This window comes from Enterococcus mundtii, assembly GCF_013394305.1.
GTDB classification, from domain to species: Bacteria; Bacillota; Bacilli; order Lactobacillales; family Enterococcaceae; genus Enterococcus_B; species Enterococcus_B pernyi.
Map to the genome: position 1 here is coordinate 1 of NZ_AP019810.1, position 230686 is coordinate 230686.

General features: G+C 38.3%; 218 protein-coding genes, 5 pseudogenes, 1 riboswitch and 1 other annotated feature (1 of these 225 cut by a window edge). Of the genes and pseudogenes, 42 read left to right on the top strand and 181 right to left on the bottom strand.

The window, feature by feature from the left end; translation table 11 throughout:
• Window positions 1–529 precede the first annotated feature (529 nt).
• Entirely contained in the window at window positions 530–703 is a 174-nt protein-coding gene (locus tag HZ311_RS00005) for a hypothetical protein (RefSeq protein WP_010735481.1), read from the top strand.
• Between the two features lie 75 nt (window positions 704–778).
• Here the strand turns inward: HZ311_RS00005 and HZ311_RS00010 are convergent, their stop codons facing one another.
• The 12 genes from HZ311_RS00010 to HZ311_RS00065 all read right to left on the bottom strand — a co-directional run bounded on the left by HZ311_RS00010 (window position 779) and on the right by HZ311_RS00065 (window position 12437).
• Entirely contained in the window at window positions 779–1018 is a 240-nt protein-coding gene (locus tag HZ311_RS00010) for a hypothetical protein (protein WP_023519653.1), read from the bottom strand.
• 115 nt (window positions 1019–1133) lie between these two features.
• Window positions 1134–2078 (bottom strand): L-lactate dehydrogenase, encoded by a 945-nt coding sequence (locus HZ311_RS00015; protein WP_034688252.1) that lies wholly within the window; start codon window positions 2076–2078, stop codon window positions 1134–1136.
• A gap of 114 nt (window positions 2079–2192) precedes the next feature.
• The gene (locus HZ311_RS00020) at window positions 2193–2717 is read right to left on the bottom strand and encodes a hypothetical protein (RefSeq protein WP_137072439.1); all 525 of its coding nucleotides are present in this window, start codon (window positions 2715–2717) and stop codon (window positions 2193–2195) included.
• The gene (locus HZ311_RS00025) at window positions 2714–3058 is read right to left on the bottom strand and encodes a hypothetical protein (protein ID WP_023519656.1); all 345 of its coding nucleotides are present in this window, start codon (window positions 3056–3058) and stop codon (window positions 2714–2716) included. Before HZ311_RS00025 ends, HZ311_RS00020 begins: the two co-directional genes overlap by 4 nt.
• 35 nt (window positions 3059–3093) lie before the next feature.
• Window positions 3094–3285 carry a hypothetical protein gene (locus HZ311_RS00030; RefSeq protein WP_019724541.1) on the bottom strand — a complete coding sequence of 64 codons (192 nt, stop codon included), beginning with the start codon at window positions 3283–3285 and terminating at the stop codon, window positions 3094–3096.
• 162 nt (window positions 3286–3447) lie between these two features.
• Window positions 3448–3741 (bottom strand): hypothetical protein, encoded by a 294-nt coding sequence (locus tag HZ311_RS00035; RefSeq protein WP_023519658.1) that lies wholly within the window; start codon window positions 3739–3741, stop codon window positions 3448–3450.
• Between the two features lie 83 nt (window positions 3742–3824).
• The gene (locus tag HZ311_RS00040) at window positions 3825–5873 is read right to left on the bottom strand and encodes a beta-galactosidase (RefSeq protein ID WP_178946382.1); all 2049 of its coding nucleotides are present in this window, start codon (window positions 5871–5873) and stop codon (window positions 3825–3827) included.
• Window positions 5870–8116: an alpha-galactosidase gene (locus tag HZ311_RS00045; RefSeq protein ID WP_178946383.1), complete on the bottom strand. Its 2247-nt coding sequence runs from the start codon at window positions 8114–8116 to the stop codon at window positions 5870–5872. Before HZ311_RS00045 ends, HZ311_RS00040 begins: the two co-directional genes overlap by 4 nt.
• A 92-nt stretch (window positions 8117–8208) precedes the next feature.
• Window positions 8209–8646 carry a DUF3284 domain-containing protein gene (locus HZ311_RS00050; RefSeq protein ID WP_010735471.1) on the bottom strand — a complete coding sequence of 146 codons (438 nt, stop codon included), beginning with the start codon at window positions 8644–8646 and terminating at the stop codon, window positions 8209–8211.
• 12 nt (window positions 8647–8658) lie between these two features.
• Entirely contained in the window at window positions 8659–9993 is a 1335-nt protein-coding gene (locus tag HZ311_RS00055; RefSeq protein ID WP_010735470.1) for a PTS sugar transporter subunit IIC, read from the bottom strand.
• Between the two features lie 147 nt (window positions 9994–10140).
• Window positions 10141–11184: a LacI family DNA-binding transcriptional regulator gene (locus tag HZ311_RS00060; protein WP_023519663.1), complete on the bottom strand. Its 1044-nt coding sequence runs from the start codon at window positions 11182–11184 to the stop codon at window positions 10141–10143.
• A 215-nt stretch (window positions 11185–11399) separates the two neighbouring features.
• Entirely contained in the window at window positions 11400–12437 is a 1038-nt protein-coding gene (locus tag HZ311_RS00065; RefSeq protein ID WP_178946384.1) for a Gfo/Idh/MocA family oxidoreductase, read from the bottom strand.
• 212 nt (window positions 12438–12649) lie between these two features.
• Between HZ311_RS00065 and HZ311_RS00070 the strand changes: the two genes are divergently transcribed.
• Window positions 12650–13522: a MurR/RpiR family transcriptional regulator gene (locus tag HZ311_RS00070; RefSeq protein WP_010735467.1), complete on the top strand. Its 873-nt coding sequence runs from the start codon at window positions 12650–12652 to the stop codon at window positions 13520–13522.
• Between the two features lie 97 nt (window positions 13523–13619).
• Here the strand turns inward: HZ311_RS00070 and HZ311_RS00075 are convergent, their stop codons facing one another.
• The 7 genes from HZ311_RS00075 to HZ311_RS00105 all read right to left on the bottom strand — a co-directional run bounded on the left by HZ311_RS00075 (window position 13620) and on the right by HZ311_RS00105 (window position 20379).
• A complete protein-coding gene (locus tag HZ311_RS00075) occupies window positions 13620–14198 on the bottom strand; it encodes a histidine phosphatase family protein (protein ID WP_178946385.1) in 579 nt (192 codons plus the stop codon).
• A gap of 259 nt (window positions 14199–14457) precedes the next feature.
• Window positions 14458–15069: a TetR family transcriptional regulator gene (locus HZ311_RS00080; RefSeq protein WP_010735465.1), complete on the bottom strand. Its 612-nt coding sequence runs from the start codon at window positions 15067–15069 to the stop codon at window positions 14458–14460.
• Window positions 15070–15087: 18 nt separating this feature from the next.
• Complete coding sequence (locus HZ311_RS00085) at window positions 15088–15768, bottom strand: ABC transporter ATP-binding protein (RefSeq protein WP_023519665.1); 681 nt, start codon at window positions 15766–15768, stop codon at window positions 15088–15090.
• A gap of 7 nt (window positions 15769–15775) precedes the next feature.
• Complete coding sequence (locus tag HZ311_RS00090) at window positions 15776–16849, bottom strand: ABC transporter permease (RefSeq protein ID WP_010735463.1); 1074 nt, start codon at window positions 16847–16849, stop codon at window positions 15776–15778.
• A gap of 282 nt (window positions 16850–17131) precedes the next feature.
• Window positions 17132–18976: a carbohydrate-binding domain-containing protein gene (locus tag HZ311_RS00095; protein WP_023519666.1), complete on the bottom strand. Its 1845-nt coding sequence runs from the start codon at window positions 18974–18976 to the stop codon at window positions 17132–17134.
• Window positions 18977–18989: 13 nt separating this feature from the next.
• Entirely contained in the window at window positions 18990–19664 is a 675-nt protein-coding gene (locus tag HZ311_RS00100; RefSeq protein WP_023519667.1) for a DUF4956 domain-containing protein, read from the bottom strand.
• Window positions 19654–20379 carry a polyphosphate polymerase domain-containing protein gene (locus tag HZ311_RS00105; RefSeq protein ID WP_023519668.1) on the bottom strand — a complete coding sequence of 242 codons (726 nt, stop codon included), beginning with the start codon at window positions 20377–20379 and terminating at the stop codon, window positions 19654–19656. The genes HZ311_RS00100 and HZ311_RS00105 overlap by 11 nt, the downstream gene beginning before the upstream one ends.
• A gap of 141 nt (window positions 20380–20520) precedes the next feature.
• Between HZ311_RS00105 and HZ311_RS00110 the strand changes: the two genes are divergently transcribed.
• From HZ311_RS00110 to HZ311_RS00140, 7 genes are all read left to right on the top strand, one after another.
• Window positions 20521–21195 (top strand): response regulator transcription factor, encoded by a 675-nt coding sequence (locus HZ311_RS00110; protein ID WP_010735458.1) that lies wholly within the window; start codon window positions 20521–20523, stop codon window positions 21193–21195.
• A 4-nt stretch (window positions 21196–21199) separates the two neighbouring features.
• Entirely contained in the window at window positions 21200–22510 is a 1311-nt protein-coding gene (locus HZ311_RS00115) for a sensor histidine kinase (protein WP_023519669.1), read from the top strand.
• Between the two features lie 247 nt (window positions 22511–22757).
• A complete protein-coding gene (locus tag HZ311_RS00120; protein ID WP_023519670.1) occupies window positions 22758–23756 on the top strand; it encodes a tyrosine-type recombinase/integrase in 999 nt (332 codons plus the stop codon).
• A 620-nt stretch (window positions 23757–24376) separates the two neighbouring features.
• The gene (locus tag HZ311_RS00125) at window positions 24377–25906 is read left to right on the top strand and encodes an AMP-binding protein (protein ID WP_137072451.1); all 1530 of its coding nucleotides are present in this window, start codon (window positions 24377–24379) and stop codon (window positions 25904–25906) included.
• A 175-nt stretch (window positions 25907–26081) separates the two neighbouring features.
• A complete protein-coding gene (locus HZ311_RS00130; RefSeq protein WP_023519672.1) occupies window positions 26082–26888 on the top strand; it encodes a bifunctional hydroxymethylpyrimidine kinase/phosphomethylpyrimidine kinase in 807 nt (268 codons plus the stop codon).
• Complete coding sequence (locus HZ311_RS00135; RefSeq protein ID WP_010735452.1) at window positions 26878–27375, top strand: ECF transporter S component; 498 nt, start codon at window positions 26878–26880, stop codon at window positions 27373–27375. Before HZ311_RS00130 ends, HZ311_RS00135 begins: the two co-directional genes overlap by 11 nt.
• A gap of 16 nt (window positions 27376–27391) precedes the next feature.
• Window positions 27392–27940: a TIGR01440 family protein gene (locus tag HZ311_RS00140; RefSeq protein WP_023519673.1), complete on the top strand. Its 549-nt coding sequence runs from the start codon at window positions 27392–27394 to the stop codon at window positions 27938–27940.
• A 64-nt stretch (window positions 27941–28004) separates the two neighbouring features.
• Here HZ311_RS00140 and HZ311_RS00145 read toward each other — a convergent pair whose 3' ends face one another.
• The 12 genes from HZ311_RS00145 to HZ311_RS00200 form a co-directional block, all read right to left on the bottom strand.
• Window positions 28005–29645, bottom strand: coding sequence for a glycoside hydrolase family 13 protein (locus tag HZ311_RS00145; RefSeq protein WP_010735450.1), 1641 nt, complete (start codon window positions 29643–29645; stop codon window positions 28005–28007).
• Window positions 29646–29821: 176 nt separating this feature from the next.
• Entirely contained in the window at window positions 29822–32059 is a 2238-nt protein-coding gene (locus HZ311_RS00150; RefSeq protein ID WP_137072455.1) for an AAA family ATPase, read from the bottom strand.
• A gap of 22 nt (window positions 32060–32081) precedes the next feature.
• Window positions 32082–32561 carry a DUF6530 family protein gene (locus HZ311_RS00155; protein WP_010735448.1) on the bottom strand — a complete coding sequence of 160 codons (480 nt, stop codon included), beginning with the start codon at window positions 32559–32561 and terminating at the stop codon, window positions 32082–32084.
• A gap of 155 nt (window positions 32562–32716) precedes the next feature.
• Window positions 32717–33565, bottom strand: a complete 849-nt coding sequence (locus tag HZ311_RS00160) for a DegV family protein (protein WP_010735447.1) — start codon at window positions 33563–33565, stop codon at window positions 32717–32719.
• Window positions 33566–33828: 263 nt separating this feature from the next.
• Window positions 33829–35421 (bottom strand): polysaccharide biosynthesis protein, encoded by a 1593-nt coding sequence (locus tag HZ311_RS00165; protein ID WP_010735446.1) that lies wholly within the window; start codon window positions 35419–35421, stop codon window positions 33829–33831.
• A 128-nt stretch (window positions 35422–35549) separates the two neighbouring features.
• Window positions 35550–35867: an AzlD domain-containing protein gene (locus HZ311_RS00170; RefSeq protein ID WP_010735445.1), complete on the bottom strand. Its 318-nt coding sequence runs from the start codon at window positions 35865–35867 to the stop codon at window positions 35550–35552.
• The gene (locus HZ311_RS00175) at window positions 35860–36639 is read right to left on the bottom strand and encodes an AzlC family ABC transporter permease (RefSeq protein ID WP_010735444.1); all 780 of its coding nucleotides are present in this window, start codon (window positions 36637–36639) and stop codon (window positions 35860–35862) included. The genes HZ311_RS00170 and HZ311_RS00175 overlap by 8 nt, the downstream gene beginning before the upstream one ends.
• Window positions 36640–36905: 266 nt before the next feature.
• The gene (locus tag HZ311_RS00180) at window positions 36906–37880 is read right to left on the bottom strand and encodes a cation diffusion facilitator family transporter (RefSeq protein ID WP_023519677.1); all 975 of its coding nucleotides are present in this window, start codon (window positions 37878–37880) and stop codon (window positions 36906–36908) included.
• 30 nt (window positions 37881–37910) lie between these two features.
• Window positions 37911–38303 (bottom strand): DUF4430 domain-containing protein, encoded by a 393-nt coding sequence (locus HZ311_RS00185; RefSeq protein WP_178946386.1) that lies wholly within the window; start codon window positions 38301–38303, stop codon window positions 37911–37913.
• 116 nt (window positions 38304–38419) lie between these two features.
• Window positions 38420–39496, bottom strand: coding sequence for a hypothetical protein (locus HZ311_RS00190; RefSeq protein WP_137072457.1), 1077 nt, complete (start codon window positions 39494–39496; stop codon window positions 38420–38422).
• Window positions 39496–40374, bottom strand: a complete 879-nt coding sequence (locus tag HZ311_RS00195; RefSeq protein ID WP_023519680.1) for a hypothetical protein — start codon at window positions 40372–40374, stop codon at window positions 39496–39498. The genes HZ311_RS00190 and HZ311_RS00195 overlap by 1 nt, the downstream gene beginning before the upstream one ends.
• A 191-nt stretch (window positions 40375–40565) precedes the next feature.
• On the bottom strand, window positions 40566–40757 hold the full coding sequence (locus tag HZ311_RS00200; protein ID WP_010735437.1) for a hypothetical protein: 192 nt from the start codon (window positions 40755–40757) through the stop codon (window positions 40566–40568).
• Between the two features lie 159 nt (window positions 40758–40916).
• On the opposite strand from HZ311_RS00200, the gene HZ311_RS00205 reads away from it, so the two are divergent.
• From HZ311_RS00205 to HZ311_RS00215, 3 genes and pseudogenes are all read left to right on the top strand, one after another.
• The gene (locus HZ311_RS00205; RefSeq protein ID WP_010735436.1) at window positions 40917–42419 is read left to right on the top strand and encodes a DUF1846 domain-containing protein; all 1503 of its coding nucleotides are present in this window, start codon (window positions 40917–40919) and stop codon (window positions 42417–42419) included.
• A 418-nt stretch (window positions 42420–42837) separates the two neighbouring features.
• The gene (locus tag HZ311_RS00210) at window positions 42838–44019 is read left to right on the top strand and encodes a NupC/NupG family nucleoside CNT transporter (RefSeq protein WP_023519682.1); all 1182 of its coding nucleotides are present in this window, start codon (window positions 42838–42840) and stop codon (window positions 44017–44019) included.
• Between the two features lie 169 nt (window positions 44020–44188).
• A pseudogene (locus tag HZ311_RS00215) lies at window positions 44189–44748 on the top strand (guanylate kinase).
• Between the two features lie 30 nt (window positions 44749–44778).
• Here HZ311_RS00215 and HZ311_RS00220 read toward each other — a convergent pair.
• From HZ311_RS00220 to HZ311_RS00340, 25 genes are all read right to left on the bottom strand, one after another.
• Window positions 44779–45285, bottom strand: a complete 507-nt coding sequence (locus HZ311_RS00220; protein ID WP_010735433.1) for a GNAT family N-acetyltransferase — start codon at window positions 45283–45285, stop codon at window positions 44779–44781.
• Window positions 45286–45298: 13 nt separating this feature from the next.
• Window positions 45299–46261 (bottom strand): sce7725 family protein, encoded by a 963-nt coding sequence (locus HZ311_RS00225; RefSeq protein ID WP_137072460.1) that lies wholly within the window; start codon window positions 46259–46261, stop codon window positions 45299–45301.
• A 7-nt stretch (window positions 46262–46268) separates the two neighbouring features.
• Window positions 46269–46958, bottom strand: a complete 690-nt coding sequence (locus tag HZ311_RS00230) for a hypothetical protein (protein WP_023519685.1) — start codon at window positions 46956–46958, stop codon at window positions 46269–46271.
• A gap of 265 nt (window positions 46959–47223) precedes the next feature.
• The gene (locus tag HZ311_RS00235; protein WP_023519686.1) at window positions 47224–48681 is read right to left on the bottom strand and encodes an amidase; all 1458 of its coding nucleotides are present in this window, start codon (window positions 48679–48681) and stop codon (window positions 47224–47226) included.
• 146 nt (window positions 48682–48827) lie between these two features.
• Complete coding sequence (locus HZ311_RS00240) at window positions 48828–49769, bottom strand: dihydroorotate oxidase (protein ID WP_023519687.1); 942 nt, start codon at window positions 49767–49769, stop codon at window positions 48828–48830.
• 83 nt (window positions 49770–49852) lie between these two features.
• Window positions 49853–50494: a PepSY domain-containing protein gene (locus HZ311_RS00245; RefSeq protein WP_023519688.1), complete on the bottom strand. Its 642-nt coding sequence runs from the start codon at window positions 50492–50494 to the stop codon at window positions 49853–49855.
• 180 nt (window positions 50495–50674) lie between these two features.
• Window positions 50675–51841 carry an SAM-dependent methyltransferase gene (locus HZ311_RS00250; protein ID WP_023519689.1) on the bottom strand — a complete coding sequence of 389 codons (1167 nt, stop codon included), beginning with the start codon at window positions 51839–51841 and terminating at the stop codon, window positions 50675–50677.
• 177 nt (window positions 51842–52018) lie between these two features.
• On the bottom strand, window positions 52019–52840 hold the full coding sequence (locus tag HZ311_RS00255; RefSeq protein WP_023519690.1) for an integral membrane protein: 822 nt from the start codon (window positions 52838–52840) through the stop codon (window positions 52019–52021).
• Between the two features lie 12 nt (window positions 52841–52852).
• Window positions 52853–53704 (bottom strand): sugar ABC transporter permease, encoded by an 852-nt coding sequence (locus HZ311_RS00260; RefSeq protein WP_010735425.1) that lies wholly within the window; start codon window positions 53702–53704, stop codon window positions 52853–52855.
• A gap of 2 nt (window positions 53705–53706) precedes the next feature.
• Window positions 53707–55005: a carbohydrate ABC transporter permease gene (locus tag HZ311_RS00265; protein WP_010735424.1), complete on the bottom strand. Its 1299-nt coding sequence runs from the start codon at window positions 55003–55005 to the stop codon at window positions 53707–53709.
• 144 nt (window positions 55006–55149) lie between these two features.
• On the bottom strand, window positions 55150–56409 hold the full coding sequence (locus HZ311_RS00270; protein ID WP_023519691.1) for an extracellular solute-binding protein: 1260 nt from the start codon (window positions 56407–56409) through the stop codon (window positions 55150–55152).
• A gap of 98 nt (window positions 56410–56507) precedes the next feature.
• Window positions 56508–58274, bottom strand: coding sequence for a glycoside hydrolase family 13 protein (locus tag HZ311_RS00275; RefSeq protein ID WP_023519692.1), 1767 nt, complete (start codon window positions 58272–58274; stop codon window positions 56508–56510).
• Between the two features lie 159 nt (window positions 58275–58433).
• Window positions 58434–59546, bottom strand: coding sequence for an o-succinylbenzoate synthase (gene menC, locus HZ311_RS00280; RefSeq protein WP_041684420.1), 1113 nt, complete (start codon window positions 59544–59546; stop codon window positions 58434–58436).
• Complete coding sequence (menH, locus tag HZ311_RS00285) at window positions 59537–60373, bottom strand: 2-succinyl-6-hydroxy-2,4-cyclohexadiene-1-carboxylate synthase (RefSeq protein WP_023519694.1); 837 nt, start codon at window positions 60371–60373, stop codon at window positions 59537–59539. The genes menC and menH overlap by 10 nt, the downstream gene beginning before the upstream one ends.
• Complete coding sequence (gene menD / locus HZ311_RS00290) at window positions 60373–62082, bottom strand: 2-succinyl-5-enolpyruvyl-6-hydroxy-3-cyclohexene-1-carboxylic-acid synthase (protein ID WP_023519695.1); 1710 nt, start codon at window positions 62080–62082, stop codon at window positions 60373–60375. Before menD ends, menH begins: the two co-directional genes overlap by 1 nt.
• On the bottom strand, window positions 62079–63437 hold the full coding sequence (locus HZ311_RS00295) for an isochorismate synthase (protein WP_232092498.1): 1359 nt from the start codon (window positions 63435–63437) through the stop codon (window positions 62079–62081). The genes menD and HZ311_RS00295 overlap by 4 nt, the downstream gene beginning before the upstream one ends.
• Window positions 63418–64902, bottom strand: a complete 1485-nt coding sequence (menE, locus tag HZ311_RS00300) for an o-succinylbenzoate--CoA ligase (protein WP_023519697.1) — start codon at window positions 64900–64902, stop codon at window positions 63418–63420. Before menE ends, HZ311_RS00295 begins: the two co-directional genes overlap by 20 nt.
• Window positions 64877–65692: a 1,4-dihydroxy-2-naphthoyl-CoA synthase gene (gene menB, locus HZ311_RS00305; RefSeq protein WP_010735416.1), complete on the bottom strand. Its 816-nt coding sequence runs from the start codon at window positions 65690–65692 to the stop codon at window positions 64877–64879. The genes menE and menB overlap by 26 nt, the downstream gene beginning before the upstream one ends.
• 439 nt (window positions 65693–66131) lie before the next feature.
• Window positions 66132–66419, bottom strand: a complete 288-nt coding sequence (locus tag HZ311_RS00310; protein WP_023519698.1) for a transposase — start codon at window positions 66417–66419, stop codon at window positions 66132–66134.
• 280 nt (window positions 66420–66699) lie between these two features.
• Window positions 66700–67701 (bottom strand): N-acetylmuramoyl-L-alanine amidase, encoded by a 1002-nt coding sequence (locus tag HZ311_RS00315; protein ID WP_010735415.1) that lies wholly within the window; start codon window positions 67699–67701, stop codon window positions 66700–66702.
• A gap of 122 nt (window positions 67702–67823) precedes the next feature.
• Window positions 67824–68723, bottom strand: coding sequence for a peptidoglycan recognition protein family protein (locus HZ311_RS00320; protein ID WP_232092499.1), 900 nt, complete (start codon window positions 68721–68723; stop codon window positions 67824–67826).
• A gap of 30 nt (window positions 68724–68753) precedes the next feature.
• A complete protein-coding gene (locus HZ311_RS00325) occupies window positions 68754–69026 on the bottom strand; it encodes a holin (protein ID WP_010735413.1) in 273 nt (90 codons plus the stop codon).
• A 1-nt stretch (window position 69027) separates the two neighbouring features.
• Window positions 69028–69261 carry a hypothetical protein gene (locus tag HZ311_RS00330; protein WP_178946387.1) on the bottom strand — a complete coding sequence of 78 codons (234 nt, stop codon included), beginning with the start codon at window positions 69259–69261 and terminating at the stop codon, window positions 69028–69030.
• 287 nt (window positions 69262–69548) lie between these two features.
• Window positions 69549–69962: an ArpU family phage packaging/lysis transcriptional regulator gene (locus HZ311_RS00335; protein WP_023519701.1), complete on the bottom strand. Its 414-nt coding sequence runs from the start codon at window positions 69960–69962 to the stop codon at window positions 69549–69551.
• Window positions 69963–70603: 641 nt separating this feature from the next.
• On the bottom strand, window positions 70604–70864 hold the full coding sequence (locus HZ311_RS00340; protein ID WP_066025029.1) for a helix-turn-helix domain-containing protein: 261 nt from the start codon (window positions 70862–70864) through the stop codon (window positions 70604–70606).
• Window positions 70865–70999: 135 nt separating this feature from the next.
• Here HZ311_RS00340 and HZ311_RS00345 point away from each other — a divergent pair, with 135 nt between their 5' ends.
• The 7 genes from HZ311_RS00345 (at window position 71000) to bsh (ending at window position 75545) form a co-directional block, all read left to right on the top strand.
• On the top strand, window positions 71000–71446 hold the full coding sequence (locus HZ311_RS00345; RefSeq protein WP_023519703.1) for a helix-turn-helix domain-containing protein: 447 nt from the start codon (window positions 71000–71002) through the stop codon (window positions 71444–71446).
• Between the two features lie 97 nt (window positions 71447–71543).
• Entirely contained in the window at window positions 71544–71735 is a 192-nt protein-coding gene (locus HZ311_RS00350) for a hypothetical protein (RefSeq protein WP_023519704.1), read from the top strand.
• A 203-nt stretch (window positions 71736–71938) separates the two neighbouring features.
• On the top strand, window positions 71939–72298 hold the full coding sequence (locus HZ311_RS00355; protein ID WP_010735408.1) for a PaaI family thioesterase: 360 nt from the start codon (window positions 71939–71941) through the stop codon (window positions 72296–72298).
• A gap of 237 nt (window positions 72299–72535) precedes the next feature.
• Window positions 72536–73384 (top strand): YitT family protein, encoded by an 849-nt coding sequence (locus HZ311_RS00360; protein WP_023519705.1) that lies wholly within the window; start codon window positions 72536–72538, stop codon window positions 73382–73384.
• Window positions 73385–73547: 163 nt separating this feature from the next.
• Window positions 73548–73958, top strand: coding sequence for an organic hydroperoxide resistance protein (locus HZ311_RS00365; RefSeq protein ID WP_010735406.1), 411 nt, complete (start codon window positions 73548–73550; stop codon window positions 73956–73958).
• Window positions 73959–74013: 55 nt separating this feature from the next.
• Window positions 74014–74454, top strand: coding sequence for a MarR family winged helix-turn-helix transcriptional regulator (locus HZ311_RS00370; protein ID WP_178946388.1), 441 nt, complete (start codon window positions 74014–74016; stop codon window positions 74452–74454).
• A 116-nt stretch (window positions 74455–74570) separates the two neighbouring features.
• Window positions 74571–75545, top strand: a complete 975-nt coding sequence (gene bsh, locus HZ311_RS00375) for a choloylglycine hydrolase (RefSeq protein WP_023519707.1) — start codon at window positions 74571–74573, stop codon at window positions 75543–75545.
• A 71-nt stretch (window positions 75546–75616) separates the two neighbouring features.
• On the opposite strand, the gene HZ311_RS00380 is transcribed toward bsh, so the two are convergent.
• Window positions 75617–77017: an LPXTG cell wall anchor domain-containing protein gene (locus tag HZ311_RS00380; RefSeq protein ID WP_178946389.1), complete on the bottom strand. Its 1401-nt coding sequence runs from the start codon at window positions 77015–77017 to the stop codon at window positions 75617–75619.
• 128 nt (window positions 77018–77145) lie between these two features.
• Here HZ311_RS00380 and HZ311_RS00385 point away from each other — a divergent pair, with 128 nt between their 5' ends.
• The 4 genes from HZ311_RS00385 (at window position 77146) to HZ311_RS00400 (ending at window position 81093) form a co-directional block, all read left to right on the top strand.
• Window positions 77146–78678, top strand: coding sequence for a helix-turn-helix domain-containing protein (locus HZ311_RS00385; RefSeq protein WP_023519709.1), 1533 nt, complete (start codon window positions 77146–77148; stop codon window positions 78676–78678).
• A gap of 141 nt (window positions 78679–78819) precedes the next feature.
• Window positions 78820–79170 (top strand): DUF2200 domain-containing protein, encoded by a 351-nt coding sequence (locus HZ311_RS00390; RefSeq protein WP_010735401.1) that lies wholly within the window; start codon window positions 78820–78822, stop codon window positions 79168–79170.
• Window positions 79171–79239: 69 nt separating this feature from the next.
• On the top strand, window positions 79240–79767 hold the full coding sequence (locus tag HZ311_RS00395) for a DUF308 domain-containing protein (RefSeq protein WP_023519710.1): 528 nt from the start codon (window positions 79240–79242) through the stop codon (window positions 79765–79767).
• Window positions 79768–79941: 174 nt separating this feature from the next.
• Window positions 79942–81093 (top strand): cation:proton antiporter, encoded by a 1152-nt coding sequence (locus tag HZ311_RS00400; protein ID WP_010735399.1) that lies wholly within the window; start codon window positions 79942–79944, stop codon window positions 81091–81093.
• Window positions 81094–81161: 68 nt separating this feature from the next.
• On the opposite strand, the gene HZ311_RS15695 is transcribed toward HZ311_RS00400, so the two are convergent.
• The 5 genes and pseudogenes from HZ311_RS15695 to HZ311_RS00425 all read right to left on the bottom strand — a co-directional run bounded on the left by HZ311_RS15695 (window position 81162) and on the right by HZ311_RS00425 (window position 87384).
• Window positions 81162–81320: a hypothetical protein gene (locus tag HZ311_RS15695; RefSeq protein ID WP_023519711.1), complete on the bottom strand. Its 159-nt coding sequence runs from the start codon at window positions 81318–81320 to the stop codon at window positions 81162–81164.
• A 228-nt stretch (window positions 81321–81548) separates the two neighbouring features.
• Window positions 81549–83582 carry a penicillin-binding protein PBP4(5) gene (gene pbp4, locus HZ311_RS00410; protein ID WP_023519712.1) on the bottom strand — a complete coding sequence of 678 codons (2034 nt, stop codon included), beginning with the start codon at window positions 83580–83582 and terminating at the stop codon, window positions 81549–81551.
• A 175-nt stretch (window positions 83583–83757) separates the two neighbouring features.
• Entirely contained in the window at window positions 83758–84639 is an 882-nt protein-coding gene (locus tag HZ311_RS00415) for an LCP family protein (protein ID WP_137072472.1), read from the bottom strand.
• Between the two features lie 319 nt (window positions 84640–84958).
• Window positions 84959–85125: riboswitch (M-box (ykoK) riboswitch) on the bottom strand.
• A 163-nt stretch (window positions 85126–85288) separates the two neighbouring features.
• Entirely contained in the window at window positions 85289–85903 is a 615-nt protein-coding gene (locus HZ311_RS00420) for a flavin reductase family protein (RefSeq protein ID WP_010735396.1), read from the bottom strand.
• A gap of 149 nt (window positions 85904–86052) precedes the next feature.
• Window positions 86053–87384, bottom strand: a pseudogene (locus HZ311_RS00425) (lytic polysaccharide monooxygenase).
• Window positions 87385–87834: 450 nt separating this feature from the next.
• Between HZ311_RS00425 and HZ311_RS00430 the strand changes: the two are divergent.
• Entirely contained in the window at window positions 87835–88602 is a 768-nt protein-coding gene (locus HZ311_RS00430) for an ankyrin repeat domain-containing protein (RefSeq protein WP_023519716.1), read from the top strand.
• A 74-nt stretch (window positions 88603–88676) separates the two neighbouring features.
• Here HZ311_RS00430 and HZ311_RS00435 read toward each other — a convergent pair whose 3' ends face one another.
• The 6 genes from HZ311_RS00435 to HZ311_RS00460 are packed head-to-tail and all read right to left on the bottom strand — an operon-like array spanning window position 88677 to window position 95590.
• Complete coding sequence (locus tag HZ311_RS00435) at window positions 88677–90230, bottom strand: bifunctional metallophosphatase/5'-nucleotidase (protein ID WP_023519717.1); 1554 nt, start codon at window positions 90228–90230, stop codon at window positions 88677–88679.
• 22 nt (window positions 90231–90252) lie between these two features.
• Window positions 90253–91536 (bottom strand): extracellular solute-binding protein, encoded by a 1284-nt coding sequence (locus HZ311_RS00440; protein WP_023519718.1) that lies wholly within the window; start codon window positions 91534–91536, stop codon window positions 90253–90255.
• A gap of 17 nt (window positions 91537–91553) precedes the next feature.
• Window positions 91554–92834, bottom strand: a complete 1281-nt coding sequence (locus tag HZ311_RS00445; protein ID WP_178946390.1) for an MBL fold metallo-hydrolase — start codon at window positions 92832–92834, stop codon at window positions 91554–91556.
• Window positions 92818–93636: a carbohydrate ABC transporter permease gene (locus HZ311_RS00450; RefSeq protein WP_010735390.1), complete on the bottom strand. Its 819-nt coding sequence runs from the start codon at window positions 93634–93636 to the stop codon at window positions 92818–92820. Before HZ311_RS00450 ends, HZ311_RS00445 begins: the two co-directional genes overlap by 17 nt.
• Window positions 93633–94520, bottom strand: coding sequence for a carbohydrate ABC transporter permease (locus HZ311_RS00455; protein ID WP_041684204.1), 888 nt, complete (start codon window positions 94518–94520; stop codon window positions 93633–93635). Before HZ311_RS00455 ends, HZ311_RS00450 begins: the two co-directional genes overlap by 4 nt.
• Complete coding sequence (locus tag HZ311_RS00460; RefSeq protein ID WP_178946391.1) at window positions 94520–95590, bottom strand: ABC transporter ATP-binding protein; 1071 nt, start codon at window positions 95588–95590, stop codon at window positions 94520–94522. Before HZ311_RS00460 ends, HZ311_RS00455 begins: the two co-directional genes overlap by 1 nt.
• A gap of 611 nt (window positions 95591–96201) precedes the next feature.
• Here HZ311_RS00460 and HZ311_RS00465 point away from each other — a divergent pair.
• Window positions 96202–97497, top strand: coding sequence for an ISL3-like element ISEfa11 family transposase (locus HZ311_RS00465; protein WP_010734358.1), 1296 nt, complete (start codon window positions 96202–96204; stop codon window positions 97495–97497).
• A 168-nt stretch (window positions 97498–97665) separates the two neighbouring features.
• On the opposite strand, the gene HZ311_RS00470 is transcribed toward HZ311_RS00465, so the two are convergent.
• From HZ311_RS00470 to HZ311_RS00505, 8 genes are all read right to left on the bottom strand, one after another.
• Window positions 97666–97908, bottom strand: coding sequence for a GlsB/YeaQ/YmgE family stress response membrane protein (locus HZ311_RS00470; RefSeq protein WP_010735387.1), 243 nt, complete (start codon window positions 97906–97908; stop codon window positions 97666–97668).
• Window positions 97909–97942: 34 nt separating this feature from the next.
• Window positions 97943–98497, bottom strand: a complete 555-nt coding sequence (locus HZ311_RS00475) for an Asp23/Gls24 family envelope stress response protein (RefSeq protein WP_019724584.1) — start codon at window positions 98495–98497, stop codon at window positions 97943–97945.
• 12 nt (window positions 98498–98509) lie between these two features.
• Window positions 98510–98698, bottom strand: a complete 189-nt coding sequence (locus tag HZ311_RS00480) for a DUF2273 domain-containing protein (RefSeq protein ID WP_010735385.1) — start codon at window positions 98696–98698, stop codon at window positions 98510–98512.
• 12 nt (window positions 98699–98710) lie between these two features.
• A complete protein-coding gene (amaP, locus tag HZ311_RS00485; protein WP_023519722.1) occupies window positions 98711–99277 on the bottom strand; it encodes an alkaline shock response membrane anchor protein AmaP in 567 nt (188 codons plus the stop codon).
• 694 nt (window positions 99278–99971) lie between these two features.
• A complete protein-coding gene (locus HZ311_RS00490; RefSeq protein ID WP_023519723.1) occupies window positions 99972–100136 on the bottom strand; it encodes a cyclic lactone autoinducer peptide in 165 nt (54 codons plus the stop codon).
• A 2-nt stretch (window positions 100137–100138) separates the two neighbouring features.
• Window positions 100139–100705: an accessory gene regulator B family protein gene (locus tag HZ311_RS00495; RefSeq protein ID WP_137072478.1), complete on the bottom strand. Its 567-nt coding sequence runs from the start codon at window positions 100703–100705 to the stop codon at window positions 100139–100141.
• Window positions 100706–100807: 102 nt separating this feature from the next.
• Complete coding sequence (locus tag HZ311_RS00500; RefSeq protein WP_023519725.1) at window positions 100808–101560, bottom strand: LytR/AlgR family response regulator transcription factor; 753 nt, start codon at window positions 101558–101560, stop codon at window positions 100808–100810.
• Window positions 101561–101562: 2 nt separating this feature from the next.
• Window positions 101563–102846, bottom strand: a complete 1284-nt coding sequence (locus tag HZ311_RS00505) for a GHKL domain-containing protein (RefSeq protein WP_023519726.1) — start codon at window positions 102844–102846, stop codon at window positions 101563–101565.
• A gap of 586 nt (window positions 102847–103432) precedes the next feature.
• On the opposite strand from HZ311_RS00505, the gene HZ311_RS00510 reads away from it, so the two are divergent.
• Both HZ311_RS00510 and HZ311_RS00515 read left to right on the top strand, forming a co-directional pair.
• Window positions 103433–103906, top strand: coding sequence for a DUF2975 domain-containing protein (locus HZ311_RS00510; protein ID WP_010735377.1), 474 nt, complete (start codon window positions 103433–103435; stop codon window positions 103904–103906).
• 8 nt (window positions 103907–103914) lie between these two features.
• Window positions 103915–104130 (top strand): helix-turn-helix domain-containing protein, encoded by a 216-nt coding sequence (locus tag HZ311_RS00515; protein ID WP_010735376.1) that lies wholly within the window; start codon window positions 103915–103917, stop codon window positions 104128–104130.
• 73 nt (window positions 104131–104203) lie between these two features.
• Here HZ311_RS00515 and HZ311_RS00520 read toward each other — a convergent pair whose 3' ends face one another.
• The 14 genes from HZ311_RS00520 to HZ311_RS00585 all read right to left on the bottom strand — a co-directional run bounded on the left by HZ311_RS00520 (window position 104204) and on the right by HZ311_RS00585 (window position 113881).
• Window positions 104204–105640: a helix-turn-helix domain-containing protein gene (locus HZ311_RS00520; protein ID WP_153829808.1), complete on the bottom strand. Its 1437-nt coding sequence runs from the start codon at window positions 105638–105640 to the stop codon at window positions 104204–104206.
• 152 nt (window positions 105641–105792) lie between these two features.
• Entirely contained in the window at window positions 105793–106173 is a 381-nt protein-coding gene (locus HZ311_RS00525) for an LPXTG cell wall anchor domain-containing protein (RefSeq protein WP_137072480.1), read from the bottom strand.
• A gap of 198 nt (window positions 106174–106371) precedes the next feature.
• Window positions 106372–106788: a hypothetical protein gene (locus tag HZ311_RS00530; protein WP_023519730.1), complete on the bottom strand. Its 417-nt coding sequence runs from the start codon at window positions 106786–106788 to the stop codon at window positions 106372–106374.
• Window positions 106754–107230 (bottom strand): hypothetical protein, encoded by a 477-nt coding sequence (locus HZ311_RS00535; RefSeq protein WP_178946392.1) that lies wholly within the window; start codon window positions 107228–107230, stop codon window positions 106754–106756. Before HZ311_RS00535 ends, HZ311_RS00530 begins: the two co-directional genes overlap by 35 nt.
• Complete coding sequence (locus HZ311_RS00540; RefSeq protein WP_023519732.1) at window positions 107227–107424, bottom strand: hypothetical protein; 198 nt, start codon at window positions 107422–107424, stop codon at window positions 107227–107229. Before HZ311_RS00540 ends, HZ311_RS00535 begins: the two co-directional genes overlap by 4 nt.
• A gap of 476 nt (window positions 107425–107900) precedes the next feature.
• Window positions 107901–108143, bottom strand: a complete 243-nt coding sequence (locus tag HZ311_RS00545; RefSeq protein ID WP_010735371.1) for a GlsB/YeaQ/YmgE family stress response membrane protein — start codon at window positions 108141–108143, stop codon at window positions 107901–107903.
• Between the two features lie 87 nt (window positions 108144–108230).
• Complete coding sequence (locus HZ311_RS00550; protein ID WP_023519733.1) at window positions 108231–109001, bottom strand: Asp23/Gls24 family envelope stress response protein; 771 nt, start codon at window positions 108999–109001, stop codon at window positions 108231–108233.
• An 11-nt stretch (window positions 109002–109012) separates the two neighbouring features.
• Entirely contained in the window at window positions 109013–109201 is a 189-nt protein-coding gene (locus HZ311_RS00555; RefSeq protein ID WP_010735369.1) for a DUF2273 domain-containing protein, read from the bottom strand.
• A gap of 12 nt (window positions 109202–109213) precedes the next feature.
• Entirely contained in the window at window positions 109214–109777 is a 564-nt protein-coding gene (amaP, locus tag HZ311_RS00560; RefSeq protein WP_178946393.1) for an alkaline shock response membrane anchor protein AmaP, read from the bottom strand.
• A gap of 30 nt (window positions 109778–109807) precedes the next feature.
• Window positions 109808–110701, bottom strand: coding sequence for an SDR family oxidoreductase (locus HZ311_RS00565; protein ID WP_023519734.1), 894 nt, complete (start codon window positions 110699–110701; stop codon window positions 109808–109810).
• 64 nt (window positions 110702–110765) lie between these two features.
• Window positions 110766–111707 carry a magnesium transporter CorA family protein gene (locus tag HZ311_RS00570; RefSeq protein ID WP_023519735.1) on the bottom strand — a complete coding sequence of 314 codons (942 nt, stop codon included), beginning with the start codon at window positions 111705–111707 and terminating at the stop codon, window positions 110766–110768.
• Between the two features lie 26 nt (window positions 111708–111733).
• Window positions 111734–112084 carry an iron-sulfur cluster biosynthesis family protein gene (locus HZ311_RS00575; RefSeq protein ID WP_023519736.1) on the bottom strand — a complete coding sequence of 117 codons (351 nt, stop codon included), beginning with the start codon at window positions 112082–112084 and terminating at the stop codon, window positions 111734–111736.
• A 44-nt stretch (window positions 112085–112128) separates the two neighbouring features.
• On the bottom strand, window positions 112129–113031 hold the full coding sequence (locus HZ311_RS00580; protein WP_023519737.1) for a glycosyltransferase family 8 protein: 903 nt from the start codon (window positions 113029–113031) through the stop codon (window positions 112129–112131).
• Entirely contained in the window at window positions 113024–113881 is an 858-nt protein-coding gene (locus HZ311_RS00585) for a glycosyltransferase family 8 protein (protein WP_178946394.1), read from the bottom strand. The genes HZ311_RS00580 and HZ311_RS00585 overlap by 8 nt, the downstream gene beginning before the upstream one ends.
• A gap of 325 nt (window positions 113882–114206) precedes the next feature.
• Between HZ311_RS00585 and HZ311_RS00590 the strand changes: the two genes are divergently transcribed.
• The 4 genes from HZ311_RS00590 (at window position 114207) to HZ311_RS00605 (ending at window position 116695) form a co-directional block, all read left to right on the top strand.
• Window positions 114207–115019, top strand: coding sequence for a Cof-type HAD-IIB family hydrolase (locus HZ311_RS00590; RefSeq protein WP_023519738.1), 813 nt, complete (start codon window positions 114207–114209; stop codon window positions 115017–115019).
• 13 nt (window positions 115020–115032) lie between these two features.
• A complete protein-coding gene (locus HZ311_RS00595; protein WP_023519739.1) occupies window positions 115033–115524 on the top strand; it encodes a cysteine hydrolase family protein in 492 nt (163 codons plus the stop codon).
• A gap of 536 nt (window positions 115525–116060) precedes the next feature.
• The gene (locus HZ311_RS00600) at window positions 116061–116294 is read left to right on the top strand and encodes a helix-turn-helix domain-containing protein (protein ID WP_010735359.1); all 234 of its coding nucleotides are present in this window, start codon (window positions 116061–116063) and stop codon (window positions 116292–116294) included.
• A 38-nt stretch (window positions 116295–116332) separates the two neighbouring features.
• Window positions 116333–116695 carry a TIGR02328 family protein gene (locus tag HZ311_RS00605; RefSeq protein WP_023519740.1) on the top strand — a complete coding sequence of 121 codons (363 nt, stop codon included), beginning with the start codon at window positions 116333–116335 and terminating at the stop codon, window positions 116693–116695.
• A 123-nt stretch (window positions 116696–116818) separates the two neighbouring features.
• Here the strand turns inward: HZ311_RS00605 and HZ311_RS00610 are convergent, their stop codons facing one another.
• Both HZ311_RS00610 and HZ311_RS00615 read right to left on the bottom strand, forming a co-directional pair.
• On the bottom strand, window positions 116819–117019 hold the full coding sequence (locus HZ311_RS00610) for a cold-shock protein (RefSeq protein ID WP_010735357.1): 201 nt from the start codon (window positions 117017–117019) through the stop codon (window positions 116819–116821).
• A gap of 184 nt (window positions 117020–117203) precedes the next feature.
• Window positions 117204–117680, bottom strand: a complete 477-nt coding sequence (locus tag HZ311_RS00615) for a flavodoxin family protein (RefSeq protein ID WP_023519741.1) — start codon at window positions 117678–117680, stop codon at window positions 117204–117206.
• Between the two features lie 419 nt (window positions 117681–118099).
• Between HZ311_RS00615 and HZ311_RS00620 the strand changes: the two genes are divergently transcribed.
• Both HZ311_RS00620 and HZ311_RS00625 read left to right on the top strand, forming a co-directional pair.
• Window positions 118100–118852, top strand: a complete 753-nt coding sequence (locus tag HZ311_RS00620; RefSeq protein WP_137072486.1) for a hypothetical protein — start codon at window positions 118100–118102, stop codon at window positions 118850–118852.
• A gap of 271 nt (window positions 118853–119123) precedes the next feature.
• Window positions 119124–119273 carry a hypothetical protein gene (locus HZ311_RS00625; RefSeq protein ID WP_010735353.1) on the top strand — a complete coding sequence of 50 codons (150 nt, stop codon included), beginning with the start codon at window positions 119124–119126 and terminating at the stop codon, window positions 119271–119273.
• A 749-nt stretch (window positions 119274–120022) separates the two neighbouring features.
• On the opposite strand, the gene HZ311_RS00630 is transcribed toward HZ311_RS00625, so the two are convergent.
• From HZ311_RS00630 to lepA, 11 genes are all read right to left on the bottom strand, one after another.
• Window positions 120023–122866: an endo-beta-N-acetylglucosaminidase gene (locus HZ311_RS00630; protein WP_023519743.1), complete on the bottom strand. Its 2844-nt coding sequence runs from the start codon at window positions 122864–122866 to the stop codon at window positions 120023–120025.
• A gap of 303 nt (window positions 122867–123169) precedes the next feature.
• Entirely contained in the window at window positions 123170–123976 is an 807-nt protein-coding gene (locus HZ311_RS00635) for a MerR family transcriptional regulator (protein ID WP_023519744.1), read from the bottom strand.
• A 352-nt stretch (window positions 123977–124328) separates the two neighbouring features.
• Window positions 124329–124736 carry a NusG domain II-containing protein gene (locus HZ311_RS00640; protein ID WP_178946395.1) on the bottom strand — a complete coding sequence of 136 codons (408 nt, stop codon included), beginning with the start codon at window positions 124734–124736 and terminating at the stop codon, window positions 124329–124331.
• A 36-nt stretch (window positions 124737–124772) separates the two neighbouring features.
• Window positions 124773–125150 carry a hypothetical protein gene (locus tag HZ311_RS00645; protein WP_023519746.1) on the bottom strand — a complete coding sequence of 126 codons (378 nt, stop codon included), beginning with the start codon at window positions 125148–125150 and terminating at the stop codon, window positions 124773–124775.
• A gap of 30 nt (window positions 125151–125180) precedes the next feature.
• Window positions 125181–125348, bottom strand: a complete 168-nt coding sequence (gene rpmF / locus HZ311_RS00650) for a 50S ribosomal protein L32 (RefSeq protein ID WP_010735347.1) — start codon at window positions 125346–125348, stop codon at window positions 125181–125183.
• Between the two features lie 17 nt (window positions 125349–125365).
• Window positions 125366–125635 carry a 30S ribosomal protein S14 gene (rpsN, locus tag HZ311_RS00655; RefSeq protein WP_010735346.1) on the bottom strand — a complete coding sequence of 90 codons (270 nt, stop codon included), beginning with the start codon at window positions 125633–125635 and terminating at the stop codon, window positions 125366–125368.
• A gap of 429 nt (window positions 125636–126064) precedes the next feature.
• Window positions 126065–126247 (bottom strand): hypothetical protein, encoded by a 183-nt coding sequence (locus HZ311_RS15700; RefSeq protein ID WP_023519747.1) that lies wholly within the window; start codon window positions 126245–126247, stop codon window positions 126065–126067.
• Between the two features lie 242 nt (window positions 126248–126489).
• Window positions 126490–127869 (bottom strand): C39 family peptidase, encoded by a 1380-nt coding sequence (locus HZ311_RS00665; protein ID WP_178946396.1) that lies wholly within the window; start codon window positions 127867–127869, stop codon window positions 126490–126492.
• A gap of 225 nt (window positions 127870–128094) precedes the next feature.
• On the bottom strand, window positions 128095–128802 hold the full coding sequence (locus HZ311_RS00670; protein WP_023519749.1) for an ABC transporter ATP-binding protein: 708 nt from the start codon (window positions 128800–128802) through the stop codon (window positions 128095–128097).
• A gap of 193 nt (window positions 128803–128995) precedes the next feature.
• Window positions 128996–130372 carry an ABC transporter permease family protein gene (locus HZ311_RS00675; RefSeq protein ID WP_023519750.1) on the bottom strand — a complete coding sequence of 459 codons (1377 nt, stop codon included), beginning with the start codon at window positions 130370–130372 and terminating at the stop codon, window positions 128996–128998.
• Between the two features lie 386 nt (window positions 130373–130758).
• On the bottom strand, window positions 130759–132594 hold the full coding sequence (gene lepA, locus HZ311_RS00680; RefSeq protein WP_010735341.1) for a translation elongation factor 4: 1836 nt from the start codon (window positions 132592–132594) through the stop codon (window positions 130759–130761).
• A 148-nt stretch (window positions 132595–132742) separates the two neighbouring features.
• Here lepA and HZ311_RS00685 point away from each other — a divergent pair, with 148 nt between their 5' ends.
• The 3 genes from HZ311_RS00685 to HZ311_RS00695 are packed head-to-tail and all read left to right on the top strand — an operon-like array spanning window position 132743 to window position 135136.
• A complete protein-coding gene (locus HZ311_RS00685; protein WP_023519751.1) occupies window positions 132743–133960 on the top strand; it encodes a GNAT family N-acetyltransferase in 1218 nt (405 codons plus the stop codon).
• A gap of 20 nt (window positions 133961–133980) precedes the next feature.
• Window positions 133981–134475 carry a nucleoside 2-deoxyribosyltransferase gene (locus tag HZ311_RS00690; protein ID WP_010735339.1) on the top strand — a complete coding sequence of 165 codons (495 nt, stop codon included), beginning with the start codon at window positions 133981–133983 and terminating at the stop codon, window positions 134473–134475.
• On the top strand, window positions 134468–135136 hold the full coding sequence (locus HZ311_RS00695) for a hypothetical protein (protein WP_019723399.1): 669 nt from the start codon (window positions 134468–134470) through the stop codon (window positions 135134–135136). Before HZ311_RS00690 ends, HZ311_RS00695 begins: the two co-directional genes overlap by 8 nt.
• A gap of 82 nt (window positions 135137–135218) precedes the next feature.
• Here HZ311_RS00695 and HZ311_RS00700 read toward each other — a convergent pair whose 3' ends face one another.
• The 58 genes and pseudogenes from HZ311_RS00700 to HZ311_RS00985 form a co-directional block, all read right to left on the bottom strand.
• Window positions 135219–136073, bottom strand: coding sequence for a GRP family sugar transporter (locus HZ311_RS00700; protein ID WP_023519752.1), 855 nt, complete (start codon window positions 136071–136073; stop codon window positions 135219–135221).
• 125 nt (window positions 136074–136198) lie between these two features.
• A complete protein-coding gene (locus HZ311_RS00705) occupies window positions 136199–138781 on the bottom strand; it encodes a glycoside hydrolase family 38 N-terminal domain-containing protein (RefSeq protein ID WP_023519753.1) in 2583 nt (860 codons plus the stop codon).
• A gap of 2 nt (window positions 138782–138783) precedes the next feature.
• Entirely contained in the window at window positions 138784–139893 is a 1110-nt protein-coding gene (locus tag HZ311_RS00710) for a PTS fructose transporter subunit IIC (protein WP_023519754.1), read from the bottom strand.
• Window positions 139894–139920: 27 nt separating this feature from the next.
• Window positions 139921–140235 (bottom strand): PTS fructose transporter subunit IIB, encoded by a 315-nt coding sequence (locus HZ311_RS00715; protein WP_010735334.1) that lies wholly within the window; start codon window positions 140233–140235, stop codon window positions 139921–139923.
• Between the two features lie 23 nt (window positions 140236–140258).
• Window positions 140259–140708: a PTS sugar transporter subunit IIA gene (locus tag HZ311_RS00720; protein ID WP_023519755.1), complete on the bottom strand. Its 450-nt coding sequence runs from the start codon at window positions 140706–140708 to the stop codon at window positions 140259–140261.
• A gap of 1 nt (window position 140709) precedes the next feature.
• On the bottom strand, window positions 140710–142617 hold the full coding sequence (locus tag HZ311_RS00725) for a BglG family transcription antiterminator (RefSeq protein ID WP_041684207.1): 1908 nt from the start codon (window positions 142615–142617) through the stop codon (window positions 140710–140712).
• 279 nt (window positions 142618–142896) lie between these two features.
• Complete coding sequence (gene clpB, locus HZ311_RS00730) at window positions 142897–145509, bottom strand: ATP-dependent chaperone ClpB (protein WP_023519757.1); 2613 nt, start codon at window positions 145507–145509, stop codon at window positions 142897–142899.
• Between the two features lie 377 nt (window positions 145510–145886).
• Window positions 145887–146382, bottom strand: a pseudogene (locus HZ311_RS00735) (GrdB-related putative oxidoreductase).
• A gap of 17 nt (window positions 146383–146399) precedes the next feature.
• Window positions 146400–147752 carry a PTS cellobiose transporter subunit IIC gene (gene celB / locus HZ311_RS00740; RefSeq protein ID WP_010735329.1) on the bottom strand — a complete coding sequence of 451 codons (1353 nt, stop codon included), beginning with the start codon at window positions 147750–147752 and terminating at the stop codon, window positions 146400–146402.
• A 76-nt stretch (window positions 147753–147828) separates the two neighbouring features.
• Entirely contained in the window at window positions 147829–148164 is a 336-nt protein-coding gene (locus tag HZ311_RS00745) for a PTS sugar transporter subunit IIB (protein ID WP_010735328.1), read from the bottom strand.
• Window positions 148165–148211: 47 nt separating this feature from the next.
• Window positions 148212–149159, bottom strand: a complete 948-nt coding sequence (locus tag HZ311_RS00750) for a N(4)-(beta-N-acetylglucosaminyl)-L-asparaginase (protein ID WP_023519760.1) — start codon at window positions 149157–149159, stop codon at window positions 148212–148214.
• 168 nt (window positions 149160–149327) lie between these two features.
• Window positions 149328–150629, bottom strand: coding sequence for a Sapep family Mn(2+)-dependent dipeptidase (locus HZ311_RS00755; RefSeq protein ID WP_023519761.1), 1302 nt, complete (start codon window positions 150627–150629; stop codon window positions 149328–149330).
• A gap of 10 nt (window positions 150630–150639) precedes the next feature.
• Window positions 150640–151368, bottom strand: coding sequence for a GntR family transcriptional regulator, LSA1692 subfamily (locus HZ311_RS00760; RefSeq protein WP_010735324.1), 729 nt, complete (start codon window positions 151366–151368; stop codon window positions 150640–150642).
• A 445-nt stretch (window positions 151369–151813) separates the two neighbouring features.
• A complete protein-coding gene (locus HZ311_RS00765; protein ID WP_010735322.1) occupies window positions 151814–152866 on the bottom strand; it encodes a lysylphosphatidylglycerol synthase transmembrane domain-containing protein in 1053 nt (350 codons plus the stop codon).
• 10 nt (window positions 152867–152876) lie between these two features.
• A complete protein-coding gene (locus HZ311_RS00770; protein WP_010735321.1) occupies window positions 152877–153149 on the bottom strand; it encodes a DUF1294 domain-containing protein in 273 nt (90 codons plus the stop codon).
• 13 nt (window positions 153150–153162) lie between these two features.
• Window positions 153163–154065 carry a diacylglycerol/lipid kinase family protein gene (locus tag HZ311_RS00775; protein ID WP_023519762.1) on the bottom strand — a complete coding sequence of 301 codons (903 nt, stop codon included), beginning with the start codon at window positions 154063–154065 and terminating at the stop codon, window positions 153163–153165.
• 200 nt (window positions 154066–154265) lie between these two features.
• Window positions 154266–155498: a peptidase T gene (gene pepT, locus HZ311_RS00780; protein WP_023519763.1), complete on the bottom strand. Its 1233-nt coding sequence runs from the start codon at window positions 155496–155498 to the stop codon at window positions 154266–154268.
• Window positions 155499–155513: 15 nt separating this feature from the next.
• The gene (locus tag HZ311_RS00785) at window positions 155514–156638 is read right to left on the bottom strand and encodes a Nif3-like dinuclear metal center hexameric protein (protein ID WP_023519764.1); all 1125 of its coding nucleotides are present in this window, start codon (window positions 156636–156638) and stop codon (window positions 155514–155516) included.
• A gap of 1 nt (window position 156639) precedes the next feature.
• On the bottom strand, window positions 156640–157332 hold the full coding sequence (locus tag HZ311_RS00790) for a tRNA (adenine(22)-N(1))-methyltransferase (RefSeq protein ID WP_137072496.1): 693 nt from the start codon (window positions 157330–157332) through the stop codon (window positions 156640–156642).
• 222 nt (window positions 157333–157554) lie between these two features.
• Window positions 157555–157986 carry a lipoprotein gene (locus HZ311_RS00795; RefSeq protein WP_010735316.1) on the bottom strand — a complete coding sequence of 144 codons (432 nt, stop codon included), beginning with the start codon at window positions 157984–157986 and terminating at the stop codon, window positions 157555–157557.
• 183 nt (window positions 157987–158169) lie between these two features.
• Complete coding sequence (gene dnaI / locus HZ311_RS00800) at window positions 158170–159096, bottom strand: primosomal protein DnaI (protein ID WP_062805163.1); 927 nt, start codon at window positions 159094–159096, stop codon at window positions 158170–158172.
• Window positions 159096–160478 carry a replication initiation and membrane attachment family protein gene (locus HZ311_RS00805; RefSeq protein WP_023519767.1) on the bottom strand — a complete coding sequence of 461 codons (1383 nt, stop codon included), beginning with the start codon at window positions 160476–160478 and terminating at the stop codon, window positions 159096–159098. The genes dnaI and HZ311_RS00805 overlap by 1 nt, the downstream gene beginning before the upstream one ends.
• A gap of 22 nt (window positions 160479–160500) precedes the next feature.
• Window positions 160501–160986, bottom strand: a complete 486-nt coding sequence (gene nrdR / locus HZ311_RS00810; protein ID WP_010735313.1) for a transcriptional regulator NrdR — start codon at window positions 160984–160986, stop codon at window positions 160501–160503.
• Between the two features lie 459 nt (window positions 160987–161445).
• Window positions 161446–161778 carry a CsbD family protein gene (locus HZ311_RS00815; RefSeq protein WP_178946397.1) on the bottom strand — a complete coding sequence of 111 codons (333 nt, stop codon included), beginning with the start codon at window positions 161776–161778 and terminating at the stop codon, window positions 161446–161448.
• Between the two features lie 57 nt (window positions 161779–161835).
• Window positions 161836–162456 (bottom strand): dephospho-CoA kinase, encoded by a 621-nt coding sequence (gene coaE / locus HZ311_RS00820; protein WP_178946802.1) that lies wholly within the window; start codon window positions 162454–162456, stop codon window positions 161836–161838.
• A complete protein-coding gene (gene mutM, locus HZ311_RS00825) occupies window positions 162429–163265 on the bottom strand; it encodes a DNA-formamidopyrimidine glycosylase (RefSeq protein WP_010735310.1) in 837 nt (278 codons plus the stop codon). Before mutM ends, coaE begins: the two co-directional genes overlap by 28 nt.
• Window positions 163266–163666: 401 nt before the next feature.
• A complete protein-coding gene (gene polA / locus HZ311_RS00830; protein WP_010735309.1) occupies window positions 163667–166312 on the bottom strand; it encodes a DNA polymerase I in 2646 nt (881 codons plus the stop codon).
• 300 nt (window positions 166313–166612) lie between these two features.
• Window positions 166613–167293 carry a Bax inhibitor-1/YccA family protein gene (locus HZ311_RS00835; protein WP_019722650.1) on the bottom strand — a complete coding sequence of 227 codons (681 nt, stop codon included), beginning with the start codon at window positions 167291–167293 and terminating at the stop codon, window positions 166613–166615.
• Window position 167294: 1 nt separating this feature from the next.
• On the bottom strand, window positions 167295–167768 hold the full coding sequence (locus tag HZ311_RS00840) for a MaoC/PaaZ C-terminal domain-containing protein (RefSeq protein ID WP_010735307.1): 474 nt from the start codon (window positions 167766–167768) through the stop codon (window positions 167295–167297).
• A gap of 338 nt (window positions 167769–168106) precedes the next feature.
• A complete protein-coding gene (gene murC, locus HZ311_RS00845) occupies window positions 168107–169441 on the bottom strand; it encodes a UDP-N-acetylmuramate--L-alanine ligase (RefSeq protein ID WP_010735306.1) in 1335 nt (444 codons plus the stop codon).
• Between the two features lie 137 nt (window positions 169442–169578).
• Entirely contained in the window at window positions 169579–170337 is a 759-nt protein-coding gene (locus HZ311_RS00850; protein WP_023519770.1) for a YdcF family protein, read from the bottom strand.
• Between the two features lie 21 nt (window positions 170338–170358).
• The gene (locus tag HZ311_RS00855; protein WP_023519771.1) at window positions 170359–170826 is read right to left on the bottom strand and encodes a SprT family protein; all 468 of its coding nucleotides are present in this window, start codon (window positions 170824–170826) and stop codon (window positions 170359–170361) included.
• Window positions 170823–173003, bottom strand: coding sequence for a Tex family protein (locus HZ311_RS00860; protein WP_023519772.1), 2181 nt, complete (start codon window positions 173001–173003; stop codon window positions 170823–170825). Before HZ311_RS00860 ends, HZ311_RS00855 begins: the two co-directional genes overlap by 4 nt.
• 299 nt (window positions 173004–173302) lie before the next feature.
• A complete protein-coding gene (locus tag HZ311_RS00865) occupies window positions 173303–174040 on the bottom strand; it encodes a metallophosphoesterase (RefSeq protein WP_023519773.1) in 738 nt (245 codons plus the stop codon).
• A 191-nt stretch (window positions 174041–174231) separates the two neighbouring features.
• Window positions 174232–175170: an oxygen-dependent tRNA uridine(34) hydroxylase TrhO gene (gene trhO, locus HZ311_RS00870; RefSeq protein WP_023519774.1), complete on the bottom strand. Its 939-nt coding sequence runs from the start codon at window positions 175168–175170 to the stop codon at window positions 174232–174234.
• Window positions 175171–175364: 194 nt separating this feature from the next.
• Entirely contained in the window at window positions 175365–175736 is a 372-nt protein-coding gene (locus HZ311_RS00875) for a VOC family protein (protein WP_010735300.1), read from the bottom strand.
• Window positions 175737–176175: 439 nt separating this feature from the next.
• Window positions 176176–176562, bottom strand: a complete 387-nt coding sequence (locus tag HZ311_RS00880; protein ID WP_010735299.1) for a hypothetical protein — start codon at window positions 176560–176562, stop codon at window positions 176176–176178.
• A gap of 382 nt (window positions 176563–176944) precedes the next feature.
• Window positions 176945–177454 carry a hypothetical protein gene (locus HZ311_RS00885; RefSeq protein WP_137072500.1) on the bottom strand — a complete coding sequence of 170 codons (510 nt, stop codon included), beginning with the start codon at window positions 177452–177454 and terminating at the stop codon, window positions 176945–176947.
• Between the two features lie 210 nt (window positions 177455–177664).
• The gene (locus tag HZ311_RS00890; protein WP_065095969.1) at window positions 177665–177994 is read right to left on the bottom strand and encodes a hypothetical protein; all 330 of its coding nucleotides are present in this window, start codon (window positions 177992–177994) and stop codon (window positions 177665–177667) included.
• A 92-nt stretch (window positions 177995–178086) separates the two neighbouring features.
• Window positions 178087–178473, bottom strand: a complete 387-nt coding sequence (locus HZ311_RS00895; RefSeq protein WP_023519778.1) for a hypothetical protein — start codon at window positions 178471–178473, stop codon at window positions 178087–178089.
• A gap of 14 nt (window positions 178474–178487) precedes the next feature.
• On the bottom strand, window positions 178488–178625 hold the full coding sequence (locus HZ311_RS16010) for a polymorphic toxin type 30 domain-containing protein (protein ID WP_137073083.1): 138 nt from the start codon (window positions 178623–178625) through the stop codon (window positions 178488–178490).
• On the bottom strand, window positions 178625–179095 hold the full coding sequence (locus tag HZ311_RS00905) for an SMI1/KNR4 family protein (protein ID WP_023519779.1): 471 nt from the start codon (window positions 179093–179095) through the stop codon (window positions 178625–178627). The genes HZ311_RS16010 and HZ311_RS00905 overlap by 1 nt, the downstream gene beginning before the upstream one ends.
• 13 nt (window positions 179096–179108) lie before the next feature.
• The gene (locus HZ311_RS00910; protein WP_178946398.1) at window positions 179109–180599 is read right to left on the bottom strand and encodes an HNH/ENDO VII family nuclease; all 1491 of its coding nucleotides are present in this window, start codon (window positions 180597–180599) and stop codon (window positions 179109–179111) included.
• Window positions 180596–180943 (bottom strand): DUF3958 family protein, encoded by a 348-nt coding sequence (locus HZ311_RS00915; RefSeq protein ID WP_178946399.1) that lies wholly within the window; start codon window positions 180941–180943, stop codon window positions 180596–180598. Before HZ311_RS00915 ends, HZ311_RS00910 begins: the two co-directional genes overlap by 4 nt.
• On the bottom strand, window positions 180943–181224 hold the full coding sequence (locus HZ311_RS00920) for a TIGR04197 family type VII secretion effector (protein ID WP_023519882.1): 282 nt from the start codon (window positions 181222–181224) through the stop codon (window positions 180943–180945). Before HZ311_RS00920 ends, HZ311_RS00915 begins: the two co-directional genes overlap by 1 nt.
• A 216-nt stretch (window positions 181225–181440) precedes the next feature.
• Window positions 181441–182832, bottom strand: a complete 1392-nt coding sequence (locus HZ311_RS00925; protein WP_019724480.1) for an L-cystine transporter — start codon at window positions 182830–182832, stop codon at window positions 181441–181443.
• 208 nt (window positions 182833–183040) lie between these two features.
• Window positions 183041–183445, bottom strand: coding sequence for a DUF1149 family protein (locus HZ311_RS00930; protein ID WP_019724590.1), 405 nt, complete (start codon window positions 183443–183445; stop codon window positions 183041–183043).
• A gap of 52 nt (window positions 183446–183497) precedes the next feature.
• Window positions 183498–184118: an HAD-IA family hydrolase gene (locus HZ311_RS00935; RefSeq protein WP_175401363.1), complete on the bottom strand. Its 621-nt coding sequence runs from the start codon at window positions 184116–184118 to the stop codon at window positions 183498–183500.
• 54 nt (window positions 184119–184172) lie between these two features.
• Window positions 184173–184595 carry a hypothetical protein gene (locus HZ311_RS00940; RefSeq protein ID WP_224434815.1) on the bottom strand — a complete coding sequence of 141 codons (423 nt, stop codon included), beginning with the start codon at window positions 184593–184595 and terminating at the stop codon, window positions 184173–184175.
• 66 nt (window positions 184596–184661) lie between these two features.
• Window positions 184662–185333 carry an LCP family protein gene (locus HZ311_RS00945; protein WP_010735291.1) on the bottom strand — a complete coding sequence of 224 codons (672 nt, stop codon included), beginning with the start codon at window positions 185331–185333 and terminating at the stop codon, window positions 184662–184664.
• A 211-nt stretch (window positions 185334–185544) separates the two neighbouring features.
• Window positions 185545–185832 carry a hypothetical protein gene (locus HZ311_RS00950; RefSeq protein WP_010735290.1) on the bottom strand — a complete coding sequence of 96 codons (288 nt, stop codon included), beginning with the start codon at window positions 185830–185832 and terminating at the stop codon, window positions 185545–185547.
• 10 nt (window positions 185833–185842) lie between these two features.
• Window positions 185843–186007 carry a hypothetical protein gene (locus HZ311_RS00955; RefSeq protein ID WP_010735289.1) on the bottom strand — a complete coding sequence of 55 codons (165 nt, stop codon included), beginning with the start codon at window positions 186005–186007 and terminating at the stop codon, window positions 185843–185845.
• Between the two features lie 1045 nt (window positions 186008–187052).
• The gene (locus HZ311_RS00960) at window positions 187053–187427 is read right to left on the bottom strand and encodes a P-II family nitrogen regulator (RefSeq protein WP_010735288.1); all 375 of its coding nucleotides are present in this window, start codon (window positions 187425–187427) and stop codon (window positions 187053–187055) included.
• Window positions 187424–188197, bottom strand: coding sequence for a DUF1538 domain-containing protein (locus tag HZ311_RS00965; RefSeq protein WP_010735287.1), 774 nt, complete (start codon window positions 188195–188197; stop codon window positions 187424–187426). Before HZ311_RS00965 ends, HZ311_RS00960 begins: the two co-directional genes overlap by 4 nt.
• Window positions 188194–188877: a DUF1538 domain-containing protein gene (locus HZ311_RS00970; protein ID WP_010735286.1), complete on the bottom strand. Its 684-nt coding sequence runs from the start codon at window positions 188875–188877 to the stop codon at window positions 188194–188196. Before HZ311_RS00970 ends, HZ311_RS00965 begins: the two co-directional genes overlap by 4 nt.
• Before the next feature lie 354 nt (window positions 188878–189231).
• A pseudogene (locus tag HZ311_RS00975) lies at window positions 189232–190038 on the bottom strand (carbohydrate ABC transporter permease); the annotation flags it as partial.
• A 68-nt stretch (window positions 190039–190106) separates the two neighbouring features.
• Window positions 190107–190976 (bottom strand): carbohydrate ABC transporter permease, encoded by an 870-nt coding sequence (locus tag HZ311_RS00980; protein ID WP_178946400.1) that lies wholly within the window; start codon window positions 190974–190976, stop codon window positions 190107–190109.
• A gap of 355 nt (window positions 190977–191331) precedes the next feature.
• Window positions 191332–192621 carry an ABC transporter substrate-binding protein gene (locus HZ311_RS00985; protein ID WP_010735283.1) on the bottom strand — a complete coding sequence of 430 codons (1290 nt, stop codon included), beginning with the start codon at window positions 192619–192621 and terminating at the stop codon, window positions 191332–191334.
• A gap of 225 nt (window positions 192622–192846) precedes the next feature.
• Between HZ311_RS00985 and HZ311_RS00990 the strand changes: the two genes are divergently transcribed.
• Both HZ311_RS00990 and HZ311_RS00995 read left to right on the top strand, forming a co-directional pair.
• Window positions 192847–194346, top strand: a complete 1500-nt coding sequence (locus HZ311_RS00990; RefSeq protein ID WP_169058828.1) for a response regulator transcription factor — start codon at window positions 192847–192849, stop codon at window positions 194344–194346.
• A complete protein-coding gene (locus HZ311_RS00995; protein ID WP_023519785.1) occupies window positions 194343–196070 on the top strand; it encodes a cache domain-containing sensor histidine kinase in 1728 nt (575 codons plus the stop codon). The genes HZ311_RS00990 and HZ311_RS00995 overlap by 4 nt, the downstream gene beginning before the upstream one ends.
• A 145-nt stretch (window positions 196071–196215) precedes the next feature.
• On the opposite strand, the gene HZ311_RS01000 is transcribed toward HZ311_RS00995, so the two are convergent.
• The 3 genes from HZ311_RS01000 to HZ311_RS01010 are packed head-to-tail and all read right to left on the bottom strand — an operon-like array spanning window position 196216 to window position 201245.
• Window positions 196216–197169 (bottom strand): beta-galactosidase small subunit, encoded by a 954-nt coding sequence (locus tag HZ311_RS01000; protein ID WP_010735280.1) that lies wholly within the window; start codon window positions 197167–197169, stop codon window positions 196216–196218.
• Window positions 197150–199027 (bottom strand): glycoside hydrolase family 2, encoded by a 1878-nt coding sequence (locus tag HZ311_RS01005; RefSeq protein ID WP_023519786.1) that lies wholly within the window; start codon window positions 199025–199027, stop codon window positions 197150–197152. Before HZ311_RS01005 ends, HZ311_RS01000 begins: the two co-directional genes overlap by 20 nt.
• Window positions 199011–201245, bottom strand: coding sequence for an alpha-galactosidase (locus HZ311_RS01010; RefSeq protein WP_137072504.1), 2235 nt, complete (start codon window positions 201243–201245; stop codon window positions 199011–199013). Before HZ311_RS01010 ends, HZ311_RS01005 begins: the two co-directional genes overlap by 17 nt.
• Before the next feature lie 113 nt (window positions 201246–201358).
• On the opposite strand from HZ311_RS01010, the gene HZ311_RS01015 reads away from it, so the two are divergent.
• Entirely contained in the window at window positions 201359–202387 is a 1029-nt protein-coding gene (locus tag HZ311_RS01015; RefSeq protein WP_023519788.1) for a LacI family DNA-binding transcriptional regulator, read from the top strand.
• Window positions 202388–202812: 425 nt separating this feature from the next.
• Here the strand turns inward: HZ311_RS01015 and HZ311_RS01020 are convergent, their stop codons facing one another.
• Window positions 202813–203943, bottom strand: coding sequence for a 5-methyltetrahydropteroyltriglutamate--homocysteine S-methyltransferase (locus tag HZ311_RS01020; RefSeq protein ID WP_010735276.1), 1131 nt, complete (start codon window positions 203941–203943; stop codon window positions 202813–202815).
• Window positions 203944–204026: 83 nt separating this feature from the next.
• Window positions 204027–204258: a binding site (T-box leader), on the bottom strand.
• A gap of 45 nt (window positions 204259–204303) precedes the next feature.
• The gene (locus tag HZ311_RS01025) at window positions 204304–205068 is read right to left on the bottom strand and encodes a MerR family transcriptional regulator (protein WP_178946401.1); all 765 of its coding nucleotides are present in this window, start codon (window positions 205066–205068) and stop codon (window positions 204304–204306) included.
• Between the two features lie 97 nt (window positions 205069–205165).
• Between HZ311_RS01025 and HZ311_RS01030 the strand changes: the two genes are divergently transcribed.
• Window positions 205166–206914, top strand: coding sequence for an ABC transporter ATP-binding protein (locus HZ311_RS01030; RefSeq protein WP_178946402.1), 1749 nt, complete (start codon window positions 205166–205168; stop codon window positions 206912–206914).
• Entirely contained in the window at window positions 206901–208688 is a 1788-nt protein-coding gene (locus tag HZ311_RS01035; protein ID WP_010735273.1) for an ABC transporter ATP-binding protein, read from the top strand. The genes HZ311_RS01030 and HZ311_RS01035 overlap by 14 nt, the downstream gene beginning before the upstream one ends.
• A 65-nt stretch (window positions 208689–208753) precedes the next feature.
• Here HZ311_RS01035 and HZ311_RS01040 read toward each other — a convergent pair whose 3' ends face one another.
• Window positions 208754–211768 (bottom strand): bacterial Ig-like domain-containing protein, encoded by a 3015-nt coding sequence (locus HZ311_RS01040; protein WP_178946403.1) that lies wholly within the window; start codon window positions 211766–211768, stop codon window positions 208754–208756.
• Window positions 211769–211958: 190 nt separating this feature from the next.
• Between HZ311_RS01040 and HZ311_RS01045 the strand changes: the two genes are divergently transcribed.
• Window positions 211959–213446, top strand: a complete 1488-nt coding sequence (locus tag HZ311_RS01045) for a helix-turn-helix domain-containing protein (protein ID WP_178946404.1) — start codon at window positions 211959–211961, stop codon at window positions 213444–213446.
• Window positions 213447–213746: 300 nt separating this feature from the next.
• Here the strand turns inward: HZ311_RS01045 and HZ311_RS01050 are convergent, their stop codons facing one another.
• The 14 genes and pseudogenes from HZ311_RS01050 to HZ311_RS01105 form a co-directional block, all read right to left on the bottom strand.
• Window positions 213747–214253, bottom strand: a complete 507-nt coding sequence (locus HZ311_RS01050; RefSeq protein WP_051377618.1) for a DUF3114 domain-containing protein — start codon at window positions 214251–214253, stop codon at window positions 213747–213749.
• A gap of 253 nt (window positions 214254–214506) precedes the next feature.
• Window positions 214507–214635, bottom strand: coding sequence for a hypothetical protein (locus HZ311_RS15885; RefSeq protein ID WP_010735268.1), 129 nt, complete (start codon window positions 214633–214635; stop codon window positions 214507–214509).
• A gap of 383 nt (window positions 214636–215018) precedes the next feature.
• A complete protein-coding gene (locus HZ311_RS15890; RefSeq protein ID WP_269147263.1) occupies window positions 215019–215144 on the bottom strand; it encodes a hypothetical protein in 126 nt (41 codons plus the stop codon).
• A 627-nt stretch (window positions 215145–215771) separates the two neighbouring features.
• A pseudogene (locus HZ311_RS01055) lies at window positions 215772–216269 on the bottom strand (GNAT family N-acetyltransferase); the annotation flags it as partial.
• A 343-nt stretch (window positions 216270–216612) separates the two neighbouring features.
• Window positions 216613–217977, bottom strand: a complete 1365-nt coding sequence (rlmD, locus tag HZ311_RS01060) for a 23S rRNA (uracil(1939)-C(5))-methyltransferase RlmD (RefSeq protein WP_178946406.1) — start codon at window positions 217975–217977, stop codon at window positions 216613–216615.
• A gap of 163 nt (window positions 217978–218140) precedes the next feature.
• On the bottom strand, window positions 218141–219187 hold the full coding sequence (locus HZ311_RS01065; protein WP_023519798.1) for a diacylglycerol kinase: 1047 nt from the start codon (window positions 219185–219187) through the stop codon (window positions 218141–218143).
• 9 nt (window positions 219188–219196) lie between these two features.
• Window positions 219197–220627 (bottom strand): Asp-tRNA(Asn)/Glu-tRNA(Gln) amidotransferase subunit GatB, encoded by a 1431-nt coding sequence (gatB, locus tag HZ311_RS01070; RefSeq protein WP_010735264.1) that lies wholly within the window; start codon window positions 220625–220627, stop codon window positions 219197–219199.
• A complete protein-coding gene (gene gatA, locus HZ311_RS01075; protein ID WP_010735263.1) occupies window positions 220624–222096 on the bottom strand; it encodes an Asp-tRNA(Asn)/Glu-tRNA(Gln) amidotransferase subunit GatA in 1473 nt (490 codons plus the stop codon). Before gatA ends, gatB begins: the two co-directional genes overlap by 4 nt.
• On the bottom strand, window positions 222096–222401 hold the full coding sequence (gene gatC / locus HZ311_RS01080; protein WP_010735262.1) for an Asp-tRNA(Asn)/Glu-tRNA(Gln) amidotransferase subunit GatC: 306 nt from the start codon (window positions 222399–222401) through the stop codon (window positions 222096–222098). Before gatC ends, gatA begins: the two co-directional genes overlap by 1 nt.
• A 93-nt stretch (window positions 222402–222494) precedes the next feature.
• On the bottom strand, window positions 222495–224537 hold the full coding sequence (ligA, locus tag HZ311_RS01085) for an NAD-dependent DNA ligase LigA (protein WP_137072512.1): 2043 nt from the start codon (window positions 224535–224537) through the stop codon (window positions 222495–222497).
• 20 nt (window positions 224538–224557) lie between these two features.
• A complete protein-coding gene (pcrA, locus tag HZ311_RS01090) occupies window positions 224558–226801 on the bottom strand; it encodes a DNA helicase PcrA (RefSeq protein ID WP_010735260.1) in 2244 nt (747 codons plus the stop codon).
• Window positions 226802–227400: 599 nt separating this feature from the next.
• The gene (locus HZ311_RS01095) at window positions 227401–229332 is read right to left on the bottom strand and encodes a PTS fructose transporter subunit IIABC (RefSeq protein WP_010735259.1); all 1932 of its coding nucleotides are present in this window, start codon (window positions 229330–229332) and stop codon (window positions 227401–227403) included.
• Between the two features lie 18 nt (window positions 229333–229350).
• Complete coding sequence (gene pfkB, locus HZ311_RS01100) at window positions 229351–230265, bottom strand: 1-phosphofructokinase (protein WP_010735258.1); 915 nt, start codon at window positions 230263–230265, stop codon at window positions 229351–229353.
• Window positions 230262–230686: the 3' portion of a DeoR/GlpR family DNA-binding transcription regulator gene (locus tag HZ311_RS01105; protein WP_178946407.1), read on the bottom strand. The gene runs 328 nt beyond the window's last position; the window shows 425 of its 753 coding nt (coding positions 329–753); the start codon falls outside the window, past its right edge; the stop codon is at window positions 230262–230264. Before HZ311_RS01105 ends, pfkB begins: the two co-directional genes overlap by 4 nt.

Consider the following 230686-nt stretch of genomic DNA (forward strand, 5'->3'; position numbering starts at 1 on the left):
AATCATTTTTTATTTATTCTAGTTTACATAATATATATTATACAAAGTAGATTCAAATGAAGTATAAACCATTATCAATCTGAATTAATCCGAATTTTACCACAAAACCGATTTTTGGCCCTTCTGCAAAATTTTAAAATTATTTTGCACTTGATTTGTTTATTTTCTATTACTTACCAACCATCTGTTTACAGAAAACTTAGATTTTAAATCTATATTCCTACAATCTACAAAATATCAGATTGACATTCTTGCATCAGATTTCAGTTGGTCTCAAGAATTTTTTATGACTTCGTCAATTTATGTATTTATCATCAACTAATCTATATCAGCCATTTTAATAATATGTTTTGCTAATTTCATATGTTTATTCATGAATCGTATCTTAACGATCTTTTTCTATTATCATTACTTTAAATAACTTAGCTATTTAAGTTCCTTATTTTCCTCGAAAATCACTTTTTTGGTTCTCTTAGGCCAAGTTTAATGTGATATGTTATCTATAGAATAATCACTGTGGTGATAAAAAATGAAAATTGTCAAACTGGAGAAAGAAAAAATCAAACAGTACATATTAAATGAAGCCAATGAACAAGATATGATTGAAATGATCGAGCTGATGCGTGCAAAGAAAGCGATTTTAGACTTAGAAAAAATCGCAATGGAGAAGAAGAAAATCGTTGATAAATTCAACAAATTGTAAGAGTCTAAGCCCTATAGCCTCTTTTTTCTCTATCTACGAATGCCCTCTTCTCCGTTCAAATGTTCTTATAATTCACTAAAAACGGATCACAGAAATATGATAAAAAATAATCCCAATAAATACTCCAAATAGAATATGTAAAACAACAGCCAAAACTAACGGAACAACCTTGGCTCCTTTTTTATCCCAGCTGTACTTTGCTTTCTTATTCTTCCATAGTAAAGAGATAAGTAATAAACTGAGAATCACGATCCATAATAGAAACGCAATACCAACTAAAGGCATTATTTTTTCATTAATAATAGCTATACCCATAAATACTCCTTTCTTTTCTATATACTCTTCTATCATCAAAAAAAACGGGAATAATCGGAAATAATTTTTTTGCTATTCCGATTGTTCCCGTTTTTTGTTCATTTCATTGCTGATGTTAGCGTACAGTATCAAGTACGGCTTTTAATTCACTGACTGATTGATGGAACATTGCTTTTTCTTGAGGTGTGATCGATAGATCAATGATTTCTCTTACCCCATTTTCATCAACGATCGATGGCACACCAGTAAAGATATCTTCTTCACCATACTCGCCATTTAAGTAAGCTGAAACTGGTAGTACAGCTTGTTCATTATTTAGGATGGCTTTGACGATTCGAGTCGTACTCATACCAATACCGTAATAAGTTGCTTTTTTACGGTCAATGATTTCATAAGCTGCATTTTTTACTTTGTCAGCAAGTACGGTTAAATCATTTTCTTCTAAACGATGATCTTTCTCAACATATTCCATGATTGGTTTACCACCGACTGTAGTATGTGACCAAGCAGCTACTTCTGAATCCCCATGCTCACCTAAGATATAACCGTGTACGCTACGTGGATCAACTGCAAGTTTCAAAGCAATTTCTTTTCTGAATCGAGTTGTATCTAAAGTTGTTCCAGTTCCTACCACTCTTGAAGCTGGTAAACCAGATTCTTGCCATGTTAAGTAAGTTAAAATATCGACTGGGTTTGAAGCAACAACGAAGATACCATCAAATCCTGAAGCCATTACTTCTTTAACGATTTGACGAGTGATTGTTGCATTTGTTTTCACTAGATCTAAGCGAGTTTGACCAGGTTTTTGGTTCACGCCAGCAGTTAAGATCACTAAATTTGCATCTTGACATTCTTCATACGTGCCAGACCATACGGAAACGTTCTTTTCGCCCCATGCCATTCCATCTAGTAAGTCTAAAGCTTCTCCTTCTGCTTTTTCTTGGTTGACATCGATTAAGACAAGTTCATTGGCAACACCTTGATTGATCATCGCATAAGCAATACTTGTACCGACAAATCCTGTACCTACGATTACAACTTTACGACTTGTTTTTTTCATGTCTAACACACCTTTCATCCGTTCTTTGTTATTTTCATGAAAATTATAAATCGATTACCATCATTTTTCAATAATATAGAAATTATATATACTATAATTTTTTTTTATAGAAAGTCAATAACGTTTATAGTCAGATTGTGTTCTTCTCACTCTTGGTATTTCTTTACGAGAAGTGGGCAATTCTTTAGTTGAAGGATCATTTGCTTTTGCTAAAGCAGTCATTTGCGGTGAAAGGTTTTTAACTTTAGATCGTAAAGACATAAGTTCAGGTTTTGTTGGTTGATAAGTTTGATGTTCATCAGGTAAAGAATTGGTACTGGATTGTCGTGAAATATAACTAAAATTAGGATCTTCTTCCAAACGAGTAGGAGAAATTTTTAGTTGTAAATCTTCGACATAAATTCTTGAAGAAGGTTTTTTATAGAGTGGATCACCAAGTTTAGGGAGCAAGTTTTTTCTTCTTTCGCTGCGCTTGAGCTTCTTAGCTAACCGCTCCATTTCATTTTCACCAGTAGATTTAGGATAGTTTGCAGCATGATAAGTCGAATAGATGGCTTCGTTGATTCGTTGGAATAACATTTCCCGATATGTATTTGTATTGAATAATCGATGAAACTGATACAGTATAAAGTTCCTCAATCTTTTTGCTCCTCATTCTGGTTCCATGGCTCAAAGACATCACTTTGTCTACTTGCTCGGGCCTTTTCTTTTTCTATATTGCTTTTAACTCTTTCTTCTTGGACTTTATATGAAGCCGCAACTTCTTTTTTAAAATGCCTGCGATCTTTACGAGTCACTCTTTTTATATATTTGAATATTTGCCAAATAATTACGACAAGTAAGTAAACCGTAAAAAAGCCAGAAAAACCAAACTGAATAATAAACGCCATAACAAAAGCAGCAAGCTTACCTGCTTGTCTAGATGGTGAAAAATTTTCCTGCTGTTGCGCAATAAATGTTGAAACCCAGAACATGCCCATTTTCTTTTTCCCCCTACTCCTCTTTGTTCCAGTGATTACTTACTCTTTTTATACCGACTTTTGGCGAGTGCTTGTTTAGATGGTTTCTCCATTTTAGGTTGTGCAACCATTTTTACAGAAATAAAAACACACAAAACAATAACAAAACTTGTGATACCGATGATCATAGATGTGTTATTGATAAAATATTTTGTCAATAATTGAATGATGTCTGTTTGACCAACCACTATGTTTCACCTCCTTTAGACATACAATAAGCAATCATAGTTTATAATGAAAGGCTGGTCCGAAAAAAACTCTTTTTGACTTATTTTGAAAAAATAGAAAAGAACTTGCATCCGTAAGCCTTCAACATGGCTCATGTGGATACAAGTTCTTTTTTTGATTACTTATTCTTTGTGTTTCGTTTTAAAAGCGTCAAATTTTTCTTTCGCTTCTTCTACCACTTCTTCTAGTTCGTCCTTCAAATGATGTTTCTTTGCAGGATGCTCAGACTCTTCTTCCACAGCATTTGAACCAGACATCGCGACTTCTTTTTCTTCCCCGGAGTTGGTCCCAGCTAACGCCTCTTCTTTATTTGTTGTTTCACCTGAATTAGTTCCGGCTAATGCAACTTCATCATCTGTTTTAGGCGCCATTGACCCTCTTAAGCGTTTTTCTTTTTCTCCATCATAATTTGTCATGTTCTCGTCCTCCTTGTTGCTCTGTCTCTATCCTACAACAAGAATAAAATAACTGTCAAAACATAAAGGCGTATTCATTCGTATTAATTTTCTTTCCTTAGAATTTTCACTTCGTAAGGTGCAAACGTTAGTATACCAGTAAGCGTTTGATTTGTTTCGATAGCCAAGTGAGGATCAAGTAACTCAAGTTGTTGCATCTCATCAGAAAAGTTCATTAGAAAGTAATAACTCTGTGTCCCATCTGTTCGCGATTGAATCGATACTTTTGGATGTGATGCCTTAACGATTCCTTGTTGCAACGCTAATTTTTCGATGATCGGTTGGTAAAATACTTCTAAAAAAACGAGATTGGTACGAGCCGCTAAATAATAAGCAGTCCCCTTCCCTAAGCGATTTTCAACTAAAGCTGGCGTACCAGTATAAAAGTCCTTTTGGTAAGTAGCCCTCACCTTCCCTGTCGTTTCTTTGACGATACCACAGTAGTCTTTTGTTTGATACGTTTGTTCCTTGTAAAGGATTTGATTGTGTTCACCTGGATAAAGCGTATCAAGCTCTTTTGGCAAGACACCAAAAAGTGTTTGCAATACTTGTGACCATTCTCCAAGATGTAACCGATCGTGTTCATTGACCATTCCGGTAAAATAGCTACCAATCAACGTACCACCATTTTTGACATACTCTGAGAGTGCAACCATTGTTTCTTCCCGCATCAAATAGAGCATTGGTGCAACGACTAAAGCATAATTAGAGAAGTCTTGATTTGGCGTCAAAATATCAACAGCGATATCTCTTTCCCAAAAGAATCGGTAATGTTCTTGTAGTGTTTGGATATAACGACGAGTTGGACGACCAAAACCACCGCCTCTTTTTAATGCCCAATTGCTTTCCCAGTCAAATAAAATAGCGACTTTTGCCTCTGTTTGTGTACCTTTGATCGAAGACAAAGTGTCTAATCGTTTTCCGTAAGCCGCTACTTCTTGGAAGACTCGATTGTTTTCTGAATTGTCATGTTCGATCACCGCCCCGTGGAATTTTTCGGAATTTCCTAGTGATTGCCGCCATTGAAAATAGAGTGTGCTATCTGACCCATGTGCCAGTTGTTGCATCCCACTGAGCAGGTGCATCCCTGGCTTCTTCGCCTTGTTGAATGCGTGCCAATTCACGTAACTAGGCGTCGATTCCATCACGAGAAACGGTTGTTTCTTCAATGAACGATATTGATCGTGGACGTAAGCTGATTTCATGGCGGTCACATGTAAGGATTCGTACGGGTTATGCCAGTCGGGGTAGCTATCCCAACTGACGATATCTACAACTTCAGCAAATCGGGAATAATCAAGTCCTTCCAAGGGAATAAAGTCATGTTGATCATGGCCTTCTGCCATAAAATTAGTCGTTACTGGGATTGCTGGTGTGAGTTCTCTGATCGGTTCGATTTCATGAAAAAAGAAATCGATCGTCCGATCTGTCACAAATCGTTTCCAGTCTAAGTCCATGCCATGTACTTTATGTTCTCCAAGAGGCGAAGGTGGTACAACTTGTGACCAACTGGAATAATCATTACTCCAAAATGTCATCCACCAAGCGTCATTCACCGCTTCTAAGGTTTGATATTTCGCTTTGACCCACTCACGCCATTTGGCTGCACAAAGTGGACAGTAGCATTCTCCTGAGTATTCATTACTGATATGCCACAGCAATAATGCCGGATGGACACCATATCGTTCAGCTAAACGCCGATTGATTTGCTGGACTTTTTTTCGATAAATAGGGGATGTGTAGCAATGGTTATGGCGAAAGCCATGATGATGCTTTTGTCCTTTTGCATTCGTTCGATTCACCTCTGGATATTTTTCACTCAGCCATTGCGGTCGTCCGCCACTTGGTGTGGCCAAGATCACACGTCCTTGACGTTTGTGCATCTCTTCAAACACTTTATCCAACCAGTCAAAGTGATAAACCCCTTCTTCTGGTTCTAATGTACTCCATGAAAAGATCCCGACAGTTACGGTATTGACATGTGCTTTGTCCATCAACTCAAAATCTTTTTTCAAAACTTCAGGGTGATTCAACCATTGTTCCGGATTATAATCCCCACCATGGAGTAAACGTGTGTCATTATAAGTCTTCACTTCATTTCCCTCCTTTCTACCAAATGATAGACGAATGATTGACAGTCTCCTGCAAGTTGGTACGTCGTATGGTTGGCTCCATTGAACAAATGTGGTTTTTTCAGACCAACATTCATCAGGAAATGACCGCTAATCGTTTCTTTTTCATTGATTTGATAATAACTATCCTTATTCAGGCATTCTGGAAGTGGTAAATATGCCTGTGCAGCTGGATTTGCACGTCCTAATTTTTGATAAAAACCAATGATTGCTTCTGACCGATCGTGATTAAATACCCCCCAACAAATTTCATTATCATACGGATGATTTGGCAAGATCTGGAGAAATTCACCATGAGTCAGCAACTGACGATGGGCTTTGTAAAAAGTGATCCGGTCGCTGATCTGTTGTTTTTCTGCTTCTGTCAAAGTCAATAGGTCTAATTCATAGCCTAAAGGCCCAAACATGGCTACATCTTGGCGGAATGATAAAGAGGTCTCACGTAATACTTGATGATTCGGAGAAGCAGAGACGTGATTACTAAAGCTAGAAAGGGGGTATCCTGCCATTGTTCCGCTAAGAATACTTAAGCGTTCCAACCCATCACTGGTATCACTAGGCCAGATTTGCGGACTATAAAATAAGATACCTAAATCATATCTCCCTCCCCCGCCAGCACAACCTTCAATCAAAAGATCAGGATAGCTGGTCAATAATTTACCGTAAAGCGTGTAGACGCCTTGGACATAGCGATGGAAAAACTCCTGTTGATGCATCCCTTGTTTTTCTAAATAAGCGGAATAGGCTTCAGTAATATTGCGGTTCATATCCCATTTGATATAAGTTAAATTCGTTTCTTCGATGATATTTGCCATTTGCTCATAGATTCCTTCAACAACCGCCGGATTCGCAAAATCAAGCACATATTGTCCACGTCCCACCGAGATACGTGAATAGGGATGTTTCACCACCCAATCTGGATGTTTTTCCAATAACTGACTATCAGGAGAGATCATTTCAGGCTCGAACCACATGCCGAATTGAAGACCAATGTTTTTGAGCTTTGTTGCAAAGGAAGCCAAACCGTGTGGGAATTTTTGCTTATCAGGCGTCCAGTCACCTAATGAGGAACGATCATTGTTTCGTTTGCCGAACCAGCCATCATCTAAGACAAAACATTCCATCCCTAATTCTTTTCCAATGGTCGCAAGGGACAAGAGTTTTTCCTCAGTAAAATCGAAATACGTTGCTTCCCAGTTGTTGAAGACGATTGGCCGTGGCGTGTCTTGCCATTGACGATCAATCAGATAGTTTTCGATAAAATGTGTCAATTGTTTGGCAAGACCATTCATACCTGCAGCGCTATACATCAAGACTGCTTCGGGTGTCGTAAAGCTTTCCTTAGGCGCTAATGCCCAAGTAAATTGTGTCGGATGGATACCGATCATCACTCGCGTTTTATCCCATTCATCCACTTCTGCTTGAGCGAGAAAATTACCGGAATAAACGAGATTCATTCCATAGACCTCTCCTTGATCAAGCGTTGAATTTTGATGTTCTAGCCGGATAAAGGGATTATGCTGATGGCTACTTGCACCTTTTAGTGAGCCAATCGCTACGACTCCTTGTTCAAGCGGTCGTTTCTTTTCATGCCGTTCTTTTAACCAAGCACCTGAAAAATGAGTGAAATCATATGCTTTGGTAGAAAGATTCAAGACCCCTGAAAGCATGCGATGGATCTGTAACTCTGCCTCAGATTGATTGATCAGCGTCTGACTTTGTACAATGGCGGTGGAATCGTAAAATAATGTGTAATGAAGTATTAGTTCTAACTGACGTTCCTGATCCATTAATCGCAATGAGAGTGTTTCAGTTTCTTCCTCATTCCCATAGGTAGCGGGACAGTTTAAGGTTCTTTTCTTGCCTTTTTTAGTCGTGGCTTCGACAAAGCGGAAATCTGTGTAGTAAGGCGTTTTGTTGCTTGAAAGTTCGATCGCGCCTTCTTTGAAATCAGAAGAACCATACACAGGATATGCTTGTGGATGATCAGTCAACGTAAAGTTAGGGTCATCTTCAAAAAACTTGACTGTTCCAGCAGATTTATTTTGATCTGTGACCAAGTAGTCGATTTCTTCGACAGATAAGCCATGTAAAGGTTTCCCGTAATAAATCTGCTCGATCTGTCCATTTTGCATGACATGGAGAATAAAGCTAACTTGCGAATTATTCATGTGAAATATGCGGTTATTTAATTGTTCAATCATGGAAGGCAACACCTCTTAATTTTTAGTTAGTAAAACAGACAAGGAATGAAGAGAACGACGTTTTGTTCCTCCATTCCTTGTTTATGGAGAAATCAGAGCTTTTGTATCAAATAATTGACTCTTTTGGCTAACTGACGATTGTAAAAGAATTTATAAAATGGCAGGACAAAAAGCAAACTCAGCTGCGTTTTGGCATCAACCAGTTCATTTCTTTCAGAATAATACAATGTGAACTGCTGCTCATCATGACGTTTCAGTTGGTAGGTTTGAATGATTTTTCCACCGGAGTAATCAGTAGTCATTTCAAGTAGTTCATCTTTGACTAAACGTTGGATCGTTAGCGTACTTTCGACAGTCGCTTGCCCTAGTTTTGTTTGAAGCGCAGTCGTGACGGCTGCTCCTTCTGTCAGCTCGGTAATTGAAGAGTCCTTGCTGTGAAAATAGTTTAATTGTTCTTCAAGAAGTACTTGGTAAAAATGTGCGGGGTGTGTCGGTATTTTCTTTCGGTAGTTCAAGGTATCGATCCGCATACGAATCACTCCCTACTGTTCTTCTATGGTGATTTTTCCATCCATCAGTTGGTTTTCTTTTTCTTGTTTCACTTGTTGGCGTTCTTCCTTCAAATATTCACGGTCCATTGCAACTAAGAAAGGCACCCAGATCAGTGTCATCACAACTACTGTTACGATTTGTAAAAGTGCGCCGGTGATCGAACCAGTTCCTAACCACCCTGACAGTAAAATCGGCGTCGTCCAGACAACCGTTGCCCCGATTGGACGAGGAACGAAGCCGAAGTAAATCGCAAAGTATGAAATCGTGGTAGAAGCTAGTGGCGCTAGAATCCAAGGGATGAATGCTATAGGGTTCAGCACGACGGGCAGTCCAAAAGTCATTGGTTCTGATACATTAAAGATCGCTGGCGCCATGATCGTTTTCATCGTTTTCTTCATTCGGATGGAGCGAGCAATAAAGAACGCCATCGTGATCGAAATACCAAGTTGCATTCCTTGATTGACGAACACCCCCATAAAGGTCGTATTGATGATATGTGGCAACTGCTCAACGCCATTTTTATATGCTTCAAAGTTTTCGATGGCTAAAGCACCCATGATTGGATCAATCACTGCATTGATGACTAACGTGCCATGGATACCGAACCACCAGAAAAGTTGCGTAAAGAAAACAGCGATCAATACAGCTGGTAAAGTTCCGCCAAGTCCCATCAAAGGTTGTTGCAACATCTGATAAACGAAATCGACTGCATTTCCCCAGGTGGTAAAAGTAAATAGATAGCGGATGATGTTGAATAAAAACAAAGGAGCAGCTCCAGGGATGATGGCCACAAAAGATTCAGCAATCATCGGCGGTACAGATTCTGGCATTTTGATCGTAAACCCTGAGCGACTGATCCGGCTATAGATTTCTGTAGCGACGATTGCTGTCAAGATACCCACGAACATCCCTTCAGCGCCTAGCTTCGATAAAGGAATAAACGTACCCATGGTTTCATCGCTCCCAAACGGTAACAGCATGATGAAACAAGAAAGTGAAATGGCACCAGCAAAGATTTGTGGTTGTTTGTAGTGCCCAGCCAATTGATAACCAATCCCAAATACAATAAAAAGTGCAGAAATACTCATTGTCGCATTGCCAACAGGACCAAAGAACTCATTTAAAAAGGTATTGAATGCTTCTGGCAGAAAAGTAGCGAAGCCAAATGTTGTTGGCAAATTTTGGATAATGATCATGATGGAAGCAAACATTGTTGCGGGAAAAGCCATCATAAAACCATCTCGGAGACTGAGTAGATATTTATTATTTGCGATCAGCGTTGCAGCGGGCACCATTTTTTCAGCTAATTTATCGACAAATTTCATGTGGGATAACTCCTTTTATTTAATATGTGCAAACGTTTACTTGGTGAGTATAATTGTTTACTTAATGTTTACACAAGAGAGAACACAAAAAAAGTTCGAGAAAGAGAGATTCTCGAACTTTTTCAAGGGTTAAATGTGCAAAATGAGTTAATCTAAAAGCGGACTGTCCTGTCCGATGGAATCTCGTAAGACGAGTTCACTGTGACAGATCACACGAATCGGCATCGTTCGTTCTTTTAACATGCGTTCCTTCGCTAAGCGTACAGCTAAACGCCCCATTTCTTCCGGATTTGCCTTGATACTTGATAAGCTTGGTGTCATGAATTGAGCCATTTCGATATCATCAAAGCTCACGACAGCAATATCATCAGGGATTTTTTTATTTGCTTCACTGATTGCTTTATAGACACCTACTGCCATCGGATCACTGGCGACGATAACTGCTGTGGGCGGTGAGGATTGCGCCAATAACTCTTTGCCTAAACGAAGGCCATCTTCAGGTTTCCAGTTTCCTTGATAGGTGTTGGCATAATGTGGCAGGCCATTTAATTTCATCCATTTAAGGTAAGATTCCGCTCGGATCTCTTCTTTGTTTTTATGAACTTCACCGTTTTCAGCTACTTGACTGCTGTATCCACCGATAAATGCGATGTTTCGATGGCCTTTCTTATAGAGAACTTCTAATACTTCAACGGTTTTTTGTTGGAAGTCGGTTTGGATACAATCAAATTCCTCAGAGTTCGAGTAATTATCCACCAAGATCAAGTTGGGATTGATTGTAGCGATTTTTTTCGTTGCTTCAATCGTCATTTCACTGATCATGATCACTGCACCATATTTCGCTAACTCTTTCCATTCTTTATGGGCATCTCTCATATGGAAAGCACGGATCGTGCGAAAACGCCACTTTGCTGCTTCTTTTTCAATGCCACCACGGATTTTGCGAAAATAGGGATCATCTAATTCTGCTTCTTCTTGATGTCGAACGATCAAGGCAATCGTCATTTCATCTCCTAAACTTCGACTGCCGCGTTTATTTTTATCGACAGAATAATTTAATTGATTGGCAATTTCAATCACACGTATCCTCGTTTGTTCGTTGATGCTAAATGTGGGATCTTCATTCAGGATACGGGAAACACTCGCTGCTGAAACCCCAGCGATTTTTGCGATATCACGTATAGATGCCATTTACTCACCTCTTGTTTACTGTTTACTAAATAGTAACAGAAAATCAAACAAAAGGCGAATGAAAATTTAGCATTTGCTCTTTGAGAATTTGTTGTTGCATTGTGTGAATCAGTGGGCAGGATAAACGAAAAAACCGTAAATCATCCTTTGGATTTACGGCTCGATTCTTTCATTACTTGGAAAAAGAGTATCCCCTTTTGGATGTAACAATATCCTTAATTTTCAAATGCAGTTTTTGCTTCTTCAATCTGTTGGATACCTGTTTCTAATATTTTCATTTGTAATAACGTTTCTTCATCTTTTACGATTTTTTCTGCACCATTGATCAACGTTTCGTAGATTCCTTCGTACACTCGGCGATAATCTCCGACTTCAGAAACAACTTTCTCTTCATGATAAGTTCCTTCTTTATCAATATAGGTCAATACACCATAGTGTTCCGGTTGATCAATCCCGAAGTCCGCGTTTTCAGGCATATAGAACATTTTCAAGTGTTCTTCTTGTCGGTCTTTTGTTTGTTTGACAAACATCCCTTTTTTGCCATAGGCAACAAAACTAGGACGTTCTTTGATACGGAAATAACTTGATTTGATCGAAACTTTCATTCGACCGTAGTAAAAGTCTAAATCAAAGTAATCATTCATTCGGCCGGTTCCTAGTAATTGACGGACATCGTAACGGATATCATCTGGTTCACCAAAATAAGAAAGGACCTGATCCACTGTATGACAAGCATGGCCATATAAGTAGCTGTTGGCAACTGAAAATTCCTTTGTACCCTCTGGGATTTCTGGACGGAAGTAGTCATAGTGCATTTCCACTTCTAAAATATCACCAAGCTTTCCACTTTCGATCACTTTTTGGACAGTCAAAAAGTCCGAATCAAAGCGGCGATTTTGATAACATTGGATAAATAGTCCTTTTTCCGCTGCTAAATCGAATAATTCTTTTGCTTCTTTTGAAGTTTCTGCAAAAGGTTTTTCGACTAACACGTTCTTGCCATTTTCCAAAGCAAGTTTGGCGTATTCTGCATGAAATTGGCTTGGTGTCGTGATGACTATTAATTGGATTTCAGGATCATTCCACAGATCAGACAATTGATCGGTATATTCGATCTCATCAAAAGTTTCCCAAATTGGTGCTGATGGAGAGTAGATTTTTTTGACGTTGATTTTGTCTGGTAGCCTTCTTGAGAAGGGTAAATGATAGCGATTGGTACTTTTACCATTACCTAAATATGCGATTGTTAACATGTCGTTTCCTCCTACTTTCGAATGATTTCTTTTCTTGAGTATAGCGCACAATAGGTAAAAGAAAGCCGACTCTAGTTTTTTTGGTAGAAATGTTCAAAGAAATTGAAAGAATGTCGATATTTTTGAAAAAGATGTTCAATCTTAGACTACTGTAAAAAGAAGTGGTTATTTTTCTAGTTATTCAGTAAGATAGATTTGGAGGTGTGTGATGGATGCTTATCGAAGAAAAATTAACCCAACAAGAAACATTTACTACAAATGAAAAACGGATCGCCGATTATCTGCGGATGAATTTGGAAGCAGCAGTTTATATGACGATTGAAGAGCTGGCAAAGGAGACCTATACCTCCCATTCCGCCATTATCCGATTCTGTAAAAAAATCGGCTATAGCGGATTTAAAGAATTTCGCTTTGAATTAGGACGAGAAGTCCACCAACTGGTTGCTCAGTTCAATCAAGTCATCGATCCTAATTTTCCTTTTACCGTTGATGATGATGCGAAGATGATTGCCAAAAAAATGGCAGATCTATCCATTCAAGCTATCAAAAAAGCGCAATTTCAAATGGAAGATCAATCGTTAGAAACCATCGCGACTGTTTTAAACAAAGCAGAGCGCATTTTCTTATTTGCAAAAGGTGATTCGCAAACAACTGCTCGGAAATTCCAAAATAAATTAGTTAAACTAAATAAGTTCTTGATCTTAGCCGAAGAATATAGCGATTCGTCCTGGAATGCGGCTAATTTGACGGAAAATGACTGCGGGATTTTTATTAGCTATAGTGGACGCATCCATCATTACGAACGTATTCTTACCTATCTAGCACATATTGGCGCACCTAGTTTATTGATCACAGGAAATGAACAGTCTGAAATGGCAAAGAAAGCAGCCATGCGGTTGGTCGTGTCTCAAGAAGAGTATGATTTTGCGAAAGTTGCTACATTCTCTTCTCAAATTGCCTTCGACTATGTCTTGAATACCTTATACTCCTTGATGTATACGCAAAACTACCAAGAAAATTTATTGAATTTGAAAGAAAAACAAGAGTTGATCCAAAAAGGATTGTTAAAGGAATACAAGAAGTAAGCGTTGTAGTAACAAAATAATAGCCCAAAGACTGAATCCTTCGTTTCGTCTTTGGGCTATTAGTATGGGCGTATAAAACTTCATTCATCAAAAAAACTTAAAATTGATGATTGATCGCCTGGATGAATGAAAATTGACGATCGCTATACTCGAATTCTAAAATACAACAATTTGAAAATTTTATCTTGGCCACTTGCTTATAAGGCAACCATTTTTGAATGAATAAATACATGGCACCAACATGGCTAACTGCTAACACGCTTTGGTGCTCTTTTTCCATGATGTCGATCAAGGTCGTGTTCATTCTTTGTTGGAGTTCTTTTGCCGACTCACCGCCATAAGGAACAAATGAATCACCATAGGAAGTTTCGCCAACTGGTCGTTTAGGATTCAATGCTTCACTTTCTCCCTCAAATCGGCCAAAGTTCCATTCTTTTAACCCTTTACATCGCTGATATTCTTTTTCCCCGATAATGATTTCTAGCGTATCAGAAGCTCGTTCTTGTGTGGATGAATAATACGCATCAAAGGTGATTTGATTGGTTTCAAAATAGTCTCTTGCCACCTCTGCTTGTCTGATCCCAGCTTCTGTCAATGGAGAGTCACAAGCCCCTTGGATTTTCCCTAATTGATTGAACAAGGTTTGACCATGACGCATGAGATAAAGTTTTTTCATTTAAAGACCTCCTGTTGGTTTGTATATGTATCTTCATTATTTAGTATAGTCTCTGGAGTAAACTCCAAGTCAATAGAAAACCTATTTTTTTCGATGAGGTGGGGATAAAAGTTGTCTTGACTTGAGATGATCAATGCTCCAGATGTTTACCATCAAGCTTTAATCATGGTTATTCAGCTATTGTATAAAAAAGAAGCGCCTACTCCCAATTACAAAGAATGATGTGGAAGTAGATGCTTCTTTTTATTTATAGACTTGTCTAACTATTAGCCTTACTCTTTACCCCTATCTCTAGCCATTTGACTTTATAGCGGAAATCCTCTACTAGTTCTTCAGCTGTCCATTGGTTGATCATATAATCTGTCAAAGAATTCATGACAAGAGCCATCACGAAATATAAAAAGCTGATGGCTTCTTCTGTCGTAGCCATGACGATCTGGTTGATTTTTAACAAATCAAGCCATTGTTCAACCATCGATGTGTCACCTTGATCATTTGAACGCTTCGCTGAACCTAGATCGTTTGCACGTGTGAGTAATTTGATGGATCGCCAATAAGAACTATCTTTACTTAGCTGTCCACACCAGGCGAGATATTCTTCGATTCCTAAGAAAAAATGATCTCGATTTCGATTGATCGAAGCGATGATATCTCCATGGACTTGATTGGAATAGTTTCGGACAGTAAACGTATACGCATCTTCTAAATCCTGAAAATATTTGTAAAATGCACCACGAGACATCCCCATTGCTTCAACGATTTCTGAAACTTTGACTTGGCTGATGTGCTGATCATAAAATGTATCTAATAAAATCTCTAAGATCCATTGCTGTTTTTCTTTGGAAATATTGAAAAATGTTTCTTTTGGCATAAACACTCTCCTTACTGCTTAAGCTTTAGCTTGTTCTTTTAAATAGCCGTCTTCCATGCGATAGACACAGTCGCTCCACTGGATCATCCGAGAATCATGCGTGACCATGACGGTCGCTTTTTGCTTCTCATGGGCTTCCTTGACTAACAATTTGACAACTTCATAGGCATGATCCGTATCTAAGCTTGCTGTGGGTTCATCCGCTAAAATCAAGCTTGGGTCATTGAATAAAGCCCTTGCGATCGCTACTCGTTGTCTTTCTCCACCGGATAAATCTTTTGGATAACTGTCTTTTAACTCATAGATATCCAATGATTTCAGCAATTCGTCGATTCGCTCATCCCCTGCTTTTTTCTTAGCGACACGATCGACTAAGTAAAACTGTTCTTTGACTTTTAGGAAAGGGATCAAATTTGAACTTTGTAAAATGAAGCCAATTTCTTTAAAGCGTAAGTCTGCTCGTTTTTTTTCATTTAATTCAGAAAACGAATGACCGTTAATGTGAATTTCACCTGAAGTAGGTGTTTGAAGACCACCAGAGATGGTTAAAAATGTACTTTTCCCTGAACCAGAAGGGCCGATGATGCTGACAAATTCTCCTTGTTTCACTGAAAAATTGATTTCTTTTAGTGCAGTCACTTCTGTTCGGCCGTTGCCGAATTTTTTGACGATATTTTTCATTGTCAAGATTTCTTTCATTTTTCTATTACCCTCCTATCGCAATAACTGGATCAACTTTAGCGACTGTCCGAATGGAGAATAGCCCACCGATCATTGCTACGAGTATCAATATCCCACTATATAAAAGCCACTGAGGCCACATGATCGCGAAAGGCATGGCAGTCGGTAAGATCAAACTAGTCAAGAAAGCAAGCCCTACTGCGAATGCTACACCAACCACTCCTACGATGAATGCTTGTGCTAGTAAGGAACGGGCGATAAATGAATTTCTGATCCCTTGTGCTTTCATCACACCGAAAATCGCTGTTTTTTGTAAGGTGATCACATACATAAAGATGCCTACAACTGCTGCAACAACGACAAACAAGAAATAAATCATCGCATTCAATGTCATGTTTTGTGCAGAATAACCTGGGAGACTTTGAATAAAGTCGTCAATCGACAATTTTTGTAATGTTTTTGATGCCCCATCCGATTGGATAGTGGCAGCTTGTTTCGTGACAATGGCATTGATCGGCTTCTTCTCATCCGAAGCAAAAGGCTGATCGCCAAATTTCAACTGTGTCCATGTATCAAGGTCTGTATAAACGACCGGCCCCACCGTGTAATAAGTTTCAGGGAAGATCCCAACGATTGTTAGTTCTTCATCATAGCTACCGATTTTGATTTTTTTGCCAATCGAAAAACCTAGATCTGCCATATTTTTGGAAATAATGATTTCATTTTTTTGTTTGAACATCTCGCCTTCTAATAAATCAGGCAATAAGAACGCATCGCGTGTCGTCCCAAATACAGTGATATTTTCCTTTTCTTCTGCTTTGACTGCTCCGCTGAATAAGCCAATAGGCGCTTTGTCTTTTGCGTCTACTTGATCCAGATCTTCTCTCGTCAATTGAGAGGCAGCAAAGACTTTATTGGCATCTTCTGATAGCACGATTTCTTGTGCTTGCCAGTCAACAATTGCTTTTTTGAACTCTTCGGAGAGTCCACTTGCTAAACCAGTTAACATAAACACAACATAAGCGATCAAGAACATGATTCCAATAATCAGCCCATAGCGTAGTTTGGCATAGCGCATTTCTTTTATCGCTAAAAACATTTTTTTGATTCCTCCATTTCGATTTCTTCATGAGTGACAAAGTGTCACTGGATAAAAGTATAGCGCTTGTGCATCCAATAAGTCAATTGCTTCGTCTGATAAATTCGTTCATAATATTAGTATTTTTAAGAAAAAAACACACTAGATAGCCATATTCTATGTGACACAAGCGTTTGCAATCTGTTACGAAAGTAGTGATGAACAAAAAAATGATCCCAAAAATGGCGCTTGTTCGCACGCTATTCTTGGGATCACTATCCTTCGTTCTCTTCGGTGATGGAACTAAAAACCTCCTGGCCCCATTTGACCAAAGGAAACTTCTTCCCCAGATTGAGAAATCGTCATTGACGTATCTGCGAAGCTGAACGTGCCTAAATCTTCTGCATCACTGATTGATAGTTGTTCACTAAAGCCATTCGTAAGTTCAGCTTGAGTCGTGCCACCGGTAGCAATCGTATACGTTTCCCCAACTGCAAGCTGTGGTGACGAGACTACGATTGTTTGATAATTTTTAGCAGGTTGATACGCAATCACTGCTTCCCCTGCGGTTGTTTGCAAACTCATGAGTGTATCTGCTTGTTGAACAGTGTCATAGCTGATCGCTACTGTCGCTTGAGTAGAACTATCACTGACGGTTTGCGCCATCCCGCTTGAACCAGCAGCGACAAATGTCCCGCCTGTTAGAGTAAATGTCCCACCATAATCCAATGCACCATTACCACCATTTACGGGGCCGTCAATCAGCATCGTACCGCCAGACATCTCAATGTTCCCGTTGCTGTCTAAACCGTCGCCTTCTGAATCAACGTAGATTGTCCCACCATTGATCTTGACTTCTTTGCTCTCATCCGCCTCATCCGGTGGACCACCAAAGCTGTCAGCGCCAAACTGTCCAGTGGTCGTTTCTGTGTCACTGCCACCACCAGCATTGATCCCGTCATCACTAGCAGTAACATATATCTCTCCGTCATTGAAGGTGATGACTGCTGATTCAATTCCTTCATAGGATTGCTGGATGTCAATTGTGCCGCCATTGAAGGTCAATTCGTTGTCTGTATGAATCCCATCATCTCCAGAGCTTAATGTGAGTGTCCCGCCTGTTATTTCCGCACTGTTATTGGTATGGATACTGTCATCGGCGCTCTTGATGGTATAGTTTCCGCTACTGATCAACACATTATTCCCGGCTTTTAGGCCTTTGTAACTTTCATTTGTATCTAAGTTCGTGCTATCGGCTCCGTCGGCCGTCTGGATCGTGATTTCTGCTCCTTGGCTACGGATGGATGTTTCTGCTTGGATGCCGTCTCTTCCACTGTTTATATTGAAAGTCCCGCCGTCGATCGCAACAGCACCTTTTGTCTCGTCCTCTGTTCCATTTGCTTGGATGCCATCCCCTTCTTCGGTGGTGATCTGATAGCTTCCACCTTTGACCGATACCGCATCTTTTCCTTTCAATCCGTTATTTTTTACATTGATCTTATAGGTTCCAGAGATCAAGACTAAGTCATCTTTGCTACGAATCCCGTTACTATAATTGCCATCGACAGTCAATGTGCCAGTACCATTGATCGTCAAATCTTCTTTGCTGTACAATGTGGCATCTGGCTCAGTCTCATTTTCAGTAAGTGTATATGTCTTTCCATCAGCTAAGTGATTTTCAGTGTTGTCTGCTAAAGTCACTATCGCTTTTTCTGTTTGTTGGATATCAACAGCCGGTCCGTTAGAGTTGATGATCGTTACACCGTTGAAAATCAGGTGGACGTTTTCTTCTTTCGGCACGTTCACGATCAATGGCCTATTAGTCAATGTTCCGCTGAGAACATAAGTCCCTCCTTGCGTGATCGTTACTTGTTTATCAGAAACTTCGACACCTTCTCCTGTCACTTCTGTCTCCTCCCCTAATTGGATGTCGACAGCGGAACTTTCCTCATAGCTAGTTGTTAGATCTTCTGTCTCATAATTACCGAACGTCGTTTCTGATTCCGTAGATGTCGTATCTGTCGAGAGATCTGTCACTGTACTTGTATCTGTTTCCTCTGTGCTAGTTTTACCCGAAGAAGCTGAGTTTGCTGAGGAACAGGCTGTTAATAAGAGGCTGGTAGCGATTAATGAATAGAATTTTTTCATGCGAGTTTCTCCTTTATAATTCATCACGATTCGTGGCTACTTTACCGAGTACGACTGGTAAATTACCATTGCGAACACGTATTTGATCAATGATTTCTTTTTCCTGCTGTTGATTTTTCAAGAGAAGAATATAGCGTAACTCGTACAAGCTCCCCATTGTCGTTGTTCGCACAGAACTGAGATGATGCGTATACGTATACTTCTCAAAAATATCGGTAAACAGTTCAGGGTAGTCCAAATCTTCTGGAATCGTTACCTTCAATTCTCGCTCAGCTACATTATTCTGATTGCCAAAAGATGAAAGATAAAGCAGTAGTAAAAAGAGCGCGACGATAACTGAGAATATCACCACGTATGCAACGTAGCCCATCCCTGTAGCAATCCCGATGCCCATCGACCAAAAAATACTAGTGATTTCTCTTGAACCACCGGCAACCGAACGAAAGCGAATCAGACTGAAGGCACCGACGACCGCCAAGCCTGTTCCAAGATTGCCATTGACCAACATGATGACTGATTGAACCAGTATCGGCAAAACAGCGACGGTAACAACAAAACTTTTCGTATAGACGTTACGTTGCATATGGATAATTGCAACTAATAACCCTAAAACTAATGAAGTGGCGATACAAATCAATAATTCTTTAGGTTGAATGGTTGTCCCTGATTCGATTAAACTAGATAGCATGGTTCTTTCTCTCCTTTGTCTGAATGAATAAATGTCGCTGATACGTTTCTGCGTATTTTGAAAAGCTCCCTTTTCTTAGCTGATAATCGTTCAACAGCTCCACAAACCACAAGGGATACGCCCCTAGCGCTTTCACTTCCATCAGTATGCCAATCTCAGGAGCAACCAAAGTTTCTTTCCCTGTGATTGATAGATCCAAATTGGTACTGCGAAAACGGATGTTCTGATCAAACGTCACACGAAAATCTGGATCTGACGTGCCAAATAGTGAAATTCGTTCATAAATGATCATTGTTTTAGGCGACAAATCTGGATTTCTTTTGAACAACCAATTCACTTCCTGTGGGATTTGTTCGGCTTCATTCTTGAGAAAATATTTTTGATCAAGCCATTGCAGATACTCAGCATAAGTGAGTGGCATTCTTCTTTTATAGACAATTCCGTTGACCTTCTTTTTTATTTCTAGAAAGACCATTGATGTTTCCTGTGATATGCCATAGCTTCTTACTCTGAATTTTTCTTTGTATTTTGGTTTCGTCATAGAATTGGTAATGAAACGATCGTCTGGTGTATCAAAGTACAAGGATAAAATAGTATGCAGCCCATATTCGTCGATCTGCATCTGTTTTTTCAAGTCTTTTAAAAAAGAATGGAACTGTGCCGTTGGGATCAGATATTTTGTTTCTTTGCGTTGGAATACATTTTTTAATTTCATTTTTTTCCTCCTGTCGTATCAAGTGATGTCATCTATCATACAAAGGTTAGCTTAAACGGAACTTAATCCGAAATTTAAGTTTTGTTTATGCTAATCATGGTAAAATTAACTTATATGGTGAAAGCAATAGAGGTGGAATGTATGATTAAATTATTAGTGGTCGAAGATGATCACGTATTGTCGGATAATATCAAAGAGATCATTTCTGAAATCGGTGAAGTGACCCAAGTCTATGATGGCAGCGAAGGCTTATATGAATTGGAATCTGGTGTTTATGATCTAGCAGTTCTTGATTTGATGATCCCTGAAATGAATGGATATGAAGTATTAGCGCATCTTCGGAAAAAGAACATCTTGACGCCGGTACTGATCTTGACCGCAAAAGATGGTTTAGAAGACAAAATTGAAGGATTTGAACGTGGTGCGGATGACTATTTGACCAAACCATTTTATCGTGAAGAATTACTGATGCGGATCAAAGCATTATTGAAACGTTCACTCGGACTCTTCAGTGAACATACGTTGGAGTATCAAGGAATCATCTGTGATTTGCAACAAAATACCGTCGAATACAAGAAACAACTACTTCCGATTCAAGGAAAAGAATTTGAGTTGCTTGTTTATTTCTTGCAAAATAAAGGGATCATCTTGACGAAAGAGCAGATTTTCGACCGTATCTGGGGCTTTGATTCTGACACGACGATCACTGTCGTTGAAGTTTATATGAGCAATCTTAGAAAACATCTTCGAGAGACCGGCTTGGATAAAGAAATCAAAACGTTGCGTAATGTCGGCTACATCTTACAGGGAGAGTGAGGCGATGACAGACAGTATTTTCAATAAACAACGTACAAAACTTTTTGCAGCCAATGTGACCGCCTTTGCCTTGATTTTTCTTTTGCTTGGAGGAATCATTCTACATTTATTGAATCAGTCAGCCTATCGTGAGACCAACCTGATGTTGAAGAATGTCTCAATGAACTCGCGTATGGTGCAATTAGAAATCGAACGTTATCAACAGGGAAACCCTTTTTTCAACGCCCAGATCCCCCCACGTCAAACAGAGTCACTACCTGAAGGCGATCGTTTCAATACTCAAGTGATCTTGTGGTCTGCATCAGGTGAAGTCTTGAATAAAGAAACCATTGGTGGTCGTTTTAATCAAATCGAAGGGATCAAGCTGGATACGAGTCAGTTAGATACGATCCAAGACATTGAGCTTGCACAAGCTGACCAAGGAACGCCCCTTTATTTTCGATCGATTACTAAAAAAGCAACAAATCAAGGAGAAGTTGCCTACGTCCAAGTATTAGAAAATACCAATCAAATCAACTCTTCTCTGCGAACATTCCAAACGATTTTGATCCTTTGTATGATTTTCTTTTGGCTAGGTTCCATTGGCGTCAGCTATTATTTGTCTAAGCTCAACATGCGTCCGATCTTAGCATCATGGCGCCGACAAAGAGAATTTGTGGAAAATGCTTCCCATGAATTGCGAACACCTTTAACAATCATCCAAAACAGTTTGGAACACCTCTTTACTAAACCAAATCATACGATCATCGAAGAATCTGAAAGTATTGCGCAAGCATTGGCTGAAACAAGACGCCTGACTGGCTTGACCTCTGATTTATTGACCTTAGCACGAAGCGATTCGAGTCAAGATACGCTCGCAAAGCAAGAACTACAAACAAAAGGATTTATCGCTGAATTGATCAAACCCTTCCAAGAGATGGCAACGATTGATCAAAAAGAATTTATAGTCGATAACCAAGCAGACATGAGTGTTTTAGTTGATCCGAAAAAAATCCATCAAGTATTAGTCATTTTGCTAGATAACGCACTCAAGTACACGAGTGAACACGACAAGATCATTGTCACATCAGCTAGCACCAATAAAGACTGGGTGATCCATGTCAAAAATACAGGTTCTGCGATCAGTGATGAAGACAAAAACCGGATTTTTGATCGCTTTTACCGTGAAGACCAAGCTAGATCAAAGGAAACGGGTGGCTATGGACTTGGCTTAGCAATCGCAAAACAATTGATCGAGCAACACAAGGGACAATTGACTGTGTCAGATCACTTGCCTGTAGGTGTGGATTTCAAGATCCAGTTACCCATCAAATAATCATTTAGTGACACGCGAAAAGACACTTTGAACCATAGCTGATGCTACGTCAGAGTGTCTTTTTTATTGATTTAGTTTTTAGTATTCAGTGAATGATTGTAGTAAAATAAGACGAGGATCACAAGTAACAGTTGCCCTTCATCGCTCCCCTATCAGGCTAATACATTTTGGGAGGCAGAAGCAATCTTTCCAGAAATACACTAGTTCCTGTTCCCATGACTTTAGATACGAAATGGAGGTTTTTTGCATGGATGTCAAAACAAGAAAACAGATACAAGAAAAGTTGAAACAACGAATGCTCCAGTTACCACCGATCTTCAATGAATTTTTGCAGGCGAACTCAAAAAAATTATCATTAGCCAGTCGCTATGAATATGCAAAAGATTTCCATTTATTTACAGATTACTTACGAAAAACGCATAAACAAGAAATAAATGATCAGTTGATCATCCAATTGGAAAAACAAGTCTATCTTAATTTTTTAAGTGAAGTTTACCTTCACACGCGAGCTTTTCATACAGCTGCTGCACAAGAAACACAACAGCAATTCAAAAATGGTTACTACGGGATCTCTCGTAAGCAATATGCTTTGAATCATTTTCTACGCTTTTTGTATGAAAAAGGCCTTGTTGAAAAAGAGATTTCCTTATTAGGGGATAGTTTACCAGAAACTACCTCTGCCGCTCCCCGTTACATCGACGCTTCTTTATTAAGTAATTTTGACTCGCTTTTCGTTCCTGAAAAAGGTTTTAATTCTCCACGGGAAGCACTTTTTGAACAAAAAAATCGTGCAAGAAATCTGGCAATCGTGGCTGTTCTCCTCTATTGTGGCTTGAAAATCCATGAAGTCGTTGAATTAAAATGGAAAAATATAGATATGAAGAAACAGATTCTGGTTGTAGATCGGAAAGCGAATCGTTTGGAGCGAGTACCTATTCCAAATGAAGCCCTTCCGATACTTGCGAATTATGCCAACCAACATAAAAATGGTGCATCTGGAGAATCCTATGTTTTCCGCTCTTCACACGATGAACAAATCTCGCCTCGCACGATTCGCCAAATCCTTGATCGGATCACGGTGTACAAAAACGTTTCACCGGAATTGTGTCGGAAAACTTTCCGTTACTATACTGAATTATACTTAGGCGACAAAGATGCAGTGAATTATCTCTGTGGCAATCGCTATGTACGTCCACACTCATTTGAAGAAATTTACGAGAAAATGCGTGACTTCTCCTATCGTTGAATCGTTCAATGATCTATGAAATCATCGCATAGAAAGTTCGCTACATCGCTCTGTTTCTTCACTTTCTATGCGATCTATTTCTTGTTGAAGAATTTATTAACTGACAAGTATCCTCACTTAAAGTTTTTAAAAACGATCAAGTTGCTTTTGTCTTCTTTCTTGAAATAAGGTTATCGTAACTGTTCATTTTACATTGACTGATTCTTGCTTAGCATTTTGATCAGAATTTTTATTGCGCTTATTCTCAAATGTACCGACTGCTTTACGATGTTCTTCGATTTACATTTTTTCATTCCTTTTCAATACAGCTGATTAATTCAAATAGTATATCTATTATTTTCGTTTATCTTATTAAAAAAATAACTGATTATAAGTACATTTTTTTGAAAAAAACAAAAAAATGATTGATAAATCCTTTATAAAAAGCGAGTGGTCAAGCATTTTCTCAAAAAAACCTTACGTCACCTCATATGGATATTGTGCATTTTTCATCCAATCTGCCCTCTCAATCCAAAAGATAACTTTACATTTAGGTTTTTCTGTTATTTAGATTGTGGATATGCTATCATATTTTAAGACTTTGTACATTTATTAACAAATTTATTTATGGAGCGTGAAAGATGGAAACAATCGACTATACCCCACTTAATCTTTATACGAATTTTCAAGAAGCTGCTGAACGCACACCTGATGTCCCAATGATTTTTGATCAGATATTAGTGGCTTTTCCGGAGCTTGGTTTTAAAAGCACTTACAGCGAATGTCATGAATTAGTAGTAACACGTGCCTACCAACTGGCTAGTTTAGGTGTGACACTTGGTGACAAGATCATGATCTACAAAAGCTCTGCTTTTGATACCTACTTGATGGCCGTTGCTGCCTCTTATCTAGGTGCAATTCCTGTCATGCCTTCCTACCATTTACCAACAAGTACTTTAGAAGTATTTGTTGATCGTTTGGAAGATCCTTTTATCTTATTTGACGAATTTACAAGTGAACGCGTTGCAGGTATCACTAACGGCACGAAGAGCAAACAATTGGCTGTCGCTGATTTGCTCAAACAACCCGCAACTCCTGTGGCACAAAAGAAATTAGATAATGATGAAATCTCTTATATGACTCACACTTCAGGCACGACCGGCATTCCTAAATTGATTTGCCACTCTGCACATTCAATGGGCTGGCGGACAAAGTGGCAAAAAATGGTATTTACTAAGATCACCGAGAAGAAATTAGTCGCTTTTCATATTTCGCCGGTTCATTCACGATTCAACATCGGCATCTCTTCTCTTATGGCAATGGGCTTTCCGATGATGCCAATCGCAGATCCTCAAGGTGAACATGTGGTAAAACTGTTATTAGAGAATCCGCCAATTGCTTTAGAGACACATCCAAATAACTTTGTTCAGTGGAGTTTCACTGCTAGAGAGCATCCAGAAGCTTTTTCAGGTATTCGCTACTACCACTCTACATTTGATGCCATCAACAATCAGACAATGGAAGTATTCCTTCAAACGTCAGCAACAAAAGAAGCAATCTTTTTGCAAGTCTACGGACAAAGTGAATGTGGACCGATGATTTTGAAAGCTCATACTTTGGAGAGCTTAAAAACAAGTGACGCACGTGATATGGGTGTCGGGTTAGGTGACTTGACCAAAGCAAGGATCACTGATGAAGAAGGCAATGAACTACCGGCGAACACAGATGGTCACATCCACTTGTTATCAAAAGGCCGTGCATTGACTTATTATAAAGAAGATGCTCGATTTCAAGAAAATGTGTATGGTGTTTGGTGGGATAGCGGCGATTATGGTTGTATCGATGAAAATGGCCATCTACATCTGAAAGATCGTCAAGTTGACTTGATCGATACGATCAATAGTACATTAGCGATCGAAGATTATTTGTTGGATTCATTGGAATTTTTAGCTGAAGTCGTCATCGTTCGTGATAAAGATAATTCACCACAACCAATCATTGCTTTAGCGCCGAATCAAGAGATGGATTGGGATCGTTGGTGGAACCAAGTCCATGAATTGCCACGTTTGAACACACCGATCATTCGTGCTTACGAAGATATTCCAAGAACAGCAACCATGAAAGTCCAACGGTTACAAATTGAAAAGGAATTTAAAGAAGCAAATCAATAATTATCTCCTCCAATAGTCCAGACAAGTACTTTTCCTGTAGTTAGGAAAGTGCTTGTTTTTTTGTATATAGATTTCTTTTCTTTTTTTTATATAAAGTGGCTGACTTGATAATCTGCCAATTGGCTGTTTTTCTTTTTATTCGAACAAGGTATACTCTTTTTGTGGAGGGATAAAAGTGAAAAAAATAGTAACGATTGGAGGATCTGATCCGTTTGCTGGTGGCGGCATACAGTCCGATTTAAAGACATTTGAAAACCATCATATTTTTGGGATGAGTGCATTGACCTGTATCGGAATGCTTGACTCAGATGGTTCGTTTATATTAGAGACGATCCCGCCTGAATGGTTAGCCAAGCAGCTAGATTCGATTCGACGTATGACAGATTTAGATGGCATAAAAATTGGCTTATTACATTCATTGGAAGCCATTGACGTTGTGAAGGATTTCCTTACATATTTTGAGGATGTTCCCATTGTGATCGATCCTGTGTTTGCCTTTAAGGAAACAGCAAATACCTTGAATCAAGCTTATATGCAAAAAATGATACAGGAGTTATTTCCTTTTGCGGATGTATTGACCCCGAATTTGAAAGAAGCCTCCCTGCTTTATGGCCAACCCGTTCAAACTTTTCTCCAAATGACCGATTGTGCAAAATATATCCATTCACTAGGTGCTAGGAACGTAGTGATCAAAGGTGGTACTGGGATTATCGGTAACAAAGCATTGGATGTTTTATTCAACGGAAATGAAACAATCTCATTTAGACGGGAAAAGTTAGACGAACAGACTGTCAACGGTGCAGGATGTACATTTGCTTCCGCGATTGCCGCAAATCTGGTCTTAGATTATCCTTTGGCGGATGCTGTTGCCCGGAGTAAGGATTTTGTTTATGACTGTATCTTGAATGGTGTCATGATGAATGATCAAACAGGAAGTGTTTGGTCGAAAGGAAAAGGAGTGGAAATAACGAATGAATACTAAAAAAATTGCGATTTATGCCATGCTGACGGCTTTAACTGTGGGCGTTTCTTTGGTCATCTTGATTCCAATACCTGGAACCAACGGATTTGTCACCTTATGTGAAGTTGGCATTTATACGGCAGCTGCTCTGTTCGGGCCGATGGGTGGATTGATTGTTGGTGCAGGAAGTGGTTTGTTTATTGATTTATTATCCGGCTATCCCCAATGGGCGATTTTCTCTTTATTGATCCATGGCTTACAAGGACTGGTTGCTGGCTATTTTGCGGGTAAAGGTTCTGTGCGTTGGGGCTTTGGTTTATCACTTGGAACGATCATCATGGTTGCTGGCTACTTCTTTGCCAGTTGGTTGCTTTATGACTGGCCAGTCGGTGTCGCATCGCTACCAAGTAATTTAGTCCAAAACATTGTCGGTATCGTGGTGGCGATCCCACTTACAAAGGCATTGATGCGTTTACCTCTGCAACAATCAACGGTAAAAAATAAGTAAAAAGGATGAATTGAAAATGGAAGTATCAAAAGACAGTTTCAAACAGCAATTATCTGAAATGGTTTCGGACGTTCTCAATGAAGCCAATCTTAAAGCAGGCGATCTATTCATTGTAGGATGCAGTACCAGTGAAATTGTTGGTGGACATATTGGTAAAAACTCAAATGCAGAAATCGGACAATGGGTCATCGAAACATTGAAAGAACAATTAGACCCTCTGGACATTTCGTTAGCAGTCCAAGGCTGCGAACACCTTAATCGAGCATTAGTCGTCGAACGTCCAGTAGCGGAAAAGAAACAATTTGAGATCGTCTCTGTCATTCCGGCACTCCATGCAGGAGGTGCCTGCTCAGTTGCAGCATTTGAACAATTCAGCGATCCTGTCGAAGTGGAACATGTCGTTGCTCAAGCAGGAATCGACATCGGTGATACTGCGATCGGGATGCACATCAAACATGTTCAAGTGCCTGTACGTCCTCGTTCTAACACATTAGGTCATGCGCATGTCACTGCTTTACGGTCTCGCCCTAAATACATTGGCGGACCTCGCGCGCAATACGAATAAGAAAAAACTACGAACGAATAAGAGAATTGTTCCCTTTCTTACGTTCGTAGTTTTTTCATGTGAGCTAAATTTTTCGATAAAGGCGCGCTTCATAAGGAGCGAATGTACCACTTGATTGAAATTCTTGACCAGGTTGATTTTCCAATAATACTTCCCAATTTGTTTCGATTTCCGTTGGTAAGGTATAAGTCGCTGCTTCATCAGTCAAGTTGACGATGATCAGATAACGTTCTTCATCTAGGACTCGTTCGTATACAAAGAGCTGTTCATTTTCAGGAAGATATTCATTGAAACTACCATAAATCAACCCTTTGTTTTCTCGACGTAGGGTAATCATTTTTTTGTAAAAAGATAAAATCGATTCTGGGTCATTGGTTTGATCAGCGACGTTGATCATTTGATAATTCGGATTGACCAGTAACCAAGGGGCAACCTTAGAAAAACCAGCATACGAATGATCATCCCATTGCATCGGTGTACGACTATTATCTCTTGTGGTATTGGCTACGATATCCAATGCTTCTTCTTCAGAACGTCCTTCATCAAGCAATTGTTGATAGAGTCTTTTCGAATCCACTGCATCGATCTCATCAATAGAGGAAAATGGTAGATTCGTCATACCGATTTCTTGTCCTTGATAAATAAATGGCGTACCTTGTAAAAAGAAATACATCATGGCGATTGCTTTTGCAGAAACTTGCCAATACGCAGGAGACGTATCTCCAAAGACAGACACACATCTTGGCACGTCATGGTTTTCCATATAAAGAGCATTCCAACCTTTACCATCCAGTGCTCGTTGCCAAGCGCTCAATGATTGTTTCAAACTCAATACATCTAGATCACCGTCTTTTTCATGTTTCCAGATCGAAATATGGTCAAACTCAAAAATCATATCAAAATAGCCATTTTCGCCTACCCACTCAGGTCCTTCGTTTGCAGATACCCCACTTGCTTCTCCTACCGTCATAATATCGTATTCATCAAAGACATTTTTTAATTCTGTCAAATGATCTTCAATACCGGAGACATTTTGAAAAGGAGAAAATGGGTTCTCAGTTGCCTTGACAGAGTATTCATCTTTTTTTACATGAGAAATGGCATCTAAGCGGAAACCATCGATCCCTTTATCTAACCACCAGCGGATCATCGTGAAGAGTTCAGCTTTTAACTTGTCACTTTCCCAGTTCAAGTCAGGTTGTTCTTTTGCAAAAATGTGTAAGTAGTATTGACCAGTTTGTTCATCGTATTGCCAAGCTGAACCGCCAAAGATCGACTGCCATTCATTTGGGGCTTGATCAGGTGTGCCATCGACCCAAATGTAGTAATCACGGTAAGGGTTATCGACTGACTGGCGAGATTCAATAAACCATTCATGCTGATCAGAACTATGATTGATGACGAGATCCATGATGATCTTTATCCCCATCTGATGGGCTTCAGCTAATAAGGCATCAAACTCATCCATTGTACCAAACTTCTCAAGGATTGCTTGATAATCGCTGATATCATAGCCGTTATCGACAAATGGTGACTGATAAATAGGGTTGATCCAAATAAAGTCGATCCCTAACTCTTTCAAATAGCTAAGTTTTTCGCGAATGCCGTTGATATCACCGATACCGTCGTTGTCGCTATCTTTAAAGCTCGCTGGGTAGATTTGATACCCAACTGCTTCTTTCCACCACTTTTCTGACTGCTTCATGCTTATCCCCCTTTTTTCTTTATTATAGCTCAATTTCAAGCGGTTACATATTTGTTACCGTTAACTTTTTTCATGCTTACATCAGTTGGAGTAGTGCTTATCATAAATGAAAGAACTCAAAAAAGCGAACATCAAAGACCATGAGTGACGCATCATCTTTGATATTCGCTTAATATTTATAAATAACGAGAAATCAATTGGATCAATTGTTTAGGAAATGTCGATAAATCGGTAATATCGACGAAGCGACTTGCGCCATAGATTTCTTTGATTTCTTCCTTATCTTGTCCAATTGCCGCAGAAATAAAGACGATACCTTGGCGTTCATATTCGGTCAAGACTTCTTGGATATCTTTTTTTGCTTTAGCGCCTGTATAATCAGGTAACGCTTTTGGTTGGCCATCACTGATGTTGACGATCAGTTTGGTTGTCGCAGGTTGTTCTGTCAGCTTTCCAGCGATCAGACGCAACACTGCACCATCACGATTATTTTGTCTTGGCTTCATAGTCACTAATTTCTGTTCCAACCACTCAAATGAATCTGAAAATTCTTTGTACGAAAAGACAGATGTCTTTTCTCTTGTCGAAACATCTGCTGTATCCCCGTAGATCAATAAAGGAATACGTACTTTTTTAGCAAATGCGGAAATAGCAAATGCAGCTTTTTTTGCAGCTAACATGCGGTCTTCACGAACCATCGAACCAGATTCATCGATTCGTAAAGCCACTGCCAAAGAAGGTTGTTCGTGAGGGGGATTTTTTTTATCAAATTGCCGTAAATCACCATAAGCTACTCGACTAGCATTAAAACGTTGGCCTTCGTACTTTCCTTTTTGATAAGTTTCGCTTTGTTCATTTTCCAAAAGATCAAGGATTTGCCGACTCAATGAATCCACGATCGGATCGATTTCTTGTCGGATAGTCGCTACTTCAGGATTTATGACAGCAAACTTAGGGCGATGAACGATCATTCCTTCTTTTTCATGGATCGTACCTTTCATCAGCTGCCGCGCTTCTTTATTGAGTTCACGCTTGAGTTGCTTGTCTAAGGCTTCCATATCTGAAGCTGACATCTCTTGGGATTCATCATCTGCTTGGTTTTGTTGTTGACTTCGTCCTTCGACTTCCTGGCTCCGCTCTTCCGATAAAGGTAACGTGTCTATCGGGGTTTCTTCTTTCGCCGCTGCTTCCTTTGTCTGCTCTTCTGGTAACACTTCCTCTTTTTCTGAGGGTTGTTCAGCAAGGGATGTTGTTTCTTCTGCCAACTGATCGATTTGACGTTCTATCGCTTCTTCTGCACGAATTGTCCGTCCTTTGGTTCGTGGGGATTCGTCTGATAAGTCCCCCCATTTCTTTTGTCGAAGCAATTCTCTGAGTTCATCTAAAAGCCCACTATCAGTTAGTGCAGTCGTCAAAATGTGTAATTCATCTGGATCAGTCGTCAGTTTATATAAGACTTTAGGATAGAGCGATACGAAAATGTCTTGATTTTGTTTCATTGTATTGACCCAATAAAAATAAGAACGCATACCTGCCACACCTTTGATAGCATTTGCTTTGGCAGTTTCATCTAACAAACGGATCACTTCTGCCATTTTCAACAAAAGTGTCGGCTCTTTGACTTGTGTCTTGCTGATAGCGCGTTCCACCATGACTGAAAGCTCTGGCAGGTCCATTTTCTCAGCATGTTGCATACGATCTCGAAGCGATTCATTCAACGGTCGGTTTCCTTGGTAGTTGCGATTGGTTGTAATGATGATGATACAATCAGGGTGGCGTTTGATCACACCAGTAGGTAAGTTCAACAAACCGTTCGTTTCTAAGGCAGAGTTCAAGGCAACAAGAACCGAAGCATCACGTATCACCGTTGGTTCTTGGATTTCTAAAAGATAACCCTTTTCGATCGCACGAACGATTTCTGACGGATAGTATTTGTAGTGGATCGTACTTTCTTCGTTGTTTTCGATTCGTTGCACGAGATCGGCTAATTTCTGTTTGGCTGTTTGTTGATCGACGGAGTAATATTGTTCGATCAACGTCAATACCGCAGATAATGTATCCGTTTGATAAATAGCGGTCAATAACTCTTGATCCTCTTCTTGGTCTGAATCAATGACAGGTAGTAACGCACCAAAGACATCTGATTTATCCATATCAGCAAAGCATGTTACTTTCGTATAAGGTAACTGCAGATCACAGGATAATGCTTTGGCTAATTGCGTTTTCCCAGAACCTGCATCTCCTTCCAATAGCACATTGCTGATTTTCATTTCCGGATCTAGCCAGTTTGCTTTGATTTCAGTTGCAATACGCAGCTCTTCAGCACTTGTTTGATGACTTGTCGGTTTTTTCCAGATCATTTGTTTTTCGATCGGCGTAAACGTTCGTTGATCGGTGAGTGAAAAGTTTTCCATGATTAAACACTTCCTTATAACATTAATACCCTAGATCATCTAATAGACGTTTCAAGATACGAAAACGTTCACCAAGTAATTCGCCATCTTTTTGTAAAGCATCGTAGTATAACATGATATCTTCATCGATTTTAGGGTTTTTCGTGTCCACTTCCACCGTCATCCGGTTTCCTTGCAAACCGATGATATCAACGACAGGATTTTCAGGGTCGTAAAATTTTTCATGGCGGTAAGCATCTTGGAAGTATACACTTCCTTGCGCCACTAAGATCGCTAAGTCAAGGATACGAGTGATCGGTAATTCTTCCGATTGACGTGACCACTTTTCACCTGTATGACGCCACACTTTTCCTGAGATATCGACTTTGCCTCGATCATTCCACTGAGCTAATCCTAAAGACAGTCCTTTTGCATCTGTATGCAAGGCATTTCTGCCATCAACTTTATCATAATCTTCAACGACGATCACTGGTTTATGTTTCAAATTTGTTGGTATTTCCATCCTTCTCTACTCCTTTTTAGTAATTTAGTGATTTAGTAAATTACTAGATAATTAAAGATAGTATAAATTAATTAGGGTAGAAATGCAAAAAAACAGTCCAAGCAAGTCATTGCTCAAACTGTTTCTTTTCTTTGTGTTTTTGCTTTCTGCCCTATTTATTGTGCAGAGATCGCAATACCGATCGCTTTTTCACCCAAGTGACTACCGATCACTGGACCAAAATGGCCGATCTCGATTTCTGCTTGTGGGTATTGTTTTTGAAGTTTTGCTTTTTCTTCTTCGGCAACTTCTAAATTGTTTGCATGGATCACATATAATTTTACTGGTGGCTTAATTTCTTCATTTCGTTTGCCAATGATTTGCTCTGCACGGGCAAAAGCTTTTTTACTTGAACGGATCTTCTCGAATAAGATGATCTTACCTTCTGAAAAAGTAAGGATCGGTTTGATTTTCAATAGTCCCCCGATCAGCGCAGCCCCATTAGTCAAGCGACCTCCGCGGACTAAGTTGTTCAAGTCATCAACGATCAAATAGGCGTATGTATTGTCTCTAATTCGATCGATGTGAGCTAAAATGGCTTCAAGTGAATAACCTTTATCATTCAAGTCTAAAGCAGATTCGACCATATGCCCCATTGGCATACTGGTGATTTTCGAATCATAAGGAATAATCGTCATCTCTTTGACGTCGTCTTTCATCGCGAATAATGTATTGACGAATCCAGAAATCCCACTTGATAAGTGTATGCTTAAGATCGTATCATAGCCTTTGGTTTTCAGTTCTTCATATAGTGCCAAAACTTCACCTACAGCAGGTTGGGAAGTTGTTGGAAAATCTTTACTGTTTTTCAATAGTCCGTAATATTCGTCTGCTTCGATGTCAATGCCTTCGTTATAAATTTTTCCATCCAAGATCACAGGAATAGGAATCACATATAAATCAGGATGGTTTTTGATACGTGTTGGCAGGAAAGCTGTACTGTCAGTTACGATTGCTAATTTCATTTATTTAAGTTCCTCGTTTCAAAGAATTTTACCAGTCCTTAATACTATATCATAAGTAAGAAAAGATTTGAACCTTTGTCCAGATTATAGAAAAAGCAACCCATGTTTTTTATTAAAATCTAAGGTTTTTATCACTTTCATTATTTATTAGAATGAATAAAAGCCAGGACTAGAAAATTTTTCTCAAGTCCTGACTTATTATCCGAAATTAGCTTGCACTCTTAGTTAGCTATAGAACCACTGGTGCTTGCCAAAGCATCCCCTTATCGTCTGAAATTCTTGACCATCTGCATGGCGTTTCTACCAAACTGGGCAAAGGCAAACGTCAAGCCACCGACACCGCCAATCACCACACAATAAATGACTGCATGCGTTTTTGATGTCATGGATAGGGAAAGACTCAAAACGAAGAAAAGAATGCAGCACAGAAGCAACATGGCCATTGTCGAACGAAACGTCTTCAAGAAGAAATGACTGATCTTTGCGAATGGCGAGATGCGGTATTCTTTTGATAAATAAAGATATCCACGAACAAACACAAAAGCAAAAGCCACTGTATTAGATAAACTCATTCCGTATCCGCCAAATAAAGCTAACCCAATCGCTTGGAATACGACTTTTAAAATAATGGCTTCTGTTGTCAGTTTGATCGCAACCAAATGATGATTCAATGATTGGAGCATCGTCGATAAAATCGTAAACAACGAGAAGAACAAGGAGGCTAGAAGCGCCATTTGGAAGTACCCGACACTCTCTGGATCATAGCCAAAAAACAAGGTGTATAATGGTCCTGCTAATAAGGACATCCCTGCTAACGAAGGCAAAAGGATCAATAAAGCAATCGAGAAGCTGTCCCCGACTGTTTTTTCAATCTGTAGTCGGTCTTTTTTTCCTAATGTACTCAGGATCGGCAGACTACTGATTGCGACCGTTCCGACCATTGAAATCAAGATCAGTGTCAATTTGTTCGGATTGACTGATGCACGACTAAACAAAAATTCGAGTTGCTGGTCTGCAATTTCTGGTCTGAACAAATGTAAGAATGGTTTCATCGTCACCTGATCGATCATTTGTACAATCGTGATCACCGAACCAACATAGATGAACGGTAAGGTTTCTCGAATGATCGAAACAGACGCAGAACGATTGTCTTTTTGGAAATAGCGACTTGAGATCCAGAAATCTTTTAAACGGAAATAATCGTTTTGCCGTCCAATAACAAACATATGACCAATAGCTGCTAGTCCACCGAAGAAAGAAGCAACAGTACTGATCAATACCGCTTGCACAATCGTGCCATCTGTCAACACACGCAAATAATACGTACCAGCTAAGATCACGATTACACGGACTACCTGTTCAATGATCAAGGAAGTACCGTAAGGGCGAAGATGATTTTTCCCTTGGAAGTAACCTCGCATCGCACTTAATACTGGGATCGCTACTAAGGAAGGACAGAGACTACGAATCGCCAAAATACCGTTATCGACATTCGAGATCGGACTGATTTTTGCCAAAGCGGGAGCAAACAAATACATCAATAAGGCAGATATGATCCCGATAACGAACATGATATTGATCGTACTGCGAAAAATGACCCGACAAGCTTGTTCATCCCCTTTTTTCGTCGCCACCGCCACTTTTTTTGCTATCGCATTTGGAAACCCGACTGTACCTAACATCAGGAAAAGGCCATATGGTAAATAGCCCACATTATAAAGGGTAGTTGCTAACATGCCATCTTGATTGTTCCCCATCATACTTAACCAAGGAATCAAATAAACGACACCTAAAACTTTACAAAGTAGATTGGCAAAGGTAAGCCAAAATGTCCCTTGCATCAATTTCTTATTCATATGTCAACCTCATCTATCTCTATTAGAATAAACATCTTCCCTATTATAACAAAAAAAACTTGGAGGACAACTCGTTGAGGAAAACAAAAAAATAAGCTTCCCAATTTTTTGGAGAAGCTTAAGAAATTCTATAACATTGATAATAAAAACAAAGAAGCAAGTCCTGTAATGACAGACAAAGCCATTGAGCGGGTTTTATAAGCAACACCTGCGACAAATAGCATCGCAACGATTTTGATGTTCCACGCAATATCTAAATGTTCATGCGTGATAAAAACATCTTTGAAGGCCAACGCTGCAAACAAAGCAACTGGTACATATTTCATCCATTCGCTAAACCATTTAGGCACTTTTCGATGTGTAAAATAAAGCATAGGAAAAACTCGTGGAATGTAGGCAACGACAAATAAGCTGATCACCAATAACAACAAGTACCACTCAGTCATGATGTTGCACCTCCTGTTCTGGGAAATGGAACAATGGCTCATTCAAAGGTTGGGTCTCTTTGCTGGATTTCTTTTCTTTTTCCTTCTTGAAGGCTCTTTCTAATACAAAACCTGCTGAAGAAGCAATCAATGTTGCAACGATCAAACCGAAAGTGTTTTGGAAAAGTACCATGAATATGACACTGAGTATCCCAGAAAAGATCCCTGTGAAGATGAGTAAAGCATTTTTCATTTGCATGATGAACATAAAAATAAACATAGCAGTTAAGGCAAAATGCACCAAATCCGTATCCACTCGGATCACTGATCCAAAAATATTTCCGACCATGTTGCTAATCGCCCAAGCCCCCATTGAAAACCAATTGACATATAAAGCTTTTCGCTTGTCCCAAGTGGGATCAGTAGAATACTTCAAATAGTTGACGGCATAATTTTCGTCATTCAATGATTGAGAGAACACAGCTAAAAAGAATCGCTTTTCTTTCTTCATAAAGCCTGAAAGACTCGACCCTAGCAAAATATACCGTAGTTCTAAGAAAAAAACCATCAAAAGTGTAGTTGAAAATGGCGCTTGTGTGGCTAACATAGAGGCAACTAAGAATTGTGCGCCACCAGAAAATACTAAGATAGATAATAGACCAGCTAAGAGTGGATCAAAGCCAACTTGCTGCAGTAATACTCCGCAAGCTAACCCAACTGGGATATAACTAAGGCAAAGTGGCAACGAAGCATGTAGCGAATCCTGCCAAGGCGCCCGTTTCTGTTTATTCATTAACGATATCTCCTTCAATTTACAACAAATAAATAGCGGACTAATTGTAACATAAATAAATAAAAATGTAGCCGTTTTATCGTTAAACAACATGATATTTTTCTCATTTTCAAAGGAGAACGATTAAAAAAAATAAAAATCATCGAAAAAGATAAGATGAAATTCATTTTCCTCCTACCTTTCAGATGATTTTACACTATAAATAAACGAATTATTTTTTTGACATCAAACTTTTTTATAAGTAAAAAATAACACTAGTTTCTAAATTATTTCTCGACGTTCTCTATCATATTTTCTTGTGTTTTCTTTATTTGCGAATAATTTGGATCATATTTATCTGTTTCAATGTAAATATAGATTTTTTTATCCTTTAATTGTTCACGGATCGTCCGTTCAATATCATTGATGATCATGTGTACTTGATATTCTTTACTCTCAAATAGATCGATTTTTGCCGCAACTAAAATCTCTGTCGGACTTAAATGCACAGTTTTGATATCAATGACGCGATTCACTTCATTTCGCTCAAAAGCAAATTTGATCTTTTTCAAATCTGTTGTAGTCACGCTCTCGCCAATAATCAAACTATAAAATTCTTTTGCCAGAAAGATAGCAGCACCCATCAATAGAAAGCCGATCAATAGTCCACTGATGGCATCAAAAGCTGCAATCCCTGTCACCATAGTCAATCCGGTGCCGACTAAAGCAAGAACAAGACCAATTACAGCACAGAGATCTTCGGTGAAGATCACGAGGATCTCACTGTGGCGACTTTCGCGTAAAAAGCGCATGATTGAAAGGTTTTCAGTGTTCAATTCGCGGATTTCTTTCATCGCGATTCGTAATGAACTCCCTTCTACAGCTAGACCAAATAATAGAATCAGGATGACGATCCAAGGATTACCAACTTCGTGGGCGGGATGGGTAAGTTTTTCAAAAGCTTCCATCACACCTAGCGCGCCCCCACCAAAAAACAACATCATGGCAACAATCGTACTGAAAAAATACTTTGCTCGTCCTTCGCCAAATTGATGTAATTCGCTTTGACCACGATTCGCACGTTTGTCACCGACTAGTAGTAATACTTGATTGCTACAGTCAACGATACTATGGATACTTTCATTCAACATAGCGGCACTGCCACTGATGGCATAACCGACAAATTTACTAAACGCAACTAAGAGGTTGGCACCTAACGCTGCCAATACAGAAAACATTCCGCTCTTCTTCAAATTCTCCATTGCTTTTTCTTCCCTTCATTCTTAACAACATCAAAGAGTATCTAAATTAAAGATGACGGTTTGATTATTTTTTAATATAGTTTCTTTTGCGCCTACTTTTGTATTTTTACCATCCACACTGAACATCCAATATTTTTTCTCTTCGGTATTTTGGATCTGACCATTGATCGAGGTGATAAATCCTTTGTCTTCTTCCACACTAAAGTTTTGTTCCAACACGTCCAGTAAATTTTCTCCTGTATGGAACGTCACTTTTTTTACTAAGGTATCAACCCCATCTTCTTGCAAGGTGATAGTTGCTGTTTCATTCGTCACCATGGATGACGGTTTTGGGTCAGCTTTTTTTGTCTTTTGATTTGTACAACCGGTAAAGAAAAGCAACATCGAACAGACAATGAGTAAACTGGTTACTATCCTTTTCATTTTACTCCTCCTAAGTATAAAAAAAGCCAAGGAGAAACCCGATTCCTTGGCTCTTTTTTCATCGATCATCTGAATGGATCATTCTGAAGCATATAAGGCATGATTGCTCTTTTTCATCAATTTTTGCGGACCATCAAAGGTACTAAAAATTCATAATTGATAAAGAAATCGATCACTGAACGATGATAGTCACCAGAAGAAATCGCTAGATCTGTCTGTGTTGTGTCTTTAAGAGAAATTTGGAGCGACTGACCTTTATCCAGCAACACCTTATAAGTCGTGTCATCCAATTTTTCCATATCATACTGCGGATTTTTCATTGTGACAATAAAAATATCATCTAATACTTCTTGCGTAGCTGGAAACTTACTTGAAATATCTAATCTTAGTGGCTTCGTATTGTCCAACAAGGTTTGATCCACCGTAAAACCTAATTTACGTGCATAAGCAAATAATTGATTCAACTTGTGATTGAAAATCGTGATCTGACTAGCCGAAAACACGCGTTCAACAGACCAATGACGAATCAATGCTAACACTCGGTCATCATCGATCTCGATCGTCATTTGTTCTGGGGATACTCGCATCAAATTGATGGATTCTACTTGGTATCGTTGGTCGATCGTTGGTAACACAAAGGAGAACAACAATTCTTTTTGTGGGGTCAAACTATAATTGATTGAAAAATATCTTGTTTCCCATACATCATATGCTTGTTTGGATAACTCCAAGCCAATATCATTCAATGGTTTTAATATCTCGTAGGCAAAGTATTCGATCAAACTTGTCTTAGCAATGGCAGAAATCGGTGTATCTTCTAACACATAGCGATGATATGCGACCAATAACTCATTGAAATCCGCTTCGATCAAATATTTACGTAATCGTAAATCGGCCAACTCTTCTTCTGCGGCTGCAATCAAGTCAACGATGTCTTCGTGATCATTTTGTTTACCAGAAAGATATGCTTGGTTTTCATTGACCGCTTGCTCGATCGTTGAACGTTCATTATCTGTTTGATTCGTCGAGTTTGGGACGACTTTTTCTTTTTCGTGGATTTTGGCTTCTTCGCGAATTTCTTCTACTTCATTCGTCAACTCTTTGTCGATGCTGGATGCTTCTTCTACTGGGTCAGTCGTTTCATGATTTTCAGCTGTTACTTCTTGTAGGTCTAAATCTTCTTGTTTTGTCATCACTCGTCTCCTCCCTCTTCTACTATTTCAGGGTTTTCACTGCCAAGGTACGACATCAAGAAACGATGGATCGACTGTCTGAAACCTTCCATGTCACCAAAATATTTTTTTATTTGACGTTGTTCTTTTTCAACGATCGCAGCGCGTAGCTGGTCCGCTTTTTCTTCATGTAATAAGGTTTGCTTTTGTTTTTGGATTTTTTCTGGTTCTTCGATATAAGGCAACCAACCTAATTTTTCATTTTCAAGTGCTTGTTTCTTTTGTTCTAACGCTTGGATTTCTTCGTCTATTTTTTTACGATTCAAGAAACCTTTCGTATCATCTAAGTCAGTGATTTGCTGATTGATCTCTTTGATGGCCTCTTCTAAACGCTCGATCTCTGTTTTTGCAGTGATCACTTTTGCCTCTAACTCATTGATTTTTTTATCAAAATCATGGGTTTGTTGCGTCGCATAGTTCTCCCATTCTTCATCGATTTGCGGTAATACAAAGATTTCAGGTAAGCTGGCATCGATCCCAATCGTTGCTCGTTCATGAAAATAGGTGCCGATCTGGTAATAACTCATCGTCGGAGAGATGGTCTCTGTATGTTTCATAAAGGGAAATTCTTGCAAGAAACGGTCATGGATCTTCCGCATCAACAGCTGATCGATCTCATGATTTTCATTTGAGCTTTTTTTAAGCTCATCGTTCAAGCGTCCATTGTATAACTGATAGATTGCGGGAATATTCTCCTCGCGGACAGCTTGTTCAAAAGCTTGCAGATCTTCTAATAATTGTGAAAGATTCATACTTGCTTTTTCTTTGATATCGTAAAACGAAGATGCTTCCTCTTGTTCGTTTTCATCATAATGTTCGTTCGTCTGTGGGTCTATCATCTTACTGGCCTCCTCTTGCTTTTGAACGCATCAATTTTCCATCAATTATTCTATGTAATCCAATAGTATCATTTTCTAAGAAAAAAGTGTTACTAAGTATGCGCTGACTTAGAACAAAAATTACTTTTACTTGTATTAATTGAAAGTTAGAGAACATAAAAGAGCGGGTCAGCGATTCCCCGCTCTTAGCTTTATTTTTTGGGTAAATCTCTTGTTGTAAAATGGATGCGTTGGTTTTCATCTCGTGTAAGTAATGTTTCTTCATTTAAGTAAGAGAACTTTAATTCATTTAGTTCACTATCTTCTAGCATATGCTCATATCCTGTAAAAATTGAGCGTATATACTGTTTGTACGCGTTTTTCTTTTTTTGTCTTTTTTTCATAGGACACCTTCCTTATCAAACCTATCATACCAATGAATGCCTTCTGAGACAAGCATGTTTCTTTTGTTTTTTCTTTGAAATTTCTTTATATACTTAATTGATAGTTGACGAAACCTTCAAAAAATGAAAAAATGCGAGAGTAGCTAAGGAGGGAAACAAGTGAAAAAAATAGGTTTTGACTCAGAAAAGTATATCGAAGAGCAATCTGCGTATATCCTTGAACGCGTTCATCATTATGATAAGTTGTATCTGGAATTTGGTGGGAAATTAGTCGATGATAAGCATGCCAAACGTGTCTTACCAGGATTTGAAGAAGATGCTAAAATCAAATTATTGCAAAAGTTGCGTGACCAAGCGGAGATTTTGATTTGTGTGTATGCTGGTGACATCGAGCGGAATAAGATTCGTGGTGATTATGGGATCACATATGATATGGATATCTTGCGCTTGATCGATGAATTACGAGGATATGGATTATCGATCAATAGTGTAGTGATCACCCGGTATAACGGACAACCAGCAACTAAAGTATTTATCAATAAATTGGAGCGTCGGAATATCAAAGTCTATAAACACGCTGAAATCGAGGATTATCCGATCAATGTCGAAAAAATCGTTTCAGAGGATGGTTTCGGCAAGAACGAATACATCGAAACAACGAAACCAATCGTTGTCGTGACAGCTCCTGGTCCAGGTAGTGGGAAATTAGCTACCTGCTTGAACCAACTGTATCACGAGAGCCAAAAAGGCAATGCAGCAGGTTACTCTAAATTTGAGACTTTCCCTGTTTGGAATGTTCCATTGAAACATCCCTTGAACATTGCTTATGAAGCAGCAACAGTCGATTTGAAAGATGTCAATATGATCGATTCTTTTCATTTTGATGCCTATAATAAGGTGGCAGTCAACTACAATCGTGATGTAGAGACTTTCCCAGTCATTAAACGGATCATCGAAAAAATCACTGGTAAGGAATCGGTCTACCAGTCTCCTACTGATATGGGCGTCAACCGCGTAGGCTTCGGTATCACGGATGATGAAGTCGTACAGGAAGCCTCGAAACAAGAGATCATCAGACGCTATTTCCAAACGGCTTGTGACTTTAAAAAAGGTTTGACAGATGAAGATGCCGTCAATCGTATCAAATTGATCATGGAGGAAGTCGGTTTACGTCCAGAAGACCGTAAAGTCGTGACCCCTGCTCATGAGTATGCAAAAACTAGTCAAGCGGCAAGTACTGAACCGATGGCAGTGATCGCGATCGAACTTCCTGATCAAGTGATCCTTACAGGTCGGACAAGTCAATTAATGGATGCTTCGGCTGCTGTTGTCTTGAATGCGATCAAATATCTCGCCCATATCTCTGATGACATTCCGTTGTTATCGCCTCTTGTCTTGGAAACGATCCAAGGACTTAAAAGCAAGGCATTGCACTCTTCGATCGATACACTCAATCTCAATGAGGTGTTGATTGCTTTATCAATCAGTGCAGTGACTAATCCAATCGCACAAGTTGCTTATGAAAAATTAGCAGAACTTGAAGGTGCGCAAGCACATTCAACTGTGATGATCAATAAGAATGATGAACAAAACCTGAAACAATTAGGTATCGACATCACTAGTGCGCCTGTTTACCCTTCAGAAAACTTGTATTATCAATAAATAATTCTTCGATGATGGCTAAAATAGAAAAATAGAAGTTACCTCGATAAATAAGGTGGTATCCATGAAAATTGCTCAAATTTTTGTGGGTACCCTTTGTTTTTTGGAGAAGCAGCTTCTGTGTCAGACTTTCCTGTTTTAAAAATAAATAAAGTAAAGTTGTTGCTCGTCTAACAAGTCCTGATAATATTCATCTACCTTCATCTACCAAGTAATATACGTATATGCCACAACTGCTAGATAAATCAACAATTTAGGTTTCCCAAAGTGACTTCTATTCATTAAAAGACACCTATCTTTCCGTTCTCTTACATGTATACGCTTTAGTCTAAAAATCTCATGAAATTTCTCTCAAAAGATTCGTATTCTTTAAAAATAACATGTAGAATTAAACGGAATTTGGTAAGGAGTGATTTTTTTGAGTCAGTTTATTGGAATAATAGGTTTACTTTTGATTTTTGGGTTGGCGGTTTTGATCAGTAGCGATCGAAAAGCCATCAAACGCAAACCATTGATCATCATGCTCGTTTTGCAATTTGCGTTTGGGTTTGTTTTACTGCGTACGACTTTTGGTACAGCGGTTGTTGCGATGCTAGCCAAGCTATTTGATCACTTATTGGCATTTGCCGGTGAAGGTGTCAATTTCGTCTTTGGGGGTGTAGCAAACGTTGGAAGTGCCCCATTCTTCTTGAATGTGTTGATGCCAATCGTCTTTATTTCTGCAATTATTGGGATTTTGCGTTACATCAAGATTCTTCCTTTATTTATGAAAGCAGTCGGTTTAGGATTGAGTAAAATCAACGGAATGGGAAAATTAGAATCTTATAATGGTGTTGCTTCAGCGATTTTAGGTCAATCAGAAGTTTTTATCTCCATCAAAAAGGAACTGCCTTTCTTAACCGAAAAGCGTCTGTTCTCGATGAGTGTTTCCGCAATGTCCACGGTTTCGATGTCCATCGTTGGTTCCTATATGGCATTGATTGATTCAAAATACGTGATCACTGCTTTAGTTTTGAATCTTTTTGGTGGATATATTCTTGCCTCGATCGTCAATCCTTATGAGTTAGACGAAAAAGAAGATGAATTAGTGATTGAAGAAGACAAAGAACAAACATTTTTCCAAATGTTAGGCGAATATATTTTAGATGGTTTCCATGTCGCAATCACAGTGGCTGCAATGTTGATCGGTTTTGTTGCTTTGATTGCTATGATCAATGCCTTGTTCAGCGGGATTTTTGGGATTACATTCCAACAGATTTTAGGGTATATTTTTGCGCCATTTGCATTTATCAGTGGGATTCCTTGGAAAGAAGCGGTTGATGCCGGTAGTATCATGGCAACAAAACTTGTGACAAATGAGTTTGTAGCAATGACTGAATTATCGACTGGGACTTTTGAATTTACAGAACGTACCACCGCTATCTTATCAGTCTTCTTAGTATCATTTGCGAACTTCTCTTCAATTGGGATCATTTCAGGGGCAATGAAAGGGTTGAATGAAGAAAAAGGTAATCTTGTAGCAAAACATGGATTGAAAATTTTGTTCACCGCTTCATTAGTCAGCTTTTTAAGCGCAATTGTTACCGGAATACTGGTGTAAAGCTATCTTTTATCTAGCGTCTTAAGTATACTGAACTTGGCTGGTTTGAACAGATGACCTGTTTAAATTGGTTAGGTTTTTTTATTTTAAATGACAGATTTCCACTTTTCGGTATATATTAGTTATAAACATGTCTTTGATCATGTCACTATAGAAAGGAATATTACCTATGAATAAATGTTATGTATTTATTGGGCCTTCTGGTTCCGGAAAGACGACACTAGCTCATGCAATTTTTTCTTCACAACAAAAGATCATTACGTATACGACCCGCCCCCACGAAAAAATGAAAAAAATCACCTTGATTACCATTTTGTTTCTCAAGAGACCTTTGAAGAAATGATCGTCCATCAGGAATTTGCCGAATGGGATCGGTACGCCGATCACTATTATGGCTCAAGTAAACAAGAGATCTCAACGAAGCTTGCACAGGGTGACTGCTTCACGGTCCTTACAGCCCCAGGTTTTTGGCACTTGTATGAACAATTTGGTCGTTGTATCGTCCCTGTCTTCATCATAGTAGCAAAAGAAAAGTTGTATGAACGATTTGTACTTCGCGGAGACTCACCAGATAAAATCAGGCAACGGCTCGCTCTCTTTGAAAAAGATCAAAAAGAACTTGAAAAATTAACACTTATTCCTACCTTGATCTCATTTGAAAATAATCAGACGTTAGAAATCGAAACAGAAAATTTAAAGCAAGCCATCCATGCAGCGGATCATCGCTGAACAGTTGGCTTGCTTTTAGTTTTGAGCACTTCACAATAATTTTTGATAGGCTTTTCTTTCTCCGTGTGGGAATGGAAATTCAATCATGCCACAATAATGAAAACCTGCCGAGTATATCGTTTTTTCCATTGGGTGATTAGTGGGAAACGTATCGATCCGAACGTCCTTGATTCCTTGACATGTGGCAACGGTCAATAAATGATCTAATAATTGTTTTCCAAGTCTTTTCCCTCTTACGTTTTGATCAAGAGCAACTCGATGGATGGAAAGATACGGCTCTCTCCCCTCCCAATTTCCGGCAATTGCTGTATAGACCGGATCAATGCCTGCAACAAGCGCCGCAGTGCCAACGATGTCTTCTTCGTCAATCAAGACGAAGCTTTCCTGCCTTTCAATGTCTTCGATGAATCGTTCTTTTGATGGTTTTTGATCTCCTTGCCATTGAGGCAATCCTTGCTCAGCAAGGTATGCTGCAGCTTGATCAATGATTTGTAGCACTCTCGGCAAATCATCTAATGTAGTTTTTCTAAGGTACATATCTCTGCTCCTTTTATTGATCTGTGATCAATTTGTATAGCTTGTCTATTCTTGAACCACTGCGTAACCAGTCTGTCGGATGATCTAAGAGCTGACTAACTAATTCAAGATGATGTAACAATGTCCATTTCTTCAAAACTCCCAGACCAGGGAATTTTTGTTGGCGATACAAGCTGACAAGCTCAAGTAATCCTTCCGTGATATAAATTTGTTGATGGTTCCTCATCAACCAACCATACATTTTATTGGCTGCTTCCATAAATTTCAATGCTTGATCTTTTGCGGAATCATTGGTATCTGAAACGAAGTGTTTGATTCGCATATTCCCATAAGCATCGACGTATGTAATATGCAAGGCCAACGCTCGACTGGGAAATCCTTTATCGAAGTAACGACTGCCTTCGATCGTAAAATTGGAAAACCCATGATAGCCATCCATTTGAAAGAACAGATGATCATCGCTAAAAAAATCATCATTTTTTTCTGCATAATTTTCCACATGCCGTCTCGTTTGAAATTGATCACGGATAATGATTTTATTCTCAGGCAATTGCATGCGTAAGCGACTAGAATCAGGAATGAAAAATGTCGCATTAGTTTTGATCAAAGCTTGCCAAATCGCATTTTCTCTAGGTTGATGTTGTCCATCAAAAATAATGAATGGCGGGGGTGATTCAATCATTCTTTCATAATTGCTCGGCGTAATGATCTCTGCCTCTGCTAACGAGCTATCTTCACTGGTCACCCATGTGTGAATCGGTTGATCGAACAGTTTGAACTGACCCACTTGCGGATTCTTTATGATAATCAGCGGATGATTCTTTTTTTGAAACAACTCGACAACATTTTTTAGCGTCGCCGAATCACGTACTGGCTCGATGATTGGCTGAATCTTAGTGGATAAAAGTCCACGATTCAAACTTTCCTTTAATGCAAGTAGATCGAATTGTTTGCCACGTAAATAAGGATAATACATATATTATTCACTCCAATGGTTCAGTTGGCAGACGTCGAATATGACGTTGCTGGCGCAACCAGTCCTGTTCTTGTCGCAAGGCACGATTTTCTTCTTGCAGATCATGGATTGCTTGACTTTCAATTTCATCAATAAACCTTTCATAGTAGCGTTCTTTTGAGAAGGGATCTTGTGTTTCTGAGCGTTTTTTTAATTCTTTGTACAGCTGATCTGAAGGGAAATATTTTACTCCCCGTTCCATTTGTTTGGCCTTTCTGACTTCTCTAAACAATGAAGCCATAAAACGATTTGTCAATGCCTCTTCTGCTACACCTAACTCACGGCGCATTGCTTTTTTTGCAATAATAAAAGTTCCAGGAACAGTCATTTCCTCTTCTAGTGCATACGAACGATAGACTAATACACCAATCTCTGGTGGGATCTCACTTTTGACTTCTTCATATAAATTTTTTGGTAAAACAAAATAATTATAGTGACCGACAAAGGACAATTTAGCAGTTGAGCGAAAATCAGCTTTTGTGACTTTCAATTCATAACAGCGCCATTCTCTTGTTCCGTCAAATTTCATCAGACAACTTAAAGTATCCACGATTCCATGATCTTCAGGCATTGTTACTTCCTCGACCACGATCCCTCCCTGTTCGATACAATAATGATACAACGATGATTCCAGCTCGATCGTTAAAGGAGTTTTCATACACTTCACCTCCGAACATACTTTCGCTTTTCATTCTACCTGAAAAGCCAAGATAATCCAACAACCATTTTATTTTTTTGTATGCTACTTGTCTAACAATAAAAAAAGCAACATAGAAAAGACGAAAAATGCAGCTCAAACATCACATTTTTCGTCTTTTCAATTGCACTCGTTTTTTATTGATCGATCGACTTAACGGTAAATTCTTCTACCTGTTTGCTATTCCGTATTAAAAATCGCACGATTCATTTGTTCTGTTGATCTCTTACGCTTGCTCGATTCCTGGCGGAAGATAAAACAAACCATGTTTTTCAAATAATTCACCAATCTGAAAGAGTAAGTCTTCTCTTCCTCTGGCAGCCATAAACTGAATTCCTAGTGGCAATCCTTGTTCACTGACATGTGTAGGTAGACTTATTGCAGGTTGCCCAGTTAAGTTCGCTAGTTGTGTATAAGGAGTGATCGTCAAGCTCTCTTCAAACATCGCTGACACGACTGCCAACCCTTCATCTGCCGATAAATGAGAGACATCAGCCATCTGCTGACGGATCAAGTCACTTTGTAAGTCAGCTGTGATTTTAGGCGCAGTATCCGCAGTGGTTGGCGAAAGGAACAAATCAAAGGACTCAAATAAGCTTTCCATCGTGACAGCTGCATGATCCCATACGTGCAAGGAATGCACATAGTCTGCTGCTGTAAGTTTTTTACCGTATTGCCATAATGTCCATGAGATTGGTTCTAGCTCGTTGCTTTCTATCCTCCGCTGCAACCCATTTTCGATCGACTCGATCATTGCTGCCGTTTCAGCACCATTCATTTGATAATACGAGTTGATCAATGTACGTCCATCTAAAGGATAAGGAATCTCAACGGTTTCATGTCCTGATTGTTCTAGAAAATGCAGTGCTTTTTGAACAGCAATTTGAGCATCTACACTTACCTTCGACCCGATTGGTGAATCAACACAGACAGCGATTTTCAACCGTTCCTTCACTGGATGCTGTTGCCAAAAGGCTGGTGTCACTTGATAAGGTGCCCCACTATTGATTCCTTGTAATGCTTGGAACAACGCTTTTGTATCTCTCATGGAAATCGTTAGTCCGAAATCAATTGCCGCTCCTTGCCAGCCTCGCCAAGCATTTGGACCAACAGGCATTGTTCCTCTTGATGGCTTCAAACCGATCAAGCCAGAAAATGAGGCTGGAATACGGATCGAACCACCCCCGTCACTGGCACCTGCCATAGGAACGATCCCAGCCGCAACAGCCGCCGCAGCTCCGCCACTTGATCCTCCTGGAGAGTATGCCAAGTTCCATGGATTTCGTGCTGGGCCATATAATTGTGGATCGGTAATATTCTTAAAGCCAAACTCAGGTGCATTCGTTTGACCAAATGAAACTAGGCCAGCTTTTTCTACCGCCTGAACATAATTTGAATTTTTGGATGCTCGGTGTTCTTCGAAAATCCTTGAACCAGAAGTTGCCAACCAGCCTTTTTTTTCTTGTCCTAGCATTTTTAAAGGAAATGGTATTCCTGCTAGTAGCGAATCACTATCCAGTTGTGGTCGTTTTACATTTGATTGGAAATCAAGTGCTTCAAGTGTGACAAATGCGTTGATTTCTGGATTGAACTTTTCGATTTTCCGCTTTGTTTCTGTAAAAAGTTCTTCCAAGCTGAATTGCTTTGTTCTTAAACCATTCGCAAGATATGTTGCATCTTTCATGCTCTCCCTCCTCAGTTACGGTTATTTTCTCATATGACAGAAAAAGCAACAATGTTTACGCTTAGTCTCTTATTCTAAATAGAAAAACACTTGAAGCAACTGAATGCTTCAAGTGTTTTTCTCTAGTTATAAGAATGAAAGAGGTATTACGACATCGAGCGTAATTTCCCTCTAAATTCGTCGATTGAATGGTAGCCTTTTTCCGCCATGATCGTCTCTAATTCTTTACTGATACGATCAAAAATAGCTACTCCCTCTTTGTGAAGTTCCGTACCGATCTGTAACATGCTTGCGCCGCATAATAAATGTTCAAAAGCATCTTGTCCATTGCGGATACCGCCAGTACCGATGATTTTGATCTCTGGTTTCAAGCGGGTATAAAATGCCCGGACATTCGCTAACGCAGTAGGTTTGATATATTCGCCTCCAAGTCCACCAAAACCATCTTTTGGTTTGATGACGACTGTTTCACTCTCAGTATCGATATAAAGGCCATTTCCCACACTGTTGATCGAGTTCACATAGGCGATCGGGTACTGATTCAAGATTTCCGCCATTTGATCAAAGTGGGCGAAATCAAAATAAGGAGGAAGTTTGATTCCCAACGGTTTTGAGAACACTTGAAAGACTTCTTTCAATAAAACTGCTGTTGCCTCGAAATCGTAAGCTAGCTGCGGTTTTCCTGGAACATTTGGGCATGAAAGATTCAGCTCAGTGATCCCTTGGTAATCACTTTCTTCGATCAACTTCAACATTTCCAGATTTTCCTCTGCACTCATACCGGCAATCGAGAAAAACAATGGTTGTTCTTGTCCATGCTCTTTCTCGTAGGCCAATGCATAATCCAGATAATAGGAAAAACCTAAGTTTGGTAAGCCCATTGAATTGATACTCCCCAGTGGCACATCATAATAACGAGGTTCAGGGTTTCCTGCTCGCTCATTGATGGTACAGCTTTTTGTAATGAACGCCCCCGCATTCGAATGTGCAAGTTCATCTAATTCCGCTGTAGTCATGCAATGGACACCAGAAGCGTTCATCAAGGGATTTTCAAAAGAATGATTTAAGAAAGTAGTCGTTAAGCTCAAGTTATTCTCTCCTTTTAATAAAGCGTTTTTTCTAGTGTATCATTTAAGCGAACAAAATCAACAAAAATTTATCGAATGTTCGATCAATCATCGATTTCTGAAGACAATACTTCTCCTGTTTGACTATTGATTTTTACATTTGTTGTTTGGTTGCCATTTTTCACTTTGACATCCCAGTAAGTAGTTCCTAATTCTTTATCAAGGTCCCAATCTGTAGCAGTTCCAGCGCCAACTTTTTCAACCGCGATTTTCCCAGCTTCTTCGATTGAGATCAGATTGCTGACATCTAAGCCGTCTTCTGATTTTTTCTTGCCGTTTTGTTCGTCACGATCTAATTGCTCTGGATTCTCTGCCTCAAGTTTTTCGTCCATCGCATTGATTTTCACTGAATATTCGTTTTGATCATCGACACCTTCAATTTTGTAGAAGTAGCTTCCCCAATCACTATCGAGTTCTAAGCTAGTGATTGCTGCATCTGGGTATTTGTTTTGGAATAATTCAATCGCACGATCCGCAGAAACTTGAATATCAGGGTTTGCTGTTTGTGAAGAGGATGAATCAGTAGAACCAGCGGATGTGCTAGAGTCTTCTGACTTGTTCGTAGAGGTTACAGTTGTTTCTGACGACTGATTGGTCGTACTTGATGGGGTAGTTGTTTGGTTTGGCTGGCACCCCGCCAAAAGTAGTAAAGAAAATAAGCCTGTAAAAATAACTTTTGATTTCATAACAATTCTCCTTTTTATTAGGTATTTATTTTCAGTATAACGAAAAGAGTGAATACTGTCAGCCGATACCATGAAAAATCAGTCTATAGTCTGATTTTACAACTAAAAAAGAACCTGTTTTTACGTAAAAAAGTAAAAACAGGTTCTTTTCATTTAAATAAAAAAACAAAACTCAATAAATTATTTCCGATGCATTGGGATCGAATTGTTCCCTGGATGGACTAACAAGTACTGGATCACATCGATATTGCTCGATTCAAAAGATGCGGCACAGGCTTGTAAATAAAGATCCCACATACGATAGAACCGATCACCCATCTCCTGAGTCACCTGCTCTTGAACCGCATGGAAACGTTGCGTCCAATGTTGTAATGTCCATTGGTAATCACGACGTAAACTTTCTAAGTCGATCACTTGTAGATCGTTTTCCGTGATATCCTTAATCAGTTCCGTCACACCTGGTACATAACCGCCAGGGAAAATATATTTATTGATCCACGCATTCGTTGCACCACCTTGTTGTCGGCTGATTCCATGGATCAAAGCAGTTCCTTTAGGTTTCAACAAATCTTTGACTACTTTGAAATATTCAGGTAGATTTTCTGACCCTACGTGTTCGAACATCCCCACACTGGTGATATGATCGAAAGTCTCCTCTTTCAACTCACGGTAATCCATTAGAAACACACGACATTGGTCTTCTAGATGCTCTTCTTTGATTTTATTGGTGATGAAGTTGTATTGTTCTTCACTGAGAGTAATACCAGTCGCTTTGACATGATATTCTTTTGCAGCAGTAAATAGTAACGTTCCCCAGCCACAACCAATATCCAAGAGGGATTCCCCTTCTTTGATAAATAGCTTATCTAAAATATGATGGACTTTATTGATCTGTGCTTGCTCCAGACTATCTTCTGGAGTTTTGAAATAAGCACAAGAATACGTCAACGTTGAATCAAGCCATAAGCGATAAAAATCATTGCCTAAGTCATAATGAGCATGGATATCCGCTTTATTTTGTTGCTTTGTGTGTTTCTCTTTTTTTGGTAACCACTTCAGATAATCTTTGCTACGCAAGAAACTATCGGTATGACTATAAGCATCGTTGATCAATGATTGGATATTCCCTTCGATTTCAATGCGATGATCCATATAAGCTTCCCCTAAAGAAAGAGAAGCATTTTTCGTCAACTCTTTGATTGGGATCTCTTCATTGAGCGTGATTTTGATTTGTGGAGGGTTATCGGTATCCCCATACTGCTTCGTCGTTCCATCCCAATACGTGACTTCTACTGGAAGTGAAAAAGAGTGCGAAAATAGTTGATGATAAATTGTTTTTTCTAACATAATGATCCTCCTAAAACAAAAATTACACTATTACGTTATACCTATTTCGTCAAAGAATCAACAGATTACAGGCAATAAATAAAAGCTTTTTGAAAATTTCAGAAACACAAAAATAAAGAGTGTAAGGAGGAAGACATTTCTGCTTTCCCTCTTACATTCTTCATTTTTTTGATTCGATCAGACTTGGATCGCTTTTGAATCTTTGAAGCCAGTTTTAGCGAAAATCCATAGTAACAATAAAACGGCTATGGTCGACTGGATGCCCATCATCAAGACAAAATCAAAATGGATAAAACCGACAAAACCAGCAATTATCGAACTCACACCTAGAACATTCAACATCAAATTTGCGCTCTCTTTAAAGTTTTTTATAGAAGAGAATTTGCTTTTTCTTGTTAGCCATAAAAAGAAGGCAGCGCCGAACAAAATCAAGCCAGTCATGATAAACAATAAAATACCTAACGTCAAACTGTAAGATAAAATGATCATCGGTCGATTACTCGCATAAAATTCATTCTCTAAAAACTGTTCAAACTCTTTTGGACTTGTCATTCTCATAAAATCAAATGAGGAGGGATATGACATATTGTATTCTCGTTTTTGTCCATCCTCTTCTTGACGGATCGTCCAGCTGGTCTCTTCAAAATTGATTGCGGCTCCTCTTTCTGCCATTTCTTCTGGCGTCAGTGCTGTTCCGATGATGACATCGTTTGTTACACTAATGATCTCAGAGTCAGCTGTTAAGCGACCGTTCGTAAGTTGTAGTTCACGTAAGCGTGCCACCCCTTCCTGATCGATCAACGTATTCACCGATAAGAATTGTTCCATCGGGATCGCCGAGACTTGATTCGTATAAAATAAAGTAATCGGCATGACCATAAAAGAAATTAGAAACAGAAAGATCACGATAAATTTTGGCCAAGTGAGTTGTTTTCTACCTAAAAACAACTGTTTTGGACTTCTTAAGCTTGAAAAGTAATTGAGTGGGAATTTATCCATAGCAAACGACTCCTAACCTTTGGTCCCGCCTGATGTCAGTCCGGTCACAAAGTTTTTTTGTAAAAAGAAGAACAATAAACATATTGGTACAGCAATCAAGATTGCTCCCGCCGCAAACAGAGAAACGCGTTGGTTGGTTACATCAGAAATAAAGGTTTGTAATCCAACTGCGACTGTTTGATTTTCAGGCGTACGAAGTAGGAAACGTGCCAACATGAAGTCACCAAATGGTCCCATAAATGCCCAAAGCGCTTGGACTGCGATCATTGGTTTGACTAATGGCAAGACGATTTGCAAGAAAATCCTAAAGTGTCCTGCACCATCCAATTTAGCTGATTCATCTAAATCGATTGGGACTGTATCGAAGTATCCTTTCATCAGCCAAGTGTTCATTGGGATTCCCCCACCGATATAGATCATTGTCAGGAACCAATAACGATCCAATGCACCTAATAGAAAGGCCATCACATAAAAAGCGGTCAAAGCTGCCATCGTTGGTACCATCTGGATCACTAGAAAGAACATCAAACTTGATTTTCTTCCGATGAAACGATAACGACTATACGTATAACCAGCAAGTGTCACAACAGTTACTTGAATGACCATCGTTAAAACAGAAATGATCAACGTATTTTTATACCACGTGCCATACAAGGTTTCATTGAATAAGCGAGAAAAATTATTTAAGGTCCAATCACCGGAGAAATCCAAACTAAAAGCAGCAATATTGCCTGGTTTGAAAGCAGTACTAGCTGTGATCAATAACGGATAGATGATAATGATCGACAATAGGATCAAAAACACATAAGTGAAGAAATGCGAAAGTCTCCGTTGGAACTTAGCACTCGTACTAAATTTTTTCATGACTAGTCCTCCATTTTGAACGCATTAGTTTTCTTGAATACCAACAGAGAAACGGCAATGACGATCATCGAAATGATCAGCGTGATCGCAGAAGCCATCGAATACTGTGGCGAGGTCCCCGTGGTCAATTTATAGATCCACGAAATCAAGATATCCGTTGATCCTGCACCACCACCGACACTTCCCGGTCCCCCATTATTGAAGAGGTAGATCATGGAGAAGTTATTGAAGTTCCCTGTATACTGTGTGATAAACGTTGGTGCTGCTACAAGAAAGATTGCTGGCAACGTGATACTTGAGAAGCGCTGCCAAGCATTCGCACCGTCGATTTTTGCTGCTTCGTAAAGATCTTCAGAAATCGATTGTAATATCCCTGTGACCATCACATAGATGTAAGGAAAACCTAACCAGCCTTGTATCAAGATGATTGCGACTTTTGTCCAGTTCGGATCAGTTTTCCAAGGAACGGAGGCAATATCTACAAAGGGGATATTATTCAAGAATGGAATAACTTGCGTGTTGATCGCTCCCACACTATCGTTAAAGATGTTTGAAAAACTCATGATCGTGATAAATGCTGGGACTGCCCATGGTAAAAGGAAAATAATTCCAAAAACACGTTTGAATTTGATAAATTTCTGGTGCGCGATCACTGCTGTAAATACGCCTAACGTGATTTGTAAAGTAGTTGCACAAAGCGTCCAGATGACGGTCCAAGAGAACACGGCAACAAATGTATTTCGATAAGAACTTAAAAAGAAAATACTGAAGAAGTTTTCTGCTCCCACCCAGTCGATCAAACTTGCTGGTGGGATGTGTTGGAAATCATAGTTTGTAAATGCTGTAAATAATGTCACTAGAACCGGAAAGATGATCGTGAAAATCATCAATAGATACGCTGGAAGCGTCAAGAGATAAGGAAAGCCTTCATCACCCACATTATGTATGACTTCCTTCATTGTTCGATTGATCTTTTTCCCTTCTTTTCTCATGACTGCGACACGTTTTGCATCTACTAGATTGATGAAATAAAAAAATAAAAACAAGGCTGTCACAATCAATTGCAAAGTTCCTTGGATCAACATAAATAATGAGTGATCTTCCATTGGGACACTCCCTAAGGTAACTAAACCTATTAAGGATTGAAAACCACCTAAAACCATTTGGATGATAAATCCGATAAATAGTGCTAAAAATACGACCCCTTTAAATACTTGACCATTTGCAAATTGACCCAGTCCTGGAATGATCGAACGTAACATCGTGCCTTTGACATTGACCGCTGTATCTTCTTGTTGCATGGTGTTGTTCCCCCCTCTTGATACTAAAAACAGGTGCTGTATGTTGAAGCGCCTTTTCTATAAAATCATCTCACGTTCATCAAAGGTAAAACATGGAGCTGAGAAGCAATTTCCTTCACAGCTCCAACCTTTTTGATGATCTAATTAATATTTTTGCTCAATTGCTTCGCTGATCGTCTTCACCGCGTCGTCAGCCGATTCTTTTGGTGTTTTTCTGCCTGAACCAGCATCAAACATCAAGTTTTCTGCGCCTGTCCAAACTTCTGCCATCTCTGGAATATTTGGCATTGCTTGTGCTGTTTCATATTGTTCAATAACTGCAGTCGTCAATTCATCATTTGTGCCTTTTGCTGTTTCACGAGCCGCTTGATTGGCTGGTACTTCGTTGACCATTTCAAAGAATTTTTCTTGATTTTCTGTATTGGTTACATAATCTAACCATTTTTGAGCCACTTCTTTATTCTTAGAGTAGTTACTTACGACCCAACCTTTTCCTCCACCAAATGGTTGATAAGATTCACCATTATTCAATGTTGGGATTTTTGATACGCCATAATTGATGTTGTTTTCTTGATAAGTTTGTGCTTGCCATGGGCCATCGATAATCGCTGCTGCCTTGTTCGACATGAACTGTTGGTTGACAAAGTCGCCAGCACTCTTGATATCTTGCATTCCTTTAGGCCAAACATTTTGGAACCAATCTGTAGCATAAGTGATTCCTTCTACTGCTCCTGCATTGTTTAACCCAATTTCAGATGGGTCTGTTCCATCTTCACCAAATACATAGCCCCCGTAACCAGAAATCAAGCCATATGAATAATAAAAATCAGTCCATTTTGCTAAAAATCCTGTATTCGTTCCTTCTTCAGATTCAAAATTGAAACGTTCATCTTTTGCTAACGCTTCCAAATCTTTGAAAGTTGTCGGTGCAGTGTCAACTAGATCTTTGTTATAGTATAAAACTAGTGTCTCGATAACTGCCGGTGCCCCATAGATTTTATCCTCATACGTTACTTGAGCTTTATCCGTATCATTGTAATCTGCTTCGTTCCCCAATTTCACTTCTGCCAAATGCCCTTGTTGTCCTAATGCTCCGATCCGGTCATAAGCTGCCATCATGACATCTGGTGCTTTTCCTGCGGGACCGTCCAACGCAAGTGATTCCAATTGTTCGAACATGTCTTTTTCGACTAACTTGATTTTAACGTCATTGTCTTCTTCAAATTTTGTTTTGATCTCATTGACATAATCTTTGTAACCAGAATCGACAGAAATCGTTAATGTTTTTCCATCTTCTTCATTTGCTGCAGTTGATGAACCACCATTACCACAGGCAGCAAGTCCCCCGATAAACCCTAAAGATAATGCGCCTAACCCGAATTTTTTTAGCAACTGTTTACTCATTTTTTTTCCTCCGATTCTATTCTATTCCTCTTACAATTTGATTATATGTTTACAAAAGCTCGATTTGCAAACGCTTTCTCTATGTTACCGATAACAACTTAACAAAGGATCAAAAATCCATTCGTTTGGACTTCAGCTTTGCCGTCTTTTAAGATGTCACAATTTTGGCTGAACAAAACATCATTTTCTAAATCTACCAAATACGATTCTGTTCCTTGATTGAAATAAGCATGAATGGTTTGCTGATCGAGATGACGAGTCAAGTGAATTTGTTCGTTTTTGTCGTCGACCAATCGCCAAGTCAGATCCCCTTCAATCAACACTTGTTGCACTTGTTTACGCACACAGATCAATTCTTTGACGAACCCCTTCAATTCAAGATCTTGCTGGTCCTTTTCCCAGACCATACATTTTCGACAGTCAGGATCATCATGACCTGTCATGCCGATTTCTGTTCCGTAGTAGATACAAGGCGCCCCTTTTTGTAAGAACATGAAAGCTAACACTGATTTCATCAGTTCCTTGTCCTCTTTACACAAAGTCAAGATTCTGGCTGTATCATGAGAATCCAATAAATTGAATGTCCCTTCATTGACTTGATCACGATAAAGCATTTGCTGATGATTCATGCCACTGACCATTTGAGTGGGTGTGATTTTTTTATGGACGAAATAGTCTTTGATCGAATCCATAAAGGCGTAGTTCATCACCGCATGGAATTCATCGCCCTGTAACCAAGCTTGAGAAGAATGCCAGATTTCGCCTAAAATATAAATATCAGGTTTGATCGTAGTGACCGCTTCTCTGAATTTCTTCCAAAAATGATGATCCACTTCATTTGCTACATCTAACCGCCACCCATCGATATCAAATTCCTTGACCCAATACGTGGCAATATCTAATAAATAATCTTGTACTTCTTGATTTGCTGTATTGAGCTTAGGCATAAATGGCGTAAAAGCAAACGTATCATATGCCAGATTTTCGGCTGTTTCAGGAACATCTGTCATTTGATAGGCATCCACTGGAAATGAATGGATGTGGAACCAGTCTTTGTAGCGGGATTTCTCGCCATTTTCGATCACATCTTGCCATTGTGGTGCATGACTCCCCATATGATTGAACACGGCATCCAGCATGATTCGGATTCCTTTATCATGCGCTTTTGTGATTAACTCTTTCAATAACTCTTTATCACCAAATTGTGGATCGACCGCATAGTAATCGATCGTGTCATATTTGTGATTCGAGGTTGCTTCAAAAACAGGACAGAAATAAATCCCTGTGATCCCTAAATCAGCTAGGTAATCGAGATGATCGATCACCCCTTGAAGATCTCCGCCAAAGAAATCTTCTCGATCCGGGTCTTTACTTCCCCAAGACAACGTACCTTTAGGATCATTTGTTGGATCACCATTCGCAAAGCGTTCAGGAAATATTTGATACCAAATCGTTTGTTTTGCCCATTCAGGTACTTTGAAGCGATCGATTTGTTGAAAATATGGCATACGGAAATAATAGTTTGCATTCGCCAATGTTTCTTCTTGATAAGGGAATATTCCTTGGTCTCCGTAAAAACAATCCATCCCATCAATTCCCACGATGTGAAAACCGTATTGCAATCGTCTAGTATCACTCGTCAACTCGATTTCCCAGTAATCATGAAGAAGTGTACTTAATCCTTTTTTCATTGGTTGTTCTTTTAAATACCAATTTTCTGAGAAAATCGTATATGGATCTCCGCTGATCACAGAAACTTGTTTGACATCATCTTTACTTGTACGTAAGCGAATCCGCATCGTTGTATCACTGTATAAATAAGCAAATTCACTTTCAGGTCGATGATAAATTGCTGCAGTATTCATTTCAGTCCTCCCTTGTCTTTCAGTTAACAAAAACAACTATAAAAGATAACCAACTTAAAGACAACGCTTACATTGTTGTTATCGGTAACAAGATTTTTAGCAAAAAAAAAGATGAATGGCACACTGTTTACAAAACATGCGTGATTCATCTTCTTGACGCTATTTATTTACATAGGTTTTCTGATCATATGCATACTTTAACAACTGCTCTTCTTGCCATGTGACACCAATCCCTGATTGACCAGGAATCCTCAAATGTCCATTTGTGATTCGTGCTTTGGGTTCGACAATATCATCATAGAAATAGCGATCAAAAGCAGACAAGTCTCCTGGAAAAGTAAAGCAATCTTGACTTGCAAAATGCAGATTCATCGCTCGACCGACTCCGGATTCAAACATCCCACCTAACCAAACGAGCAAGTCATTTTCCTGACAAAAATCGACGATTCTTAAAGCCTCAGTGATTCCTCCGACTCTGGGAATCTTTAAATTGATTGCTCGACAACTTCCCAGTGCATGAGCTGTTTTTACGTCTTCCAGTGTTCGAATATTCTCATCAAGACAAACTGCTGTTTTGATTTCCTTTTGAAGTATGGCATGGTCAACATAGTCACGAGGGTGAAAAGGTTGTTCGATCATCGCAAGCTTCAAGGCATCCATTTTCTTGAATAACGGCAGATCGCTGATCGTATAAGCAGAATTCGCATCAGCCATCAATTGGATCTCTGGATATTGTTCACGCAACACTTGCAGTGGCACTAAGTCATTGCCAGGAGTGATTTTCAACTTGATTCGTTGGTATCCTTGATCAACATAAGTTTTTGCAGTCGCAAGTAAATCTATCGGGTTGTCATGGACACCAATACTGACACCTACGGGAATCGCTGATCGTTCGGCGGAAAACAACTTTTGTAATGGGCTCCCTATTCGACGAGCATAAAGATCCCAAACCGCTGTTTCGACCGCTGATTTTGCCATAAAATTCCCTTGCGTATATTTGAAAGCTGACCAAATTTCTTCTGGATGTGAGAAGTCAAGTTCGAATAAACAAGGAATCAGCTCTTTTTGTAATACCGATCGACTCATATCAATCGTTTCTTCGATGTAATCTGCACGTTCAAAAGCGACTAACTCGCCGATCCCCTGATTCCCTAACTCATCTTCCACGATCAACAAATCAAAAGCCTTTGTATCCAATCGACCATAACTCGTTCTGAAAGGTGTCACTAAGGGGAATCGCAAACAGTACTGTTGGATGTTGACTATTTTGATGGCGTCCACTCCCTTTCCATTTCACTGATCCAAGTAGTGACAGTTGTCTCAAATAGCCTAGGTTGCTCGATGTGACAACAGTGCCCGCATTCCGTAAGGATCTGGCAACGAAAAATCTCTTTAATGTTTGTTATTTGTTTACCGATCTTTTGGAACTTCTCATCCTTTTGACCAACAAGATACAATAGTGGGCATTCGATACTCGCTAAATCTGGCCAATAATTTTTTTGCGCGCCAGTTCCCATATAGTAAAGACTTAATGCTAAACCTAGCTTATTTTGAGCAAGGCGCTCGTTTCTTACTCTGCTTTTTTGTTCCAAGGATAACGCCTGTTGTGAAGCGAATAGTGGCAACTTCTCCCAATCATCAACAAAATCACTCAAAGGCTCTCTCAATAAACGTAAAGCAAGTTTTCGATCAGCTTTTTTACGATGGTTTCGTTGCTGTTCATCTGCAATTCCTGCAGTTCCACCTTCTAAAATGAGGCCTTTGATCCCTTGTGGCCGTTCGAGCGCCCAAGCAAGTGCTACTCGAGCCCCCATCGAGTAGCCTAATACATAAAAAGAAGGAATTTTTAATAATGAGACTAAACTCGCCAAATCAGCTACCAATGACGTAAGTTGGTAACGGTAAGGATGAAGGTAAACCGCTGTTTTTCCATGACCGATCAAATCAATGGCTAAGTAATTAAACTGAGGATTCTCAAACATAAACGTTTGTGTACTACCGGTAAAGCCATGCAAACAAATAACCGTTGGCTGTTTTGGATCAGTTTGGTGTAACCAACGGTAATGGTAAGCCACCCCACGTACAGTCTTAACTGGCATCAGTCTATTTCCTCCTGATAACGACGCTTCATCTGCTCCCATAATTGGACAGGTTCTTGTTGTTGCCCTCTGATTTCAATCATTGTCCAATCCCCTTGATTCCGGCTTTTTTCAATCGCTTGCTCAAACTCTTTACTTGAAGGTGGTTGTATATAATGACCATTATATAAATCTGCTACTTTCTCTAATTCTAAATCAAGTGGTGTACCAAACAATGGTTCAAAATCAGTCTCTGAAAGTTGATTTTGAGGAAGAAAAGAAAAAATTCCACCACCATTGTTGTTCAATACGACTAAAGTAACAGGTAAGTGATAACGTCGAATTAGCTCCAACGCGTTCATGTCATGAAACAGCGCAAGATCGCCGATCAAGACAAACATCCGCTTGTTCCTTACCAAAGCGATTCCTGCCGCTGTAGAAATCAACCCGTCGATCCCGTTGATCCCTCGATTCCCATAGATCGGAAATGACTCTGTAGTAGGCGAAGCAAAACGATCAACAAAGCGGATCGCGTTACTATTTGCCAAAAATAAAGCTTCCTCTGATTTTATCGCTTGCAATAACTGGCAACTAGCATTGCTTTCGCTCCATTCATCGATAGACAATTCTTTAGTGATAACTTCTCTCGCTTTTTGATAAGCTCTTTTCCATTGCACCAACCATTCGTCAGGGGGTGGCGTAGGTATTGCATCCAAAGTTTCCGATACTAGTTTACAGAAATCAAGTACACCGATTTGGATAAAACTTGTTCCTAAATGTAATGGATCACGCCATTCTTCCTCATCGATCAAGACATAGTCAGAAATAGTTTCGTGATGTTTTTTTAAATAAAGCATCACATTTTTAGCTACAGGAAGATTACCAAATTGCCAAATGACTTCAGGAGTTTCAGGAACCGGTCCAGAAAAAATCAAATCTGCGTGCGGAAGATAGACATCGCTCATTTGTTGACAAGCACCTAGATTTGCCAATGGATCGCCAATGATTGGCCATTGTAAAGCTGTTGCTAAAGTAAGTAACGCTTTTGCCTCATCAGGTGTCAATTCTTTACCGACGATCATCAACCCTTTTTTTGATAGCCAAGGAACAAGCTCCGGTACTTGCTTCGACACAATTTGAGTAACCAGTTTTTTTGGATGAAAAGATCCATCAAGAGAAAAAGTTAAATCAGGCAATAATGGCTCTCTAAAAGGCAAATTGATCTGAATAGGGCCAGCAGGCACGCGTGTTGCTTCATAGGCACCATTGGCACCATGCCAGTAGCTATACCGTATCATTTCCGAACTGGCTTCAGGAAGTGCTAATTCAATAAACTTTTTGATATGCGAACCAAATAACTTTTGTTGGTCCATCGTTTGTGACGAACCAACGCCACGTGCTTCTGGTGGACGATCTGCTGTTAGCAATAGTAAAGGAATGTTTGTTGCTTTTGCTTCACAAACCGCTGGAAAGAAGTTCGCTGCGGCAGTACCAGACGTACAAAGAACCCCGACTGGTTGTTTCAATGCTTTTGCCATACCTAATGCAAAGAATGCCGCCGATCGCTCATCAACATTGACTGTTGTATTGATCTCTGGGTCTCTATGAAGTAACAAGGCAAGTGGGGTCGATCGTGAACCAGGACTGATCACGACATTTTTAAGCCCGCCTTCTTTCATTCCTTTGATGAATGCCAATAAATAAGCGGTCATCTCTTGTTGTCTCGTCATCCTTTCACTCCTCTAAGCATTGGTTGGAATTTCAGCAATGTTTCTTGGCGTTCTGCCTCAGGATCAGAATCCGCAACAATGCCACAACCTGCATATAATATTCCTTCGGTTTCAGTCAAGATGCCTGAGCGAATGCCTACAGCAAACTCACCGACATCCTCGATCGGGTCCACCCACCCGATTGGTGCCCCGTATAACCCTCTACCGAAAGGTTCATGATCTTTGATCCATTGCAACGCTAATCTTTGAGGTTCACCACCTAAAGCCGGTGAAGGATGGATCAGTTCAACCGCATCGATCAATGAGACTCCCTGTTTACGTTCTCCAGAGAAAGTCATCGCTAAATGTTGAATATCACGGTTTTTCAATAACTGACGGGAAGAAACAGCGACATCCCCTGCGACAATATTTGCTAATTGATCCTCTAATCGTTGCGCAACAATTCCGTGTTCTTGTGTATTTTTAGAGTCTTTTAAAAGTTCTTTGCCGATTTCATCGTCTTCCTGCATAGTAGATCCTCTAGGTGCCGAACCTGCTATCCCAGCAGTCATAAAATGACTTTTCGTTCCTTGAATCAATCGTTCTGGAGTTGCACCAATGAAAGCAAGTTGATTCGATGCTAAAAGAAATAAATAAGTCTGTGGTTGTTGTTCAGCTAAACGATGAAGAATTTGAGTGATCGACTGGAAAGATCCGTGTATTGCCAATTGTCTTGCTAAGACGACCTTTTTAAGCGAAGTAGCTTTGTGTATGATTTCCTTGCGCGCATCATCTACATTGTGTAGAAAAGTTGGAACTGCCAGCTCTTCGGACGACACAAGAACATTTACTGATTGTTCTTGTTCTTTGCCTTCTAACAATTCACTCACAAGACTATCTAAATACGAAAAATCTTTTAAAAGACTCCTGGCTGTTGCAGCTTCTTTTCTGATTGTCAAAACAACTTGAGTCTTTGAACCTATTCGCTTGAAAAGAATACTTGGTAGAATGAAATAGCCAGATTCAACCTCACTCCAAATCTTTTCTTTTAAGTTGTTTGGATCAAAGGGAAAGCCTCCAAAAAGCAAAGGTCCCCCCTTCTGGCTTGATACGTTTAAAAAACTTTTAGAAAACTCAAGAGAAAATCCTTTGATAGCACTAGGCATATCATCCTGTTGTCCATCAAATAAATTTTCTCCTATTCCTAATAGCTCACAATCCTCATCAGGAGGACACCAATAAAAGCGATCTCCTTTAGATGGGACAAGAGGCAAGAGTTTTTTTACCGTTTGTTCACCAAGCTCGTAGCTATAAGTAAAATAAAGATGATTTTTTAAAAGCTGATCATCGATTGAGCTATCTAATTTGATATTCAATGTAATTCACTCTTTCTTCTGTCATTAAAAGACGTTTGATTGGTTTTCCAGTCGCCGTTTTAGGAATTTCCGAGACACAGTAGATTTTAGTTGGATGCTTGTAACGTGCTAATGGCGCTAGTAGATCAGTGATTTCTCTATCAGTAAGTGGTTCATCTAATCGCACATAAGCAACAGGTGTTTGCCCCCATGTTTTATCCCAAGCCCCTACGACAGCGACCTCCGCAATTTTATTGCAAGTTAAAAGTACTCGCTCGATTTCAACTGGGAAAATATTCTCTCCCCCCGAAATGATGCGTTCACTCATGCGACTGACAATATAAAGATAATCCTCTTCATCAAGGTACCCCCAATCGCCAGTGTGAAACCAACCATCCTCTGTCCAAGAATCCGGATTGACGCAATTCAAATAGTGGTCGATGATCGATGGTCCTTTGACTAAAATCTCTCCCATTTGATCTGACTTCTTATCTTTTTGAATACGGATCGATACCTCAGACAAAGCTTTACCAGAAGAACCGGTTTTTGCTTCGAATGACTCCGGAGAAAGGGCGACGATCTGTGAACAGGTTTCTGTCATGCCATAAGAAAGCATCACAGGCACCTGTTTTTCCATACATGCTTGCATGACTCGTCCTTCTCCCGGCCCTCCCCCTAATAATACTTTTTTGAATGAGGGAGCATAACCACTTTCTGGGATCAATGGTTCAAGGTCTTTCAACATTTTGCTGACCAAAGAAATATAGTTGCCACTTCCATTTGCTAAAAGTTGATGGACTTGTTGAGGAGAGAATCCCTGCAACAGAATCACTTGGATGCCTAAAGCAAGTGAGCGTAATAAAATAGACAAGCCACTAATGTGATAGAGTGGCACACAGCAGATCCAGCTATCTGAACGATCTACTTCTAAACTTAGCGCAGTCGCTTGGCTACTCGCATAGTGATTGGCAAATGTTTGCGGTACGCCTTTCGGTTTACCTGTCGTTCCAGACGTATACATGATTGACGCAATTGCCTTTTCTCCGTACCCTTCATCAAACCAATCCTTCGGCTGTAGGACGTGTAATTCCGAAGGATCGGGAAATGAAAACCAAGTGATGCGCTCGTTGACTGCTAATTTATTGGCAGAAATAAGAGTGGATGTCCCAGCATCTGCCATCTGTTCACTGATCTCATTCGTCGTCAAGCGTGTATTGACAAACTGGATTTCTTTTCCTAACTCCCATAATGCCAAGATCGATAAATAGGCATCTAAATCATTTTCACAATACAAGGCAACTCGTTCACTCGCTTTGGGTAATATTCGATGATAATACTCTGCAAAACTTTGAACGTGTGAAGTCAGCTCGCGAAAAGACAAATGATGATCGTTCCACTGACAGGCTGGTGCATCTGGATGAAGCATTGCTTGTTTTTGCAACCAGCTATTAGGTTGAGGTTTAAGGGAACTTAGGAAATTGGTCAAAATCAGGTTCTCTTTTTTCTTTAAATGCGTCGCGTCCTTCTTGTGCTTCATCCATGGTGTAATATAAAAGCGTCGCATCCCCTGCCAATTGTTGGATACCTGCTAAGCCATCTGTATCTGCGTTCATTGCCGCTTTGATCATTCGTAGAGCTAGTGGGCTTTTCTTCAACATCTCTTCTGCCCACTCGATCGTCACATCCTCTACTTGTTCGAGCGGTACGACCGTATTGATCCAATTCATTGCCAACGCTTCTTCAGCACTATACTGCTTCGTCATGAACCAAACTTCTTTCGCTTTTTTATGCCCTACGACACGAGCCAAGTAACCCGAACCATAGCCACCATCGAAGCTCCCAACGTTAGGCCCTGTTTGACCGAATTTCGCATTTTCGGCTGCGATTGTGATATCACACACAAGTTGTAAGACATTTCCACCACCGATCGACCAACCTTTTACCATCGCAATCACTGGCTTAGGAATGACTCGGATCAATCGTTGCAAATCTAGTACATTCAGACGCGGAATTTGGTCTTCACCAACATACCCACCATTTCCTCGAACTTTCTGATCGCCACCTGAACAAAATGCTTTGTCACCAGCCCCTGTCAAAATGATAACACCGATATCTTGACGATCACGACTGATTGTAAAAGCTTCGATCATCTCAAAGACTGTTTTTGGTGTAAAAGCATTATGGACCTCCGGACGATTGATTGTTATCTTAGCAATCTTCCCATATTGTTCAAATAAGATTTCGTCGTATTCCTTGATCGTTTTCCATTCTCTCATTTCTATCTCCTCCTAAAATTCATTAAATTTATTATACACAAGTTTTAAGCATTTAATGATAATTTCTTTATAAATTACTGTACAAAGAATATTGAATGAGTTAAGCGCAAGAAAAGCTTTATAATCTAACTTTCAAATAAATGATTTTAGATTTTTTCAGTGAATTTATTGTTTCTATTTTTCATTGTAATTGATTACTTCAAATATCTTCTCTTATTAGTCCCTGGCTATATTCATAATCTAGCATATACCTAATACGTAATTTTTTTGCTTTTACCATTCATACTCATAATAAACAATTGCTACGCAAGCAAATGAATGTTTTCAAAATCCTCTATTTCGTTTACTATTTTAGTCGCTATTTCCTAGATAGACATACTTTCACAGCAGTACAGCTCTTTTATATAAATAATGAAGAGGTTGATTCTGTTCTCACCGCTTATTCAGTTTCAGGTGGTATGAGAGGGCTAATATCTCTCTCCAAAAAGTTTAATAGACAATAGGCTAACCGGTTATTTTGACAGAATTTTTCTAATGGACGAGAGGAGACACCGGTTGCTTCAAAAATAATTTCAGGCGTTTCTGGCAGTACGGTGATTTCTTCAAGTAACTGGCGGAACTCTTCTTGATTATGACAGACTTTCCCTTCTGTTAGACATTGTTGATTATGGTAAAGTACTTTGTAACTTTTACCTTTAGATACGTCAAAAGCAAAAATAAAGGTCATGCGACTTCTCCTTTATTATTTGATTGAACATCTTTCACTCATTCATTCCGATTCGACTTTTCTTTACACGGACTCGAGGTCCATTAGAGTATGTTCGAGCTTCCCTTAACTCTCACTATACTTGAATAAGAGAAATAGTGGTTATCGATGTAGTTTCAAAGGCAAATCTTTCGAAAACAAGTAAAAAAACGAAAATTTATTTTCAAATTCTCGTTTTTTTACTTGTTTCTGTTAGTTTTCGGCTTTTCTCAAAACTGTGCGTAATTATTAATTATAGCAATTAGATTTCAATGCCAGTAACCCAGTATGAAGTAACGATTCCATTAGCAGTTGAACCAATAGCCAACCAAGTATAACCTTCACTAATTGACTGTCTTACAAAGGCATGGCCATTCTTTTGTACGAGTATTTTGTCATATTCGAACGTTTCCCCCAGATCCACGCGACGTAGTATTGGCAGACTAGTTGGATTGGTTACATTGTCACTTGAAGGTCCTCGTAAGTTGATCCCTCCTGAAATAGCGACAGTCACCTCGCCTTTTCTTTCAATCCATTCATTATCAGAAGATGCTTCTGCTACTAATGATCCTGAAACCCAGCCGTTACCATCCACTTCATACCAGTGTCTGATACCATTCACTAACTCCCCGTTGATCGTCACTCGTGCAGAATGGAAAACTTGACTTCTAGTTAATTGACGTAAGATTGCTGATCGTGTGTTTGGCTCTTGGCGTACATTTAAAACATCTGCTGCTACGACCATTTCTTTATTCCAATCATGCATGATATAGTCCGGTTCTGGAACGTTGCCATCCCCACCATTAAGGATATCTCTGACAGCATCCATATTTGTCCCTGGACAAATATTTGACGCATGTCCACTAAACTCATTATGACCTAAGACGTTTTCAACGGATAAACCAAATCGTTCCATTGCGGCTTTCGCACGCTGATTGAAAGCTTCTTCTTGAGCTTCCGTAAATGAACCATTTCCTACTAAACAGATATGATAGGTTGGTGTATTGTGCCCACCAACACCATTAGTTACATCTTCATCAAAGTAGCACCATTGTACAGTTCCGTCACGTAAGATAATCTCATGATAACCGCCAGTTCCCCAGCCTAGTTCTCCATTCCAATATTGTTGAAAGATAAAAACATCTCCTGTTTCAGTTGCTGAATGGTGACGTGCAATGTTTTTGACCACTGAAACGTCTCGTTTCGCATTAGTTGGTCCTAAAATCCGTGAATCTCCTCGTAAATCCTCAATTTTGATTGTCATAATAATCTTCCTTTCTCTGATTTTATTATTTTACAAAATCATTTTCTCATTAAATTTTGATATTTTATTTATTGTTGTATTGTTTTTGTTTGATTATAATATGAACAATGAAACAAACTTTATTATCGTTTAGGAATGGTCAAAGTATATTCTGGAAAAGAAACATCAACTGTTTGTCCACTGATCATATTTCCGTTTGGTTCATTCGTCCGTCTTAACATCGGAAATACTTTTTTTCCTGCATGTTTTTGAATGTCAAGTGTGCCGTCCAAACCAAACCGTAAACCAGTTGGTAAGTCGTAAGCAACATTCACATCGTCTCGTATAATGCCTGCTGACCGACAACGACCAATTTCTACAGAGGGATTATCGGCATCTATCCAAAAAACATAGCCTAGATCCAAAAAGGCTGCTCCATTTTGGGGTATTAACCATCCTGCTATCCGAAATATACCTAAAGATAGCTCATTAAATATTTCTAATTTTCCTCGATAGTTTCCGACTACCTTGGGTGGACTAGCTAAAATGATTTCATCATGTGTCAAGTCCTCAGCATCACCTAAGCGATCACGAATCATCCTCATGTTAATACCCGGACAGATAGTCGAAGAGTGTCCAATGAACTCATTGTGCCCCAAAACATCCTTCACTGATAGGTCAAAACGTTGCATCGCCGCTTTTGCTCGCGTGTCAAATGCTTTTTCCTGTTCTTTAGTGAACGAGCCATTTCCAACAAGACAAATATGGTAGGTTGGTATGTTATGTCCCCCCACACCATTTGTGATATCTTCATCAAAGTAACACCATTGTACCGTGCCATCTCTTAGGATAATCTCATGATAGCCACCAGTTCCCCACCCCAATGTGTTCTTCCAATAGTTTTGAAACGCCCATACATCTCCTGTGGTTGTTGCCGAATGATGACGCGCAATTTTAGTTATTTCTGATGCCTTTCTTTTGGCATTGGTCGGTCCTAAAATACGTCCATCTCCTCGTAGATCCTCCAGTCTTATCTTCCTCACCTCCTTTACTGGTAAAAGAAACTTGGACGATCAATTGCTTTTATTAGACTCCTGTAACTTCATTACATGATCTCCTAAATCAAATAATCCACCTGCGGCCAAACCAGCAATCGCTCCTGCCCATAAATAAAGAATGAGATCCTGTGGAACGAATGAGAAGGAATACAGCCCACTAAGCAAAATTCCAGTAACCACGTTGCTGATAGGCAAAAGTTTACTGCGTCCTATTTGTCCTTTCACCAGTTCTGTCACACCGACGACCAGTGGTGTGATAATACTTGAAATCGTTAAGATTTCGGTCAACCTACTTCACCTCCTTTCCAATTTGTTTGAAAATAGATTTGATTTGTTCTTCAATAATTGAGAGACGATTGCCATACTCGATTTGGCTTTTTTCTACTCGAATAATAGTATTCTCTAATTTCCCCAATGTATGATCGAGCTTTGTAAACATTGCATAGAATTTTGCTACGCCTACAATCAACGTTCCACCAAGTGTTATGACAGCCATCCATTCACCAATTGATACTTCCGTCATTCTCTACCTCCGTTATCTTTGACGTTTTTGTTTCTGTGAGAGTATTTGTATCTTTCATCATTTGATTCTTCTTTCGTTTCATATAGTGACTTAAGTTGATTGCTCTATTTTCTTTATTCCACTATATGTGCCATGTTCATCTTGAAAATGTAGATACACCTATCTATCACCTGTTATTACATAGAAAAACAAATACTTATTATTTTCTGCCATTTCCTAAGCTTACATTCATACTAGCATCAAAGAAGAGATGGGAACCGCCAATCATCTGCCAAAAAAACGCCAAATTATTTATACGCAATCAGTTTTCCAGTCTTATATGCTTCAGCGAATTCAATCAATGCTTCTGCTTTTTTTCTCTGAATCGTTCTTTCGGAATAACCGATTTCAAGACTAATCTTATAATTCGAAAAACTTTCAGGAACAAAATAAGAATAATAAAGGATCATTCGATTCGTTAGACTCAAAACCATCAAAGCATTTAAGATTGCATTCCTTTCTGCTTCAATCGCTATCATTTGCATAGATGCCCTTTCTGAAGATTGATCAGAAAGAGTTGCTTTTAAGCTATTGATTCTATGAGGAGATTGAATGTCGACTGTGACACGTCCTACCAGCCGATCAAGTTTACGAAAATTTTTTAAAACTTCTCTCACATTACATCTTGTTTGTTTCATATCTATTCTTTTGGGGTACATCACAAAAAATCACTCCTTTAAAAATTCATCTTTTAGATCTACTGATATAAAGTATTTGGCTTCTACTAGTCAAACCACAAACTAAATTGCACAGAGTTTTCATTTTATTTCTTTTCCAACTCATATATAAATAGACGTTTCGTAAGGTATGAAGTATTTTTTTGTCATACTATACTTAAACTAATGATTGTTCGAATTAGCCAATCATTAAATCTTCATAACCAATATCATTGGATACACAATACTTTTCTATTTCTTTTCGTGTCTATTTAGGATGATTGACCTGTTTGACCGGATTTTTGAGATTACGTAATCCAGACTCCATTTTTACTCCTCTTTTCCAACGTGGTTTTCCCTTCAATTACCTCATTACTGCTTCTATTCCTTCAGAATCTGGTTGGATAAACCGAAGATTTGTATGTCCGAGTTTTTTCTTTTTTTCTAGACCGACAGTTCAATGGCATTCTTACTCACTCCTTAATAAAAATTAAATGTGTCTGCTTATATTAGTACCTATTACAAGGACGCTAAAATGTTGAAAGACCATCGTTTGGTTTAAATGATTTTATTCGTCACATCAAATAATAGGTCATATGCTGTTCATCAATTTTAAGTGGTTATCTTGATGTTTATCACATGAATCACTAAAGATTATTTTGGTTTAATCCACGCGAAATATAACTTAAAGTTGATTTGTTACCGAAAAATATATAGTCATCGGAAATACCATAAATTTCCGAAAATTTCTTTGCTAAAGAAATCGGCACATCAGTGGCATCATCCTCGTACTCAGCAAGCTGTTCCTTAGTAAGATTTAGACCATAACTATTTTGCAGAATGTCAATTACTTCAGTCTGATTCAAATCTGAATTTACTCTTGCTGCTTTCAAAGATATTTGCAACATATAAAACACCTCCTATTTATATATTTTAATATAACTTAAAGTTATAGTAAATAATTTTATATAACTATGTATAACTTAATGTTGATTTAGACCAGTTTCTGGTATATTATTGGAGTAAGAACTCGGAGGATTATTATGGATAAAAATATTATTGGACAGAAGATTAGTGAACTAAGGCATAAACAACAAATGACGCAAGAAGAATTGGCAATAAAAGTCGGTGTTAGCAAGCAAACTATTTCTAATTGGGAAACTGGATTAAAAACACCTCGTATGGGTGCTATTCAAAAAATTGCTGAGTTATTTCATGTGACAAAAGGTTATATTATTGAAGGTGAGGAAGAAAATTCTCGTCGTCTACTCTCTATCTTTGAAAAACTTAATAGCGAAAGACAACAGTCAGTAATCTCTTTTGCAGGAAAAAAATTAGAAGAACAACAGTTAGAAACAAAGCTTGATAATGAAGAACTTCTCAAAGAAATTGATGAATTCGTAGAAGAATATGGATTCGAGGCCTTTGAAAATTTACATAAAGTAATTACCAGTAAAAGGCAAAAAGAACAAAATAAAAATATCAGCTAAATCCCTCTCCCCCTTTTTAAACGAACGGTTACAATTTTAGAATAATAATAATATAATTGTTATATAACCGTATATATAGGGGGTGTTTTTTTTCTGATTGCCTAAAAAAAATAAATTTTCAAAAGAAATAGTTGATTTTGAAAAAAGACTTCATCATAAAAAGGCAGGAGTAGAAAAAGAAAAAGCATTGGTTAAAGGGATAATTGGTGGCTATACGCCTAATGAAATAAAAGAAATCCGGAAATTAATGAAAAAACTAAAAAAAGCAGACCATTATTTGTTTTTATGAACTTTGGCATTTTTTCTGGTAAAAGATTTAGAACAAGTGTTTCATTCAAACTAAATGATTAAATTTTAACTGACAGTTCTTCCATTCATCAGTAAAAAATTTTTAATTGAATACCCTAATAGTTCGCAAACAGTGTTTTAATGATAAAAATAGAGTTTAATTATGACAGTAGCAATAAAGAATAAGAAATAAGGAGTAACAGGATGAATTTATTAGATCATCTAGGGATTGAAACGTGTATTGTTTCACCTAAAGAAGTCCAATTGACTTTAGCAATTGACGAAAAGCATCACCAACCTTATGGCTATTTGCATGGAGGAATCAATGCTGTATTGATCGAAACGGCTTGTAGCATTGGGGCTAACGAATATTTACAAGCCCCCCACTTTGCTGTAGGTATCGATCTGCAAGTCCAACATTTGAATAAAGCCTCTACAGGTAACTTGAGAGTGGTTGCACAACCTGAAAAAATCGGGAAAAATATTCATTTTTGGCAGGCAACGATTTATTTAGATAATGATTTAAAAATCGCTACAGGGCAATGCACCTTGATGGTCAATTAGCTTTTGTAAATAGTTTCTATAAATAACGAGTCAGCATAAATCAAAAAATACACGCTTTGTTCCATTTCATAATTGTTTTTATTGATTGGTGTCCAATATTTCGACCCATTTTAGCTTTGAACGATTCATTATAAATTTAGGTTTATCTAACTTTCTTTTTCAACTTTGTTAACTTTTATACAAAATTAATGTATAATGAGAATAGTTGGAAATAAATGTATAGTAGGAAGTGGATAAATGAAACACGGTAGAAATATAATTTGGACATACATTAAAATAGTATTTGCTTTAACTATTTTAGCTATCAGTATCAACATGTTTTTAGGTCCGCATCACATTGCAGCTGGTGGCGTAAGTGGACTTGGTATTTTACTTGAGTCAGCTTTAGGTTTGAACCGAGCAACAGTTATACTAGTTTTGAATATCATCATGTTGATTTTGGCCTTGATTTTTTTAGGCAAGAAACCTTTCTTTAAAGTATTATTTGGTAGTTTAGTCTTCCCAGCGATCATTGAGATCGTCCCAGAGTATATGATCACGCCTGATCGTCTCTTATCAGTCATTTTCGGTAGTGCGATCTTTGCTTTGGGTGTAGCTATCTTATACAAAAATAATTCATCTAGTGGCGGTACCACGATTCCTCCCCTTATCTTCAAAAAATACTTCAATTTAAGTACTTCCATTGGACTTTTGATGACCGATGCTGTCGTTGTTTCCTTAACCTTATTTGTTTTTGGATTTGATGAATTTCTCTATGCGATTCTGTCGATCGTAATTACATCCATCGTGATGAATTACATTGAAACAGGAACAAATCGTCAAAAATCGATCATGGTTCTAAGCGAGAATCATCTTTTAGAAATCCATACACGTTTAAGTCAGGAGATTGGACGTGGGTTCACGATCCTAGAAGCTAGAGGCGGTTATAGTAATCTATCAAAAGAAGTGTTGTTGATGGTTGTAACTGACCAAGAATTTTCTAAAGTCAAACCGATAATTGAAGAAATCGATCCGAATGCTTTTGTCATCGTCAATAGTGTAGCAGAAGTCATGGGTAGTGGATTTACGTACCATCCGATCGAATGATGTCACAATTAAAATGAACGGACCTATTCCTATAAAAAAGTCTACTCTTAGTTTTTATTCATAAACCAGGAGTAGACTTTTTTTCAAAGCAAGTTAGTTGCTCTACCTAATTAAATTGTGTACAATTTAATTGTATCAAATATAAAAAGAGGAGTGATTTTTAATGAAAAAAATGTATTCAACAAAAATGATCAATACTGGCGGACGTTCTGGGGAAGTACACAGTCCAGATCACTCATTCGAGCTTAACATTGCAGCTCCAGGTAAACGTGTAGAAGATGCAACAAATCCGGAACAATTGTTTGCCGCTGGCTTTAGTGCATGTTTCAATAGCGCATTAGACTTGATCAAAACACAAAAAAATATTGACGGTGCATCAACAATCAGCGCTCAAGTGTCTCTATATGCAGAAAGTGAAATGAGTTTTGTGTTAGGCGTTGAGATCGAAGGTTCAGTTGAAGGTTTATCAATCGAAGAAACACAAGAATTACTAGAAGCTGCACATAAAGTTTGTCCTTATTCAAAAGCAACAGCTGGCAATATCGAAGTTACTTTGACAGCCGTAGAGAACTAGATTTTTTTAGAAAAAACAAGTATGCTATAAAGTAGCACATTAGGAGGTGGTCTATTTGGAGGAGTTATTACTAAAAAATCAATTATGCTTTCCTTTATATGCCACCTCTAAAGAAATTACTCGTTACTATACGCCCTTGTTGAGGCCACTGGATCTTACTTATACGCAGTATCTTGTTTTACTTGTTTTATGGGAGAGAAAACAAATCACCATGAAGGAATTAGGAAAGATCTTGTGTTTGGATTCAGGAACTTTGACTCCTGTAATAAAGAAATTAACTAGTAAGCAGTATATCACTCGTAAAAGAGATGATTCAGATGAACGAGTATCTATCCTATCTCTAACTGAACAAGGACTTTTGTTGCAAGAACAAGCAAAAGACATTCCAAAAAAGATCCTTGATTTTTTACCTTTAGATGAAGAAGAATTATCTATGCTACTTTACTTGACTAAAAAAATGCTTAAAAATTTTAATAAAGAACAACACGCTCGGTAATCACATTACCGAGTTTTTTTCGCTTGATTGACCAGTTTATAAGAAAAGAGAATCATTTTATTAGTAATTTTTCCTTTATCCTCTTAATATAGAATTAAACAAAGGAGGTTATTATAATGTGTACATCTATTACTTACACAACAAACGATCATTATTTTGGACGGAATTTGGATTTAGAGATTTCTTATAATGAACAGGTGACGATCACTCCAAGAAATTTTCCTTTTGTTTATCGGAAAGCACCAAAACAAGAGTCTCACTATGCGATCATCGGTATGGCAGCAGTTGTAGATAACTACCCCCTCTATTATGATGCAACAAATGAAAAAGGTTTGAGTATGGCTGGTTTAAATTTCCCTGGAAATGCCCATTTTTTTGACGAAGATGCCGAAAAGACCAATATCACACCATTTGAATTTATTCCTTGGATATTGAGTCAATGTAAAAACGTGGAAGAAGCTCGTACGTTATTAGCGGATATCAATTTAGTCAACATCAATTTTAGTGAAGAACTACCGTTATCTCCTCTTCATTGGATATTAGCAGATCAAAAAACATCGATTGTTATTGAATCAGTTGCCGAAGGATTAAAAATTTATGATAATCCAATCGGTGTACTAACAAATAATCCAACCTTTGACTATCAATTATTTAATTTGAACAACTATCGGTCAGTCTCACCGACTACCCTTAAAAACCATTTCTCCGATGAACTTGATTTATCGGTCTATTCTCGCGGTATGGGCGGATTAGGTTTACCTGGAGATTTATCATCTGCTTCTCGTTTTGTCAAAGTTGCATTTACAAAATTAAATTCTGTCAAAGCAACGACTGAACAGGAAAGCGTTAGTCAATTCTTCCATATCCTAAAATCGGTCGAACAACAAAAAGGACTATGTGACGTTGGGAATGGTAAATTTGAGTATACGATCTATTCTTCTTGTTGCAATGTGGATAAAGGAATCTATTACTACACGACTTACACAAATAGCCAAATTAATGCAGTCGATATGACGAAAGAAGATTTAGATAGTACAGAATTACTTACCTATCCATTGATTGAAGAAGAACAAGTTCACTATGTTAACTGATTATTAATCATTTTCTACGCAAAAATGCCTTGAAACATTCCGTTTCAAGGCGTTTTTACCTATTACAATCATTAGTTGATTTTTCTAAAAGTAACCATACTCATTCCTGTGATCAGCAGACCAAACATCCATGTAAAGAAGCGATTGTGCTCTCCTGTTTTAGGTAATTGCTTCGTTGCTTCCTCTGTGGCTGTTGCAGAGTTCTTATCATTAGCTGCTTGATTTGAAGAGTGAACTATTTTTGTCATTGGCAGAATTTCTTTCGCAATTTCAGACGATTGTTTATTTACCAGTACATCTGTCGTATCAATATGTGGAATTGATTGTTTTCGAATTTGAGACAATGGTTTTACTTGCTCAGGTATTGTGATCGTTGGATTGCTGCCTTCAGGGTGGATTTGTGGTTTAATCACTTCTTCACCACCATGTCCACCATTTCCATTTTCCTCGTTATCCCCTTCATAGTTTCCATTGTTCCCCTCTGGTTTATCCGGTTTTGCATCTGGATTCTCATCTGGATTATCCGGTGTCTCGTCTGGATTTTCATCGGGATTATCCGGTGTCTCATCTGGGTTCTCGTCCGGATTATCTGGTGTCACATCAGGATTCTCATCTGGATTAACCGGTGTCTCGTCTGGATTTTCATCTGGATTATCCGGTGTCTCATCTGGGTTCTCGTCCGGATTATCCGGTGTCACATCGGGATTTTCATCCGGATTATCCGGTGTCTCGTCTGGATTTTCATCTGGATTATCTGGTGTCACATCGGGATTTTCATCCGGATTATCCGGTGTCTCATCTGGGTTCTCGTCCGGATTATCTGGTGTCACATCGGGATTTTCATCCGGATTATCTGGTGTCACATCGGGATTTTTATCCGGATTATCCGGTGTCTCGTCTGGATTTTCATCTGGATTATCCGGTTTAGGATTAGGATCTGGATTAGGATCTGGATTAGGATCTGGCTCAGTCAAGCCCCCTGTTCCTCCAGCTTTTTGTTCAACTGTTTGACGTTGACTATATTGTGTCAAATGATGACTGTCCTCAGGTTGACCATCTGCTACTTTTACGGTAAATAAAGCAGGTCTATTGATTGGTTGTGTCAGTGTAATATTAAACGTAAAAGTTGCTAGTTTGTTGTGGAATACAAGTGAAGCTGGATCGTGTTCGATCTTCAACGCTGGATCAACGTTTTCAAATTGGACAACAGACTGTAAAATCGGTTGAATATCCCCTGAATAAGTCACCAGTGCCTTCACCGTGATCGTCTCTCCTAGTTTAAGTCTCATAATACCAGAGTTTGCTGAAACATGTTCTTCTAAAAATTTGATTTGATTCACATTTGCCCAGACGGAATGAGAAGCTAGTTGAGCGACATCATTGCTAGGTTGTTCATCTGTCTGTGCAGCTTCGACTGGTACAGAAACACTACTCAGTAAAACTGAAGCAAAGAGAAGACTTAAATATTTCATGAGAATTCCTCCTATTTAATATCATTATCATGTTAAACATAAGATAATATAGATTGAGACGGAAGATTTACTGTTTTTTTGTTGAAAATAAAGAAATTTTCAGTAAAATTTCAACCGGAGGAATTTCAATGCAAACACAAGAAGCAATCAAAAAGTTTTTATTAAAGAAGAAAAATGTAACAAAGCTTGAGATTTTTCTTTTTTTAACAGAGCATCAGTTCTTTATCACCACGCACTATCTAGCCGACCATTTTAAGATGTCTGATTCAAATTTTCTTTTATATCTTCATGAAATCGAACAGGACTTCCATGCTTTGGGCATAAATAATCTGGAAGTAGTGAAAAACAAAAAGTTTGTCAAAATTTCTTTGAACGATGCTGACCTTGCGAAGTGTTATTACGAATTATTTGGTAAATATTGTTTTGAATCAACTAATTTTCAAATCATCGCTGCCTTACTTCGACAAAAAGTCAACTCAATGGTCACGATCAGCCAAATGACAAATTACAGCCCTTCATATCTCTATTCTAAAATGAAAGCAATCAACCAATTTTTAGCTCTATATGGAATCTCCTTCAAGTTTTCAAGTAAAGGAAAAAAAATAATCACTGGTAGTGAAATTCAAATCCAATATTGTTTTCTAGATGTTTATTGGACGATTTTTGCTAATACGTCCCTTCCCTATCACAAGGAAGAGCCAAAAAAAATCGATTACACTCTTCATGTCTTCTTCAAGAAAGAGTTATTGGATGAGATGAATGGTGGCGTCTTGGATAAGTTGTATCTTCTTTTAAAACTTTGCCAGGATAATTTTCCCATGACTTCTTTAGAAAATGTTCAAAAAGAATTAAGTCAGTTTAAGTATATTGATCTTCTAATTGAACCTGATGTGGATATTTTAAATCCTGATTTACCGATTTGTCGGGAACAACGAATCATACTCAATTTATTAGCACGCCTAACGATTTCTCAATTGGATAGTGAAGAACAAAGTTTGACGCACTATCAAAGACTGTTAGCGATCGATTTTCCTTATTTGATTTATTCCAAGAACTTAGTCGAAACATTCAGTCATCATTTCGCTTTAGAGCTACCTGAAAAACAAAAAAAGTTATATGCACTGTCCTTTACGATCAATAAACTTCACAATACCTTTTTGGATAGCGAACAGCCGAATACACCTTTACCAACTTTTTTGCTTTATAAGGATCAGAAAAACTATGAACACTTAAGAACCGTGGTCGCTGAATTTTATGAGAACTTCCGGCAAGAAAATTGGCATTACTTACCAGATTTTCTAGAAAAAGAAAATATTTCATGGGTAGTCGAAGAATTACTACATTTCTACGACCGATTCAAAAAGCAACCGCCGATCATTATCGGTGTGAATCACACGAAAGACTTTTATATCAGCAAAGATTTAATTGTTAAAATTGAACAAATCTTTTCAAAAGAAGCGATCGTCATCCAACGTTACTATATGGAGCGTTGCGATATCGTCATTAGTGATTGTCCACTAAACCAGCTACCCGAGCGTATCAAAAAGATTTATTTGTTAAACGGCATCGTTCGTCCAGATGATTGGAAAAAGATGATTGCTCAGTTAGCTACCTATATTTTTGAGATTAAACAAGAACGTGACTACGCTGATTTTGATTGATCATCACAGAAACAATTAGCTCAGTATCCTGTAGCGTTCTTACTATCTATTCCCCTGTTCACTGAACTTTCATGAGACTTGACACTATAGCTATTCTTTTCGAACAGTTCATTATATAATAATGGAAAAAGGAGCTTCTTTATGACTGAACATCGAATTTTTACTATGCCCTTTTCTTCTGTCTATCCTCTTTATCTAAAAAAAGCAGAACGAAAAAATCGTACAAAAGAGGAAGTTGACCAAATCGTTTATTGGTTGACCGGCTATAAACAAGCTGAATTAGAGGAACAGATCAAACTGGAAAAGGACTTCAAAACTTTCTTTGCTGAGGCACCGAGATTGAATCCTGACCGTAAATTGATCACTGGCGTCATTTGTGGTGTTAGAGTAGAAAATATTGAAGAGCCATTGATGCAAGAAATTCGTTATTTGGATAAGTTGATCGATGAGTTAGCTAAAGGAAAGAAAATAGAAAAAATTCTAAGAAAATAATGGAATCACTAGTTTTTAGTTGGTTTAAACAACAATAACCGTTAAAATAAAAAAAAGGAGGTTATAATAATGTATGAACTTATTCGAAGTAATTTTCAAAGATATGCTATTTTACGAGCAGCTATTTATATCATTGCTGGTATCGCCATAGTCATCAATCCAACTGCCGTATTTAATTTTGTCGGCTATCTTATCACTGCTTATTTTGTTTTATTAGGTCTGATCAATTTATTTGAAGCCTATAAAAACAAGCAAAAAACGGGTGCTTGGGGATTTGGACTTTTCAGCGCAATTGCTTTTCTGATTTTCGGACTGATCGTGTTCTTATTTGCATCAGCAATCGTTTCGATCTTACCAATTCTTTTAGGCTTGATGATTTTAGCAAATGGCGCATTTCAATTGTTCATCAGTTTGAATACGAAATCAAAAGGATGGTCATTATACAGCGTAATTTTACTGATTGGCGGATTGATTTTATTATTTAATCCATTCCAAAGCTTGATGGTACTTTTCCAAATCTTTGGTGGTATCTTGATCTTTATGGGGATTTCTGAAATCATCAACTACTTTAAAGTAAGAAATATGTATGTCAATTGATTAGTTATTTAAATTCGAGGTTGGGCTTAATGCCTAGCCTTTTTTGTCCTGCGGTTTCATATATCCATACAATGGACGATACTACATAAATAACGTTATTTATGTTATCCTGTTTAGTAGGTCATTTGACACGAATAAAATAAATTCTTTTTTGAGAAAGGAAGGATGAAAAGAATGGAATTTATAGGTATTCTCTGTTTGATCTTGTTAGCGACAACCATTGGCTCTCACCTTTCACGGAGGTTTGGTGTACCTGCGGTGATCGGTCAACTACTCGTTGGCGTCTTGCTTGGTGGTGCGGGTCTGGGATGGGTGCATCCAAATATTCTCGTCCACGATTTTTCAGAAATAGGTGTCATTTTATTGATGTTTTTAGCTGGACTGGAAAGCGATCTTTCTCTTTTGAAAAAATACTTTCGACCAGGAATGTTCGTTGCTTTATTAGGGATCATACTCCCCGTATTATTTGGTTGGTTGACGGGTGAAATTTTCCAAGTCACAAGGAATGAAGCTATCTTCTTTGGAATCATCCTCGCAGCAACTTCTGTTAGTATCTCTGTTGAGGTATTGAAAGAACTTCATGTAGTCAACACAAAAGAAGGTTCGACTATCTTAGGTGCTTCAGTAGTTGATGACATTCTTGTCGTGTTGGTGTTAAGTTTCAGCTTATCATTTTTGACAGGAGAATCTGGTAGCAGCCTCCCTTTACCGCTTCTTTTATTGGAGCAAGTGATCTACTTTATTTTTATATTTTTATTAGTCAAATGGATTGCCCCATTTTTGATGTCACTAGCTGGAAAAATCTATGCCAACTCTGCGATTATCATTGTTTCCTTGGTTTTATGTCTAGGTATGTCCTACATCGCTGATTTGATCGGACTAAGTTCAGTTATTGGTGCATTTTTTGCAGGAATCGCGGTGAGTCAAACATCGGTCAAAGAAGAAGTGTATCATAATGTCGAGGCATTAGGTTATGCCGTATTTATTCCAGTCTTTTTTGTCAGTGTTGGACTAGAAGTCGATTTCTCTAACTTTGGAGAACAATTGATTTTTATCTTGATCCTAACAACTGTTGCAGTCTTGACTAAACTTGGTGGTGGTTATCTAGGGGCGAAAGTAGCCGGTTTCTCAACGAATAGTGCCTTTATGGTAGGAGCTGGCATGATCTCACGTGGTGAAATGGCACTGATCATCTTGCAAATTGGACAACAAAGCCAATTGATTGAAGCAAAATATTATTCTCCACTTGTGATCGTAATCTTATTAAGTACTTTGATCTCTCCATTGATTCTTAAATACTTTACTAGAAAAGTGTATCATGGGTGATTCGTTCTCAGATAAATAGAGCCTTTCTACTAGATTTCTCGAATCTAATAGAAAGGCTCTATTTTTGATCAAATAATATGCTCTTTGCTATCGTTCCATAACTCTTCTGGCGAGTAATAATCATTTTCATTCAGAACAAGAGTGCCATCTGGTTGAATTTCAATGGTCGATCCTACCCAGGTTGTTTGTGAAGCCAATAAACTATTCTTTCTCTTGCCATTTTTCATCGAAAAAGCTTCTGCATGTTCTTTGGCTAAATGTGATTTTAAATATCTTGTTTCCCCATTATCAAATTAGATCTTCAACATGCTTGCTGCCATCTCCGCTTTTACTGCTCTTGGGACATCAGTCATCTTATCTCCTCCTCTTGTTATTTACACTCGTTTCTATAGACTAGTGGATCACTAGAAAAGGAAAATAGCCAATGGTTTTGTATCCGATTTCACACTCTATGTTTATTGGTAAGTTTGGTTCAAATACTGCAATAAAGCAGGCGCTCGATTAGTAGCAGAATCGCCTTCTTCTCTGTTTTCTAACATGCTGATCACCAAGTAGCCATTTGTTTCAGGATTGATCGCATAAAGGAAACTGTTTTCTTGTCCTTTTTCATCCTGCTTTTCTTTGATTTCAGCTGTGCCAGTTTTTGCTGCAAGCGGAATGCCAAGAGCAGCTAAAGAATGTGCAGTTCCGTTAGGATCTTGCACAACGTCGACTAAATCTGGCAAAATCGTTTGGACACTTGATTCACTGATCACATTTTTCTTATCTTTAGTTTCCTGATCCATAACTAATCGTGGATAAACTAAACTGCCATTATTTGCAAAAACACTATACATCGCAGCTTGTTGGATCGGATTGATCAATAATTGTCCTTGCCCATAGCCTGTATCTGCCAACAAAATCTCCGAATTGAATGAGTCTTCATTTGAGATCTGCGCAGGATTCATTTGGATCGGTAAATCAAGATCTTCACCAAAAATAAATTGATTCAGTCCTTTTCTAAAGGCTTCTTCCCCCATTTTCAATGTTTCTTGTGCCATATAGATATTATCAGAATAAACTAAAGCATTTTTCAAGTTGACTTGTGGTACATCACTGACACGTGTCACTTGGTAAGAACCCCAAGAGCTATCTTTTTGCCACTTCAATCCATTGATCGTTAAGACTTCATCTGGATTCAATGTTCCATTATCTAAGCCGATGGCTGCGGTGATCATTTTGAATGTTGAACCCGGCGCATAACCTGTCGCAAAACGACTGATAAATGGACGATTTGGGTCTTCTTCATATACTTTGTAATCATCTTGGGAAATACCGTTCGTCATTTTATTTGGGTCATAACTAGGTGAACTGACAAGGGCCAACAAATCTCCAGTTTTAGGGGCTGTCGCCACAGTAGAACCTGGTTTTCCATCTAAGCTATCGAATGCCGTTTTTTGCGCATTAGCATCGATCGTCAACTGGATATCCTGTCCATTTTTTACTTCATGTTGGAGTAAGACCGCTTTTTCATTTCCTTCTTCATCTGTGACACTTAATTTCCCGCCGTTCGTACCTCTTAATTCTTTGTCGTAAGCCATTTCTAAGCCTGAACGCCCGATTTTTCCTGTGCTACTCAACTCAGGATTTTTCTCAATGTCTTCTGCGGTGATATCTCCTACATAGCCAATCAATTGGGCAGCGGCTTCCCCTAGTGGATAATAACGACCGTCAACTTCTTGGATCGTTGCTCCATTGGGAAGTTCTGGTGTTTCCCCATCAATGATTTTTAAAGGAACAAAGTAATCCGGTTGGACCCAATCTTGAGAAATCGCTTGTTCTATACTGGCTTCCGTCAAATCGAATGCTTCAGCGATTGCTTTGATATTCGCTGATTTTTCCTCACCCTCACCTAATTTCGCAGGTACGACACCTAATTGTTTTAATTTCCCAGTTGTCGCTAACGGCTGTTTATTACGGTCCAAGATTTCGCCACGCGACGCTATATCTGTACTCAAGCTGACTTTATCTTGTCCTTCCATTTGCGGAAAAATCAAATTAGGTTGCCAATTGATTTTGGTTTGGTCTCCCTCTTTGGACAAGGTTCCTTCATATGCTAAGTCTTTCAATTCACCTAGCGTCGTATTCATTTTAGCTTTATACGTAAACTCATACGTATCATTCTCTTTTTTTGTCACGGATAAGTCTGAGAGTTTGATCCCTCTGATCTCTGCTGCACCGTAAATGTTTTGATATTTTTCCAAAATATCTTGTTCAGTAAGATCACTATCTTTCTCTACTTGAAGTGATTTTACCGCTTCTTCATAATTTTCCTGATTCAGGGAGTCAATAAATCCTTCAATCGTTTGTTCTCCAGCTTTTACTGCTTGTTGTTCCTGAACGTGTTGATAATAAAAGAAGCCACCACCAGCTGCTGCAAGCAAGACGACGATTCCCGCTCCGATATAGATGCCGGTCGATTTTTTCTTTTGTCTGCCACTCCTCTTCATGTTTTGAATACCTCTCTTTATTAAAAGTACGAATCAAAGATATTCTAACACATAGAAGAGGAAATAGAACAGCAGCCCAAATGATTCTTAACCAGTACTGTTCTTATGTTAACTTTTTTTTAATCAAAATAAACCAGTTCGTTTTAGGAACTGGTTTATCAATATGGTTATATGGTTATTTGTCCAAAAACTCGTGTATCGCTTGCTGATTTTTAGTCAAGCCGATTTCCAAGACACTACCAGCTGGTGTATTATCATTGAAGTCCCAACTTTTATCAACGGGCACGGACAATGTATCGATTTTCTTCTCGTCATCTAGGAAATCTAACCCACAATCTAACAGTACACTTTCCGGTAGATTGGTTTGGATACTACCTAAAAGTTTGCCGATCGCCTTGGGTAATTTGATGATCGATGTGACATCTTTCAATTGACTGGCTACCGCCTCAACGACTTGTTGTTGTCTACGGATCCGTCCAAAATCACCTTCTTCGTCTTCACGAAAACGAGCATATTGCAGCAAGGTATTTCCGTCCATTGTTTGCTTTCCTTTTTTGATAGCTACCCCATCTAAATCCAAATCTTTTTCTGCATCGATCGTGACGCCATCTGGAAACAATTCATCGATACAATCAATAAAATCTTGAAACGTAATACTTGCATAGTAAGGGGTCTCTAATTTGAAATTATCTTGTAAGGTTTGGTTTAATAAGTCGATACCTCCATATGAATAGGCGGCATTGATCTTATTCATTCCATAACCAGGAATAGAGACGTAAGAATCTCTCATGATAGAAATCAATTTGGCTTGTTTGGTCTTTTGATCATATTGGGCGACCATCAAAGAATCCGAACGACCATTTTCTTCTTTTGATCGTGCATCAGAACCAATCAATGCTACATTGATGATCGATGGGACATCTTGTGCATTGACTTTCTCAACTGTTGCAGATTGTTTCACTGAGGAGAACCCTTGGATAAATTCAAAAGAAAAAAAGCCAATGACCATTGCAAGTACTAACAAGATACTTAATATGATTTTCTGAAATGGTTTCATTCAGTTGCCTCTTCCTTTCAAACTCTTCTACTTGAAACGAGGACCTTTGTCTATTATGATGAATCAAGTAAAGAGTTTATTCTCTTACATGTCTTTGGGTCGATTGAGCTGCAACTCGTCGACCTTTTTTGTTTGTCTCTCTGTTTTATTTCGTTCGGTATTCTTTGGAGTGAGACGAATACCTTTATTGATAAAATCAAATAGCTTGTTCCAGCGCATCCCCTTTCTTGTCCAGACACAAGTTAGGCAAAGCGAGTAAAAAAGGAAAAGAAAGCATAAGAAAAGGTCAGAAACCTTTTCGAACAAGATTTCTGACCTAGCATCATCTCATCGTCCGAGTTTTAGCACTATACAACGTAAAGAACGTATTCTTAGCTATTGGAAAAAGCCTTAATCCGACAATTCCTGTTTGACCCATTGGCGTCTTTCGACGTTTCTGGGCAATAGCCTATGTTTGTATAGGAGCCTCACCTAACAAGGTTAGTACTTATTTGATTTTCACAAAATTTATCATATTCCTCTTCCCATTGATAATCAATAAAAAAAAGAATAAAATAACTAAATTAAACTTTATTTAATAAATGTAGAGCTAACGTTTGATTCTTAAATCATTTTTACACTAGAAAAAACTGCGTTATCAGCCGGATATTTATTCCGGACGTAACAAGCGAATGATCTCACCTAATTTACCGTAGTCGTTTCCTGCTAAGCGGCTGATTGGTTGTAACTGTTTCGGATCGATATAGCCTGTTTGTTCATCATAAACAGCTTCACTTATTTGATAAGTAGAAATTTGCAGTAAAAATAAATCAGCGGTTGTTTCTTGGCCTTTTTTGATCGGCACATGTTGGTATAGTGTCGTTTCAAAGGCAATACTTGCTTCATTGATTCTTGGGACGCTGATCGTATCGGATTCGGAAGTAGTGAAAGAGGTCAACGACAATTCACTTTCTTCGCTTGATAAGCTAGCAGCTGTCTGATTCGCATCTACAAGTATTCTTTCGTCAAGAACATGGATCACCGCTTCTTTTGTATCGATAAGATGCTTTGCTGTATCTTTCCACTCCCCATTTTTTCTTTGGATAGCTAAAGAAAGTATCGGCGGATTGGAACTGACGATATTGAAGTAACTAAATGGTGCTACATTGGTCACTCCTTTTGAAGACCTTGTCGCAACCACTGCCACTGGGCGAGGGATAACTGAGCCAATCAACAGTTTATAATTTTCTCTTTCTGTTAACTCTGAAGGTACTCGTTTGAACATTTGCTTTCCTACTTTCTGGTTGAATGATCATTCCTGATGATAGTCATGGTATCGGACAATCTCCTTCATTGTCAACTAAACGTTCTTATTGCAACCTTTATTCACAAAAAAACACCCAGCGCAGTTTCATGCGCTGAGTGTCAAATTGATTATTTCAATCGGAATAATGTTGGTGCTTGGTCAGGTGCCCAAGTAACATCACCAAAGTTGAAATGTGGAACAATAGTTATGTAGACTCTTCCATTGTGTCTTACTTCTTCATTCATAGAATAACGTTCTGGTGAAGCCATTGAACCTACTTTCCATTCACGGATTCCTTCGATTGTTTCATCTTGTTTCGTTGTCACTGATAAAGTGTTACTTGCATCTGAAACTTCGTCTGTTGTACTGATTGCACGTACCACGTATGAGTATGTTGTGCCAGAAGCCAAGTTTTCATCTGTGTAGCTAGTAGATGGCGTTGAAGCCACTAACTGACCATTGCGATAGATATCATATTGTTTGATACCTTGTGTATGGGTTGAAGCTCCCCACATCAATGACACGCTTGAAGTCGTTTCGCCCATTGAATGTAAGTTTTTAGGAGCAGTTGGTTTTTCTTCAGCAGTTGTCGCTCTAGTTGTCACTGAAATCGCTGTTTTGTCAGATGTCAATCCAGTTTGGCTAACTGCTTCGATCTCATAGTTGTATGTTGTTTCTTCATTTAGTCCTGCATCTTTAAATTCTGGATCATTTGTATTACCAACTAATTCACCGTCACGGTAAACGTTGTATGATACAGTATTGGCTTGGCCATTCCATGCTAATTCTACAGAAGAAGCAGTCACATTTGCAGCACGTACATTTTGTGGTGCTTGTGGTTTCACAGGAATAGCTGAATCACCTTTCACATCAACATCAATCACGTTGTAGAATGCATTAGCTGTATCCGCTACATCCCAAACAGCTAAAATCACATGGTAACCTAAACGATCACTTGGTACGTTGATTGCGTGTGATGTCGTTGTTGCTGGTGTGCCATTATGGTTGATCGTACCAATCAATTCAAAATCAGAACGTTCTAATTTATCGTTTGGATTCCAATCTGCTTTTGTCATGTAATAATGTCATTTTGTTGTTGCATGTCCAACAGTATAGCGCCATGTAAATAAGTTTGCTCCTTGATCGATCGATTGTTTTGTCCAAAGTGATGAAGTTTGTTGATCAAGATTGAAATCACCAAGTGAACCACCTGCTGATGCAATTTGTCCATCAACTGGTCCAGCTTGTGGGTATCCTTTTAAGGCTTCTAAAGATTGAGGTTCGTTGATAACCGCTCCATATTTTTGGAAAGCAACATTCCAGTTTGTGTCTCTGTCTAAATGTCCTTGGTACCCACGACTGATAGGAGACTGTACATATCCGTGTGCAGATGCTTCATTCCCACCAATTGCTAGACTTGCTCCAAATAAAATACTTGAGCATAAAATGGTTCCTAAAATTTATTTTTTCATGTTTCCCTCCGTAATTAACGATTAATATAGATAACTTCAACTTTTTTCAAAAATTTCATATTATGTATTTTTTTTGTTATCTTAAACTAAGAATAACAGACAAATATGTTTAAATCTAACCAGTTATTACCGCAAGCAAGGTAATAATAAATTACAAAAAAAATGTTGAATCACCGTACAAAACGTTCTTTAAACAAGATTTTATGGATGTATTTTAGTATTGGAATAATTGAAAAAAATATTGATCGTCTATATTCTTGATTTTTTATTATAAATCAGCAAATTTTTAACTATTAAAATTTCGTTATTTCTTATTTATGAAAAAAACTATAACTCTAACTATAATAACAACTAATCCCTTACTCTTTTGCTAGTGTAAGTTCATTCATTTGCGGTATCGATTGCTTCATCATATGATGATACAAAGGGGGAGTATTTATGAAAGCTTGGCTGATCGTGCCCTTTGCCGTTTTATTGTTTTCATTAACGGGTTGTGAAGAGCCACAGCAGATGACTGTTCCTGATCAAACGAAAAGCACTAGTTCTACTGTCGAACAAATAACCACTGAACAAACCGATCATTTAATCGAAGAAACGGAGGAATCGCTTGTGAGTTACCCATCTGGCAGTTTATTAGCCGCAGTCGAAGACAACGATCGAAAGAAAGTTGAGGATATTTTACAAACAGAGTATTCAATCGATGAACAAAATGACAAAGGCGAAACACCTTTACTAATTGCCACACATCATGATTTTGTCGAGATCGCCAAACTTCTGATCGATCATGGTGCGTCAATCGATATCCAAGATGCGATTCAAGACAGCCCTTACCTTTACGCTGGAGCACAAGGAAAAACAGAGATCCTATCTTATATGTTGGAACAGCGTGAACCAAATCAAGCAATCGTCAATCGTTTTGGCGGTAATGCCTTGATTCCAGCAGCTGAAAAGGGCCATTTAGACAATGTGAAACTCCTGTTAACCGACGCACGTGTGGGCATCGACCATCAAAATAATTATGGTTATACCGCGTTGATTGAAGCAGTTGCTTTACGTGATGGTTCTGAAATCTATCAACAAATCGTTCAAGAACTGTTGAATCATGGCGCAGACAAAACGTTACGTGACAATCAAGGGAAAACTGCGGAAGATTACGCAAGAGAACTGGGATATACTGAGCTATTGGCACAACTATCTCAATCATAATATAAATATAAACGCTGAAAAAACTCCCTCAAATGCGGTGTACACGCATTTGAGGGAGTTTTTTCATCCTATTTTTATTTGCCGATCACGTTGAAATTATGATTCACTTTTGCATCTATCACTTTTTTTCGTTTGAAATAGTCGGCAATCAATTCGGTCATATCGATTGGATATTCTTTTACGATCTTCTCCGCTGAAAACATCTTATAATTTCCACCACCAACTGCTCGATATTGATTGATCACCACTTCTAGTGGTTTATCTAAGGGAATCGGTTCCCCTTCTTTTTCAAAGCGCGTTACACGATGCCCGATGGGGTGATTTAAATCAATTGTGTAATTGATACCTTCATACATATCATAGTTATAATATTGAGGTTTGGGTTGGATATACTTCGGATCAAACGTAATTCCTTCATCGGTTGCCATTAAGTAACCAGCCGTTTGTTCGAGTGCTGCTTTCAGTTCTTGTCCCGTCACACGTACAACAGCCAGAGTATTCGGGTAAATATAATTCGTAAGAATATGACGCATACTGACAGATTGTGGCAAACCAGTCACTTCATTATTGAATAAGGCTGTTCCTGAAATCTCTGCTCCAGTCGCATCCATCTGTATTCGATTGATCAATTCAATATATGGATGCTCATTGACTCTAGCTGCCATTGGATCAATAATCCGTAGATCGCCCAGCACTTCTCCCACTGGTTGGTCTAGCCACACATCTAATGCTTTTGAGACTAGTCCAACTTGTTCAAGAACACTAGGATCTGGAGATGCCTCGTTCGTCGGATAAAGTTGACACGAGTGGTCTAAGACGATAAACTTATTATCTTGCTTTTTGACAGTTAGTTTGATTGCTCCTACAAAAGCCCCACGATATCCTGGTTGGATCACTGGTACACCATTGACGACTTCAGCAATTTCACGATGTTGATGCCCTGTGACTAACGCATCGATCCCAGGTACTTCTTGTAATAATTGACTTCCTTCGTTTTCACCAGTCATTGCTTCAGTCGGCTCGTTTGTTGTTAGATCTTTTTCAAAACCACCATGGTATCCAACGACGACTAAATCTGCTAACTCACGTAATAGTGGCACGTACTTTTTGGCCGTTTCCACAGCCGACACAAAGTGAAGATCCTTGATTGTTTCAGGATTTTCCCAGTTTGGGATATACTGGGTCACTAGTCCCAAGACCGCCACTTTGATCCCTTGTTTCTCAATGATCTGATACGGAGGTAAAACCGATTCCTGTTGATTCTTCCTTAACATATTGGCTACGACTATTGGGAAATCATAGGATTGGATTGCTTCATTCAAATAGTTCCAGCCATAATTAAATTCATGATTACCTAACACACCTACATCATAGTTCATGCCGTTTAGAAGCTTTGTTAACGTCGAGACAGAATACTCCGGTTGTTTTGCAACAAAATAACTAAGTGGCGAACCTTGGATAAAGTCACCGTTCTCAATCATGAATACCGGACCGCTTGCTGCTTGTCTTAATTCCTTCAGTTTTCCAGCTACCTTCGCCACACCAAATGGTTGTTCTAGGTCACTGGCATAATTCGTCGGCAGAACGTAGCCGTGCATGTCACTTGTTGCAAGGATCGTCACTTCCATTATTTCACCCTCTCAGTCGTTTTTATTGGTTCCAAGCATCTTCTAACTGCGGTACTGAATCTGTGATCAATTGATCTGTATCTTGATTTGTGTTAGCTAATATATTCTCCATGATCGTACGTATTTCGTTGAACGCATTGTCACTATTCTCCACGACTGGAATCGAGAACAATTCTTTCGTTGCCTCTTCTAACTGTCGTGGGACTTTTGTTTCCGATGAATTTTTGTAGTCATCACTTTCTAATACTGATTCGATCGTTGGCATATAGCCAGTCATGGTTGCCCAATACAATTGGTTTTCTGGCTCTGATAAGAATTTCATATATAAAAACGCTGCTGTCCGTTCTTCTGGTGTGGCACTACTGAACATGTAGAGATCCGTTCCTTGTTGTAAATTGATTTTTTCAGGGCGTGGAGCAACATCATACGTAAATACACCTTCCGTATCTTTCTTCACATATCCTTCCCCTGCAATCGATCCGATAAACATAGCTACTTTTTGATTGGCAAAAGGCCCTGATAAATAGTTGTCTGATCCCGCAATCCGGAAGTATCCATCTTTGACACCCTCCGCGTAATAGTTGATCAATTCTTTTGATTTGTCACTGGTCAAATCTAACTCTTTGTTAAATTCAACCCCTTTGTTTTCCATACCGATCGTATAATAGTTGTTCAAAGAATCAAAGCCGGCACCTACAACTTCGCCATCCGTTGCTTCATAAATCTTTTGGGATGCTTCTTTGAGTTCAGCGAATGTCGTTGGTACAGCGACATCATATTTTTCCAACATATCTTTGTTATAAAAGAGCATTTCAGTCGATTTATTAAAAGGAATACCGTACTGGACATCATTGATCTTGGCGCCATCCAGCAAAGAGGTACGAATCGCTTCTTGGTCTTGCCAACCAATCGTGTCATTATCGATCAATGGTTGGAGATCAACGAGCATCTCGTCTTGTGCAGCATCGTATAACCAACCAGGATAAGCTTGAGTAATGGTTGGTAGATCTCCTGGTGACGGAAGAGTGGAGTTGATCTTTGCTTGTAGATCAGAATATTGGGCTTGGTTTTGTAATTCGACTTTGATAGTTGGGTTTGCTTTAACAAAATCATCAGTCATCTTTTGTAACGCTGTTTCTTGCGCACCGTTCATTGCATGCCAAAAGGTGATCGTCGTGTCTTTTGTTAAATCAGTGACAATTTCTTCACTTGACGAAGATGCGTTCGAGCCAGTGTTCCCACAGGCGCCTAAAGTCATTACAGCTGCTGATGCTACCAAAAACTTACTAATAGTTGTCCATTTCATTTTTCATTTTCCTCCAATTATAGTTGAATGGTTTCGCCTCTTTGTACTAATACTCTGCTTCCATATGGATTATGCATACTCTCAGGTTTTAACGTATGGATTGGGACCAACATAGCTGGTTTTATCCGATCGATGATTTCTGCTAGATCCGCAGGTTTTGCATGACCTGATAATGATAACTGCTTAAACTCCACTTGTTGCTTTTCAAAAGATGCTCTAAAAATCGCGTACTGGGGATCAAACTCGCCTAATGGTTGGGCATCACTGTGTATATACAGACCTCCTTTTTGTAATGAGTCAACCTTACCAACAAATTGCCAAAAATAATCTGTCGAATCTGCTAATAAAGTATCGTAAGAATACTCAAGTTGTGGATCTAATGTATCGATCCGCTCTTTCTTCTCAGCGTAGTAATAAGGGACTTCTCGTTTTGCGACTTTTTGTAAGAGTAAAGCCATTTCTGCTTCCACAACTACTTGTCGTGGGGAGGCATCGATCAAAGCTTCCCAGCGTTTGATGTTCGCTGGATAAAAATTGAAGGTCAATTGACGATTCTCGTTTTCTTGGATCAACTTCACCAGTTGCTCCGTCAGTCCTCTTTCGCTATCTAGTGATGTCACATGTTTCTTTTCTTTCTCTGGGAAACTAATGCTCACTCCTTCCAGCATCAATACATCGACCTTCTGTGCCGCTTCACAAAACTCTTCTGTCAAATGTCGGTCAAATCCATGAAGACGAAGGTCACCTGAATAAGCAATCAAAGCAGTTGGTGTTTCGATAAGAAAGGCTGCTGCCCCATATGCATCATGATCCACAGGAAACAAACGTATCGTTATTTCGCCAATGTGAATATCTTGATCAGGCGCAATCGTTTTGATCATTCGTGTATTTCCTTCTATATAAGGGGAAGGCAACAAGAATGTCCCGTTACGATTTAAGCTTTCCAATAAATCTTTGGTCGGCTCTAATGTATATAAGGGGATTTTTGGATCAAGATAATTGATCATTTTTGTATGATCCAAGTGAACATGCGATAAAAATACTGCAGTATTTTTAAACTTAGTCTCTTGCTTTTGTGTGGTCAATCGAGGATCATAAATATCAATTGCTGGAATAAATCCTACATCTAGTAAAGTTGGTAGCTCTTCATTTGGTAAGTTGATCTCAGGATGATATTCTGTCCCAAAGTCAAAAAAGATTCTATCGTCCCCGTAAGCAATTTCAATGACTGTTCCACCGATCGTCATGAGCCCACTATGAAAGGTAATACTTGTTTTTTGATTAGCCTTTGATCCCATTTTTTGCCACTCCTCGGATGATTTCTTTTCTAAAAATAAAGTAAATAAGCACAATTGGTAATACCGTTAAGGTGGCTGCTGCTAATTGTAAGTGGACATCACTGCCACTTTCGCTCGTAAATGCAGATAAGCCATTGTTCAATAATCGAAACCTTTTGTCATTTGTGACCAATAACGGCCATAAAAAGGAGTTCCAACTCGAAATGAAAGTCAAAATTCCTACTGTGACCAGCGCTGGCTTAGACATAGGAACAAGGATCTTTTTTATATATTCCATATCAGATGCGCCATCGATCTTAGCTGCTTGATAAAAGGAACGTGAAATACTTTTCAAGTAATTAGTCAAATAATAAATATAAAAAATACTCGTCAAAAACGGTAAAATCAAGGCAGTATAAGAGTTCAACAAGCCTAAACGTGCGATTGTATTATAATTCGTAAATATGATCGACTCGTATGGAATCATCAACAGAGAAATCAATCCTACCATCACTACTTTCTTGTAGCGAAATTCCAAAGTTGCTAAAGCAAATGCTGCCAACAGTGAAGTGATAATGGTTGCCAATGTGGTTACTAACGATACAAATGACGTGTTGATGAAGTATTGAATAAATGGCGCTTTTTCAAATACCGCGAAATAATTCACCCATTGAAAGGAATCAGGTATAACAGTTGGTGGAATACTTGTCGCTTCCCGATACGTCATCAATCCACCGAGTATCATATAGATAAATGGAAAAACAGTAATGATTCCTAGGAGTGTCAAAAATAAGAGTGAGAGCAATGTAACGATTTTTTTCATCTTTGTCTCCCCACTTTCTTCAAAATCAACTGTTGGAAAAAAGTAATACTTAGAATAAGCAAGAATAAAACAAGTGTTGCTGCCATAGCTAGACCTGGTCTACCTGCAACGTGGAACTTATCATAAATGTAAAATACTGCGGTCATCGCACTTTTTGCAATTCCAGCTTGACCACCAAACAGTGCATAAACTTGCGTGTAGATTTTAAATGCGCCAATCAAATTGACTGTTAAGAGAAACGTCAATGTAGGAAGCAGTTGGGGCAAAGTGATTTGTAAAAAAATCTCCCATTCATTTGCGCCAAACATTTTCGCGATCTTGTAATGCTCTTTGTCAATGTTACGGAATCCGGCTAATAATATGATGATATTGAAAGCTAGACTTGTCCAAATACCAAAGAGGATCAAAGTCGGCATACTCATTGACACACTATCTAACCAATTCACGCGGGGAAGCCCAACAAACTCGAGTAAATAATTGATGAGTCCGTAAGATCCGTTGAAAAAATAGCGAAAAACAATACCGATCGCTATTGTACTCGTGACATAGGGCATAAAAAAAATCGCTTCAAAAAATGACTTATACTTTACTTTTTCAAAAATCACCCACGCAATTGCTAATGAAAGAATCAAAGCAATTGGTACGACGGTAAAACTGTAGAATGCAGTATTTTTCAATGCGCGAAAAAATACCGGATCACTAAACAACCGTTGATAATTCTCAACTCCTGCAAAGCGAGGATTGATCAATGTCCCTTTTTGAAAGCTCATAAAAAAAGCTCGAAAAAGCGGATAAATATTGAATACGAAAATTGCAAGTAATGCTGGAAGCAAAAAATACCAAGCCTTTAGCTGATTTTCAGAGTTATAATTCTTCTTTCCCATCAATAGATCCTCTCTCCATCAAGACTGAATAAGAACACTTTAGGATAAGCCAAATTAAACGTAACCTTAGTTCCTTCAGTAATCTCATTTTCCACTCGTACAATCGACTTTACTCGCTCTCCTGCAAGTTCAAAGTGTAAAATCCGTTCACGACCGATCAACTCAACACTTTGAATCTTCCCTTTCAAAGGTCCATTATCGCTTGGAAAGATATCTTCAGGACGCATGCCTAAGTAATATTTACCATTTGTGATTGATTTTTTGAAACGCTTTTCCATAAAATGAGTAAGTGGTAAATCAAATGACGCATGTTTGACCCGATCATCGATGACTTCAATCGGTAAAAAATTAATAATTGGATTACCAATGAATTTCGCCACGAATAAATTTTCTGGCTCTAAATAGAGATTTTGAGGGTCATCTTCTTGTTGTATCTTGCCATCTTCCAACAAGATGATTTTGTCACTGATCGATAGAGCTTCTTCTTGATCGTGGGTGACAAAAATCGTCGTGATCCCCACTTCTTTCACTAACCTGCGAATTTCTTCACGGATCTTCAAGCGTAGTCGAGCATCGAGATTACTTAAAGGTTCATCCAATAATAAGACTTCTGGTTCTGGTACTAAGGCTCTCGTGATGGCTACTCGTTGTTGTTGCCCACCAGATAAAGTCCCAGGTTTCTTGTTCTGCAACTCTTTGATATTGGTTAAATCCATATATTTTTCAGCAATCACTTTTGCTTCGCCTTTTTTCTTTTTATTATCCCCAACTAATAAAGGAAACATGATGTTTTCTAAGACAGTCATGTGTGGATACAACGCGTAATTTTGAAAAACAAAGCCAATATTACGATCTTTAGGTTCTGTTTTTATGACCGATTGCCCGTTAAAACGAATATCGCCATCTGTCGGTTGTAATAGTCCTGCGATGAGGTTCAACATCGTTGATTTACCACAGCCACTAGGGCCTAAAAGACAAACAAGTTCTCCTCTTTCAATCGCAAAATCTACTTGCTTCAATGCTTCAAAGCCATTATCAAAAGTTTTCTGTAATCCGATCACCTCAATCATAAGTGACCCTCCGCTCTTCCTTATATTTTTTATGACAGTTGTTTTCTTTCACATCTTCATCTTAACGTTCGAATATTTAGATTACATATATTATTTGTAAATATCTTGAAAATATTCTTAACTCCTAGTTTTTATGTTTGTTTTATTGTAAAAAATTGAAATCAACGTTATAAAATGATGCTTATAAAAACTCTTCATATAATATTTCAATAAAAGGATAACAAAGAAAAAATGCTTTATCTATAGCAATATTTAACGTCAATACGAGAAATAACAGTTATCTAGCAGTTAAACCTCGAAGATTGCTATGGAATAAGCATTTTGTTATTTTTTTAATATCAAAAAAATCGTAATTTACATATTATTTTTATGATAAATACGGAATTCAAGTGACTTAACCGATTGATAAAAGACAAACAACGAATATTCGAAAATATGTACAAACAAACAGACCACAAAGAGTTAGAATAAAAACGGCTCTATAATTTATGGGACTGATGAATCAGAATTGATTCTTCAGTCCCATTTTCATTTTAGGTATTAAAAAACATATCGTTCTCTAGTATGATTAAATCACCACAAAATAAACAACTGAGAGGACGATATGCTATATGAATGATTCTATCAAAAAAATGCTGAGAATAATAGAGAAAGATTTGATGATTACAGAGGTCTCTTACGAGACCCTTCAGAAGAAAAAGACGTTGGTCGTCGATGCTGTTCTCTCGCCTACTCCTCGTGCTTGTAGAAGTTGTGGTTCTACTGTGGTAGATGGAAACGGGAAAGCAATTATAGTGAAAAATGGAAAAAAAGAAACGATTGTCCGTTTTGAACAATACAATCATATGCCTTTGGTTATGCGCCTAAAAAAGCAGCGCTATACCTGTAAAAACTGCCGAACCCATTGGACTGCTCAAAGTTATTTTGTCCAATCCAGACATTCAATCGCAAATCATGTTAGATATAAAATTGCTTCTTTACTGACTGAAAAAGTATCTTTATCTTTTATTGCGAAAAGCTGTCAGGTATCTTTGACCACTGTTATTCGTACATTGAAAGAGTTTAAAAGCTATTTACCAAAGCAATCTAAGAAGATTCTCCCAAGAGTATTGATGGTTGATGAATTTCGTTCGCATGCTTCCATAGAAGATAAAATGAGCTTTATTTGCGCAGATGGCGAAACAGGAAAATTAATAGATGTTTTGCCTACGCGTAAATTACCTCGATTAACAAGCTATTTCTTAAAGTGTACCAATCCAGAAGAAGTAGAATTCTTGGTGACAGACATGAACGCCGCCTACTTCCAGCTCACCAAGCGTGTTCTGCCAAATGCGAAAATAGTGATTGATCGGTTTCATATTGTCAAACACATGAATCAAGCGTTCAATGAGTTGCGTATCCGTGAAATGAATGAACTTCGTAAAGCAGGACAGAAAAGCCAGGCAGAAAAACTGAAAAAGAACTGGCGCTTTTTGCTAAAAAATCGTGCAAACATCAACCATTATGAATACAAAACATGGAAAAGTTTCCGAGCACCAAAATACCCATTTCTTACTGAAGCAATGATGATTGATCGATTGCTTGAGTTTTCTACGCCCCTAAAGGAGGCGTATCCCTTTTTTCATGAATTAGTTGAAGCCTTTCGAGACAAAGACCCTGACTTATTTTTCTCCTTATTAGCAGAACTTCCCGAAACGTTGGATGACAGCTTTCGGGAAAAGCTTCAAAACCTTCTGACCTATGAAGAAGGCATCACCAACGCAATGATCTATCCTTATTCCAATGGAAAAATAGAAGCGAAGAATACCCACATAAAGACAATGAAACGAGTATCCTACGGATTTAAATCATTCGAGAACATGAGAATTAGAATCTTTTTGATCAATCAATTAATCAAAGTAAGATAACAAAAAATCTGAGCCAGAATGAGGTTCATTCTGACCCAGATTTGATTTTGCACAACTCATCAGTCCTTATTGACAAAGAGCCATAAAAACTACTCTTTGTGGTCTGTTAGAATGTTTAGTCGATCTCTTTCTTGATCAGATCATTACATCTGAGTAAGCGATCTTTGCTTAAAGCTTACGTGCAAAGAATGAAACGATCAATACTAAAATGATTGCTCCGATAAGTGATGGTACGATTGCCATTCCACCGATCACTGGACCCCAAGTACCTAAAAGTGCTTGACCAATAGCTGATCCAACTAAACCTGCGATCACATTCGCAATGATTCCCATTGAAGAACCTTTATTTGTGATTGCTCCTGCAATTGCTCCGATAATACCACCAACGATTAATGACCAAATAAATCCCATGATTATTTCCTCCTAAAATTCTATAAAATTAAGTTTATTGTACGCGTGGTTCATTGTTTTCTTTTACTTTTTGCGCACCTTTGCCAACAGCTGATTTTGCTTTGTCAGTTTGTTTTGAAGCAAATTGACCAGTTGATTTTGCTGCATCAGTTACTTTATCTTGTACTGTTTCTTGATCTTTTTCGTATTCTGCTTGTGTTTTGATGTCAACAACATTTACGTTAACTTCGATCACATCAAGATGAGTCATTTCATTTACTTCTGTGCTGATCAATTCTTTGATTTGATCGTAAATGTTTTCGATATCTTTTCCATATTCAACAACTACATCTAAATCAACAGCAACTTGTTTTTTACCAACTTCTGCGTTGATTCCAGCAGTCACGTTATCTGTATTGACTAATTTTTCAGCAATATTTGAGAAAAATCCGCCATCAAGAGTCAACAAACCGTCAACGTCTTTCAATGCGTAACCAATGATTTTTTGAATGACTTTGTCTTCATAAGTCAATTCACCTTTTGCTGCAGTATCAGCAACTGGATTTGTACCTGTAGTAGTGTTCACGTTTTTGAAATCTTTGTTTTCCATATTAAATTCCTCCTATGATTTGAAATATTCATCTAACAATTTGGTTTCTTTTAAATAAAAACCAATACCCACACCAATAGCGGTCATGATCAATATTAAAAGAGTTTTGAAAAATCCAACTGTTAACCATAAAACGGCTAATAGTAAGCCAAGACCCCCAAAGATAATAGGGAGCTTATATAGTGAAAAAAATTCTTTCATTTGTGTGCCCTCCTATTCTACTCGTGAGTGCTGGTTGTCTTCATGATCTTTTTCTTCTTGATAACTACTATAATTGACAGCTACTTTGATCTCTTGTTCTGAACCAAGGACATTGGCAACTTGATCTCTCACTTCTTGCATCAACATTTCTGTTTTGCCAATCAGAGAAGAAGTACGTTTTAGATCGCCTTTTACATGAATATTGATTTTCTGTTTTGTTGATCGTACTTTGACTTTTGGTGATTGGATGAACTCTTCTTCGTGTAGATACGAACGAGTCAGTCCTTCAATTGCTTTTTTATCCAACGTCAATTTTCCATCTTTGTGCTTTAATACGAATGTTCCTTTCGATTTTGGATAGAAAAGAACAAATAATAAGATGAGAACGACAACAATTGCAAAAACGACTGCAACCCAGAAAATAAATTGTTGCATATAATAATTTGTTATCGTAAAAAAGCGAAAACGTTCCAATTGTTCAGGTAAGATATATGGTGCATTAACTAGAGCGATGATCAAAAGTACTGAAAGTAAAATTATGCTTACAATTACACCGATGATCTTTACCCCCTTATTCATTTTCCACCTCCTAAGTATCTTATTTTTTATTTTTCAACACATGACCAACAAGTATATCGCTTGAGGAACCCATAGAAATACCTACCTAAAGTAAGCGCTACCAAAAAGTGCAGGCTCAAAATAACTTTGGTACTCCCTCCTGAATAGAAATCTTAAATAACAGTAACAATTATTATATAACTTCTATTGTTTCTTGCTGGCTATACTACAAGGATAGTATTCAAGATTAAAAATTGCAAAGATAATGCTCATTTATATTACAAAATAAAAAATAAAAATGACAAAATGCAGCAAGAAACGATCATTCCCCACTTTCAAACCAAATGTTTTAATGTTTTATTATAAAGGATGATACCCTTTTCAAAAACCATTAAAATATTTTATAATAAGTAAAAGAAAAATGTTAGAATAATAGTTATTCAATTTAGTAAAACTATTACTCTTAGAAAGAGGTGTCATATGCTAAAAAAATCCATATATGCATTTATAATAACGATTATTTACTTGATTGTTTCCAATGCTGGTAATCTATTTTTTGGGGTGTTTAAAGAATTTAGTTGGACCACTACTCTGTGGGAATCATTGTTTTTCTTTTTATTCGTTCTCTTACTACAAAATTATCGAAAGAAATGAATGGGTATGAATATCAAAAAAAAAAAGCGATTTAGATTTTTTCTAAATCGCTTTTTTATTTTTATTTATTCATTTCATTTTTTAATGCTTCAGGCATTTTGGGTTTGTAGATAACGAATGTGCAATCTGCACCGATCGTTCCCATTGCGTAAGTTGCGATAGCAATCGCCATTGTTGAGATAACCTGCATCATTTGTAATTTCTTTGTTTTTAGACTTGTTAACATATTTACTCTACCCCTTTATTTTTAATAAACATCAACAATATAGCAATTGCTAGACCTAACAAAAGATATGTACGAATACTGTCACTAGGTAAAAGCAAGCCGATCGTTGTGATGAACAAAATAATAAGAACCGCTTTTCTTAATCGGAAAGGTCCTTTTGCTTGATTGATCGTCCGCTCTTTTACGAATATTCCTAAACCCACAAATAGAATTCCGAGAACAAACACAGGACGAGTCGATTCAAAACCAAGCGAAGCGGTGATCCATGGCAAAACAACCAAGAAAAGCACACTAAGTATTGTACAAACTGCACTGTTACTTGCATGAAATCCTTTCGTGGTAAAACGAACTGAGATGAATACAAGGTGTGTGATGAATACTGCTCCCACAATATGTAAGAGAAACGCAATACCATACATCACGATCATCTTGAACAGATCAACAAATAGGATCGATAACCCATATTCCACCTTTGCTTGTTCAATCGGTGAAAGTCCTAATTGTGAAGCGAAATGTCCACTTATTTTCTTTGATAATTTTTCCTCTATTGAAATGTACTCTTCAGTCATCTTTCACGCTCCTTCGCAGTTTATTATACCTATTTTATAAATCTATGGATTATTTTATCAAAAGTGTTTCTTTTTTTGTCAAAAGTGCAAAAAACGATGCGTTTATGCTTTGGGCGAAAACTCATTTTCAAAACGAGTAGCTAATTTTTTTAAGTATCTGGTAGATACTAAACATTCTTCCCCGTTCGTCATAATCACTTTTCGCTCTTTTTTATTGATTTCTGCTATATTTGCCAAATTGACGACAAACGATTGGTGACAGCGACACAAAGAATCACTTAATTTTTCGATTTCTTTAATTCTCCCCGCATACTCAATCATGCGATTGTCCAAGTGTACGATCAATTTATGTGGTGTTGAACTTGAACTAAAAAAGAGAATTTCATCCACATATAATTTTACATCGACGGCACCGCTTTTTAACCAGATCTGTTCCCTGGTAGACAACGCAGTATTCATATAGCGTTCGATCGCAATATCAATACAACTGTTGATTTTTTGTTGCAATTGTTCTTCATTATCTTTGATTATATAATCCAACGCCTCTACCTTATAAAGAAAAGTAAGATAGACAAAATCGGTATAAGTCGTAACAAAAATGATTTTGGCTGTTGGATCATACTGTCGGATCTGCTTTCCTAGTTCCACACCATTGATATCTGAATTTAAATCGATATCTAAAAAATAGATACCCTCTGTTTTGTTAGTTGACACGTAGGATAAAATATCATACGGGTTATCTGCAGCTAGTTGGAACTCCACATCATAGTCCATCATCATCACGTAATTTTTAATAATATTGGTGATGCGGTTACGATGGATCTCTTCATCATCACAAATAAAAATTTTTAACATAGTTACCCCTCTACCTCACATATAGTTATGATTTGTATAAACTTTTCATCTTGGATCTTTGTATCTAAAAATACATTTGCATTCAACTGGACTAGCTCATCCAGATTTGTCAAACCTATCCCAGAATTACCGGGTTTTGTCGTAAAACTTGCTTTCTTTAAATCATGTAATTTAGGCAAATCATGTGGACAGTTATTGATCAACATAAATGTACAGTCTTTATGGTCTGCCACGATTGCTAGTTCAATTTCTGGATGTTCAATTTCTTCTGAGGCTTCAATTGCATTGTCCAAGATGATCCCCAGCATTCTTACGAGTACCATCGTAGACACTTCCACATGATTGACCACTTCAGGCACAGAAATGCTCACATGGATTCCTTTCTGGTGTGCCATATATAACTTACTCATGATCACACTTTTGATTTCTCGAATTTTTATATTTGAAATCGAAGACATCCTAAAAATTTCTTGGTCAAAAATCGATCCTGTCGCTTTGATACTATTTCTAAAATAATCCTTTAGACCTGTTAAATCTTCAGTTTCGATATACTCTTCCAATGAAATTAGAATATTTTTGTAATCGTGTTTAAATTTTAGAATCTCTAAATAATTTTTTTCAGCTTGTTCACTATATTCGATCAAGTAACTCATTTGACGTTTTTGCTCTCTATTTTCATATTCCGTTCTTTTTATGAAAATAAAAGAAAAACAAATGATCGCTGACAACAGCCCATACAATATCATGAATAGCTCATGTGCATCGATCAAATAAATTCGCAAATTTGGAAATCTTTCAATGACCACCAGACAAAAATAGACACAAATCGTCGCTGTTGCGATGATTCCGCTGATTTTCATCGTCAAGAGATCTTTGTAGCACTTTTCTAATAACCATGTTTTGAAAATATATGCAAAGAAGAAAAAAAGAAGGGTTCCTAGAATCACAGTTAATCTTATGTTTAGAACCAAATGAAGAATCGTATAACTAAAATTGATGATATAATCGGAAAAAATATATAAACAGAATGTGACAGAAGGGATAAATAGCGCAATATAAATATTTCTCCGGAAGTAATAGGTTACGGCACATAAACTAGCCCATAAAACTGCAGTTGCAAAAAAATTCATCAAAAAATAAAGTGCCATATAGCAAATGATTCCAATGATTGACAAAATGACGTAATACCGATTTTTTAAATGCGTTTCCAAATAGCTAGTCACCCAAAAGATGCAAGCCGTTTGAACGATGACAATCAACAAGCTTTCCAGCGTGTCTAAATTCACAAAATATCCCCCTAATTTAAGTAAGTCCTCACGTGCACAACAAACCAAAAACAACAAAGAATTGCTTCATTACCCATTTCTCTTAGACAAAGACTAATTTCTTCATTTTATGTACCTTTCGATAACAAAAACGTTTTAATCCTTTTCACCAAAAAAGATTGTAGCACATTTCACTAGTCTTTTGGATTACATGTTGATTAATAAACTGCGTAGAACTTTTCATTTTTTCGGTGCAGCCAAGGATTTTTTCTGGAAGTAATAGTCTATTTACATCAATTGTATGTTGTGCTATAATAAATATATTGCGAATCATATGTTATACGACATCTTAATTTGTTTTTATGAAATTTAATCCCACTGGCGTAACTAAAGGGTTACAAGGATGTATTAGTGGTTAGGGAATACATTGTTTAAATGAGAAAGAGTTAATATAGAGTAATCGCCTCTTTAGAGGTTTTAAGTAACACCAATGCTTCGTTAGATTGCCTTTTCTTCGGAAAAGGCAATCGTTCAACCATCTTTTTATCGAAAAACGATATATTATAGTTGAATATCAATATATACATTCTATTAGGAGGTTAAATAAATGAAAAATCATTCACGCTTTTTAAAAACAACGACTATCGGAATATGTGTTGTTTTCGGACTCTTTGGTCTGTTGTTGGGTACTCAGTTACTGACCAAAGAATCAAATGCCCCCTTAGATTGGCAAACCACCCTATTGAGTTTAGTCATTTTCACCACTCTACTATCAGGTATCATTATTGGCGGTATCATTTTTAAATTATTAACAATCATCTCTAAAGACCAAACATTTTCTGATCATTCACATCGTTTAGTTAGCTATATCCGAAAAGTAATGATTTTCTTATCACTCAGTACTTTTGGTATTTTACCAAAATTCTATCAAATGGCAGATGCGGATGACGCGCCTGGATTGATGCTATTAGGTTTTGCACTGGTTTTCTTACCTTTTGCGGGGTTAGTATTAATGAATGTCTTGATCAAAATATTGGAAGAAGCAATTCGTTTGAAGAAAAATGACGAATTGACCGTGTGAGGTGTGAGATGGCGATCATTGTTAATTTAGACGTAATGTTAGCAAAGCGGAAAATGTCAGTAACAGAACTAAGTGAAAAAGTGGGTATTACCATGGCTAATCTTTCAATTTTAAAAACTGGAAAAGCGAAAGCGATTCGCTTCACCACATTAGATAAAATCTGTGAAGTTTTGAATTGTCAGCCAGGAGACCTTCTTGTCTTTGAAAAAGATCAAGAAATCTAAATAGTTTTGGTGTTATAAAAATGCAAGCTCCATAATCTCAAGATTTGGAGGACTTGCATTTTTTTATTCGTAATCAAGCCAGTAATTCTTGATAAAAGTTGATCAGATTATGGATCTCTCTCGCTTTTGGAAAGACGGATATACCGAATATAGGGATATTATAGGTTTTATCAATCGTAATATTTGAAATAATACAATCAAAATTTTCATAATTGATTAAATCTTGGGACAAGGTTTGATTATTTCTAGCAACAAATTCAAAATGATTACCCAATTGTTGGTCTAATTCACTGAGTAAATAGGCGTCATATTTTAGTGTAGAGTTGGTGATGACTAACGCGCGAACTTGCTTATTATCTTCGAATTTTTTTATTAAATCTGGCCAATACAATAATATTTCTGTAAACATAGTTGTCGCAAATTCTTCGAAATCATTTAGTAGGATATGATGTGTATGTACATAATGTTTTAACTTATTCCATAATCGAAGCTGGATTTTATTCATTTCTGAGTGACTATTTTTAAAAAAAAGAGAATTTTTTTGATAACTTATAGAGAAAGGCACCGTGCTTTGTTGTAATAAAATAGTTACTTTACGAAAGATCTTTTTTTTATCTTCGCACACAATTCCATATTTTTCTTCCACTTCTTTGATAAAACTATCAATTGCAAATAGAATTGGATTTTTTTGATTCAAAGAACCTCTGTCGAATAATTGAAAAATAAATGCTTGATCGAATATAAAACTTGCCAAGTGTTCATTAATCAATTCGTTGCTCTTTGGTAGACGCAAACGTTTATTTGATAGTATTTCGTACTTGAATTTTTTTTGTTTTTTACTAACCGAAACTACCCCATTATCATTTTGTAGCAATAATATCCGAGCAGCAATCCAAAAATGAAATATTTTTTCTTCTTGCGGTTCCAAACTAATCAGTGCTTGTTGCAAGTTGTTTTCTTCAACAAAATCCTGCGCAAGTTGAGTCACCATCAACCGAAAGGATGCAGGAAATGCATCTTCAAAATAATGATATTTTTCCATTAAGAACTGAACGGTCATTTCAGTAATGACTTGATCGTTTCCAACAAGTTTGATCAGTGCTTGTACTTTCAGATCATAACTCTGTAACATTGGATTGATTTTATCGACGATTCGCCGCAAGGTACTTTCAGAAATAAATAAATAGTCTGCTAATTCAAGATAATTCTTGAATTTATGTAATAAAATAGCTTCCAAGTAGCGATATTCAATCGACTCTTGCTTGATCACTTGATAGATATAATCTTCCGTGACATGAGGTAGAATTGTTGCTTTCACTCCCTCTTCTCGAGTCATTTGGATTTTGATATCGTTGGCATAAGAATGAATATCAAGCAAGTCATTTCTTAACGTTTTGGCTGAACAACCAAGTAAATTTTCTAAGTCGTTAAAGCGATAGGTATCACCTTCAAATAAGTATTCCAGTAACTTCAATTGTCTTTTTAATTTTTTTGACAAAATCTTCAACATTTCTATTCACCTCACAAACAAATAAAAAACACTCAAATTTGGGTTTCCCTTCCTTTGAGTGTTTCCCATATTTAATTTTAGAGGTCTTTTTTCTTCTCTAAAAACTATTTTTTCTACTATGAATAAAAAAGTGGATAAAAAATGTCTTAATTTTATTTATCGGACTCTTTTTCCAACTTTTCAGTCGATCGTTTTTTCCAGAAGAAGATACCGCCAACCAAGGCAAGTAACATAGTTCCTATTACTGAAAGAAGTGTGTTTCGAGTGTCATTTGTTTGTGGTAAGTTGCCTGTTGCTTCAAGATCACTTCTGTCATCTTGTCCACTTTCTCCATTTTCACAGCTTTCACTTCCAGCACCCTCTTCGCTAGCACCTGGTTTATCTTCTGCACCTGGTTTATCTTCTGCACCTTGTTCGTCCACTGAGTATCTTCCTTGAACACTCGCAGGACTCAATTCTAACTGCAATCCTTCATCTGGAACAATCGTCACATCCATACTTTCTATTGCTTCTCTGCCATCTTGGATACGCACTCTCGCATGCCAAATGAATTGCCTAAATTAGTGGTACTGATAGTATTTATCCACGTAAGTTGATAACTGCCATCATCCGCGATCGTAAATAGCTCTTGCGACATAGGATTCGAATCATTTTGACGCATCGTAACTTGAGGATTGGTCGTGGAAATCAATGGTTTTATTTCGATTTCAATAGGAAGCGTGACAGCAGGTCTACGGTTTGATCACTAACTCTAATTTCAATGCTTTACTTACCTCTAATTGACTTGTATCAGATTGCGTTACCCATTCATACTCTACCGTTCCCCTCGTATTGTGGGCATCCACAAAATTTTCTGGATCAGGAATACCCTGTTGATGTTCCAGAATCAATGACTCAGATTTTGGAGTAAGGCGAATACTGCCAATGTCAGTTCCAGAGAAATCGACAATGAAACTAGTTGAGCTACTCTCCAATCTCCAACATCCATTATTTATTCCCTGGGAATGTCCCCAGTAAGAAAATGGGAATCTGCGGATTTCGAATTCTTCTTCTTGAGGTAGTGCTATTTTTAAACGGGTAAAGACCACATTCATTTCCCCTTCTGTTCGAGTATTATGTAAGGCGCTTAATGAAGGTGTGACTTGCATTGGCCAAGTTCCCACTCTTTGGATCAGAAATCACCGTATAAACTGCTCGTTGAGTATGATCATTTCGGCGCAAAGGGCTTAGATCTTCGACGATATATCGAATAAAATCATTATAACCAAAACCCGGTGTTCGGTAGTACATAGGTGTGACATTTCTTAAAATAACTTTATCACCTATGTTAAAATTATCTTGTGTTAGATCTAGGTTGCTTCTGATCCCAGCTCTTAAATGCCCCGTCAACATGTCCCCTAATTGCCTATCCCGTAGGTTACTTACATACGGAATCCATGAAGGTAAATCTTGTGCGTGGATGGGATTTAATAGTTGATCTAACGAATCACTCCGTTCTATTATCTCTTCTTTACTTAAATTCTTTAACTCCTCTTTGCTTAGTTCATTTATTTCCTTCGAGTCATTTAGCTCTTTCTCTGGTTGTTTCACTTTTTCATTTGTTTCTTTTTTAATTTTTCCACATTCTTTTTTTCCCTCTCATTAGTAGTCGTTCTTGCCTGTCTACTTTGAATCAGACCTAGTTCATGGAATGCGGTCACTGCTTGAACGACTATGTCATTGAGATTGCCTAAAGTCAAACCTAGGATCAAAGCACTGTTCAACAGTTTTCTTCTTGTTCTCAAATTATTTCCTCCCTTTATCAAACAATCAGAGAAAAACTTTTTTGTTTGGTTCATTCTCTGTCGATAGTCGTTTCTTTTTTTTAAAGGATGTTCGTAGTAATTCAAATGACTCTTTTATAAAAACGTTATGTATTTTGCGTTTCTTAATCGTCTTTTTACTATTCACTCCTTTTTCAAATCATTTAGAAAAGCATTGAAAAGCTTTACTTCTTCAATTTTATCGGTCATCATCGTCTTGCGTAACGTCATTTTTCCCTTTTGATTAGGAGTAATTGAAAGAAGATTTTTTGTGAGAAAATAATTTACTAATCATCTACTTGCAAAAACGCCGAAAGGACAACAAAAAAGAAGGATCTTCACTTCGTTGAACAAGTCAACTTGTAAAGATCCTTCAATCAAATTCAAGATAATTGAATGTTACCGATTATTTCAAAGTAAAAGAATTTTTGCATCCATTGCAAATTTCTTCTTTATTCTTATAATTTACGCGCAAAGAATGACACGATCAAAACTAAAATGATCGCACCAATCAATGAAGGCACGATTGCCATACCACCAATGACTGGTCCCCATGATCCTAATATTGCTTGTCCGATTGCTGAACCAACAAGTCCTGCAATGACGTTCGCAATGATACCCATTGAAGAACCCTTATTAGTGATTGCTCCTGCAATTGCTCCGATAACTCCACCTACGATTAATGACCAAATAAAACCCATCTGTATTTCCTCCTATAGTGTCTAGCCGATTTTTTCAATGCGACATCTCATTTATTTTAATTAAAAGTTTTGACTCACCAAGATATTTTATTGTACTCTTGGCTCGTTATTTTCTTTTACTTTTTCCGTTCCTTTGCTTGCTGCATGTTTTGCTTTGTCTGTTTGTTCTGACGCAAATTCTCCAGTTGCTTTTGCAGCATCCGTCACTTTATCTTGGACAGTGACTTGATCTTGTTCAAATTCTTCTTTTGATTTGATATCTGTTACATTGACATTCACTTCGATGACATCTAAGTGTGTCATATTCGCTACTTCTTCACTGATGATCTCTTTCATTTGTTTAAAGATATCTTCAATGTCTTTGCCGTATTCAACGACGATCGACATATCAACAGCAACTTGTTTCTTACCTACTTCTGTTTCGATCCCAGCTGTTTCATTGTCAGTATTGACTAATTTTCCAGCTACATTAGAGAAAAATCCTCCGTCTACTGTCAATAGTCCGTCGATACGTTCTAATGCGATCGCAATAATTTTTTGAATGACTTTGTCATCATAAGTTACTTCACCGTTCATCGATTCTTCACTGCCCTTCACTTCATTTGTCTGTTTGTTTGCCTCATGAGTTGGAGTATGCACACCAGGAGTTTTCGCTTCATGATGTGGATGATCGTGGTGTTCTTTTTGATCATGCGCTACTTTTTCTTCTACATGCGGCACCACTGGATCTGGATGTGCAGACACTGGCGCAGTTTTATTTTTTTCATCTTTGATCCCTTGTGCTTGATTCGGTGTTGTTGGATCTGGATGTGCTGATTTCGGTGTATTTCCGTTTTGATTTGAATGATTGTTTTCCATGGTAAAGCCTCCTAAGATTTAAAGTAATGTTCTAAAATTCCGGTTCTTTTTAAATACATGCCGATGGCTACACCAAGCGCAACCATAATCACGATCAGCAATGTTTTAAAAAATCCGACAGCTACTAGTAAAATAGCTAATATCAATCCAAGCGCGCCACAAATAATTGGGAGCTTGTATGTCGAAAAGATTTCGTTCATTTTCTCTCCCCCTTACTGTACTCGTGAGTGTTCGACTCTTTTTGATTGTGGTGAGTCAAAACCGGTATAATTGATCAGGACATTCACTGGTTCATCTGTACCGATGATTTGTTTTACATCACGCTCAATGTCTGACATCAGTGCTCCTGTTTTACCGATTAATGATGACGTACGTTTCAACTCGCCTTTTACTTTTACGTCAATTTTATTTTTTGTTGCTTTGATCGTTACTTTTGGGGAAGAAACAAACTCTTCTTTCGTCAATCGTGAACGAACCATTCCTTCGATTGCTTTTTTGTCTAATGTTAACTCGCCATCACCTTTTTTTAGTAAGAATGAACGGTAAGTTTTTGGGTAGAATAATAAGACTAGAATCAATATAAGTGTCAACACAGCAAAAGCTGCGGTTACCCAAAAGACATATTGTTGTACGTAAAAGTTAGTTAATGATAAAAAGCGAAATTCTTCTAACTTAAACGGCAATGGATAAACTGAGCTTAGCAACATTGCAAATATTAAAACAGACAGCAGAAGGATCAGTAAGATCGCTCCTATCGTTTTGGCTCCTTTGTTCATTGTCTCGCCCTCCTAGCTTCTTGTCACTGATTATAGATTAATGGCTTCTCCACCAGTGATACCGTAAATCTGTGCTGTGACATAGCTTGCTTTGTTGGATGCAAGAAAGACATAAACAGGCGCTAATTCAGCTGGTTGTCCTGCACGTTCCAACAATGCTTGTTGACCAAACTCAGGTAGATCTTCTTTGGGTTGACCTGCATCTAGTTGTAATGGTGTCCAAATTGGTCCTGGTGCTACGCCGTTGACACGAATTCCTTTTGGTGCTAATTGTTTTGCTAAACCAATGGTGAAGTTTGCAATCGAAGCTTTAGTCGCTGCATAATCTAACAAGTGTTCACTTGGATTGAATGCTTGGACTGAAGTCGTTGTAAGGATTGCTCCTCCTGCTGGAATATGTGGAATTGCTTCCTTCACAAGTGCAAACATTGCGATGATATTTACAGCAAAAGTATCTTTTACTTGTTCCAATGGGATTTCTGCAATTGAAGGGGACGAAATTTGTTGCGCCGCATTAAGAACAAGTGTGTCTAATCCACCAAAAGCATCCACTGTTTTTTGGATGATTTCTTTTGGTGCAGCTTCATCTCGCAAATCATAAGGTAATAGTAATGCTTTACGTCCAGCTTCTTCGATATAATGGGCCACTTGTTGCGCGTCTTCTTCTTCACCTGGGAAAAATTGAATGGCTACATCTGCACCTTCTCGTGCAAAGGCAATAGCCGCGGCACGTCCAATACCAGAGTCTGCACCTGTGATCAAGACACGGCGATTTGCTAATTGCTCTGTGCCTTTATAGCTTTCTTCTCCACAATCAGGTACAGGTTTCATATCCTTTTGCAAAGCCGGAGTTTCTTGATCCTGTTTTGGAAATTCTTCTGTGTGATATAGTTTTCTTGGGTCGATTAAATTTGGTTCTGTCATGTTGATCCTCCTAGTTTTTAGTCATAACTGACGTTATAAATTTGGGCGTTTAAGCCCATATTGGTTATTTCGTGTAATCTTTTCTAAATAAGTGATACCCTAAAGCAGCAGCAGCAACGATTGAGCCCCCTAATACTAAGAGGAAACCAGTTGCTGAATCTTCTCCTGGTAAACCGCCTGTGTTCATTCCCCAAATACCTGCGATCATCGCAGGCACAGAGATGATCAATGCGGTAGAATCCAGATATTTCATCAGATGATTCAAATTGTTGTCCATCATGCCATTGAACAGATCACCGATACTTTCTAACAGATCGCGATAAATCAAAATCATCTTCTCTGTTTGACGTTGTCTCAAACGAACGTCATAAAGCAACTGTTCATCATTGACACGTTCTTTGAATTCAGGAGTCTCCCAGAGGAGGTCCATTGTCTCTTTTTGATCCCGCAACGTATGATCGATATAAACAATATCTCTTTCTAAATCAGCCTGCTTATACAATTCTTCATTTTCTGTCGTTTTTCGTGCTTCTTGATCTAGCGAATCAATACGCGTTTTCATTTCACGAAGTTCTTTGACAAAATGGGTATAAATATCTAATGCCGCATAAACAATCACTTTTTCGAAAGAATCGATTTTATTACCATGATGTTCAATCAGCCGATCGATAAAATTGGTTTTTTCGTCTCGACAAGTAATCAATAAGTCATTTGATATGACGAAAGATAATGGTGTCAGACGACGTTCGATTTTTTCTTTTTCACTTGAAAGGTTGAGCAGTACTAAGGAAATCGGGTTGTTCAAACTTGTTCCTGATAGATGTTCTAAGCGGGAGACCTCTTCTGGATAAGTCATACCAACAAATATATCTTCAGGGAGTTGATAGGTTCGAGTTACCTGTTCGATTTCCTCAGTATCGCTCGTATCAATAACAAGCCAATTAAAATGTTCTTCATCTGCGGCTATTACTTTCTTGTTTTCATCAATCAAGTAATATTCCAGCATGGTGAATCGTCCTTTCTAGTGTACACTCAGCTAAAGAAACAATTAGTTAGTTTGATGTTATGATCTAGTACAGCAATCTCGTTTTCCAATGAGAAACTATTTAATACATGATCATAATCCATCGTCAAATGTTTGCCTAAATAGCATTGTTCACTTTGTGATGTATAGATTTCTAGCGAAGGATGATTGATTTTTGTGACGTATAGTCCAAACTCAGTAACAAAAGGGATAATTTGAAAAAAGCTACCTTTCGCACACGCTCCTTTGTCTCTAAGGAAAGGATCTTTACTATTGATCAATGCAAGCGCTAATTTTGATTGTTCGCCTGCTTTTTCCTTTAAGATGTCCATCGCATTTCTTGTCAGCGTAATTTCCATATCGATCATCTCCTCTATTAATAGTAAGTTTTTTCTATTATCGATCAATGACTCAATTCAGTATTTCGTTGAACACGAGCGTACAATGGATATTTAGGGAATGATTTAACACAACGAAAAGCGGTCATATTTGCATACTTTTCATAGTATTTTTTACTAGCACCTTTAAACTCTTCACTCCATGGTTTGATATGCCCAGAGTAATGGATGATATAAGGCTTACGACGTGCTTCTTCGTACTCTTCTTCTCCTTGAGCCGTTGGATGTTGTTTTGCTTTCGCCATGATGTAACCTTGTGCATTCCATTTTGGATGCAAAGCAATCCAACGATCGTGTAAGATAGCATTCAAAGCATCTTGGTCATGGAATCGAAGTTTTTCTGGGTTTTCTTCGATGAATTTTAGAACGTTTTTCGTGATGTTTTGTTCTAACCATTTTTCAACATTGATCAGCATCAAGCCGGAGTTAAAGTAACGCATTGAATCTGCTTCAATCTCCATTTTTTCAAGACGTTGGTGGAAACCAGCATCTTCAACTGCTGCCATCACTGCGCCATTAAACTCTAGATCCCATAGTTTACTGATATCATTCAACGCGATCATGTCACAGTCCATATAAAGGATACGTTCGACATTTTTCCCTCTAAATAACTCAGGGATCGCAATACGATAGTATGCTGTTTCAGGGATACGATCACTTGTCACTAAGTTTTTGAAGAATTTTTTGTTGATTTTCAAAAATTCAACATCTGTATTCATTCGTGAATTTTTCACTGAGTAACGTAAAAGATTTTTACTTTCTAATTCAATATCATCATCAATCACGTAGAAACGTACAAACACTTTCGGGTCACTATTTTCTAAAATCGACACAAACAGTGCTGCTAGATGAGGCACAAATTTTGTATTACAACTAGAGACAACTGCTACTTCTTTTCTTCTATTCATTTACCTCGCCTACTTTCATTAATACGCTATGCGCTAGATTTTTTAGATAGATTTGTGTATAAGGATGATCCTCTAATGTATTCCAAGGTTTATCATGCCCTGTGAAATGGACGATTGAAGGAGCTTCATTCCCGCTCTTATATAATTCTTCATATTTCTTATCTGGAGCTGGATGGCGTTCAAAAATCAATGAACATTGCATGTTCCATTTTGGATGAAGTTGTTCCCAATCTCCATATAAGACACCATTCAATGCGTCTTGGTCATGATAGATAATCTGTTCACCATTTTCTTTTAGGAATTGGATCGTTTTATCTGTAATGTCTTTTTCATTCCATTGATCAATATCGATCACCATGACACCTGAGTTAAAATAGTATTCTTCTGAATCGATCCCTAGGCGCTTCAACGCTTTTGTTTGTCCTGGATCAATTACTGCCCCAATTGTTTTACCGTTCAATGATTCGTCATATAATGCAACGATATCATCTAACACTAAAACGTCTGCATCTAGATACAACACTTTTTTATAATTGTATTTTGCTAAGGTCTTAGGTAGAGAAATTCTTAAATACGCCGTTGTTGTAATGTGGTCACTGACTAAGAAATCTTCATATACATCTTTCTCCACTGTCAAGAATTGGATGCTTGCATGTTCTGAGTGTTGTGCAACTGTCTGACGCAATCCTTCTTTACTATATTCTGATAGGCCATCATCAATCACATAAAAATATATATGTCTCATCTTATTCGCATTTTCCAGTGCCGTTGCAATCATTACGCTTAGATAAGGAGCATAATTTTCATCTGAAGCAGTCACAACCGGTACAGTCCCATACTTAATCTCCATCAAAATCACTCCTTTTTTTAATCTTTTTCTAACCTGTTCTACATCTACAATATGCCTACTTTTTCATGAAAGCAAAAGATATGCTTTGTTTTTTATGAATATTACCCAAAATTTGCCCTTTTTTATGAAAATGAAAACGAAAACATTAAGATTGTTATGCTTTTTTATACAGCGGTCTTAACCATTTTCTTACTAATATTCTTTTCTCCATTTATGAAAAATCTTTTTTGAAAAAGTTCAAAGAGTTAAAGCATTTTATTTTTATTTTAGAAGTTTCTCATTTAAGCTATTGGTGAAAGAAAAAAGACTAAGGGAGCGTAAAAAGATGAAATTAGCAGCTATTGATCTAGACGGGACCTTGCTTGATTCCCAAGGAGTTGTCCCACAAGAAAATATACGCGCATTAAAAGCTTTCTCCTCTAATGGAGGAATCGTAACGATTGCAACAGGAAGAAATAGTATTTCTGCCAAGGATGTCTTTGCACAATTAGGCGTCAGCGGCTATTTGATTTCTTCTAACGGTGCATTGATTTCCGAAATGAAAGATGGCAAGATCGATTATGTATTAAGACGCTCAAAAATCGAAGTACCTATACTTAAAAAGGCCTTTTATTTAGCAAAAGAAGCAAAAATATCGATCATCGCAAGTCGAGAAACACAAGATGATCAAATCACTTTTGATGAAACTGCTTTAGTAAAAGACGATCCTTATTATCAACACTTCAACTTGCAAAATCATTCCTTTGATGAGATCACAAAACAGTTGGACGATCCTTCCTTAAGCTATTTGAAATTAGCTCTGACGGATAAAAATGAGGAAAAACTACAAAAAATCCAAGCAGAGTTGAAGAAAGAAGGAATTGATTCTGTTTTTTCAGACCCACATTTCCTAGAAATCACTCCTAAAAATATTACAAAGGCCCACTCACTCTTATTTCTAACTGAGTACTTAGGGTTATCTTCAGAAGACGTCATGGCGTTTGGTGATCAAGAAAATGATTTGGCAATGCTTGAATTCAGCGGATTAAGCGTGGCTATGGGCAATGCGCAAGAACATGTGAAGGATTTAGCAGATGAGGTGACAGAAACCAATGATGAAGCCGGTGTCGCAAACTTTTTGAATGATCACTTTTTATAAGGAGAGATGATAGATGTTAGTTGTTATCGATATGCAAAATCATATTTTAGATCCAACTAGTGAATTTTATATCGAAGATGCTGAAGCATTAGTTGAGCGAGTAAACACACGTTTAAACCAAGCACGTGCAGCGAATGAATACGTACTATTCACTCGTGATATCCCTATTGATCGGAAAGATGAGGCAGAAAGTGAAGATCTTAAAATCATTCCCACGCTCTCTCCTCTACCAAATGAGCGGGAAATCAAAAAATACTACTTTACTCTGCCGCCAGAAACATTAACAGAGATCAAGCATTCCCTTTTTGAACGTAAAGAAGAACAAAAAACGATTGAAGTGGTTGGGATCGAAACTAATTTGTGTGTCTTATCCAACACAATCGCTTTACAAAGCGCCTTTCCAGAAGCTGACTTTATCATTGATTCGTCACTAGTCAGCAGCCGTGTTCACGAGCCACAAGCACTTAAACTTCTAAAAGACTTTAATGTCTATGTCAAAGATTAAATGGTCGAAACGAATCTAAAAACATAAAAAAAGGTGGAATGAAAGTTCCACCTTTTTTTATGTTTTTTTCAAATTATACGTCTACAGAAGAATCATGTTTTTTATCGAAATATTTGTTCAGAATCGCATAACATGCTATCTTTTATCTAGTGAATATAAATCTAGTATATTCTCAAATAGAATAACTCAAAATACAATTTATGCACGAATAAAATATAGCTATGGGAGTTTATTTATTATGCTGGAATTGAGCCGACTTGCTTTTATTTTTCCTGTTTTTATATTTGTACCGATTGTCTTTTCGTTTATCAAATGGACGAAAGAACGAAAAAAAATCGCTTTAAGTAGTTTGCCTGCGATCTATTTTATGTATAAAATATTAAACTATCAGTTTTTCGAACCCTTCCAGATCTTCACATTTAATTTAGTTGGGTTCATTTTCTCCATACTCTTTGTCATTGGGTATTTATTTTATCTAAACAGAAAAAATAAACGTTAACTCTCATAGATGATTATTTAGAGAAAGGTGAGGTAAAATGACGATTGAAGAAGCGATTTTACTGGATACACTGCATTGCCGTTTAAACTTCCTCAAAGATAAAAAGCATTTAACTACACCACAGGTTGCTGAAAAAGTGAACTTACCGATTGAGACATATAAAAACTATGAAGATGGAAAAAATATACCTAGTATCATCGAATTGATCTTTATCGCAGATTTTTACGACACGACCATCGATTATTTGATTGGTCGAACGGAAGCATCCTAAACACTTAATTCACTGTTTTAGAAAGAAGGAAATATTATATGCGCTTATGGCATCAAAGCCTCTTGCAATCACTTCCGCGCCAACAATTATTAGGACAACATCGCGAATGTTGTGCTCTGAGAGGCAATGGTTGGGGACGAAAACATGCGACTGTCGATTACGTTTTTACACATTCGCCTTACAAATTATTTCAGTATCATTTGTTAGTAATGGAAGAAATGAAGAAACAAAATTATAAACCTGGTGAGGAATGGTTTGATCCCTTGTATCGTGGAAAAATTTGTGAACCTTATTCTACCCTTTCCCCTATTGAATGGACCTCACCACTTTATCCAGAACATGATCAAATCTACTTAGCCGAATGTGTGGCAAACTTAGAACAGAAAGGGATCATCTTGTAAACAAGCAATAATACATTGCTCTATCAAACCTCTCGATTGCTGAATCGAGAGGCTTTTATTGAAATTAGACATAAAAAAAACTGCTCTTTCATAAGAAAGAGCAGTAAGATATCAATCGTTTGATTATGCTTTAACGATGTTGATTGCTTGAGGGCCACGTTGTCCATCTTCAACATCAAAAGTCACAGCTTGACCTTCGTCTAATGTTTTGAAACCGTCACCTTGGATAGCTGAAAAATGAGCGAATACGTCATTTCCATCTTCACCAGTGATAAATCCAAAACCTTTGTCTGCGTTAAACCATTTTACTGTACCGTTATTCATGTATATTTCCTCCTGATACGTATCAACGTACGTTTATAGTGCAATAAATATTTGATAGGCAAAAGGAGTCTTATAATGTTTAACTTATAGCTCAAATTACGTTTCAAAATAGATTACTTTTACACTATAGCATGCCCTTTTAGAAAACACAACTATAAACCCTCGGTACTTTCAATTTCTCTATTCATCTCATTTGTTTGATTTGTTCATTAGATGAAGCAATGTCTTTCTTCTGATAAATCATTCCTAACTTCTGCATCAAAAACCGGTCACTCACATTAGACAGCATTCGTCTAATTCCGCTGATAGCTTCCTCTGGCGCAGATCCTTGAACAAACCAGAAAACCGATTTTTGATACAAAGGAGCATCTGGTGTGTCTAACCCATACTCAAATAGATCCGTCCAGCGATCAATAAATGTTTTTAACAAACCGGTCACATCCCACCAGTAGATGGGCGTACCAATCACCAAGACGTCAGCTTGTTTGATTACTCCCATGACTTTGTCAAATTCATCCTTTTCGGTCATCTGTCCTAACTGATTGATCGAATAATCAACTAAATGCAGGACCGTATAGTCGATATCCTTTAAGATTTTTTCTCCCCATTTAACGGTCATCCCCTCTTTGTTCGGGCTTGCATTAATAAACAAAATGCGCATATTAACTCCTCCTCTACCCAGTTTTTCATCCTGACTCTCTTTTTCATGTAAACTCTTGGTTTATTTTTATATTCGAACGATTATGATATCAAAACGATACTTTTCTTCATCAAATATAACATTTTTTACATAAAAAAAACAAATATTAAAAAAATCATCATCCATTAAAACTCTCTGTTATTATGTTCATCTTAATGATAAAATAAAGTTTGTTTGTTATTATTTCTTTATATAATTATAACGTTGTGCTTTCTTCTACTACTTTTCTTTTTTGATTTATCTACACTCTCTAACTGGCTTTCGTCGGTTCGATTCCGACATAGAGAATACGGTCAATCACCGTAAATAAAACCAATCGCTTTTATTAGGGGGAGCTTTGCATGAAAGCGATCTATTTTTCGTAGAAACAGGAGGAAAAAATGAATTTATTGTTGTTATTGTTAGGATTAATCAGTTTGATGCTTGGTCTACATCTATTTAGTCGATCAAGTAAAAGAAATGGAAAAGCTTGGCAGCGCCATCTCATTTTATTTAGTGCTTTATTCGGTTTACTACTGGTCAGTAGCGCTTGCGGATCTGGTACCAATCAAGCGTCAAAAGCAGATACCGCTACTTCGGAAACAACTTCAACATCTAGTGAAGAAAAAGCCCAACGAGAAGCGGCGGAAAAGAAAGAATTAGAAGAGAAAAAGAAAGAAGAAAAATTAGCAGCTGAGAAAAAAGCACAAGAAGAACAAGCGAAACGTGAAGCAGATAAGAAAGCGCAAGAAGAACAAGCAAAACGTAAAGCAGATAAGAAAGCGCAAGAAGAACAAGCAAAACGTAAAGCAGATAAGAAAGCGCAAGAAGAACAAGCAAGACTTGAAGCGGAAAAGAAAGCTCAGGAAGAACAAGCTCGTCTCGAAGCAGAACAGGCAGCACAGGCAGCGGAACAAGCGCGTATCGCTGAAGAAGCTCGTGTAGCTGCTGAACAAGCAGAAGCCCAGCGCGTGGCACAAGAACAAGCAGCCGCAGCTCAAGCGCAACAGGCACAAGCAAATGAAGCACAAGTCTTAGTTACCAGAACTGGAGCAAAGTACCATACGCATAAGTGTGGTAACGGTGACTACTATCCTGCGACAATGAGTGAAGCATTGGCACGCGGATTGACCCCTTGCGAAAAATGTTACTAAAATAATTTATGCAGTATACGAAATGATCACTCTGATCTCGTATACTGCTTTTTTCTTATCAATTTCATAATCTAGTCTACATCTTCTTATCCCTCCTTTTCACTTATGTAATCCAATTTTTTTGTGTCAATGATCCACTTCAAATAATAATAATTATTATTTAATAAAAATACAGTTGATTCAATTCACCTATCTGTGCTATAATAGTTATGGAATTTCGTTATCAACGTATCGTTGCCTTTCAACAGAACAATAAGAAAGGAGAATGACTATGACATTCTATAACAAAGAATTACAATATCGTGTCACTCTTAATACCGATTTAAATCTTTTCGTCGTGTTCGACAAAGAAGATAGCAATCGTGTTGCGACTGGTGTAACGATCGAACAAGCAGTGCAAGAACTTAAAAAATCCGCATAGGAGTGAAAACCTCGAATGGACGATTGCAACTCTAGTTCACAATAAGACACCTACTTGAAAGGTCAAAGTAGGTGTCTTAAATTTTTATATGCGTGATGAAACTCCACTCTTATCTTACATATGACGATCGAATGATTCTAGCTTGTTCTTAGGAATATTCTCTTTTTCAATTATTTGATCCTATTTTTAGCAATTTGAATAAGTACCTGATTTGCACTAATCTTCAACTAATTCTTACAATCTTTTTTACTTTGTGCTAAAATTTCTTTTTCAAGATGAAAATATTTTTGTCTTTAGAAGCCGTTTACAAGGAGGTTTGGAAGTGAAATCAGCGATAGCTTATTCTTTATGTGATACAAGAAATTGACGCTTCGATGTTTTCAATATGCTATGGAAAAAAATCTAACCGTATGGATTTTACTATTATGTTTGATCATTGGACTAGCTTTATTACTTTTTAATGTGATTAGTTGGACAACATACTTTGTTGTAGTATTAATTATTGCTGGATTGACGTTCTTTGAAAAAAAGCGACGCTCAAACCTTAATAAGTAAAACTCTTTTGATTATATAAAGGCAACGAAATCTGCATTAGAAATGCATTGCTAAATAAGCGCCACTACTCGAAAATCATTTTCATGATTTCGAAAAGGGTGACGCTTATTTATAATGATGTGAATTTTAAACATTTCAATTATATTAAATGATAGAAGTGATGAGATGACAAATACACTTTTTATCCCACTAAGTTAGTGTAATAATTCTGGCAGTCCAAATACTTCAAATCCATAGATTCTTGCTGCAGTGTCTGATCCTTGTGTTGGTTTGTCAATACGTAATCGGACATATCGTGCAGATTGTACTGCAAAAGTCTCGCCGGAGCTACTCGCCGTATTATTGGTAGTTTTGGCAACTTCTTTATATATCGCTCCATCTTCACTTATTTCGATCGCATATGCTTTTGTATTCATGTCAGGACTTTCTCCACCTGCTTGCGCATGGTCTATGCGAACTTCACTAATGGTTTGAACATTCCCTAAATCAAGTGTCAATTCGTGTGGTGGCATACCCGTTGCACACCATTTAGTCGTCAAGTCGCCATCGATTGCAAAATGAGGGGCTTCCGCTTCGTTGGTATAAGAGGAAGCGGTCGCTTTCGCGTTTCGTGATAACAGCGGTAACTCCATTGGTACTTTATTAGAAATTGTAATCAAACCATTTTTTTCAGCAGGTGTCTCCCCTGCTTGATTGCTTGCCGTTAATTTGACTTTATAAACACCTTCTTTGTGGTAAGTGACAACTGGCGAATGTTCATGACTTGTCGTAATATCCCCACCTTCAAATTCCCAAGTAACCGTTTCAGTGTTTAAGGATGACGTGTTTGTAAAAGTAATCGCTGATCCTGGAGCAGCTAACGTTCTTGAAGCAGTAAAATCAGCTCTCGGCACTTTATTATCCGGCCAATCAAAAGAAACGGCCTCTGAAGGTTCACCTTGATTACCCAGCGCATCAACAGGCACGACAATCAATTTGGTTTGCGCGGTGTCTAAGGTTCGTTCAAGGGCATTGATATAATGATTCGTAGCTGGTGTTGCTCCTAAGAAAGATTTTGAGTTATCAGGATTCAACCGGTAGATCTCATAGTAGCATGCTTGACTCTCCGTCTCATCCCAAGCCAGTCGTATGCCAGCGTATCGCCCTTCCTCTTCATCAAATGCAACATCTTCAAGCCTCAGTCCCGAAACTTTTGTGGTTGGAAGTTCCTTTCCATCTGTCAGTGCTAATTGACCCAAGTGTAGCGCGTAATCGGACTGAGTCTCTGAAGAAGCAAGCTGATAAGAGAGTGTGTTGATTTTTTCTCCTGCCAACCGACTGACATCATAGCTGACAGTCGTCCAATCACGACCGATTGGCTCACTTGCCGAGATGATTTCTTTTCGTCCGTCAGCCATTTCTAAAACTAAGTCAAGTTGGCTCATGCTCGTTGCTTTTGCCGTTGTTGTGATAGAAGTTTTATCGGAAATGATTCCATCCATTCGATACAGTTTGATTGTGCTTGTTGCCTCGTTCACCATACTCCCTTTAAGAAGCAAAGAATTTCCGCCACGAAACGCCTCATCGTAATCCATCTCAACGGCTAATTGATTTTCTCCTTGATGATCAAAGATCCAACGATACGTTGGCATCACGTCTTGCATACTGCGATTATTCCACTCTAGATCAGATACTTTTTTTCCATTGATAAAGTATCCATACCCATTCCCCATACTAAAATTCGTCACAAAAGGCATGCTGGTAATAGCGCTCTGCTCTACTGCATACGTAGAGATCCCAGGCCATTCTTTTTCTACCGGTGCCTTCCCTTTCGTTGGATCACCTTGTTCATTTACCCAAAAACGCAATTCACGACGTTGAAAAACAGCAGGATCACTAGCTGATGTGTATGTCCAACTTGGCACATATAGACCTAACGAAGTATACGGAGTGCCCGTTTCATCTGTGAACAACCGCCAATTCACTGGTGTATCATAGCCATTTTGTTGGACATCAATGCCCGCATATAATTGATAAGGATCAATGCCTAATTCATTTGCTTTCTTTTTAGAAGCTTTCAATAGCTCTTGACTAGCTAAACGATCGGTGTTCCACCAGAAATTCAAAAACATGCTATCTGCTAAAGGATTCATCTCCGCATCGACTAAAAAAGCTTGGTTTTTATCCGTCAGTGCATTTTGCCAATCCATCTTCCCTTCCGAAGTCATTGAATCATACCACATGATTTCTAATGCTGCTTCTTTTTGCTTGAATTGTTTGATGAATTCTTGCATCAAATCCGCATGTTTTTTACTCAATCCTTCTGTCGTATTCGCCCCTTCTACCTTTTTATGATTGTTTGCATCGTCAAAACTTGTGACTAATGTGTCCGTTTCCTGATTGATGAACCAGCCATCAAACCCATATCGAGTAGCTACTTCGATCAATTGATCGACTAAAGGAAAAGTACCATCCTCATCTTTTTGCAAGAATGTATCCAACCATTCGATTTTACCGCCATGAGCAGACTGCGGAAAGAAAACTGTCCCTAATACTGGCACGCCATTTTTATGGGCTGCATCAATGACATCAGGACTTGGCGGTACAATGATCCCTTCACCAGACGAACCACCCCAATACACAAGTTGATCGATATATTGCCAATTGGAAAATACATTGGCATCAAAAGTATTGATACCTCTAGGCGCATTCCCACTTGTACTGCTATTCATGATCGACAAAGCGACAACTTTCATTTCTGGTGTCTGCGTGTCATTTGAAGTTGCCAGTGCGTTTTTATCGATCCGTTTTGCCAAAGGTACTTGGCTAACATTATAAGGTGCATCTGGATCTTTAGAAAATTCCCATTCTAGCAAGTCTTTAGGAAACCAGTAAGACGATTCTGGCTGATTATCCATTCCTCGTTGGTAAGTTGCTGCTTCTGTTTCTTTGTAATCAAACGTTTTAGTCTCTGCGTGATACGTTGTCCCACTACCAATTGCACTTGCTATTACTACTGCACAAAAGAGTCCGACCGCCATTTTTTTCTTATCCTTCATCTCCGCTCCTCCTAAATTTAATTGATTCACAAAAATGATAACGTTTTCTTTGTTTTAGGTATATGAACAAATCATAGAACTTTCACAACAAATTATAGGTAACATGAACAAAAAAACTGATTTTGATCGTCGATCGAAATCAGTTTTTGTATTGTTGATTCGCTATTATGCCCTTTTACGATAGATTTTATTTGAAACCCTCATGAAACCAATCAACTATAATAAAACTTGGATTGTCTGTCAGCATGATTAGTTACTTCAACATTTTGACTTTTCGTCGTTTGTTCAGTGATGACGGATTTTTCAATCATTCATTCCCTCGCTGAAAACTCGAATCTCATAAACGATTTCTTCTAATGTTCCAGTGGAAGCTTCTGCTTCGATCGCAAGAACAGTCGACTTTTTTTTAAATATTTCTGGAAACAACTCTGGAAGGCGCTCACCGTAACTTTTAGGACTAAATCGGCATGCGTATTCTCCACTAGGTAAAATCTTGATATTGTTACCGACATTTTTTGTAGGCTTGATTTCTATATACATATACTGGTGCACGTTTTTATCAATAAATTCATAGAGAATACCAAAATCATATAAAGGCTCATACCCTGCTTCCATCGATCGATCAAACAAATTGGCTGCTTCTGTATAAAGTGTCTTTTTGTTATCAGTCTGTTGATAAGGAAAAACATATAAGTACTTTTCTGACAATTGCCGAATATGTTGCTTTTTAGAATGTCGATATGTTTTTAACAAATTAATTTCTTCTTTTACCTCTTGCATTCCTTTTAAATTTTGTTGGAGCGAATCGATTTTTTGTTTCATTAATTCTTCGCTATATGATAAAAAAGATAGGTAATCGATGGAATTATTCGGATCACTGAAGCGATGTAATTCCTTTAAAGGCAACCCAATCTCTACACATGCTTGAATCAGCTCGACCGCACTCACTTGCGCTAAGGAATAATAGCGATAGCCAGAATCTGGATTGATGTATACCGGCAATAATACCCCGACTTGTTCACAATATCTTAACGATTTAATATTGACACCGGTTATTTTCGCCAATTCTCCGATACTCAACAATTCACTTCTTTTGTCCATTTCTCTCATTATAATTCTCCTACATGATAATAATCTTTAATATCAAGCGTTCAGATACTGATTATATCATAAACTATTTTTACATATTATATTTTATCGTTATTTTTTAATCTAAAACCATTCACATAGATTGCTTTATTTAATATTTTTCATCCATAAATTTTGATAAACAGCTATATTTATAACGTTTTAAATTCATCTTTATTTTAGTTATATATAAAAAACAAATGAACCATTAACACAATTTCAATGATTCATTAGATAAAGATATAATAATTCCGAATCTTCTCTATTTTTGAGACAACTAAAAAAACTACCACCATCAACTTTATCTAAGCTGATAGTAGCAGTTTTCTCTTACTTAATAGATATGATAATCCGACTGTCCTTCTTGTTCAATTGTAATGACTAGTCGATGCGGCAAACAGATACTTGTTTGTCCAGGTTCCGAGATCCAGTCAGTTCTGACAGCGATTTGATCGGGACTATTATCTTCTTTAACTCTGATCTTGCCTTCATGGATTTCGACAATATTGTATTGGGTATCAGATGGATAGTAAGTCACCATCTTGCTACTGATTTCATCTAAATCAAATCGTTCGACTTCTTTTCCGTCGATTTTGACTACTGCATACTTCACACTATTACCGATTTCTGCGTTATCAAATGACAAAGCAAAGACAATTGTCGGAACGAAAGAAGCAACTACCAGAATACTAATAATGATGATATCCCAAGGTTTTATACCTGATTTACGAAAGTTGTGCATATTGATTGTCCTTTTGGATTTTCTTATTCTATCCTTTTATCGATCTTCTAAATAGATGTTGATTTGTTGTTCGTCATCATAATCCAGTTGATCAGTTTCAAGCATTTCCATTAATTCTATTTTCAAGTCTACAGGAATCTCCCAGAAGCCGTCAATAGATTTGAACAAATCGGCGTCATACTTTTGAAAAATAGGATAAATGTCCAAAAATTCTTCAAAGGACAAGTTTTGTTTTTCGTAATAGTCTTTGACAAGGCCTTGCTCTAGCGCATGTTCTGTAGGAAGGCCAGTTTCTGTGATCAGTTTCTTATCGACCATCGCACGATAGAATTCCCCTTTATCTACAGGTTCTTTCACCGTTTCCGAATAATATTTGATTCCTTGTTCGACTAATGGCGGATAAATAATTTCCATTTCTTGAACCCCCTTGCAGCTTCCAATCGGTTATTCTGTCACTTTGCGTCCTTTATAGTAGCCTTTTAAAGAGACATGATGGCTTCGACGATAATCACCAGTCAACTCGTCAAAAGAAATCTCTGGTTTCGTCAAACTTTGGTGTGTTCGTCGCAAACGTTTTTTTGCTTTCGATGTTTTTCTTGCTGGTACTGCCATAACTTTTTCCTCCTATTTTACCAACTTGCTTTTTTAACTCCTGGGATCAATCCTTGATGTGCCAGTTCTCTAAAAGTGATTCGAGACATGCCAAATTTTCTCATGTAGCCTCGAGGACGTCCATCTGTTTGATCTCTAAGTTTTAAACGATTAGGATTGGACTCTTTGGGCAACTTAGCTAGTCCTTCATAATCATTTGCTGCTTTCAACTCTTGACGTTGTTCACTATATTTATTGATCAAAGCTACTTGCTTATTCATTTTTGCAATTTTTGATTTTTTTGCCACTAATAATCTGCTCCTTTATTTCACTTTATATTATCCAAATCGTAACTATTACGTTTTAGGTAGAACAACAATACCATGTATTTATTTGTTTGTCAAAAAAGTAACACTAATAAAAAATATGGCTGATCGACCTTGTACTGAGCGTGTGTTTTTGAGAACATTGAAAAAGCACCCATGATATGTATCACATCCATCACGGTGAGCTTTTTTTATTATTAACTACCTCAAATGTAATTAAACAATTCAGCCATTATATATTGATTTTTTGCAATGCTTTCGTAGGCACTTCGTTTTCTGATACTTCACTCCAGCGCTTTCCTTGTAAACCTTTTGCATCGATTTTACAAGTATCGACCTTACTTTAATTTGTGATCCGCTAATTTTATTTACTGTTTGTTGAGTGTCATCTTCATCGTATCCTTCAAACGTCTAGAGATAATCCTTCCCTTTTTTATCCCCACTACTTGTTTTGACATAGTATTCTTTCACTTCTTTATCAGATAAAAAATTATCCGTTAATGCTTGAAAGCCTTCTGTCTTTGATTCAATAAAAAATGCACCGATTCCTAAAATAAGCGCAATTACTAATAATCCTTTTACTAGTTTTCCCATTATCATTCCCACTTCCCTATTCTTTTTCACTTCCTGTCTAAATTATAAAATAAGGCAATGATCCGAAATCTATTCTTCCTATGTTTAACTTACATTAACGTAATAGAATTTGTTTCTAACCATTGATTTTGAACTAGATAGAATAATGCAATAAAAATAACCCATAAAATCCAAACTATTCTCGGATTTTACAGGTTATGGGAAAAGAATTACTGCAACCATTGTTTTTGTTAAGCTTTAGTCTATCTTACAACTACCGCATATTTACGTGCATTATAAATATTCTCAAATGTTGCCCGATTCATCCAATAAGAACCACTGATAGGATCAGATACATGGACTTGATTACTTCCTTTATTATATCCATCAAGAGTGACCGCATGATTATTATTCGCTGCGATACCAAAATTCCAATTTCCCCAACGGATTGGCTGAAAGTTGATCGTCACCCAAGCAACAACCGGATGGCCATTTTTGACTTCGTTTAACAACGTACTCATCGAGCTACCTGAAATATTTTGGACATTTCCGTACTTCTTGCCCCACGCCGTCAAAGGTGTAGGATAAATTGCAGAATAAGTCCATGAGTTTTCGACAAATGGGCTGCCGACAAAACCGCTGTTTGGATTACCATTCGGAGATTTAGGAATTGTATTCAAAAATTGAGTCAAACTCCAGTTGGTGATCTTTCCTTTATATTGAAGTGCCTGTAATAAAGAAGCCCCTTCACATCCACTTGGCGCACCCAACGCATATTGGTTGTAATTTTTCACACCCAATAGCTTATAGTCCTCTTGATTTTGTTGACCACTGCCAACTGCGTACCAACCAACACCTTCATAGACCCAGCCTTGTTTCGTGATTACTTTTTTCTCGTTTTCATCTAATGTGTAATGGTGCCAGTTGACTCGTTTATTATATAAACGACTGACAGGAATGGCATTCGCTCCTTTATAGGAATACCAACCGATTCCTTCATACTTCCAGCCTTGTTTCGTGATACTATCTCTTTCTTTTGCGTTCAACGTATAAAAATGTTCTCCATTGTAGCGATTGTACAAACGATAGACTGGATCACCACTTGTCGGTGCCTGCCAACCAACACCTTCGTAATTCCAACCAATCCTTCTTAAATGATCTCGTTCACCAGTATCTCTCGTGTAAAAATGCTCCCCACTATGTGGATTGAATAAACGATACATTGGAATCGTTTGCACAGCTGCTCGAAATAATCTTGGAGAACCTTCGATCAATTCCTCTTTTGGCGCTTGCGTGATATCAGCTTCGTTTTTACCAGCTTTTTCCGGCGCTTGCAAAACTACTTCTACTCCATCGACGATTGCAGTTTGTGGTTGCTCTGGTTGAGCTTCTTTTGCTTCACTCGCTTGTACTGGTGGTGTTTGTTGTGTCTCTTGCGCGGGTATCTCTGTTTCTTTCTCTTGACTGACTTCATTCGTTTCTGTACTTTTTATCTGTGGAGCTGCTGACGTTTGAGTCGATTCAGTCGAGGTTTCCATTGTAGACGAATCCTCTGCAAAAACTTGACTCACACCAAACGAACTCGCTAAAATCGCAAGTATCGTGAACCCACAAATCCCCTTAGAAATAAATCCCCTTTTCATCTTTTTCCTCCTCATAAATGAACAAAAAATAGCAATAGATTTTACATAAGATGTTTCCTAAAAATATTATAACGATAATAATATAAACTCTGATTAAATTATACATGAATCTATTTTTTTGTCCGAATGATTTGTTTAATCTATTTGAGAACCAAAGGAAGCATACGCTAATTTCATTTAGTAAAAGTAGATGGAGCTAAGGTAGAAATGAATGAATCGTATCATTTAGAATATGAGGGTTTCCAATGTTGGCGAACTTATATTATTATGAATGCGCCCATCCTTTATAACAATTGCTCTGGAAGATTGACTGGCAAGCTCTAGATCATGAGTCACCATAACGATTGTCTTTCCTTTGCTTACTAATTCTTTAAGTACTTCCATAATAAGGATACGTGAGTGAGTATCTAATGCGCTAGTAGGTTCATCTAAAAACAATATTTCTGGATCTGCTAATATTGTGCGCCCAATTGCAACTTTTTGTTGTTCACCACCCGAAAGAGCATCAATAGGCTGGTGTAAATCCGCTTTTAATTCCAATCGTTCTGCCAAAGTATCGACATTTCCCCTTTTTATTTTGTGCCCATTCAATGTTCCTGGGAGTACCATATTATCGTAGGCTGACAATGAAGGTATGAGTTGAAAATCTTGAAAAATAAAACCAATTTTTTTACGACGAAACTTTGCTAATTTCGCTGCACTCCATCCATATGGTGATTTACCATCAATTAACACCTCTCCTTTTGTAGGAGGTAATAAGCTAGAAATACAATGAAGCAACGTTGTTTTTCCTGAACCAGAAGGTCCTACGATCGATACAAACTCTTGTTGCTTTACTTCAAAAGAAATATCAGTCAGCACTTGTAAAAGATTTCCTTTCGCAAGCTGTATCTCTTTTTTTAATTCGTTTATTGAAATAACTATCTCTCTCATCGATATTAACCTCCATAAAATCATTCTAGTTTATAAATCAAACTCTCATACAAAACTGTAGGACGCAAACTACTCATTGATAGTATAAGGATCTCCCAATTCAGCAATTTCTTTCCTTCTTTCAATCTGAATTAATTACTTTCTTATGTTTGATTCAATTAAAACAATCTATTCTTTTAGTATATTAATAAATCTACTCGACATACTTTTTTAACGTATAGTGCTCAAACCAATAAATTGCAATAAAACATAAACCGAATATTAGAAAAGCGCCTAACGATAATAGGAGATTAACCGACCAATTTGCCTTAAAAATATTGCCACCACCCAGATAGGTCACTCTTAGCAGTGGAATCGCAAACAATATTGTTCCAATGAAGGTAATTATTATTGAAATGAATGAAACTGAACTGATTTCAATGATTCTCATTTTAAAAATCCAATCTGGTGTACATCCAGTATAAAAATAATTTTTAGGTTCAACTTTTGTTTTTATTCTAAAAAGGCAAATTGACACAATTACATTTGCTAAACTAATGAGTATTGGCGCCCCGAATACAAAAATAAGGTTGATGATCAAATCTGAGATATAAGAACTATCATTTGTTCCATCAATTAGTAGTTTAGTGTTGAGAAACAAAGCTATAAAATTCCCAACTAGCATAGTAATGATGCTGACTGGACGAATTAATTTTATTAATTCTTTTATATTGTATTGTATATTGTAAAGTGCAGTGCGGATCATCGGATTCTTTGTCATTTTTGGTACCCCAACAATTCTATGTACTATCCCTCGAAATATGGGACGAATCAAAAAATTCATAGTAATCAGTACAGACAACCACAGAAGAAGCAATAAATTCATCGAGTTACTCATACTTCGAGTATATTCTTTTATTAAAGTTGGATCAGGAACATTTTTTAAATATAAATATATTGTTGCCCCTACGCTCACTAGTGATGCAAGTATTCCCAAAAATTTGCCGCTATTCTTCATTTTAATAAACGCTCTGTTGGAAGAAAGGCTCCCCTTTCTTTTCTTATAATTTTTAAGACAATAACGCATACATGTATATAGAATAATTGCTAGTTGGATCAATATCACAACAAAAACAACATTCCATGAGAATTGAAGCGGGATATGTACAAGAGAAGCTTTAGCAGAACTCGAAGGTAAGGTGGTCAAAAAAAGCTGTGAAGCTTTTAAGGAAAAGCCGCTCCCAATAACAGCTCCAATCATACCAATTACTAACATTTGTCCAGTCATCACCAAACTGATTTGAGCAGGAGAAGCTCCTAAAAGAAGCAATATGTCATTTGTTCCATCAAAAAAGTCTATACACTGTTTCATTGCATTGATAGTCAATAAAAAAAACATTACTATCCCTATTACTATTGGTAACTGCATAAAAACACCATAATCAACTGAACTGTTAAGATCAGCCCTACTTAAAGCATTTAATATCACAAAAGCAGTGCTAAATATTAATCCAGAAACAATAAAAATAGGTAGGATGGATAGCCAAATTTTCCAATGCTGTAAAAATTGCTTTAAAATCAACTTAAACATTTATCTGTTGCCTCCTCATTTAACATATCTAAATTTAAGGTAGCATAAGAAAATTGTAGTAACAATTAGACTTTAGCCTTATTATGTATAAAAATTAAGTAATCAATCTAAAAAATACGCATCAAGAACCTACTATGTTTTAGCTATTCTAATAGAATGCTTGGATAGCTAACAATTATCTTAAGATATTAAAGCGAAACCCTTAAAGTGATAGAAGTCATTACCTTTTCAAATGAAGGATCTTGCTTCAACATGGAAAAACGTTGTTTTCCAGAAAAAAAGACAGAAAGAAATTCTCCACTTCTTTCTGTCATAATTATTCTAATATTCCTCTTAACCAACATCATTTGACAAAGAACTAAGTTTTTTTGCAATAGCCTATTAGGCTATTTCTTCGGTTCATCCTCGTCCATCTTCAGAACAGCCATGAAGGCTTCTTGAGGGACTTCGACGTTACCGATTTGTTTCATTCGTTTCTTACCTTCTTTTTGTTTTTCAAGAAGTTTACGTTTACGGGAAACGTCACCACCGTAACATTTGGCCAACACGTTTTTACGTAAGGCTTTGATGTCTGAACGGGCAACGATTTTTTGTCCGATCGCCGCTTGGATCGGTACCTCGAATTGTTGACGAGGGATCAGTTTTTTCAGTTTTTCAACGATGGCTTTTCCGCGTTCATAGGCAAAATCACGGTGAACGATGAAGCTTAATGCGTCGACTTTTTCAGCATTCAGCAAGATATCCATTTTCACTAGCTTGCTCTTTTGATAACCTGACATTTCGTAGTCAAGTGAAGCGTAGCCTTTCGTGCTTGATTTTAGTTTGTCAAAGAAATCAAAGACGATCTCTGACAAAGGCAAGTTATAAACGACATTGACACGATAATCATCTAAATAATCCATTGTAATAAAATCGCCACGTTTACGTTGCGAAAGTTCCATGACTGCACCAACGTACTCATTAGGTACCATGATCTGTGCTTTCACAAAAGGTTCTTCGACATCTTGGATCGTGACTGGTTCAGGAAAATCAGCAGGATTATCAACAACGACCATCGAACCGTCTGTTTTGTTGACATGATAGATTACAGAAGGCGCTGTCGTGATCAATTCAAGATTGAACTCACGCTCTAAACGCTCTTGGACGACATCCATGTGAAGTAATCCTAAGAAGCCACAACGGAAACCAAAGCCAAGTGCTTGTGATGTTTCTGGTTCAAACTGCAAAGCAGCATCATTCAGTTGAAGTTTTTCCAATGCTTCACGCAGATCATTATATCGTGATGTGTCGATCGGGTATAAACCACAATAGACCATTGGGTTCATTTTACGATAACCTGGTAATGCTTCTGTAGCTGGATTATCCGCAAGTGTCACTGTATCCCCAACACTTGTATCTTGAACTGTCTTGATGCTTGCGGTGATATAACCGACATCACCGACCATCAAAAAGTCACGAGCAATCGTTTTTGGTGAGAAAACGCCGACTTCGGTCACATCGAAGGTCTTGCCATTACTCATCAATTTGATTTTATCCCCTGCTTTGACAACACCATCGGTGATACGTACGTTTAAAATAACCCCGCGGTAACTGTCATAGATCGAATCAAAAATCAAGGCTTTCAAAGGAGCTTCTAGATCGCCTGAAGGTGCTGGGACATATTCCACTACTTGTTCCAGTATTTCTTCGATACCAATTCCAGACTTCGCACTTGCTAAGACCGCTTCACTGGCATCGATGCCGATCACTTCTTCGATTTCATTACGCACACGCTCTGGATCTGCGGCTGGTAAATCGATCTTATTGATGACTGGTAAAATCTCTAGGTCATTATCTAATGCCAAATAAACATTGGCTAATGTTTGTGCTTCAATCCCTTGAGCGGCATCCACGACTAAGACTGCGCCTTCACAGGCAGCTAAACTTCGAGATACTTCATAGGTAAAATCGACGTGCCCTGGGGTATCGATCAAATGGAAGATGTACGTCTCCCCGTTTTTAGCCGTATAGTTCAATTCTACGGCATTAAGTTTGATCGTGATCCCACGTTCACGTTCTAGATCCATGGAGTCTAATAACTGATCTTGCATTTCGCGAGACGTCACAGTGTTCGTCTTTTCCAAAATCCGATCGGCCAAAGTTGATTTCCCATGGTCGATATGAGCAATGATCGAAAAATTTCGAATTTGCTGTTGGCGTTGTTTCATTTTCTTTATATCCATAGCGTCTCCTCTTTTCATATAATCAGCACTTTTCATTATACCAACGAAAAGGAGGAATTTAAAGACTTTTTCCTTCTAAGGACTTTAGAAGTTTTTTTTTTAAACTTTTGTTATACTGTGAACAAGTAACTAAATTGGAGTTGAAAAAATGGACCAAACAGATTTTAGAGAAAATTTTGAGTTGAAGCCTGTCACGGAGGAACATGTTGACCAGTTCAATGAGTTACTTTCCTACGTTTTTCAAGTCACTGACTCTGATATTGAAGAAAGTGGATTTGAAAACAAACGGGAATTTGTACGTTCCAAGCGACCGATTCTAGAATTATCAAATGTATTCGGCTGGTTTCATAAAGAAAAATTGATTTCTCAAATCGCGATCTATCCTTGCGAGGTTAATATCCACGGTACACGGTACCAAATGGGCGGAGTGACTGGTGTTGGAACCTATCCTGAATATGCCAACCATGGATTGATGCAAGACTTGATCATCGTCGCATTAGACAACATGCGCAAAAACAAACAGTGGGTCTCTTATCTTTATCCTTACAATATCCCTTATTACAGGCGTAAAGGTTGGGAAATCATGTCAGATAAGTTATCCTTTAAAATACGTGATACGCAACTACCTAAACAAGTACCTGTTTCTGGTATCGTGGAACGACTGCCTGTCGATCACGAAGATGTTTTCCGTGTCTATCAACAGTTTGCGGGAAAGAATCATGGTGCGCTGTTTCGTAGTGCCTTTCACTGGGAAGAATATTGGCGTTTTGAAAATGAAGAAGAACGGACTGCGGCGATTTATTACAATAGTGACAATGAACCAACCGGAGTGCTTTTTTATTGGGTCGCCGAAGAAGTCTTCCATGTCAAAGAGATGTTTTATTTGAACCAAGAGGCGCGTAACGGATTGTGGAACTTCATCTCTGCACATTTTTCAATGGTTTACTGGGTACATGGCGATATCTACAAAAATGAACCCCTTGCTTTTTTATTAGAAGATAGTCAAATCAAAGAACAGATCGAACCTTACTTTATGGCAAGAATCGTTGACGTCAAAGAATTTATCCAGCGCTTCCCTTTTTCTGGTACAGCAGAAGACTTCCATTTCATCGTGGAAGATTCCGTGGCACCTTGGAATAATGGCGTATTTGGCTTGACGTGGCGAGATGGCCACTTGTCAATCGTTAATGAACCGATTGGTAAAATGGTTCGTTTAGATATCCAAACATTGACGTGTCTAATGATGAATTATCGTCGTGCTTCTTACCTTGCTCGAATCGAGCGCATAACCACAGATGAGGAGATGGTCAAGACATTAGAGCGAATCATCCCAAACATGGAAGCTTATTTTAGTGACTATTTCTAATACAAAGGATGTTGAAACGAATGAATATTTATTTTGCAGCACCACTTTTTGCAAAAGGAGATTTGCTTTATAACGAATCTCTTGTCAAAAAAATCAGAGAGATTTCTTCTGATTTGTCGATCTATCTACCACAAGAAAACGAAGCAATCAATGATAAGACTGCATATGCAGACAGCAAAATGATTGCCTTGGCTGATACAGAAAAAGTACTAGAAAGTGACTTGATGATCGCACTTTTAGACGGATTGACGATCGATGCCGGAGTTGCTTCTGAGATCGGTGTCGCCTATGCTAAAGGCATCCCGATCATTGGTTTATATACAGACAGCCGCCAACAAGGTGCGACTCATCCAAAAAAAGTCGCTGCCTTGCAACAGGCTGGTGAAAATCAGTTCCATTATTTAAATCTTTATACGGTCGGCTTGATCAAGTTGAACGGAACGATCGTGTCTTCTGAAGAAGCATTGTTCAAAGCATTGAAATCATATCTAGCTGGGGGAAAAATTAGTGAGTAAGACAGTAAAAAAAGTTCAGATTGCATTAACGATTTTCGGTCTATTTGTTGTTGGTTATAACATTTTCGAATTTGTAACAAACAAATATTCGACCACACAAGGAATCACCTTTATCGTCGAATCACTGGCAGGTATCCTATTGATTTATTTGCCACAGATCGTTCGCCGATTATTCAAGATCCATGTTCCTGATGCCATTGTTTTATTTTATTGGTTTTTCTTGTTCATTTCTGTCTTTTTAGGAACAGGTATGCACTTGATCAGTATTATTTCATTTTGGGATAAAATCTTACACGCCGTTAGCCCGATGGTTCTGACTGCCTTAGGTTACGGTTTGATCGGCTTCTTGCTGAAAGACGCACCAATCGAGAAAACAAGTCCTTGGCTATTTCTTTTATTTGGATTTGCTTTTGCTGGGTTATGCGGTGTTTTCTGGGAATTCTGGGAGTTTTTATGCGACCAATTCTTAGGAATGAACTTGCAACGGTTTGCTGCATCTGATGGTACACTCTTCGTCGGACGCGAAGCATTGATGGATACAATGGGAGATTTACTAACAAATACAGTCGGCGCCTTTATCATGGGTGTTTATGCGTGGGTCCAAGTGAAAAAAGACCCAGCACATTTTGAGAGTTACCGACTACAAAAATTAGATCACTGATCAATCGTAACAAGTATGATAGATAAATAAAAAAAATTGGCAAGGGATTTTGTTTGATCCTTTGTCATTTTTTTTCAATTCTTTATTTTAAAAGACTCATTCCAACCACACCCACTACATACACCAATGTACCCAAATAGATTGAGCGTTTTTCTAATGATGTCTTCTTCTCTCTCAAAATAATGATGCTTCCGTAAGTTGCGACAAGTAAACTCATTTGCGAAAAGGCATAAGTAATACCCACACCTAAAGACGCAGACACAGCAAATAACGTCGTGTTAGCGATCACCCAGGAACTACCAGTGAGGATATTTCGAGCGATAGCGTTGACTTTCAATTGTCTGATTTTCTTCATTGAGAGGATCATCCCTCCAACAAACATGCCGATGGATTGAGGTAGAAACACTTGCGGTCCATGAATATCAAAATAACTAGTGATCGTTACATATAGCATCAAAAACGCAGATGAAATGCACAAAAAGACAATCACTTGTTTCGCCACTGCGCTGTTTCCATTGCTTGTCTTAGTCACCAATAGCACACCGACTAAAATGACCGCCAACGCCACGATCGACATCATAGCGACAAAGAAACTCGTCCATTCCAATAAAAAAATTCCTGAAATAAGCGTGACAAAGGCTAATTGTGTCCCAACAGATATGGGCATCGCTTTTGACACTTCAGCCTTTTCTAATGCGCGGAACTGAAAATATTGCCCCACCGCCCAGAATACTCCGGACAAAAAACAAACAATGAATGAAACCGTTTGGTATGTTACTTGCTGAAACAAACTAAATATCAACCCAGATAATAAAGCAGCAATGGTGGTGCCAATCAATTGTTCTTCTGACTTGCCCCCCATGATCTTAGATAATATTGGCATCATGCCCCACCCTAATGCTGGGATCAAAGCTAAAAATAAAAGGTGTATCGCCATGATTTCTCCTCTTTCAATTTCACAACTAAACGGAGACACAAGTAGTCAACTTGCTGTTCCTAAAACCCGCTAAACGGTGTTCCAGAAGCAACTCCTTGAGAATCAACTTGTGCCTCAACGTTTTTTTATTTTGTTAATAAATAAGTGGCTAAGCCATAGCCGCTGATCGTTTTTGTCTCTGTCACTTCTTCTTCTAAGGCATTGATACGTGTGTATTTGAACCCTGCAAAAAGCTTCTCTGGCTCAAGGTAACGCTTTTCTGAAGTTCCATTAACTAATCGAATCACTACGCCTTCTGAATAATAAGCGTTATGGATCGCACTGACAGCCAATCCTTCTTCCAAATCTAACGAAATTTGCGTATACGTCGTTTCACTCAAAGAAAGTGGTTGGATTCTACTTTGGATCTTATTGTCGATTCGATAAACGAAATAATTCAAATCTTGCAATTGATACGAAATCGACGGTTGTTCTTTGTCTGATTTCCATGTCACTAATGTGTGTTCTGAAATATCAGTTGGCGCCATGCGCACTGAAAAGTCAAAATCGATCCGTTGATTTTCCATTTGAGCAAGCGGTGTCTCCATCATGATATGCCCTTTTTTCGTCGTATCTCCTGAAGCCCGCCCTGGACGATACAGCAAATCTGGTTTCCCTAACGAATCCGTCGTGGCTAATACCGTGACGTATAAGGAGTCATTGATATATTCGTATTCCTTACTTTGTTCGGTATAAAACACTAATGCCTCTTCAGAACTATACGCGATCACTTGTTTTTCAAAGGGCTCGATATTTACTGGCATCTCAGAGTATTTTTGTTCCCAATCGTTCATTGACTGGTTTGTTTTTTCTAAGTAACCAAATTGGATCGCAGAGACGACCTTTTCAATCGATTGATTCAACTTTGTTTTGATACGGACACGGTGATTTAATACAGAATTTCTAAAAGAAAGACAACCTTGGACCTCTCCCTGTTCCGTTAACTTCAATGTCAGCTGGTAAGCGAAGACTTTCGTTGTTTGACCGGCGATACGTTCTGCCAATGTATAAGGAAGCTCTAGTTTTCCTTCCAAGATCAAGGTTTCTTCGTTGCCTTTACATGAATCAAATGTCAAAGAGACTGGGTGATCATTAGGTATCGGCGAATAATCGTAAGTATCTCCGGCATTGCTATCATCCACGATTTTCAAGAAGTCTCTGATCGTTTGGTCACCATCTGAAAAGGCAAGTTGGCCCTCTTCAAAAGTCAAAGAATAGTTCCCTTTTGAGATCATCGTTCGTGGCGTCATATCAGGTAGATCAGCTGTAGTCTGTTCGACGAAATCGAAGACTTGATAACCTAGTCCATCAAAGGAACAATCAACTGCTACTTGTAAAATATAGTACCCTGGCTCTTCAATAAATCGATTGCCGGCAGGTGTTTCTTGCATGATATTTTGGCGGCTAGGCACATAATCCACCGAGATGACAGCAGAATCATGGCCCAATACTTCGATTTGATTGACTTTTGAGATAAGTTTTACCACTTTTTTTCCTTTGAAAGGTGTAACTGAAGTATTCAAAATCAAGAATTGTTGATCTGTCAGCTGTAGTCCTTCAGAAATTCTTTTCAATACCAAGTTTTCGATACTGTCACAGATTTCTGATACTTCTTTCAAACGATGGGCGATGTCTTGCGCAACACTATCTGACACACAGCCGGCTAAACTGTCATGTGCTTGGCACTCAAATAATTTTTTCCATGCCTTCATGACTAACCGATTGCTCAAAACGATGCCTAGCTCCTTGGCAATCACGACCATTGGTTCGATTTCAAGTGTCAGTTTATTCTCTAATCTGAAAATCTCACGTTTTAGATCCATGCGGACAGAACCAATCGTCTTATGCACACGGGCAAAAACAGGCGCGCGAAACTCTCCTTGATACTCTTCCAGATCCTTTTGACGGACCAAATCCATGAACGCTTGATACGTGCTTGTTTTATAGTTATATTTACCGATTTGATTGATTTTATCGATTTTCTCTTCTAAAGACGAGATGATCCCTAATTGATCGTTTCCTGTTGGAATCAAAATTTCTGTTTCATCTGCGTAGTTCTTGATAAAATCAATGCCTTTGTCTAATCGTCCTTCCACATAACTCTTCGTTGGCTCTAGTTGTTGTTGCGCACCATATCCTTGGGGAAAGTTCACTGCATACAATTCATTCTCCCCGCTTAAACTCTTCCATTTGAAATATGGCGATTGGACATGTTCGCCTAAGTCGATCCCACGCCAAAAAATGATATTGTCAAACCCAGCTTCGTTTAAAATCGTCGGCATTTGTGCGTTGAATCCAAATGTATCTGGAAGATAACCAATAGGTAGATACTCCCCATATTTTTTACTTTCAAAGACGCCCACCATTGCATTTCTTAAAATAGATTCCCCTGAGGCAAAAAACGCATCCGTTTGTGTGAACCAAGGGCCAATAAATAATTGACCCTTCGCAACTAATTCTTTGATCTCTGCTAATTTCTCTGGATATAGTTCCAAGTAATCATCGAGGATCGAAAGCTGTCCATCTAAAACAAAAGTAGCATTAGGTTGTCTTTTCAACTCTTCCAAAACATCTGTAAACAACTGATCACTTAAAACGATGCAATCCATTGAAGTAAAGTACCATTCTCTATCCCAATGTGTGTGATTTACAATGTGTATATTTGTCATAGTTACGCTTCCCATTGTTCTTCCCAAGCAGCTTCATCAAATTCTTCAACTGCTGATTCTACTTCTTGTCCAGCATCTTTTGAACGTAGCACGCTAGTTAGGATCGCGATAAACAACGCACCTGTAGCGATCGAAAGTACATAGATCGGCCATTTTTCTACGGTGAACCAGCCATAGAATCCTGAGATCGGTGCAGTGTTCACTGCCCCTAAACCAACTGCCAGCGCAGAACCTAAAGCAGAACCAATCATATTGATCGGGATAACTTTCAATGGATTTTCAACGGCAAACGGGATCGCTCCTTCAGAAATACCGACAAGCCCCATGATCACAGCTGATTTCCCAGCTTCTTTTAATTCATTGTTGTATTTATTTTTCGCAAAGATCGTGGCTAACCCTAATCCGATGGGTGGAATGATGATGGCCACTTGTGCCGCAGTATTTGGTGCATAAACATTACTAGTCAATAGTGCCATTGCTGTGGTCACAGCCGCTTTATTGACTGGTCCACCTAAGTCAAATCCAACCATTGCGCCAACGACCGCTGCCATAACGATGGCATTCCCACCACTTAAACCGTTCAACCATGATTCTAAACCAACGTTCAATGCTGCAAATGGCGTCCCAATCACATAATTGACTAATAGAACGGTGATCAATGTGCCTAATACTGGTACTAGAAATACTGGTACAACGGATGCCATTGATTTTGGCAATTTGATTTTGTTTTTGATCAACAAGCACGCATAACCAGCAATCAGACCAGAAACGATGGCGCCTAAAAAGCCTGCATTGATATCTTTCACTAGCATCCCACCAATTAAACCAGGAGCAATTCCTAATTTGTCTGAGATCGAATAGGCAATAAATGCGGAAATCACTGGGAACATCAAACCAAGGGCTGTGCCACCGAAGCCATCTAAACTATGCAATAAACGAATGATTGCATTACCACTCTCGCCATGAGAACCGTCCCAAATATCAACAATCCCGTAAAATGAACCACCCACACGAGAAATGGCCATGATGACCGCTCCAGCGATTACCAAAGGTATCATATAAGAAATTCCTGTTAAAACATGATTTTTGATTTCACTTGCTATTTTTTTCATTTACTTTCTCCCCCACTGATTAATTGATTAGTCGATCATTCCTAAAGCTTCTTCGATGACTTTTTCGGCATTCTTGATTGGTGCTGCGACTGGTACTTTTAAGATTGTTTTTCCTTTGAAACGCTCTTCATTTCTCACTTTTGTATCCACTGCAAAAATAACGACTTCGCCAATGTTGCAGTCTTTTTCAGTCAATTCATTTTCGATACCTGTTGCTCCTTGTGTTTCCACTTTGATCAAATCTCCACGTTTTGCTGCTGCTTTTTTAAGTGCTTGGGCTGCCATATACGTATGAGCGACCCCTGTAGCACAGGCTGTAACTGCGATAATTTTTCTTTTCATCTCTTTTTCCTCTTTTCATTTGTTTATTCGCATAATAGTTTCGCGATTTGTTGTTTATCTGTCTCATTTTTTAACTGTGCCGTAATGTCATCATCCATCAATTTCATCGCAATTTCAGATAAGATCTTTAGATGAGTATCCCCTTTTTGTGACTCTGGGATCGCCAATAATATGACCACAAAGACTGGCTCTTCATCTAATGATTGCCAATCGATTGGTTGTTTCAATCTAGCAAAAACAATTGCTGGCTCACTGACTACTTCACTTTTCCCATGAGGAATGGCAATATTGTTCCCAATGCCTGTCGTCGAATGTTCTTCTCTTTCTAATACAGACTGGATATATGCTTCTTTGTTGTTGATTAAGCCGTTATTCGTTAGAACTTCCCCTAATTGACGAATCGTTTCTTCTTTGGTTGTACTCTCCATATCTAAAAAAATATGATCAGAAGGTAGTAAAGTTGCAATGCTCATATTAAAATTCCTCTTTCAAATAGTTTTTGATCTCATTTTTTGTTCCCTTTAACAAATAGTTTTTTTCACCAGATTCGATGATCTCTAGCATGACATCATAGATTTCTTCCAGCTCTTGTGCTGTTTCATCTTTAATACAGATGAAAAATAAATATTTGACTTTCGTTTCTCCCCACATCAATTCATTAGCTAATCGTAAAAAGACGATCGCCGATTTTTTAACATATTTAGGGACCCCGTGTGGTGTTGCAAATTTTCCAAAAGAGGTAAAAGAAAGCTGTTCTCTTTCTAAAGAAGAAGAGATGATTTTTTCTTCTGCGTATCCTTTTTTAATCAATTGTTGTCCTACGAATTGGATCACTTCTTGATAGTCTGTGAATGAATGATCCAAAAAGATCAAGTCATCTTTGATCAACTTCCCAAAGTGATTCGTTGTTTTGATTGGTTTATTTTGGGCATTTTTTAAAAATTGCTCGATTTTCTGACGTTCTAATTTGTTGAGAACCGGTGAAACATTGATCGTTGGTATCGTCTCTAGGTTCAAGTTGACAGTCGATATCACCAGATCTTCATCGATCGATGTCTGCATCAACTCTTGGATCGAAAGTATCCTAGAAATTTCGATCTTCTCATAATTTCTACGAAGTCGGGCAGCCAAGAGTTGTGAGGTGCCTTTGCCACTGCTACAAACAAGTAAGACACTGACTTTCTTTTGATGTTTTTCTTCTTTTTGCTCTTTCATTGCTTGGATATGGACAGCAAGAAAAGCGACTTCATCTTCTGGGACGTTGATGGAAAAATCTTGGCTTAAGGCATTCGCTAATTGGATGGCTTCTGTAAAAGCCACAGGAAAGTTTTTCTTCACATCTTGTAAAAAAGGATTATGGATCAATAATCCTTTTTTGATACGCAAGACTGCTTCTTTGATGTGCGTAACTAACCCTAAAATGATACTTTCGTTGTAAAGGGTTACATTTTCGTGAATCAATTGTCGAATGTGTTCATCTGTCACTTCATGCATTTGCTTCGTTTGTTCAAGCAATGTATCACCTTCTAAGTGTAAGAGAATATAACGGACTTCAGAAGAAGGTAGTGTCAATAAGAAAGTTTTTTCTAATTTTCGAATGAATAAATCAAATGGTTTATTTTCTCTGACTTTTCCAAATACTCCTTCACTTTCTAAATAGTTATCTTCTCTTACGCGATCAATCATAATCAACAGATGGAGCAATAATGAATGGTAGGTCGTATCATTCAACCTTATTTGTGCCTCTTTTAGGTATTCCTGCAATAATGTATCAACTAATGTGATGTTCTTCATGTCGATGAACTCATTGACAAAAGGAGGAATCCCTTGGATCGAGTGTAGATATAGTTGATTCTTTTTGGTGATTTTCCAATTACTACCCCAAAAATAGTAGATTAGATCAAATGCTAAGCGTCTTTTTTCTTGCTCTGATAAGTTTAGAAATGAACCTTTACCAGGCAGGCGATCGATGCTAACGTTGAAATGGCGGAAAATCTCATGGACTTGGTTCATATCACCTTCTAATGTCGATTTGCTGATAAATAGTGTATCTTGTAGTTCTTGGCGAGTGAAATAGGTCTTTTTTTTCAAGAGTTCAAAACAGAGGAATTGGATACGTTCTTTTTTAGAAGCTGGAACTGTTACCATTGTCGTCGTATCAAGCCCACTTAGTACTTCGTTTGGATCACCGTTGATCGAAACACCAACTCGTGGTTTTCTAATTAGTTCGATGGTTGTTCCGCTAAATAGTTCATCGATCAATTTTAATGATTGTGAAACTGTTTTATTCGATAAATTCATGTGTTTCGCTATTTTTGTGACCGTCGTATGTTCGTTCATCAAAATATATTGAATGATTGCTTTTTCTCGTTCCTTGATCATCACACTATCACCTCATCTACATTTCCTATCTTAGCTTGTCTACCGATTTATGAAAACACTTACTTTTACCGTTTTGAATACAGTAAATCATAGGTTTAGCCGTTAACTTGACGACCACCATTCATTTTCTAGTTCTGGTCCTTCAATGAACCATGTAATTGTTTATTAAGTATAGACGAAAAAAATACCTGTCAAAGTGCAGACTATTAGTAATAGTCTTTTACTTTGACAGGTAATGCTTTCCCCTTCTGTCATGTATAAGGGTGGTACAAGCGTTTCTTATGATTCATCTTCGGGTAAGTTTTCAGTTGCGAATGCCAAGTGGTGATCAAACAAAGTGATCGTTACTTTCGATTTTGGCATGATTTTACCAGCTACGATTTCTTTAGCCAAAGGCGTTTCAACTTCTTTTGTGATGAATCGTTTCAATGGACGAGCACCGTATGCAGGCTCGTACGCATTTTCTGCAATCCATGTTTTTGCTTCGTCACTGATTTCCAAAATGATTTCTTGATGTTCTAAACGATGTGCCAAATGAGAAATCATTTTGTCAACGATCCCTTTGACATTGTTTAGACTTAATGGCGTAAAGAGGATCGTGTCATCAATACGATTCAAGAATTCTGGTTTGAAATGACTACGAAGGAGCGTTCGCACTTGTTCTTCGACTTCTTCTGGAATAGTTCCTTCTGGAGTGACACCTTCTAACAATAATTGAGAACCGATATTGCTTGTCATGATCATCACCGTGTTTTTAAAGTCAACGAGACGACCTTTGGAATCCGTCAAACGACCATCGTCTAATACTTGTAATAAAATATTGAAGACGTCTGGATGTGCCTTTTCAATTTCATCGAGCAAAACGATCGTATATGGGTTTCGTCGCACAGCCTCTGTTAGCTGTCCACCTTCTTCGTAGCCAATGTAGCCTGGAGGCGCACCAACTAAACGAGAAACGGCATGTTTTTCCATGTATTCACTCATATCGATCCGCACCATATGCTCTTCAGAATCAAACAAGTTTTCTGCTAAAGCTTTTGCTAGTTCGGTTTTACCGACACCAGTTGGTCCTAAGAATAAGAATGAACCCAATGGTCGATTTGGATCTTGTAATCCCGCACGAGAACGAATGACCGCATCACTCACTGCGTCTACCGCTTCATCTTGCCCAATGACACGTTTATGAAGTGTTTCATTCAACTTGATTAGTTTTTCGCGTTCACCTTCCACGAGTTTTGTTACTGGAATCCCTGTTAAACGACCTACAACTTGCGCAATTTCATTTTCAGTGACAGATTCTTGTACCATCTTGATATCACTGTCTTTTGTTTTTGCTTCAAGTTCTGCTAGTTCTTTCTCTAATTGTGGAATGGTACCATGACGCAAAACAGCAGCACGCTCAAGATCATAATTGTTTTCTGCGTCTTCTAATTCATGTTTTGCCTTATCGATTTCTGCACGTTTAGAAGAAACGGTATTTACTTCTTCTTTTTCAGTTTCCCACTGCATCTTCATCGCATTGGCTTCTTCTCGAAGATCGGCTAATTCTTCTTGTAAGTTCTTCAAACGTTTTTTACTTGCATCATCAGATTCTTTCTTCAAAGCTGCTTCTTCGATCTCCAACTGCATCAAACGACGAGTCACTTGATCTAATTCCGTTGGCATGGAATTCATTTCTACTCGGATCGTAGCACTTGCTTCATCGATCAAATCAATGGCTTTATCAGGTAAAAAGCGGTCTGTGATATAGCGATCGGATAATGTAGCTGCCGCAACCAAGGCATTGTCATGGATATTGACGCTATGGTGGATCTCAAAACGCTCTTTCAATCCTCGAAGAATACTGATCGTATCTTCAACAGTTGGTTCCTTCACTAATACTTTTTGGAAACGGCGCTCTAACGCTTTGTCCTTTTCCATGTATTGGCGGTATTCATCTAAAGTAGTCGCCCCGATCAAATGAAGTTCCCCACGAGCTAACATCGGTTTAAGCAAGTTACCGGCATCCATACTACCTTCCGTTTTTCCTGCACCGACGATATTGTGGATCTCATCGATGAACAAGATGATCCGTCCATCGCTTTTCTTCACTTCTTTCAAGACTGCTTTTAAGCGTTCTTCAAACTCCCCACGGAATTTTGCTCCAGCAATCAAGGCACCCATATCTAAAGAAAAAATGGTTTTATCTTTTAAGTTTTCTGGTACATCTTTGCGAACGATACGTTGCGCTAATCCTTCAACGATCGCTGTTTTACCAACACCAGGTTCCCCGATCAACACAGGGTTGTTTTTAGTTTTACGTGACAAGATCCGGATCACATCACGAATTTCTTCATCTCGGCCAATGATCGGGTCCATTTTGCCACTACGAACTTGTTGGATGAGATCGACACCATATTTTTCTAACGCTTTATATTGTTCTTCTTGATTTTTTGAGGTCACACGCTCTCCTCCCCGCATGTCTTCGATATTTTTACGCAATTCTTTTTCATTCAGTCCCTGTTTTGTCAAATAAACAGTCAGTGGATAATTTTTTAATTTCATTAAAGCTAATAGCACGATCTCAGTGGATAAGAATTCATCACCAAAACTTTCTCTCAATTGATCCGCTTCATTCAATAAATGAAAAAGATTTTGACTAAGATTTTGTCCGTATTGGACATTGCTGCCTGAGACTGTTGGATACTCATCTAACACTCGATCAATCTCTTGTTCAAACGCATCTGCATCGATACCTGCATCTGTATATAGATTACGGCCAAAATGATTTGGCTGTAAAAAGATCTTCCATAAATGAACGATGTCGATTTCTTGATGTTTTCTTGTCATCGCTACTTGTTGTGCTTCTGCAATCGCTTCTTGGAGCGTAGTTGTCATTTTTTCACTATTCATATATTTCCCTCCTGTAGTAGAAGTTGTTTGGTCAAAGTCAACTATAACTTTCTCTAACGTCTATAACATCCGTCTAAAGTCTCGTTTTCTTTAACCTTTACATGATTATTATACTCATTTGGTCAGCTTTGGTCAAAGATTATACTCTCGATTATTAAAAAATTTGAGACAAAAGTTACGGTAAATTTTGTCTGTCACTCTATACCAAATAAACGTCAAAAAAAAAACCTCTATAAAATAAGGGCAACAACCACAAGCATTTATAGAACAATTTCGTGATTGTTACCCTTAATTCTAGAGGTTGATTCTATTCCGACCTAGAGGTATTTATTTCTGATGATTGCTTAGCACAAACTAGTTGATTCATCGAAATCTAGTCATGATGATTGATTTTGATGAGCGAGGGTTGAAATAAAGTGACTGATATTTTTATATGAATCATTTAAACCAATTCCGCCTTTTTTAGGCATTTTGATTATGTTGATCTTTTCAGTGTAAATGGCAAAGGCAGGATTCTCTTCAGACATCGCTGCTACACTGGGAATTCCTTGTTCGCTGAAGGCCAAGGCTAATTGGGCTGCCATCATGCCAAAATTAGCATAATGCATCGCGGGTCCACAAAGAACAGCATCTGCACTAAATTTTTTGGCAAATCCTACAAATTTTTTATTCACCTCTTCTTGGTGATCGAGATAATACTGATCACCACAATACAATGTAGCAATGATTTCTGTATCGTGCTCTTGAAAAAAGTGGATTTAAGGTACGCCCAGGTCCAAGGGCTGTTTTTTTGCCTCCAGGAGATAGCTGGGCATTTTCATCACTGCCCAAGCCTGCAGTTAAATGATTGAGAATCAAGACTATTTTTTTCATTCCTACGGCCTCTTTTCCTATAAATCATCAAAATCGAATTCGTCAAAATCGATTTCTTCTTCTTCCTGTATCGCCTCTGCTTCTTCTTTTAAATACTGATTATCTAGCACTTTGATAAAAGGATAATAAATAGCCATTCCTAGTAGGATCAGTAATGCTTGCAAAACAGATGCCTGCCACCCACTAACTAAGAAGCCAGAGATGATCGGTGGTGTTGTCCACGGCAGTTGAATACCATTTGTATAGTTTACTAATCCTAAATCCATACAAAAATAGGAAATGATGATATTGATCGTGGGTACGAGTGCAAATGGAATAAGTAAGACTGGATTTAAAACAATTGGTAAACCAAAAATAATCGGTTCATTGATTCCAAAAATCCCTGGTACTAGTGACAATTGCGACAGTTTTTTCACTCGTTGGCTTTTGCATACTAGAATCATGACTAGAATCAATGAAAGCGTAGATCCCCCACCACCAAAAGTAGCAAACATATCTTGAAATTGACCTGTGATGATATTTGGTATATCTGCGCCATTTTTGAAAGCATCTAAATTTTCAACGGATAGTGCTCGTAAAATCGGATTGAATACTGCCCCAACCACACTCGAACCGTTGATACCGAAAAACCAAAAAAAGTGCAAGAATAAGTAGGCTATGATCATCGCGCCTAGAGTATTTCCTAAGCTAAGTAAAGGAGTTTGTAGGAACTTAAATAGTATTTCTTGTAAATTACCATATGAGGTTAGATTGGCCAACCAATTGACAATCATAAAAAGAGTAACAATCACAAAACTTGGGATCAACGCTTCAAAGGATTGTACGACGGTTGGTGGCACACCTTCTGGCATTTTGATCGTCCAACCTTTACGTAATAAAGCGACAAAGAATCGGGTAGCAACCAAAGCCACGACCATCCCTAAGAACAGGCCACTAGAGCCCATCCAACGTAATGGCAAGCTTCCTACTTCATAGACTTCAGTGGAGCCTTCTGGTGTAAACAGGGTTGTAAAAGGGGTCACGATAAAAAAAGCGACCAATGAAATAATTGCCGCTTGCATGGCATCTACTTTAAATTGTTTTGCCAGACTATAGCCAATACCCCCAACTGCTAAAATCGTCATAATATCAAAACTTGCCGTGGCAGGCATATTCAACATCGTTGACCAGTTATCTCCGAGAATATGGCTCATCGTTTCATTCCAATTTGGAATTGGAAAATTAGTCAAAACTAAAAAGAGCGATCCTACGATCAATAAGGGTGTTGATAGCAAAAAACCATCACGAATCGCAATCAAATACTTGTTTTCACCGATTGTTTTCGCCATTGGTGTTAACACACGTTCTAACCAATCCAAAAATTTTTGCATGTTTCTTCCTCCCATCCAGTTGCTTTATTTTTGTTTGAGGACATAATTCTTCGATCGAAAATCTCATTTTGTCACTCTACTTTGTCGCTTTTGATTTTTTTATCAAACCCAAGACATCTTTCAACGCTTTTTCTCCGTCCATCATGCCATATGTTTCTGGAGCAATCGTGCCAACAGGAATCCCCATTGGGTCAAACGTTTCTTTCATTTTACTCGCTAAATGACGGACTTGAGGCCCTAATAAAATAGCCACAGGTTTTTCTTGTGCGACTTTTTCTTCCGCATGGATCGCAGGAAAAGCGGCAATTTCTAATGGCATTTTGTGTTTTCTGACGACGTCCATCATTTTATTGACCATAATACTTGTTGACATTCCTGCTTCACAAAACAAATAAATTTTTTTAGTTGTCATATTTATTCCTCCATTTTATTCTTGTTAACCGTTTATCCGATTCGCTGTTAAATTGGTGCTTTGATACGTGCTTCATAGGCATCAAGCCATTCTTGCGTGATTGGTGTGATCACTGTCGTCTGATCTGGACCAGGGTTGGCCATGAAAATTGCTGGTTCTTGAGCCATCGTTGCAACACTAAATGTAAATTCAACGTTCGTAGCTACCCCCCATTCGCCATATTTATCTAATGCTATTAACGAGAACGCCCCCGCTTTGCCATAACGTTTGCGCAATCGCTCATCAAATCCATAAACGGCTCGATCACAAGCCACTTGTGGCGTACATCCATTCCCCATCAATCGAACGATTTCATAAGAGAGACAGCCCTTCATAAGATCTTCCCCTAAGCCTGTAGCTGCTGCACCGCCAATCGTACTATCCACATAAAATCCCGACCCAGATAATGGCGAATCTCCTACACGTCCATGTTTTTTCATAAACAAACCGGAACTGGATGTTCCTACTGCCATCTGTTGTTGCGTATCGAGCGCGACAACTCCGACCGTATCATGGCCATCATAAGGATCTAAATTCAACGTGGCGATTTCTTTTACTCGTTGTTCCCATATTTTTTTTGCACGTGCCGTTAACATATTTTTTCGTTCAAAACCAGATAGCATTGCATATTCTGTTGCTCCTTGCCCTACTCGAAAACTATTGAATTTTTCAGCGCTTAATTGCCGAGCAACAGAAATCGGATTGGCTACATCAGTAATCCCAGCAACTGCACCAATCTTAAATGTTTCTCCATCCATAAAAGCAGCATCCATTTCTACGATCCCTTTTTCATTTGGTAACCCACCATAACCAACGGATTTATAAAATGGATAATCTTCTACCACTTTGATCGCCGTTTCCACAGCATCTTTACATGAAAACTGTGCTTCTAATTGTTGTTTAGCGGCCAAGACACCTTCATGTGCCATGCGCCAGGTTGCAATCATTCCCCACATTTTTTTCCCTCCATCGCCTAACATTTGTAGCGCTTTCAAGTATATTCTATATGGTATATACTATTATGTCTATACTAAAAAACGAGTTTCTTTTTAAAACTCATCGTTTTATTAGAAACTCGTTTTACATGAAATTTATTTTTCAATTGTTTATTCTATCTGAATGTTTTATTCTGTTAATGCTTGGAGGCTGCGCATGTAGATTTCTAAATTTGTTCTTAAATCTGCGGAATCCATATATTCATTCGCCGTATGGGCAATTCCTTTTTGCCCTGGAAATGAAGGGCCAAATGCTAAGATATTCGGCATTTTACGCGCATACGTGGCGCCTGTTGTTGTCACTGGTTTAGGATCATTACCGGTGACTTGATGATAGATTGTTGAAAGTATATCGATTTTTTTTGACTCTTCCGTCCGACAAAATCCAGGAATACTACGAACGACTTCTAAATCAACACCTAAAGGCAATTGGTTTTTCAAACGTGACACGACTTGTTTTTCTGATACGGTCACCGGGTAACGTAAGGCAATTTCTACTAGCAAGCCTTCTGGAGACTTTTGCAGCACAACAGGTGTCAAAATCAACTTGCCTGAATCTTCGTCTTCAAACGCTAAATCGATCCCTTCTCCAAAATGTTTTTGATGAAAGCTTTGACAAATCCAGCGGAAATGACCCTGTGCAACTGGCGGGATCATTCGTTCTTCAGTTAGTTTTGTCGCCAAGATCGTGATAGCATTTTCTCCTAACTCAGGCGCGTTACTTGGTGCTCGTTTACCACTGGCGCTTATTTCTTTTTTGGCAATTCTCACGTGCAATTGGTCTGGAACATGATCACGGAACTGGTCCCCTTCGAATCGACTGATTTGTTGATGTTCCTCTTCAGGTAAAGTAAAGTGGAGTACAACATTTACGATACCACGTTCGCCATAGATCACAGGATATTTACAATCGGGCGTGAAACCAAATGACGGAGGGCTTTCCTCGGCTAAGTAATGAGAAATATCTGACATGCCACTTTCTTCATCCGTTCCAAAGATGATCCGCAGATTCTTTTTTGGCTGGTGACCTAGGTCTTTTAATAGTTTCATGCCATACAGACAACAAATGATAGGCCCTTTGTTGTCTAATATTCCTCGACCATAAAAACGATCCTTTTTCTCACTGAGATCAAACGGTGGAAACTCCCATCCTTGACCAGCAGGGACAACATCGAGATGTCCCAGAACCCCGATATACTCACTTCCATCATTTCCCCACTGGGCATAGCCGATCGCATCATCAATTACTTTTGTTTGGAACCCATATCCGGCACTTTTGTCCATGACCAAAGAAAGAACCGAGCGTGCTTCTATACCAAAGGGTGCTCCTGGTCCAGCTTTTGATTTAACACTAGGAACTTGCATGACTTGTTTGAGTAAATCCAGAAAATCCAGCCAATTCTCTTCGATTGCTGTGTTGATTTGATCCATTTTTCACCTCTTATTTTTGACGTATCAATGTATTCTTAAACGTATATTGATCTGCACGATAAAAAGACGTGTCGAACAATATCGGTTTAGCAGAAGGAGAATAAGTCATCGAATGGACGAGAAGCATTGGATCATCTTCTGATACATGCAATAACTTGGCAATATCTGGCGGACTTATAACTGCTTCAACTTCTTGATGCGCGTAGCCAATCTCAATGTTTTCTTCAATTATTTCATACAATGAAGATGCCAGCTGAGCTTGAGGGATCTCACCACTTTCATTTTGCAAATAACGTTTTAGTATATAGAGGTTTTCCACTGTCATTGGTTCATCATCAAAGTAACGTAAACGAGACAGATAAACCATGGCTTCATTTCCATAGTCAGCGAACATCTGGCGAATCTTCAGCGGTACCTCTTTTACGATTCCAACTTGCAATACTTCTGTCCGGGTCTTTTTTCCTTGAGCCTTGGCAGTTTCAGTAAAACTTTGTAAGCCACCGGAACCGCTTTGGATCTTCGGTTGCTTCATAACATAAGTTCCTTTTCCTCTTTCTTTCACTAAAATATTTTGACTGATCAAAAGATCAATTGCTTTGCGCACCGTCAGTCGACTGCATTGAAATTCTTCCGCTAAATCATAATCTGAAGGTAACTTTTGACTGGTCACGTAAGTTCCATCATTGACTCGTTGTGCAATTTTTTCAGCTATATCTTGGAAAACCGCTTGTTTTTTCACTTTATTACCTACTTTCTAACTACATATCATTCATCAAACAGTCGATTCGTTCTGACACCAAAAGTCAAACGTCTAAAAGTTGAACGGTTAAAAAATGAAAGAGCAACTTTTATCGTCTTTTATCCTGTTTGTAGGATGAGTAAAATCAAGAAAATCTTTCTTGTCGAGAGCTAAGCTTTCTATTTATTTTATATATAGTATATACCATTAAGTATAGACTTTCAGCAACTAATCGAGGGATTTTAATTTTACCCTTCCGGTGTTGATTGTTTCTTCCATACATTTGGGAAACTGGCTTGTTTTAGAGATAGCAACGTCTAGCCTATTCTGCGTGAAAGCAATTGCTGAACAGATATTGTTCAACAAACAAAAAAGAATCAATCTAAGCATTTTCAGCTCAGACTGATTCTCCATTTGAATTCTCCTTGAAAGATGTTCAAATTATTTAAATTTTCCCCTTTGTACGCTTTTTTTCTGCCTTTACTTCATGGATCTCTTGACGTAAGATATTCCGTCTTTCTGCAATCACATAGAAAAAGCCATAAATGAATGGCAAGATGAACGAGCCAAATCGATAAAGCAATAAGGAAGAAACAGCATCTACCGTTCCAACAACAGGTCGAAAGAGCAATAGATAAACAAATTCAAACGAGCCAATGCCTGCGGGTGTTGGTAAGACTCCTGATAAAACCACTGCAAAGCTGATAAATGAAAATGTCAAAAGAAAATCAAGATGTGGATGATTTTCTACTAAAAACAGATAAGGCATCACATACCAACAGAGTAGTTTTAGCAGGTTCCAACAATAGATCCTGATCAATGCGGTGCGGTCCTGGATGATCGTTTGCACCGTTTCTCTCAGTGAATAGATCTGGCTGTTGCACGTATCGACCCAGTGACGTAAACGTTCAGTTTTGAATAAACGATTGGACACTTTGACGAAAAAAACTTGAAGATTCAAACTGACGGAGACGGTCACAAGAAATAAAATGATCAAAGCCGTCAAAATGATACCAGCAATGATAACCCAAATCATATTTGGTGCCTTTTCGTAGAACAAAGAAAATTGAACAATCAAGCCAATGACTGCATAAGTGATCACCGCTAATTTATACATGATCATATGCAGGGCAGTGACTCCTGCTCCTTGAGAAAACTTCATCCCTTTTTTATTGTAAAAATAAATTTCTGAGATCAGTGTACCCGTTCCAAATGAGACAATCCGATAAAAGGCAATATAACAAGACGTCCAGAATCCATCACTTGTACTGAAGGATTTGGAAAACGGCTTAGCGATCTCTTTGATTGAGCGACCTTCTACAATTTGATAAAGTGTACCGAAAAAAAACATCGCCAGAAGCACTTGGACACTTGTTGAAAGCAACTCCTTAAAAATATCCGCAAAAGATTGATTGATCAAATAATAAATAATAGCGAGAATAATAGTCAATAATAATAAATTAATGATGATTTTGATTTTTGTTCCTTTAGTAGACATGTACGACTCCTTAATGGAAAAAATAGATCAAGACGAGATCAATCATGATTCCTAACATGAAAACGATCGTGAACTTCTTTTTTTTAGTTTTGTGACGAAATATGCGTTGTGCGAACAAACCGCCCAAACCACCGCCTAACAAGCTAACAAACAACAAATTACTTTCTGGTACACGCCAAGCGCCTTTTTTTGCCTGACGTTTATCATAACCCATCAAGCCAAATAGATAAACATTCACAATGAATAAATAAAACCATAAGGGATTATGCATCAATACTTCCATCAACTTCCTCCAATTATTGCTCATCTTTTGGTACATAGATCGTTATACCTTCTGGGATGACTTTTAATTCGATCGGTAAGTCATCTGTAGTATCACCATCCGTCCGAGTCGTCACTTTCTTTTCTCGTGCCTGGATATTGACTTGACTAGCTGTCAGATATTTGATTCCAGGAACAGAATAGATCTTACCTTTGATCATACGTGGGAGATAAAATGCAAACCGGAAAAAATCTAATGAGGGCACGATAGTGATGTGGAACTTGCCATCATCTGGCGCAGCAGAATCATCGAAACCAGTAAAACCGCCTACGGAGTTGGACATCGTGATCGTCAACAACTGTGCTTTTCCCTTCCAATGCTCTTCTTCCGTTTTGATATCCAAATGATATTTTTTCTTTTTTAGCAATAATTTTACGAAACGTTTGATAAAGATCCATGAACCATATTTTTGCTTTTCTTTTTGGCTGATCCAGACCGCTGTGTCTGCTAATATGCCAATAGTCAAAGTAGAAATGACTACTTTATCATTCACTTTCCCATAATCGATTTTGCGGATCGATTCCTCTAACATCATTGCTGCTGCTTCTTCTTTCTCAAAAGGAATGCCTAACACTTTCGCTAAGTTATTGATCGTTCCACCAGGTAATAAGCCAACATGGTAATGGTCTAATTCATCTTGGAATGCTTGGATGATATGGTGGATCGTGCCATCACCACCAATGATGACTAGTGTATCTACCTCATGTTCTTTTGCTTTTTCCCTCAATGTTTCATCTTTGATCGACGGTCCAGTTTCTGTTAGATAAACCTCTAGTTCTGGTCGGTGTTTTGCGACGTACTCCTTGAACCATTCTGCTAATTGTTCCCCTTCATCCTTTCCTGAACTTTTGTTATAAAATACCAGTAACTTCTTCATAAACCATATTCCTCCTACTTTCCTGCAAAAAACAAAGGGAGTGGATGCGAAATAAACGCTCACCCTCCCCCATGAACAGTGATTCGAGCACTGACTAAAATAGCCTCGAATCAATCATATGTCAATGCAGTGTAGCAATCAACCAATAATGTGAGATTATTGGTTGAAATTTAATCTTTTTTATCAATGAAACGGATCAATTACACCTGCGTATTCAACTCCGCGATTTTAACAATGACATCTGTCGCTTTTTCCATGACTTGTAGAGACACAAATTCAAAACGTCCGTGCATGTTTTCGCCACCTGCAAATAGATTTGGTGTTGGTATCCCCAGATAAGAGATTTTTGAGCCATCTGTCCCACCACGTACCGGTTCGATCACTGGCTTGATGTCTAGTTCGATCATTGCTTTTTCAGCTAGATCAACGATACTCATATCCTTTTCGATGATTTCACGCATATTGTAGTATTGATCATACATTTCTACTTGAATACGCTCTTGGTCAAACCGTTGATTCATTTTTTCTTGAATGCTTGTGATCATTGCTTTTCTTGCTTCAAATGACTCACGTTTATGGTCACGGATGATATAGCTCATTTTCGCCTCTTCTGGACTACCATTCAAAGCCATCAAATGGAAGAATCCTTCATAACCATCTGTTTTTTCAGGAACTTCATCAGCTGGCAATTCATTGTGGAAGTCGATCGCTAATTGTAAAGCATTGATCATTGTATTCTTCGCTGTACCGGGATGGACATTTTTCCCTTGGATCGTGATGTTTGCTTGCGCTGCACTAAACGTTTCGTATTGTAACTCTCCTAAAGGTCCACCATCGATCGTGTAAGCAAAATCCACGTTGAACTGTTCTACGTCAAATTTGTCCGCACCAACTCCGATTTCTTCATCTGGACCAAAAGCGACTTTGATCTCCCCATGAGGAATGGAAGGATTTTTCAACAAAATCTCCATAGCTGTCATGATTTCTGCAATACCTGCTTTGTCATCTGCGCCTAATAATGTCGTACCATCAGTTGTGATCAACGTATGGCCATCATAATTTTTTAAATTAGGGAAATCTTTGACATTCAAGGTAAAGCGCCCTTCTTTATCTAGAACGATCGTTGATTCTCCATCATAATTTTCAATGATCTGAGGATTTACACCTACTGCATTGAAATCAGCTGTATCCATGTGAGCAATAAAACCAATCGAACGTACGTCATGATCGATATTACTAGGTAGTGTAGCTATCACAAAACCGTTTTCTGTATTATATGTTACATCAGACAAGCCTAGATCTTCTAATTCTTTTTTCAAAACTTGCGCAAACTCTACTTGCGTTTGGGTAGATGGCGTAGTATAACTTGTTGGATCGGATTGTGTTTCCGTTTTGACATATCTTAAAAATCGCGGTAATAAGTTCTCGTACATAAATGACTCTCCTTTTTATTTAAATTCAAATGGATTGGTCGATGTTTCTGAAACAAAAAAGTCAACCGTCCAATTCTCTTCGTTTTTCCACTTTTCAAACTTCTCTACAAATTTTTCCTTACACAATGATTCGATATAATGGCCAGGATCAATTGCAGCTAATCCCGCACTTTGCATATCTTGCGCTGTATGGAAATAAATATCGCCAGTAATATAGACATCCGCTCCTTGAGCCAAGGCTGCGGGATAAAACTTCTCACCACTTCCACCACAAATAGCGACTCGTTTGATCATTTTTTGTGGACTTGTCGTTGGGCGAACCACACGTAAACCTTTCAATTGAAAAACTTCTTTTACATGGGCTGCGAAATTATCCAAGCTCTGTTCTTTTGCTAGTTCCCCAATACGACCTAATCCCCAGGTTTTAACTGGTGCATCGATCGAGAACAAATCAAATGCTGGTTCTTCGTAAGGATGTGCTGCAAACATCGCTTGTAAGACTTTCTCTTCTATATTTTCTGGGAAGATCACTTCGACTTTGGCTTCTTGGACTTGTTCCCCACGGCCGACTTCACCAATTGTTGGATTCGCTCCAGCTTTTGGACGGAATCGACCTTGGCCAATCGAGGTAAAACTTGTACTATCATACTCTCCTTGTTCTCCGGCACCCGCTTTTGCTAAGGCAGCTCTTAAACGCGGAGCATCCTCCACTGGAAGATAACTGATCAATTTTTTGTAGCCACGTTCATGTGTTCGAACAAGATGACCTGTGACCTCAATTCCTAATTGCTCACAAAACCAATCGTTCAACCCATCTTCAATGATATCCATGTTTGTGTGGGCTGCATAGACTGCAATATCATGTTTCAACAAATCAGCGTACATTTTTTCTTGTGGAGAATCAGTAATCAAGCGTTTGACTGGTCTAAAAATCGGGGGATGTTTTGCAATCAAAAGATCGATCTTTTTCTCAATGGCTTCTGCCACCACTTCTGGTCGGACATCTAAAGTCATCATCACACGTTGGATCGGTTTGTCCAAGGTGCCGATGTGCAACCCAACTGGATCGCCTTCTTCTGCTAACCATTGCGGGCAATAGCTTTCAAATTTTTTGATGAAATCTTGTGCTTTAATGGACATGTCATAAAACCTCCTTGATCCATTCCACCTCTTGTTGGATTGTCTCATATCTGTTTTGTTCACTCGCATTTTTTAATTGCTCTAAGATCACTTCACGTTGTTTAAGCTCACGTTGCCATTTTGCCGAAAAAGCAGCGTTTTTCTCTTCGAGTAAGAATGGCCCAAACATCAGCTCTTTTTCAGAATAGTCGATGGGCTGTTCTTTCTTTTCAGCTACGATGATCTCATAGATTTTTTTGTTTTCTTCGATGATTTCTTCTGCAATGATCTGATAGTTATTTTCTTTCAGCCACGTTCTTAAAGTTTTTTCGCCAATATTGGGCTGTAGAATCAAACGTTCTTCTCCCGATAAGCGCTGGTTTTGTCGACCAGATTCTAAGATGTCGCGAATCAAAGAGCCTCCCATGCCAGCAATCGTGATCGCGCTGATTTGATCGTCCTTTTCGATGGCCTCTAATCCATTGGCCAAGCGTACCTCGATTCGCTCAGACAGTCCATTTTTCATCACCTGTCGTTTTGCCGATTCAAAAGGTCCTTTAACGACTTCTCCAGCTATAGCAAAGTCGATTTTCCCTTTTAGCATCAATGCGACGGGTAAGTACGCATGATCTGAACCGATATCTGCTAAACGAGCAGCTTCCGGTACAAAACGTCCGACAGTTTCAAGACGTTTCGATAACTCTGTGTGATTCATTTTTCCACTCCTTAACTACTGAATGTTTGGATGTCATCCAATTTGTCATGACTTTAGACAAACACTTACTTATTAAAGTTATCCTACTTATTTACATTTTTATGATAACTATTGTTCTTATCCCTATCATAACATTAGTTTATGTTCAATAGAAAAAAGAACTGGGAAAATATCCCAGTCTTTTTTTAGCAAGTAATCAAAAGATTTCGATTGATTCTTTTTTTATTGGGCAGTGATCTCAATGATCGAATTTCCAGGAACTTGTGGAGGGATCGACATCGTCATGACCGCCATTTCTACCAATTTAAATTCGATCTTTTCTCCTTCTTTCAAGGAATCGACACCACCAGTGATTTGATCCACTGAAGCATTTAAGATCACCCCATCATTGCTGAAGGACGTACCGATATTTGCTGGATCTTCTATTTCTTCTACATCTTTGACGGTGATTTGGTATACATCACCTTCCGCTTCGCCGAAGCTTTCGATCGTACCTGTAAACACACTTTGCTTTTGTTCGGTAGAACTATCTGTTTCCACTGTCGATTCTGCATTGATCGAATCGATTGAACCTGTACTTCCTTCTTCGTTGCCGCAGCCTGCCAATGCAAACAAGAGACCGGCAGCAACTAGACCAGTTAAAATAGCTTTCATCATACATCCTCCGTGTAATTTCTTGCGTTACTGCTTTGATGATTCCATCCGGTTATTTCTTCAAGTCCATGGATTCGTTTCATCTTAACTTTGTTCATTTTATGAATTTTTATTGAAAAGGTGAAAAACAGTGACAGTTGAGTAGATACTCCAACCTGTTTCTGTAAAAATCATTTAATGACATTAGCCATTTCGGCGATTTCGGCCTGTCATTTCGATTTCTTTTGTCAAATAGCGGATTCGTTCCATGATCCGTTTGGCTTTCAACGGTTCCTCATCGCCTCGTTGTGTCACCGTCAAATGCTGTTCTAATTCGTTCATCGTGAAGTTTGAAGAAAAGAACGTTGGCAATTGTTCTTGCATCCGATACTGTAAGATGACACCAAATACTTCGTCACGGATCCAACTACTCATCGCATCCGCTCCAATATCATCGATCATCAAGATCGGCGATTTCTTCACCGCATCTAACTTCTCAGCCACTTGATCTTTACCGATGGCTTGCTTCATTTCCACTGCAAATGTTGGAAAATGAACCAACGTTGTGGTGAATCCTTTGACTGCCAATTCTTTCGCTGTTGCACCTAAAAGATAGGTTTTCCCGATACCAAAACTTCCGACCAAGTACAACCCTTTGTGAAAGCTTTTAGGATCAGCTGAATATTGTTCAACGAAGTCTAATGCTTCCAAGCTTGCATAGCCACGTCCATCTGTTCGTTCAAAATTTTCAAAGGAAGCAGATTGGATGTCTTTGGGCATATCCATTGCTTTCACACGACTCTTGATCTCTTCTTGTTTTTGACGAGCTAAGAGTGCTTCTGTCGGCACGTAGGTGACGTCGACATAGTGGAAATTCAATGTCAATTTTGGTTCATATCCGGGAGCGATCATGGTTGGATCGTTCGTTTGATATTTTCTTTTTTCTTGGACATACTCATAGAGTTTGGCATAACTTTTTTCGATATCCGCTTGCGTCAATCGGTCTTGATGGGCTGACAGAAAGGCTTGAACATCCGCATCATTCAAAACTTCAGCAATCATCTCGGAATACTTTTCTTGGTAGTTGCGTTTACTGATGATTTTCTTCAGTTCTTTTCCCACATCTTCCATTAGCTCTCACCTTCCTTTTTAGCCAGATACTCTTTGAAGCGACGATCGATCTCGGCTTTTTTCTCTGTACTGATTTGCGTTTCGTCTTTTGGTTGATTGACCCAATCAGGCAATTTTTCTCGCCTTACATTTCGGCGATAATTTGACGTGTTGTTTTGTTTTGACGCTTTCGGTTGTTTCGCTTTCGTACTCAATGTATGGAGATGTTCAATCGCTTCTTCTGGCGTACTGATTTTTTTTTGCGCCCACTCATTAGCGATCGTATTCACGAAGCTCGCATTTAAGCTCGCATGGTTTTTTATAACTAACACATAGTTGATCAAAATGTTGATGACACTGCTAGACAGACCGGATTGAGTGACCAAATCTTGCAACAACCAATTTTCCTGTTTGGAAACATACCCGCCTTTTTCTTTTTTTATCGCTTCGAGATAACGCATCGGTGGGGTTTGGCGTGCGACTTGGATCAATTGTTGTGCAGCACTAGGCAACGCCTGATTGACAGGGACACCTGTTTCAGCAGACTGATCGGTAACCAGAGTGTTGCTCGATTGTCGCAACGTATTCTGCTGTTGCTGCCGTAACAAGACGATCCGTTGGAGTTCTTTTAAAGATACTTCTTCTGTCGTAAAATCAAATGACTGTAGAAGCAACTCTCCTAAAGTCAGTTCATCGAAGCCATAGAGTTGTTGGTATGTTTTCGCTTGTTGCAGAACTGGTTCTGTCAACTGATTGATGTGTTGTTTCTTCAACCAATCGGTTAAAAACGTCCAGTCAAACGAGTCTGAATCTGCGATCAATGATTTGGGTTCAACAGTTGTGAATTGTTGCTGGATCGATTCCACTTGTTCTTGGTTTGCTGCATAGACTGTTTCATTGAACCGATAGACTTCCAAAAACTTCTTAGTGATTTTTTGATAGCCTTCATGCGAAAGATTTTTTGGCTTAAATAATTCCGTCAATTGGTTGAATCGACGTTCGCCAACTTTTTCTAAAAGTAAAAAAGAAAGTAACGTGTCATTGAAAAACGTAGGAACGTCCATCGGTTCTAGCAACTCATAAAGAAAACAATTACCCAAATTTTCATCTTTTTTGAAATAGACTTCTAAAAGACCGATTCCTTCTAATTTTTTTCGTGCCTCATAAAATTGCGGTAATCCACAACTTAGACTACTCAATAAATCGGCGTGTAATCCTTCAGGACCTACGCCAGTTTCTAGCGAGATCTCCGAATACAACGTCAAGTAAAGACTCAACGCTTCTCCCCCGATCAATGGTTGGTAAAGGGATAACAAGGCAGACTTTCCTTCTTCTTTTAAAGGACTGCTTTTTCTTCCTTGGTAAATATTTTTCGGTTGTAATTCTTTCCACGCATTTTCCAAGGAATGCTCCCTCCTTTATTATTTACGCATCATTTTCACTATTACTCGTATCTTTTGCTTTATCAACAATGTCTTGTAATTCTTTCAAAAAGACAGACATATCTTTGAATTGACGATAGACACTCGCAAAACGAATATAGGCGATTTCATCTAAGTTCACTAAATCTTCCATGACGTATTCACCGATCAGATTAGTTGAAACCTCATTTTCGCCAAGACTTCTTACACGATTTTCAACATGGTTGACGATCTGTTCCATTTGTTCCATCGCTACTGGCCGTTTTTCGGCAGAACGGATCAATCCACGTAAAATCTTGTCACGATTGAATTCTTCTCGTTCACCATTTTTCTTGATGACTAATAAAGGTGCCGCTTCAATTCGTTCAAAGGTTGTAAAACGGAAGGAACATTTTTCGCACTCACGGCGTCTTCTTATCGCTCGACCATCGTCAGCTTGACGACTATCGATCACTCTTGAGTTATTATGTTGACATCTAGGACATCTCATCGTAATTTTCACCTCTCTTGGTGTAGTTTGATCGCTTATTTGAATGTACCATATGAAGTTGTTCTATCAGTTGATTTTTAACACCAATTATGAATCATTGGTGTTAAAAAGGCTGGTTTTCAACACTAAGCTTAAAAATTATAAAATATGAAAAGGATTTTTTCAATTTATATCTTATTGCTCAGTTCAAAGTGATTTTCACAACTTCACTGCTTATTGTTTTAGATTTTTTTCCACTGATTTTTTATTGAACTAATTCAAGTGGAGCGTAATAAACGTTTTCTTATTACTAACTTTAGTATAACATGAAACAATTAAGCAATGCGACTGTCCCAGTTAAAAAATCGCTTGAACTGAAAGATTTGTTGTGTTTTTATCTCAACGAACGAAAACAGACTGGCGTTCAGCACCAGCCTGTTTCTTTTTGATTTTCTATTTTAATCAATGCTTGGGTAATCCCTATAGTTTATCTTCGATTCCCGTGTAATGTTTCATTCGTTCTTCTTCGATTTTTTGTTCTGTTGAACGATGATCGAATTGGGGGTCTTGGTTTACTTCAGGACTTGTTTCCGGATCTTTGCGTTCTGTGGTTAAGTCCTGTCGCTTGGATTCTTTTTCGACATGTTGGTCTTCTAACTCAGCAATTCTCGCCCGGTATTCACCTTCACGAATTTTACCTTCTTCTGCTTGGATCTGTCCCTTTTCCTGTAAATCTTCTTTGTGGAGAATCTCACCAATTTTTTCTTTCGCAGAACCTACTACTTTATCTTTTTGGTTTTTGAATGTACCCATCGTATCATCTCCCCCTCTTTCTTTATATAAATAGCATAGCAAAATGTTGCGATTTACTCAAAGAAAGCGATTAAGCAACAACCATTTTTTGATTTCAGCGGATAAATCTTCCTTGGTTTGGCGATTATCGAATACGATATCCGCACGTTGTTTCTTTTCCTCGATTGACAGTTGGCTTTTCACCCGTTGTTCTGCTTCTTGCTTCGATAATTGATTGCGTACCGTCAAGCGTTCGATTTGCTGAGATTCTGGGATATAGACAACTGCGACGGCATCCATTTGTGTATCATACTGTCCTTCAAACAATAAAGGAATATCGACAACGATCAACGGATATTGTGCTTTCTTCTCTGTGATTTCTTCAGTGATTCTCCCACGGATAAATGGATCTAATACTTGATTCAATTGCTCACGTGCAGTGACAGAGCCGAAAATCAATTGTCCAAGTTTTGCCCGATCTAACTGACCATCTTGTTGGAGGATCTCTTTGCCGAATGCTTGAACCAACGCTTGAAGTCCTGGCGTATCCGGTTCAACGACCTCTCTTGCCACTATATCGGCATCGATCACTGGAAAGCCATATTGTTGGAAAATAGCAGCGGCAGTACTCTTGCCTGTCGCAATTCCCCCTGTCAAACCTAAAACAAATCCTACTTGGGTATTCTTAATTTCTGACATGTTGGACAATAGTGCGTCCCCCTTTGCGCAACTTTCGTTTTCACGATTGGTGTTTGACAACGAATACATGCTTCTCCTGTCTGTCCATAGACATGTAAAGCCACTTGGAAACTCCCTGACTCACCTAACGCATTGAGATAACTTCGGATCGTTGTTCCCCCTGCTTCAACTGCTCGTGACAACACATCGATGATTGCTTGACGGAGTAATTTGATTTCTTTTGGGCGTAAAGAATCAGCTGGTTGCTCTGGATGGATCTTCGCTTCCCATAATGCTTCATCTACGTAGATATTTCCTAGTCCTGTGACCAACTTTTGATCAAGTAATAAAGGTTTGATGGCTTTGTGTGACTTTTGTAGCCCTACGGTAAAGTCTTTTAATAAGAATAAATCTGGTAAAGGCTCTGGACCTAATTTCAAGATTCCTTTATAGGTATTGCTCGCTCCTTTTTCAACGATCGTCATGCGGCCGAATTTCCGTACATCGTGGTATCGTAATTGGCTGCCATCTTCAAAAGAAAAAATCACATGTGTGTGTTTGTCGATCGGTTCTTCTTTTTCAAAATATTGATATTTCCCCTCCATCCGTAAATGGGAAATCATTTCATAATGACTCAAGTGAAAAATCAAAAATTTCCCTCTGCGACCGATCGATTCGATCGTTTCACCAATTAACGTTGCTTCAAAAATCGGTACCTCCGGTTGTTCAATGATTTTCGGCCATAGCACTTGGACGTTTTTTATTTTTTTGTTTTTCACTAATTTTTCTAATCCTCTACGGACAGTTTCAACTTCTGGTAATTCGGGCATCCTTTTTCTCACCTACAATTTTCACTTATTTGATTTTGAATCGAACTTATCTGTGACAAAAATAAAAGCTATTTTGTTCCTGAACTTAAAACAGAATAAACGGTGTTCCATAAGCTGACCTTCAACATTAAGCTAAAAATTGTAAAAATATGAAAAGCTATTTTTCATTTTTCTATCTTACTGCTCAGATCAAAACGCTTTTGTCACAACCTTGATAAACAGTGTCCCCGAAGCAACTACTTCAGAAATAAGCCAAGAAACCCCAAAATTTGAAAAACAATTTTCGGGTTTCTCGCCTTATTCTCAGAGCTGGACAGCTCTGTCACAATCTACTCCTGCATCGAACGAACCCGATCCAAGATTTTCCCTCGATGTTTGTCTATTGGTATAAAAGTAAAGAATTATTTGGCTTCATACCATGTTTTGCCCCAGCTGCTGTCTGTGATCAGTGGAACATGTAAAGCAACCGCCTGTTCCATTACTTCGCTGACTAATTTATCTAACATCTCTAATTCACTTTCTGGCACTTCAAAGACTAATTCATCGTGCACTTGAAGTAACATCGTCGCTTGCAAGTCCGATTCTTTCAAGCGTTTGTCCAATTCGATCATGGCGATTTTCAGGATATCCGCCGCACTTCCTTGGATCGGCGTATTGATTGCTGTTCGTTCGGCAAATGAACGAATGTTGTAGTTCCTTGAATTGATATCTGGTAAATAGCGACGACGATGGTATAACGTTTCTACAAAACCTTGATCTTTCGCTTCACGAACAATACGCTCCATGTATTCTTTGACACCTGGATATTTTTCAAAGTACGTATCGATATATTGTTGAGCCGCTTTACGCGTAATGCCTAAGTTTTGTGATAACCCATAATCAGAAATTCCATAAACGATTCCGAAATTGACTGCTTTCGCTTGACGACGCATATTTGGTGTGACGTCTTCGGCTTTTTCAATGCCGAACACACGCATTGCTGTACTTGAATGGATATCTTGTCCTTCTAAAAAGGCAGCTTTTAAATGCTCGTCATCTGAGATATGCGCCAATACACGTAATTCGATCTGAGAATAGTCAGAAGAATAGATCAACCAATCTTCGTTTCTAGGAACGAATGCTTGACGGATCTTGCGACCTTCATCTAAACGGATCGGAATATTTTGTAAGTTGGGATCAACTGAACTCAAACGGCCTGTCTGCGTCAATGTTTGAACATAGCGAGTATGGACTTTCCCGTCCGATTGGATCACTTTCAGTAAACCTTCGACATAGGTCGATTGGATTTTAGCGATTTGGCGATAAATCAAAATATCGTCAACGATCGGTGCTTGCTCACGCAATTGTTCTAAGACATCAACCGCAGTCGAATAGCCTGTTTTGGTTTTTTTGATCACTGGAAGACCCATCTTTTCAAAAAGGATCACACCTAATTGTTTAGGTGAGTTTAGATTGAATTCTTCTCCAGCCTCTTCATAGATTTTTCGTTCGATCTCTCTCAATCGATCCGAAAATTCGATTTTCATTTCTTGAAGACGAGTCGCATCCACTTTGATCCCACTGATTTCCATTTCAGCCAAGATGATCGACAAAGGTAATTCCATTTTTCGGAAAAGATCTTCTTGATTTTTTTCTGCTAATTCTTGACTTAGTTTAGGCGTCAAACCATTGATTGCTGAAACTTTTCGTGCTAGGTGGGCAAAGAAAACTTCTTCATCTTCTGGTAGACCTTTCTTCGCGCCTTTTCCGTAGATTGCTTCATCCGATTGGATATCATGATACCCGTAATGTGACGCTATCCCTTCGATGTCCTCACTTTTCTCGTTCGTATCCAATAAATAAGCACCTAGTAAGACATCAAAGTCGATCCCTTGTAATTTCGCTGCATAGCGGTTCAATGCCACATACGTACGCTTAGCATCATATACATTTTTCAGACGAGTCTTGTCCCCGACCCATGAAAGAAAGGTTTCATTTTCAAAAATCGCTAAGTCATTTGTCACATAGATTTTCTCTGGTGTTCCCCATGCCACACCAACGATGTCTTCTGTATGATAGTTGTCGCCCATCATCTCAACATATAAAGCCATATTTGTCTGGAACATGCTCTCATCATATTCATGGACCACTTCAAACAAAATATCTTTCATTTCTACTTGTTCTTCGACCACATCTAATTTAGCAAGAAATTGTTTGAAATCCATTTCCTTGAAGAAAGGCACCAATTTATCTAAGTCTTTTCCTTGATAGGCAAGGGAGTCAATATCAACTTCTACTGGCGCATCGGTATCGATCGTTGCTAATTTTTTGGACAAGAAAGCTTGCTCTTTGTCATTGATCAGATTTTCTTTCATCTTACTTTGTTTCATTTCGTCGATATGTTCATAGATCCCTTCAACAGAGCCATATTGATTCAATAATTTGATCGCTGTTTTTTCACCGATCTTTGTTACGCCAGGGATATTATCTGAAGCATCCCCTGCTAATCCCTTCATATCGATGATTTGTTTCGGTGTAAGGCCATCATATTTTTCCGCCACATGTTCTGGCGTATAACTTTCAATATCACTTACACCTTTCACAGTGATATCGACTTTGATTTCTTTTGATGCCAATTGTGTTAAATCTCGGTCACCGGACAAGACAACTACATCGAATATTTCTTTATCCACTTTTTCTGCCAAAGTACCGATGATATCGTCTGCCTCATAGTTCGGTAACTCGTAATACTTCACACCCAGACCGGTTAGAAGCTCACGGATATAAGGCATTTGTTCTTTGAATTCTCCCGGTGTCTTTGAACGGCCACCTTTGTATTCTGCGTACATTTCTGTTCGGAATGTTGTTTTCCCTGCATCAAAAGCAACCAAAACATGCGTTGGTTGTTCTTTTTGCATGACATTTTCAAACATATTATGAAACGCATAGATTGCGTTGGTATGCAACCCATTACGATTTTTAAAACGTTCCAACGAATTGTGCAACGCAAAGAATGCACGAAAGGCCACACTATTTCCGTCAACGAGTAATAATTTATTTTTAGTCATCCGCTTAACTCCTTACTATAAAGTTCTTTCTCATTCTAACAAAGAATGCCAAAGAATGCGAAAAGAAAAAACGGACAGGCAAAAGGTTGTTAGAAAAGCGGTACGTACTAAGGCGTAAGACACCAGTCTTACTTTTTGAATACCGTTTATCCTAGATTGCGAACAAAGTAATTTAGGATAAAAATAGTGATTACTGGTATCGAGGACCCAAAAAAGAACCCACTAGAATTTGACGATCAAATTCTGTGGATTCTTTCTTTTCATATGAGAGATATTTTTATCTTGCTCTTCGTTTATTGCTTAGTTATTACGTCCAAAGATTCGTAAGAATGCCAAGAACAAGTTGATGAAATCTAGATATAGTTGAAGTGCCAAGAATACGGCAATCCCACTATTTGCTTGTCCATTTGATTGAACATATACATTTGCGATCTTTTGGTTATCATAAGCAGTAATACCTGCAAAAATCACGACAAGTAGTAATGAGATGAACAGTTCAACTGCACTACTTCTTAAAATAAAAACATTCAAGACCATCGCAATGATCACACCGATCAACGCTGCCATTCCGGCACGACCCACACCTGATAGATCTTTTTTAGTGAACATCCCGATTGCTGACATCCCAATGAACATCCCAGTTGCTGAAATAAAAGCAGTTGTGATCGTTCCGATATCATAAAAAGCTAATGTAACAGCTAAAACGATACCATTCAATAAGGAATATGCGATAAATCCACCGATTGCTAAGCTTGGATTTTTTTGTGCTTTTGCTCCTAAAACTAAAACCAAAATGATTTGGACAATCCATAATCCCATAAAACCTAATGGAAAATTATTGATGAAGCTTGCTACTTGATAAGGAAAAACTTGGATCGCTAAATAGGAAGTGATCGCACTCAGCGCTAGACCGATTCCTAAAAATCCGTAGACTTTCGCATAAAAGCGGTTGATACTATTTGATATGATTTGATTGTTCATCTTATTCACCTTCACTTTCAAGAGTTAATTCTTGTTCTAATTCTGGTGGTTGTACCATGACTACTGCATCTAATACACGATTGTCTTGTGTATTCGTGGCCTCCACTGAAATAGTCACAACATTTTTCATCTTATCCACTCGAATGACTTCAAACTGAAAAGTCAATGTTTCATAATGAAAAACCGGCTCGACAAAATTAGCTGAAAAATTCACCACATGAGAACCTGGACCAGGCAAGTGTTTTGACACTGCACTTGTTATGATTCCCATTAACATCACAGTTGGAACAATGGGTTGATGATATTCCGTTTTCTGTGCAAAATCATGTTGGATATATAAAGGATTGGCATCGTTTGTTAATCCTAAATATAATAATAACTGACTATCTTCAATTGATTCTGTTAAAGATAACGAGTCGCCTTCCTCGATTTCATTGATTGTTTTTCCTAATTTACGCGGTTTACTTATGTTCAAGTTTAAACCCTCCAGTTTATTTATTCATTCGTACCAATTGTACCAAATCATACAAAAAACGCAAGTTACAGAACATGCTTTGGTCTTTCACTTATGTAAGCAATCACTTCGATGATCGTACATTATTTATTGAAGACTATAGCATAGTTGAATAAAAACCGTTCGTATTTTGTCTGGATACTTTAGGATTTCTTAATTCGATTGAATACTTACGGTCACTATAAGCAGGCGAAACATTACTGAAAAAGAACTCTACCTATCACCCACAAATAAACGCCAAAAGGGGCTGCCACCTGACAATCCCTTTTGACGCTAACTTCTTTTATTCACTTAGATGATTACAGAACGTTTTTCGTTGTACTGCTCAATAATTTTTCATAGGCTTGTTCAAATTTTTGAACATCACCAGCACCCATGAAAATAATCACTGCTTCGTGGTAGTCTAATAACGGCGAAACGTTATCTTCTTTGATTACTTGACCACCTTTTTTGATTTTTGCCCCTAGGTCTTCGATTTTAACGTCCCCTTGTTCTTCACGGGCAGAACCAAAAATATCACATAGATACACACGGTCAGCTAAATCTAAGGCTTCGGCAAATTCATCCATCAAGGCAATCGTACGAGTAAATGTATGTGGTTGGAAGACTGCAATGATTTCTTTGTCTGGATATTTCTGACGTGCGCCATCAATAGTTGCTTTGATTTCTGCTGGATGGTGAGCATAGTCATCAACGACTGTCATATCAGCCACGATTTTCTCGCTAAAACGACGTTTCACTCCAGGGAATGTCAACATTTCGTCAGCAACTTCTTTCACGTCTAACTTCTCGAAGTAGGCAACTGCGATAACACCAAGTGCATTCAAAATATTATGTTTTCCAAATGCTGGAACTGTAAAGTGTCCAACAAACTCTTCGCCATGGAACACATCAAAAGCTGAACCAGTTGTCGTACGTTCAATATTACGTGCTTGGATATCGTCATCTTCATTCATACCGTAATAATAGATCGGCACATCCGCTTCTAACTTTCTTAGATAGTCGTCATCTCCGTAAGCAAAGATCGCTTTTTTGACTTGTTTTGCCATCGTTTGGAAAGCGGAGAAAACATCATCGATACTTGTATAATAATCAGGATGATCAAAATCGATATTCGTCATGATCACATAATCAGGAGAGTAAGCTAAAAAGTGGCGACGATATTCACATGCTTCAAAAGCAAAGAATTCTGCCTCTGGATCACCATGACCAGTGCCGTCACCAATCAAGTAACTTGTCGGACGAATCCCTGTCAATACATGTGATAATAGACCTGTCGTACTTGTTTTCCCATGGGAACCAGTGACAGCGATACTCGTATAATTTTGGATAAAATCTGCAATAAAATCATGGTAACGGATCACTTCTAATCCAAGCTCTTTTGCACGTTGGATCTCTTCGTGTGAATCTGGAAAAGCATTGCCGGCGATCACGATCATTCCTGGTTTGACGTTTTCTGCATCAAACGGCAAGATAGAGATATTGGCTTTTTCTAAATCTCTTTGAGTAAAGAAATATTTTTCGATATCTGATCCTTGGACGTTTAATCCTTTTTCATGTAATACAAGTGCCAAAGAGCTCATTCCTGAGCCTTTAATACCAACAAAGTGGTACAAATTTTCTTGATTTTTCATTTGAATCCTCTTCTCTTAACTATCATCCATTATTTTATTCATACATTCAACACGAAACCCATTATCTTATAAACAATAAAAAATTTCAACCAAATTTATTCGGATGATTTTTAGTTCCTTAAATATTAGTGCCCTGATTACCTTTTTAGCGAAACTTTTTCATTCATCGCTAAGAGACGTAAATAAGCAGACCACACCTCATCTGGGATGTCGACATGACCGATAAATCCCGTTCCATTAGGTCCGTAACCTTGGGCATCATCTTTCAAACGAACTATTTCTCCAAATACTAAGGCTTGGAAATAATCAGAAGGCCACAAGTCATTTAGTCTTTGATCAGAGAAGTTGAATCCCTTGGTACTTTCTGTCACTTGTGGAAGTATCGGTACATAATTATAAAAATGAATAGACTCATTGCCCCATTTCTTCTCAAAAGTCGCCTTTGTTCGTCGTTGCAAGGTGGGATCATTCATTAAAAGAACACGTTCAGGTAATGGGCCCTGTGCTTTTAATAAATTGTAAGAAAATGAAGCATTCTCGCCACAATTGGTTGACTTCGTTTCTAACAATAGTGCCTGTTCAGGTAACCTATATTTTTCAAGCAAATAGCGGGCACAAATCTCACTTTCACTTAAACCTTGTTCAAATAAGAATCCTTGTTTTTCAAAATTTTTATAGAGATACTTCGTCGCATGTCCGATCCCACCAACTAAAACGATTTGCGCAACCTGCTGGTTCAAGTAAGCCTTTGCTGCTTCATCTACTAGGACGGGCAGACAATTCCCAGCTAAAATCAGTGTTGGTGCTTTTAGTTCCGAACACTCCTGTGGGTCAGGGTCTGCTAAAAAATCCAATAAGCAATTCCAGTCTGCAATTCTTGATGGTTCACCTGTCATTCTGTTTCTCTCCTCATACAATTATTCAACATCGAAGTACGTGGTTTTTTGCCATACCAATCGTCCTCTACAACGCCCACACAAATAGCGATCTGTATTGATTTTCCTTTTACGATAAATCCATTCAGCACACTTTTGGCATTGATATCCTTCGATTTTTTGCCTTCTATTTGAAGGAATAGCAGGTGCATAACGTAAGCCACCCGTCTTTACCAATAACTGTTTGAAATCTGAGTCACGATGGCGATACCCTTTTCCAGTCAAGTGAAGATGATAATGACACAGCTCATGTTTGATGATCCCGATGATCGTTGCTTGATCGGCTACTGCAAACATCGTCGGATTAAAATCCAAATGGTGATCATTTAAATGATACCTACCACCTGTTGTTTTCAAACGTTTGTTGAACATTGCTTGGTGCATGAACGGACGCTGGAAGCTTGTCCAAGAAATCTCTTCGACTAACTGTTGCAATTCTTCTTGTGTCACGCTTGATCCTCGTAAGGCGAAAGCATCGTCAGACTGATACGCCCTTTGTTCGTATCCACTTGTTCGATCCAAACAGTGACGACATCACCAACGGAAACCACGTCAGTTGGATGTTTGACGAATTTATTGCTTAATTTAGAAATGTGGACTAAACCATCTTGTTTCACACCAATATCGACGAATGCGCCAAAATCGATGACATTGCGAACTGTTCCTTTTAATTCCATGCCGGGTTTTAAATCTTCCATACTCAATACATCTGAACGTAAAAGTGGCGCAGGCATTTCATCTCGCATATCTCGTCCTGGTTGGGTCAACCCCTCAAGAATATCTTTTAATGTTTCTTCACCTACTTGCACTTGTTGTGCCAAGCGTTGTGGAGAAATCTGACTTAATTTTTCAATTGCTTCTTTCGTTCCTAAATCCTTTTCAGATAATTGGTTTGCCTGTAAGATCTCTTTTGCTACTGCATAACTCTCTGGATGGATCGCGGTGTTGTCCAGTACATGTTTGCCACCAGGCACACGTAGGAAACCGATTGCTTGTTCATATGCTTTTGGCCCTAAACGTGGGACCTTCTTCAATTGCGTTCGAGAAGCAAATGCACCATTTTCTTCACGATACGTTACGATGTTTTGAGCAGTCGTCTTATTTAGACCAGAAATATGTTGCAACAACTGAGGACTCGCTGTATTGACATCGACCCCTACTTGGTTCACTGCCGTTTCAACAACAAAATCCAACTGTTCTGCTAATCTTTTTTGTGAAACATCATGTTGATATTGTCCTACGCCAACAGCCTTCGGATCGATTTTCACTAGTTCAGCCAACGGGTCTTGTAATCTTCGAGCAATCGAAACTGCACTCCGTTCTTCGACTTGTAAATCAGGAAATTCTTTACGGGCAATATCACTTGCGGAATAGACAGAAGCTCCGGCTTCATTGACGATGGCATAAAACGCTTGATGTTTGGCTAACTTCAACTGTTCTGCCACAAATAACTCCGATTCACGGCTCGCCGTCCCATTACCGATTGCAACCATATCCACGTGGTACTGATCAATCAATTTCACAAATGCAGGACCTGCTTCGGCTCTTTTTGCTTGATTTGCCGGTTTATGCGGGTAAATCACTTCGATCGCTAAAACCTTACCAGTCGCATCCACCACTGCTAATTTACAGCCGGTACGATAAGCTGGGTCAAAGCCTAAGACAACTTTCCCTTTTAAAGGTGGTTGTAATAACAAGTTACGCAGATTTTCACCAAATATAGCGATGGCTTGCTCGTCCGCTTTTTCGGTCAATTCATTACGGACCTCCCGCTCAATCGCAGGTTGGATGAATCGTTTGTAACTATCGTGAATCGCTAAACGAACAGAATTAGCAGAAGACGAAGCTGTATCAGGAATCAATTGTTTCTCCAAATAAGTTAAAATCGCAGCTTCATCAACCGTAAGATTGACTTTCAACACTTCTTCTTTTTCTCCACGATTGGTTGCTAAGATGCGATGAGAAACAATTTTATGAATTGGTTCAGAAAACTCGTAATACATTTCATATACGCCTTTTTCATCATTTTCTTTGTTCTTGACGGTACTTTCGTATAGCCCCTTATTGTACGTATATGAGCGGACCCATGTTCTGAATTTTGCATTGTCACTTACCTGCTCTGCAATGATCTCATGGGCACCTTCTAAGGCTTCTTCAGGAGACGGAACTTCTTCAGTGACGTATTTAGTTGCTTCGGTCAAAACATCTTCAGATGAAAAGGTCAATAACCAAGTTGCTAAAGGTTCTAACCCTTTTTCTTTCGCAATCGTCGCTTTCGTTCTTCGTTTTTGTTTGTATGGACGATACAAATCCTCTACTTGTTGCATCTTTACAGATTGTGTAATACTTTGTTGTAATTCTGGAGTCAATTTTCCTTGTTCATCAATCAAACGCAAGACTTCGGTTTTACGTTTTTCCAAATTTGCTAAATAAGCATAGCGCTCTTCAATTTCACGGATTTGTACTTCGTCCAAGCTTCCGGTCATTTCTTTACGGTAACGAGCAATAAAAGGCACCGTATTTCCTTCTGCTAATAGATTTAAAACAGTCGTCAACTGTTTTGCTTGATAATCTGCCAATTCTTTCTTTACAAGATCTAGAATCGTTGGATTTACTTTGTCTGTCATTAAATAGCCTCTTTTCTAAGTCGAAATCGATTCCTACTACGGTTTATTCATTAAAAAGCAAGAATCAAAAAATCATACTGATTTATTTTAGCATAGATTCTGGTATTTCTAAATGTAACTAAACAGTGTCTAGAACAAAAATAAAATTCATTTTTGTTTTTAATTTGAAAATGTATAATCGGTTTTCCAAAATCTGACCTTCAGGACTAAGCTAAAAAGCCCAAAAATTTGAAGAACAAATTTCGGGTTTCTCGGCTTATTTATCAGAACTATACACTTTTATCAAAAACTTTTTCTGATCAATCACGTGGTTGCCATGGTCCTTGATTGTTTTGATACTCGATATCTTGGATGATTCCAGTTGGTTCAAAAACGACACCATGCATCGATCCGCCAAAGACAGCCCCACCGTCGATCCCGATTTTCTGATTTTGTATCCACAAATCAGTTGTCTGCATATCTCCATGGAGTAATGGCGTGATCGTATGACCAAATACGATCGTCTTATCAGTCCGATTCTTATGCTCATGAAAAGGCTCTCTGATCCATAAAAAATCTCCAGGGCTAGTATCACGCCAATCTTTTTTAGTTAGATCAACACCCGCATGGACAAAAAGATAGTTTTCCCATTCATAATATATAGGCAAATTACATAAAAAATCGACCAATTCACGATATCTTGAACGAATCATCATGGCAATCTCAGTTGGTGAATATTCTTCTGCTGCACCTGGATGCAAAAGACTTTCCATTGTTTCTCTTCCACCGTTTCTTAAGTAAGACGGATACCAGTCTTCTGGTTCTTGGAGAAACTGTAAGAAGTACTCTTCATGATTGCCTCGTAAGTAGACCGCACCAGTTTCTTTCACTAACTTCATTCCTAGTAATAAGCAATCTTTTGTTTTTGGTCCACGATCATTCAAATCACCAATCAAGACTAATTGATGAATATGTGGATCATAATGTGTTAATAGCTTTTGAAAAAGATTATAACTTCCATGGACATCACCGATTGCATAGACAAATGGTTTATTCATGACACCACCACCTTTTCATTTGATTATATCGCAATTTTATCCTCGTAGGTAGCAACAATTTCCGAATAGTTAAGAGAAAAATCTCCTGATTTCAGATGAAAATGAGAGCCACGAAAATTTGAAGAACAAATTTCATGACTCTCATTTTATTTTATAAACACTAACTACGTCAGCTTTGATTTTTAGAAAAATTATACAAATGCTGCTAAATGAGCGTCGATTTCTTCCGCAGATAGATTTCTTTCTTTGACATAGCGATTATGCGGATGTTTAGCACAGGCTACTGAACATGAGCCTAAATGTTTTTCTTCATTTTCCACTGAGGCTAACATTTGACGATTACACTCTGGATTTCCACAGTTGATGTAGCGTTCGCAAGGAGTACCATCAAACCAGTCTTTCCCAACGATCTGCTTATCTACGCGATTGATATCGACAGCGATACGCTCGTCAAAAACGTACATTTTGCCATCCCATAGTTCTCCTTGGACTTCTGGATCTTTACCATAGGTCGCAATCCCCCCATGCAATTGACCGACATCTTTGAATCCTTCTCTCACTAACCACCCAGAAAATTTCTCACAGCGAATCCCGCCCGTACAATAAGTCACGACCCGTTTTTCCATAAACTCTTCTTTATGGTCACGAATCCATTGTGGTAGTTCTCTAAAGCTACGGATATCAGGACGAACCGCTCCTCTAAAATGCCCGAGATCATATTCATAGTCATTTCGTGCATCGATCACAACCGTATCTTCATCAAGAATCGCTTCTTTAAACTCTTTAGGCGACAAATAAGCGCCCGTCATTTCTTTTGGATCAATGTCATCTTCTAGTTTTAGTGAAACTAGTTCAGGACGCGCACGAACAAACATTTTTTTGAAGGCATGACCCTCGCTAGGATCAATTTTGAAAAATGTGTCAGCAAAACGTTCATCTGCCAACATCGCTTCCATGTATGCCTCAGTTTCTGCGATCGTTCCAGAAACTGTCCCATTGATCCCCTCTTCTGCGACAAGGATACGTCCTTTTAAATTTAGTGATTGGCAAAAAGCAAGATGCTCTTTCGCAAAAAGTTCAGGTTCTGTGATTGTTGTATATTTATAATATAGTAGTACTTGGTAATCCATTTAGTTACTTCCTTCCATCAATTCATTCCATAACAGTATAAAGAAGTATAAATGAAATGACGATATTTCTGCTTGTGTATTTTTGCGCAAGTGTAGTTTACATAATATGAATATCGTAATTTTATGTATTCAAAGACACAAAAAAACCGACTAAAATTTCAGTCGGAGTTCTTGCTTCATTCTTACTAAGTAAGTTATTTTCCTGTCACAGCAAAGTAATTGCCATCGGGATCTGCAAAATTGAATACATATTCTTCACCTAAATGGACTAAATCACCTAATGTCACTTCTAATTGTTGCATCTTTTTGTATAAACCAAAAATATCCTCACTATAAAACATCAAAGAAGGTGCCCCACTAGCTGTACCTGGTGAATGCTGTTCGATAAATTCACGATCATATAAAACAAACGCAGTACCCGCATCTTTTGATTGGGCAATCTCAATAATCAATGTACCATCCATTTCTTGACGATCCAACACAACAAAACCGATCTGCTGCCAGAAATTTGCATTTTTTTCAACATCATCTACGTATAACATGATTTTCATTTCATTTGTAAACATCTATTCATTCCTCCACTTTTTTCGTCCTAGCTAGTTTAGCATAGCTGGTACTGAAAATCTATGTTGGAGAGGTACGAATGAGAAAAGTGATTTATGTCATTCATTTTATAAGTAAACTCATCTTTTACTAGTCAAGTCTATGCTATATCATAGTCATCAGTTTTTTTATCTACTATATATTCTTCATTTAAACTTTTAACAATGTGTTTGATGTTAAATCCATAAATTATATCTGTGAACATATCACCTTCTGATACATCACAATCACTACAAAAACATTCAATGGAATATAAGCCATCTGAAAGTAAAATATCAGCTTCTCCTGAGTCTTCATCTATTCAGTTTACTTTTTTTATATTAATCATCTTGTATTATTTCCTGTGGTTTTAAAAGATACAATTTCATTAATTAAAACATTGATTTCAAAGTTCTTCTATTTTTATTTATCCGCCCTATATTTTTTTATCCAGTCAAGAGTTTCTTCTTTATTTGTTATTAGAATAATAAAACTTTCTTCCGTAAATTTTACACGGGTGTCTTTTACACTAACACCATGATCCTCACTTATCATATCTATTATCGTTACTTCTCCTTCAGAACTAGCTAATAAATATTGATTACCTTCTAAAAATATTCCCTCGTATTCGTCTCCTTCATACAACTCATCTTTAAAATTACTATTTTTACTAGTATCATCAGAAACTACGAAATCTATTGTATCTTGTATGTTATTTTTATCAATTTCTGAAATTAAGAAGTCTTCAATTTTAAATATTTGTTGTTTTCCATACAATTGTAAGACGTTTTCTATTTGTTTTTCCTTCACTATATTTTCCTCCAATTAACTGACAAGTAATAAAATATCTGTATTTGATCTGGGATTAAAATATAAGTTTCAATCCTTTTCTTCATACGTTACTTGTCCGTTAATTCTTTCATTCTCAAATTTTAGATTTAGTTTTATCATTTTTTACCCTATTAAACTAGTTTTTCTATCTAAAATGTTTTTTTCATTTTATGATTTCTCCTCATAGACTATGGAGCAGGAGTTGAAAATGTATGTATAGCCTAAAAATCATTGTTAAGATTCATTCACGTGTTGTATTTTCGATGTACAACTTAAAGTATCAAGAACAAAAAATCATCCACATACCAGTGATGTGATGATTTTTTGTTCTTGAAATACCTTACTTGCTATTTTCTAAAGTTTATAATTTTAATTTCTCTACTAATTTTTTAAAATTACGAATGTTTTTATTTTGCAAAGAATTTAGTTTAATTATTTCTGATAAATAATACTCTGATTTCTCTAATACTTCTGTTCTGAAGTCAGAAAATAGCATTTTTTTATCTTTCCAGAATTGATAATCCGGATTTGAAATTTTCTCTGTGCGAATCCACCCTCCTTGACCCACTTTAGTACCTAAAACCTTACTAATAGATAGGATTTCTTTATCTCTATAAATTTCTATCCACGTATTAAAAGATTCAATATCATTAATCAAAACATAGTTTTCTGTTTTTAAAATCTCTAAGGCCCTTAAAAAACTGATAAACCAATCATATAGAGATACAGTAAAATCTTCTAGTTCTTCTTCCAAAATAATCCCGTAGTATTCATTATCAATTCTGACACTAAAATAGCCATACTCTCCGATAAGATTTTCTGTGTCAACATCTTTAACTATTATAAATTTTATTTCAAAAATTTTTTTCACCCTATTTCTTAAGTTTTTTAAATCATCTTAAAGAATATTGATACTTAATATAATTCGCCTGCATAGCTTAATAACTTCAAGTTTTTTCTGGTTCGAATTCGCTGATTAGTTGTATCCATACTAGGCGGATAACTATTCATTCGTACGTTCACAAGTCAAGGCTATAAAGTATAATGAGCGCAAAGAATCAGCTAGTTCATCGGTTTCATTTTAAAAAATATATAATATATCTTGTTCTGAAATGAAAGAACTAGGGATGACTTCTTCTAAATTTTCTATTCTAGCGATCATGTATTCCTGCTTTTCTCCTTGAAGATTTGCTGTCGCCCATTTCTTCAATAAATCTAATTCTTCCATGACAACTTCTAATTTTGTATTATCAAATTCCGAGCCATCTTGTATATATTTGATGCCTAACTCTTCTATAGCTTTTTCCCAATACCTTTCATAAAATGATTGCGAGGATATATTTTCACTTAATATAACTTCAGAGTTTACTTCATAGATATCCCCATCATACTTAAATAATCCTACTGACATTAGTCCTCACTTCCACATATTTCATCAAATTCGCCAATAATATATCATTTTTATTTATTATGTTTTATTCGATAATCTAGTTCTGACAATGCTTATTCAACGTTTTCTTTTAATCTCGAGTTTCCTTTATACGATTCAATAATTTGTCTATATTTTACATTCCCAGAATTTCCAAGCAAGCTTAAGATATAACTCAAACATTCATCATTAAAGTCATTTAAGTGATGAATAATTGGATTTAAGTCAATTGATTTTTCAAGATCTGGATCTTTCGACCCTTCTAATATTGCATCTAATATTAATTCCTTTATGTCATCATCATCCTGTAACGTAGCTTGGACAGCCAGATTATCGATAAATTTCTTAGCATTATTCTTTGACATATCACCATAATCTAAAATGTCTCTTATATAGCCCACCGCCTCCAACTTGTCATTCTTATTTTTCTGTTGATTTTTTAGAGTATCTAACCAATCCATTAAGATACTTCCTTCTATTTTTTTGGTGTCTCAATCGGAATATGGGTACTATTTATAAGATCTTCATTATAAAATTTACTAGTGGGTCTCGAAATTTCGGGAGGTTGAAAATTACCAGAAATTGGATCTAAATTTTTTTTACCTTTATTTATTAATTAATTTCGTTTGCTACCATATCTAGAAGAAATTCTCCAAAATTATTGTATAATGCTTCATTTTTCTGTGAACCTTCAGAGAAACCAGGGAAATATGAAGTTATTTTAGGTTCGCTATTTTCATTTAATTCTTGATAATTCAAGCAATACATTTCTCCCATTCCAGTGTTATACAGAATAACTAAGTGGGCTGGCATATTTACTAATTTCCGTTCATTCAAAGTTGCCCAAACGGCATCGGGGACGCCAGAATTTTCAAAATCCTCTTTAAAAACCCCATAAATTTCAATTGAACCAAACGTCAAAGCACCAAAAGACGATAAAAAACGTTTATAATCCTCTGGAAATCGTAAATTAAGTTCTACTTGGGCCTTGCGTATGATAACATCAGTAGCTCCACCAAAATCATCCGCTAAATCCTTATTTTCTTCAATTATTTTCTTCGCCTTATTGTAATCATTAACCATTCCATTGTCTCCTTTATTTAAAATCATTTGCTCTATTTTTCCAATAGTCAGCACGCCATTTATTAAAAGATTTTCTATCTATTCCAGATGGCACTGAGTTAGGGTTGATATGAATCGTTTTAGAATTAATTTGATGGAAAGATTGTTCCACCTCAGCAATAGAACTTATATCTCGTTGTGTCATATGATGTAAATTTATAGGATTATCGTCTGGCCCTAGTGGAGCTAATCCCAGTTCCATTCTTTGCAGATTAGATCGCCCTTTCACATCTATTTTATTGATATCAATTATACTATCTCTTTGATAAACTTTCGTACCTTTAAAATCAACATCTTTTTTCCAGTATTCTCTTAGTTGTGAGTAATTATTAGTAGCTTCTCCACCACCCACCTCCTTAAGCTTACCACTCTCTACCTGCTTCACACCAGTGGTCGTCAAGACTTTGTAAGACGCATACGTAAAGCCTAAGATCATCAGGGCTTGGCCGAGTTCGGATTCGTTGATCCATGTGTAGCCGTCTTTGACGTATTGCGAGGTAGAGACGATACTGCCTAAAAGTGGGTCTAGTTTTTCGCCGGTTTCGTAATTGACTCCTTGACGCCATGCTGCATTGACTTTCTCTTGGTAGGTATCGTACGTCATAAATTGGATCAGTTCAGGTTCTAAGTAGTGACCTACTTTCGTGACATATTGATACAGCTCGGAGTTCACGATGCCGTATCCTGATTGCTTGTCTTCGATTTTCCAAAAGACACGTGGGTTGCCCTTGCTATCGTGAATAATGAGAGCATAGACGTTGTACTTTTCTAGTTCTTTGTTTTTAGTTGGATCGATGCCTTTTTTCTCGTTTTCTGCATGTTGCCATTTGTCTTGGATCGTGGTTGTCCACGACAAATCTTTCGGGATAGAGAATGATTTTTTTTGACTGTTCCAAGCTTTTTTTGTTTGAGCGAGTCCTTGATTGACTGCTTGTTCGAGACTTTTGATTTCTGTAAAAAATTGGGCGGAGCTTTGATTGTAATCTAGGAGTCTTTGAAGTTTCTCTTCCAGCTTGTGTTTCAAGTCATGATACATCGTGAGTAATAACGTATTTTGATTGAGTTGAAAGCCTTGGTGTTCTTCTGGCATATGAGGTGAAAGAAGCAGTTGCCGTATTCCCTCGGCTTGGGTGATATATTGATTCATTTGACGAATTTGCGCTTCTAATTCGGATTGTTTCAAGCTAATGGAGTCGACTTGTTCTATGTACTGTTGTGGAAATCGTTTCGCTGCTTTTTCGACCGCTTCGGAGAGTAAGATTCCTCCTTGGACGAGTGGGTAAAGTATTTGGGAAAAATAGGCTTTCGCAGCGTCGTAGGTTTTCCCTTGGAGATTGGGCGTTTGTAAAGTGAATTGAGTGATGGCTTGTTGGAGATTTTGGTAATCAGTGACTTGTTTTTGACAGAAATTACTGGCGCTCGTAGCTTGTGTTAAGGAGTCGTTTAGGTACATGTCGATACTCATAGGTTTTGTTCCTCCGACATGATTTTTCTTTTCTCAAAAGCAATTTCTTCGAGTTTATTCGTGATTCTTTGTTGTTGGATCATTTCGTGATGTTGGCATTCATCAAAGCCATTCATCAATCGCCTCCTTTGATGTGAAAACTCCGAGGTGAATGTTTCGATGGACGTAAAGGTATTCGATTTCTGGTAGGACATCTGTAATCGAAATAAGAAGTTTCCGATTTCTTTAAAGTGATTCTGGTAATCTGAACGGCAGGCATCAAGTTGTTTCATTTTCTTTTCCTGTTCTTCTCTTTTTGCTTGCAGCAACGTTTCCTCGGTATCAAGATTTGTCCATTGATTCATTAGCGTCTCTCCTTAAAAAGATCTCGACTTAACTGAGTGTCTAGTGTAGAAAATCCTTGAGCAGCAGTTTGCAATTGATTAGCAGCGCCTGAGATAGCTGAGGCAATTTGATTGGCTGAGTTTTTGGCGGACGTTATGCTACTTTGAATGTCTTGATTGCCAATTAGCGTGGTGCGTGTGTCATTTTGAAGCGATGATGCTTGGTTTAAAGGGGTGGTTGCACTGGTGATTCTTGAAGTGGACTGTTGGGCTTGTTGAGAATTACTGCTGAATGTAACCATAGATCTCCTCCTCGACTTATATAGGCTGTATAGAACGCTTACATATTCATTATAACAATACATAACCTTTCGTTGGATGAGAATTGTATTAGATAGGTCTCGTTACCTTATTTTTTTATAGATTTTTGAATCAATTATTTCATGTTTACACTTTTCGGAATATATTTTAGTATAAAAAAAGCGAGAGCAATCTGCTCTCACTTTTCGTTTTTTCGATCACGCATTCACGTCAACGACTTTTGCTTCATCTTTGATCACATCTCGATCAAGGTCATTGATACGTGCACTTGTAACAATACCTGCTACCATACTGCCACTTACGTTGACAGCTGTACGAGCCATATCGATCAATGGTTCAACTGAGATAACTAAACCAACGATCGCTACTGGTAAGTTCATTGAACCTAATACGATCAATGAGGCAAAGGTTGCCCCACCACCGACACCTGCTACTCCGAATGAGCTGATTGTTACGATGGCTACTAGTAGCAAGATGAATTGAATGCTAAAGACATCCATTCCAGCTGCTGGTGCAACGATTGTCGCTAGCATGGCTGGGTAAACACCCGCACAGCCATTTTGACCGATCGACAGACCAAAGCTGGCAGCAAAGTTTGCTGTGGCTTCATCCACACCAAGTGCTTTTGTTTGTGTTTCGATATTCAATGGCAAAGCACCCGCACTTGAACGTGAAGTAAATGCAAAACTTAGTACTGGAAATGTTTTTTTCAAGTAGTCGATCGGGCTGACTTTCACACCGATCAAAATCAAGAAATGAACGATCATCACTGCAAACAATGCAAGATAAGACGCTAACACAAATTTACCTAAGTTCAAAATGGCATCAAAATCACTTGTTGCCATCACGTTCGTCATCAATGCGAACACGCCATAAGGTGTCAAACGCAAGACTAACGTCACGATACGCATCACGATACGGTATAAGCTATCGATCATATCAGCAAAGAATGATGCTTCTTTTGGTGCTTTTCGTTTGATTCCTAAGTAAGCAACCCCAACAAATGCCGCAAAGATCACGACAGCAATCGTACTTGTTGCACGAGTTCCGGCAAGGTCTGCAAAAATATTTTTAGGAATAAATGACAAGATTTGTTGTGGGATACTTAATCCTTCCACTGTTTCTTGTCGTGTCGCTAACTCAGAAATACGAGCAGTTTCGGCCGCTCCTTGCGTAAATTCAGCACCTTGAAGACCAAATGCGATCGTCACACCGATCCCGATCAATGCGGAAATAGCCGTTGTTGCTAATAAAGTGGTCAGCACCGTTGCACTGATTTTACCTAATTTTTCTGATACTTTCATTTTTGTAAAAGCCGCAACGATTGAAACAAAGACTAAAGGCATGATCAACATTTGTAAGAAACTAACGTAGCCGTTCCCAACGATACTGATCCAATCCATGGATTGCGTAATAACCTCGTTTTCTACTCCAAAAATCAGTTGCAACGCGCCCCCGAATACGATACCGGCAGCTAGCGCAGTGTAAACCCGCGTTGAAAATTTTGCATGGCGCTTTTGCATACGATAAAACACATATAATAATGCCGCAAAAACTAGAACCACTAAAACTGTGATGAGTGTTGTCATTTTCATCCTCCTCTTAATTTGTAATGACAAGTCCATCTAAGGAAGTAAAGGTTCCCGAGAAGAACTCTTCAGCTCTTCTCCTGAAAATATTTTTTTCAGTGACTTATTCATTCTAGACTATTTTCCGAAATTTTTCCTTACTTTTGCTTACAATTAGTAATAGAAAAAAACACCAGTGATAGCTAATAACTATCACTGGTGTTTTTTCTTAATTTTCTTCTTTGGCTTTTTCTTCTTTTTCTGATTGGAAGTTCAATTTCACACCTGGCGCATCCAAGGCGATCTCTGTTACTTCATAGGCCAGACGTTTGACCATTTCAAAAAGTGGGGCCACTAATTCATCGACCTCTTCTTGCGTCACATCATTTTGATCTTGGACTTTGCGATTCAAGATGTGGTTGATTTGACTAACGCTTCCAGATAACACATATGTATCAAATACTAAACGAAATTCTAAACGGGCACCAACGATGCTATGTTCTTTCGGATAGTTTTCAATTGTCTCTTTTAGTGGTGAAAAACCTACTTTTAAGTCAGTTTGTACCTCTTGATCAGGTTTTAAAAAATCATAATGAAAAGCTTCTACTACTTCTTTTTGTCTTCTAATTTCCATTTTATCACTCCTCTGTTTAAATTATAGCATAACTAAAGTTGAAAGGGGATACTTATTCTGCATTCTTTTCGATTGCTAAAATATCCGCTAGATTCGCCACAATATGGTCGGCAGGAATCTCCCCTAAGAAATGATCGATATCATATAGGCAAGTGTGGATCTTTGCGTTGATCCCCGCTTCAATATCTAATCTTCGATCCCCTACCATCATTGTTTTTTCTGGGTCTAAATGATAACGATCGATCAAGTGACTGATTGCATCAGGTGCTGGTTTTCTGGCAAATCCTTGGTCGATACCAATCACTTCTTCGATCAAATCTGCTAGCTCAAAGACTTTTAAAAGTTTCCAAGTAGAAGCCGTTACACGATGTGTTAAAATATAATGTTTTGCTCCCTTCTGTTTTAAACGACGTAAAACCATTTCAGTCTCTTTGAACGGTACTGAGAGTTCTTGATATTGTTCTTCATATTGATGAAACAATTGATTGAAGGAGGCTTCTTCTAATTGATAACTTTCTCGTAGTTTTCTCACCGATTCTTGCTTCATCACGCGATATATTTCCTTTTTTGGTCGTTCGATACCAAAATCTTGTAATGCTTGAGATACTCCTTCAACCATCGCCGGATACGTATCGAACAATGTCCCATCAAAATCCCAAATGTAATTTTTAATCATTCTTTTACTCCTTTTTACTCATTTCACTAGACCTTTGCCTAATATTTTTTCTTATACCTTTGTTGTGAATTGCGTGCCGCACTTTTTACAAGTCACTCGAATCTCACCCTTGCCTTTCGGCGCCCTTTGCTTGAGTTGACAAGTTGGACATGAAAAAATCGTGTAGGTAGTGCTAGCTTGTTGTTCGGATTGACGTTTCAGTTTATTTTTCATTTTCGTAAACCAGCTTTTGATCGCAACTGTTTTTTGTAAATACGCTTGATTTTCGTTTGAACGAACATAGATTTTCTTTGAACTAAATCGAGCGATGGTCAAAGCGATAAAAACGAAGAAGAGTAGATAGCCTAAACTGAGAGGCAACCAATATCTAACGACAAAGAAAAATAATCCTAAAACTAAAAATAAACGATTCAATGGATCAAGACGCGCATATCTCCCTTTCATGACTTGTTGATATTTTTGTTGAGCTTTCATTATACGTTGTATCCAAATAGGTCCCATTTTTTTCTCCATTTCTCTTTTATTCAAAAAGAAAAAGCCTTAGTTGGCCTTTTCCATCGTCATTTGTTGTAACACATGACGGTTCCTCATAAAATCGATCACGATCAGTTTTTTTTCATCTTCACGTTTTACTACTCGAAAGGTATCTTGTAAAGGGAATGTTAACTTCTTAGATTGGATTTCCTTCAAGCGTACAAAACGACGGATCAATGAGAGCAATTGTGGAAACTGGATCGATGTGTGTAATAATTCTGGATATTTTTTTAGTAACTGCGTTGTTTTAAACAAATTTCTTTTTCGGCTGATTTGTTTTAAAAAACTTTTTAATATCTTTTGCTGCCGCTGAAAGATTGAAAGAGAGCCTTCTTCATCGATCTGGTAACGCATCTGACGTTGTAGATCTTTCACCGATAGATGTACTTCAGTGGTACCTGACTCTACGTTGATTCCTTGAGGGAAAAGTTCTGAAATTGCTTTGTCCCACTCATTTAATGATACTTCAAGATAGTCATTCAATGGCAGTTGAAGTTCTTGAACAAAAAATTGCTTCGCAGCTTGAATGCCACCTTGTTCATAAATTTCCCCAATCGTCAACCCTTCTAAATGAAACTCCGGCGAAAAATGCAAGACTGTTTTTTGTTCATCGATTTGCGTATAGATGAATGTCGACCGTTTGAGAATCGTATCTTTTAAAACAACTAAAAAATTCATTCTTTTCCCCCTTTTTTCTACTACAAAATAGCATATTTTCAACTGTTTGTGTGCAAATATGCTGAAGATTTCATAAAATCTTATTCTTTGAATTTTATGCGCATATAAAAAACTTTTTCATGGCTCTATTAGTTTTTTTATTCATGTATTTGATATTATGGGAGATTCGATAACCGTTACCGAGTATCTGAATCTAAAGGTGTCTGACAACTTATAGATTCATTTCGGCGCGCCTTCTGATTTTTTGCTCGTTAATAAGCCTTGTATTCGTATCATTACTATTTGTTTTACCTATATTTTTAATTGTTGAAAAAATGCTATTTCCCGAAGGGGCCTGTGTAAGCTGTGAGACGTTGATTGCTGTCGTTATTTCCGCGTTTTCTAAGGTAGTTTCCAATGGATGCTCGTATATTAAATTCTCCACATTAACTACTTTCATCACAGCAAGAACAAACAATAGGTCGCCGTTTCCTAGTTGGTCAGCTAGACTTCTTTTCATTGGTGCGCGCTCAAAAAAGTTTCGTCCTAATCCAATTATCACGAAGACAAGCCATTAGCATCTCAGCATCGGTTATTTGAAGGTTTGCTTTTAACATTTTGTCAGTCAGTACAGCATTCAAGACAGCTTGTTTCGTGACAGTCGGCAATTTTAACATGTCACTTACATTTTCCACAAAAGAATTAACCCCCTCGCCATGAATTAGCTTCAGAAATTTTTTCGTATCTCTTTCGAAGATCTTCTCCACTATCCCTGAAACCTATCGGACTCCTTAGATAACTTATCAAATCGTCCGATGATGCGACAATATGGGTCACTTCGTGCATAAGAGTATCCTTGGGACTTGGCTGCACTTGAATCCTTGGTCTAGTAGCTGGATTCACATGAAAAACTATCAAGCATGAAAATAATTCGACATTCAGGGGCAAACCGCATGACAAACGCATGTGCACTCATGAATCCTTTAATTTGTGAGTAGTGATTCTTTGTCACCCCATCATGCAATAAATCAGTAGAAACAAGCCAAATATTTTTTAAAATTAAAATCCTCTATTTGTTGAAGAAGCTGTGCACTTTTTTTCAACTGATAACAAGCGCTTCATAATTTTTTTTACATTTGTTCTTGATTTTCTGCATCACCTCGTCTAAACCTTTCGATTAAGTAAGCTTCCGCAGGCGTAGTTGCAAGAGTCTCTTCTTTTGATAGTTCCTTCTCTATAAATTTCTGGAAATCTTCCTGCGCATTTTTAAACTCTACAGTAAATTATTCTAGAAATGGTTTGAGTGATTCTAGCGCTTTAGTGATATCGATACCAGAAAATACACGATAATTCGGATTTGAATCTTCGGGGAAATCCCCTTTAATCGCTGAAGTAATTAGCTCTCTTAATTTAGCTTCACCACTAATTACAGAAGACGGGAATTCTGGGACAAACTCTTGATATAGGTTCTACCTGTCTCTGAAATCATCAATCCCAAATCATCTAAAGTTTATCTAATCAAAACTTTCTTTATTCATAATTTTAAGTTATAACCTAAAAAAATACTGATCCAGCAAAATAGACAAGGATTTTTGGTAAAAGAAAAAGCCGTAAAAAACTTAAAATAGCACAAGGTCTATTTTGTTTTTTTCGACTTATTGTCAAAATAAGATTATCAAATTTTAGTATATTTCAAGGTAAGTTCTATTCCAAATTTAGCAACTTGCATTTGGATGAGTTTCAATTATCTTCTAATAAATCTTTCATGTCAACGACTTCGCGATATTGATGGATTTTCGTAATACCAATCACTTTATCGATATCAATACTAAAACAAATACCATTGCCCGGAACATCGATCTTGATACCTTTTCCGATCGCATCCATCACTTCATTTGTCAAAGTATCTGGTACTAATGTCAGAACGATATCCTTTTCCGGTGAGATATCCAACCCTAAGAATTTTCCTGTGTCATGGACTCCAGAACCACGTCCATGTAAAATCGTGCCCCCAGATGCGCCAGCCTTCTTTGAGTAATCGATCACATCTTCCCCAATACCACCATCCACGATCGTGACGATCATCTCGAGATTTAGTGCGACTAAATCATTCATTGTTGTTCCTCCATTTGTTGTAATTTTTCTTTGTTTTTCTGATCTTTTTTGTCTTTTTGTTTATATATGAACCCTAAGACTAATGTCGATAGTATCGGTGTCAATGCGATCATTGCCACCACACCAAAACCATCAATAATTGGATCTCGACCATCGATCTGTGTGGCGATTGCCACACTCATAGACAAAATAAAGGTAGAACACATCGGTCCTGTGGCGACGCCACCGTTATCAAAAGCCATCGATAGAAAAATCTTGTCAACTTTTGCACCTAAGACAAATGCTAAGCCATATCCAGGGACCAAGAAATAATAAAGAGAAAAACCAGCTAATAAGCGCCACATGGACAGACCGACTGCTAAACCGATCCCAATCGAGATCACTGCTAACATTACTTTTGCATGAATCCGACCTTCACTTAATTCTTCGACTTGTTTGACCATCACATGGATGGCTGGCTCTGCAAAACCTACTAAAAATCCCATAACAAACCCTAAAGGAATCAGGATCTGATTATTCGCTAAAGAAGCAATTGCACTCCCCAGGTGTTGTCCCACTGGTACATAAGCAACATTTACACCATGTAAAAATAGAATTAATCCGATAGTTGTGATCAAAAAACCTTTCATGATATCCAAAAAACGTTTTTTTCTTAATTTAAATGAAAGAAAGTTCATCAGTACAAATAAGATCACGATTGGTGCCACCGCAAGGATGACTTCATATCCGACTTGTCCAATACCTGTAAAAAAAGTGACCAAAAAATTCATTGGAAGATCACCCCCAAGATCATGACAGCCAAGATAGGACCAAGTGAGGCAATACCAACCATTCCAAAGCTATCATTTTCATTTTTCCCTTGGCGGATCATGCTTGTCATTCCACCAGCCAAGGCTAGAATAAACGGAACAGTCACTGGGCCGGTTGTGACTCCACCTGCATCAAAAGCAATTGGCATAAATTCATTACTTGTGAAAAAGGAAGCGATGAGTACCGCAAGATAACCGATCACCATCAATCGATAATACGACAGTTTAAATACGACTCTTAGTAGGGCAAAAGCTAAAAATACACCAGTTCCCACACTGACTATACCGATCAATAAGACTCGACCAATCTCTCCATCCGAAATATCAAATACTTGTTGACCTAATACTTGTACAGATGGTTCGGCAATCGTGATCACGATTCCAATCAGAAAACCCAAACTAATAACGATTGGTAGACTTTTCTTTTTGATCATATATTTACCAACTAAATCACCAACTTCCATCATCGAATAATCCGCACCAAACAAAAAGAGACTCATACCAACCATCATCATGATTGCTCCTAAAATGAATCTTCCCATGCTTTCAACATCTAATGGTGCAAATACAAAGGTCAGGATAACGATCAATATCGTCATGGGCATGATCGCAATGATTACTTCTTTAAAATTTTTTCTCATGTATCCTCCTTTACTTCTAGTTTACCTGATTAAAAGTAAGTTTACGAGGAAAAACAGTAAGCGATACCATTTTTATGTAAAAACGGTAAAAAAAACAGCAAAAAAACTAACTAGAGCATCAAAAAAAATCGACGAATATTGTTTTATATCTATGCAAAAAAAGGCTAAAATACATGCTATAAGCAATAAAAGCCAGAAATAGATAAACTATTTCTGGCTTTTACCGCTTATTTTAAATAAGTTTATTTTATAACAAAAGTTATCCGCATATTGTAAATCTAACGGTGACGTTTTTCATATTTTTGATCATTCAAGTGATAGTGCCTGAACATGAAATTTCAGGCTTATTTCTGTCTATTTGACAGAACCAATCATCCCTTGAACAAATTGTTTTTGTAAAACGAAAAACACGAGTGCAGTTGGTAAGGTCGCAATCACCAGTCCACTCATGATCATGCCATAGTCTGGTGTATAGGATGCCCCCATGGCTGATAATACTAATGGAACTGTTCGTTTATCTGGAGATTGTAATGCCACTAAAGGCCAGAGGTAATTGTTCCAACTACTCATAAACGTGATGATCGCCGCTGCGGCATACGTATTTTTAGCTGTTGGTAAATAGACACGAAAGAAAATACTTAATTCTTTAAGACCGTCTAAACGTGCCGCCTCTACTAGGTCCTTAGGAAAGGATTTCGCGTTTTGGCGGAAAAAGAAAATCAAAAAAGCGGTACTTACTGAAGGTAAGATGACGACTAGAAAACTATTGATTCCTAATATCGTACCATTCAATTGTGAAAACATCCGATATAGCGGGATCATCAATGCCGCAAAAGGGACCATCATCGATAATAACAAAATATTAAAGACGACTTCTTTTCTTTTACTCTTATAGATCTCAAAGCCATAACCTGCCATGGAGGAGATCAATAAAGCAAAAATCGTTGTAACCACAGCGATCATTGCAGAATTAAGTAGAGAGCGTGAAAAATTCAAGTCATTCGAAAAGAGATTTTGGAAATTGATCACTAAATTTTCACCGATCATCAGTTTACCTGAACTAATATCGACTGCTGTATTTGTCATCCCTAAAATCATCCAAACAAACGGGAAAATTGAAATAAAGGAAACGATGACTAAAGAGGTATATTTAAAAATGCTTAAGAGTAACTGTCCGATACTCACTTGCTTTTTTGTAATTGACCGGGGTTGACTACTTGTCATTTCTCTCATTTGCTCTCACTCCCTATTTTAGTTTGAATCACTGATAACAAGACAATAAATAGTACGATAACGAAAGAAACAGCTGCGGCATAACCAAAATTCGGAGTGAATTTATAACTCAAATTATAGATATATTGTGACAATGTCGTTGTTGCATTTGCTGGCCCACCACCAGTGATATTTTGTACCTCATCAAATAATTGCAAGGTACCGATTGTTGAAGTGATCGACGTAAACAAAATGATTGGTTTCAAGTTAGGTATCGTGATTTTAATGAACTGTTGCCACCTTGATGCGCCATCAATATCAGCAGCTTCGTATATTTCTGGATCGATGTTTTGCATAGCAGATAAAAAGAAAATCATATTATACCCTGTCCAACGCCATGTGATGGAAATAATGATCAATACTTTTGCCCAGAATGGATGAGTCAACCAACCGATCGGGTTATCAATCAAGCCAATTCCAACTAAAAGGTTATTGATTAAACCTGATTGGGAAAATAAACTTTTCATGATCAAAGAATAGCTGACCATTGAGGTAATACATGGCAAGAAGATCGCTGTTCTGAACAATCCTTTGAACTTCAATTTTTTATCATTCAATAGATTGGAAATAAACAATGCCAAAAACAACATGACAGGAACCTGTACTAATAAGTATAAAAAGGTATTGAAAAATGCTTTACGGAAAGTTGAATCTCCTAACATTCGTTGATAATTTCCTAATCCGTTGAATGTCATGTTTACCGGAGGTCCACTTTGAAAAGAGGTGATCAGCGCTAACCCCATTGGTATAAAAACTAAAATTGAGATCATGATCACTGGAAGGACTAAAAACGCGTTGCCATTTTTAAATAAATCCTTTTGTTTCATATTATTCCCCACTTTCATTACACATATGTCGAAGAAATACATGCCTCACAGAAAGTCAGACAAAATTGCTAGTTATTTTCTTCTAAGCTTTTTACCACTGCCTCAATGATTAGTTCCATCGGACAGAGAATAGCAAACGAGTGGAACTTCTTATTTTTTCGAATACCATTGCTAAAGTTATACGGGATAGCTAACGGTGCGAATGTCCCCTATCGACATTTCAATTAATTGCTTATTCTATAAACGATACCTTCAAACGAAAGAACAATACTCTCGTTGATCCGTTTGAAGAGATCGCCACTTATTTCTTTGTTATTCCATTCATCATAGGTTTACTGTTGACGCTGAATATGACTTAATTGGCTAATTGAGCTTCGACTTGTTTTTGCGTATCTGCCAAAACTTTTTCTGCTGATTCACCATTGATGATTCGGCTCAAGGATTCCGCCACAACAGATTCAATGGCATAAGTTTCATGACCATAGTTCACTTCAGGGATTTCTGCTGTCCATTTTGAAAAGTCATCGAATACTTTTTGATTACTATAGAACTCAGACGGCTGTTGATAAGCTTCTTGGTCATTCGCGCTCAACATAGTCGATACTAAACCGATCTCTTCTGCTAATTTGCCCATCAATTCTTCATTCGTTGCGAATGTCTTTTCCAAGAAATCTTTCGCATTTTCTTCACCAGCTACGCCCTTGATCACATACCAGCCGGCACCACCCAAGTTGGAAGCTTGTGCTTTTTGCATGTTAGCAGGTAGAGCTGGAATCGGTGCGATCTTCCACTTACCTGATTGATCTTCTGCCCCTTGAATGGTTGAAGAATACCAAGCACCAGTTGGTGTAGAAGCAACAGCTCCTGATTGGACCGCCGTAACCCCAGCATTCCAGTCAGATGTTTGTTCGACTAGATCTTCTTTAAGCAAGGTAGCAAAGAGTTCTAACCCATATTTTAATGATTCATTATTTTCGATCGTCACTGTTTCTCCATCTTCCGAGGTATACCATTCTCCGGCTTGTTGCATGATCATGCGCACACGACCTAAATCGGAAGGATTGACTTCAGAGATTTTTTTTCCTGTTTTTTCTTTGACATCTCGTGCAACTTGTAAATAATCATCCCATGTTAAGTTCTTCATATCTTCTTCTGAATAACCAGCTTCTTCTAAGATATCTGTCCGATAGAAATTGGCTGTCACACCTGAGTCAAAAGGTACACCGTAAATTTTATCGTCAACTTTGTTGACTGCAAATTTATATGCGGCAAAGTTATTTTCATCCACAATATCTGTCAAATCAGCAAACGCATCTGGGTAAGAGGTCAGATACCCTTGGATACGGTAGTCTTCGATCAACACAACATTTGGTAAACCATCGGTATTTCCGCTAGCTAATGCCGTATTCAGTTTTTGTACGATATCATCTTGAGACATCGTTACTACTTCTACGTCAACATCCTCATTTTCGTAAAACTCTTTGGCTTCATTGACGGCTTTGATATTAAAGGCTTCATCCCATGCCCAGACCGTTACTTTATCTTCGTTTCCCGAAGCATCACTGGAAGAATTGCCACACCCGGCAAAAAGTGTAACTGCTGCTGTTAGGACGAAAGCACTAGCTAAAATTTGTTTTATTTTCATTTTTATACCCACCCTTTTTAGTGTTTGTTTTTTTCTTACATGCTTATCATAACAGACTTGCAAACGTTTTCTTCGTTGATGATCGTTCTCAAGAAAAATATCCTAAAATAAGAAAAAAGTACAATTTTGTCATCTTTTGATTTAGTAAATGAAATTTTAGACTTGCATTTGTAAACGTTTCCCAGTATTTTTAACTTACGTAACAAAGGAATAGGGGGAAAAACATTGAAAAATATCGTATTGATCGATGATGAACAGACCATTCTCTCTGGTCTAAGTACCCTGATCGATTGGCCAGCGCACGACTTCCATCTCAAAGGGGCCTTTTCAAAACCACTAGAAGCGCTCGAATTTATTAAGCATCAGCCTCTTGATATCGTCGTAACGGATTTGATGATGCCAGATTTAAATGGTATCGAACTTTCTCGATTGATCAAGAAGGAACAACCTGAAGCAAAAATCTTAGTTTTATCTAGCTATGATGACTTTCAATTGGTCAAAGATTCATTCAAAGAAGGCGTTTCAGATTATTTACTTAAGCCAAAATTGAATCCTAGTGAGTTTTTAGCTTCTTTAAAGAGTCTGGTGGAACAATCTACAGAAGTAAAGAAACCACGTTTGACAGAACTCGAAAAAATGAGTCAGCTACTCAGCACTTATTTGTCCGGAACTTCTCTTGATTTAGGTATATCACGCGAACAATTCCCACATGACTACTTTTTTTTAGTCTATTGTGAAGAAAAGCAATCGGAAAAACTGCGTCGAAGTGAACAATTGATTGCAGAAGCACCACAATATACAAATCAGCTCGCCTCTGTCTTCCCTTTTTCTACGACAGCAAATGATATTGGTTATTTTATCAATGTCGCTTCGAAGAAGGCATTCGATCAGCTGATTGAACGATTTCAGCAAGAACACCAGACAGATTCTTGTCTCTATGTTCTATCTGATGTTCTGGATTTTGAAAACTTTTATTCTGAATTCCTTACATTAAAGCAAAAAAGTAGCGGACAGCACTTTTATCTGACAGATCACTGCGTTATTTGTGAAAAGCTATTATCTCCCCTACTCTCTTCTTATGAACAACAAACAAAAAGTTATTTGACCAAGATCATGAACAAAGATTTTACGTCTGCCATCGAAGAATTGGACAATTACATGAGTAAGGTGCTTGATCAACGTTTGCAACCAAGCTATCTGAAACACGAGATCATCAATCGACTCTATGCCTTGATCAATGCGATCGCGGACGAACATGAAAAAAGAGAAGAAATCATGACACTAAAAATCACAATTCCAGCACAGATCACGCAAGCAGAACGGTGGGATGATCTGGTTTTGATCGTCAATAATACGACGAAGTTATTACGTGAAGTCACCACTACATTCAGAAAAGACAACTCAGATGTGTTGACGTTGATCTATGAGTATGTCCAAGAGAATTATCATCAAGACATCAGTCTACAAACGCTATCCGAAAAATATCATTTTTCTTATAGTTATTTATCAACGATCTTTACAGAAAAGTATGGGATCAATTTTACGAAGTACTTAAAAAAAGTCCGTATCAACCAGGCAAAACTATTGTTGAAAGAATCGAATCTTTCGTTAAGTGATATTGGTCAGCAAACTGGATTTACTGAACTTGGTTATTTTTCTCGAGTATTCAAAGAAGAAACTGGATTGACTCCTTCACAATATCGTAAAGGAATACTGACCGTATGATTAAAAAGCTAAGAGAACACGAGCTTTTGACCAAACTTTTGATCATTCTTTTTATTGCTTTATTCACTCAAGCAGCGACGATTTCTTTGTTTATTTATCAACGCTCAAGAGATGCCTACATCCAACAATTCGATCAATCCAATCGAATGACCTTACAAAAGATCCAACATGATTTTGAAACATTGAATGACAATATAGAGAACACTTTGACATTATTGGCTGAAAGCTCTGCTGTAGAGGGGTATTTCAAAGAAGGCCAACAAACGACTTTGGAGAAAATCAATCAACTACGTACGGTGCAAAAAATGAATGATTCATTGGCACCGATCTTTCCAAACATCAAAGATGATATTTTTCTTTTTGGGGAAAATGGTCGGATGTTCATTAGTAATGACATGGTGAGTGATCTCACTGCTGATGACTTTTTCCAATTAGAGTTGATCCAGAAAGTCAATGAGAATCCAACAGCGACACAAATGGTCTTTACTCAGTTCGGACTGACGAAACGCGATAAACATTCACCAAGTGTCTTGTTTATCAAAAAGCTTAGATCTACTTTGAACCAAACTTATGGTTACGCTGTCGTAGCCATCACTTCTGATGAGTTGGCAAAAATATTCAGCCAATCGGTCGATCCGGAAACCACGCAAATCGATTTTGTGACAGATGAGAAAAAAATCTTTGCTTCAAATGTTCAGAACCGGATCGGAACGACGTTTGATTCATTTGATGAGTTAGTCGAACACGAGACGTTGACCAAAGCCAATCAGCGGATCACTCGTTTACCACTTTACCGACAAAACTCGGCTTTGGTCAGTGAGGTCAATGTCCACTCGATCGCCGATCAAATGAATGTCATTATTCCGATCATCCTTTATAATATTGGAACGCTGATTTTAGGCGGTATCTTAGTGGCGATCTATTTAAATCGCAACACTCGCTCCATCTATCAATTAGTAGATTCATTGAACCAAATCAAAGAACCAGTAGCAGCTACTGTTCCGATCCAAGGAACATATGAGATCCGAACACTCGCTACTACGATCAATCAGCTGCTAACAACGATCAGTGACAATCATACGAAATCTTTACAAAATGAAAAGAAAAAACGGACATTAGAGATACAAGCGATGCAAGCACAGATCCAGCCTCATTTTATATATAATACGTTAACTAGCCTCAAATTTTTAGTGTGGCAACAAGAAAATGAAAAAGCAGTCGCAGGCATCGATAGTTTTATCGACCTTTTGCGCAGTACGATTGGCAATAAAAATGAAATTATCCCTGTAGAAGAAGAACTGAACAGTGTGAGAAGTTATATTGCGATCTTGACACTGCGTTACGGTGATACGATCTCAACCAAAATCATGGTACCAGAGGAACTTTATTCTTTATATATGCCCAATATGATTATCCAACCGATCATCGAAAATGCTTATTTGCATGCGTTCCAAACGAAGAAAAATGGCTACATCACTTTGTATGGGATGATCCGAGAGAATAAATTGACGTTTGAAGTCATGGATACAGGTGATGGCTTTGATACGGAACAGCCAACGAAAAACAGAGACTATTTTTCAGGTATAGGTAGCAAAAATGTTCATGAACGAATCCAATTACTTTATGGTGAAGATTATGGCTTACACATTGATTCAGTAGTTGGTGTGGGTACATCGGTAACGATCACGTTACCGATCATAAAAAAAGAGAGTAATACTGAATGAACGTGGAGACAGAAACAATCCCTTCATAAAATCAGGCGAACTACTTCTTTCATGACTTTTAAGTATCAACCGCAACTCATAGAACCCACTAAAAATCCATTCTGCGGATCTTTCGTGGGTCCTATTTTTGATGTTCCAATTTACATTATTTAATGATAAAACTAAATTCGTGGTCTTCTTCACCACTAATATGATAGGCTTCTTCTACATCCGCTCCCCATGAATCAATACCTCCGACTCCTCGGACTTTCGCCAACATCGTGACAACCGTTCGCCGTTCCGGTGGTAGTTCCTCCATGTGTGTCGCCTGTTCTAATTCTTCTGCTTTGAATGGTAATGCCGCAAAAGCAAATGGCGAATCCTTTTGTTCAAATCTTAAGGAAAACTCTTCCTGACTTTTATCTGCATTATTCAAGGTTGTCTTGCGCGTAATCTCTAACCACTTGGTATCCATATGGACGCCACAATCTTGTGGCACTAAATAAGGTGGGATTGGCAAGCCCTCCACATGATAGACCCCTGGTGCGCCACCAGCTTTACGATCCGGATAAGTTTCACCTGACAGGCCTTCATAATCGAAATGAGTGGCTTTTGTTGGCATGATCATGCGAAATCCTAATACTGGCAGCTCGGGTAATCCTTCCTTGCCATGATAGTACATGTTCACGTGTAGATCCCCTTGTTCGTTGACACGATACGTCATATCGACGGTCGTTTGTGGGGTTGTGTTGACTGCCAATGTGAAAGTGATCTCGACTGTATTTGCATACTCTTGGTTACTATAACGATTGTTGACTGGTGCGATCGGCAGTTCGATGGCTTGGTCGTTTATTGCAACATGGATTGCTTCCACTTTTAGATACAACCCTGCGCCAAGCCACATACTAGAGCGATACCCAAAGCCATTTCCTCGATCATTATCTGTCAATGCTCGCCAAAAAGTCGGTTGCGTTTCACGATAAAGCCATTCTTTTCCATTCTTTTTAAGTGATTCCAAACCACCTCTGGTGTAAGAGAAAATATAATGTTTTTCTTCTGTTTTGATTCCTAAAGTGCAGTCGCCATAAATGATTCTCAATTTAGGATCTGTATTTGCCATAATAGTATCTTACCTCCTGTAATGCTGGTTTTTCTTGTCCATTTGCAAAAACGATGCCGTTTCCGGAAAACTCATAATCACTTGGACGATCATCAAAATCCCCGCCGTAACGCATGACTTTTCGATTGGTCACTGGATCAAGTACCTCAAGTGCTTGATCTTTAAAATCCCAAATATATCCGCCTTGATACATCTCGTATTCATCTAATAATGCCATATAAGAACCTAATCCACCTAAAGAATTTCCCATATCGTGCATGTACTCGCACAAGATATATGGTTTATCTGCCTGATTCTCTAGATAATCAGCGACCGCCGCAGGTGTTGCGTACATACTACTTTTCATATCCGAAACAGAAGCTTCAAATGTGGGATCAACATAATTCCCCTCATAGTGAACAAAACGGTCTGGATCAACCTTCTTGAAGTATTCATTCATCAACCGAATATTCTCCCCTACATAGGACTCATTGCCTAAGGACCAGAACAAGATACTTGTATGGTTCTTGAACGTTTCAAAATGGGTTTTTGCTCGATCTAGCACCACTTCTCGCCATTGCGAAATGCCTCTTGGTACATTATAGGATGGCTCAAAAGCACCCATTTTTTGCCATGACCCATGTGATTCTAGATTGGTTTCTGCCATCACGTGGATACCTGCTCGATCGCAGAGGAAATACCAAGGAATCTGGTTGGGATAATGTGAGGTCCGGACGCCATTGATGTTGGCATTTTTAATCACTGCCAAATCCTTTTCCATGTCATCTAAGGTGACCGCACGTCCTGTTTTTTCACTCCACTCATGACGATTGACTCCATTGATGATCAAGCGTTTTCCATTCAGATACATCACTTTATCTTTTAACTCGATCTTGCGAAACCCGAATGGATACTCGACATATTCAGTCACTCCGTCACGGTCCCTGGTTTCAATTTCAAACGTATAGAGATTCGGCGCAAAATGATCCCATAATACCACTTCACCTAAATCAATACTGAGCTGCACTGTTTCGCCTATCGCTTGCTTTTCTTCATAGATCGTTTGTCTGTCTAAATCAAGGACCCGTACCTGTAAGTCGCTTTCAGCTGTAAGATTTTCAAAAGATAAGGACACATCCAATTTTCCTTTTTGATACGTGTCATCTAATTGAGGACGTAACCACAAGTCTTCTAAATGATTCTTGCCACGAGCAACTAAGACGACATTTCGAAAAATCCCAAAGAAACGGAAAAAATCTTGGTCTTCTAAAAAGGCAGCTGTGCTACGTTTGTGGACTTCGACTGCCAAACGATTCTCTTCTTCAAGATAAGGGGACAAATCAAATTCAGACGGTGTAAATGAATCTTCTGCATAACCGACGAAATGACCATTCAACCACACATACATGGCTTGTTCGACACCTTCAAAACGAATCGTGACATCTTTTCCCTTCAATCCCTCTGCTAATTGGAAAGTCGTGACATAGGACCCTACTGGATTTTCTTCAGCTTGAGAGAACATCCCTGCCATTTCCTTTTCTGAAGCAGTTGTATAAGCGGGACGACGAAACTCATGACCTTCCCAAGGATACATCGTGTTGATGTAATGGATCTTATCAAAATCACTTAGTTCAATGTGGCCAGGCACATGGATCGTGTCGAATGAACGATCATCAAAATCTTGTTCAAAAAACTCTTTGGGGCGCTTTTCTGCATTTTCAGAAAAATAAAAGCGCCATTCACCATTTAGCGACTGTAGTCGGGAACTTTGACTTCTTATTTCTTCTTTTGAACCGTAGACCGTATGATCACTGTGTGCCTTTCGCTGATTCACACGAAAAACTTGTGGATCATCTAACCAATCAATTGATGCTTGCATGTTCTTCTTCCTCTCCTGTAACTATTTTCTCAAAGTGAAAAATTTCTGTTTGAAAATCTCCGTGAAAATCAGGGAGATAAAACCCCATCGTCATTAACTCCGAGCCTGAATAAATCAATGAACTTTTACGTTCACGATACATCCCTTCCTCCAAACCAACCAAGCGGATCTCATGAAAAGGCGGTTGTCCAGAAGTTAATCGTCGTGCCATAAAGACCATGATCTCCTTTTTATTTGGAGAAACAAATTGCCACGCCGCAATGTTTTGTTCAAAGGGATTTTCTAAGCGGTCAAATTTTCCTTGTTGGATTGTTTGACGAATTTCTTTATACGTGCTGATCTGTTCTTTGATGATTTTCTTTTCTTGTTCGTCTAATGCGGTCAAATCTAGTTCATAACCAAATACCCCGCTCATCGCTACATCCCCGCGTGTCTTTAAATCTGTCACACGTCCACTTTGATGGTTAGGCGATGCAGAGACATGGGCACCCATGGATGAGATGGGATACCCGAGACTCGTGCCATATTGGATATCGATCCGTTCCATTGCATCGGTATTGTCACTTGTCCAGGATTGTGGCATATAGTAAAGAATTCCTGCGTCAAAACGGCCACCCCCACCTGAGCATCCTTCCCATAAGATATCTGGGTAAGCTGTGATCAACTCTTCTAAAAGGTTATATAATCCTAAAACATACCGGTGATAGACCTCTCCTTGATTCTCCACGTAAGCAGAGTAAACATCTGATAAGGAGCGATTCATATCCCATTTCACATAATCGATCGGTACCTTATCCAAAATCTTTCGTAATTGCTGACTGATCGAATCTCGCACTTCTTTTCGTGTAAAATCCAAAACAAATTGCGACCGAGATGCTGCAGGCGTGCGTGCTGGTTCTTGCATCAAATAATCAGACGCCTGACGATACAATTCAGAATCGATCGAAATCATTTCAGGCTCCACCCATAGCCCAAATTTGAGGCCTCTTTCATGAGCATACTCTGCAATTCCCTTCAATCCATTCGCCAATTTCCCTTCATATTCAAACCAGTCTCCTAAAGAAGAAGTATCTGCATCTCTTTTCCCAAACCAGCCGTCATCTAAGACGAACATTTCCATACCTAACGCTGCTGCTTCATCGATCAGTGCTTCGATTTTTTTGCTAGTAAAGTCAAAATAAGTCGCTTCCCAATTATTGACCAAGATTGGACGTGGTTCGTACTGATACTTCCCACGTGCCACACGTTCTCGCAACAGCTCATGATGTATGTGGCTCATGCCATTTAATCCTTCGTCTGAATAAGAAAGGATCATTTCTGGCGTTTGAAACGCTTCATCGGTTGAAAGTTGCCATTGGAACTGATACGCATTGATGCCACCAACGATTCTTAGTTGATCGATTTGATCTTTTTCGATCTCGAACGCATGATTGCCAGAATAGATAAACTGTAGACCGATGGCTTCTCCAAGAACTTCCGTTGTATGGGTATGTGTCAAAGCGATAAAATTGTTCATTTGGTGACTGCTGCTTCCTCGTCGACTTTCAAATGATTTCACCCCCTCAGTGATCCGTTGTCTTGAAATCAAACGCTCTCTAGCGTGGGCTCCAGGTAAGGCGATCACTTCAGTAAATCTGCCCGAATTCGTCATATCTAATTGAAAAGAAGCTGCTTTATCTAACCAGATCATTTGTTCCGTTTGATTACGATACTTAGCAGATCGAACGATGGCCCCTCGTTTTTCATAGATCGTATAAAATAGATCTACATAAATTGGTAAATCGCGATCTTTCAATGTAACACATAACGTTTGTGCCTCTTGTTCATCCAATACATAGGTTTGTGGTAATCCTGTAAGCTTTGGTTTACCTTGGATGATCTGATACGTTTCATATCTTAAATCAAGCAAGCTAGAGCCATTCTCACGTGTGATGATCGTGGCTGGAATGCGATAATCCATACTTCCGTGTCCCGAAAATTCTTGTGGCAGCGTATCTTTTGAAAATGCCCGCTCATCATGCAAAGGAACATTTCCTGAAAAACCACGATCTCTTCTTGGGTATTTTTTGTTATTAGTATAGTTACTCACTTTTTTACCAAAATGAACATGGGTCAACACACCAGATTCTTCAATTTTCATCACATAAGAAATCAATGGATTCGACAAATGAAAAACATTTGTATCCGAATCGAATGCAATCAACGATTGTCTTTTCATTTCTTCACCTCACAAATTTTTAGAAACCGTTTACTTTTTAACTAACTCCTGTATACTGTTTACTAAACATATTTGTCAATAACTTTTTTTATATTTCTTAAAGGAGTGATTTTATGGTAGGGATTCGTGATGTCGCTCGAAAAGCGAATGTCTCTCCTGCAACTGTTTCACGCATATTGAATCAAGATAAGACAATCCATGTCGCACCAGAAACAAAGAAACGGATTTTTGAAGTTGCAGAAAAATTGAACTATGATATCAATAAACGAAAATATATTAAAAAACGAATGCCATCGATCGGTGTGATCTCGACGATCAGTAAGGCAAGTGAAGCACAAGATGTCTATTACAAAGAATTACGTATGGGATTAGAAGAAGAAGCAAACCGCCTGCATATTGGCATGAATCGCATCTACAATCTCTCTGACAATCCCAAGGAATGGAAAGACTTAGATCAACTAGGAGCGATCATCGTAGTTGGAACAGTGACGAAGCAGTCGATCACTGATCTATTGACACAAAATCAGCATTTGATCGTTGTTGATAATCCTGATATCCAACAAGAAGTCGATATGGTTTATGGAGATTTGGAGCGAATGACCAAAGCTGTTTTAGAGTTGTTTCTAGAGAGTGGGCATCAACGGATCGCCTATATCGGTGGCTACCAAGTCGATATGGATGAACGAGGAGGCAAGACGATCAATCCAGATGAAAAACGCATCCGTGCCTATTTGCATTTCATGTCCGATCACCAGTTACAAGATTACAGTACGCACTATCTGGGAAATTGGACCGAAGAAGACGGTGAACGATTAGCTGAAGAGCTGATCCAAAGCTCTGATCCACTACCAACCGCACTCCTTGTAGGAAGCGATCCAATGGCAATCGGCGTCTATCGCACAATGAAAAAACACCATTTGGCCATCGGTAAAGACATCATGATCGCCAGCTTCGACAACATTGAAGCAGCCAGTAAACTAACTCCTGGCTTGACCACCGTCCAAATCAATGCCAATTCCATCGGTAAAGCCGCCGTACGCTTAGCCGTCGAAAGAATCGACCAAATCCGCGACGAACCCATTATTTTGACCTACCCCACCCGATTAGTGGTAAGAGAAAGCTTTGTGCCAAAGAGGTCGTGAAAGGCGCGTTCAGCACTGAGGCATAAGATAAAAAAATAGAAAATGGCTCTTTCATTTTTTATTTTTTTGGCTTATGTCCGAAGTGTTGCGCCTTGAACACCGTTTATCAGAGATCGTGAGAAAGCCGGTCAGCTCCGAGCAGTAAGGCGGAAATTGGGAAAATAGCTTCTCATATTTTTTCAATTTTCGACTTAATGTCGTAGGAGTTGGCTTTCGAACACCGTTTATCGAAGGTCGTGAAATGAGCGCTTTGACCTGAGCAGTAAGATAGGAAATCGGAAAATAGCTTCTCATATTTTTCGATTTTTTAGCTTAGTGTTGAATATCAGCTCCAATAATTGATTTTTTTCAGCAAAAAAAAAACACTAAAAACAACTGGGTTGTTCTTAACGTTTTTTCTGAATACTTGGTTTATCGGCGTTTACTTAATTCCAGACCTCTTCTGCAATACTCTTGATCAACGCAATTTTCTGCCATTGCGCTTCTTCTGTCAAGATATTCCCTTCTTCGGTGGAGGCGAACCCGCATTGTGGGCTTAAACATAATCGATCTAAAGGGATGTAACGAGTAGCTTCATAAATTCGCTCAATGATTGTTTGACGATCTTCAAGTTCGCCGGATTTTGAGGTTATCAGTCCTAATACTACGAGTTTTTCTTCACTAACTTTCGCAAGTGGTTCAAAACCGCCTGAACGATCGTTATCATATTCTAAATAATAGGCATGAACATTTTCTTCCGTAAATAATGGCTCAGCTACAGCATCATACCCGCCAGCTGCTGCCCAGGTGGAGTGGTAATTCCCTCGACAGACATGGGTATTCAAAATCAAATCTTGTGGTTGATTTCCAAGAACCGCATTATTGATTTGTAAATAGGTCTGCGCCAACTCTTTGCGAATCTTGCTTTCCTCTTTATCACTCTCTGCTAAAAATCCTTCTGGTAAAGGTGCTACTAATACGCCCCACGTACAATCATCCAATTGGATCGTTCTGGCGCCTGCTTCATATAAATCTGCGATCACTTGCCGATAGGCTGTTACGATATCTTGAAAAAGTTCTTCGTTTGTCGGATAGATGGCACGAACATGAGGCAAAATGTCTGGACGTAACAACTCCACTAACAGTTGAGCTGGGGCTGGAATGGTTTGCTTTACTTCGATGCCCTCGGTCGTATAGTTACGGGTAAACCGAAAATGGTCCACAAAAGGATGGCTCTCTCCTGTGATTTTTTCTGTTACAATCACCGTTCCTGGACGTGTCTCTTCTCCGTTAAACTGATAACCACGCTCAGGTACAAAAAACTCGATACCTTGTAAACCAAAGAAAAAGTCCAAATGCCACCAACTCCGACGAAACTCACCATCTGTCACCGCATGTAAGCCAGCAGCTTCTTGTTTTTTGATCAGTTCGATAATGGTTTCATCTTCTATCTCTTTCAAATCAGTAGCAGAAATAAGCGATTCGTTATATGCTTTTCGTGCTTTTTTTAACTTTTCTGGGCGCAAAAAGCTCCCAACGATGTCATAACGAAATGGGGATGTTGAACGAGTAGTCATAAAAAAATTCCTCCTTAGATTGCGTAGTAGATAAAGACCTGATGAAAACAAAAAAACACTCATCCCTTTTGCCAAGTCTTGACAAAAGGGACGAATGCGTCGTGTTACCACCCTTATTTGCATTATCCTCACAAATAATGCCTCAACGATACTATCAGATATCCGGCGAGTTAACGGTCGCAGTCCGGTTTTACTCATTTACTAGTAAAACAAGCTCCAAGTTCATCTTCACTAAGGTTTCTGGTCTCCTTTTTCACCCACCGGAGTCTCTTTTTACCGTTGACCGTTAGTTACTCTTCTCTTCTACGCTTTGATATTGTCAATTACTATCCCATGTTTACTTCCGAATGTCAACTAATCCTACTTTCCCTCATTCACTTCGATCCAAGCTCGGTAATATTCAAAGGAAATCTTTTCCTTTGTCGTATGGGTCAACAAGTATTGACCAATCGTTTGTCCTAATCGATAGCCTTGCTTTTGCAACCTGTCTTTTACTTCAGATAGATTATTATTTTTTGTGTTGTTCACTTCGACTTTTAGTAGAAATCGCACGTACTTTTTCGCAGGATCATTCTGCCAGATCGTCTGTGAACCTGGGAGTTCTTTCGTGTGCTTGTCCGTACAGAACCCATAAATACTATTCTGATTATTTTCTGGAAAATAAATCACGAAACTTGAATAATTTTTTAGATATTCCTTTGAATATAAGAGGTCATCAGATGCTGCCACGACGATTTTTTGAAAGGGAATTTCTTCTTCAGGAAATTTATCTGGTTCACTATCGATCATTTCTTTCAACTGTTTTTTTCTTGATAATACTTCTTTATGTTTTTGTTCTAAGATTTTTTTCTCATGATCCAAACGCTGTTCCGTTTCAGCTAAAATGTCGTACATCTCATTTAACGATTTACTATATAGATTTTTCATTTGCTTCATGGGAATATCGAGTTTTCGATAAAAATTGATGTCATATACTTGAAAAATAGCATCGATATCAAACAACCGATACCCGTTTTCCTCTTCTCTTGCTGCATGGATCAACCCTTCTGCATCCCAATACCGAATGGTTGATCGAGAGATATCCAATAACTCCGATACTTCCCCAATCGAATACAATCGTTTCATACCTTTCACCTCAATGATAGTTTATGCTTTTTCTTCTTGACCTTCAAGTAACTTTAAGGTGTAGAATGCGTATTTGTCGGGAAAAGGAGGAAACACAATGACATTATTAAAAACATCTATAAAAAACAATAAAGGAATTGCTTTACTTACTCTTTTATTTATCTGTTTACAACTGCTAGGAACCCTTGGTGTGCCAAAGTTAGTAGCTGATCTCATAGACACAGGGATTGCAAGTGGCGAAGTGAAACAAATCCAACAGATTGGAATTCAAATGTTACTTGTTGCTCTATTAGGCTCTTTTGCTGCAGTTGCCTCAAGCTACTGTTCTGCTTTGTTAGCCGCACGATTTGGCTATCAGACACGAGCAAGTTTTTTCAATAAATTCCAACAATTGTCGATGAAAGATGTCGATCAATTTAATACCGGTTCACTATTGACCAGGATGACCAATGACGTAGATAACGTCCAACAAATGATCGTCATGTTCTGTCAGATGATCATCCCTGCACCAATTATTTCATTATTTACGATTCTGATGATGTTGGAGCATTCCGTCAAGTTGACATTGATTACGTTAGGCTCGATCTTCATCTATGCGCTGATCACGTATTATTTGATGAAAAAAGGAACCCCTTTATCTTTGAGTATTCAACCGAAGATGGATCGTGTCACGACAACGTTGCGTGAATTCTTTACAGGTGTCAATATGATCCGTGCCTTCAACAATCAAGACTATGAAGAAAAAAGAACAAATGAAACCTTTGAAAATTACGCGCAACAGATGATCCGAGTCAATCGAATCTTTGCTTGGGTCACACCGATCGCCTTTTTACTCATGGGTATCGTTTATGCATCCATTTTGTGGTTTGGTGGAGGCTTGGTGGCTAATGGTAGCTTACAAATCGGTATAGTAACTGCCATTGTGGAATATTCGATGTTGACACTTGCCTATTTAATGATTGCCGCAATGGTTTTTGTTATCGTACCAAAATCAATCTCTTGTCTTAAACGAATCGAAGAAGTATTACAAGCTGAAATCGAAATCAAAGACCCCGACCAACCAGAAACTTTATCCTTCGATTCAGTCGATGATACTTTCTTATCCTTCGAACATGTGACGTTTCGCTACAACGAAAACGCCGATCCTGTATTGGAAGACATTGATTTTATTGTACCAAAAGGAAAAACGACAGCCATTGTTGGTGGAACAGGTTCAGGAAAAAGCACGATTGCAAAATTACTGTTACGTCTAAACGATATTTCAAATGGACAAATCAAATTCGCAGGCACCCTGATCACAAAAATGAACCAAGAAACGCTTCGAAGCTATATTAGTTATGTTCCCCAAAAAGCATTTTTATTTAGTGGAACGATTCGCAGTAATCTATTGATGGGGAACGAACATGCGACAGATGAAGAACTAACCAAAGCAATTCGCATCGCACAATTGGATGAAGTATTAGAAAACCTACCGGATCAATTGGACAGCTTTGTGGCTCAAGGCGGAGATAATTATTCTGGCGGCCAAAAGCAAAGGATGTGTATTGCTAGAGCGTTAGTCAAATCTGCTGAAATCTATGTCTTTGACGATAGTTTCTCTGCATTGGACTATCGAACCGATGCTAAGTTACGTGGGGCGTTGCAACGTGAAATGACAGATAAAACACTGATTATCATTGCACAACGTCTAAGTACCATCATAAATGCTGATAATATTATCGTTTTAGATGAAGGACGGATCGTTGGACAAGGCACTCATGAAGAATTGTTGAAAAATAATCGTTCGTATCAAGAATTTGCGAAATCACAAGGTATGTTAAAGGAGGGAGTCGATGGAAATGACTAAAACAACGATAAAAAAACAAAGCTTGAAACGTTTCTGGCGAATGATCCAGCCTGAACATAAAATCTTCTATGGTTCATTACTTTGCAGCTTGGTCGGTAATACATTAGTCGTTGCTATGCCACTAATCATGGGTATCGGGATCGATCAACTACTCGGGCGGATCAAAGAGGTTGGACTTAACCATATGACAGTAACAGATGTAAAAGAAACATTGCTTTTACCAGTGATCCTGTTGATACTCTTCTCCTTACTAAGTAGTATCACTTCCTTTATTCAAGAACGAGCGATGGCTTCATTAAGTGAACGAGTGACCTTACGTGTCCGTAAAGAAGTTACAAAAAAATTCAAAGCTCTTCCAATGGCTTTCTATGACCGTCATCAAGTTGGTGATATCATCAGTCGAACAACTACAGGTTTAAATCAGCTATCACAAGTATTGCTCACAGGGATCAATCAACTTTTCACCTCTCTTGTAACGATCCTATTAGCTGGTATCATGTTGTTTTACATCGATATCAAATTGACTTTACTTGTTCTTATTTTGATTATGATCAGCACAACTGTTACAACAAAATTCGCAAACAAGAATAAACAAATTTCTGATCATAACCAAGAAGAACTGGGAGATTTGAATAATAAAGCAGAAGAATATCTAACTGGGAATTTGGTGATCAAAGCCTTCAACCAACAAGCATTAGCGATTGATGAAGTCAAGAAAGCAAATGAAAAACAATCGCAAGCTTTCAAAAAAGCGCAGTTCATGAATTTTGCGATTTATCCAGCCATCCGTTTGATCAATCAATTAGCATTTATCGCAAGTGCGGTCATTGGGGCAATAGCCGTTTTATCTGGTGGGATCACCATTGGTTTCTTACAAGCGTATTTGCAGTATATCAATCAAATATCAGAACCAATCTCCACTGCTTCATATGTCATCAATTCTGTACAATCAGCCATGGCATCCATCGAACGAATCTTTGAGATCATGGATGAACCAGAAGAAGCAATTGATCATGCAGTAGAAAATCCCATCATTGCACCACAAGGAGCAATTGAATTCAAACATGTTCGTTTTGGTTATACATCAGAAAAACCATTGATGAAAGATGTCAACTTCTCGGTCAAGCCACAACAAACGGTTGCCATCGTTGGGCCAACTGGTGCTGGAAAAACAACTCTTGTCAATCTTTTGATGCGTTTTTATGAAATTAATGACGGTCAGATTTTATTCGACGGTCATGACATCACCGATTTGCCGCGCCATGAATTGCGGAATCTATTTGGCATGGTACTACAAAATACTTGGTTATTCGAAGGTACTGTTGCAGAAAATATTGCTTACGGCAAAAAAGAAGCAACCAGAGATGAAATCATTCAAGCAGCTAAAATTGCTCAATGTGATCATTTTATCCGTACGCTGCCACAAGGTTATGACACCATTATCTCAAGCGAAAATGGGTCGATATCTCAAGGGCAACAACAGCTCTTAACGATTGCACGAGTCATTTTAGCTAATCCTGCAGTCGTCATTTTAGATGAAGCAACGTCAAGTGTCGATACACGTACGGAAGCCTTAATCCAAGAAGCGATGGATGCTTTAACTAAAAACCGGACCAGCTTTGTGATTGCCCATCGTCTGTCAACGATTGAACATGCGGATATGATCGTAGTGATGCAAAACGGAGACATCATTGAAACAGGAACGCATACAGAGCTATTGCAACAACCGACACTTTATGCAAGCTTATACAATAGCCAATTTCAAAATAGTTGAGCGATAAAAAACCAACTTAGTCTAGGATCACTCCGAAACTAAGTTGGCTTTTTGATTTTAAAGAATCAATCTTTACGATTTTTCTTTTTCTTGTAGATATAGGTTCCGATTGCTCCTCCAACAAGAGCAAAACCAAGAACGGTTGCACTAGATCGGATCTCACCAGTTTTTGGTAAATTTTTTGCTGCATTTCCTTGGACTTGTTTTTTTGAGGTTGCAGAGGTGTTGGCTGTTTTCTTTTGCTGAGTATTCCCTCCGCCTGTGTTGGCATTTCCTCCGGCAGTCCCTCGTTTACTCACTGTCACTTGACTTGTTTCTGAAACTGAACCATTCGTGTAAGTGATCGTATAGGTTCCTTCTTTGTTGGTATCAACATCGCCTGACACCATATTCTGGTCAAATGCGAGAGTGAACCCTTCGCGATTTGTTGCGGAGACAAAGCCATCGCTTGGGTCCCACGTATCACCGATATATAATTGAAGATCCTTTGTTACAATCGTTTCTCCGTTTTCTTTTACAACCACCACAACTTCTTCTGTTGCTCGACCGTTGGTATAAGTCAACGGATAATCGCCAGCTTTAGTTGTATCTACCGTACCACTAACCATGCTTTCATCAAAAACGATCATTTCCCCATCTTTGTTTGTAGCAGATACAAATTGATCACTTGGCGCCCACTTATCACCGACATAAATGCTGCCATTTTTTGCTTGGATCGTTTCTCTATTTTCAACCACGGTCACTGTGATTTTTTGAGAGGCTTCTCCATTCGTATAAGTAATGATGAAGTTTCCTGTTCGTCCGGTATCAACGGTGCCTGACACCATACTTTCATCAAATGGCAAAGTGTCACCTGCTCTATTGGTCGCTGAGATAAAATTATCGCTTGGATGCCAAACATCCCCTGTGTGGATTCTTGAATCGATCGCCTTGATCGCTTCTTGACTAGCAATGACGGTCACTGTGATTTCACGACTGAGTCTCCCAAAAGTATAGGTGATCTTGTACTCACCTACTTGTGTCGTATCGACTTCGCCGCTGACCATATTTTCATCAAAGGCAACAGCTTCTCCCGTTTTATCAGTAGCGGAAACAAAATTATCACTTGGTGTCCAAGCATCCCCTACAATGATCGTCGAATCTGTGACTTTAAGGGTTTCTTGACTTTCTTCGACAGTCACATTGATCTGTTGACTCGCAGATCCATTGGTATAAGTCACTGGATAGACTCCTGCTGTCGTCGTATCCACAGTACCACTGACCATACTTTCATCAAAAGGAATTGATTCTCCATTTGGATCGGTCGCTAAGACAAAATTGTCGATTGGTTCCCAACTATCACTAACATAAATCGTTGAATCCATTGCGCGGATCGACTCACTAGCGATTGGTTGCCACACATAAGTATCCGCCATACTATTTTGATAAGTTGTCATCAGTGAAGAGGAGCTTAATACATATTCACCAAGTGGGACATCTTCTGTGCCAGATCCCACATTTTGCCAGTAACCCGTATGCTCTTCTGTAGCGAGCAACTCTGGAATATTGGTATCGGTTAAAGAATAGAACTGGATACCTAAAGAAATTTTAGATAAGGAGATTGTACCAGCAAACATCTCTTGCTGCAATTGCACCTTGCCAGTTTTAAAATGTGATAAATCCAATTCAGTGATATTTTGGCAGTTTCTAAACATTCCTCGCATAAATCGAAGATTCTCCGTATCAAAACCACTGACATCGATTGCTTCTAAATTGAGACATTCTGCAAACATAAAACTCATTGTTGTCACGTTAGTAGTTGAAAAGTTCGTAACATCTAACGCCGTCAGACCGGAACAACCGAAGAACATATAGTACATGGAAGTCACGTTTTTCGTATCAAAGCGACTAACATCGAGTTCTGTCAAACCGGAACAGCCATGGAACATATAATGCATGTACATAACGTTGCTCGTATCAAAATGTGTCACATCTAACGCTTGTAATCCCGAACAGCCATGGAACATGAAGGACATTTCTGTTGCTTGACTCGTTACAAAACTAGAAAGATCCAGTTGAGCCAATCCGGAACAACCGCGGAACATATGACTGAAATTCGTCACGTTGGCTGTTTGAAAACCAGTTACATCCAATGTCGTCAAGGCAGAGCAATCATAAAACATGTAGCTCATGTTCGACACGTTCATCGTGTTAAAACTGGATAAATCTAATGAAGTCAATCCGCCCATCCCATAAAATATATGACTCATTTCAGTGACATTCGCTGTATTGAAGTTGCTTAGATCGAGCGTGCTAACAGAAGACACCCCATTGAACATATAGTTCATCGAACGAACATTTTGGGTATCAAAAGCTGTAAGATCCAATGAAGTCAGCTGCTGGCACCATGCAAAGAAATAATCCATATTCGTGACTTGACTTGTATCTAAACTGGATAAATTCTCGATCGTCGTTAGCTGATTCAAATCAAAAAACAATCCTAATGATTCAGCATTTGCTACCACGGGTCCAGTAAGAACAATTTTTTTGATGAGTGAACGGTGAGGAAACCAAGGTGCACGAGCCGCCGACGTTGTTTCTCCTAATGTCCCTGCATCTATGTACAATATACCTTCTTGGTCGATTCGCCATTGGCTGGTACCGAATACGCCAGAATCAACTTGATCATCTACCTCCTGTATCTCACAAACTGTGCGAGCATCTGGATCTGGGATCACTGGTTCACTCGCAGCTTTAGTGACTTCTTCTCCAACAGTTGAAGCAACAGTCGAATCCGTAGTCGATTGCTCTGTCACGGTGGTTACATCTGTTGTCGCTTCCATCGTTGGTTCTGTAGGGGGTTCTGACGGAACAGAGACTGATGATTCTAGGATTTTAGTTTCTTGCTGTTCTTTCGTCTCTTCACTTTTTATTGCTTCCATAGTGACGTCTTCAGCTTGTTCTTCAAGCGTCGAAATAGCTACCTCTTCTGTCATTTGTCCACTGTCTAAATGATCAGCAAATGTCGTGATACTCTGTTGGGATGCGTTCATAAGTAATAACATTGAAGCTGTCATTTTTACTATTTTTCTGTGGTCCATTCCTTATTCAACTCCTCAAATTATAGAAAGATAAAAAAACATACAACTAAATTCTAACGTAATCTGTGAAAGAAAATTTTTTATTTTTTTTTTTTTGAAAAAAATATTTGAGAATCGATTTGTATTTCCATAATAAGAAAGATAAAATAAAACAATCGAATAAGAGTCACCCAAACGAAAGGAGCAATTAATGGAACCTTTTTTCAAACTACATGAAAATAAACAATTACATCGCCAAATCAATATTCTTACTTATTTGAGAAAACGAAATGACATCACTTCGATCACAGAACTAGTTCAAGAAATAGGCTGTACACCTCCAACTCTACGTTCAGATATCCAAGCATTGCGTGCCAAATTACCACCATCGATTCATTTGCAATCAATCAAAATGATCGGTTACCGCTTAAAAATACCCGATGGGGAAACACTGGATACCTATCTTTTATCTCTTGTTAGAGAAACGATTACTTATAAAATCATTGACCGTAGCCTTAAGGGAAATCAACAATCCTTCGAAGCCATGCGCTTGGAGTATCATTTGTCTAGTTCGGCTTTACGCAAAATCATTCAACACATGAACCATGAACTAAAAAACTACCGAATCCAACTCTCTCCCAAAAATGGTGATCTTGTTGGAAAAGAAAACGAGATTCGTTTTTTCTTTTTTAACTTTTATACGAGTTTTCGACGAACGATCATAACAGATCATTCCTATCTATTCTCTCAGGAAACATACAAAGTCATGTTCGCTGAACTAGAGCAAGTATTTCAGTCTCATTTACATATTAGTAATTTTCGTGCAACGTTATGGTTGTCCATCTTAAAAGAAAGATGGTTGCGTCGTAAACAAGGTGAAATCCCCTCAGAAACATTGAGTATGATCCAGTCTAGAAAAAGCTTCAAAAGGTTCTCAAAAAAAATCACTCCTTTTCTGAGAGAGATTCTTGGGATTCAACAGCTGTCTGTAAATGAACTAGTTTGGGCTTATTTGATTGCTTTACACTGTATTTCCTATAGCTCATCGAACTATCAAGAGACAAGATCGCATAAAGCGACCCATTACCAAGAAGAAGCACCAACCAAAAAATGGATCAAGCAATTTTTACTCGACGAAGCGCTGATTGACGGTACAACAAAGGAAGGTATTGAGCAAATGAGTGCTTACTTAGCTAATTTACGCTTGCTTAATAAAATCACTGATGGTTTTGAGAATCACGCATTGGCAATTGATCATTTAGTCGATCCATCCTTTGAATTACTCTATCACTCCTGGCAAGACCGATTGCAGCAACTCAAATGGCAAGAGATCCTACCAATGACCTGCATAAAAGACGTTGCACTATCCTTAAGTATGATCCAATCCTCCTATCAGCAAATCCAAAGAAGGAAAAAGCAAACAATCGTCTTTACTTTTCATGGAGATGCTGGCTATGATAATTTTTTAATGGCTATGATCCAAAAGTGGCTACCTGAAACGTATCACCCTCTTTTTCTTTTTGATCAACCGATTAAACAAACAAAGATCGACGAGTTAGAAGCTTGTCTCATCGTCAGCAACTATGATCTTACGGAGAAAATGACCTGTGAAGTGATTCAAATTGCCCAAATACCTACCCATGAGGAGTGGAAAGATTTGAAACTACACTTGATTGAACGGGCTTCAAGTCATTCATAGCATAGTATCCAGGAACCACTCGACTTTTGCTGTAGACTTAGGGAGAAACGTCTAAAATCCCCCCCTAAGTCTAAGACTTGCGGCTATTCACAAATGAAGCTACTAGACTATGGATGCCAACCAAAGAAGGTAAAACGAAGTGTGAGAGTCTTTCAAAATAGTTTAAGACAGCGAAACACTTGAAATAAATCTTCCTTGTGGTTACGTATAAGATAAACACTTAAAATGGTCACCACAAGCACTAAAACAAAGACATCGATCTGTTTATATGTTCTCGTCTGCATAGAAGGTTCTCTCCTTTCATCTGACTTTTTTGTTCATTGTTCTTTTTCTTTGTCTATGACAAAAAAGAACAAAAAAATGAAACGCCAAAAAGAGTAACAATCCAAGAATCATCGGCGAAATATTAGGGTGCCGATGGAAGTATTCTGTGATACTCGCGCTGATCCAACCTTTTTTTGCTTGTTGACGAACCTGATGATCAAGTTTTTTTGAGGGGGAACTATCTAAAAGTTTATGCAATCGATCATTTTTGCTGGCATAATTAAACGATTCTCCATCAAGTAATTCTTTTCGCAAGTCGAAATGAAATGAATAGTGTGCCGGGTTACTATCTACTCGACCATTTTCCATTTTTAATACATTCCAGCTACTCACAAAGTCCCCTTCAGGATTCAAGATAAATTCAGAGTGAAAGCCTCTATTAACCAATATTTTTCGGTTTTCTCTGCCGATGATACTTTCTTTGAATGTTTTGTTTTTGGGATATTTATTGTGAAATCGAGCGGGAGAATACTGCTGTTCCACTCCCCATCGTTTCCCATATTCCGCTAATGCCTCCTCTCAATTAATGTAATTTAAAAAAATTAAAATAGATAACGTATTTTTTTCAAGTAATCAGTTCTCTCTACTTTTTTAACCATTAATCCTTTATATTTGTATGAACTTTTATGTTTTTAAAGACCTACTTCTTTATTTTAAGACAAAAAAACACCAGTGATTAATCACTGATGTCAGTTTTTATTAACAAATAATTTAGCCGATACTCGTCAGGCGTTTACTATTTATTATAGATTTTAGGTCCTTTTCTCATATTGCTACGATCATTTTTTGGAGTAGCCATCTTTTCTACTCGACCGCCACCTTGTTTCTTTTTGATTATTTCAAGCATTTTTTCTTTTGAATTCATCTGTTTCCCTCTTTTACTCTATTCACTTTTTTACTACTATGATACACACTTCATTATTGTAACACATTTTTACTTGAAAACTTCAAACTTATTGATTTCTTTATGATTTTATCATAAAAGCGCACGGTTTTTGTGTGTTCATCACAGGATAAGATCACGTAACTTTTCTCATTATAAAAACCTAATACAAAAAGCAGATGAAGAGCACTAACTTGTTGCTACCTGGAAGTTGATTGGTGCAATCGTGGCATGATGAGGAATCGCCGTAACAACTAGAAAAACCAATGCTTTGGCCAATCGTTGCGGTGTGCGATACGCTTAAACTGCTTTGACAAACGCAAGAAAAGCACCAATGGTAGAATTTCCAGTGATCAACGGGAAAATCACTCGGCGCAAACGATAAAAATGCCACCACCAAAAATCACTACACTTTCATCTAGAGCAGCACCGAGGTTCAGTAACGCATTTTTTAAGATCGTCAAAATAAAAGAAAAAAGATGAAAACTCATCGTTAATACAAGACCCCAAAAAGTTTTCTGATAAATCTCTTATAAAAGTAAGCAGCTATTGAAATAGCTCACGACGTTAGGTAAATAAGATCCAGTCAATGGTTGCAATATATAGAGGTTTCATAAACGGTATCAGCAAAACGATATCTAGCCTTTTTTTCTCTGTGATCTTTGTCCTGACCGTCAAAAAAGCTAATAGTAACGCAAGCACAGTCGAACAGATCACGACTGCAATGCTTAATAACAACGTACTGATGATCGTTTTTCCTACATCCAGTGATCCATCATAGACTAAAGCACGATAAAATATGACGCCGATAGGAATCCCTGTCAGTATGACTAAGAGAAGTCATATGGGAACTACCGCCCCACATGTCGAATTTTAATCATGTATGTTCATTGAGAAGATTCCACGACGGAAAAGAACTCGCTCGTGATATCAGAAGCGTCTTCATCATCCAGTCCCAAGCCACATCCAATCATGTTGATATTTGATAAGTTTCCCTATAATCGATTTATCCTGTATTTCTAGCGCTTTTTATCAGAGCATAAATTATGGTAATTTTTAGGAAAATGATCTAAAGTTACTTTGACCCTATATAGATATGAGTCATCATTCGACAAACTTTAGTTATTTTTCACAATCTTTGGCCCTGCCAGTATATTCAAGATTGGACCCCAAAAACGTTTAAAAATCTTTTGATAGTTTTCAATTTCAAACACTCCATTAGTAAAAAGGATCTCTAGTTTCTCTCCCCCCATCTTCACAATGTGATGGTCTGGTCGATAGCCATTCCTAAGATAAAATGCTTTACGGATTTTTCTTTGCTCATTGTTGCTAGCAGCTGGATTTTCTGCCTCTAAATTTAATACAATGCAATAATCTGGATAGTTCTCTTTGATATGTGATAATACTTGCGCCCCGTAGCCTTGACTGCGTAAGTCTTGAACTACCGCTAAATACCAGAGGTACGTCAAGTTTTCAAATGTAATGAGATACGCTAGACCGATAAACTTTTCTTCATCGTAATAAGCAATAAAATCGATACCCTCTCTCTTTGAACGCTTCAGCAATGTTCCCATAGGCACTTGTTCAGATTTTGGAAAAGCTGAATGATATAAGTGCTCGACTTGCTGAAAGTTCTACCATTTGCTTGGCCACCATTTTTATTTTTATCATGTAAGGACTCCTTTTACACATTGGATTTTTATTTTTTTATCTGTCCTCTGATGAGAAAGAACGTTTACTCGAAATTTTTTTATAACTGAACGATATACTCTCTATTTATTATACACTATATTTATAAAGCATTAAAAGATTTATGTCAGTCTTAAAATAACTCTCTTTACTTTCAAATCGCTTATTTCACTCAAACAATTGTATAAAAAAAGACGTTTCTTTTGACAGAAACGTCTTCTAAAATGAGTGTATAGGATATAATGCCTTGCGCTCATCTATTTAAATCACTTACCCTTTGCGTAATAATCCGACACATTCTACATGGTGCGTTTGTGGGAATAAATCAACTGGTTGGACTTTTTCTAACTGATAACCGTCTTCTGCAAACAACTTCACATCTCTAGCAAAAGTTGCAGGATTGCATGAGATATAAACGATTCGCTCAGGAGCCATCTCGATCGCTGAATCAATAAGGCGTGCGTCTAAGCCTTTTCTTGGAGGATCGACAACTAAAACAGTTGGTTTGATTCCTTTTTCTTGCCATTTTTTCATGACTGTTTCCGCTTTTCCAACTTCATAATGCGCATTTTCGATTTTGTTTGTCAACGCGTTGAACTGCGCATCTTCAATCGCTGCTGGTACGATTTCCATGCCATAAACATTTGCTACTTGATCCGCTATGGATAAACCAATCGTTCCAATTCCTGAATATGCATCAATCACGACATCCTCTTTTTTCAATTCAGCAAATTCGATCGCTTTTTGATACAATGCTTCGGTTTGTAATGTATTGACCTGATAAAAGGATTTAGAAGAAATACGATAGGTCTTACCAAGTAACTGATCTTCGATATACGATTGACCAAAAAGAACTTTTTCTTTTTCTCCTAAAATGACATTCGTTTTTTCTTCGTTGATATTTTGGATCACTGACACTACTTCCGGTAAAGCTTCATGGATAGCTTCAGCGATTTCTTTCGATTTGAAGAATTTTTCTTTTCGAGTGACTAAAACCACCATCATTTGATGCGTGTAATGACCTCTACGAACAATGATATGACGAATTTGTCCTTCATTTTTTTCTTCATTGTAGCCACGTACTTGAAAACGTTGCAAGATGTCTCTTACCTTGATGATGGCTTGATCGATTTGTGGGTCTTGGATGAAGAAATCTTCTATTTCCACTAAGTCATGACTATTTTTCTTGTAAAAACCAGTCACTAATTCGCCTTCGACGCGACGAACAGGAATCTGTGCTTTATTCCGATAGCCTGTAGGTTCTTCCATAGCGATCGTTGGTTGTACTGTGACTTCAGGCATTTTAGCGATTTTAGCTAAAACATGTTCGACTTGTTTTTGTTTGAATACTAATTGTTGCTCATAACTTAAATGGGCTAAAGGAGCGATTCCTGTACGCAATAGAACATTACTAGTGATTTCTTGACGGTCTGGTGACGTCGTCAACCAGTTTTCGACCTTACCGTAGCCAAATTTATTGCCTGCTTTTACGACAAGGATCTCCACTTGTTCACCTGGCAAAGCATTTTCAATAAATAATGGATAGCCATCAATTTTCGCAACACCTAATCCTTCGTAACTTAAATCGATGATATCAACAGTATACCGTTCATTTTTCTTAATTGTTTGTGTCATTTCATTACTCCTATTCTTTTGAATGGTTTCTAATTTTGTCCGTTCAACAAAGGAAAGAGCTGGGAGATCCATTCATTCCCAGCCCTTTTTTCTTCAGTCTATTGGAAAAAACAAGTAATCCTATGATCTTTGCTTCTTCCTTCTAATAGTCGTCCAATCCTGCTCAGTTCTGATCCTTGTCAGCAATTTTGCCATCGCCATCGATATCTTCATCCGTCAAACGTTCTACTTCTTTGACGAATTCTTTGCTAACTTCTTCTAGCTCTTCTTCCTCAAAACCAGTGATTGCCTCATCTGGAATTTGATCTGTATTTGCATAAAACTCGATATGCTGATGAAGATTTTGAAAATGCATCGGAGCATTCCCACCGTATTCGCCATCTAAATTGATCATGACAGGGCGATTCGCATTATCTTCGGTTTCAACATAAAGAGAACTTGTTTTCGTATAGATGACTCTTGGATCATCGACATGCTTCCCTCCATTGAGCATTAAGGCAGCAATGTGTAGGATCTCAAAAATATTCGCCGTTTTGACGATGATCAAAGAGAATTTTCCATCATCTAGCTTTGCATCAGGCGCAATTTGTTCAAAGCCACCAACGGAATTCGTCAACCCTAAAAAGAACATCGAAGCATTGCCATTATATTCGCCTTCGTCATACTTCAAGTGCATCTTGATCGGTTTGACACGTGGTAACATTTCTGCTCCTTTTGCCAAATATGCAAGATAGCCAAAAATACTTTTCAATTCGGAAGGAACTTCGTAGGTCAATTCTGTCAAGTAGCCACCAGCTGCAATATTGATGAAATAGCTATTATCGGATTGACCGATATCCATTTTGACTGTTTGATTCTTTTTGATGACTTCTGCTGCTGCCTTGATATTATCTCTAGGAATCTTCAAGGCGCGAGCATAGTCATTGGTCGTTCCCGCTGGAATGATCGCCATTTTAGGTCTAACTTCCAATGAGGCGATACCATTAACGACTTCATTGATCGTCCCATCGCCACCAGCAGCAACGACAAGATCAAAACCTAACTCAGCGACTCGTCGTGCTTCATTTTTTGCCGAGTCCTCTTCCGGAGTCGTTGCATAAGCACTTGCTTCATAGCCCGACTCCTCCAAAGCTTGGAGGATGTCGGCAAGATTACGTTTTAACAATTCTTTACCTGAGACCGGATTATAGATCACACGCGCTTTTTTCATAGCATCCCTCTATCGTTTCGCTAATTCTTCATTTAGCAATTTGTTGACCACACCTGGGTTTGCTTGTCCTTTAGTAGCTTTCATGATTTGTCCAACTAAGAAACCTACTGCACGGTCTTTTCCGTTTTTGAAATCATCAACAGATTGTTGATTATTATCTAAGATTTCATTGATGATCGGTAATAACTTCGCTGGGTCAGATAATTGGACCCAACCGTTTGCTTCAACAACACTTTGTGCATCTCCGCCATTCATGATCAACTCACGAAAGACTTTTTTCGCAATTTTAGAGCTGATCGTGCCATCTGCGATCAAAAGAATCATACCCGCTAAGTTTTCAGGTGTTAGTTTCGTTTCAGCTAATTCCAATTTCTCACTGTTTAAGTATGCTGATACTTCACCCATCAACCAGTTGGAAGCTTGTTTGGCATCTGCTCCGTTTTCCAATGTTGCTTCAAAGAAATCAGACATTTCTTTTGATAGCGTCAATACTTTCGCATCATACTCTGGTAAGCCTAATTCGCTGATGTAGCGTACACGACGAGAAGCTGGCATTTCTGGTAAGCTTGCTTTCACTCGTTGGATCCATTCGTCATCGATCACGAATCTTGGAATATCAGGTTCTGGGAAATAACGATAGTCACTTGACCCTTCTTTGACACGCATCAAGATCGTCTTATTCGTCGTTTCATCAAAGCGACGAGTTTCTTGTTGGATCTCTCCACCAGATAATAATACTTTTGCTTGGCGTTTTTCTTCAAATGCTAAACCTTTTTTGACAAAAGAAAGGGAGTTCAAGTTTTTCAATTCTGCTTTTGTCCCAAATTCTTCTTGTCCATAAGGGCGTAAAGAAATGTTCGCATCACAACGCATTGAACCTTCTTCTAATTTCACGTCACTGACTTCAGTAAATTGGATCACAGAACGTAAAGCTTCTAAATAAGCATAGGCTTCTTCTGGTGAACGCATGTCTGCTTCTGAAACGATCTCGATCAATGGTGTTCCTTGTCTGTTTAGATCGACATAAGAGTATCCACCGATGCCGTGCATGTTTTTTCCTGCATCTTCTTCTAAATGTACACGTTCAATGCGGATTTTTTTCTTTTTACCTTCTACTTCGATCTCGATCCAGCCATCATGACCGATTGGTTGATCGAATTGTGAGATTTGGTAAGCTTTGGGATTGTCTGGATAGAAATAGTTTTTGCGGTCAAAATGAGTATCTTTCGAAATTTCGCAATTCAATGCTAACGCTGCACGCATCCCAAATTCCAGCGCTGCTTTATTCATTACTGGTAAAACTCCAGGGTATCCCCAGTCGATCACATTGGTGTTGCTGTTTGGTTCAGCACCAAAATGCGCAGGAGCTGGAGAGAAAATTTTTGAGTTGGTTTTTAATTCCACATGGACTTCAAGTCCAATGACTGTTTCAAAATTCATTCGGCTTTCCCTCCTAAAATAGCTGGTTGTTGACGATGGAACTCTGTCGCTTGCTCAAACGCATAAGCTGCTTGATACATGGTTTTCTCTTCGAAATAATTACCGATGATCTGTAAGCCAACTGGTAACCCTTCCGATAAGCCTGCAGGTACTGACATACCTGGTAGTCCTGCCAAGTTCACTGGGATCGTCAAGATATCACTCATATACATCGTGATTGGGTCGTTGATATTTTCACCAAGACCGAACGCAACTGTTGGTGAAGAAGGGCCGATGATCAAATCATAATCCGCGAAAACTTTTTCAAAGTCACGCTTGATCAATGTACGGACTTGTCCTGCTTTTTTGAAATGCGCGTCATAGTAACCTGCACTCAATGAGAACGTTCCTAACATGATCCGGCGTTTTACTTCTTCTCCGAAACCTTCAGAACGTGAATTGACATAAACGTCATCCAAGTTCTTGACATCTTCTGAACGATATCCATAACGAATACCGTCAAAACGTTGCAAGTTCGAACTAGCTTCAGATGAAGCAATGATATAGTAGACAGCCACGCCATATTTTGAATGAGGTAAGCTAACTTCTTCTACTGTTGCACCTAATGAACGGAATGTTTCAGCTGCTTTAAGAATTGCTTCTTTCACGCCTTCATCGACACCTTCACCTAAGTATTCTTTAGGTAAAGCAATCTTCATTCCTTTAATATCACCAGACAAACCTTCTGCAAAGTTAGGGACAGATACACCAGATGAAGTACCGTCTTTTTCGTCGTAGCCACTGATTGCGGTCAATGCTAATGCGTTGTCTTTGACTGTCCGGGTCATTGGACCGATTTGGTCTAAAGATGAAGCAAATGCAATCAAACCGAAACGGGAAACACGACCATAAGTTGGTTTCATTCCTACGATTCCATTGAAAGCGGCTGGTTGGCGGATACTTCCACCAGTGTCACTACCTAGAGAAACTGGCACTTGTCCTGCGGCAACTGCAGCTGCTGAACCACCAGATGATCCGCCAGGAACTTTTGTTTGATCCCAAGCGTTCTTTGTTTTTTTGAAGTAAGAAGTTTCGGTACTTCCGCCCATTGCAAATTCATCCATGTTCAATTTACCAACAGGGATCATGTCTGCTTCGTATACTTTTTCCATGACTGTCGCATCGTAGATCGGTTCAAAATTATAAAGGATCTTTGAAGCTGCTGTCGTTAAAAGATCTTTCGTCACGATATTGTCTTTGATACCGATCGGGATACCTGAAAGAACATTGTTTTCGTCGATACCTTTTTCGTCCAAAGCTTTGGCTTGGGCTAAAGCTTTCTCTTCATTCAATGTGATGAATGCATCGATCGCGGGTTCTGTTTCCTTGATTCGATCAAATGTAGCTCTCACTAAGTCTTGTGCAGTGATTTCTTTTGACACTAATAAGTCGTGTAGTTCTTCTAATGAACGATTGTATAATTCTGTCATTATGCGCCAGCCTCCCCATTATCGATGATTGCTGGTACTTTGATGAAACCATCTTCTTTTTCTGGTACATTTTTTAATAATTCATCTCTGCTCCAACCTAGTTGTGCACGGTCTTGTCGCATGACGTTGACAGTCTCAACGACGTTTGATGTAAATGGTACGCCTTCTGTGTCTACTTCTTCCAGCATTTCTACCATGTCAATGATTTTTCCTAATTGGTCAGTAAAACCTGCGCGCTCTTCGTCGGCAAATTTCAATTTGGCTAACTTCGCTACATGTTTTACTTGTTCTTCACTAATCGCCATAGTACCCCTTCTTTCCTAAATGAAAACTTTGCTTCTTATTTTAACATAAGAAATTCGCATTCTGAAATTCTTTCTTGAAATTTATCTGAAAAATTATTCTGCTTCCTCAGCAGGATGACTCTCCGCTAACGCTTCAGCCATCTGATCTTCCGTCCAAACCTCGACACCTAACTCTTGGGCTTTCGTTAATTTACTACCTGCATCTTCGCCAACGACAACGATATCCGTTTTTTTAGAGACGCTGCCAGTGACTTTTCCACCAAGGTTTTCAATCGTTTCTTTGGCTTCTTCTCTTGTGAATCGAGTTAATTTGCCTGTCAACACGATCGTCTTGTTTTTGAACGGCGATTCTACTTCTTTCAGCTGTGTCGAACGAATGCCTTTGTATTCAAGGTTGACACCTGCTTGTTTAAGTTCTTCCATCAACTCGTGGACTTCTTCGTTGTCAAAATAAGTCACTACACTATCTGCAATGATATCCCCGATCGTATCTAATTGGATGATCGATTCAAAATCGCTGCGACTCAACGTTTCTAAATCGCCAAAATGCTCCGCTAAGATTTTCGCTGCTTTTGCGCCAACGTGACGGATACCTAAACCAAAGATCAAACGTTCTACCGAGTTCTCTTTGCTATTGTCGATTGCTGTTAAAATATTATTCGCTGATTTTTCTTTGATTTTATCTAACGTCAATAATTCTTCTTCTGTTAGTTTATAGAGATCAGCAACATCAGCGACTAACTTCTTGTCATACATCTGTTCCAAGACTCTTGGTCCTAAGCCATCGATGTTCATCGCATTTCGGGAAACGAAATGGTTCAGTCCTTCTTTCATTTGTGCGGGACACTTTGGATTGATGCAACGCAAGGCAACTTCTTCATCTAAATGAACCAACTCACTGTGACAGACAGGGCAATGTTCGGGCATTTTATAAGGCTCGCTGTCTTTTGGACGTTTATCTAAAATGACTTGTGCGACTTCAGGGATGATATCCCCTGCCTTGTAGATTTGGACAGTATCATTCAAGCGGATATCTTTCATTTGGATATAATCGCCATTATGCAGACTAGCACGGCTGACTGTCGTACCAGCCACACGAACCGGTGTCATGATTGCTGTCGGTGTCACTACACCCGTTCTGCCGACCGTCCATTCGATTTCTTCGATGACCGTCTCTACTTCTTCTGGCGGAAACTTATAGGCCGTCGCCCACCGTGGAGCTTTGACCGTAAAACCTAATTGGTCTTGCAATGAAAAATCATTGACTTTAATAACGATCCCGTCAATCTCGTAAGGGAGATCTTTACGTTTTTCATGGTATTCTTCAATGAACGCCCAAACTTCGTCGATTGAATGACAAAGACGTTTTTCATGGTTCGTATGGAAACCGATTTTGTCTAATTCTTCTAACGCTTCGTATTGCGTCGTCGCTTGCATCGGTCCAAAATCTGCTACGGTATATAAGAACGTATCAAGATTCCTTTTCGCTGTGATCTTGGAATCTAACTGGCGCAATGAACCTGCTGCTGCATTACGAGGATTGGCAAAGACTGGTTTGCCTTCTTCTTCATTTTTTTGGTTCAATTTAACGAATGAACGTTTCGGCATAAAACATTCACCACGTACTTCGATACTCATCGGTTCTTTTAATTTGATTGGAACAGAACGCACCGTTTTTAAGTTTTCTGTGATATTTTCGCCGACCGAACCATCTCCCCGAGTTGCTCCCCGTACAAACTCACCATTCTCATATCGTAAAGATACCGATAGTCCATCGATTTTCAGTTCACAACAATAAGCGACTGGACGGCCGATTGCTTTTTGGACACGTTGATCAAATGCTAAGAGTTCTTCTTTATTGAAGACATCGTTCAAACTATATAATGGAATGTCATGTGTGACTTTTTCAAATGAGGAAAGAATCTTTCCACCTACTCGTTGGGTCGGTGAATCTGCGGTGATCAGATCTGGATATTGTTCTTCGATCGCCACTAATTCGGCATAGGTTTTGTCATAGATATAATCTTCTACCGTTGGCTGGTCCAACACATAATACTCACGAGACCAACGATCTAACTGCACTCTGAGTTCTTCTGCTTTTTTTGTCGCTTCATCGATCGTCATTTCGTGTTCCATCTTTTTCTCCCCCTATTGAACTAAACTTTTTCGATTGGTGCAAAAGCGGCTAATACACGTTTGACTCCTTGACTTGGAAATGCAATATCAAGCTCAAGGTCTTTTGCATCACCACTAACTCTAACCACTGTACCAGGTCCCCATTTTTTATGTTTGACTTTATCTCCTGGCTTCCAACCACCTGTTTCGCCACCTGTAGCGACTTTTGCTGATACACCTGCTTTTGTCGGCTGTTGGTACTTAGGTGTCGCGTTATTCGCACGAAGAGGCGACGGCTGAGAGGCATTGGAAGTTGGTCGCATCCCGTGGATATCTAATAATTCTTGATCGATTTCTTCTAAAAATCGTGAAGGTCGATTGTATTGCGTACGACCATATAAAGTCCGTGAAAACGCATTGGTCATAAACAATGCTTCTTCTGCCCTGGTGATCCCTACATAGGCCAAACGGCGTTCCTCTTCCAGTTCACTTTCCTCCATCAAGGCACGAGAAAGTGGAAAGACACCTTCTTCTAGACCGATCAAAAAGACGACTGGAAACTCTAGACCCTTCGCAGCATGTAAGGTCATCAATGTCACTTGCTTCGTTTCTTCTTCTAAGCTATCGATATCTGATACAAGTGCAAGGTCATTTAAAAAGACGACCAGCTTGTCCTCTGGCGAATCAGCATTCTCTAGCCCTTCTTTTTCAAATTGTTTATCAAATTCTTGAGTCACCGTCAAAAACTCTTCTAAGTTTTCGATACGTGCTTGGGATTCTAATGTATTTTGGATTTTTAGATCATCCAAATAGCCACTACGTTCTAAGACTTCTTTGGTTAACTCTGTAACGGTCAAATAAGGGATCATTTCAGTCAATTGGTGCATCATCTCGCCAAAAGAGCCTAACTGTGTTCCTGCTTTTCCGCCGATGTTCGCTAACTCAACATTTCTTGCAGCCTCTAGCAAGGGCCATTCGTGCATCGTGGCAAAGCTACGAAGTTTTTCCACCGATCCTGGTCCAATCCCACGTTTTGGTGAGTTGACGATCCGCTCAAAACTCAATGAATCTTGAGGATTTGCCATCACATTAAGATACGCCAAAACATCTTTGATTTCTTTTCGATCATAGAATTTGTGACCTCCAACCATTTTGTACGGAATATTGGCTTTCAGTAAGGTTTCTTCCATGACACGTGATTGAGCATTTGTTCGGTAAAGAATAGCAAAGTCTCCATAATTGCGACGATTCGTCTGGATCTCTTCTTGCATTCTTTCTACAATAAAACGTGTTTCGTCACGCTCATTGTCTGCTCGATAGTACGTGATTTTGTTACCGTCTTGGTTTTCTGTCCAAAGATTTTTGGGTTTACGATTGCGGTTGTTTTCGATGACTTGATTCGCTGCATTCAAGATCGTTTTCGTTGAGCGATAATTTTGTTCTAACAAGATCACCGCGGCATCTGGATAATCTTTTTCAAAATCCAAGATGTTTTGCATATCTGCTCCACGCCAGCCGTAAATACTTTGATCTGCATCCCCAACTACACAAAGATTTCTGAACCGTCCAGCTAATAGATTGACTAACGTATATTGTGCGTGGTTCGTATCTTGATATTCATCTACATGGATGTAATGGAATTTATTTTGATAATACGTCAATGAATCTGGATGCTCGTCAAATAAACGGATCGTATTCATGATCAGATCATCAAAATCCATACATTGGTTGTATAGGAGTTCCTTCTGGTATGCTGCATAACATTTTGCGGCAATTTCTTCATAATAACTGCCTTGCATTTTGGCAAAAGCCTCTGGTGACAACAAACTATTTTTTGCTTGCGAGATTGATCCTAACAAGCTTCTTGGATCGTATTTTTTAGGATCGATATTCAACTCTTTCAAAATTCGTTTCATCAATGATAATTGTTCCGAAGAATCAATGATCGTAAAGTTTCGATTATAGCCGATATAATCCACATCTCGTCTTAAAATACGGACACACATCGAGTGAAAGGTAGAGACCCAGACATCTTCGCCACCTGTTTCTAAAATGGCATTGACCCGTTCTTTCATTTCTTTCGCCGCTTTATTGGTAAAGGTGATTGCCAAAATATTCCATGGATTCACTTCTTTTTCTTCAATCAAATAAGCGATTCGATGAGTCAAAACACGTGTTTTTCCACTACCGGCACCAGCCATTAATAAAAGCGGGCCATCTGTATGTAGAACCGCTTCTTTTTGACGAGGGTTCATTCCCTTTAATAAGTTTTCTTTGGATGACATTCACAACATCCTTTCTATTATCAATCCTTCTAATTATAGCATTAACCCCCTATTCGATAAAGGGAATCTTCTTGTAAAACGTCTTCAACATCACATTAGTCATTGATTCAAGAATAGTCTGACGCATGGTTAAATCGCTTCAGCAAAAAGCCAGAATTTGAGACAACATAAAGGGCCACTTAACGTTTTTGCGATACTATTCTTCAGTCACTAGAAATAATTTTTCAACCTATTGAGAATACCAGACCAATTACATCTTAGAGAATCAGATTTGATTATCTACTAACACAAGTAAAAAAAAGAGAAGTCGGACATTAGTTCTCCCCCACGCCTATAACCGAATAAACGGCGGGAACAAAAGTCCCCTCTTCGGAAATAAGGCTAAACCCTTCCGTCCCAACCTCCTTCACTATTTGATTGAAAAATCTTCACAGATTCATTCCGATTCGACTTTCCCTTACACGGACTTCAAGTCCATGAGATCATGTTCGAGCTTCCTTTCACTCTCACTATACTTGATTACAAGAAAATAGTGGACAAGATATTCCGTCGAATACCTTACCCACTATTCTTAGTCTGTTTTATATTTTTAATAAAGATTAGGCTACTTTAACAGCATCTGGTGATTTTCTTAAAGCACCATAAATTACTCCAGAAACAATTGCACCAATTGCAATGAATACAAGATACATAATCGGATGACTTAGTAAGAAGACAACGAAGATCCCGCCATGTGGTGCTAACAATTTGATACCAAATGCTCCCACTAAACCACCTGTCAATGCTGAACCAATAATGAAACTTGGAATGGCTCTGATTGGATCAGCTGCGGCGAATGGAATCGATCCTTCGGTTACGAAGGAGAGCCCCATAACAATGTTTGTCAAGCCAGCATCTTGGTCTGTTTTACTGAATTTATTTTTAAACAAACGTGTTGCAACGAAGATAGCTAATGGTGGAACCATTCCTCCTGCCATAACGGAAGCCATCACAACACTACCACCGGTTGCGACAGTGGTTGCTAATGTTGCTGTACCGAACACATATGCTGCTTTATTGATTGGTCCACCTAGATCGGCAGCCATCATCCCAGCAAGTAACGCACCTAATAATGCAGCATTTGAACCGCTAAGTCCAGATAAGAAACTATTCAAACCATCATTCAGTGCTTTCATCGGTACATTGACCATCAACATCAAGAAACCGGTAATCAATAATCCAAAAACAGGATAGAATAGAATCGTTTTGATTCCTTCAAGTGACTTAGGCAAGTTTTTAAACAATTTACGTAAGAAGACGATCACATAACCTGCTAAGAAACCACCGATCAAGGCACCTAAGAACCCAGCACCGCCAGTATTTGCTAATGCTCCCGCTGCAAAACCAACGATCAATCCAGGACGGTCACCAATACTTGAAGCAATGAATCCTGCTAAAACTGGTAACATAAAGCCAAATGCAGCTTGTCCAATTTGATTGAACCAGCTTGCTGCTTGGTTGTAATTCCCAAGGTTTGCTAATTGATCTTGTGGTACACCCATGAATTGGTCGACCATGAATGATAATGCAATGGCAATCCCACCACCGATAACGAATGGTAACATGTGAGAAACACCGTTCATCAAATCTTTATAGATTCGTTGGCCGATCGTTCCATCTGCATTTCCTTCGTCAGAAGATTTTTCTTTTCCATCACCATGGAAAACTGGTGCTGAGCCACTGACAGCTAAGTTGATCAATTCTTCAGTTTTTCGAATACCGTCACTTACTGGACGATTGACTAATTCTTTTCCGTCAAAACGATTCATTTCGACTTTTTTATCAGCCGCAATGATGACGCCATCTGCACGAGCAATATCTTCAGCAGTCAAACGGTTTTTGATTCCTTCTGAACCGTTTGTTTCAACTTTGATCTCAACACCCATCTCTTTGGCTTTTTTCTTCAGCGCATCTTCAGCCATGTAAGTATGGGCTATCCCTGTCGGACATGCAGTAACTGCAACAACGAATTTTTTATTAGATGAAGCCGCTGTTTGTGCTGCTTCTTCTTGTTCTGCTACCGCTTCTGCTTCTTTTTGTTGTTCAGCTGTTTGGAACAATTCTTGGACTTCTTCCGGTGTTCCTGCTTCTTTTAATTTTCCAACAAAATCTGGATCGATCAATAAACGTGATAAGGCAGCTAATGCTTGCAGATGTGTGTCGTTTGCTCCTTCTGGTGCGGCGATCATAAAGAATAAGAAAGTTGGTTGACCATCTAGTGCTTCATAATCTACGCCTTTATTGCTTTTCGCAAACAAAACTGTTGCTTCTTTGACAGCAGCATTCTTCGCATGTGGCATTGCAATGCCATCGCCTAGCCCAGTGGATGTTTGAGCTTCACGAGCTAAGATCCCTTGTTTATAAGTTTCGATATCTGAGATACGACCTGCATCATACATTTTTTGGACCATTTCATCTATGGCGCCTTTTTTATCAGTTGCCTGTAGATCCATGATCATCGCATCTTTAATCATTAAGTCTTTGATTTCCATGATTTATCCCCCACGATATTAATCAATTTTTGTTATTTCTACTTCTGGTAACAATTCATCAATGAATGGGCGAACCGCTAAATCATCCGAAAAAGCAGTTGCACTTCCACATGCCACGCCCCACTTGAACGCTTCTACCGCATCTCTATGTTTGCTATATGAACCGATAAAACCAGCAATCATCGAGTCTCCGGCACCCACTGAATTTTTCAATGGTCGAACTAATACATTGGAACGGTAGGTTCCTTCTTTTGTGAACAATAAAGCACCATCTCCAGCCATTGAAATCAACACATTTTTTACTCCTTCTGCCAATAATTTCTTGCCGTAAGGAATGATATCTTCAACGGAACGGAATGTCACATCATACAATTCAGCTAATTCGTGATTGTTTGGTTTGATCAACAACGGTTCTTTTTTTAATGCTTCTTTCAAATCATCGCCGGTAGTATCGATCACAAACTCAGCACCTTTTTCACGGATGATCTCAATCAATTCTTGATAGAATCCAGCACGTAAACTCGCAGGTGCGCTTCCTGATAATACCACGATATCGTCTGCTCCAACAGTTGCTAATTCTGCTTTCAAACGTTCAATGGCTTGATCCGAGATTGTTGGTCCTTGTCCATTGATCTCTGTTTCAGAATCAGACTTTAATTTGATGTTGATCCGAGTATCTTCTTCCACTTGTGTAAAAGCTGTTGCGATTTGTTCTTCTTTCAACCAGTCAGAAATAAAATTCCCAGTGAAACCACCAAGAAATCCTAAAGCGGTCGAATCAGAATCGATGCGCTTCAAAATACGGGAAACATTGATCCCTTTTCCTCCAGGGACTTTGAAATCTTCGGTCATTCGATTTAAATCACCGAGTTTTAATCCATCTACTCGTACGATAAAATCGATGGATGGATTAAGCGTTACTGTATAAATCATTGATTTGCCTCCTTAATTGTCGTCCGTTCACTGTAGTCGTCAAGAAATTCTAGTGGACAACGCTCGGTTATGATCGTGGCATCTTGCAGTGGTGCAACAGAAACAAAGGTTTGCTTATTGAACTTCGTATGGTCAAGTAAAACATAACTATCTTGGGCATTTGTAATGGCTAAGCGTTTGACCGCTGCTTCTTCTGGATCTGGGGTAGTAAACCCACGTTCAAGATGAACGCCATTCATTCCCATAAATGCTTTATTAAAATGGTAAGCCTGTAATTGGCTAAGTGTATTAGCTCCTAACACTGCATTCGTTGAGAGTTTCACTTGGCCCCCTAGGACGATCGTTGAGATTTGTAGATCAACTAGCGCGGCAGCATGTTTCACTGAATTGGTCACAACAGTGATCTGTTTATCTTTTAAAA

Coding starts and splice junctions, on each gene's coding strand:
- HZ311_RS00640 (WP_178946395.1), bottom strand. CDS start 124,736: ATGCACAACTTTCGTAAATCAGGTATAAAACCTTGGGATATCATCATT.
- HZ311_RS00340 (WP_066025029.1), bottom strand. CDS start 70,864: ATGTTGCAAATATCTTTGAAAGCAGCAAGAGTAAATTCAGATTTGAAT.
- HZ311_RS00150 (WP_137072455.1), bottom strand. CDS start 32,059: ATGGAAAACTTTTCACTCACCGATCAACGAACGTTTACGCCGATCGAA.
- HZ311_RS00670 (WP_023519749.1), bottom strand. CDS start 128,802: ATGAGAGAGATAGTTATTTCAATAAACGAATTAAAAAAAGAGATACAG.
- HZ311_RS00135 (WP_010735452.1), top strand. CDS start 26,878: ATGAATACTAAAAAAATTGCGATTTATGCCATGCTGACGGCTTTAACT.
- HZ311_RS00025 (WP_023519656.1), bottom strand. CDS start 3,058: ATGGGCATGTTCTGGGTTTCAACATTTATTGCGCAACAGCAGGAAAAT.
- HZ311_RS00925 (WP_019724480.1), bottom strand. CDS start 182,832: ATGACAACACTCATCACAGTTTTAGTGGTTCTAGTTTTTGCGGCATTA.
- amaP (WP_023519722.1), bottom strand. CDS start 99,277: ATGAATAAGGGGGTAAAGATCATCGGTGTAATTGTAAGCATAATTTTA.
- HZ311_RS00815 (WP_178946397.1), bottom strand. CDS start 161,778: ATGGGTACATTCAAAAACCAAAAAGATAAAGTAGTAGGTTCTGCGAAA.
- HZ311_RS00065 (WP_178946384.1), bottom strand. CDS start 12,437: ATGTTAACAATCGCATATTTAGGTAATGGTAAAAGTACCAATCGCTAT.
- HZ311_RS00035 (WP_023519658.1), bottom strand. CDS start 3,741: ATGACAAATTATGATGGAGAAAAAGAAAAACGCTTAAGAGGGTCAATG.
- HZ311_RS00345 (WP_023519703.1), top strand. CDS start 71,000: ATGGATAAAAATATTATTGGACAGAAGATTAGTGAACTAAGGCATAAA.
- HZ311_RS00635 (WP_023519744.1), bottom strand. CDS start 123,976: ATGAGAGAAATGGACAAAAGAAGTGAATTGTTGAGTATCGGAGAATTG.
- HZ311_RS00310 (WP_023519698.1), bottom strand. CDS start 66,419: ATGACCTTTATTTTTGCTTTTGACGTATCTAAAGGTAAAAGTTACAAA.
- amaP (WP_178946393.1), bottom strand. CDS start 109,777: ATGAACAAAGGAGCCAAAACGATAGGAGCGATCTTACTGATCCTTCTG.
- HZ311_RS00355 (WP_010735408.1), top strand. CDS start 71,939: ATGAATTTATTAGATCATCTAGGGATTGAAACGTGTATTGTTTCACCT.
- pbp4 (WP_023519712.1), bottom strand. CDS start 83,582: ATGAAGAGGAGTGGCAGACAAAAGAAAAAATCGACCGGCATCTATATC.
- HZ311_RS01030 (WP_178946402.1), top strand. CDS start 205,166: ATGACATTATTAAAAACATCTATAAAAAACAATAAAGGAATTGCTTTA.
- HZ311_RS00565 (WP_023519734.1), bottom strand. CDS start 110,701: ATGACAGAACCAAATTTAATCGACCCAAGAAAACTATATCACACAGAA.
- HZ311_RS01045 (WP_178946404.1), top strand. CDS start 211,959: ATGGAACCTTTTTTCAAACTACATGAAAATAAACAATTACATCGCCAA.
- HZ311_RS00490 (WP_023519723.1), bottom strand. CDS start 100,136: ATGTTAACAAGTCTAAAAACAAAGAAATTACAAATGATGCAGGTTATC.
- nrdR (WP_010735313.1), bottom strand. CDS start 160,986: ATGAGATGTCCTAGATGTCAACATAATAACTCAAGAGTGATCGATAGT.
- HZ311_RS00570 (WP_023519735.1), bottom strand. CDS start 111,707: ATGCTGGAATATTACTTGATTGATGAAAACAAGAAAGTAATAGCCGCA.
- HZ311_RS00365 (WP_010735406.1), top strand. CDS start 73,548: ATGAAAAAAATGTATTCAACAAAAATGATCAATACTGGCGGACGTTCT.
- HZ311_RS00255 (WP_023519690.1), bottom strand. CDS start 52,840: ATGGATAAATTCCCACTCAATTACTTTTCAAGCTTAAGAAGTCCAAAA.
- HZ311_RS00060 (WP_023519663.1), bottom strand. CDS start 11,184: ATGGCATCTATACGTGATATCGCAAAAATCGCTGGGGTTTCAGCAGCG.
- HZ311_RS00445 (WP_178946390.1), bottom strand. CDS start 92,834: ATGGGATCAAAGGCTAATCAAAAAACAAGTATTACCTTTCATAGTGGG.
- HZ311_RS01000 (WP_010735280.1), bottom strand. CDS start 197,169: ATGGCAAATACAGATCCTAAATTGAGAATCATTTATGGCGACTGCACT.
- HZ311_RS15695 (WP_023519711.1), bottom strand. CDS start 81,320: ATGAAAAATGGCAAGAGAAAGAATAGTTTATTGGCTTCACAAACAACC.
- HZ311_RS00645 (WP_023519746.1), bottom strand. CDS start 125,150: ATGGAAATTATTTATCCGCCATTAGTCGAACAAGGAATCAAATATTAT.
- HZ311_RS00995 (WP_023519785.1), top strand. CDS start 194,343: ATGATTAAAAAGCTAAGAGAACACGAGCTTTTGACCAAACTTTTGATC.
- HZ311_RS00500 (WP_023519725.1), bottom strand. CDS start 101,560: ATGTTAAAAATTTTTATTTGTGATGATGAAGAGATCCATCGTAACCGC.
- HZ311_RS00515 (WP_010735376.1), top strand. CDS start 103,915: ATGGCGATCATTGTTAATTTAGACGTAATGTTAGCAAAGCGGAAAATG.
- murC (WP_010735306.1), bottom strand. CDS start 169,441: ATGAAAAATCAAGAAAATTTGTACCACTTTGTTGGTATTAAAGGCTCA.
- HZ311_RS00010 (WP_023519653.1), bottom strand. CDS start 1,018: ATGGGTATAGCTATTATTAATGAAAAAATAATGCCTTTAGTTGGTATT.
- menD (WP_023519695.1), bottom strand. CDS start 62,082: ATGACGAGACAACAAGAGATGACCGCTTATTTATTGGCATTCATCAAA.
- celB (WP_010735329.1), bottom strand. CDS start 147,752: ATGCAAAAATTTTTGGATTGGTTAGAACGTGTGTTAACACCAATGGCG.
- HZ311_RS00750 (WP_023519760.1), bottom strand. CDS start 149,159: ATGTGGGGAATGATTGCAACCTGGCGCATGGCACATGAAGGTGTCTTG.
- HZ311_RS00795 (WP_010735316.1), bottom strand. CDS start 157,986: ATGAAAGCTATTTTAACTGGTCTAGTTGCTGCCGGTCTCTTGTTTGCA.
- HZ311_RS00530 (WP_023519730.1), bottom strand. CDS start 106,788: ATGCAAGTCACACCTTCATTAAGCGCCTTACATAATACTCGAACAGAA.
- HZ311_RS00115 (WP_023519669.1), top strand. CDS start 21,200: ATGACAGACAGTATTTTCAATAAACAACGTACAAAACTTTTTGCAGCC.
- dnaI (WP_062805163.1), bottom strand. CDS start 159,096: ATGGAAGATGTGGGAAAAGAACTGAAGAAAATCATCAGTAAACGCAAC.
- HZ311_RS00690 (WP_010735339.1), top strand. CDS start 133,981: ATGAATATTTATTTTGCAGCACCACTTTTTGCAAAAGGAGATTTGCTT.
- HZ311_RS00865 (WP_023519773.1), bottom strand. CDS start 174,040: ATGAATAAACCATTTGTCTATGCAATCGGTGATGTCCATGGAAGTTAT.
- HZ311_RS00960 (WP_010735288.1), bottom strand. CDS start 187,427: ATGAATGATTTAGTCGCACTAAATCTCGAGATGATCGTCACGATCGTG.
- HZ311_RS00725 (WP_041684207.1), bottom strand. CDS start 142,617: ATGATCAAGGAACGAGAAAAAGCAATCATTCAATATATTTTGATGAAC.
- HZ311_RS00890 (WP_065095969.1), bottom strand. CDS start 177,994: ATGTCAGTAGGATTATTTAAGTATGATGGGGATATCTATGAAGTAAAC.
- HZ311_RS00910 (WP_178946398.1), bottom strand. CDS start 180,599: ATGAGTATCGACATGTACCTAAACGACTCCTTAACACAAGCTACGAGC.
- menH (WP_023519694.1), bottom strand. CDS start 60,373: ATGCCAGTTAAGACTGTACGTGGGGTGGCTTACCATTACCGTTGGTTA.
- HZ311_RS00080 (WP_010735465.1), bottom strand. CDS start 15,069: ATGCCAAAAGAAACATTTTTCAATATTTCCAAAGAAAAACAGCAATGG.
- HZ311_RS00675 (WP_023519750.1), bottom strand. CDS start 130,372: ATGTTTAAGTTGATTTTAAAGCAATTTTTACAGCATTGGAAAATTTGG.
- HZ311_RS00590 (WP_023519738.1), top strand. CDS start 114,207: ATGAAATTAGCAGCTATTGATCTAGACGGGACCTTGCTTGATTCCCAA.
- HZ311_RS00100 (WP_023519667.1), bottom strand. CDS start 19,664: ATGCTATCTAGTTTAATCGAATCAGGGACAACCATTCAACCTAAAGAA.
- HZ311_RS00085 (WP_023519665.1), bottom strand. CDS start 15,768: ATGAAAGAAATCTTGACAATGAAAAATATCGTCAAAAAATTCGGCAAC.
- HZ311_RS00380 (WP_178946389.1), bottom strand. CDS start 77,017: ATGAAATATTTAAGTCTTCTCTTTGCTTCAGTTTTACTGAGTAGTGTT.
- HZ311_RS00600 (WP_010735359.1), top strand. CDS start 116,061: ATGACGATTGAAGAAGCGATTTTACTGGATACACTGCATTGCCGTTTA.
- HZ311_RS00700 (WP_023519752.1), bottom strand. CDS start 136,073: ATGGCGATACACCTTTTATTTTTAGCTTTGATCCCAGCATTAGGGTGG.
- HZ311_RS00075 (WP_178946385.1), bottom strand. CDS start 14,198: ATGAAAAAACTTTATCTCATGCGTCATGGTCAAACCTTGTTCAATCAA.
- HZ311_RS00120 (WP_023519670.1), top strand. CDS start 22,758: ATGGATGTCAAAACAAGAAAACAGATACAAGAAAAGTTGAAACAACGA.
- HZ311_RS00720 (WP_023519755.1), bottom strand. CDS start 140,708: ATGAGCATTGCAACTTTACTACCTTCTGATCATATTTTTTTAGATATG.
- HZ311_RS00400 (WP_010735399.1), top strand. CDS start 79,942: ATGGAATTTATAGGTATTCTCTGTTTGATCTTGTTAGCGACAACCATT.
- HZ311_RS00610 (WP_010735357.1), bottom strand. CDS start 117,019: ATGAATAACGGTACAGTAAAATGGTTTAACGCAGACAAAGGTTTTGGA.
- HZ311_RS00965 (WP_010735287.1), bottom strand. CDS start 188,197: ATGAATTTTTTGGTCACTTTTTTTACAGGTATTGGACAAGTCGGATAT.
- HZ311_RS00110 (WP_010735458.1), top strand. CDS start 20,521: ATGATTAAATTATTAGTGGTCGAAGATGATCACGTATTGTCGGATAAT.
- HZ311_RS00620 (WP_137072486.1), top strand. CDS start 118,100: ATGAATTTATTGTTGTTATTGTTAGGATTAATCAGTTTGATGCTTGGT.
- HZ311_RS00480 (WP_010735385.1), bottom strand. CDS start 98,698: ATGAAAGAATTTTTTTCACTATATAAGCTCCCTATTATCTTTGGGGGT.
- HZ311_RS00710 (WP_023519754.1), bottom strand. CDS start 139,893: ATGAAAAAAATAGCAAGTGAAATCAAAAATCATGTTTTAACAGGAATT.
- HZ311_RS01040 (WP_178946403.1), bottom strand. CDS start 211,768: ATGGACCACAGAAAAATAGTAAAAATGACAGCTTCAATGTTATTACTT.
- HZ311_RS00605 (WP_023519740.1), top strand. CDS start 116,333: ATGCGCTTATGGCATCAAAGCCTCTTGCAATCACTTCCGCGCCAACAA.
- HZ311_RS00915 (WP_178946399.1), bottom strand. CDS start 180,943: ATGAATCAATGGACAAATCTTGATACCGAGGAAACGTTGCTGCAAGCA.
- HZ311_RS00895 (WP_023519778.1), bottom strand. CDS start 178,473: ATGGATTGGTTAGATACTCTAAAAAATCAACAGAAAAATAAGAATGAC.
- HZ311_RS00585 (WP_178946394.1), bottom strand. CDS start 113,881: ATGGAGATTAAGTATGGGACTGTACCGGTTGTGACTGCTTCAGATGAA.
- mutM (WP_010735310.1), bottom strand. CDS start 163,265: ATGCCCGAATTACCAGAAGTTGAAACTGTCCGTAGAGGATTAGAAAAA.
- HZ311_RS00265 (WP_010735424.1), bottom strand. CDS start 55,005: ATGCAACAAGAAGATACAGCGGTCAATGTCAAAGGCACGATGTTACGT.
- HZ311_RS00930 (WP_019724590.1), bottom strand. CDS start 183,445: ATGGAAATTAGAAGACAAAAAGAAGTAGTAGAAGCTTTTCATTATGAT.
- HZ311_RS01065 (WP_023519798.1), bottom strand. CDS start 219,187: ATGAAAAAAGCGCGTGTGATCTATAATCCGGTCTCAGGTAAAGAATTG.
- HZ311_RS00705 (WP_023519753.1), bottom strand. CDS start 138,781: ATGACAAATATACACATTGTAAATCACACACATTGGGATAGAGAATGG.
- HZ311_RS00920 (WP_023519882.1), bottom strand. CDS start 181,224: ATGGTTACATTCAGCAGTAATTCTCAACAAGCCCAACAGTCCACTTCA.
- HZ311_RS01010 (WP_137072504.1), bottom strand. CDS start 201,245: ATGAAAAGACAATCGTTGATTGCATTCGATTCGGATACAAATGTTTTT.
- HZ311_RS00385 (WP_023519709.1), top strand. CDS start 77,146: ATGCAAACACAAGAAGCAATCAAAAAGTTTTTATTAAAGAAGAAAAAT.
- HZ311_RS00945 (WP_010735291.1), bottom strand. CDS start 185,333: ATGAATTTTTTAGTTGTTTTAAAAGATACGATTCTCAAACGGTCGACA.
- clpB (WP_023519757.1), bottom strand. CDS start 145,509: ATGAATAGTGAAAAAATGACAACTACGCTCCAAGAAGCGATTGCAGAA.
- HZ311_RS00435 (WP_023519717.1), bottom strand. CDS start 90,230: ATGGAAGTGACGATCCTTGCAACAAGTGACATGCACGGCTACGTTCTG.
- HZ311_RS00775 (WP_023519762.1), bottom strand. CDS start 154,065: ATGAAGAAGTTACTGGTATTTTATAACAAAAGTTCAGGAAAGGATGAA.
- HZ311_RS00580 (WP_023519737.1), bottom strand. CDS start 113,031: ATGAATAGAAGAAAAGAAGTAGCAGTTGTCTCTAGTTGTAATACAAAA.
- HZ311_RS15890 (WP_269147263.1), bottom strand. CDS start 215,144: ATGAGTTTTCATCTTTTTTCTTTTATTTTGACGATCTTAAAAAATGCG.
- HZ311_RS00835 (WP_019722650.1), bottom strand. CDS start 167,293: ATGAACAATCAAATCATATCAAATAGTATCAACCGCTTTTATGCGAAA.
- HZ311_RS00095 (WP_023519666.1), bottom strand. CDS start 18,976: ATGAAAAAATTCTATTCATTAATCGCTACCAGCCTCTTATTAACAGCC.
- gatA (WP_010735263.1), bottom strand. CDS start 222,096: ATGACAGAATTATACAATCGTTCATTAGAAGAACTACACGACTTATTA.
- HZ311_RS00765 (WP_010735322.1), bottom strand. CDS start 152,866: ATGTCTACTAAAGGAACAAAAATCAAAATCATCATTAATTTATTATTA.
- lepA (WP_010735341.1), bottom strand. CDS start 132,594: ATGGATATAAAGAAAATGAAACAACGCCAACAGCAAATTCGAAATTTT.
- HZ311_RS00860 (WP_023519772.1), bottom strand. CDS start 173,003: ATGACAGACAAAGTAAATCCAACGATTCTAGATCTTGTAAAGAAAGAA.
- HZ311_RS00195 (WP_023519680.1), bottom strand. CDS start 40,374: ATGATAGACCCACAGACGAACGAACATTATGATGAAAACGAACAAGAG.
- HZ311_RS00225 (WP_137072460.1), bottom strand. CDS start 46,261: ATGTATTATCCTTATTTACGTGGCAAACAATTCGATCTACTTGCATTA.
- HZ311_RS00460 (WP_178946391.1), bottom strand. CDS start 95,590: ATGATTGAGGTGATCGGATTACAGAAAACTTTTGATAATGGCTTTGAA.
- HZ311_RS00200 (WP_010735437.1), bottom strand. CDS start 40,757: ATGAAAAAAAGACAAAAAAAGAAAAACGCGTACAAACAGTATATACGC.
- HZ311_RS00555 (WP_010735369.1), bottom strand. CDS start 109,201: ATGAACGAAATCTTTTCGACATACAAGCTCCCAATTATTTGTGGCGCG.
- HZ311_RS00545 (WP_010735371.1), bottom strand. CDS start 108,143: ATGGGTTTTATTTGGTCATTAATCGTAGGTGGAGTTATCGGAGCAATT.
- HZ311_RS00450 (WP_010735390.1), bottom strand. CDS start 93,636: ATGAAAAAAATCGTTACATTGCTCTCACTCTTATTTTTGACACTCCTA.
- HZ311_RS00440 (WP_023519718.1), bottom strand. CDS start 91,536: ATGAAATGGACAACTATTAGTAAGTTTTTGGTAGCATCAGCAGCTGTA.
- HZ311_RS00940 (WP_224434815.1), bottom strand. CDS start 184,595: ATGAAAGCTCAACAAAAATATCAACAAGTCATGAAAGGGAGATATGCG.
- pfkB (WP_010735258.1), bottom strand. CDS start 230,265: ATGATTTATACAGTAACGCTTAATCCATCCATCGATTTTATCGTACGA.
- HZ311_RS00155 (WP_010735448.1), bottom strand. CDS start 32,561: ATGGAAATACCAACAAATTTGAAACATAAACCAGTGATCGTCGTTGAA.
- HZ311_RS00220 (WP_010735433.1), bottom strand. CDS start 45,285: ATGTACCTTAGAAAAACTACATTAGATGATTTGCCGAGAGTGCTACAA.
- pcrA (WP_010735260.1), bottom strand. CDS start 226,801: ATGTCATCCAAAGAAAACTTATTAAAGGGAATGAACCCTCGTCAAAAA.
- pepT (WP_023519763.1), bottom strand. CDS start 155,498: ATGTACGAGAACTTATTACCGCGATTTTTAAGATATGTCAAAACGGAA.
- HZ311_RS00360 (WP_023519705.1), top strand. CDS start 72,536: ATGAAACACGGTAGAAATATAATTTGGACATACATTAAAATAGTATTT.
- HZ311_RS00230 (WP_023519685.1), bottom strand. CDS start 46,958: ATGAAAACTCCTTTAACGATCGAGCTGGAATCATCGTTGTATCATTAT.
- HZ311_RS00495 (WP_137072478.1), bottom strand. CDS start 100,705: ATGACTGAAGAGTACATTTCAATAGAGGAAAAATTATCAAAGAAAATA.
- HZ311_RS00185 (WP_178946386.1), bottom strand. CDS start 38,303: ATGAAAAGGATAGTAACCAGTTTACTCATTGTCTGTTCGATGTTGCTT.
- gatC (WP_010735262.1), bottom strand. CDS start 222,401: ATGGCGATTAGTGAAGAACAAGTAAAACATGTAGCGAAGTTAGCCAAA.
- HZ311_RS00575 (WP_023519736.1), bottom strand. CDS start 112,084: ATGGAAATTACGCTGACAAGAAATGCGATGGACATCTTAAAGGAAAAA.
- HZ311_RS15885 (WP_010735268.1), bottom strand. CDS start 214,635: ATGAATTCAAAAGAAAAAATGCTTGAAATAATCAAAAAGAAACAAGGT.
- HZ311_RS00665 (WP_178946396.1), bottom strand. CDS start 127,869: ATGAAAAGGGGATTTATTTCTAAGGGGATTTGTGGGTTCACGATACTT.
- HZ311_RS00415 (WP_137072472.1), bottom strand. CDS start 84,639: ATGAAACCATTTCAGAAAATCATATTAAGTATCTTGTTAGTACTTGCA.
- HZ311_RS00980 (WP_178946400.1), bottom strand. CDS start 190,976: ATGAAACAAAAGGATTTATTTAAAAATGGCAACGCGTTTTTAGTCCTT.
- bsh (WP_023519707.1), top strand. CDS start 74,571: ATGTGTACATCTATTACTTACACAACAAACGATCATTATTTTGGACGG.
- HZ311_RS00140 (WP_023519673.1), top strand. CDS start 27,392: ATGGAAGTATCAAAAGACAGTTTCAAACAGCAATTATCTGAAATGGTT.
- HZ311_RS00165 (WP_010735446.1), bottom strand. CDS start 35,421: ATGAATAAGAAATTGATGCAAGGGACATTTTGGCTTACCTTTGCCAAT.
- HZ311_RS00770 (WP_010735321.1), bottom strand. CDS start 153,149: ATGGAAGTATTGATGCATAATCCCTTATGGTTTTATTTATTCATTGTG.
- HZ311_RS00905 (WP_023519779.1), bottom strand. CDS start 179,095: ATGGTTAATGATTACAATAAGGCGAAGAAAATAATTGAAGAAAATAAG.
- HZ311_RS15700 (WP_023519747.1), bottom strand. CDS start 126,247: ATGGGAAAACTAGTAAAAGGATTATTAGTAATTGCGCTTATTTTAGGA.
- HZ311_RS00625 (WP_010735353.1), top strand. CDS start 119,124: ATGACATTCTATAACAAAGAATTACAATATCGTGTCACTCTTAATACC.
- HZ311_RS00245 (WP_023519688.1), bottom strand. CDS start 50,494: ATGAAATCAAAAGTTATTTTTACAGGCTTATTTTCTTTACTACTTTTG.
- HZ311_RS00125 (WP_137072451.1), top strand. CDS start 24,377: ATGGAAACAATCGACTATACCCCACTTAATCTTTATACGAATTTTCAA.
- HZ311_RS00470 (WP_010735387.1), bottom strand. CDS start 97,908: ATGGGATTTATTTGGTCATTAATCGTTGGTGGTATTATCGGAGCAATT.
- HZ311_RS01035 (WP_010735273.1), top strand. CDS start 206,901: ATGGAAATGACTAAAACAACGATAAAAAAACAAAGCTTGAAACGTTTC.
- HZ311_RS00055 (WP_010735470.1), bottom strand. CDS start 9,993: ATGAAATTTGTCGATAAATTAGCTGAAAAAATGGTGCCCGCTGCAACG.
- HZ311_RS00250 (WP_023519689.1), bottom strand. CDS start 51,841: ATGTTAGAAAAAACAATTTATCATCAACTATTTTCGCACTCTTTTTCA.
- coaE (WP_178946802.1), bottom strand. CDS start 162,456: ATGTCAGAAATTAAGAATACCCAAGTAGGATTTGTTTTAGGTTTGACA.
- HZ311_RS00875 (WP_010735300.1), bottom strand. CDS start 175,736: ATGTTTACAAATGAAATGAAAATCATGTTATACGTAGATGATGTTGAA.
- HZ311_RS00315 (WP_010735415.1), bottom strand. CDS start 67,701: ATGACAATCAAAATTGAGGATTTACGAGGAGATTCACGGATTTTAGGA.
- HZ311_RS00755 (WP_023519761.1), bottom strand. CDS start 150,629: ATGGATCAAATCAACACAGCAATCGAAGAGAATTGGCTGGATTTTCTG.
- HZ311_RS00630 (WP_023519743.1), bottom strand. CDS start 122,866: ATGAAGGATAAGAAAAAAATGGCGGTCGGACTCTTTTGTGCAGTAGTA.
- HZ311_RS00850 (WP_023519770.1), bottom strand. CDS start 170,337: ATGACAGGTGAACCATCAAGAATTGCAGACTGGAATTGCTTATTGGAT.
- HZ311_RS01015 (WP_023519788.1), top strand. CDS start 201,359: ATGGTAGGGATTCGTGATGTCGCTCGAAAAGCGAATGTCTCTCCTGCA.
- HZ311_RS00790 (WP_137072496.1), bottom strand. CDS start 157,332: ATGAATCACACAGAGTTATCGAAACGTCTTGAAACTGTCGGACGTTTT.
- ligA (WP_137072512.1), bottom strand. CDS start 224,537: ATGGAACACGAAATGACGATCGATGAAGCGACAAAAAAAGCAGAAGAA.
- HZ311_RS00715 (WP_010735334.1), bottom strand. CDS start 140,235: ATGAAAAGAAAAATTATCGCAGTTACAGCCTGTGCTACAGGGGTCGCT.
- HZ311_RS00950 (WP_010735290.1), bottom strand. CDS start 185,832: ATGAAAAGAAGTCTAGCTGACCAACTAGGAAACGGCGACCTATTGTTT.
- HZ311_RS00745 (WP_010735328.1), bottom strand. CDS start 148,164: ATGACAACTAAAAAAATTTATTTGTTTTGTGAAGCAGGAATGTCAACA.
- HZ311_RS00145 (WP_010735450.1), bottom strand. CDS start 29,645: ATGAAGCAGTCAGAAAAGTGGTGGAAAGAAGCAGTTGGGTATCAAATC.
- HZ311_RS00105 (WP_023519668.1), bottom strand. CDS start 20,379: ATGAAATTAAAAAATGTATTCCAACGCAAAGAAACAAAATATCTGATC.
- HZ311_RS00420 (WP_010735396.1), bottom strand. CDS start 85,903: ATGTTCAAACGAGTACCTTCAGAGTTAACAGAAAGAGAAAATTATAAA.
- trhO (WP_023519774.1), bottom strand. CDS start 175,170: ATGGATTACCAAGTACTACTATATTATAAATATACAACAATCACAGAA.
- HZ311_RS00785 (WP_023519764.1), bottom strand. CDS start 156,638: ATGTCCATTAAAGCACAAGATTTCATCAAAAAATTTGAAAGCTATTGC.
- HZ311_RS01025 (WP_178946401.1), bottom strand. CDS start 205,068: ATGAAACGATTGTATTCGATTGGGGAAGTATCGGAGTTATTGGATATC.
- HZ311_RS00005 (WP_010735481.1), top strand. CDS start 530: ATGAAAATTGTCAAACTGGAGAAAGAAAAAATCAAACAGTACATATTA.
- HZ311_RS00330 (WP_178946387.1), bottom strand. CDS start 69,261: ATGACGGAAGTATCAATTGGTGAATGGATGGCTGTCATAACACTTGGT.
- HZ311_RS00520 (WP_153829808.1), bottom strand. CDS start 105,640: ATGTTGAAGATTTTGTCAAAAAAATTAAAAAGACAATTGAAGTTACTG.
- HZ311_RS00170 (WP_010735445.1), bottom strand. CDS start 35,867: ATGACTGAGTGGTACTTGTTGTTATTGGTGATCAGCTTATTTGTCGTT.
- HZ311_RS00160 (WP_010735447.1), bottom strand. CDS start 33,565: ATGAAATTAGCAATCGTAACTGACAGTACAGCTTTCCTGCCAACACGT.
- gatB (WP_010735264.1), bottom strand. CDS start 220,627: ATGAATTTTGAAACAGTCATTGGACTTGAAGTCCATGTGGAATTAAAA.
- HZ311_RS00455 (WP_041684204.1), bottom strand. CDS start 94,520: ATGGGAAAGAAGAATTATAACTCTGAAAATCAGCTAAAGGCTTGGTAT.
- HZ311_RS00970 (WP_010735286.1), bottom strand. CDS start 188,877: ATGAGAAAAAATTTTAAAGAAGTAATCATTGCGATCATGCCCATGACG.
- polA (WP_010735309.1), bottom strand. CDS start 166,312: ATGACTAAAAATAAATTATTACTCGTTGACGGAAATAGTGTGGCCTTT.
- HZ311_RS00550 (WP_023519733.1), bottom strand. CDS start 109,001: ATGGAAAACAATCATTCAAATCAAAACGGAAATACACCGAAATCAGCA.
- HZ311_RS00685 (WP_023519751.1), top strand. CDS start 132,743: ATGGACCAAACAGATTTTAGAGAAAATTTTGAGTTGAAGCCTGTCACG.
- HZ311_RS00595 (WP_023519739.1), top strand. CDS start 115,033: ATGTTAGTTGTTATCGATATGCAAAATCATATTTTAGATCCAACTAGT.
- HZ311_RS00270 (WP_023519691.1), bottom strand. CDS start 56,409: ATGAGTAAACAGTTGCTAAAAAAATTCGGGTTAGGCGCATTATCTTTA.
- HZ311_RS00510 (WP_010735377.1), top strand. CDS start 103,433: ATGAAAAATCATTCACGCTTTTTAAAAACAACGACTATCGGAATATGT.
- HZ311_RS00050 (WP_010735471.1), bottom strand. CDS start 8,646: ATGCGGATCGATACCTTGAACTACCGAAAGAAAATACCGACACACCCC.
- HZ311_RS00175 (WP_010735444.1), bottom strand. CDS start 36,639: ATGAATAAACAGAAACGGGCGCCTTGGCAGGATTCGCTACATGCTTCG.
- HZ311_RS01005 (WP_023519786.1), bottom strand. CDS start 199,027: ATGCAAGCATCAATTGATTGGTTAGATGATCCACAAGTTTTTCGTGTG.
- HZ311_RS00275 (WP_023519692.1), bottom strand. CDS start 58,274: ATGAATACTGCAGCAATTTATCATCGACCTGAAAGTGAATTTGCTTAT.
- HZ311_RS00430 (WP_023519716.1), top strand. CDS start 87,835: ATGAAAGCTTGGCTGATCGTGCCCTTTGCCGTTTTATTGTTTTCATTA.
- HZ311_RS00190 (WP_137072457.1), bottom strand. CDS start 39,496: ATGACAAAACAAGAAGATTTAGACCTACAAGAAGTAACAGCTGAAAAT.
- HZ311_RS01095 (WP_010735259.1), bottom strand. CDS start 229,332: ATGGAAATCAAAGACTTAATGATTAAAGATGCGATGATCATGGATCTA.
- HZ311_RS00045 (WP_178946383.1), bottom strand. CDS start 8,116: ATGATTGAACAATTAAATAACCGCATATTTCACATGAATAATTCGCAA.
- HZ311_RS00475 (WP_019724584.1), bottom strand. CDS start 98,497: ATGGAAAACAAAGATTTCAAAAACGTGAACACTACTACAGGTACAAAT.
- HZ311_RS01020 (WP_010735276.1), bottom strand. CDS start 203,943: ATGACTACTCGTTCAACATCCCCATTTCGTTATGACATCGTTGGGAGC.
- HZ311_RS00015 (WP_034688252.1), bottom strand. CDS start 2,078: ATGAAAAAAACAAGTCGTAAAGTTGTAATCGTAGGTACAGGATTTGTC.
- HZ311_RS00390 (WP_010735401.1), top strand. CDS start 78,820: ATGACTGAACATCGAATTTTTACTATGCCCTTTTCTTCTGTCTATCCT.
- rlmD (WP_178946406.1), bottom strand. CDS start 217,977: ATGACACAAACAATTAAGAAAAATGAACGGTATACTGTTGATATCATC.
- menB (WP_010735416.1), bottom strand. CDS start 65,692: ATGAGAGAATGGAAAACGATCAAGGAATACGACGAAATCTTATTTGAA.
- rpmF (WP_010735347.1), bottom strand. CDS start 125,348: ATGGCAGTACCAGCAAGAAAAACATCGAAAGCAAAAAAACGTTTGCGA.
- HZ311_RS00070 (WP_010735467.1), top strand. CDS start 12,650: ATGCTTATCGAAGAAAAATTAACCCAACAAGAAACATTTACTACAAAT.
- HZ311_RS00260 (WP_010735425.1), bottom strand. CDS start 53,704: ATGAAAAAATTTAGTACGAGTGCTAAGTTCCAACGGAGACTTTCGCAT.
- HZ311_RS00615 (WP_023519741.1), bottom strand. CDS start 117,680: ATGCGCATTTTGTTTATTAATGCAAGCCCGAACAAAGAGGGGATGACC.
- HZ311_RS00395 (WP_023519710.1), top strand. CDS start 79,240: ATGTATGAACTTATTCGAAGTAATTTTCAAAGATATGCTATTTTACGA.
- HZ311_RS00090 (WP_010735463.1), bottom strand. CDS start 16,849: ATGTTTTTAGCGATAAAAGAAATGCGCTATGCCAAACTACGCTATGGG.
- HZ311_RS00235 (WP_023519686.1), bottom strand. CDS start 48,681: ATGAAAGATGCAACATATCTTGCGAATGGTTTAAGAACAAAGCAATTC.
- HZ311_RS00180 (WP_023519677.1), bottom strand. CDS start 37,880: ATGGAGAATTTGAAGAAGAGCGGAATGTTTTCTGTATTGGCAGCGTTA.
- HZ311_RS00985 (WP_010735283.1), bottom strand. CDS start 192,621: ATGAAAATAAAACAAATTTTAGCTAGTGCTTTCGTCCTAACAGCAGCA.
- HZ311_RS00465 (WP_010734358.1), top strand. CDS start 96,202: ATGAATGATTCTATCAAAAAAATGCTGAGAATAATAGAGAAAGATTTG.